The organism is Agarivorans sp. QJM3NY_33 (assembly GCF_050870865.2).
GTDB lineage: Bacteria > Pseudomonadota > Gammaproteobacteria > Enterobacterales > Celerinatantimonadaceae > Agarivorans.
On record NZ_CP194039.2, the window covers coordinates 1183493 to 1414178 of the forward strand.

222 protein-coding genes, 1 tRNA gene and 3 pseudogenes (2 of these 226 cut by a window edge) are annotated in these 230686 nt (G+C 44.4%); 111 read left to right on the forward strand and 115 right to left on the reverse strand.

The features are described 5' to 3' along the window. From yjjX to ACRRSY_RS05290, 3 genes are all read right to left on the reverse strand, one after another. Positions 1 to 127 carry the 5' end (the start) of an inosine/xanthosine triphosphatase gene (gene yjjX, locus ACRRSY_RS05280; protein ID WP_432454205.1) on the reverse strand. It extends 419 nt beyond the left edge of the window, so only the first 127 of its 546 coding nucleotides appear in the window; its start codon is at positions 125 to 127; its stop codon lies beyond the left edge, outside the window. Between the two features lie 551 nt (positions 128 to 678). After that, positions 679 to 1191, reverse strand: coding sequence for a methylated-DNA--[protein]-cysteine S-methyltransferase (locus ACRRSY_RS05285; protein ID WP_432464486.1), 513 nt, complete (start codon positions 1189 to 1191; stop codon positions 679 to 681). A gap of 36 nt (positions 1192 to 1227) precedes the next feature. Next, complete coding sequence (locus ACRRSY_RS05290; protein ID WP_432464487.1) at positions 1228 to 2010, reverse strand: isocitrate lyase/PEP mutase family protein; 783 nt, start codon at positions 2008 to 2010, stop codon at positions 1228 to 1230. 149 nt (positions 2011 to 2159) lie between these two features. Here ACRRSY_RS05290 and ACRRSY_RS05295 point away from each other — a divergent pair, with 149 nt between their 5' ends. Continuing rightward, entirely contained in the window at positions 2160 to 3059 is a 900-nt protein-coding gene (locus ACRRSY_RS05295; protein ID WP_432454202.1) for a LysR substrate-binding domain-containing protein, read from the forward strand. 204 nt (positions 3060 to 3263) lie between these two features. On the opposite strand, the gene ACRRSY_RS05300 is transcribed toward ACRRSY_RS05295, so the two are convergent. Next, the gene (locus ACRRSY_RS05300; RefSeq protein ID WP_432458826.1) at positions 3264 to 3737 is read right to left on the reverse strand and encodes a DUF1203 domain-containing protein; all 474 of its coding nucleotides are present in this window, start codon (positions 3735 to 3737) and stop codon (positions 3264 to 3266) included. Between the two features lie 158 nt (positions 3738 to 3895). Between ACRRSY_RS05300 and ACRRSY_RS05305 the strand changes: the two genes are divergently transcribed. Continuing rightward, positions 3896 to 4738, forward strand: a complete 843-nt coding sequence (locus ACRRSY_RS05305; RefSeq protein ID WP_432454200.1) for a methylated-DNA--[protein]-cysteine S-methyltransferase — start codon at positions 3896 to 3898, stop codon at positions 4736 to 4738. 116 nt (positions 4739 to 4854) lie between these two features. On the opposite strand, the gene ACRRSY_RS05310 is transcribed toward ACRRSY_RS05305, so the two are convergent. Then, positions 4855 to 5334 (reverse strand): GNAT family N-acetyltransferase, encoded by a 480-nt coding sequence (locus tag ACRRSY_RS05310; RefSeq protein WP_432454199.1) that lies wholly within the window; start codon positions 5332 to 5334, stop codon positions 4855 to 4857. Between the two features lie 332 nt (positions 5335 to 5666). Here ACRRSY_RS05310 and ACRRSY_RS05315 point away from each other — a divergent pair, with 332 nt between their 5' ends. Beyond that, complete coding sequence (locus tag ACRRSY_RS05315) at positions 5667 to 6656, forward strand: transposase (protein ID WP_432464488.1); 990 nt, start codon at positions 5667 to 5669, stop codon at positions 6654 to 6656. 401 nt (positions 6657 to 7057) lie between these two features. Here ACRRSY_RS05315 and ACRRSY_RS05320 read toward each other — a convergent pair whose 3' ends face one another. The 3 genes from ACRRSY_RS05320 to ACRRSY_RS05330 all read right to left on the reverse strand — a co-directional run bounded on the left by ACRRSY_RS05320 (position 7058) and on the right by ACRRSY_RS05330 (position 12140). Then, entirely contained in the window at positions 7058 to 8245 is a 1188-nt protein-coding gene (locus ACRRSY_RS05320; protein ID WP_432464489.1) for a methyl-accepting chemotaxis protein, read from the reverse strand. A 296-nt stretch (positions 8246 to 8541) separates the two neighbouring features. After that, positions 8542 to 10374 (reverse strand): right-handed parallel beta-helix repeat-containing protein, encoded by a 1833-nt coding sequence (locus ACRRSY_RS05325; RefSeq protein ID WP_432464490.1) that lies wholly within the window; start codon positions 10372 to 10374, stop codon positions 8542 to 8544. 347 nt (positions 10375 to 10721) lie between these two features. Then, positions 10722 to 12140: a PLP-dependent aminotransferase family protein gene (locus ACRRSY_RS05330; protein ID WP_432464491.1), complete on the reverse strand. Its 1419-nt coding sequence runs from the start codon at positions 12138 to 12140 to the stop codon at positions 10722 to 10724. 213 nt (positions 12141 to 12353) lie between these two features. Here ACRRSY_RS05330 and ACRRSY_RS05335 point away from each other — a divergent pair, with 213 nt between their 5' ends. After that, positions 12354 to 12614: a DUF1127 domain-containing protein gene (locus ACRRSY_RS05335; protein WP_432464492.1), complete on the forward strand. Its 261-nt coding sequence runs from the start codon at positions 12354 to 12356 to the stop codon at positions 12612 to 12614. 34 nt (positions 12615 to 12648) lie between these two features. Here the strand turns inward: ACRRSY_RS05335 and ACRRSY_RS05340 are convergent, their stop codons facing one another. The 3 genes from ACRRSY_RS05340 to ACRRSY_RS05350 all read right to left on the reverse strand — a co-directional run bounded on the left by ACRRSY_RS05340 (position 12649) and on the right by ACRRSY_RS05350 (position 15272). Continuing rightward, entirely contained in the window at positions 12649 to 13257 is a 609-nt protein-coding gene (locus ACRRSY_RS05340; RefSeq protein ID WP_432464493.1) for a glutathione S-transferase family protein, read from the reverse strand. A 60-nt stretch (positions 13258 to 13317) separates the two neighbouring features. Then, the gene (locus ACRRSY_RS05345; protein ID WP_432464494.1) at positions 13318 to 14475 is read right to left on the reverse strand and encodes an iron-containing alcohol dehydrogenase; all 1158 of its coding nucleotides are present in this window, start codon (positions 14473 to 14475) and stop codon (positions 13318 to 13320) included. 107 nt (positions 14476 to 14582) lie between these two features. Then, positions 14583 to 15272: a type 1 glutamine amidotransferase domain-containing protein gene (locus ACRRSY_RS05350; RefSeq protein WP_432464495.1), complete on the reverse strand. Its 690-nt coding sequence runs from the start codon at positions 15270 to 15272 to the stop codon at positions 14583 to 14585. Positions 15273 to 15439: 167 nt separating this feature from the next. Between ACRRSY_RS05350 and ACRRSY_RS05355 the strand changes: the two genes are divergently transcribed. Beyond that, positions 15440 to 16339, forward strand: coding sequence for a LysR family transcriptional regulator (locus ACRRSY_RS05355; protein WP_432454190.1), 900 nt, complete (start codon positions 15440 to 15442; stop codon positions 16337 to 16339). Between the two features lie 66 nt (positions 16340 to 16405). Here the strand turns inward: ACRRSY_RS05355 and ACRRSY_RS05360 are convergent, their stop codons facing one another. From ACRRSY_RS05360 to ACRRSY_RS05370, 3 genes are all read right to left on the reverse strand, one after another. Further along, complete coding sequence (locus ACRRSY_RS05360; protein ID WP_432464496.1) at positions 16406 to 16720, reverse strand: 4Fe-4S binding protein; 315 nt, start codon at positions 16718 to 16720, stop codon at positions 16406 to 16408. Positions 16721 to 16780: 60 nt separating this feature from the next. Further along, a complete protein-coding gene (locus tag ACRRSY_RS05365) occupies positions 16781 to 17548 on the reverse strand; it encodes a DODA-type extradiol aromatic ring-opening family dioxygenase (protein ID WP_432464497.1) in 768 nt (255 codons plus the stop codon). 137 nt (positions 17549 to 17685) lie between these two features. Next, positions 17686 to 18078, reverse strand: coding sequence for a DoxX family protein (locus ACRRSY_RS05370; protein ID WP_432454187.1), 393 nt, complete (start codon positions 18076 to 18078; stop codon positions 17686 to 17688). Between the two features lie 139 nt (positions 18079 to 18217). Between ACRRSY_RS05370 and ACRRSY_RS05375 the strand changes: the two genes are divergently transcribed. Next, positions 18218 to 19111 carry a LysR family transcriptional regulator gene (locus tag ACRRSY_RS05375; RefSeq protein WP_432464498.1) on the forward strand — a complete coding sequence of 298 codons (894 nt, stop codon included), beginning with the start codon at positions 18218 to 18220 and terminating at the stop codon, positions 19109 to 19111. Positions 19112 to 19250: 139 nt separating this feature from the next. On the opposite strand, the gene ACRRSY_RS05380 is transcribed toward ACRRSY_RS05375, so the two are convergent. Both ACRRSY_RS05380 and ACRRSY_RS05385 read right to left on the reverse strand, forming a co-directional pair. Further along, positions 19251 to 19679 carry a GNAT family N-acetyltransferase gene (locus ACRRSY_RS05380; protein ID WP_432464499.1) on the reverse strand — a complete coding sequence of 143 codons (429 nt, stop codon included), beginning with the start codon at positions 19677 to 19679 and terminating at the stop codon, positions 19251 to 19253. Positions 19680 to 19734: 55 nt separating this feature from the next. Continuing rightward, a complete protein-coding gene (locus tag ACRRSY_RS05385) occupies positions 19735 to 20196 on the reverse strand; it encodes an acyltransferase (protein WP_432464500.1) in 462 nt (153 codons plus the stop codon). A gap of 252 nt (positions 20197 to 20448) precedes the next feature. Here ACRRSY_RS05385 and ACRRSY_RS05390 point away from each other — a divergent pair, with 252 nt between their 5' ends. After that, the gene (locus ACRRSY_RS05390; RefSeq protein WP_432464501.1) at positions 20449 to 21249 is read left to right on the forward strand and encodes a PhzF family phenazine biosynthesis protein; all 801 of its coding nucleotides are present in this window, start codon (positions 20449 to 20451) and stop codon (positions 21247 to 21249) included. Between the two features lie 25 nt (positions 21250 to 21274). Here ACRRSY_RS05390 and ACRRSY_RS05395 read toward each other — a convergent pair whose 3' ends face one another. Then, on the reverse strand, positions 21275 to 23197 hold the full coding sequence (locus ACRRSY_RS05395) for an alkaline phosphatase D family protein (protein ID WP_432464502.1): 1923 nt from the start codon (positions 23195 to 23197) through the stop codon (positions 21275 to 21277). 143 nt (positions 23198 to 23340) lie between these two features. After that, positions 23341 to 24375, reverse strand: coding sequence for a DUF2157 domain-containing protein (locus tag ACRRSY_RS05400; RefSeq protein ID WP_432464503.1), 1035 nt, complete (start codon positions 24373 to 24375; stop codon positions 23341 to 23343). 185 nt (positions 24376 to 24560) lie between these two features. Between ACRRSY_RS05400 and ACRRSY_RS05405 the strand changes: the two genes are divergently transcribed. Further along, entirely contained in the window at positions 24561 to 25319 is a 759-nt protein-coding gene (locus ACRRSY_RS05405) for a hypothetical protein (RefSeq protein ID WP_432464504.1), read from the forward strand. Here the strand turns inward: ACRRSY_RS05405 and ACRRSY_RS05410 are convergent. Further along, on the reverse strand, positions 25305 to 26240 hold the full coding sequence (locus ACRRSY_RS05410; RefSeq protein WP_432464505.1) for a pyridoxal-phosphate dependent enzyme: 936 nt from the start codon (positions 26238 to 26240) through the stop codon (positions 25305 to 25307). The two genes, ACRRSY_RS05405 and ACRRSY_RS05410, sit on opposite strands and share 15 nt — an antisense overlap. Positions 26241 to 27423: 1183 nt before the next feature. Here ACRRSY_RS05410 and ACRRSY_RS05415 point away from each other — a divergent pair. Together ACRRSY_RS05415 and ACRRSY_RS05420 are read left to right on the forward strand one after the other, a co-directional pair. Then, positions 27424 to 27894, forward strand: coding sequence for a methyltransferase family protein (locus ACRRSY_RS05415; RefSeq protein ID WP_432454178.1), 471 nt, complete (start codon positions 27424 to 27426; stop codon positions 27892 to 27894). A gap of 196 nt (positions 27895 to 28090) precedes the next feature. After that, the gene (locus ACRRSY_RS05420; protein WP_432464506.1) at positions 28091 to 30754 is read left to right on the forward strand and encodes a family 14 glycosylhydrolase; all 2664 of its coding nucleotides are present in this window, start codon (positions 28091 to 28093) and stop codon (positions 30752 to 30754) included. Positions 30755 to 30765: 11 nt separating this feature from the next. Here ACRRSY_RS05420 and ACRRSY_RS05425 read toward each other — a convergent pair whose 3' ends face one another. Both ACRRSY_RS05425 and ACRRSY_RS05430 read right to left on the reverse strand, forming a co-directional pair. Next, a complete protein-coding gene (locus ACRRSY_RS05425) occupies positions 30766 to 31266 on the reverse strand; it encodes a GNAT family N-acetyltransferase (protein ID WP_432464507.1) in 501 nt (166 codons plus the stop codon). Between the two features lie 662 nt (positions 31267 to 31928). Continuing rightward, on the reverse strand, positions 31929 to 32216 hold the full coding sequence (locus tag ACRRSY_RS05430) for a DUF6471 domain-containing protein (protein WP_432458847.1): 288 nt from the start codon (positions 32214 to 32216) through the stop codon (positions 31929 to 31931). A 114-nt stretch (positions 32217 to 32330) separates the two neighbouring features. On the opposite strand from ACRRSY_RS05430, the gene ACRRSY_RS05435 reads away from it, so the two are divergent. The 8 genes from ACRRSY_RS05435 to ACRRSY_RS05470 all read left to right on the forward strand — a co-directional run bounded on the left by ACRRSY_RS05435 (position 32331) and on the right by ACRRSY_RS05470 (position 38296). After that, positions 32331 to 32735: a DUF2170 family protein gene (locus ACRRSY_RS05435; protein ID WP_432454174.1), complete on the forward strand. Its 405-nt coding sequence runs from the start codon at positions 32331 to 32333 to the stop codon at positions 32733 to 32735. Then, positions 32732 to 33427: a PspA/IM30 family protein gene (locus tag ACRRSY_RS05440; protein WP_432464508.1), complete on the forward strand. Its 696-nt coding sequence runs from the start codon at positions 32732 to 32734 to the stop codon at positions 33425 to 33427. The genes ACRRSY_RS05435 and ACRRSY_RS05440 overlap by 4 nt, the downstream gene beginning before the upstream one ends. Then, complete coding sequence (locus ACRRSY_RS05445; protein ID WP_432458848.1) at positions 33428 to 34471, forward strand: ion channel; 1044 nt, start codon at positions 33428 to 33430, stop codon at positions 34469 to 34471. A gap of 5 nt (positions 34472 to 34476) precedes the next feature. Continuing rightward, entirely contained in the window at positions 34477 to 35124 is a 648-nt protein-coding gene (locus ACRRSY_RS05450) for a YjfK family protein (RefSeq protein WP_432454171.1), read from the forward strand. 11 nt (positions 35125 to 35135) lie between these two features. Next, the gene (locus ACRRSY_RS05455) at positions 35136 to 35549 is read left to right on the forward strand and encodes a DUF350 domain-containing protein (protein ID WP_432454170.1); all 414 of its coding nucleotides are present in this window, start codon (positions 35136 to 35138) and stop codon (positions 35547 to 35549) included. 8 nt (positions 35550 to 35557) lie between these two features. Continuing rightward, a complete protein-coding gene (locus ACRRSY_RS05460) occupies positions 35558 to 36157 on the forward strand; it encodes a DUF1190 domain-containing protein (protein ID WP_432458849.1) in 600 nt (199 codons plus the stop codon). A gap of 2 nt (positions 36158 to 36159) precedes the next feature. Next, complete coding sequence (locus ACRRSY_RS05465) at positions 36160 to 37326, forward strand: glutathionylspermidine synthase family protein (protein ID WP_432458850.1); 1167 nt, start codon at positions 36160 to 36162, stop codon at positions 37324 to 37326. Positions 37327 to 37531: 205 nt separating this feature from the next. After that, entirely contained in the window at positions 37532 to 38296 is a 765-nt protein-coding gene (locus ACRRSY_RS05470) for an exodeoxyribonuclease III (RefSeq protein WP_432458851.1), read from the forward strand. Positions 38297 to 38681: 385 nt separating this feature from the next. On the opposite strand, the gene ACRRSY_RS05475 is transcribed toward ACRRSY_RS05470, so the two are convergent. Genes ACRRSY_RS05475 through ACRRSY_RS05490 form a run of 4 tightly spaced genes read right to left on the reverse strand, consistent with a single transcriptional unit; the run spans position 38682 to position 42374 of the window. Continuing rightward, complete coding sequence (locus ACRRSY_RS05475) at positions 38682 to 40037, reverse strand: AmpG family muropeptide MFS transporter (RefSeq protein WP_432454166.1); 1356 nt, start codon at positions 40035 to 40037, stop codon at positions 38682 to 38684. Between the two features lie 30 nt (positions 40038 to 40067). Beyond that, positions 40068 to 40646: a peptidylprolyl isomerase gene (locus tag ACRRSY_RS05480; RefSeq protein WP_432454165.1), complete on the reverse strand. Its 579-nt coding sequence runs from the start codon at positions 40644 to 40646 to the stop codon at positions 40068 to 40070. After that, the gene (locus ACRRSY_RS05485) at positions 40643 to 41212 is read right to left on the reverse strand and encodes a YajG family lipoprotein (protein ID WP_432454164.1); all 570 of its coding nucleotides are present in this window, start codon (positions 41210 to 41212) and stop codon (positions 40643 to 40645) included. Before ACRRSY_RS05485 ends, ACRRSY_RS05480 begins: the two co-directional genes overlap by 4 nt. 22 nt (positions 41213 to 41234) lie before the next feature. Then, on the reverse strand, positions 41235 to 42374 hold the full coding sequence (locus tag ACRRSY_RS05490) for a methyltransferase (protein WP_432464509.1): 1140 nt from the start codon (positions 42372 to 42374) through the stop codon (positions 41235 to 41237). Positions 42375 to 42456: 82 nt separating this feature from the next. On the opposite strand from ACRRSY_RS05490, the gene ACRRSY_RS05495 reads away from it, so the two are divergent. The 11 genes from ACRRSY_RS05495 (at position 42457) to nqrM (ending at position 51883) form a co-directional block, all read left to right on the forward strand. Beyond that, positions 42457 to 43047, forward strand: a complete 591-nt coding sequence (locus ACRRSY_RS05495; RefSeq protein ID WP_432464510.1) for an alpha-ketoglutarate-dependent dioxygenase AlkB family protein — start codon at positions 42457 to 42459, stop codon at positions 43045 to 43047. 3 nt (positions 43048 to 43050) lie between these two features. Then, complete coding sequence (locus tag ACRRSY_RS05500) at positions 43051 to 43353, forward strand: BolA family protein (RefSeq protein ID WP_432454161.1); 303 nt, start codon at positions 43051 to 43053, stop codon at positions 43351 to 43353. Between the two features lie 55 nt (positions 43354 to 43408). Beyond that, entirely contained in the window at positions 43409 to 44479 is a 1071-nt protein-coding gene (locus ACRRSY_RS05505) for a TRAP transporter substrate-binding protein (protein ID WP_432454160.1), read from the forward strand. Positions 44480 to 44775: 296 nt separating this feature from the next. After that, the gene (locus ACRRSY_RS05510) at positions 44776 to 46116 is read left to right on the forward strand and encodes a Na(+)-translocating NADH-quinone reductase subunit A (RefSeq protein WP_432454159.1); all 1341 of its coding nucleotides are present in this window, start codon (positions 44776 to 44778) and stop codon (positions 46114 to 46116) included. Positions 46117 to 46118: 2 nt separating this feature from the next. Continuing rightward, on the forward strand, positions 46119 to 47330 hold the full coding sequence (locus ACRRSY_RS05515) for an NADH:ubiquinone reductase (Na(+)-transporting) subunit B (protein WP_432454158.1): 1212 nt from the start codon (positions 46119 to 46121) through the stop codon (positions 47328 to 47330). Then, positions 47320 to 48105: a Na(+)-translocating NADH-quinone reductase subunit C gene (locus ACRRSY_RS05520; RefSeq protein WP_432454157.1), complete on the forward strand. Its 786-nt coding sequence runs from the start codon at positions 47320 to 47322 to the stop codon at positions 48103 to 48105. Before ACRRSY_RS05515 ends, ACRRSY_RS05520 begins: the two co-directional genes overlap by 11 nt. Beyond that, on the forward strand, positions 48098 to 48730 hold the full coding sequence (locus ACRRSY_RS05525; RefSeq protein ID WP_432454156.1) for an NADH:ubiquinone reductase (Na(+)-transporting) subunit D: 633 nt from the start codon (positions 48098 to 48100) through the stop codon (positions 48728 to 48730). Before ACRRSY_RS05520 ends, ACRRSY_RS05525 begins: the two co-directional genes overlap by 8 nt. Before the next feature lie 4 nt (positions 48731 to 48734). After that, positions 48735 to 49343: an NADH:ubiquinone reductase (Na(+)-transporting) subunit E gene (gene nqrE, locus ACRRSY_RS05530; RefSeq protein WP_432454155.1), complete on the forward strand. Its 609-nt coding sequence runs from the start codon at positions 48735 to 48737 to the stop codon at positions 49341 to 49343. 31 nt (positions 49344 to 49374) lie between these two features. Then, a complete protein-coding gene (gene nqrF, locus ACRRSY_RS05535) occupies positions 49375 to 50598 on the forward strand; it encodes an NADH:ubiquinone reductase (Na(+)-transporting) subunit F (protein WP_432454154.1) in 1224 nt (407 codons plus the stop codon). Positions 50599 to 50607: 9 nt separating this feature from the next. Then, positions 50608 to 51627, forward strand: a complete 1020-nt coding sequence (locus tag ACRRSY_RS05540) for an FAD:protein FMN transferase (RefSeq protein ID WP_432454153.1) — start codon at positions 50608 to 50610, stop codon at positions 51625 to 51627. 19 nt (positions 51628 to 51646) lie between these two features. Next, positions 51647 to 51883, forward strand: a complete 237-nt coding sequence (gene nqrM / locus ACRRSY_RS05545) for a (Na+)-NQR maturation NqrM (RefSeq protein WP_432454152.1) — start codon at positions 51647 to 51649, stop codon at positions 51881 to 51883. A 67-nt stretch (positions 51884 to 51950) separates the two neighbouring features. Here the strand turns inward: nqrM and ggt are convergent, their stop codons facing one another. From ggt to ACRRSY_RS05565, 4 genes are all read right to left on the reverse strand, one after another. Continuing rightward, positions 51951 to 53687 carry a gamma-glutamyltransferase gene (ggt, locus tag ACRRSY_RS05550; RefSeq protein WP_432464511.1) on the reverse strand — a complete coding sequence of 579 codons (1737 nt, stop codon included), beginning with the start codon at positions 53685 to 53687 and terminating at the stop codon, positions 51951 to 51953. Positions 53688 to 54310: 623 nt separating this feature from the next. Then, positions 54311 to 55105 carry a DODA-type extradiol aromatic ring-opening family dioxygenase gene (locus tag ACRRSY_RS05555; protein WP_432464512.1) on the reverse strand — a complete coding sequence of 265 codons (795 nt, stop codon included), beginning with the start codon at positions 55103 to 55105 and terminating at the stop codon, positions 54311 to 54313. Then, entirely contained in the window at positions 55102 to 56052 is a 951-nt protein-coding gene (locus ACRRSY_RS05560) for a glutathione S-transferase family protein (RefSeq protein ID WP_432464513.1), read from the reverse strand. The genes ACRRSY_RS05555 and ACRRSY_RS05560 overlap by 4 nt, the downstream gene beginning before the upstream one ends. Before the next feature lie 32 nt (positions 56053 to 56084). Next, entirely contained in the window at positions 56085 to 56537 is a 453-nt protein-coding gene (locus ACRRSY_RS05565; RefSeq protein ID WP_432454148.1) for a DoxX family protein, read from the reverse strand. 112 nt (positions 56538 to 56649) lie between these two features. On the opposite strand from ACRRSY_RS05565, the gene ACRRSY_RS05570 reads away from it, so the two are divergent. Beyond that, the gene (locus tag ACRRSY_RS05570; RefSeq protein WP_432454147.1) at positions 56650 to 57552 is read left to right on the forward strand and encodes a LysR substrate-binding domain-containing protein; all 903 of its coding nucleotides are present in this window, start codon (positions 56650 to 56652) and stop codon (positions 57550 to 57552) included. A gap of 192 nt (positions 57553 to 57744) precedes the next feature. Further along, positions 57745 to 58746 (forward strand): 3-dehydro-L-gulonate 2-dehydrogenase, encoded by a 1002-nt coding sequence (gene yiaK / locus ACRRSY_RS05575; RefSeq protein WP_432464514.1) that lies wholly within the window; start codon positions 57745 to 57747, stop codon positions 58744 to 58746. A gap of 185 nt (positions 58747 to 58931) precedes the next feature. Here the strand turns inward: yiaK and ACRRSY_RS05580 are convergent, their stop codons facing one another. Continuing rightward, entirely contained in the window at positions 58932 to 59807 is an 876-nt protein-coding gene (locus ACRRSY_RS05580) for a LysR substrate-binding domain-containing protein (protein ID WP_432456200.1), read from the reverse strand. Between the two features lie 194 nt (positions 59808 to 60001). Between ACRRSY_RS05580 and ACRRSY_RS05585 the strand changes: the two genes are divergently transcribed. Both ACRRSY_RS05585 and fghA read left to right on the forward strand, forming a co-directional pair. Further along, positions 60002 to 61132: an S-(hydroxymethyl)glutathione dehydrogenase/class III alcohol dehydrogenase gene (locus ACRRSY_RS05585; RefSeq protein WP_432454145.1), complete on the forward strand. Its 1131-nt coding sequence runs from the start codon at positions 60002 to 60004 to the stop codon at positions 61130 to 61132. Between the two features lie 94 nt (positions 61133 to 61226). Next, a complete protein-coding gene (gene fghA / locus ACRRSY_RS05590) occupies positions 61227 to 62066 on the forward strand; it encodes an S-formylglutathione hydrolase (RefSeq protein WP_432464515.1) in 840 nt (279 codons plus the stop codon). Between the two features lie 143 nt (positions 62067 to 62209). Here the strand turns inward: fghA and ACRRSY_RS05595 are convergent, their stop codons facing one another. Next, a complete protein-coding gene (locus tag ACRRSY_RS05595) occupies positions 62210 to 63664 on the reverse strand; it encodes an MFS transporter (protein WP_432454143.1) in 1455 nt (484 codons plus the stop codon). 109 nt (positions 63665 to 63773) lie between these two features. Here ACRRSY_RS05595 and ACRRSY_RS05600 point away from each other — a divergent pair, with 109 nt between their 5' ends. Next, positions 63774 to 64610 (forward strand): helix-turn-helix domain-containing protein, encoded by an 837-nt coding sequence (locus ACRRSY_RS05600; protein WP_432454142.1) that lies wholly within the window; start codon positions 63774 to 63776, stop codon positions 64608 to 64610. Positions 64611 to 64636: 26 nt separating this feature from the next. On the opposite strand, the gene ACRRSY_RS05605 is transcribed toward ACRRSY_RS05600, so the two are convergent. Then, positions 64637 to 65815, reverse strand: coding sequence for an MFS transporter (locus ACRRSY_RS05605; RefSeq protein ID WP_432454141.1), 1179 nt, complete (start codon positions 65813 to 65815; stop codon positions 64637 to 64639). Positions 65816 to 65914: 99 nt separating this feature from the next. On the opposite strand from ACRRSY_RS05605, the gene ACRRSY_RS05610 reads away from it, so the two are divergent. Further along, positions 65915 to 66832, forward strand: a complete 918-nt coding sequence (locus ACRRSY_RS05610; protein WP_432454140.1) for a LysR family transcriptional regulator — start codon at positions 65915 to 65917, stop codon at positions 66830 to 66832. A 709-nt stretch (positions 66833 to 67541) separates the two neighbouring features. Then, positions 67542 to 68561, forward strand: a complete 1020-nt coding sequence (locus ACRRSY_RS05615; RefSeq protein ID WP_432464516.1) for a lipase family protein — start codon at positions 67542 to 67544, stop codon at positions 68559 to 68561. A gap of 26 nt (positions 68562 to 68587) precedes the next feature. On the opposite strand, the gene ACRRSY_RS05620 is transcribed toward ACRRSY_RS05615, so the two are convergent. Beyond that, positions 68588 to 70078, reverse strand: coding sequence for a UxaA family hydrolase (locus ACRRSY_RS05620; RefSeq protein ID WP_432454138.1), 1491 nt, complete (start codon positions 70076 to 70078; stop codon positions 68588 to 68590). A 308-nt stretch (positions 70079 to 70386) separates the two neighbouring features. On the opposite strand from ACRRSY_RS05620, the gene ACRRSY_RS05625 reads away from it, so the two are divergent. From ACRRSY_RS05625 to ACRRSY_RS05645, 5 genes are all read left to right on the forward strand, one after another. Then, the gene (locus ACRRSY_RS05625) at positions 70387 to 71823 is read left to right on the forward strand and encodes a tagaturonate reductase (protein WP_432454137.1); all 1437 of its coding nucleotides are present in this window, start codon (positions 70387 to 70389) and stop codon (positions 71821 to 71823) included. A 44-nt stretch (positions 71824 to 71867) separates the two neighbouring features. Next, complete coding sequence (locus ACRRSY_RS05630) at positions 71868 to 72860, forward strand: C4-dicarboxylate TRAP transporter substrate-binding protein (RefSeq protein ID WP_432454136.1); 993 nt, start codon at positions 71868 to 71870, stop codon at positions 72858 to 72860. A gap of 96 nt (positions 72861 to 72956) precedes the next feature. Continuing rightward, the gene (locus tag ACRRSY_RS05635) at positions 72957 to 73442 is read left to right on the forward strand and encodes a TRAP transporter small permease (protein ID WP_432454135.1); all 486 of its coding nucleotides are present in this window, start codon (positions 72957 to 72959) and stop codon (positions 73440 to 73442) included. Between the two features lie 2 nt (positions 73443 to 73444). After that, complete coding sequence (locus tag ACRRSY_RS05640; RefSeq protein WP_432454134.1) at positions 73445 to 74731, forward strand: TRAP transporter large permease; 1287 nt, start codon at positions 73445 to 73447, stop codon at positions 74729 to 74731. A gap of 328 nt (positions 74732 to 75059) precedes the next feature. Then, the gene (locus ACRRSY_RS05645; protein WP_432454133.1) at positions 75060 to 75692 is read left to right on the forward strand and encodes a bifunctional 4-hydroxy-2-oxoglutarate aldolase/2-dehydro-3-deoxy-phosphogluconate aldolase; all 633 of its coding nucleotides are present in this window, start codon (positions 75060 to 75062) and stop codon (positions 75690 to 75692) included. 84 nt (positions 75693 to 75776) lie between these two features. On the opposite strand, the gene ACRRSY_RS05650 is transcribed toward ACRRSY_RS05645, so the two are convergent. Further along, positions 75777 to 76682 (reverse strand): GntR family transcriptional regulator, encoded by a 906-nt coding sequence (locus ACRRSY_RS05650; RefSeq protein ID WP_432458863.1) that lies wholly within the window; start codon positions 76680 to 76682, stop codon positions 75777 to 75779. Between the two features lie 133 nt (positions 76683 to 76815). Between ACRRSY_RS05650 and ACRRSY_RS05655 the strand changes: the two genes are divergently transcribed. Next, the gene (locus ACRRSY_RS05655; RefSeq protein ID WP_432454131.1) at positions 76816 to 77835 is read left to right on the forward strand and encodes a zinc-binding alcohol dehydrogenase family protein; all 1020 of its coding nucleotides are present in this window, start codon (positions 76816 to 76818) and stop codon (positions 77833 to 77835) included. 134 nt (positions 77836 to 77969) lie between these two features. Here ACRRSY_RS05655 and ACRRSY_RS05660 read toward each other — a convergent pair whose 3' ends face one another. Then, positions 77970 to 79160: a class I SAM-dependent methyltransferase gene (locus tag ACRRSY_RS05660; protein ID WP_432454130.1), complete on the reverse strand. Its 1191-nt coding sequence runs from the start codon at positions 79158 to 79160 to the stop codon at positions 77970 to 77972. 133 nt (positions 79161 to 79293) lie between these two features. Next, positions 79294 to 79926: a glutathione S-transferase family protein gene (locus ACRRSY_RS05665; RefSeq protein ID WP_432454129.1), complete on the reverse strand. Its 633-nt coding sequence runs from the start codon at positions 79924 to 79926 to the stop codon at positions 79294 to 79296. A gap of 264 nt (positions 79927 to 80190) precedes the next feature. Between ACRRSY_RS05665 and ACRRSY_RS05670 the strand changes: the two genes are divergently transcribed. Next, positions 80191 to 81129, forward strand: coding sequence for a cation diffusion facilitator family transporter (locus ACRRSY_RS05670; RefSeq protein ID WP_432454128.1), 939 nt, complete (start codon positions 80191 to 80193; stop codon positions 81127 to 81129). A 116-nt stretch (positions 81130 to 81245) separates the two neighbouring features. Here the strand turns inward: ACRRSY_RS05670 and ACRRSY_RS05675 are convergent, their stop codons facing one another. Together ACRRSY_RS05675 and ACRRSY_RS05680 are read right to left on the reverse strand one after the other, a co-directional pair. Further along, on the reverse strand, positions 81246 to 82679 hold the full coding sequence (locus ACRRSY_RS05675) for a peptidoglycan DD-metalloendopeptidase family protein (protein WP_432454127.1): 1434 nt from the start codon (positions 82677 to 82679) through the stop codon (positions 81246 to 81248). A gap of 81 nt (positions 82680 to 82760) precedes the next feature. Then, the gene (locus ACRRSY_RS05680; protein ID WP_432454126.1) at positions 82761 to 83210 is read right to left on the reverse strand and encodes a Fur family transcriptional regulator; all 450 of its coding nucleotides are present in this window, start codon (positions 83208 to 83210) and stop codon (positions 82761 to 82763) included. A gap of 360 nt (positions 83211 to 83570) precedes the next feature. On the opposite strand from ACRRSY_RS05680, the gene ACRRSY_RS05685 reads away from it, so the two are divergent. From ACRRSY_RS05685 to ACRRSY_RS05700, 4 genes are all read left to right on the forward strand, one after another. Then, positions 83571 to 85451, forward strand: coding sequence for a sensor domain-containing diguanylate cyclase (locus ACRRSY_RS05685; protein WP_432464517.1), 1881 nt, complete (start codon positions 83571 to 83573; stop codon positions 85449 to 85451). A gap of 188 nt (positions 85452 to 85639) precedes the next feature. Beyond that, entirely contained in the window at positions 85640 to 86155 is a 516-nt protein-coding gene (locus ACRRSY_RS05690) for a GrpB family protein (protein WP_432464708.1), read from the forward strand. 93 nt (positions 86156 to 86248) lie between these two features. Beyond that, positions 86249 to 86857, forward strand: coding sequence for a MarC family protein (locus ACRRSY_RS05695; protein WP_432454123.1), 609 nt, complete (start codon positions 86249 to 86251; stop codon positions 86855 to 86857). A 256-nt stretch (positions 86858 to 87113) separates the two neighbouring features. Then, positions 87114 to 87189 (forward strand) — tRNA-Phe (locus ACRRSY_RS05700). Between the two features lie 62 nt (positions 87190 to 87251). On the opposite strand, the gene ACRRSY_RS05705 is transcribed toward ACRRSY_RS05700, so the two are convergent. Beyond that, positions 87252 to 87815, reverse strand: coding sequence for a helix-turn-helix domain-containing protein (locus ACRRSY_RS05705; protein ID WP_432454122.1), 564 nt, complete (start codon positions 87813 to 87815; stop codon positions 87252 to 87254). A 152-nt stretch (positions 87816 to 87967) separates the two neighbouring features. Here ACRRSY_RS05705 and ACRRSY_RS05710 point away from each other — a divergent pair, with 152 nt between their 5' ends. The 4 genes from ACRRSY_RS05710 to bfr (ACRRSY_RS05725) all read left to right on the forward strand — a co-directional run bounded on the left by ACRRSY_RS05710 (position 87968) and on the right by bfr (ACRRSY_RS05725) (position 91155). Further along, on the forward strand, positions 87968 to 89155 hold the full coding sequence (locus tag ACRRSY_RS05710) for a benzoate/H(+) symporter BenE family transporter (RefSeq protein ID WP_432464518.1): 1188 nt from the start codon (positions 87968 to 87970) through the stop codon (positions 89153 to 89155). A gap of 133 nt (positions 89156 to 89288) precedes the next feature. Further along, positions 89289 to 89981 (forward strand): monofunctional biosynthetic peptidoglycan transglycosylase, encoded by a 693-nt coding sequence (gene mtgA, locus ACRRSY_RS05715; protein ID WP_432464519.1) that lies wholly within the window; start codon positions 89289 to 89291, stop codon positions 89979 to 89981. Between the two features lie 227 nt (positions 89982 to 90208). Beyond that, positions 90209 to 90688: a bacterioferritin gene (gene bfr, locus ACRRSY_RS05720; RefSeq protein WP_432454119.1), complete on the forward strand. Its 480-nt coding sequence runs from the start codon at positions 90209 to 90211 to the stop codon at positions 90686 to 90688. Then, positions 90688 to 91155 (forward strand): bacterioferritin, encoded by a 468-nt coding sequence (gene bfr / locus ACRRSY_RS05725; RefSeq protein ID WP_432454118.1) that lies wholly within the window; start codon positions 90688 to 90690, stop codon positions 91153 to 91155. Before bfr (ACRRSY_RS05720) ends, bfr (ACRRSY_RS05725) begins: the two co-directional genes overlap by 1 nt. A 92-nt stretch (positions 91156 to 91247) precedes the next feature. Here bfr (ACRRSY_RS05725) and ACRRSY_RS05730 read toward each other — a convergent pair whose 3' ends face one another. Together ACRRSY_RS05730 and ACRRSY_RS05735 are read right to left on the reverse strand one after the other, a co-directional pair. After that, complete coding sequence (locus ACRRSY_RS05730; protein ID WP_432458868.1) at positions 91248 to 91913, reverse strand: HAD family hydrolase; 666 nt, start codon at positions 91911 to 91913, stop codon at positions 91248 to 91250. A 111-nt stretch (positions 91914 to 92024) separates the two neighbouring features. Next, positions 92025 to 93392, reverse strand: coding sequence for a pullulanase-associated domain-containing protein (locus ACRRSY_RS05735; protein ID WP_432464520.1), 1368 nt, complete (start codon positions 93390 to 93392; stop codon positions 92025 to 92027). Between the two features lie 220 nt (positions 93393 to 93612). Between ACRRSY_RS05735 and ACRRSY_RS05740 the strand changes: the two genes are divergently transcribed. From ACRRSY_RS05740 to ACRRSY_RS05750, 3 genes are read left to right on the forward strand one after another with little or no spacing between them, the layout of a single operon-like run. Further along, positions 93613 to 94656: an NADP(H)-dependent aldo-keto reductase gene (locus ACRRSY_RS05740; protein ID WP_432454115.1), complete on the forward strand. Its 1044-nt coding sequence runs from the start codon at positions 93613 to 93615 to the stop codon at positions 94654 to 94656. A 12-nt stretch (positions 94657 to 94668) separates the two neighbouring features. Beyond that, positions 94669 to 95082 (forward strand): uracil-DNA glycosylase family protein, encoded by a 414-nt coding sequence (locus ACRRSY_RS05745; RefSeq protein ID WP_432464521.1) that lies wholly within the window; start codon positions 94669 to 94671, stop codon positions 95080 to 95082. Between the two features lie 32 nt (positions 95083 to 95114). Continuing rightward, positions 95115 to 95297, forward strand: a complete 183-nt coding sequence (locus tag ACRRSY_RS05750) for a uracil-DNA glycosylase family protein (RefSeq protein ID WP_432464522.1) — start codon at positions 95115 to 95117, stop codon at positions 95295 to 95297. Here the strand turns inward: ACRRSY_RS05750 and ACRRSY_RS05755 are convergent. Beyond that, positions 95290 to 95598 (reverse strand): 4a-hydroxytetrahydrobiopterin dehydratase, encoded by a 309-nt coding sequence (locus tag ACRRSY_RS05755; RefSeq protein WP_432454113.1) that lies wholly within the window; start codon positions 95596 to 95598, stop codon positions 95290 to 95292. The genes ACRRSY_RS05750 and ACRRSY_RS05755 overlap by 8 nt on opposite strands. 1018 nt (positions 95599 to 96616) lie before the next feature. Here ACRRSY_RS05755 and ACRRSY_RS05760 point away from each other — a divergent pair. Beyond that, the gene (locus ACRRSY_RS05760) at positions 96617 to 98815 is read left to right on the forward strand and encodes a malate synthase G (protein ID WP_432464523.1); all 2199 of its coding nucleotides are present in this window, start codon (positions 96617 to 96619) and stop codon (positions 98813 to 98815) included. A 245-nt stretch (positions 98816 to 99060) separates the two neighbouring features. Here ACRRSY_RS05760 and ACRRSY_RS05765 read toward each other — a convergent pair whose 3' ends face one another. Continuing rightward, complete coding sequence (locus ACRRSY_RS05765) at positions 99061 to 99531, reverse strand: WbuC family cupin fold metalloprotein (RefSeq protein ID WP_432454111.1); 471 nt, start codon at positions 99529 to 99531, stop codon at positions 99061 to 99063. Between the two features lie 147 nt (positions 99532 to 99678). Here ACRRSY_RS05765 and ACRRSY_RS05770 point away from each other — a divergent pair, with 147 nt between their 5' ends. Both ACRRSY_RS05770 and ACRRSY_RS05775 read left to right on the forward strand, forming a co-directional pair. After that, complete coding sequence (locus ACRRSY_RS05770) at positions 99679 to 100095, forward strand: GFA family protein (protein WP_439033347.1); 417 nt, start codon at positions 99679 to 99681, stop codon at positions 100093 to 100095. Positions 100096 to 100254: 159 nt separating this feature from the next. Next, positions 100255 to 100464, forward strand: a complete 210-nt coding sequence (locus ACRRSY_RS05775) for a hypothetical protein (protein ID WP_432454109.1) — start codon at positions 100255 to 100257, stop codon at positions 100462 to 100464. 10 nt (positions 100465 to 100474) lie between these two features. Here the strand turns inward: ACRRSY_RS05775 and ACRRSY_RS05780 are convergent, their stop codons facing one another. The 4 genes from ACRRSY_RS05780 to rsmC all read right to left on the reverse strand — a co-directional run bounded on the left by ACRRSY_RS05780 (position 100475) and on the right by rsmC (position 104787). Further along, positions 100475 to 100753 (reverse strand): late competence development ComFB family protein, encoded by a 279-nt coding sequence (locus ACRRSY_RS05780; RefSeq protein ID WP_432454108.1) that lies wholly within the window; start codon positions 100751 to 100753, stop codon positions 100475 to 100477. Between the two features lie 78 nt (positions 100754 to 100831). After that, the gene (glgA, locus tag ACRRSY_RS05785; RefSeq protein WP_432454107.1) at positions 100832 to 102310 is read right to left on the reverse strand and encodes a glycogen synthase GlgA; all 1479 of its coding nucleotides are present in this window, start codon (positions 102308 to 102310) and stop codon (positions 100832 to 100834) included. A gap of 93 nt (positions 102311 to 102403) precedes the next feature. Further along, complete coding sequence (gene glgC / locus ACRRSY_RS05790) at positions 102404 to 103624, reverse strand: glucose-1-phosphate adenylyltransferase (RefSeq protein ID WP_432454106.1); 1221 nt, start codon at positions 103622 to 103624, stop codon at positions 102404 to 102406. Positions 103625 to 103755: 131 nt separating this feature from the next. After that, complete coding sequence (rsmC, locus tag ACRRSY_RS05795; RefSeq protein WP_432464524.1) at positions 103756 to 104787, reverse strand: 16S rRNA (guanine(1207)-N(2))-methyltransferase RsmC; 1032 nt, start codon at positions 104785 to 104787, stop codon at positions 103756 to 103758. Positions 104788 to 105104: 317 nt separating this feature from the next. Between rsmC and dapA the strand changes: the two genes are divergently transcribed. Together dapA and ACRRSY_RS05805 are read left to right on the forward strand one after the other, a co-directional pair. Next, positions 105105 to 105977 carry a 4-hydroxy-tetrahydrodipicolinate synthase gene (gene dapA / locus ACRRSY_RS05800; RefSeq protein WP_432454104.1) on the forward strand — a complete coding sequence of 291 codons (873 nt, stop codon included), beginning with the start codon at positions 105105 to 105107 and terminating at the stop codon, positions 105975 to 105977. 110 nt (positions 105978 to 106087) lie between these two features. Further along, the gene (locus tag ACRRSY_RS05805; RefSeq protein ID WP_432464525.1) at positions 106088 to 106861 is read left to right on the forward strand and encodes a diguanylate cyclase domain-containing protein; all 774 of its coding nucleotides are present in this window, start codon (positions 106088 to 106090) and stop codon (positions 106859 to 106861) included. A gap of 42 nt (positions 106862 to 106903) precedes the next feature. Here the strand turns inward: ACRRSY_RS05805 and ACRRSY_RS05810 are convergent, their stop codons facing one another. From ACRRSY_RS05810 to thiB, 5 genes are all read right to left on the reverse strand, one after another. Then, the gene (locus tag ACRRSY_RS05810) at positions 106904 to 107764 is read right to left on the reverse strand and encodes an SMP-30/gluconolactonase/LRE family protein (protein WP_432454102.1); all 861 of its coding nucleotides are present in this window, start codon (positions 107762 to 107764) and stop codon (positions 106904 to 106906) included. Positions 107765 to 108028: 264 nt separating this feature from the next. Next, on the reverse strand, positions 108029 to 108367 hold the full coding sequence (locus ACRRSY_RS05815; RefSeq protein WP_432464526.1) for a hypothetical protein: 339 nt from the start codon (positions 108365 to 108367) through the stop codon (positions 108029 to 108031). Between the two features lie 80 nt (positions 108368 to 108447). Then, positions 108448 to 109149 (reverse strand): thiamine ABC transporter ATP-binding protein, encoded by a 702-nt coding sequence (gene thiQ, locus ACRRSY_RS05820; protein ID WP_432454100.1) that lies wholly within the window; start codon positions 109147 to 109149, stop codon positions 108448 to 108450. After that, the gene (locus tag ACRRSY_RS05825; protein ID WP_432464527.1) at positions 109136 to 110704 is read right to left on the reverse strand and encodes an ABC transporter permease subunit; all 1569 of its coding nucleotides are present in this window, start codon (positions 110702 to 110704) and stop codon (positions 109136 to 109138) included. The genes thiQ and ACRRSY_RS05825 overlap by 14 nt, the downstream gene beginning before the upstream one ends. A 10-nt stretch (positions 110705 to 110714) precedes the next feature. After that, a complete protein-coding gene (gene thiB, locus ACRRSY_RS05830; protein ID WP_432464528.1) occupies positions 110715 to 111698 on the reverse strand; it encodes a thiamine ABC transporter substrate binding subunit in 984 nt (327 codons plus the stop codon). A gap of 50 nt (positions 111699 to 111748) precedes the next feature. On the opposite strand from thiB, the gene ACRRSY_RS05835 reads away from it, so the two are divergent. Next, entirely contained in the window at positions 111749 to 112561 is an 813-nt protein-coding gene (locus ACRRSY_RS05835; protein WP_432464529.1) for a phosphotransferase, read from the forward strand. Between the two features lie 139 nt (positions 112562 to 112700). Here ACRRSY_RS05835 and ACRRSY_RS05840 read toward each other — a convergent pair whose 3' ends face one another. After that, entirely contained in the window at positions 112701 to 113543 is an 843-nt protein-coding gene (locus tag ACRRSY_RS05840) for a 23S rRNA (adenine(2030)-N(6))-methyltransferase RlmJ (protein WP_432464530.1), read from the reverse strand. A 97-nt stretch (positions 113544 to 113640) separates the two neighbouring features. Continuing rightward, on the reverse strand, positions 113641 to 115026 hold the full coding sequence (locus ACRRSY_RS05845) for a PLP-dependent aminotransferase family protein (protein WP_432464531.1): 1386 nt from the start codon (positions 115024 to 115026) through the stop codon (positions 113641 to 113643). 116 nt (positions 115027 to 115142) lie between these two features. Between ACRRSY_RS05845 and ACRRSY_RS05850 the strand changes: the two genes are divergently transcribed. Next, positions 115143 to 115736 (forward strand): LysE family translocator, encoded by a 594-nt coding sequence (locus ACRRSY_RS05850; protein ID WP_432464532.1) that lies wholly within the window; start codon positions 115143 to 115145, stop codon positions 115734 to 115736. Between the two features lie 182 nt (positions 115737 to 115918). Here ACRRSY_RS05850 and ACRRSY_RS05855 read toward each other — a convergent pair whose 3' ends face one another. Both ACRRSY_RS05855 and ACRRSY_RS05860 read right to left on the reverse strand, forming a co-directional pair. Beyond that, complete coding sequence (locus tag ACRRSY_RS05855) at positions 115919 to 116572, reverse strand: PEP-CTERM sorting domain-containing protein (RefSeq protein WP_432464533.1); 654 nt, start codon at positions 116570 to 116572, stop codon at positions 115919 to 115921. 213 nt (positions 116573 to 116785) lie between these two features. After that, positions 116786 to 118003 carry a uracil-xanthine permease family protein gene (locus ACRRSY_RS05860; RefSeq protein WP_432464534.1) on the reverse strand — a complete coding sequence of 406 codons (1218 nt, stop codon included), beginning with the start codon at positions 118001 to 118003 and terminating at the stop codon, positions 116786 to 116788. Between the two features lie 241 nt (positions 118004 to 118244). On the opposite strand from ACRRSY_RS05860, the gene ACRRSY_RS05865 reads away from it, so the two are divergent. Both ACRRSY_RS05865 and ACRRSY_RS05870 read left to right on the forward strand, forming a co-directional pair. Next, a complete protein-coding gene (locus tag ACRRSY_RS05865; protein ID WP_439033348.1) occupies positions 118245 to 118424 on the forward strand; it encodes a DUF2956 family protein in 180 nt (59 codons plus the stop codon). Positions 118425 to 118433: 9 nt separating this feature from the next. Beyond that, positions 118434 to 118976, forward strand: a complete 543-nt coding sequence (locus ACRRSY_RS05870; RefSeq protein ID WP_432464535.1) for a GNAT family N-acetyltransferase — start codon at positions 118434 to 118436, stop codon at positions 118974 to 118976. Here ACRRSY_RS05870 and ACRRSY_RS05875 read toward each other — a convergent pair. From ACRRSY_RS05875 to ACRRSY_RS05885, 3 genes are read right to left on the reverse strand one after another with little or no spacing between them, the layout of a single operon-like run. After that, positions 118973 to 119470: a hypothetical protein gene (locus tag ACRRSY_RS05875; protein WP_432464536.1), complete on the reverse strand. Its 498-nt coding sequence runs from the start codon at positions 119468 to 119470 to the stop codon at positions 118973 to 118975. The two genes, ACRRSY_RS05870 and ACRRSY_RS05875, sit on opposite strands and share 4 nt — an antisense overlap. A 39-nt stretch (positions 119471 to 119509) precedes the next feature. Further along, a complete protein-coding gene (locus ACRRSY_RS05880; RefSeq protein ID WP_432464537.1) occupies positions 119510 to 120220 on the reverse strand; it encodes a glycerophosphodiester phosphodiesterase family protein in 711 nt (236 codons plus the stop codon). A gap of 8 nt (positions 120221 to 120228) precedes the next feature. Further along, complete coding sequence (locus ACRRSY_RS05885; RefSeq protein ID WP_432454087.1) at positions 120229 to 121059, reverse strand: ion transporter; 831 nt, start codon at positions 121057 to 121059, stop codon at positions 120229 to 120231. A gap of 246 nt (positions 121060 to 121305) precedes the next feature. On the opposite strand from ACRRSY_RS05885, the gene ACRRSY_RS05890 reads away from it, so the two are divergent. Next, positions 121306 to 121896 carry an FMN-dependent NADH-azoreductase gene (locus tag ACRRSY_RS05890; protein ID WP_432464538.1) on the forward strand — a complete coding sequence of 197 codons (591 nt, stop codon included), beginning with the start codon at positions 121306 to 121308 and terminating at the stop codon, positions 121894 to 121896. Positions 121897 to 121906: 10 nt separating this feature from the next. On the opposite strand, the gene ACRRSY_RS05895 is transcribed toward ACRRSY_RS05890, so the two are convergent. Beyond that, positions 121907 to 122785: a LysR family transcriptional regulator gene (locus tag ACRRSY_RS05895; protein ID WP_432464539.1), complete on the reverse strand. Its 879-nt coding sequence runs from the start codon at positions 122783 to 122785 to the stop codon at positions 121907 to 121909. 104 nt (positions 122786 to 122889) lie between these two features. On the opposite strand from ACRRSY_RS05895, the gene ACRRSY_RS05900 reads away from it, so the two are divergent. After that, entirely contained in the window at positions 122890 to 124122 is a 1233-nt protein-coding gene (locus tag ACRRSY_RS05900; protein WP_432464540.1) for an MFS transporter, read from the forward strand. A gap of 47 nt (positions 124123 to 124169) precedes the next feature. Here ACRRSY_RS05900 and ACRRSY_RS05905 read toward each other — a convergent pair whose 3' ends face one another. Genes ACRRSY_RS05905 through ACRRSY_RS05985 form a run of 17 tightly spaced genes read right to left on the reverse strand, consistent with a single transcriptional unit; the run spans position 124170 to position 139089 of the window. Further along, positions 124170 to 125396, reverse strand: a complete 1227-nt coding sequence (locus tag ACRRSY_RS05905) for a beta-ketoacyl-ACP synthase (RefSeq protein WP_432464541.1) — start codon at positions 125394 to 125396, stop codon at positions 124170 to 124172. Further along, positions 125396 to 126121 carry a 3-oxoacyl-ACP reductase FabG gene (fabG, locus tag ACRRSY_RS05910; protein WP_432464542.1) on the reverse strand — a complete coding sequence of 242 codons (726 nt, stop codon included), beginning with the start codon at positions 126119 to 126121 and terminating at the stop codon, positions 125396 to 125398. Before fabG ends, ACRRSY_RS05905 begins: the two co-directional genes overlap by 1 nt. A gap of 11 nt (positions 126122 to 126132) precedes the next feature. Continuing rightward, on the reverse strand, positions 126133 to 126603 hold the full coding sequence (locus ACRRSY_RS05915; protein ID WP_432464543.1) for an ApeP family dehydratase: 471 nt from the start codon (positions 126601 to 126603) through the stop codon (positions 126133 to 126135). Position 126604: 1 nt separating this feature from the next. Next, on the reverse strand, positions 126605 to 127789 hold the full coding sequence (locus ACRRSY_RS05920; protein ID WP_432464544.1) for a beta-ketoacyl-ACP synthase: 1185 nt from the start codon (positions 127787 to 127789) through the stop codon (positions 126605 to 126607). Further along, a complete protein-coding gene (locus ACRRSY_RS05925) occupies positions 127786 to 128364 on the reverse strand; it encodes a DUF3261 domain-containing protein (RefSeq protein WP_432464545.1) in 579 nt (192 codons plus the stop codon). The genes ACRRSY_RS05920 and ACRRSY_RS05925 overlap by 4 nt, the downstream gene beginning before the upstream one ends. Beyond that, on the reverse strand, positions 128361 to 130646 hold the full coding sequence (locus ACRRSY_RS05930) for an MMPL family transporter (protein WP_432464546.1): 2286 nt from the start codon (positions 130644 to 130646) through the stop codon (positions 128361 to 128363). Before ACRRSY_RS05930 ends, ACRRSY_RS05925 begins: the two co-directional genes overlap by 4 nt. Then, positions 130639 to 131250 (reverse strand): outer membrane lipoprotein carrier protein LolA, encoded by a 612-nt coding sequence (locus ACRRSY_RS05935; protein ID WP_432464547.1) that lies wholly within the window; start codon positions 131248 to 131250, stop codon positions 130639 to 130641. The genes ACRRSY_RS05930 and ACRRSY_RS05935 overlap by 8 nt, the downstream gene beginning before the upstream one ends. Further along, complete coding sequence (locus ACRRSY_RS05940; protein WP_432464548.1) at positions 131238 to 131651, reverse strand: acyl-CoA thioesterase; 414 nt, start codon at positions 131649 to 131651, stop codon at positions 131238 to 131240. Before ACRRSY_RS05940 ends, ACRRSY_RS05935 begins: the two co-directional genes overlap by 13 nt. Then, the gene (locus tag ACRRSY_RS05945; protein ID WP_432464549.1) at positions 131642 to 133198 is read right to left on the reverse strand and encodes an HAL/PAL/TAL family ammonia-lyase; all 1557 of its coding nucleotides are present in this window, start codon (positions 133196 to 133198) and stop codon (positions 131642 to 131644) included. The genes ACRRSY_RS05940 and ACRRSY_RS05945 overlap by 10 nt, the downstream gene beginning before the upstream one ends. Continuing rightward, positions 133188 to 134858 (reverse strand): glycosyltransferase family 2 protein, encoded by a 1671-nt coding sequence (locus ACRRSY_RS05950; RefSeq protein WP_432464550.1) that lies wholly within the window; start codon positions 134856 to 134858, stop codon positions 133188 to 133190. Before ACRRSY_RS05950 ends, ACRRSY_RS05945 begins: the two co-directional genes overlap by 11 nt. Next, positions 134855 to 135196: an ApeI family dehydratase gene (locus tag ACRRSY_RS05955; protein ID WP_432464551.1), complete on the reverse strand. Its 342-nt coding sequence runs from the start codon at positions 135194 to 135196 to the stop codon at positions 134855 to 134857. The genes ACRRSY_RS05950 and ACRRSY_RS05955 overlap by 4 nt, the downstream gene beginning before the upstream one ends. Beyond that, entirely contained in the window at positions 135196 to 136542 is a 1347-nt protein-coding gene (locus ACRRSY_RS05960; protein WP_432464552.1) for an AMP-binding protein, read from the reverse strand. Before ACRRSY_RS05960 ends, ACRRSY_RS05955 begins: the two co-directional genes overlap by 1 nt. Then, complete coding sequence (locus ACRRSY_RS05965) at positions 136539 to 137087, reverse strand: hypothetical protein (RefSeq protein WP_432464553.1); 549 nt, start codon at positions 137085 to 137087, stop codon at positions 136539 to 136541. Before ACRRSY_RS05965 ends, ACRRSY_RS05960 begins: the two co-directional genes overlap by 4 nt. After that, positions 137084 to 137338, reverse strand: a complete 255-nt coding sequence (locus tag ACRRSY_RS05970; RefSeq protein ID WP_432464554.1) for an acyl carrier protein — start codon at positions 137336 to 137338, stop codon at positions 137084 to 137086. The genes ACRRSY_RS05965 and ACRRSY_RS05970 overlap by 4 nt, the downstream gene beginning before the upstream one ends. Before the next feature lie 2 nt (positions 137339 to 137340). Next, positions 137341 to 137613 (reverse strand): phosphopantetheine-binding protein, encoded by a 273-nt coding sequence (locus ACRRSY_RS05975; protein ID WP_432464555.1) that lies wholly within the window; start codon positions 137611 to 137613, stop codon positions 137341 to 137343. Next, entirely contained in the window at positions 137588 to 138412 is an 825-nt protein-coding gene (locus ACRRSY_RS05980; protein WP_432464556.1) for a lysophospholipid acyltransferase family protein, read from the reverse strand. The genes ACRRSY_RS05975 and ACRRSY_RS05980 overlap by 26 nt, the downstream gene beginning before the upstream one ends. Then, the gene (locus ACRRSY_RS05985; protein ID WP_432464557.1) at positions 138391 to 139089 is read right to left on the reverse strand and encodes a beta-ketoacyl synthase chain length factor; all 699 of its coding nucleotides are present in this window, start codon (positions 139087 to 139089) and stop codon (positions 138391 to 138393) included. The genes ACRRSY_RS05980 and ACRRSY_RS05985 overlap by 22 nt, the downstream gene beginning before the upstream one ends. Positions 139090 to 139609: 520 nt before the next feature. Between ACRRSY_RS05985 and ACRRSY_RS05990 the strand changes: the two genes are divergently transcribed. The 3 genes from ACRRSY_RS05990 to ACRRSY_RS06000 are packed head-to-tail and all read left to right on the forward strand — an operon-like array spanning position 139610 to position 141749. Continuing rightward, entirely contained in the window at positions 139610 to 140677 is a 1068-nt protein-coding gene (locus ACRRSY_RS05990) for a methyltransferase (protein WP_432464558.1), read from the forward strand. Then, positions 140664 to 141203, forward strand: coding sequence for a 4'-phosphopantetheinyl transferase family protein (locus tag ACRRSY_RS05995; protein ID WP_432464559.1), 540 nt, complete (start codon positions 140664 to 140666; stop codon positions 141201 to 141203). The genes ACRRSY_RS05990 and ACRRSY_RS05995 overlap by 14 nt, the downstream gene beginning before the upstream one ends. A 15-nt stretch (positions 141204 to 141218) precedes the next feature. Continuing rightward, the gene (locus tag ACRRSY_RS06000) at positions 141219 to 141749 is read left to right on the forward strand and encodes an acyloxyacyl hydrolase (RefSeq protein ID WP_432464560.1); all 531 of its coding nucleotides are present in this window, start codon (positions 141219 to 141221) and stop codon (positions 141747 to 141749) included. A 189-nt stretch (positions 141750 to 141938) separates the two neighbouring features. Here the strand turns inward: ACRRSY_RS06000 and ACRRSY_RS06005 are convergent, their stop codons facing one another. Continuing rightward, positions 141939 to 142382 carry an excinuclease ATPase subunit gene (locus ACRRSY_RS06005; protein ID WP_432464561.1) on the reverse strand — a complete coding sequence of 148 codons (444 nt, stop codon included), beginning with the start codon at positions 142380 to 142382 and terminating at the stop codon, positions 141939 to 141941. Positions 142383 to 142646: 264 nt separating this feature from the next. Here ACRRSY_RS06005 and ACRRSY_RS06010 point away from each other — a divergent pair, with 264 nt between their 5' ends. Next, on the forward strand, positions 142647 to 143414 hold the full coding sequence (locus ACRRSY_RS06010; RefSeq protein WP_432464562.1) for a substrate-binding periplasmic protein: 768 nt from the start codon (positions 142647 to 142649) through the stop codon (positions 143412 to 143414). Positions 143415 to 143624: 210 nt separating this feature from the next. Here ACRRSY_RS06010 and yjfF read toward each other — a convergent pair whose 3' ends face one another. From yjfF to ACRRSY_RS06030, 4 genes are all read right to left on the reverse strand, one after another. Further along, positions 143625 to 144626 (reverse strand): galactofuranose ABC transporter, permease protein YjfF, encoded by a 1002-nt coding sequence (gene yjfF, locus ACRRSY_RS06015; protein WP_432458880.1) that lies wholly within the window; start codon positions 144624 to 144626, stop codon positions 143625 to 143627. After that, a complete protein-coding gene (locus tag ACRRSY_RS06020; RefSeq protein WP_432454080.1) occupies positions 144626 to 145711 on the reverse strand; it encodes an ABC transporter permease in 1086 nt (361 codons plus the stop codon). Before ACRRSY_RS06020 ends, yjfF begins: the two co-directional genes overlap by 1 nt. Next, complete coding sequence (locus tag ACRRSY_RS06025) at positions 145708 to 147222, reverse strand: sugar ABC transporter ATP-binding protein (protein WP_432464563.1); 1515 nt, start codon at positions 147220 to 147222, stop codon at positions 145708 to 145710. The genes ACRRSY_RS06020 and ACRRSY_RS06025 overlap by 4 nt, the downstream gene beginning before the upstream one ends. A gap of 71 nt (positions 147223 to 147293) precedes the next feature. Next, positions 147294 to 148271 (reverse strand): ABC transporter substrate-binding protein, encoded by a 978-nt coding sequence (locus tag ACRRSY_RS06030; RefSeq protein WP_432454078.1) that lies wholly within the window; start codon positions 148269 to 148271, stop codon positions 147294 to 147296. Positions 148272 to 149035: 764 nt separating this feature from the next. On the opposite strand from ACRRSY_RS06030, the gene ACRRSY_RS06035 reads away from it, so the two are divergent. Further along, entirely contained in the window at positions 149036 to 151057 is a 2022-nt protein-coding gene (locus ACRRSY_RS06035) for a hypothetical protein (protein ID WP_432464564.1), read from the forward strand. Between the two features lie 59 nt (positions 151058 to 151116). Here ACRRSY_RS06035 and ACRRSY_RS06040 read toward each other — a convergent pair whose 3' ends face one another. Beyond that, positions 151117 to 151890: a class I SAM-dependent methyltransferase gene (locus tag ACRRSY_RS06040; RefSeq protein WP_432454076.1), complete on the reverse strand. Its 774-nt coding sequence runs from the start codon at positions 151888 to 151890 to the stop codon at positions 151117 to 151119. 289 nt (positions 151891 to 152179) lie between these two features. On the opposite strand from ACRRSY_RS06040, the gene ACRRSY_RS06045 reads away from it, so the two are divergent. Next, positions 152180 to 153481, forward strand: a complete 1302-nt coding sequence (locus tag ACRRSY_RS06045) for a DUF1835 domain-containing protein (RefSeq protein ID WP_432464565.1) — start codon at positions 152180 to 152182, stop codon at positions 153479 to 153481. A 191-nt stretch (positions 153482 to 153672) separates the two neighbouring features. On the opposite strand, the gene ACRRSY_RS06050 is transcribed toward ACRRSY_RS06045, so the two are convergent. The 6 genes from ACRRSY_RS06050 to ACRRSY_RS06075 all read right to left on the reverse strand — a co-directional run bounded on the left by ACRRSY_RS06050 (position 153673) and on the right by ACRRSY_RS06075 (position 159759). Continuing rightward, positions 153673 to 155286 (reverse strand): EAL domain-containing protein, encoded by a 1614-nt coding sequence (locus tag ACRRSY_RS06050; RefSeq protein WP_432464566.1) that lies wholly within the window; start codon positions 155284 to 155286, stop codon positions 153673 to 153675. An 86-nt stretch (positions 155287 to 155372) separates the two neighbouring features. After that, positions 155373 to 155981, reverse strand: coding sequence for a cache domain-containing protein (locus ACRRSY_RS06055; protein WP_432464567.1), 609 nt, complete (start codon positions 155979 to 155981; stop codon positions 155373 to 155375). A 152-nt stretch (positions 155982 to 156133) separates the two neighbouring features. Next, the gene (arsJ, locus tag ACRRSY_RS06060; RefSeq protein WP_432464568.1) at positions 156134 to 157357 is read right to left on the reverse strand and encodes an organoarsenical effux MFS transporter ArsJ; all 1224 of its coding nucleotides are present in this window, start codon (positions 157355 to 157357) and stop codon (positions 156134 to 156136) included. Continuing rightward, positions 157354 to 158361, reverse strand: a complete 1008-nt coding sequence (locus tag ACRRSY_RS06065) for an ArsJ-associated glyceraldehyde-3-phosphate dehydrogenase (protein WP_432454071.1) — start codon at positions 158359 to 158361, stop codon at positions 157354 to 157356. The genes arsJ and ACRRSY_RS06065 overlap by 4 nt, the downstream gene beginning before the upstream one ends. Positions 158362 to 158380: 19 nt before the next feature. Next, a complete protein-coding gene (locus ACRRSY_RS06070; RefSeq protein WP_432464569.1) occupies positions 158381 to 158881 on the reverse strand; it encodes a phosphatase domain-containing putative toxin in 501 nt (166 codons plus the stop codon). An 8-nt stretch (positions 158882 to 158889) separates the two neighbouring features. Then, on the reverse strand, positions 158890 to 159759 hold the full coding sequence (locus tag ACRRSY_RS06075; RefSeq protein WP_432464570.1) for a metalloregulator ArsR/SmtB family transcription factor: 870 nt from the start codon (positions 159757 to 159759) through the stop codon (positions 158890 to 158892). A 535-nt stretch (positions 159760 to 160294) separates the two neighbouring features. Here ACRRSY_RS06075 and ACRRSY_RS06080 point away from each other — a divergent pair. The 5 genes and pseudogenes from ACRRSY_RS06080 to ACRRSY_RS06100 form a co-directional block, all read left to right on the forward strand. Continuing rightward, positions 160295 to 160603: pseudogene (locus ACRRSY_RS06080) on the forward strand (ISAs1 family transposase); the annotation flags it as partial. Between the two features lie 352 nt (positions 160604 to 160955). Next, complete coding sequence (locus tag ACRRSY_RS06085) at positions 160956 to 161393, forward strand: hypothetical protein (RefSeq protein ID WP_432454068.1); 438 nt, start codon at positions 160956 to 160958, stop codon at positions 161391 to 161393. 107 nt (positions 161394 to 161500) lie between these two features. Further along, on the forward strand, positions 161501 to 163081 hold the full coding sequence (locus tag ACRRSY_RS06090; RefSeq protein WP_432464571.1) for a hypothetical protein: 1581 nt from the start codon (positions 161501 to 161503) through the stop codon (positions 163079 to 163081). Positions 163082 to 163205: 124 nt separating this feature from the next. Continuing rightward, on the forward strand, positions 163206 to 163772 hold the full coding sequence (locus ACRRSY_RS06095) for a suppressor of fused domain protein (RefSeq protein WP_432464572.1): 567 nt from the start codon (positions 163206 to 163208) through the stop codon (positions 163770 to 163772). A 62-nt stretch (positions 163773 to 163834) separates the two neighbouring features. Further along, entirely contained in the window at positions 163835 to 164827 is a 993-nt protein-coding gene (locus ACRRSY_RS06100; protein WP_432464573.1) for a transposase, read from the forward strand. A 268-nt stretch (positions 164828 to 165095) separates the two neighbouring features. Here the strand turns inward: ACRRSY_RS06100 and ACRRSY_RS06105 are convergent, their stop codons facing one another. Further along, positions 165096 to 165395, reverse strand: a complete 300-nt coding sequence (locus tag ACRRSY_RS06105; RefSeq protein ID WP_432464574.1) for a hypothetical protein — start codon at positions 165393 to 165395, stop codon at positions 165096 to 165098. Positions 165396 to 165416: 21 nt separating this feature from the next. Then, positions 165417 to 165723 (reverse strand): annotated as a pseudogene (locus ACRRSY_RS06110) (IS4 family transposase); the annotation flags it as partial. A gap of 142 nt (positions 165724 to 165865) precedes the next feature. Here ACRRSY_RS06110 and ACRRSY_RS06115 point away from each other — a divergent pair. From ACRRSY_RS06115 to ACRRSY_RS06125, 3 genes and pseudogenes are all read left to right on the forward strand, one after another. Beyond that, positions 165866 to 166465, forward strand: a complete 600-nt coding sequence (locus ACRRSY_RS06115; protein ID WP_432464575.1) for a DUF3885 domain-containing protein — start codon at positions 165866 to 165868, stop codon at positions 166463 to 166465. A 441-nt stretch (positions 166466 to 166906) separates the two neighbouring features. Beyond that, positions 166907 to 167240, forward strand: a pseudogene (locus tag ACRRSY_RS06120) (transposase); the annotation flags it as partial. A 209-nt stretch (positions 167241 to 167449) separates the two neighbouring features. Further along, positions 167450 to 168220 (forward strand): ribonuclease H1 domain-containing protein, encoded by a 771-nt coding sequence (locus ACRRSY_RS06125; protein ID WP_432454064.1) that lies wholly within the window; start codon positions 167450 to 167452, stop codon positions 168218 to 168220. Positions 168221 to 168304: 84 nt separating this feature from the next. Here the strand turns inward: ACRRSY_RS06125 and ACRRSY_RS06130 are convergent, their stop codons facing one another. After that, entirely contained in the window at positions 168305 to 169711 is a 1407-nt protein-coding gene (locus ACRRSY_RS06130) for a PepSY-associated TM helix domain-containing protein (protein WP_432464576.1), read from the reverse strand. Between the two features lie 1310 nt (positions 169712 to 171021). Between ACRRSY_RS06130 and ACRRSY_RS06135 the strand changes: the two genes are divergently transcribed. Further along, on the forward strand, positions 171022 to 172260 hold the full coding sequence (locus ACRRSY_RS06135) for an EAL domain-containing protein (protein ID WP_432464577.1): 1239 nt from the start codon (positions 171022 to 171024) through the stop codon (positions 172258 to 172260). An 84-nt stretch (positions 172261 to 172344) separates the two neighbouring features. Here the strand turns inward: ACRRSY_RS06135 and glgC (ACRRSY_RS06140) are convergent, their stop codons facing one another. The 4 genes from glgC (ACRRSY_RS06140) to ACRRSY_RS06155 form a co-directional block, all read right to left on the reverse strand. Beyond that, complete coding sequence (glgC, locus tag ACRRSY_RS06140; protein WP_432464578.1) at positions 172345 to 173598, reverse strand: glucose-1-phosphate adenylyltransferase; 1254 nt, start codon at positions 173596 to 173598, stop codon at positions 172345 to 172347. Positions 173599 to 173917: 319 nt separating this feature from the next. Beyond that, entirely contained in the window at positions 173918 to 174547 is a 630-nt protein-coding gene (locus ACRRSY_RS06145; protein ID WP_432464579.1) for a hypothetical protein, read from the reverse strand. Positions 174548 to 174849: 302 nt separating this feature from the next. Next, positions 174850 to 175398, reverse strand: a complete 549-nt coding sequence (locus ACRRSY_RS06150; RefSeq protein WP_432454059.1) for an acyl-CoA thioesterase — start codon at positions 175396 to 175398, stop codon at positions 174850 to 174852. A gap of 295 nt (positions 175399 to 175693) precedes the next feature. Then, positions 175694 to 176221, reverse strand: a complete 528-nt coding sequence (locus ACRRSY_RS06155) for an NUDIX hydrolase (protein ID WP_432454058.1) — start codon at positions 176219 to 176221, stop codon at positions 175694 to 175696. 302 nt (positions 176222 to 176523) lie between these two features. Here ACRRSY_RS06155 and ACRRSY_RS06160 point away from each other — a divergent pair, with 302 nt between their 5' ends. Both ACRRSY_RS06160 and ACRRSY_RS06165 read left to right on the forward strand, forming a co-directional pair. Continuing rightward, the gene (locus ACRRSY_RS06160; RefSeq protein WP_432454057.1) at positions 176524 to 177639 is read left to right on the forward strand and encodes a phosphoserine transaminase; all 1116 of its coding nucleotides are present in this window, start codon (positions 176524 to 176526) and stop codon (positions 177637 to 177639) included. An 82-nt stretch (positions 177640 to 177721) separates the two neighbouring features. Next, a complete protein-coding gene (locus ACRRSY_RS06165) occupies positions 177722 to 178900 on the forward strand; it encodes a 3-phosphoglycerate dehydrogenase family protein (RefSeq protein WP_432464580.1) in 1179 nt (392 codons plus the stop codon). On the opposite strand, the gene ACRRSY_RS06170 is transcribed toward ACRRSY_RS06165, so the two are convergent. Continuing rightward, entirely contained in the window at positions 178897 to 179562 is a 666-nt protein-coding gene (locus tag ACRRSY_RS06170) for a trimeric intracellular cation channel family protein (RefSeq protein WP_432454055.1), read from the reverse strand. The two genes, ACRRSY_RS06165 and ACRRSY_RS06170, sit on opposite strands and share 4 nt — an antisense overlap. 365 nt (positions 179563 to 179927) lie before the next feature. Then, positions 179928 to 180632 carry an autoinducer binding domain-containing protein gene (locus ACRRSY_RS06175; RefSeq protein ID WP_432454054.1) on the reverse strand — a complete coding sequence of 235 codons (705 nt, stop codon included), beginning with the start codon at positions 180630 to 180632 and terminating at the stop codon, positions 179928 to 179930. 151 nt (positions 180633 to 180783) lie between these two features. Between ACRRSY_RS06175 and ACRRSY_RS06180 the strand changes: the two genes are divergently transcribed. Then, positions 180784 to 181230 (forward strand): DUF4902 domain-containing protein, encoded by a 447-nt coding sequence (locus tag ACRRSY_RS06180; protein ID WP_432454053.1) that lies wholly within the window; start codon positions 180784 to 180786, stop codon positions 181228 to 181230. Here ACRRSY_RS06180 and ACRRSY_RS06185 read toward each other — a convergent pair. Beyond that, complete coding sequence (locus tag ACRRSY_RS06185) at positions 181227 to 181778, reverse strand: acyl-homoserine-lactone synthase (protein ID WP_432454052.1); 552 nt, start codon at positions 181776 to 181778, stop codon at positions 181227 to 181229. The two genes, ACRRSY_RS06180 and ACRRSY_RS06185, sit on opposite strands and share 4 nt — an antisense overlap. Positions 181779 to 181962: 184 nt before the next feature. Continuing rightward, positions 181963 to 182451, reverse strand: coding sequence for a DUF6942 family protein (locus ACRRSY_RS06190; RefSeq protein ID WP_432464581.1), 489 nt, complete (start codon positions 182449 to 182451; stop codon positions 181963 to 181965). Between the two features lie 117 nt (positions 182452 to 182568). Here ACRRSY_RS06190 and ACRRSY_RS06195 point away from each other — a divergent pair, with 117 nt between their 5' ends. After that, positions 182569 to 184302, forward strand: coding sequence for a GNAT family N-acyltransferase (locus ACRRSY_RS06195; protein WP_432464582.1), 1734 nt, complete (start codon positions 182569 to 182571; stop codon positions 184300 to 184302). Between the two features lie 130 nt (positions 184303 to 184432). Here the strand turns inward: ACRRSY_RS06195 and ACRRSY_RS06200 are convergent, their stop codons facing one another. After that, complete coding sequence (locus tag ACRRSY_RS06200; RefSeq protein ID WP_432458908.1) at positions 184433 to 185596, reverse strand: PLP-dependent aminotransferase family protein; 1164 nt, start codon at positions 185594 to 185596, stop codon at positions 184433 to 184435. 151 nt (positions 185597 to 185747) lie between these two features. On the opposite strand from ACRRSY_RS06200, the gene ACRRSY_RS06205 reads away from it, so the two are divergent. From ACRRSY_RS06205 to ACRRSY_RS06215, 3 genes are all read left to right on the forward strand, one after another. Next, positions 185748 to 186641 carry an AraC family transcriptional regulator gene (locus tag ACRRSY_RS06205; RefSeq protein ID WP_432458909.1) on the forward strand — a complete coding sequence of 298 codons (894 nt, stop codon included), beginning with the start codon at positions 185748 to 185750 and terminating at the stop codon, positions 186639 to 186641. Between the two features lie 393 nt (positions 186642 to 187034). Beyond that, positions 187035 to 188954 (forward strand): methyl-accepting chemotaxis protein, encoded by a 1920-nt coding sequence (locus ACRRSY_RS06210; RefSeq protein WP_432454047.1) that lies wholly within the window; start codon positions 187035 to 187037, stop codon positions 188952 to 188954. Positions 188955 to 189061: 107 nt separating this feature from the next. After that, positions 189062 to 189898 (forward strand): CvfB family protein, encoded by an 837-nt coding sequence (locus ACRRSY_RS06215; RefSeq protein WP_432454046.1) that lies wholly within the window; start codon positions 189062 to 189064, stop codon positions 189896 to 189898. A 109-nt stretch (positions 189899 to 190007) separates the two neighbouring features. Here ACRRSY_RS06215 and ACRRSY_RS06220 read toward each other — a convergent pair whose 3' ends face one another. Then, entirely contained in the window at positions 190008 to 190400 is a 393-nt protein-coding gene (locus ACRRSY_RS06220; protein WP_432464583.1) for a winged helix-turn-helix transcriptional regulator, read from the reverse strand. Positions 190401 to 190479: 79 nt separating this feature from the next. On the opposite strand from ACRRSY_RS06220, the gene ACRRSY_RS06225 reads away from it, so the two are divergent. From ACRRSY_RS06225 to ACRRSY_RS06235, 3 genes are all read left to right on the forward strand, one after another. Then, positions 190480 to 191232, forward strand: coding sequence for an SDR family oxidoreductase (locus ACRRSY_RS06225; RefSeq protein ID WP_432464584.1), 753 nt, complete (start codon positions 190480 to 190482; stop codon positions 191230 to 191232). Positions 191233 to 191682: 450 nt separating this feature from the next. Then, a complete protein-coding gene (locus tag ACRRSY_RS06230; RefSeq protein WP_432454043.1) occupies positions 191683 to 192084 on the forward strand; it encodes a GFA family protein in 402 nt (133 codons plus the stop codon). Between the two features lie 104 nt (positions 192085 to 192188). Then, positions 192189 to 192497 carry a DUF1272 domain-containing protein gene (locus tag ACRRSY_RS06235; RefSeq protein WP_432454042.1) on the forward strand — a complete coding sequence of 103 codons (309 nt, stop codon included), beginning with the start codon at positions 192189 to 192191 and terminating at the stop codon, positions 192495 to 192497. Between the two features lie 186 nt (positions 192498 to 192683). On the opposite strand, the gene ACRRSY_RS06240 is transcribed toward ACRRSY_RS06235, so the two are convergent. Both ACRRSY_RS06240 and ACRRSY_RS06245 read right to left on the reverse strand, forming a co-directional pair. Then, the gene (locus ACRRSY_RS06240) at positions 192684 to 193553 is read right to left on the reverse strand and encodes an SMP-30/gluconolactonase/LRE family protein (protein ID WP_432464585.1); all 870 of its coding nucleotides are present in this window, start codon (positions 193551 to 193553) and stop codon (positions 192684 to 192686) included. A gap of 420 nt (positions 193554 to 193973) precedes the next feature. Then, positions 193974 to 194894 (reverse strand): LysR family transcriptional regulator, encoded by a 921-nt coding sequence (locus ACRRSY_RS06245; RefSeq protein WP_432458917.1) that lies wholly within the window; start codon positions 194892 to 194894, stop codon positions 193974 to 193976. A 105-nt stretch (positions 194895 to 194999) separates the two neighbouring features. On the opposite strand from ACRRSY_RS06245, the gene ACRRSY_RS06250 reads away from it, so the two are divergent. Then, positions 195000 to 195932: a DMT family transporter gene (locus tag ACRRSY_RS06250; RefSeq protein ID WP_432454039.1), complete on the forward strand. Its 933-nt coding sequence runs from the start codon at positions 195000 to 195002 to the stop codon at positions 195930 to 195932. A gap of 147 nt (positions 195933 to 196079) precedes the next feature. Here ACRRSY_RS06250 and ACRRSY_RS06255 read toward each other — a convergent pair whose 3' ends face one another. Beyond that, complete coding sequence (locus ACRRSY_RS06255; protein WP_432464586.1) at positions 196080 to 197018, reverse strand: LysR family transcriptional regulator; 939 nt, start codon at positions 197016 to 197018, stop codon at positions 196080 to 196082. A 52-nt stretch (positions 197019 to 197070) separates the two neighbouring features. On the opposite strand from ACRRSY_RS06255, the gene ACRRSY_RS06260 reads away from it, so the two are divergent. The 3 genes from ACRRSY_RS06260 to ACRRSY_RS06270 all read left to right on the forward strand — a co-directional run bounded on the left by ACRRSY_RS06260 (position 197071) and on the right by ACRRSY_RS06270 (position 199389). Then, positions 197071 to 198054 (forward strand): aldo/keto reductase, encoded by a 984-nt coding sequence (locus ACRRSY_RS06260; RefSeq protein WP_432464587.1) that lies wholly within the window; start codon positions 197071 to 197073, stop codon positions 198052 to 198054. 198 nt (positions 198055 to 198252) lie between these two features. Then, positions 198253 to 199131 carry a WYL domain-containing protein gene (locus tag ACRRSY_RS06265; RefSeq protein WP_432458921.1) on the forward strand — a complete coding sequence of 293 codons (879 nt, stop codon included), beginning with the start codon at positions 198253 to 198255 and terminating at the stop codon, positions 199129 to 199131. A gap of 39 nt (positions 199132 to 199170) precedes the next feature. Beyond that, complete coding sequence (locus ACRRSY_RS06270) at positions 199171 to 199389, forward strand: DUF6500 family protein (RefSeq protein WP_432464588.1); 219 nt, start codon at positions 199171 to 199173, stop codon at positions 199387 to 199389. Between the two features lie 57 nt (positions 199390 to 199446). Here the strand turns inward: ACRRSY_RS06270 and ACRRSY_RS06275 are convergent, their stop codons facing one another. Both ACRRSY_RS06275 and ACRRSY_RS06280 read right to left on the reverse strand, forming a co-directional pair. Beyond that, the gene (locus ACRRSY_RS06275) at positions 199447 to 199824 is read right to left on the reverse strand and encodes a hypothetical protein (RefSeq protein ID WP_432464589.1); all 378 of its coding nucleotides are present in this window, start codon (positions 199822 to 199824) and stop codon (positions 199447 to 199449) included. A 476-nt stretch (positions 199825 to 200300) separates the two neighbouring features. Further along, positions 200301 to 201182, reverse strand: a complete 882-nt coding sequence (locus ACRRSY_RS06280; protein ID WP_432464590.1) for an NAD(P)-dependent oxidoreductase — start codon at positions 201180 to 201182, stop codon at positions 200301 to 200303. A gap of 437 nt (positions 201183 to 201619) precedes the next feature. On the opposite strand from ACRRSY_RS06280, the gene ACRRSY_RS06285 reads away from it, so the two are divergent. The 10 genes from ACRRSY_RS06285 (at position 201620) to ACRRSY_RS06330 (ending at position 212311) form a co-directional block, all read left to right on the forward strand. After that, complete coding sequence (locus ACRRSY_RS06285) at positions 201620 to 202423, forward strand: substrate-binding periplasmic protein (protein ID WP_432464591.1); 804 nt, start codon at positions 201620 to 201622, stop codon at positions 202421 to 202423. 213 nt (positions 202424 to 202636) lie between these two features. Further along, positions 202637 to 204001, forward strand: coding sequence for a PLP-dependent aminotransferase family protein (locus ACRRSY_RS06290; protein ID WP_432464592.1), 1365 nt, complete (start codon positions 202637 to 202639; stop codon positions 203999 to 204001). Between the two features lie 742 nt (positions 204002 to 204743). After that, entirely contained in the window at positions 204744 to 205655 is a 912-nt protein-coding gene (locus tag ACRRSY_RS06295; protein ID WP_432464593.1) for a sirohydrochlorin cobaltochelatase, read from the forward strand. Positions 205656 to 205724: 69 nt separating this feature from the next. Beyond that, the gene (locus tag ACRRSY_RS06300) at positions 205725 to 206606 is read left to right on the forward strand and encodes an ABC transporter ATP-binding protein (RefSeq protein WP_432454029.1); all 882 of its coding nucleotides are present in this window, start codon (positions 205725 to 205727) and stop codon (positions 206604 to 206606) included. Further along, a complete protein-coding gene (locus tag ACRRSY_RS06305; protein ID WP_432464594.1) occupies positions 206599 to 207339 on the forward strand; it encodes an ABC transporter permease in 741 nt (246 codons plus the stop codon). The genes ACRRSY_RS06300 and ACRRSY_RS06305 overlap by 8 nt, the downstream gene beginning before the upstream one ends. Then, positions 207336 to 208286 carry a FecCD family ABC transporter permease gene (locus ACRRSY_RS06310; RefSeq protein WP_432464595.1) on the forward strand — a complete coding sequence of 317 codons (951 nt, stop codon included), beginning with the start codon at positions 207336 to 207338 and terminating at the stop codon, positions 208284 to 208286. Before ACRRSY_RS06305 ends, ACRRSY_RS06310 begins: the two co-directional genes overlap by 4 nt. Then, complete coding sequence (locus ACRRSY_RS06315; protein ID WP_432454026.1) at positions 208279 to 209016, forward strand: ABC transporter ATP-binding protein; 738 nt, start codon at positions 208279 to 208281, stop codon at positions 209014 to 209016. The genes ACRRSY_RS06310 and ACRRSY_RS06315 overlap by 8 nt, the downstream gene beginning before the upstream one ends. Continuing rightward, a complete protein-coding gene (locus tag ACRRSY_RS06320) occupies positions 208967 to 209746 on the forward strand; it encodes an ABC transporter substrate-binding protein (protein ID WP_432454025.1) in 780 nt (259 codons plus the stop codon). The genes ACRRSY_RS06315 and ACRRSY_RS06320 overlap by 50 nt, the downstream gene beginning before the upstream one ends. Before the next feature lie 1037 nt (positions 209747 to 210783). Next, the gene (locus tag ACRRSY_RS06325; protein WP_432458928.1) at positions 210784 to 211869 is read left to right on the forward strand and encodes a glycerol dehydrogenase; all 1086 of its coding nucleotides are present in this window, start codon (positions 210784 to 210786) and stop codon (positions 211867 to 211869) included. Positions 211870 to 212200: 331 nt separating this feature from the next. Beyond that, on the forward strand, positions 212201 to 212311 hold the full coding sequence (locus ACRRSY_RS06330; RefSeq protein WP_432464597.1) for a DUF2834 domain-containing protein: 111 nt from the start codon (positions 212201 to 212203) through the stop codon (positions 212309 to 212311). A 171-nt stretch (positions 212312 to 212482) separates the two neighbouring features. On the opposite strand, the gene ACRRSY_RS06335 is transcribed toward ACRRSY_RS06330, so the two are convergent. The 7 genes from ACRRSY_RS06335 to ACRRSY_RS06365 all read right to left on the reverse strand — a co-directional run bounded on the left by ACRRSY_RS06335 (position 212483) and on the right by ACRRSY_RS06365 (position 221574). Continuing rightward, positions 212483 to 215614, reverse strand: coding sequence for an efflux RND transporter permease subunit (locus ACRRSY_RS06335; protein WP_432464598.1), 3132 nt, complete (start codon positions 215612 to 215614; stop codon positions 212483 to 212485). Next, the gene (locus ACRRSY_RS06340) at positions 215611 to 216933 is read right to left on the reverse strand and encodes an efflux RND transporter periplasmic adaptor subunit (RefSeq protein WP_432464599.1); all 1323 of its coding nucleotides are present in this window, start codon (positions 216931 to 216933) and stop codon (positions 215611 to 215613) included. Before ACRRSY_RS06340 ends, ACRRSY_RS06335 begins: the two co-directional genes overlap by 4 nt. A gap of 109 nt (positions 216934 to 217042) precedes the next feature. Further along, on the reverse strand, positions 217043 to 217411 hold the full coding sequence (locus ACRRSY_RS06345; RefSeq protein ID WP_432464600.1) for a hypothetical protein: 369 nt from the start codon (positions 217409 to 217411) through the stop codon (positions 217043 to 217045). Between the two features lie 468 nt (positions 217412 to 217879). After that, the gene (locus ACRRSY_RS06350) at positions 217880 to 218224 is read right to left on the reverse strand and encodes a hypothetical protein (protein WP_432458933.1); all 345 of its coding nucleotides are present in this window, start codon (positions 218222 to 218224) and stop codon (positions 217880 to 217882) included. A gap of 519 nt (positions 218225 to 218743) precedes the next feature. Next, a complete protein-coding gene (locus ACRRSY_RS06355; protein ID WP_432464601.1) occupies positions 218744 to 219088 on the reverse strand; it encodes an antibiotic biosynthesis monooxygenase family protein in 345 nt (114 codons plus the stop codon). 253 nt (positions 219089 to 219341) lie between these two features. Continuing rightward, positions 219342 to 220331: a transposase gene (locus tag ACRRSY_RS06360; protein WP_432464602.1), complete on the reverse strand. Its 990-nt coding sequence runs from the start codon at positions 220329 to 220331 to the stop codon at positions 219342 to 219344. A gap of 385 nt (positions 220332 to 220716) precedes the next feature. Then, positions 220717 to 221574, reverse strand: a complete 858-nt coding sequence (locus ACRRSY_RS06365) for an SDR family oxidoreductase (RefSeq protein ID WP_432464603.1) — start codon at positions 221572 to 221574, stop codon at positions 220717 to 220719. 83 nt (positions 221575 to 221657) lie between these two features. Between ACRRSY_RS06365 and ACRRSY_RS06370 the strand changes: the two genes are divergently transcribed. Further along, a complete protein-coding gene (locus ACRRSY_RS06370; RefSeq protein WP_432454018.1) occupies positions 221658 to 222071 on the forward strand; it encodes a winged helix-turn-helix transcriptional regulator in 414 nt (137 codons plus the stop codon). A gap of 231 nt (positions 222072 to 222302) precedes the next feature. Beyond that, on the forward strand, positions 222303 to 222791 hold the full coding sequence (locus ACRRSY_RS06375) for an AAA family ATPase (RefSeq protein ID WP_432464604.1): 489 nt from the start codon (positions 222303 to 222305) through the stop codon (positions 222789 to 222791). A 222-nt stretch (positions 222792 to 223013) separates the two neighbouring features. Here the strand turns inward: ACRRSY_RS06375 and ACRRSY_RS06380 are convergent, their stop codons facing one another. Then, positions 223014 to 223556 carry a TetR/AcrR family transcriptional regulator gene (locus ACRRSY_RS06380; RefSeq protein WP_432464605.1) on the reverse strand — a complete coding sequence of 181 codons (543 nt, stop codon included), beginning with the start codon at positions 223554 to 223556 and terminating at the stop codon, positions 223014 to 223016. Positions 223557 to 223758: 202 nt separating this feature from the next. Here ACRRSY_RS06380 and ACRRSY_RS06385 point away from each other — a divergent pair, with 202 nt between their 5' ends. The 5 genes from ACRRSY_RS06385 to ACRRSY_RS06405 all read left to right on the forward strand — a co-directional run. Next, positions 223759 to 224358 (forward strand): hypothetical protein, encoded by a 600-nt coding sequence (locus ACRRSY_RS06385; protein WP_432454015.1) that lies wholly within the window; start codon positions 223759 to 223761, stop codon positions 224356 to 224358. Between the two features lie 195 nt (positions 224359 to 224553). After that, the gene (locus tag ACRRSY_RS06390; RefSeq protein WP_432454014.1) at positions 224554 to 224910 is read left to right on the forward strand and encodes a GFA family protein; all 357 of its coding nucleotides are present in this window, start codon (positions 224554 to 224556) and stop codon (positions 224908 to 224910) included. 206 nt (positions 224911 to 225116) lie between these two features. After that, the gene (locus tag ACRRSY_RS06395; RefSeq protein ID WP_432464606.1) at positions 225117 to 225647 is read left to right on the forward strand and encodes a hypothetical protein; all 531 of its coding nucleotides are present in this window, start codon (positions 225117 to 225119) and stop codon (positions 225645 to 225647) included. A gap of 620 nt (positions 225648 to 226267) precedes the next feature. Next, complete coding sequence (locus ACRRSY_RS06400) at positions 226268 to 228712, forward strand: beta-glucosidase (RefSeq protein ID WP_432464608.1); 2445 nt, start codon at positions 226268 to 226270, stop codon at positions 228710 to 228712. A 451-nt stretch (positions 228713 to 229163) separates the two neighbouring features. Continuing rightward, positions 229164 to 230686: the start of an alpha-amylase family glycosyl hydrolase gene (locus tag ACRRSY_RS06405; protein ID WP_432464609.1), read on the forward strand. It continues 1825 nt past the right edge of the window; the window shows 1523 of its 3348 coding nt (coding positions 1-1523); the start codon lies at positions 229164 to 229166; the stop codon falls past the right edge of the window.

Genomic DNA, 230686 nt, shown 5'->3' on the forward strand with positions numbered 1-230686 from the left:
AAGGGGCATGCATGCCCTGGCAATCAATCTGCTGCTCCGGGTAATAAAGCGCTAAGGCCTCTTTAACGGCAGCAATTTTTACCGGATTAAGTGAGCCTACAATCACTTTAAGTGTTTTATTCGCCATCTATGATTCCTTGGTAGGGTTTATAGGGTGATGCTAACACAGCTTGCTTCGGCTGCGGAATGACTGTTTGGTGATGAGATAGCGGCTTGATACGATGAAAACCGTATTGGTGAGATCACTGCTTGGGGGGATCGATCAACAAGTTTTAAGGCTGGTATAAAACGGAAGTAGAAAATACGGCAAGAAATTTAAGTGACTAAAGCTCTTGCGGGTTAAGCGGCTTCATGATCTTTTCCTGCTTCGTTCGGTGGTGAGCAGTTTAGAATAACAGGGCTTATATCTATAAACAGGAAATGGAAATGCTCACCGGGCGAAGGGTAACGAGGCATTCGCGGTCGCAGAGCAGGGGGGCGCAAACATCCGGGTCAGATAGATAAAATGTATCTGCCCGCTTTATTTGAACGTTCTCTGTAGGAAGGTCACCGTTTAATAAAACGTTGATGATTAAACGCTGGCGACTAGCGAATGGCAAGGACACTACGGTGGCGGGGATTAAGCAAACTGGATGCTTTTTATGTAAACAGAGGCTTTGTTATTCGTAGCGTTTTAAGCTAAATGAAGAGATTTTGCTCTAACGATAAAAGACGTTTTTTTAATGACAATCCGCCAGCATAACCTACCAGCATACCTTGAGAACCAATAATACGGTGACAAGGAATGATAATCGCCAAACTATTTGCGCCATTTGCATTACCGACAGCTCTCACTGCCGCTTCATTTCCAATTGAACGAGCTAAATCTTGATAAGTGGCGGTGTGACCGTATTTCACCTTTTCTAATGCGCCCCATACCGACTTTTGAAAATCTGTACCTATCAGCAATAGGGGAATATCAAAAACGCGACGTTCACCAAGAAAGTATTGTTCAAGCTGAGTCTTGGTTGATTCCAAAATATCGTCGTTTTGTTCTGTAAATGATGCATTCAGACCAAGCTGAATGCGTTTATCAACAGACGCTCTCATTTTGCGATATCGAAAGTCGCACAAACAAAGCTGACCTTGATACGAACCGAGAAGAAACTCCGCATAAGGATGTTTGAAATACTGAATATTGATCTGTTGCACCGTGTCTGCCCCTTAAACAAAATGCTATAGCTAAAGTCACATCGACAGCGACTTGTCTTGAGAAAATAAAGACTGCCAGTTTCCTGTTTCTGTTATCTCAAGTAATTGGTGTTGTAGTCTTTTATGCATAGCTTGATGGGCAAAGTTACCCATGCTTATACGTTTCACTCCTAAACTTGCTAATACCTCGAAGTCAGGTAATTCAGGTATTGTCATTACATTGATCGGGAGTGACGCAGCTTTGACGATTGTTTTGATATCATCAATTTGGCTCAGGCAAGGAAAGAATAGTCCATGAATTCCAGTCCTTTGATAAGATGCTATCCGTTTTACTGCTTCTGCAACGGCATTATCTATACCTAGTAAAAAGACATCACATCGTACATTAATAAATACATCTATCTCACGTTGCTGTAATTGATAACAAATAGCAGCGAGTAGCTTGGTAAATTCACTGGTATCAACCAAGGTTCTGTCTGCGCCGACTCGACTGTCTTCAATATTGATACCGACAACACCAAGCTCAAGCAATTGCTGAATATTGTCGACAATGATTTTAGGATCTCGACTAAATCCCGCTTCAATATCCACTGTTAACGGAAGACAACTCGCTGCTTTAATACGCGAGACAATGTATCGTAATTCTTTAAAAGGAATTTCTTCACCATCTTCGTAGCCCAGCAGGCCAGCGATAGCGGCACTGGACGTTCCCAAAGCTTGATATCCTGCATTTTGTGCACATTTTGCGCTGATTGCATCCCACACATTTGCGATTAAAAGTGGCTGCGCTTGTTGGTGCAGAAGTTTAAATTCTTGCATCTTACATATCCTTTATTGGTGGTCGCTATCGTGATGCTGTTGTAGGTGATTATTCAGAAAAATGAGAATGTGTACCAACAATATGAATCGACTTGTAATATAAGTCATGCTTATAATACCTGCTGCCGTTAACCCTGGGTTTATCTGTTTTGTTTAAAAATATCAATCTGTTAGTCACATTTGAATGTGCAGCCAGACATAAAAGCTATAGTTTAGCTTCGACTGAGCTGTGTATTTCTCAAGCGGCTGTTAGCCAACAAATGCGACAACTGGAGCAGGCGCTAGGCGGGCGCATGTTTATCCGTAAACGCAGACAGATGGTGTTAAGTCAACAAGGACAGTTATTATTCGAACATACTCAAAAAGCACTCGGGATTATCAATCAAGGTTTAAGCCAAGTTCGCCAAGAAGTTATCGCTGGTGAACTTACGATTAGCTCAACCCAAGCCTTTACCTCGCTGTGGCTTATGCCACGATTGCAGTGTTTTTCTGAGCAGTATCCAGATATACAAATTCGCGTTGTGTCTTCTCCTCATTTTGAAGACTTGAAACAAGCACATATTGACTTGGCTATACGTTTTGGCAGTAAAGTCGCTGAATATACGCCAGATAGTCTTGCGTGTGATTATTTGGGTCAAACAGATGTATATCCAATATGTTCTGCACAATTAGCGAAAAAACTGCCGTTAAACTCTCCTATCGATCTGCTTTCTACTTGGCTTGTCACTTTGGAAAGCCCAGGCGCTTATGATTGGAAAAGCTGGTTTAATCACATCGGTATTACGGAGTATGAGCAGCATAAGCAATGGACCAAGGTAACAAGCACCGATATGGCGTTAAACGCGGTTGTAAATGGTCATGGTGTTACGCTAGCAGTGCCTTATTTATGCCAGCGTCAGCTTGATTCTGGCGAGCTAGTGATTCCTTTTAAACTTGCTCATCCTTACCCAGTGAAGCGCTATATGGTCTATGACCCGCACTCTTCCAAATTAGCTCGTTTAAAAGTATTTATGGCGTGGTTAGCAACCGAGATGCCAACCAGCAATTAAACGAGTTGGGGGCTTAATAGCCTCCCAGGTACCCTCAATTTATGAGGCTTTGGCTTTTTTATTGTCATACATCTATAAGCCATCAAACTTCAAAAATTACCAAGCTCCCATCATAAAGCTTTTTTAAGATGGGGTTTAAATCTAGGTTCCATATATAGATGGTATCGATGACTTATTTTTGTCGTCAGGTTGCTCTTGGGCCTGTCAATCTCGTTCAATTCTAAGGGCGTAGCATCCATATGCCGCAAATCTTAGCAGCACAAACTCGACAACAGGATTGGATAAAAAATTATCCAGCACGAGCTGAGCGTTACTTGGGCTAACCAGTTCGGCATCTACAATTTCTTCGCCACGATTGTAGGCTCTTAGTACAAAGTTTTGCCCCAAGTAGTCGGTATCTTTGCCGCTTGGCAATGGGAGTTGAGTCAGATCTGGTTGTTCATCGCTTGCTTGAGCACGAATAAAAATTGGCCCATATTCTTTGTAGGGACCGGGAGCGCCGAACGGACAATAACTAGCAAGAATAATTTTTTCCCCAGCACGGGCCCTGCGTAAAATATCGCGACATGGCTCACCGCCTTCAGCAATTTTAAATACGACCGCTTGGTTTTGATCGTCGAGCCCTGCATTTCGTGCTTTCAATAAAAAGTCGGGACGTATTGGTGTAATAAGCGCCATAAATTATTCCTTGTAATCAATGTATTGATGAACAGCTTACGAGGAAAAATTAAGTTATACGCTCCGATTCTTGCGCACTTGAAAGCGCAAGAATCGGATGGCTGCGAAATAGACCATGGGATATGATGAGGGCAAACAGCTCCCTTGGATATAGAATCATGGCCGATACAGATGCACGTATAGTGCAGGTTGCTCAGAGAATCGAAACCGATGCCGACGAAGCGCTTAATCTTGAAGAATTGGCTAGGCAAGCAGCGATTAGTCCTTGCTACTTACAACGTAAGTTCAAGGCCATGTTTGGCGTGTCGCCCAAGATTTTTCAGAATGCCATCCGCATCAATCGATTAAAGCAATCACTTAAAAAAGGGGGCGGTATCAGCGATGCGATATTTGAAGCGGGTTTTGGTTCAACCAGCCGAGTCTATGAGCAAGTCAACCGAAAGCTAGGTATGACACCTTCTGCTTATCGTGACGGGGGCAAAAACCTCACCATCTCATTTGCCTTAAGGACCACCGTCTTCGGTCAGTTAATGATGGCCGCCACCGAGCGAGGCGTATGCTTTGTGCACTTAGCCGACGACGCAACGCATCTTCTACAAACACTGCACCGTGAGTTTCCCAATGCGCAGCTGGTAGCAAGCCCTGAAGATATGTCTCATGAGTTGGACTTGTGGATTGAAGCCCTGGAGAGTCACCTTGCCGGCAAAGGACCAAAGCCCGACTTACCGCTACACCTGCGCGGTACCGCATTTCAAATAAGCGTCTGGAAATTTTTAATGAGTGTCGAAGACGGACAACAGGTATCGTATAAACAAGTCGCGGAAGGTATCAATGCACCAAAATCGTTTCGTGCGGTGGCTAACGCCTGTGGTGCTAACAATATTGCAATATTGATCCCCTGTCACCGAGTACTACGCGGAGATGGTCAGCTCGGAGGCTATCGTTGGGGGGGACAGCGCAAAGCAAAACTACTCTCTATGGAAGCTGATCGTAAAAGATGATTTTATTTAAGTGATTGCTTTTAAATATAAAATTGTTGATTATTCTAGCCGCTCAGACAGTGACCCCTTTTATTTCTGATCCGCATTTAGGGGGCTAGCTCCCTTTGGCAACCCAATTATGGCTTGATGATTTTACGCATGTTGTGACTAACCATTTGATAACCGATGCTATTGTATAAATATTGGGCACCAGTGTTTTGATTAAAAACATGCAGCCCTATGCTCGTGACTCCCTGCTCTGCGACGACTTTTTCAATTAAATGAAGTGCAGATTTTGCGTAACCTTTTCTACGATAATTTTCATATATACCAACGTCATATATAAAAGCAGATTTGCTACTCGCTTGATCTTCAACTTTAACCCAAATATAGCCAGCATGATCACCACTTGTGTTTTCTATCACATCAAATAAGTAATTATTTTTGCTCTTTAATCCCTCGGGTAAAAGATTAAAACACTCGTTTTTAGACCTCTCTAATGCTCCTGATTTATCCCAACGGCCAGATTGAACATTTTCATTTGCATAAGCAGGGATCATTATATTTTGATACTTCGAGAATGACTCATCATTCATCGGTTTTAATGAAATTTTCATACGATTGTAAACTCTTGATTGGGGCACACTAGGCCAAGTTATGGGGCTACGTTGAGCGTTAGCGGAAAATTCGCCTGAATGAGTAAGGATAAATGCGCTGAAAGCCCACTATAGGGGCTGACTATCCAGTAACTATCTGATGATTAAACGCTAAGGTCTAGTGAAAGGCAAGGGCATGAGCGTGAGGAAATTTCTGAAAGAAGCCAGACACCTTTTTACTTAAAGAGAGGGTGAGCTGAACAAAAAATAAAAAAAATAACAAGACAGCCATCCCAACTAGCCAAATGATAATAATCTAAAATATCAATAGTTGGTTTTAGGGAGTTATTGCCATGCCTCGGTCCAGACAGTCGCAAGTGAGCTTATCGGATACACCTTATTATCACTGTGTTTCCCGCTGTGTTCGGCGGGCTTTTTTATGCGGCGAAGACAAGCAAACGGGCAAGAGCTATGAGCACCGCCGCCAGTGGGTGGAAGATTATTTGCTGCAACTTGCCGCGGTTTTTGCCATTGATGTCTGTGCTTATGCTGTTATGAGTAATCACACTCATGTGGTATTGCACATCGATAAGGCCAAAGCCGAAGCCTGGTCAATGGATGAAGTCTTAGAGCGCTGGCATATTTTGCACCAAGGCACCTTACTGACTCAAATGTATCTCAATTCTGAGTTACGTCCAAAGTTAAGTGAGGTGCAACTACAGGCCATTCACGCCACCGCCGAAGTGTATCGGACTCGACTCTTTGATTTAAGCTGGTTTATGCGCCATTTAAATGAACATATTGCTCGAGCCGCCAATAAAGAAGACCAATGCACTGGGCGCTTTTGGGAAGGCCGTTTTAAATCACAAGCCTTACTCGATGAAGCAGCACTTGCCGCCTGTATGGCCTATGTGGATTTAAACCCGGTTCGCTCAAATATGGCAAGTACGCCTGAAACCTCGGACCACACCAGTATCAAACAGCGCATTCAGCAAGCCAAACAAGGTCAGCAACCCAAGCCGCTAATGCCTTTTGTCGGTAACCCCAGAGAAACCATGCCCGAAGGTTTACCCTTTGAGCTCCAAGACTACCTGCAACTGGTGGAGCTCACCGGCCGCGTTATCAGAGAAGATAAACGTGGGTATATCGATGATGCACAAGCGCCCATTTTACAGCGCTTACAAATCGATGAAGAAAGCTGGTTAGCCTTGAGCACGGGCTTAGAGCATCACTTCGCCAGCGTGGTGGGCGCCGGTCACTCGCTAGAACGTTACAAACACCAGCATAAGCAACAGCGAATTAAAGGTATGGCAGCTGCTAAACGCTGGCTTGATGTTGGGTAAGTAATTTATGGTCTGATTTTTTGTCGACAGAGTAGGTATTTAGCATATCTCGAATCACTACGTTTTTCGCCCTCATGAATCGCTTCGCATTGACTAAAGCTTTGATTAACGCCCCAGTATGTAAGGTTTTTAAGAACAAGTTGGCTCTTCAAAGTTGATTTGAGTTGATGACATCGACTTATGCTCATTGGATAGTTAGAATGGCTGTCTAATTAGTTTTTGGATAGTTAGAATGGCTGTCTAATTAGTTTAATAGTTTAAAACTCGATATACCAGCCAAGGGGAAGTCGCATCAAGTTAACCAGTTTTGGTCGGATACAACTAAACGATTTTAGCCTCACTAAAATATTGACGTTGATACTCAAGCTGCCTTAATTCTGTGAATTACAAAGCAACTACCCTCATGTGGTTTTTTGAACATTAAGACTGAAACGAGCCAAACGCGTTCTTAATTGTAGAGACTCATCTCGTTGGCTTGTGCTCTGGTTCGCTAATTTTAGTACTGCGTTGCCAATCTCGGCTAATGAGTTGTTGATCATCACAACGTTTGTATTGATTTCTTCGGTGACGGTTGTCTGTTGCTCTGCTGCGGTGGCAATCTGCGTGACCATGTCACTAGCCTCAACCACATCAGAAAAAATAGATTTTATTTCAGTCGCTTGATTATTAATGGCGTTAACGGCTTGCTCTACATTACTGGCAATGATTTGCATCGCATTTAGCGAGTGTTTAGCCTTCGAGTTTAGAGTTTGGATGGTACTTTGAATTTGATGCGTCGATTGTTGGGTGCGGCTAGCTAGGTTTCGTACTTCATCTGCGACCACAGAAAAACCTCTTCCATGGGCTCCTGCTCTTGCCGCTTCGATGGCCGCATTGAGGGCTAACAAGTTAGTCTGTTCGGAAATATCTTCAATCATCTTAGTCATCTCATTAATCTGAATCACACCGCTGTTAAGTTCATCAACATGTTGACTGGATGAATGAATATGCGCCGCGTCCTCTTTGGTTCCTTCGGCCATTTTTTGCATAATAAGGCTACCGTTTTGAGCGCTGGCACTTACGTTTTGAGTTTTATTGGCGGCCACTTCGGCATTTGATGCGATTTGCACAATGGTCGCCGACATTTGAGTCATCGCTGAGCCGAGTAGCTCCATTTGTTCTTGTTGTGATTGAATTTGCGCACTACAACTATTTCCTAGTGTGTGAAATGTTTCTCCATCGTGATGCGCTTGATCTAGTAAAGCCATTGAGTCACACAAAATTTGTCGAATCGTTTCTCTGAGCAAGGCTACGCTTTGGGTGATTTTAGCGAATTCTCCCTTTTCGAAAGGTTCACTCTTTACAGAAAAGTTGCCGAGATTCATTTCTTCTAGCTGTTGACGGACTTGTCTGATCTGGGCGACCAAGCTTAGATAAAATCGAATAAAGGCCAAAATAATGGCAATCGAACAAAGACCAAGAGTGACGATTAAATAGTTATTTTGAATGTTTGTAGAATAATGCACGAAGTTTGTAATGAAGAGGGCTGACAAGGATACGAACATCAGAAGTAACAGGCGCAGCTTGATGGAAAAAATTGTATTCCGCATAAAAATTTAACCAGTAATGGATCGCAATCTATGATCTCATATTCCAAATACGGTTTGCCAAAGCATCTAAGGGAAGTGATTTTTCACCTATGAAACATCGACCTGAAGGCGCGTAAATGTTGACTAACTATCGATCCAAACAGGTCATATCGAACGATAATAAATCTCGAGCATTTTTGTTTACTGGGATGAGTTTGTTTATAGGGGCTGTTGGTCGTAAGGGAGGGATTGAATAGGGGCTACCCGAGTGGCTCTGTTCGGCAGATGCGGCCTATTCGCCACATCCACCGAGATGTTTATTGCTTCTCAAAAGCACCTAAATCTGGTGCAAGGCCTAAGCTGGGTAAACCTACGTCAACGCCAGCATCGATTAAGTCGCTGTCTGATTTCAGTTTGAATAAATCGTTATCGGCTAAGCTGCCATCGATATTTCTTTCCATGGTAGCTAAAGAAAGATCCAGGCTGAGAAAATCTGCCGCGCTGAGCGATACACCGCCATTCCATGAATTCGCCAGCTGGTCGGCATTGCTAATATTCTCACTGCTAGATAAGGATATATTGTTGCGGAAGATGTGCGTCTCGCCATCGTTGAGGGAATTACCAAAGCCAAAATTAATGCCGTTATCATAGGCGGTGTTATTGAGCAGTGTGATTCCGCCAGCATTGTTGTTTTGGTCAAAACCTTTCAGCGGATTCCCAAAAGCGACGGAGTTGCTGATCCGATTATTGGCCGCCTTAAAATTTCCGCCTAATTTAAATCCATTACCGTTGCCGGAGAAGCCGCCATAGCCCCATACGTCAACGCCATTACGAAAAGCCCAGCTATTTTCGATAATCACCACTTCATCACTGTCGTAGGTATCAAAGCCATCGTCGGAATTTTCCCAAGCGCGACAACCAATAAACTTATTGCCCGGCCCTTGGGTTTGCTTGGGGCCAAAGCCATCAGCCATGCTACCATCCTTTTTAGGATCGTAATTACGATAAGCATCGGAGTTAATCACCGTGGTATAGGCCCCCCCTTTATTAATTTCTAAACCAGTATTGCGATTGTGGTGGAAAGCGCAGTTTTCAAAAGTATTATGTTTACCCTTTACATAAACCCCTTGATAGCCAGCACGAGTCACTTCAATGCCTTTGAAATACCAATAATCACCATTTAAGGCAAAGCCATAGGAGTTTTGTACCCATTGCTGTTCGGGAAAAGAGAAATCGATAATCGCACGGCCACAATTGGCTGCCACCACACTGATTGGTGCGCCAGCCTGTCCCGATTTGGCGAGAGTGATGGTATTGGCAACGCCGCTGGTATAAGGAATGTTGTAGCTGCCAGCTTGCAACAGGATCATTTCGCCTGCACCGACTAAGTTCAGTGCACTGGTAAAATCTAAGGCTGAGTTGAAGCTGTCGCCATTGGCCCAGCTGGTTCCTGTGGGGGATACGTAGTAAATATGATTGGCGATAACGCCGCTGGTTTCCCCTGCACAGCTGGCTGCCCCGCTAGCCGTCGCTTGTGCGGTATTCGAGTTATATTGGCTGCCCGCTAAACCATATTTGATCCAATAGTAATAGGTGGTTCCCGCGCTGGTATCTTGATCGACATAAGTCTGTGCGCTATTGCTAAGACTAGCGATCCGCACTCGGCCGCTGGGATCGGCATCTGTATCGCGATACAGTTGGATACTCGATACCTCTCCAGCCTTCGACCAATTTAAATCAATGGTTGCGTTGTTGGCACTGGCATTTAAGCACAGGTATTCGCCACAGACTGTATTGTAAGTGGTGGCACTGGCTACGGCTGAATTATACTGCTGACCGTTGGCGGTGAATTTGAGCCAGTAATAATAAGGGCTGGCGAGTTGTATGGTGTTATCGCTATAGCTGGTGGTTGTAGTATTTAGGGTGGCTATGCGCGTTCGGCCACTGGGGTCGGCGTCGGTATCGCGATAAAGCTGAAGATTGCTTACGGTTCCTTCAATGGTCCAATTAAGAGCGATTGCTCCGGCACTGGGGCTGGCCGCTAAACAAACACTGGCACCGCCGCCACTGCCACAATTTGCCGCGAGTACTGCAATACTTGAAGAGCCGCAGCCAAATAATAATAAGCTGATGAATACGGTACGTAACATGTTTAAATCCCTCTATTTATACTTAGTCCGTTGATAAGGATTACAGTTGGTCTCTGTTGTTTGATCGTTAGCTGCTATCTATGGCGTATATACGAGTTATCGCTTCGGCTAATAACAATCAAATAACAGGATGCTTAAATTAATCGAGAGCTTACGGATTACAGCTATTTCGCAGGCTCTTGTTATTTGTAATATCTTAGCATTAGAGAATTGGCTCGGGCATGGAATGCTACTGATTATTTGAATCATGTGGACTCGAGCAACTTTTTGCCTCTTCGTGCTGGTGACCGCAATTGATAAAGTTGCGCCAATTTTGATTGGTGAGGGAGCGCAGATCCTGCGCAAGTTTAGGCTTGCTGCAACATCAATTGAACTTGTTTACCAATAGTTTCGATGGCTCGCTCTATTCGCTCGTTGGGAAGGTTGGCATAATTGAGGCGTAAACAGTGCTGATACTTATTGGCTGCCGAAAACAAGTTTCCCGGAGCGATACCAATGCGTAATGGTTTTAAGCGTTCATTCAGTTGTTCGGCATTGATTTGTTCTGGTAGTTCGACCCACAAGAAAAACCCGCCTTGCGGACGACTGATTTTGGTTCCTTTGGGGAAGTAGCGCTTGAGCCACTGTAGCATCAGGTCTCGATTGCTTTGGTACTGTTGTTTGGCCAGGCGGAGGTGTTTTTCGTAATACCCTTGTTCAATAAAATCGGCCACTGCCAATAACGGTAGGCTATTGGCGCCTAAGGAACTTACAAATTTTAAGTGGGTGAGCATTTTACCGAAACGTCCGGGGGCAACCCAGCCCACTCGTAAACCGGGGGCGATGGTTTTTGAGAACGAAGAACAAAACAGCACTCGCTCGTTACTATCGTAAGATTTAAGGCTGCGTGGCCGAGGGTGTTGATACACCGTATCCCCGAGGATGTCATCTTCAATAATGGCGAAGTCATACTTTTCTGCCAAGCGAAGGAGTTTGAGTTTATTTTTTTCGGGCATCTGATAACCCAGCGGGTTATTTGAGCTAGGGATCAGCTGTAGTACCTTAATTGGCCATTGCTCTAGCGCAAGCTCGAGAGCGGGCAGACTAATTCCCGTTTCGGGGTGGGTCGGAATTTCTAAAACTTTGAGCTGATTTGACTGAATGGCCTGCATCGAGCCGTAGAAGTTAGGAGAGTCTATCGCAACAATGTCACCGGGTTGGGTGAGAGCTTTTAGGCTTAAGGACAAGGCTTCTTGGCAGCCAGCGGTAATTTGAATGTTATCGGGGTGGATATGGCAGCCTGAGTTTTGCATTAAGCGTGCGATCTGTACCCGAAGTTTATACAGGCCATTTCCTTTGTCACAGCTAAATATTTGTTTGCTGTTGTTTTTAATTTGCTCGGTCATCAAGCGCTTTAAGGGCTTAAGGGTTGTCGCAGTGGTATCCGGTGAGCCTCGACCAAGCGCCAGAAAGTGGTCGTTACTTTCGGTCATGGTGAGATCTAATACCTGCTGCCAGTTATCAATTAGCACAGGGCGCTGTTCGGGTTGGCTCAGCGAAGGCAAGGGTTGTTCTTGTTGGCGCGGACTCACGTAGTAACCGGACTTATATTTGCTATGCACAAAACCAGCGTCTTCTAACAGGCGGTAAGCTTCTTGAACGGTTGAAATACTCACGCCGCGTCGTTGACTCATTTCGCGGATTGACGGCAGCTTTTGCCCAATCGGGTAATAGTCTTGCGTGATCTGTATTTGTAGTTCGTGGGCAAATTGTTGATATAAGGTCATCCTATCTCCTCCTCTGCAGGGCTCAGTAATAACATGTCTAAGTACAGATTAGCAAAAATAAGTAGAAGAACATGACAGATAGATGGATGAAAAGCATTACAGATGGCCATTTTGTGGTTCTGTCATGTAAAGATAAAAATTATCTGAATCTGTCATGCTTGGTGACTGAATTTTATACTGAAAGGGTCATCATCAAAGTACAGGAGAGATGCAATGAGACCCTTATTTCAAGCTCGTTTATTGGCTCACCGTTTACAGCAAACACTAGCTGCTTATCAAATGCTCGCACGTAGCCGTCGGGCCTTGGCAAAGCTGAGTGATGATCAGTTGGCTGACATTGGGGTAAGCCGAGCGCAGGCCCAACGGGAGGCTGACCGTTTTTTTTGGCAGCGGACAAAGTCTCGCCCAAAAGTAAATTTACAGCGTTCTGCGCCAGTGGCTACAAGCCATAAATCGGCCTCATTGGGCCTCTAAGGCTCTCAAGCTTGTCGGGCCGCGCTCCAGTCAATTATCCTTGTTTTGCTGCTTTTAAATAAGCGGGGCGTAGCTGAACTTTGGCAAGGTAAGCTTGGGTATGGCTTCGCTCTTGCAGTAAGCCTTGGCTGTCGGCAATTTCTAATACAATTGTCATCATAATGTCGGCAGCACTGAACTGCTGGCCTGCAAAGTAGGGCTGCTGGCTTAAATGTTGTTCAATATAAGTAAAATCAACGGCGAGTTCTTTGCCAATGTAAGAGTCTAAAGGCTGACTTGCATCGCGTTGTTCTAAACCTAACAGCAGGTGAGTGATCACCGGTAAGGCGAGCGAGCCTTCTGCAAAATGCAGCCATTCCACGTAACTGTAATAGTCTGGGCTGTCTTTCGTGGGGCGAAGCGCTTGTTGCTCGCTTTTGTCTAACAGATATTCCATCACGGCTCCCGATTCACATAGAGTTCGCTGCTCATCAACAATAATCGGCGCTTTTCCCAGAGGGTGGATTTTTTTCAAACTTGGTGGTGCTAAATTACTCACCGGATCGCGTTGATGAACGACGACTTGATAAGGCATGGTGAGTTCTTCGAGTAACCACAAAACGCGCTTGGAACGAGACTTTTGTAGATGGTGCACAGTAATCATGAGTTTTCCTTGGAGATGTTGAATGGCGCTTCAAGATGTAATGAAGCGCCGCTGTTTGGCTTATAGCGCCGCTTGGTAGATTTGACGGCTAAGATCTAGATTGATTTGTTGGTCTTCGCCGAGTGCTAGCATTTGGTGCTGTTCAAGCTTGGCTAATAATAATTCGACATCTTGGTCGCCCAAGTCTATTTCCGATAAACGGGTTGGCACCTGCATCGCTTTAAAAAATGCTTCGGTGGCAGCAATTGCTTGCTCGATCCGTTGCGGTTCATCGCCTTCGGTGATGCCCCAGATCCGCTCTGCATATTGTAATAACTTGGCGGCTTTGGTCTCTCTACGGATTTTCATTACTGCGGGTAGAGTGATCGATAAACTGCGGGCGTGATCCACACCAAACGCGGCCGTGAGTTCGTGGCCAAGCATATGACTAGCCCAATCCTGTGGTACCCCAGCACCAATTAATCCGTTTAAAGCCATGCTGGCGGCCCACATAATATTGGCGCGAACCTCAATGTTATCTTTGGTTTCGGCGGCTAGGGCTTTTGGCCCTTCTTCGATGAGGGTGAGTAAGATCCCTTCGGCGAAGCGGTCTTGAATTTTACCATTCACAGGATAGGTGAGGTATTGCTCCATCACATGAACAAAGGCATCTACTACGCCGTTACTAACTTGGCGCGGCGATAAACTTAAGGTGACACTGGGATCGAGGATAGCAAATTGCGGCCGTACAGCTGCCGCCATGAATGGCAATTTGTTCCCATCACGGGTCACGACCGCACCAGCATTGGTTTCAGATCCGGTGGCTGGCAAAGTGAGCACTGCACCTAAAGGGAGGGCGCTGTCTACCGGATGGCGTTTAGCAATGATGTCCCAAGGATCATCACCTTGATAAAGCGCCGCTGCGGCGATGAATTTACTGCCATCGATGACCGATCCACCGCCAACGGCGAGAATGTAGTCAAGCTGTTCTGTTTTGATTAATTCAACGGCTTTGATCAAGGTCTTGTACTGCGGATTTGGCTCGATCCCAGAAAACTCAACCCAGTGATGGCCTGCCAAGGCTTCGGTGACTTGCTGATAGACGCCATTATTTTTAATCGAGCCGCCGCCATAGGTGAGTAATACCCGCGCATCGGCAGGTAGCTGTTGTTGTATATTGGCGATTTGACCTTCACCAAAATGAATTTGGGTGGTGTTTTGAAAAGAAAAATTTAACATCTTAATTCCTTCATAGTTTGTTTTTTCGGCTCAAGGCTGTTGAGTGATGCCGCTTTGTCAATGGAACAAAGCAGCATTCTTCAGCACAGTATCAACAGGTCTTAAACTTAAGCGAGTTGTTGTAAGAGTTTCTCGGCGGTCATCTCAGATGAGGCTGGGTTTTGACCGGTAATCATTAAGCCATCTTGTACAGCGTAGGGATTCCAGTCGGCGATACTTTGGTAGTCTGCACCGCGGGTTTTGAGTTCATCTTCTAGTAAAAACGGAACTACCTCGCTTAACTGCACTGCATCTTCTTCACTATTGCTAAAGCCAGTAACGCTTTTACCTTTGACTAATAACTCACCATCGCTTTGCTTCACGTTGAGCAGTGCAGCAGTGGCGTGACAAACGGCAGCCACAGGCTTGTGTTGTTGGATAAAGCTTTCCAATAAGCCAATTGATTGGGGGTTATCGCTTAAGTCCCAAAGTGGGCCATGACCGCCAGGATAGAAGACTGCATCGTAGTCACTGGCATTCACATCAGCAAGTTTTAGTGTATTGGCAAGATGTTTCTGAGCTGTTTCATCTTGGTCGAAGCGACGAGTGGCGTCGGTTTGAAAATCGGCTAGTTCACTGTTTGGATCGATTGGTGGTTGGCCGCCCTTAGGAGATGCAAGGCTAATCGTTGCGCCAGAATCTAAGAATACGTAATAAGGGGCTGCAAACTCTTCTACCCAAAAACCAGTTTTGTGGCCGGTGTTGCCTAGTTCATCGTGTGAGGTTAGAACCATTAAGATTTTTTTTGCGTTGCTCATATCGCGATACCTTATTGAATTTATTTGTTTAGGGCGTGGGCATCACGCCAATGACCAGCAGTGTAGTCCTCTACAAACAATGCGACAATGCAGATTAAATAGACATTATTGGTTTAATTATTGATACAATTGTGGCCGAATAGCTAATTAACTAGGGGACTGGTCCCATGAGTATGTCTTTTGAGCAGTTAAAAAGTATGGTGGTATTTGCTCAAGTGGTTGAACAAGGCAGTTTTAGTGCTGCGGCCAAACACATCGGGATTACCCGTGCAGTGGTGAGCTATCATGTTAAAAAACTTGAGTCTAATTTAGGTGTGAGTTTGCTTAATCGCTCCACTCGCAGTTTGCATCTGACTGAGGCGGGAGAACAGTATTATCAGCGCTGCCATAATATTGCCGAGCAAGCTAAGGCTGCCAACATGCAAATGGAAAATATCAAACAGGAACCGGAAGGTTCGTTGAAAATTTCTTGTCCGGTGAATGTTGGTTTACGGATTATTGTGCCTGCGCTTAATTTGTTTCGAAGCTTGTACCCCAAAATCAATATCGATTTAGTGTTGAGTGATGAAGTGGTAAATGTCATTCAAGAGGGGTTTGATTTAGCGATCCGTGGCGCTGTATTGGAAGATTCAGGCTTGCAAGCCAGCAAACTGATTACGCTGAATACTTGTTTATGTGCCTCGCCACAGTATTTAAATCAGTATGGTCGTCCTCGTTTGCCTGCGGACTTAGATGCTCATCAATGGGTGATTTATACCACGGGTTCGAATACTTTAAACCTGCGTAAAGGGCACCGCTCTTTTAGTATTCGCACCAAAGGCGGGATTAGCACCAATAACGCAGCAGCTCGTACAGCCTTCATTGAAGGGGGCCATGGCCTAGGCCGAGTACCGTTATATGATGCTCAACCTCGGATAAAACTGGGTCTGTTAGAAGTGCTTATGGAAGATTATCAGCTGGATGACATTGATGTGTACGGGGTTTATCCCAAGGGGGCCACAAGGTCTAAAAAGTTGCGTTTACTCATCGATTATTTAAAGCCTTATTTGGCCAAACAGGCTCGTTAGTCAAGTCAGTGGCATCAAGCAAGGCCATCGTGAGTCATGGTTTGTTGTATGGGCAGCGGGGCTTCGTTATCTCGCCCCTTCGCGCCTGTTAAGCGTAATTGCCTTTTCTGGGCATGCCGCAACACATAAGCCACAACCTTCACAGGCCTCAATGTTGGGCATTAAAGCTTGCTGCCAGCCATGTGCCAAGCCTTTAAGTTTTCCTAGTAAGGAAAGCTTGCTGCGTTCCGTTGCGGGTAATACATCGATGAAGAATACATTTTTTGGGCAAACGACTGCGCATTCACCTTTTCCCTCGCACTTGTTGCGATTAATCACCGGCACAATAACACCAGGCTCTTGTTTGCAAACTCTAGTCTGAGAATGTTGTTGATGACTCATAATCTGTACCTTTGTTTGTGGTGTTGTAAACGAAAACTATGTGGCATGAAAGATCTGCTGTTAACGCCATAAAAAGCCAGAAATACGTTTGCCGAATAAGAGTCCGGAATAGATTTTTTCGGCGGACTCGGTGCGTTTCATCGCAGCACCAAAGCAGATATGCATCGGTAATAAGTGATCTTCTCTACGATGGCAATCTCGCGCCGATGGCGCAAGCTCCCAATTTAGTAATCTATTTATGGTTTCTTCGATTGGTGTTGCTACGAGTGTCTCGGTGAGCCAATCATCAAACGCCGCGCTATGTTCTAAGCTTCCGTTACGCTCGTGGAACGACATCCCCGATCCAATGATCAATATGCCTTGCTCCCGTAAGGAGGCGATTGCTTGCCCTAAAGCGATATGTTTAGCAGGGTCTAAGGAATGTAATAAAGATAACTGTACAACTGGAATGTTGGCCTCAGGATACATCAGCATTAAGGGCACGAAAGTACCGTGATCATAACCTCGATGTTGATCCAAATTGCAGTGGATATCGTGAGCCCGTAATAAATCGGCTACGTTTTGAGCGAGGCTTGGCTCTCCCGGCGCAGGATATTGGTATTTATAACATGCTGCTGGAAAGCCACCGTAGTCATAGATCATTTGTGGCTGAAGAGCAGATGAAATGGCCGCAATATGACTCTCCCAATGAGCGCTAATCATTAAAATTGCTTTGGGTGCCGGCAGTTGTTTATGCACGCTTTTTAAAAAAGCAGTGAGATCTTGATGGCCGGGTTCATCTAAAAGTGGCATGGGGCCACCACCGTGCGGTAAATATAAAATCGGCATCAATTCCTTGTGCCCAATATGCTGATGAGTCGCGAGCATGAAAATACCTATATAGACCAGTTGTTATTTAACTTACTGTGATAGCTTGATATAGAAAGACCACCCAAATTGGTGGTCTTTTATTGAACGTTTCGATCTTATGAGGAAAGCTCAGCACTTGGTGTTGTTTTTTTAGCAAACAGCAGACTGTCTTTTTTACGAGCAAAGAAAATGATGATCGAAAAGACCAATAGCAAGGCAGCAGCGGGCAGTCCTTGAGGATCGTACTGAAAGTGGTAGTAGATCGCTCCAAGCATGATCAGAGCTAGGCCTACGGCCGCGAGTGAACTGAGTTTTTTGATGAAAATGCCAATCGCACCAGCAATTTCACATAAGCCAATGAAGTAGCCAAAAAAAACTGGGAGGCCGAGAGTGGCAAATGATTTATGCAGCATTTCAACGCCCATTAATTTACCAATGCCGCCAGCAAGAAAAGCCAAAGCCGTGAGAGCAAGGATGACCCAAAGGCCATACTGTTTAAATTTATTCATAGGTCACCTATTGAAGTTGTTGAGTTAATTTTCGTCAGTATAGGCTTAAGCTAATTAATTAAAATTGATTGTATTTCATCAAGAGTATAACTTTAGGTTATGGTTTTGGGCGGCGGCTACAATAAAGGAAGATGACAGCATGACATTAGAGCAATTAAGAATGCTACAAGCCGTGATACAAGAGGGCTCATTACAGGCCGCCAGTCATCGACTGTTTAAAACGCAACCGGCGATAAGTAAAGGTTTACAGCAGTTGGAAAGCGCTTTAGGCATTAGTCTACTTGATCGCTCTGGATATAAATTGAAGTTGACTCAGCAAGGAGAGCAGATCTATCAAAAGGCATTGATGTTGCTTGAGCAGAGTGAACAACTCAATGAAATGGCGAAACATTATAAAACAGGTTATGAACCTAAGGTGGTGATTGCGGTGGATGCCATGTTTGATTTGGCAACCCTGGTGCCCATCTTTGAACAAATTCAAAATGAGTTTCCGCAAACCCAAATTATATTGAAGCAAGAATTTGTTACGGGTGGAATTGACTCGGTGGTTCAGCGAAATGCTCAGCTTGCGATTTCTGCTTCAGAAGCTGATTTTCTCAATAGTTTTAAATTGGTAACTCAGCATATTCATACCCAAAGTATCGTTAATGTTGCTGCGCCAAAGATGCTTTCTAGGTATCCGCATCTAACCGAGTCTTCTCAATTAAAAGACGAATATCAAATTATTGTTCAGGACTCCGGCAGTTTGACCAAGGATGTTGAGTTAGATGTACAGCAAGGCCAGCGAAAATGGTATGTGAATGATTTTCATAGTAAGCGCACCTTGTGCTTAAGCGGTATTGGTTGGGGGCGTTTACCATATTTAATGGTAAAAGAAGATATTCAAATGAAAAGATTAACTCCGATTGAACTGATTGATACCCCCGTGGAAATTGAAGTTAAAAGTTACGTGATGAAGCTTAAAAGCCAAGTATTGGGCCCCGTCGCAAATCGCTTATGGGACCTAATTAGTCGCTTGGAACATCGATCATGAGCGTTAAGCTTTAAGGTATTTGAATTCTGATTGATGACATGTTCTAGCTCTTTCTAGGGCTGAGCTGGAGAAAAGTATTATTGGTTTACTTAGGTATTAGCCCATGGGGGAAAGCTATGATTAGTTGTTCATTGTCGTGTTATTGATAAACCTTAGGTTGCCATATTTGCATTAAGCTTTCTGGGTTTTCAATAGCTGTAAATCCGTATTCAGCATACAACTCGTGTGCATCTCTGGTCGCTAATAACATACGCCTTAAGCCTTGTAATTCAGGATGAGAAATAATCTTTTCAAGCAGCCATTTACTCAAGCCTTGTCCGCGGTGCGATTCAACGATGAATACGTCGGCTAAGTAGGCAAAAGTGGCCCTATCCGTAATTAGGCGTGCAAAGCCAACTTGTTGTCCAACTGTTTCGAATACCCCAAAACAGAGTGAATTCAAAATCGCTTTTTTGAGGGTTTCTCTAGGGATCCCATTTGCCCAATAGCTTTGAGATATAAAGTGATAAATAAACTCAAAATCTAAGTCATTTGGATCGGTACTGATCTGAAATCCTTGCACTGACATTTTCTCCTGAAGCATCAAGTACTATCGATGTAAGTTGTTTATTGGCTTGCGCGGATTAGCAGCGCCGTAATAATCGAGCGGAATTACCAGCATAAATACCCGGTTTGGTAATATCTTTGGTGACGACGCTACCGGCACCAATCACCGTTTGGTCACAAATAGTTACAGCTAAAATGGTTGCATTCGAGCCAATCGTGACTTGGTCCCCAATTTGGGTTCTGCCCCAAGAATCAGGGTCTGCGTTTGGCTTACCATCTTTAAATAAATCGTTGGCAAACATGACGCCGTGTCCGATAAAACAATCTGCGCCAAGGGTGACAAATTCGCAAATAAAGCTATGAGACTGAATTTTAGTTCGAGGGCCAATCGAGGTGTTGTTTTGTATTTCGACAAAAGGGCCGATAAATACATCATTCGCGAGTGAACAACCATACACATTGGAAGGCTCAATAATGGTAACGTTCTCGCCGCATTCGACATCTACAATTTGTGCTTTTAAGAGCCGAGGATTTGCCATCTTGCCTCCAAAATATAAGACCGAACAATCGGCGAGCAATTGTCTCGAGCTGCTACTTTGCCTGATTTTGCTGTTTACCTTTGTAAGCTAGAGTTTATGAGGCTTGGCTAAATGAATCAATGCTAATGCGACTTAGTACCCATAGAGGCTGAATTGATGACATATTGGGGCACTCATTTTTAGCTTGCTATTCTTTACTAAATGGGTTGTATTTATCGACTTTGGTGTTGGTTTTAGGTGCAGGGCGGTTGAATGGAATTACAGATATATCAAGTGGATTCTTTTACACAAGAACTATTTAAAGGGAATCCTGCTGGGGTATGTATCACTGATAAACCCTTGGATGAATCATTAATGTTTTCGATTGCTACGGAGATGGCTATATCGGAAACAGCTTTTCTATCGCTCAATGATATGAATTTGCGTTGGTTCACGCCCAAAGTTGAAGTGAAACTGTGTGGTCATGGTACCCTTGCTGTGGCGCATATTCTGCAGCAGAGCGGTGTCGCGGAGATAGGCCAACAGCTCGCCTTTTCCACTTTATCTGGAACTTTGTTGGCCAACATTCAGCCTCAACATATTGCCATGGACTTCCCAGAGCCTGTGCTCGAAATGTCCCCGACCGTTGACACTCAGTTTCTTGAGTACTTAGGGATTAGGGGGGAGCAAATCTTGGGGATGGCAAGCTTTGATGACAAGCTGTTAATCGAAATTGAGAGCGAGCAACAGCTTTTAGCGCTACAGCCCAATTTTGAGGCCTTAAAACAGTTGGTGGGACGTGGCGTATTGGTTACTTGCCATGCTTCTCGCGATGATTTGGATTGTATTTCTCGTTACTTTGCGCCTTGGGTTGGAGTGAATGAGGATCCGGTGACAGGCTCTGCACATTGTGCCTTAGCGGCCTATTGGGGCGATAAATTGTCTCGTACTTATCTCAAGGCTTACCAAGCTTCAGAGCGGGGCGGTTTTGTTCAACTTGAACGGCTTGGCAAGCGCCGGGTTAGTTTGATTGGTAATGCCGTGACCAGCTTAACCGCAACTCTCAAATTGTAATGATTGAATGAGATACAAGCCGTTATTACTCCCAGTGAGCGGCTTGTTCTTCTAACTCAAAGGCGATGGAACGGCCTTTGTCCACTAGCTGTGTCACTGTGCTTGGCGAGCCATCGGCATTCAAGCTCACTAAACCAATACCCGAAGCATTTAGTAAACGCTCACCTCGTGCGGCTTGTTCTGGTCGATGAGGGATAATCTTCATTCGCCGACGTTTAGTGAACCAGTTAAGTGGTGAACCAGGCGAATAGAGCCAGCGATTGGCTCTGTCTAGCCAATCGAGTAAACGGCTGGGGAATTGATTTTTAATACCGCTACTGGTGATCTGCCAAATATCTGGGCCAGCGTTTTGTCCTCGTAGTTCAATGCGATAGGCAAAGGAGTAATGTACATCTCCTGATAGGATCACAAAATGACGGGGAGTGTTGGGGTGTCGAAATAAGTTTAATAGCGCGTTTGCCGAACCGGGGTGCGCCATCCAGTTTTCGGCATCAACTAACAACGGTTTGCCCAACCAAGTAAATAGTCGTTGAATCGCTTCAATTAGTTTCACCCCAAAAATGGGGGCAGGTGATACCATGATGACCGCATCGAGGCCGAGTAACTGCTGCTGTAGATCGGTTAATGCTTGCCAATCCATGAGTCCCGAAGGGGCGCTTAGCTTGCGCTCGGAACGCCAGCGGTGGGTGCGAGTATCAAGCACAATTAAGGGCGGCTGAGTCTTCCACTGGTAATGCCAGTCAGCAAAGCTGAGCAGCTGATCAATTAAGCTTAAATGGGCTTCGCTGCCGGGTTGCTGTAAGGCTGCTTGTAAGTCGTTAAGCATATTTGCAGAAAACTGTTGAGGATTGTTTCCCCAAGCCTGACAAAGTAAATAGCCACACAAGGCATTGCCGATAATTCGTTTGGAAAAAGCATGTGAATAGGCACTTTGCTCCCATGCGGCGGATAGGTTCCAATCGTCGGTTATATCGTGATCGTCAAACATCATGGCACTAGGTAAGTGAGCCAATATACGCTGTACCTGAGTGAGGCCAGCAGCGAAGCGAGTGATCACTTCTCGTTGTTGCTGATAGTGCGCGAGTTGCTCGGGTTTGAGTGCTTCCGGGGGCGTTAAATCAATATTTTTCCATACACTGGGCGACCACACTAACAGATACATGGCTAATACTTCAGCCAGTGAAATCAAGTGATTTTGCGCGCTGTCAGAGGTGAATATGGGCTTTTTCACGCCGCCAAATAGAGCTTTAGCGACTCCACCTTGTTGTTGCTCTACAGGAAGTAGCTGTTGTCGAGCCATATAATGGGCTTGTTGCTGATGTAATTGTTGGCTGTTTTGAATTTGCGCGGCAGTAAAGCTTTCCTCGGCGATGGCCAGTTGTTCGATTAGTTGGTGGATCGCGACCAACATGGGGGTGGCCACGTCGTCTGCGTAAATTTGATCTCCGCTCATCATGAGCAAGCTAGGCCATTGCGCGTGAGGATGTTCAGCTAGGTAACGGTCGGCCATGACTAAGCCGTCGGCGCTCGCAAAATGAGGCTTGCGGCATGAACCATGGAACAAACGATTGATTTGCTGCGGAACCTTAAACCCTGGGAGTTTACGTGGTGGATATACGAGATCCGGTGCCCAATCTTGCCAACTTAAAGCTTGTGTTTGTTGCGCTAAATACAGCTTTAAATCGTAGCCAATCCAGGTCTCCAGTGGCAGGGTACGAGGCAGTTTAATGTCGAGTAAGTGGTAGTAGAGCTTTTCACCAGCAACGATACTACATAGGCTGTCGGCCAGCTGCGTTTGCGTGAGCTCAATCGCCGATTGCTGCTCAGGATAGAGCTTGAGGCTGATCGATACCGCTTGTGAAGTGGCGAACCAAATGGTCACCTGCTTGCGTTCAATACGGCGGAGTATAGGACCTGCTAAAACCAATGCTAATTCATTATCATTCATGAGAAAAGTATACTAACGATGCTGTAAATGGCCACTATTCCCCCAAAAACATCGTATTTTGGTCATGAAATCAAACAGTAATCGCTACTACTCTCGCTAGCTTTGTTGTTGAAGATGGATTTTAAAGTCAAAGCTTGCTCATATTAGTGTTGTTTGTTCTCGAGTAATTGCTGTAGCGCTAGTGGTAAGTAACTGCGTAAGCGTTGGCTTAGATTATGTTGTTTTTTTTGCCAAAGGATCCCCAAATAAACAAGTGCTAAACCAAGCAAACTTAAGGATATGGGGAATAACCAGCTATCTTTGAAAACGCTATAAGACAAGTGGTACAAGTAATAACAGCAGCCGAGTGAGCCAAAAATCACAAATACGCGACGCACCAAGATCACTCCACATAGCATTAAGCCGAGATTGATGAGGCAGTAAACCAATTTGGCTAACTCACTATCCGATTGTTGCATGCTTAAACCACCCCAAAAGCTTAATACGCCGAATAGATAGAGCCAAAAAGCATAGTCGGCAGAATGTCGGCTGCGAATGTCGACCCAGAAGGCAATCAAACACATCATTAAACCAAAGTACATCGACACCAAGGCTCTAAATTGGTAGTCAGGACGTTCACCAGTCAGCATCACGGCAACATCCATGCTTAGGTACCAGAGGGTCACCGAAATCGGAAATAGCATGAAGGGAAAGCGATATATCCAGCTGAGTAGCAGGCCCACCGCTAAAGTAGCCAACTCCATATACAGCCATTGCCATTGCACATAACGATGGTAATCTTGATAGTGACTTTTTGAAGGCCACCACCCCATGGCTTGTTGTAAACCATAGACTGCTAGTGGGGTGAGGCAAATCACCAAGCTGGCCGTTAGCCCAGCGGGGATGAGATGACCCTGCTTTTTAAAATGTTGGCAAAGAAATATAGCCAGCACCGCATAGCTCAAACTGATGCCCACCAAGCCCCATCCGCCAAAACTTTCCCAGCCTAGATTCATAAACACGGTCATCGCGCCAATCGCGATTAGTCCACCAAAGTAATACAGCAAATGTGTGAGATTAAAGCGCGGACGACTATTTTCTTGTTGCTGTAAAAATTGAAATAGGGCTTCGGCTTGTTGAAGGCTAATAATGTTGGCTTTTGCTGCTTGGCGTAAGTTCTGCAGGGTAATATGAGGCATTGAGTCGATCCGTGATGGCGATTGGTCTGCTTGTAGTTTGCCAAGATTTCGCTTAGAAATCTCATGTTTGAGCTAACTTTGCGAAAGCTAATTGTGGATGCTTGTTTACCCTTGAGCGTGGTTCAATTTAAGGGCGCGAGCTTTGAACTACACTTGAATGACGTGAGGGAAAAATAGGACTCAGCATGAAGCGAGTACTCACATACTGGATAGGCTTTTGCTGTGGTTTATTTAGTGGCGATAGTTCAACTGACGATTTGCTGGTTGGTAAAGTCTGTCCGGTAAGCTATCAGCAGCAAGCTTTGGGGATATTGGTGTTTTCTCAAGCTTGGTATCATAGTGGCCGACAGCAGGCTTCTTATGTCGCCCGTGATAATGCCACTGGCGTGGGGGTCGAGATCCATCTTTTCACCAACCGTTCAGGAGAACTCGAGCTAGAAAATCAGGCGAATTGTTCTCGTTATCGGATGTTGCAAGTGCGAACCACGAATCGGCGTTTACTCGCCGATGAACTTGGCTCTCAGGTCGATGCTCCTGCTCAGTTGTTAGAGCCTTTCTATGATACCGAGCCTCTTGAGTACGGTTATGGGGTGCATGCCACGCCACAAGATCACTTCGATAAACCTTGGCAAGGCCGACCTAAACGGGCCTCAACGCTTGCGATTTACGATACCCCTTTTGTCTCCGATGCGCTGGGTAAACTTGGTCAGAATATTGAGGTCGATTTTGAAACCTGCGTGGTATGCCAACGAGACGTAGGTTATGACAGTATATTGTCCTGTGGGCGCTGGGGTTATCAGCGCGAGTTTTTAGATGAGCGTAGCGGTTGGGCGGAACCGGAGTATAAGGAGGCGACCTGCCTCAACTTTCCCAGTATTGGTTTTAGGCAAACGGTAGATTTAGCTGAGCCTTTCGAGTATCAACATTGGCTAAATTGGCGTTAAGTCGGGATATTTTCGCTGGTATCTTGGCAGCATGCTTTGATTACCCAGTAAACCTCCTTGGTGGATGTACAGGGTTGGCGTTGTTTCTTCTTGTTTATCGAGAAAATCAATTAAGCACTGCCAGCCGATGGGATCGTAGAGCAAATCAAATTCAACTTGGCTTTGCTGTATCAAGGTTAGCCATAACTGGTAGAGTTGACGATACAACTTACCAAAATGGTAATTCTTTCGGCGTGGTAAAATCTGCGGATGACAGTTGCTGTCCGGGTTGAGTAGGCTAAATTGCTGGCTTAGGTAAGCCTCGTTCCCAACACAGGCACAGCTCAATACTTTGACTTTACTTTGGCGTTGGTGAAAATACTCACTCAAATATAAGGCGGTGGTGCCAGTGCCCGCTGGTAGCATAATGTTTAAATGGCTAATGTCTCGCTGAATCTGCCATTGCTCTATTTCTTGGCCGAGCAGTTGTACACCTTCTCGCGCATAGTGGCAACGGCCTCCTTCGGGGATCAATAGTTGATGATTTAATAAGGTTGGCTTTATTTGTCGTTGCATAAATGCGTCTAAATTACGTTGTTGTTGTCCGGTAATTTCGCTGACATCGATAATATTCGCACCGAGCGCCAGTGCCGCTTGATAATTACCACAGGGGTTTTGGCGAAGCTGTGAAGGAATATGATCGACGTAAAAATCGCATTGTAAGTCTTTGAGCTGGGCTAAGGCTGCTAATGAATATAAAGAATTTGCCTGCGCCGAACCGCTGCCCACGAGGTAAGTGATACCAGGTAGATCGTTAACTAAAAAATGGTAGAACTTGCGAGCTTTATTACCTGAAAACTGTGGATGAAGTAAATCATCACGTTTGAGATAAAAGTTATGGTCATTGAAGCGAAGTGACTGAATGGGTGAGGGACTAAACAACAGTTGGCCTTAATGAGCGCTATAAAACGATGGCTTAGTGTAACGTTTCACTGTTGGCAGCGAAATGGATTCTTGTAGCTCTCCTATAGAACTGTGGCAGATACTTTACGCGACTAGTTATTTTCAAGTTTATGTGAAATTATTGTGACCTATTGAGGTGAGTAAGAAGGATCTCAATGATGTGGTCGTGATCCGTTATTGATCAAGCTAGCTGCCCCGTATTTACGGCAAATTAATTTTTTTGTGGACGATGACAGAGTTCTAACAAATAAATGTAGAAGCCTTTGTTGAATTTTTTGGCCCTCGAGATAGTTACAGCTGGATTGGGGATAAAAAGCGATATATTCCACTGTATTTACAGCTTTTTACCAAACAGATTTTCCCACAAAAACAGTGCACAAAGCTGTGGATAAAATTCTACACGCTATAGAGAACGTGGCTTGTAGCCAATTGACTTTTTGCGTCAAGATTGTCACTTAAAATTAGTAAAAAATTCTTTTTTGATGCTTCTTTGTCAATCATCGTTGACATTTTTACGTTAGTCAAAATAAATACCAAAATTGAATATTTATTGACGGTTATTCTCCGTGGTAAATCTTTACCTTAGGAACAAATTACTTTTTAATTTGCTGTTAAGTTGTTGATGTTAAGGTTCTTTTTTACCGCGCCTTGTGTTTTGCATTATATTTTTTATCGGCTGTTCATCGAGAGTGAAGTGCTTAGCTCCCATGTTTGATTGTTGTCACAAGATTCACTTTCGATGCCTAATTCTTATTGAAGTTTGGAGTTTCATCAATTGGTTTGATAGCAGACTATTTTCGACTTAATTGGAATTTTAGTTACCTAGTTTAGATAAATGTTAATAGCTTGAGCTTATGTGTATAAGTTTATCCAAATATGTTGATGTGACATCTAGAGCGGCCGTTTAGCAGTCGCGACTCATGATCGATATTCCTAAGGCGCAGCTGTTAGCAGACACTTACTTTGTTGCTTTTTTGTTGTAGCAGTAAGGATCATATAAGTAATACAAGATCCGAAAAGCAACTTGAATGCACCCGATAGCTTTGCGGCTAAGCATAACCACTATGATTTACTGTCGGGTATCCTAGAGTTTTAATGAGGATAAATACGATACGCTTTTTTTTCTGTAAAATTACAAAATGGATACATGTCTAAAGGGTCGATGATGAAACGTTTTCAGCTACTCATACCGCCACCAGTCTTGTTGGCTATCGCTGCTTCGCTTGCTTATGGTTTGGCGTATTTAAATACCTATTGGCTTGTTGCTCGCTTACCATACTGGCTAAATAGTTTACTGTGGCCTGTGGTGCTTTTAGCTTGCGTGGTGGGGGCAGTGAGTTTGCTTCCTTTTATGAAAAAACGGACGACGATTAATCCGCACCATCCGGAACGCAGCCGGCAGTTAATTATAGATGGATTATATCGATACAGTCGCAATCCGATGTACCTTAGCTTGTTGCTGTTATTAACTGCCTGGTGTTTTCATTTGCAGGCTTTGCTGAGTTTGCTGAGTATTTTGGTATTCGTATACTTGATTAATGAATTGCAGATCAAACCGGAGGAGGCTGTTCTCGACTCACATTTTGGTGAGCAATATCAACAATATTGCCGTAAGGTTCGCCGTTGGTTGTAGCTTTAAGGCCTTAATAAAACCGTTTGTTGTCGCTTATGCCGGGTGAATCACTTGGCAATTTGCAAGATTGGTTTACACTGATGAATATTGAAAATGTGATCTGGATCTCTTTTTTTTCAGCTGAAAAGCTTTGCAGACTTGCTGTTCAGCCGCTGACTAGGGATAACTAGCAAAGTTTTTTTAGAGTAAGCTAACAATGGCTAATCCAATTACAGCGCGCAAAGCTTGGGTAAAGGGATCTTTACCTTTGGCTGAGTATGCGGCTTCTTGTTCCGAGGTTCAGCTTCAGAACCTTTCTCCACAACTTTGCTCTTTGCGCCAAAATGGAATTGACGCTTTGGTTGTTCCTGTTCACTGGCGTTACATCGCCCCCTTTAGTGAACAACAGTTGTATCAGGCTGACTCTTGGCAAGCCTTACAGCGCCTGTCGAAACATTTGTTATCCCATGGCTTTAAACTGCAGTATCAATTGTTTTTCTCTTCGGATATCCAGCAAGATACCGAGCAGCGTCTCCCCGATTGGTTTTGGGGTTCGATGTTGGACCTGTTGCCCACGGAACTGAGTGCTGATGCAATTAAATATGTGAACCAATATGGTCGTGATAATACCCAAAGTCCCAGTTTATGGGCTGGCGAAGGTTTGCTCGAAATGTTTGCTAAGTGGATGCAATGTTTTGCTAAACATATGAGTGAATTTGCCCCCCATTGTCAGGCGATTTTGCTGGGGCTAGGACCGAATGGGGAGGCCTGTTTACCGTGGAGTGAGCGTGATGGCCAACCTGTATATCAAAGTTTTAGCCCAACGGCTTTGGCGGCACTAGCTGCAGATATGCAACAACAATATGGCGAGCAACAATCGTGGCTGAGTTTGTGGGAGTTAAATGAAGCACAAGATTGGCCGTCGCAACTCAGTGATAAATTAATTCGAAGTTACCAAAGTAAAACTAACAATACTTGTTTTAGAGAATTTAATCTTTGGTACGCTTCGCGTTGGCAAGCCTATGTGGCGAAGATGCTGGGGCAAGCGGAGCTTGTCTTCAATCAAACTTGGGCGACTTGTCAGTTGAGTTTAACGCTCCCCATGCTTGAGTTAAGCGCGAGCGATCATCCTTGGCTGAGTTGCTTAAGTGGTTTAAATCCCTCGCCTTGGCAAGAGCGACAGCAGTTAGTAGATTATCAAACGGAACAGCTAGGCCGTTGGCAGAAACAGGCCAAAGGGCGGCTATTATTGATGGTGAGTGGCGCAGAGTCGAGTCATGCCACACGAGTCAATCAAGCTTTGCTTGTGGCAATTCGTAGCCTAGCTATTCCAGCGTTGGTGCAAAATAGTCAACCGCAAGCGTTGGCCAGCCATCCGGGGTGGGACCAGCTGTACCATTCAGTATTGCATGGCAACAGCTTTGTGGGTTGGTTATTCAATGATATGTCTCAGCTTAACCAACAGGCAATTGTGAAAGGACGTTTGTCACAGCTTAACAAGTTTAAGTATCAAGAGACCGAAACTAAGCAGCTTGGTAAAAAGCAATTTCGAGTGATGGGCCCCTTGCACCTAAAAGTTGCCAATCAAAAGCAGATGCTTGAAGAAGAAAACTGGCAACAGTTTGAGGCGCAACTCCGTCAACTGCGCAGTATTGGCGTGACTGCTATTTCCACCGATATTTGGTGGGGCTTAGTTGAAGGTGATAAACCGGGTAAATTTGATTGGAGTTACTACGATCGGGTGGTTGCGCTGTTAAAACGTTTAGGTTTGCAGTGGGTGCCTATTTTGTCTTTCCACCAAGCGGGTGGGAATGTTAATGATGATTTTATGCAAGCAATCCCGCTGTGGTTATGGGGGCGTTTGTTAGAGAGTCATGATCAACTTAATTCGGTGCAAGACTTACAGTATGTGTCTGAAACCGGTGATGCCTCGATGGAATATGTATCGCTTTGGGCTGATGAATTTGTAATGCCCTATTATCAGCGATTTATGGAAGCGTTTAAGCAGAATTACATCAACAAAGCGGGTTTGATGGATGAAATCAACATCAGCTTAGGCCCCGCTGGGGAGTTACGCTATCCCAGCTATAACGCCCATGACTGGGGGAATTACCCAAATCGTGGAACCTTGCAATGTTATAGTCGCTTAGCAAAACAAGATTGGCTGGGTTACTTGAAGCAAAAATTTCATAGTATTTCGGCTTTAAACGCCAGTTTTGGTTTTACTCTGGAGCGTTTTGATGAGGCGACTATTCCCGATGCAGATTGGCTGTTTAGCCATAAGCGTTATATTCATAATGCTTGGGCGCGGGAGTTTTTAACTTGGTATCATCGTGCTTTAGTTGCTCATGGACGTCGTATTTTTGAGACTGCCTTGGCGGTATTTGCCGACGATTCTTTTGGCCAGGTGCCTGTGGGGATTAAGATCCCAGGGATCCACTGGGTGGTGAGTGATCCCAAGTTACCTCGTGCCGCCGAAATTACAGCAGGCCTGATTGCAGTGCACCCCACCTTAAGTCGTCACAACCAGCAAGAATATTTAGGTTTGCTGAAGGCCTTGCTACCGGAAGGTAAGCAGAATCGAGCCGCGATCCATTTCACGTGTTTGGAAATGATCAACAAGGATTACGAAGGCTATTCTCGCGCTGCCGATCTGGTGGATTGGATGGCTGATGCGGCGACTGAGTGTCAGGTTTCCTTGATGGGGGAAAATGCTTTGGCTGGTGAACTGTACGGTGAACAAGGCTGGAAACAAATGGCGCGCGCACTGACTCGCTCGCCTGGATACGATGGCTTAACCTTATTACGGATGCAGAATTTCTTCGATGATGAGCCGACGCCACTGAATCAGCTAAAAAAGTTGATTAACCGGATTTCTTAGTTTCTGTTCGATTAAGCGCAGTTGCGGTAGTGCCACTGCGCTTTTTTGGGAACGGCAGCCTGTGCTAAAAGCTGAGATGATTTGGCCAAGCTGAGGTAGTGCTGATGTCGCGTATAAAGACCAAAGGGTGCAGTCGTTTGGTAGCCATGTTTTTGATAAAATTGTATCGCTTGATGATTAACTTTGCGGGTTGCCAAATTAATTTGTTGATACCCAAACTCTACAGCGAGCTGTTCTAGCGCTTGTAACACGAGTGTCCCTGCACCCGCTTGATGAGAGAACAGGCGTTTAATTTCACATACGCCCGGTTGTAAATATCTAAATCCACCGCAAGCAATGGCTTGCTCCTGGTTTTTTACCAGTAAGAAGACGCCTGTGTGGTGATTAAATTCAGTTTCATCGAACTGTTCAACAGCTTGGTTACCGCTTAATTTAAGCAGCGAATCGGCAAGCGCGCTAATCAAGGTTTGACTCTCGGAACTGAAGGGATCTGCGCGGCAAATACTCAACATGGGGATAACTCACAGTGCACTCATGTCGCTAGTATTACCAACAATGATTGCAATTAGGTTAAAGCGAGATGTTGATTGTTTTAACCATCGATTTAGTTATACCAATCTAACTCATTATCGGTTCATTCTTACTAGGCTCCATCACCGTTAACGGCGTGATGTATCGAGTTATTAGAGCCACTAGTGACTGCTCTTCATGGCTCGTTATCGGCAAATTTATGCTGCGCAATACATTGATCGTATAACGAATCAGATTGCTATTCATCCCTCAATAACGCTTATTTATATCTAATAAACTATTGCGACGAACTTAAAAATCTAGTTGGCGTTGTTCTATAAAGTGGATTTATGATCTGAGTTGAATGTTGGGTGCTACTGGCTGGCGGCCTTCATGTTTGGGCTCAGTCAGAACTCACGATGACTCCTTTTGCAACTCGCCCCACTTTGCTGACTGTGGTTAAGGTGGATAATACAGGTTCAACCTAGATTGGGCTGTGCCAATGTTAAGCCCTTCGTGACAGCGAGTGCGCTTGCTATGCTTACCTTGTTCTATTCGTTTTTGTGTTTGCTTGTTTGGTGGTGTAGTTCATTAATTACTGGTAACGTCTGGTTTGCCAAGCGATATAATCCGCTCATGTTGCGAGGCCAGAGCGCGCCTTTGATCACTCGTCTAAACTTCTATCTTTGTGACTAATAATATCGCGGAGTGCGTGGTCGGGCATTTCGAGAATTTCCACTAAGACGATAAATAAATCGGTTGGTAGGGTGCCCGCATATACCTTACTACGCAGGTTTCCTTCCTTCATTTCTATATCGCGCTTAGCCAGCTCATCGGATAAATATTTATATTGAACGCCTTTTAACTGCATCGCTGCACGAATATAACGCTTAATACTATCTTTATAAGGCTGCAAGGCTTGTCGATTTCTAATACTCTGTTCTGGGTTCATCGTGTTTGGTAACTCATTCTATTTTTATTTATCTGCAACGAATGTTAGTAAACGTTGACACAAGAGTCAAACTTGCTATATTTGTTAGCTATAACTAACACATAAGGAAAAATTATGTCGTGGGATTCAGCATCACTTGAATTACTCGCTAAAGCACATCCAGATTGGAGTGTTGATAGCGAAGGTGGTTGTTTGTGCATTAGTAATGATGAAGGTATCGATGCCTTTGCTTACATTGGTGAGCAACAAATGCTAATTGAAGTTGTTTTGTTTAGCTGCGATTCGGTGACCGATAGTGTGAAATTGAATGATTTGATTTTACGCACGCATCACCTGTTACCCTTGTCGGCCGTTGGCATTAAACGCATCGGTGATAAAGATTACTACACCGCATTTGGTGCCTTATCAACCCAAAGCGTTGATGCTGTCGTCATTGAAGAAATAGAAACCCTCTATTCGAATGTGAGTGAGTTTATCGAATTGTATAGTGAGTTTACCCAGCAGGAGATATCAGTATGAGCTTAAAACGTATTTGGAATGCCATTCGCGGTGCGACCAATGAAAGCTTAGAGGCTGTCGCAGATAGCCAATCAATGCGGATTTTGGACCAAGAGTTACGCGATGCTAAATCGGAGCTTGAAGCCTGCGATCGCAACCTTACCACCATTATGGCGAAACGTAAGTTAGCCCAAACCAAGGTTGAAAGTTTAAGCGCAGATATCGATACTTATACCAACCATGCGGTTGCGGCGAGTGAAAAAGGTGATGAAACCTTGGCGCTTGAGTGTGCCGAGCGGGTGTCTAATTTGGAAGTGCAATTAGCCACTGAACAAGAGATCTATAATAGTTACCTGAATACCGAAAAGTCGCTCAAGAGCAATATCTCTAAAGCCAAGGCCAGCGTGAAACGTTTGGGGATCCAAATTGATCAGGTGAAGGCGACAGAGTCTTTACAAAAAGCTCAAGTTGCGGGATCTTCACATCATGTGGGTGCGAATTCTAAAGTGAAAACTGCACTTGACAGTTTAGAGCGGATAAAAGAGAAACAAGCGCTGCGCAGTGCCGAGCTTTCTGCCGCTGAGGAGCTGGCCGCCGAAGATAGTGGTAGTAACTTAGACGAGCGACTCAAACAAGCGGGCATTGAACCTGGCGGTCAATCCACCGGTAGTGATAAACTCAAGCAGATATTGGCCCAAAAAAAGGCAAAATAAGTGCTGCTATATAAAGTGCGCCGATTATTTTCGGCGCTTTTTTTTCGTGCTAACGGCACCGCAATAGCCATCTCAGTGCTATTGTATGTTTTCATTTCTTATTACAGCTTAATGCTGGTAGGCGAACGCGCCTTAGTTCATAGTGAAACCTTTCTATATTGGATAGTGGTGACCGCATCGACTGTTGGCTACGGCGATTTTGGGCCCAGTACGCCACTGGGACGTTTAATTGTCAGCTTGTGGGTTATTCCAATTGGGATCAGTATCTTTGCGGTGGTGATTACCAAAGTCGGTTTTGTGATCAATGATATTTACACTAGAGGGGCACGAGGGAAACGCATGTTGAAACTCTCCAATCATACCGTGATTATTGGCTGGAATGGCGCCAGAACATTGCGCCTAGTCGAGCTACTCACTGCTGCTACCAATGATTCTACAGAGACCGTGTTGCTCTGTGTCGACAGCGATATAGAGAACCCTTTGCCCGGTAAGATTGAGTTTGTGCAGGTTGACTCTTTTTCTCATGCTGAGACCATGGCTCGTACTAATCTTGCCCAGGCGAGCAGAATTATTATTGATACTGAGCAAGACGATGTGACGCTGACCTGCGCGCTCTATTGTGCCAAGCTCAATCCGCAGTGTCACAAGACGGCCTACTTACAAGACCCTACTATTGCTGAACTATTGCTCAGCCATTGCCCTCGGGTTGAAGTGATCCCATCGGTTACTGTGGAAATGTTAGCCCGCTCGGCGATGGATCCCGGTTCGGCTCAGGTTCATCAACAGTTACTTGATACTACCCACGGAATGACCCAATATGCTGTGCACTATATGGACTCATCTTCGCTGCCATTTTCCGATGTTTTCCAGCATTTTAAAGAAAACTTACAGGCCACCATTATTGGTTTAAAAGTGGCTGGTAGTCAGCACTTACAACTGAACCCGAGTTTGGATACCACGCTTAACCAAGGAGATGCCTTGTATTATATTGCGGCGCGGCGCTTAAACTCTGATGAGTGTTTTAATTCACCGAAGATAGGATAGTTGCTATGTTTAAGTCTTTGTTTAGTCGACATAAGCCTGAACCTGACAAATATGCAGGGACCCCCGCCATTATGGGGCTTAAGTTGGGTGGCAGTTTTGAACTGGACGCGCTGGCACTGAAGTTAGTGATGGCCGATATGGTGGTGAGTCAGGTCGCTCCCACTCAAATTATTCAATCGGCAGGCATTGTCGACTTAGATGATACGACCATCTATCGTTTTTACACCGATGATGAAGGTTTCTTGCAAGTGGTCGCCAATGGTGAAGGTGAAGAAAATGTGGTGGATGTGAAAATGTTCCATTACTACGATACCCTCGATGTGGCTAATCAAAGCGAATGGGATCGTTTGCTGAAGCAGGAAATTGGCGCAAACACTTATCAGTTGGAAGGACATACATATCATCGGGTATGGACCTCGACCACCGATTATCATAATCCGGTACATATGGAAGAGAAGACCTATCAGGATAATATGGACTTTTCCAGCACCGACCAGTTTACCATGCTATTTGAGCGTGAATTGCCTAGCGGTGAAATGGAATCGCTGTTTCTATCGGCCGAAGAGGTGCTTAACAATAACGCTTTGGAACGCTGCCTGGTGATTAGCACCGGCATGACGATTTCACCAACCCAAATTACTATTCACGGATAAAGGACCAGAACATGGAATCATCGGAACTATTACTCGCCGTTGCAAATTTTGCGATTTACTTTATCGCATCTATTGTTTTCTTGATGTTATTTAAGGTGATTTATGTGCGTGTAACGCCGCATGACGAGTGGGCGCTGATTAAGGAGGGAAAAAATACCAGTGCTGCCATCGCCTTTGGTGGGGCTGTTTTAGGTTTTGCTTTAGCTTTAGCGGGCGCTGCCAGTAACTCTATTTCTTTTGTTGATTATGCGCTGTGGGGACTCATTGCCTTAGTGGCACAAATTGCCGCTTTTGTGATTGTGCGTTTTGTATTTATCCCTGGCATTGTGTCGCGAATAGAAGCCAACGAAGTCAGTGCTGGGATCATGTTAGCCGCGACCAGTGTGTCGGTAGGATTATTAAATGCAGCCTGCATGACCTACTAGGAGGCGCTATGAAACGTTCTAAGTTTATTAACTTATCGGCAATGCGCAAACTCCCTGTTAGCGCTCCTTCATTTTTAGTGAAACCTCTAGTCGTGGCGGTGTCGGCAGCCATGTTGAGTGCCTGTTCCGAGCCTCAAGAAGATGCGATTGTGATTGAGTCCATCGATGATTGTGTCACTAAAACGACCTTTAACGAGCAACAATGTGCAGCGGTCTATCGTAATGCGGAGTTAGAAGCCGAGCGAACTGCACCTAAGTATAGTAGCCGCCAAGACTGTGAAGAAAGCTTTGGTTATGACGGTTGTCGAGCTAGCAGTAGCGGTTTCTTCATGCCGTTGATGTACGGCTATTTATTTGGCCGGATGATGGATCCCAGCCGCCCATCCTCGGTGTATAAATATAATCAGCCGGGGTCATCCTATCGCGATTCGATTATCACTGCCGATGGTTCGGTGATTGGTAAAGCTGGCCAGAGAAACTATAAAGTAGGACAGTCGGCTTATAAGAGTAAACCGACTGTAACCAAAACCGTCTCTCGTGGCGGCTTCGGGGCGAAGGCCTCGGCGAAGTCTTCTTGGGGGGGCTCTAAATCGAGCTGGGGTGGTTAAGGGTGCTACGCGTTCCCACCGGTGAACGACCGCATTGGCAGCAACAAGCCAAAGAATATGGCTTTAACTACCACACCATGTATGGTGACAAGTATTGGGATGAGTCGGCCTATTACCAATTCACCCTTGAGCAAGTTGAGCGTGGTATCGAAGCGCCCACCGAAGCTATCCATCAAATGTGCCTTGAAGTCGTCGCGAAGGTGGTTCACGATGAACAGTTAATGCGGCGTTTTTGTATACCTGAAAAGCACTGGGATTTCGTTCGACAATCCTGGTTAAAAGGCGATCCCTGTTTATATTCGCGACTAGATTTTTGCTACGACGGTAAAGGCGACGCGAAGTTATACGAGAACAATGCGGACACGCCAACCTCGGTATACGAGACTGGCTTTTGGCAATGGTTGTGGCTTAAAGACAAGGTTGATCATGGGCAATTGAACCCAAATAGTGATCAGTTTAATAGCCTTCAGGAAAAGTTGGTTAACCGCTTTAGTGATTTACAATACTTAACGCCCGATCGGGTATTGCATTTTTCCTGTTGTAAAGACACTGATGAAGATCGAGGCACGGTGCAATATTTAGAAGACTGCGCCATTGCCGCAGGCCTTGATACCAAGTTTGTATTTGTCGAAGATATTGGCATGGATAGGGAGCAGCGCTTTACTAATCTTGATGATGAGGTAATCAGCTGGATGTTTAAGCTCTATCCTTGGGAATTTATGTTAGATGAGCAATTTGGTGAGCATCTCGGGCAACAAAATATTCGTTGGTTGGAACCGCCTTGGAAAAGCATTCTGTCGAATAAAGCCCTGTTGCCGATGTTGTGGAAGATGTTCCCCGACCACCCCAATCTACTCCCGGCTTTTTTTGAAGATGAAGTGAAACAGGCGAATTTCAGTAAGGGCATGGTGAAAAAACCAATTTTTTCCCGTGAAGGCTCAAATATATCCATCTTGCATGGCGACGCTGAAATAGAGCATACGCCAGGTCCCTATGGGGAAGAGGGTTATATTTATCAGGCGCTGCACCAGTTACCTAAATTTGCTGAGAATTACACTTTAATTGGTAGTTGGCTGGTAGATGATCAGGCTGCAGGCATGTCGATCCGAGAAGATAGCAGCTTAGTTACCCAAGACATGAGTCGTTATCTGCCGCATATTATTTTATAAATTGAGGCGCGCATTGCAAGCACGCCTGCTTGGTGAGTTGATTAGCCAAGCCAAACCTCTGCACGGCTTTTATATGTACCTAAGCCGTGTTTATTTTAAGGTTTTTTAGCCTGAGTTAAGCCTGCTACAATAAAGCTCTTATTTGATTCAGTGTCGCCTGTAGGCGTTGTTGAAAACCACTTTTAATTATCTAAAGGAAGGGCGAATGCGCTTAGTTTCGTGGAATGTGAATGGGATCAGGGCGGTGATGAAAAAGGACTTTATGTCCTTTTTCGAGGCGATGCAAACCGATGTCTTGTGTTTACAAGAAACCAAGGCCCAAGACGATCAAGTATTGGCCGCTCTGGAAGCCTTGCAAGGCTATCATATTTACAGTAACTCGGCGGTGAAAAAAGGCTACTCTGGTACTGCGATTCTGAGTAAAGAAAAACCGCTTGCTGTTGAATACGACATGGGGATTGAAGAACACGACCAAGAAGGTCGGGTGATTGCAGCCGAATACCAAGAGTTCATTCTGGTTACTGTATATACACCCAATTCGGGCAGCGAATTAAAGCGTTTAGATTATCGCCAACAGTGGGATGCGGACTTTTTAAGCTACTTGAAGAGCCTCGAAGCGCGTAAGCCCGTGTTAGTTTGCGGTGACTTAAATGTGGCCCACAAAGACATCGATTTGGCTCGGCCCAAGCCAAATTACAATAAAAGTGCTGGTTATATGCAGGCCGAGATCGATGGCATTGATAATTTAACTGCCGCTGGTTTTGTCGATACCTTCCGCCTGAAGAAGCAAGATGAAGTTAAATACAGTTGGTGGAGCTATCGAGCTGGTGCTCGTGGCCGTAACATTGGCTGGAGAATTGACTACTTTTTAGTCTCTGAGGCTTTTGCTGATAAGGTGAGTGATGCCGATATTCTTAATGAGGTGATGGGCTCCGATCATTGTCCTGTGCAGGTTGATTTAGCCCTATAATTTCCCGAGCTAGAACCGATGGTGAGTGAGTCTTTGCTTCCATCGGTCGGCTTGCGTTTTGGTGCAACATTCCGCTTTGTCTTAAATTTACATTCGCCACTAAAGATCAACACTTTCTCATCTTGGAGCTAGCCCGTCTACCGCTTTTGGGTTGGATACCATCGACGCAATTTGGGGCGCATCTTATTATAGGATCTAGTCGGTAGTCCTTATGGGGATGCTCATACCAAGCTAACTCATTATCTGTTGATTCTTACTGGCCTAAATCCGCACGAACTGTGTTATGTATCTTGTAATTAGAGCCACTAGTTACTGTTCTTCATACTTGGTTCTTGGCAGATTTATTCGGCGTAATAAGCTGATCATATTATTTATCAGATTGGTATTAGTGTTTGCTGTCGTGATTATCTTGCAATATCCGTCCAAAATAACCGCGTAGGCTAATCAGCATGATGAGGCTCGGCACGACCATTATAGCTGTGAGAACAAAGAACAGTGGCCAAGAGTTGAGCATATCGGCCAGCGAGCCACTGAAGGAGGCGAGGGTGGTTCGGCCTAGGTTACCTAAAGAGGCGAGCAGCGCATATTGAGTGGCTGAAAAAGCTTGGCCAGTTAATGTGGTTAAAAACGAGACAAAGGCGACGGTGGCAAAGGCACTGGTAAAGTTGTCGACGATGATGGTGGCCAAAAACAACTGCTCGTCTGGACCCGTAGAGGCTATCCAGGCAAACATTAAGTTGCTGCTTGCCATCGCAACGCCGCCTAACATGAGTCCTTTTATCACGCCAAAACGCACGTTGAAGGCACTACCGACTAAAGTAAATAATACCGTTGCCCCCCAACCAATGAGTTTAGAGTAATGACCAATTTGCTCATTACTAAAGCCAATTTCTCGATAGAAGGGGATCGACATGCGGCCTAAAAACGCTTCGCCAATTTTAAATAGAAAAACAAACATCAGTAGGGTGATCGCAACTCGCACGCCGTTGCGACGAAAGAAGTCGATAAACGGTTCGGCCACGGTCACCGTGAGCCACGCGACAATCGGTGAATGGGTACCAAGATACTGGGCGTGCCGTTGTTCCGCTTGTTGTTGCAGAGCATCCCGATCGGTGATGGGTTCTTTAACCAACAGGGTAAATAACATGAGCAACGCTACAATGCCACACATCCCTAAATAGACACCATTCCAACCAATAGCATCGGCGTTAATAAACGCTAAGTATCCGGGAAGTGAATATCCTGTCCACCAACCGATGACCGCCATGGCCGAGGCTTGGGGCAAGCGATGCGAATCGGCCTTGCTAAAACTATCGATGCGAAAGGCATCGATAGCGATGTCTTGGGTAGCAGAAGCCGTGGCGATACACAGGGCTAGCATCGATGTGACCATTAAACTATTGGCTGGGTTAAACTTTGCAATAGCAAAGGTGCATATCAAGACGATAGCTTGACAGCAAAAAATCCAACTTCGGCGTTGGCCAAGCCAGCGATGAAATAGTGGCAATTTAACTCGGTCGACTAAGGGCGCCCATAGAAAGTTAATGGCATAAACAATGAACACCGAGCCAAAGTAGCCGATGGCAGAACGGGTGAGTCCTGCATCAGTCAGCCAGCCAGACATGTTTGAGCCAATCAGGACCCAAGGAAAACCGCTGGCACAACCGAGCATAAATACCCATAGCAGTCGTTTATCTAAATAAGAACGAAAGGTCTGTGACCAAGTTGGCGATGAGTTCATTTACTGCTCAGTTGTGTTGTAACAGAATTATTAAGGTTGAGATGGGTCTATTAATACCACGTCTTCGATGATCACTTTCTGGACTGGTACGTTACGCATCCCTGGGACGGGACCAGTTTTTGTGGGTTGATTGACTATCTTATCGATGACATCCATGCCAGAAATGACTTCGGCAAATACCGCATAACCGAATTTTTTAGGGCTGCCATCGAGGTAGGGGTTATCAACAACATTGACAAAAAACTGGCGGGTTGCGCTATTTGGATCATTGGTTCGTGCCATCGCTACGGTGCCACGCTTGTTGTTTAAGCCATTTTTAGATTCATTTTCGATGGGTTTGTAGCTATCGACTTCTTCATAATTAATAGAGTAGCCGCCTGCTTGTACCATAAAGCCGGGAATGGTGCGGTGAAACAAAGTGCCTTTATAGCTACCGTCTTCGACATAACGTAAAAAGTTGGCCACGGTTTTTGGGGCTTGTTGTGGTTTGAGCTGTAATTGGAATTCACCGAGATTAGTCACAAACTTTACTGTTTGCGCCCAGCTGGCGACGCTGAAAAGTGCCAGACTTATGGTAAACAGGGTATTGCGGAAAAAACGCCAATTCATGGTTGATACTCCATTACTTCTATTAGTTGTGGGTCACTTGCGATTTCAGCTAATAACTCAGAAAGTTGTTGATTCATTGCCTCGGCTTGTTTATTTACATCCACTTTAAAGGCTCCTTCATTGGTATGAATTGAGCGAAATTCCTTATCTAAAGTTTTAGTCGGGGTGTCTACGGTCACTTTGATGCGTATGGTCGTGCTGGCACTGTATTTTACGCTCCCTTGCTCAACGCGAGAGGCGAGTTCGTTAATATCTACCCGGATTGTGTTGGGTGAGGCGGGGACAAAACCCAGGCCTTGTTGCTGCCAAGCTGCGCTAAGCTGCTGTTCAATGGACGAACGTAAATTGCTGCCACTGGCAATTAGTTCGGCTTGCTCTTGATCACCGTGATGAATGCTGATTAAAAATCGATTTGGGCGTAAATCTTGGGAATGAATCGCCGCAATAATGGAATGCTGGGTGACATCGCTCAGTTGTACCTGTGGATTTAACTGCACTTGTTGTGGTCGACTACTACAAGCACTTAAGCCGAATAGTAATATCACCAATGTAAATAGATTCTTCAAGTGGTTCACCTTTTCTGGTTAATTAACGTTTCGTGCAACCGAGGATAACAAATTTGTTATTGCTCGCCAGCAACTTATAGCCACCAAAGTAAGATTTTAATAGTGCTTGGTAGCTCAAATGGCGATTTGCGACGACGGCGAGCATGCCATTACTACGTAAACAGCGTTTGGCGTCGCGAAACATTTGCCGAGCAATATGAGTAGAAATGGTGTTTTGTTGATGGAAGGGCGGATTACATAATACCAGATCCGCAGAGTTGTCGGCTTGATGTTCTAAAGCGTTATCATGAATAAACTCACATCGATTAAGCGCCTCAGGATGATTCAGTTGTACGTTATTTTTTGCTGAGGCCAAAGCCATCAGTGATTCGTCGGCAAAGGTGACCGAGGCCTCGGGGTAGAGCTCTAGGGCTCTTAAGCCGAGTAGACCATTTCCACAGCCTAAATCGACAACGCTGGCAAACTCACCTCGCGGCAAATGTTTTAGCATGAAGCGGGTACCAATGTCGAATTTGGCGAAACAAAATACGTTGGCGTGATCATTCAGTTGCCACTGGTATTCCTCTATCGTCCAAGCTTTGGGATAGCGAGAGGCCGAGCACTTACCTTGATAGTGGCTGAATAGGAGGCGGGCCTTCTTTTTCGCTAACGAGGTGTTCACTTCACCGAGATGTTTTTCAAACAGATTAAACACCGATTTGGGCAATCCTTTGAGCATCACGCCACAAACCAGTAAGCTTGCGTTATTCATGGCATTTTGTAGTGCAATGAGCTGGTGTTCCAGATAGTTTAAGCTCTTGGGTAAACGCATTAGGACTAAGTCAGCTTGAGGCATGACATCGATGCTACTAATTATATTTATGCTTTCCCCATTAAGCTGATTAGCTTGAATATTTTGCGCTAAAGCTTGCTGGGCGATAAAGGAGTCACTCAACCAAGTGATTTGGCAATGGCGTAAATTAGGGTGAGCCAAGATTGCGCAGGCTAGGCCGCCAAATTCATCGTTGAGCAGCAAAATATGTTGAAGGTTTGTACTAAGCTCAAAGGCATACTCTAACAATAATTCGTCAGCCGCGTTCCAAGCGCGTAGCTCATCAGCAGACTGTTTTGGGTAACGAGCTAAGTTTAACTCTACGGGAGCGATGATCAGTTGTTGATGCATATTGGAATGGTAGCGTGCTGGCCTTGAATCGTGCCAGCAGTGTATCTAAGTTAATGGGTAAACGAAAGGCGCAGAAAAGGTCGTGAATCAGTTGTCAGATGAGATTATTTTTTATAAGCATTGGTTAAGTCCGGCAAATGTGGATAGATTGTTCCAATCTTTGCTTGCAGAATTGCCCTGGCAACAGCATCAAATTCGTTTATTTGGGAAGACTTGTTTGGAGCCCCGATTGTCGGTTTGGTTAGGTGATGCGGAGGCGGCGTATCGCTATTCTGGAGAATGGCGACAACCTTTGACTTGGCCTGAATTTTTAATACCAATAAAGGCTGCATTGCAGCAGCATACAGGGCAGCGTTTTAACAGTGCTTTGGTGAATTTATACCGTGACGGTCACGACTATATGGGCTGGCATAGTGATAATGAAGCCCAATTAGGTCTACGACCGATTATCGCTTCATTAAGCTTAGGCGCGTCCCGGCGTTTTGTTTTCCGTGACAAATCCACCAGATCTAAGCTGCAGTATCTGCTTGGATCTGGTGATTTATTATTGATGAATGGTTTGTCTCAACAGCAGTGGCAACATAGTTTGCCAAAAGCGCTTAAAGTAAAACAGCCGAGGATCAATTTAACCTTTCGTTATACAATGCCAACAATAGAATCTATGAAGGAATAGAAGATGCGGGTTGAAACACAAGTTAGCGAGAAATTAAAGCAGCATTTTTCACCTGAGTACTTAGCGGTGGTTAACGAGAGTCATATGCACAATGTGCCCGCAGGCTCTGAAAGTCATTTCAAAGTCACGATTGTTAGTGAACTATTTCAAGAAAAAACTCGTATTCAGTGTCACCGAGAGGTTAATAAAGTTCTTGCTGAGGAACTAAAGCAAGATATTCATGCTTTAGCAATCCACGTATTTACCCCCGAACGATGGGATAAACAACAGCAAGTGCCAGTATCACCAAACTGTCGTGGTGGTTAATCGTTCTGCACGAAGCGTTGCTTAAACACATGAGCATTAAAATAAGGATTGTTTTATGCGGGTGTATATTAAATGCCTATTTCTAGGTTTTTTGTTGAGTGCTTGTAATGGTGACCAGAGTGATAGTCAATCAGCGCAGCGAACTCAATATAAATGGACTTTGGTAACTTCATGGCCTAAAAATTTACCGGGACTTGGGGTGACCTCGGAACGTTTTGCTGAAGAAGTCTATGCAATGAGTGGTGGGCGAATGCAAATAAGTGTCTATGGTGCTGGGGAGCTTTATCCAGCCTTAGATGTATTTGATGTTGTTGCTCAAGGTAAGGTCGAGATGGGCCACAGTGCGGCCTATTATTGGCAAGACCGATTGCCAGCTGCTGTTTTTTTTAGCGCGCTGCCTTTTGGGATGGCAGCTAAAGATCTGAATGCTTGGTTGTACCTTGGCGGCGGGTTGGCGCTATGGCGAGAACTCTATGCGCCATATAATTTGCTGCCTTATCCCGGAGGAAACACCGATGCGCAGATGGGAGGCTGGTTTAATAAAAAAATAAACACGATGGATGATTTCAAGCAGTTGAAAATGCGTCTTCCCGGATTAGGGGCCAAGGTGCTGGAAATGGCTGGAGGTTTGCCCTTGGCTTTACCTGCGGATCAACTTTATCAAGCGCTGCGTGACGGCGATATTGATGCGGTGGAGTGGGTCGGCCCATATAATGACTTGGCGTTTGGCTTTCATAAAGTTGCCAAGTATTACTACTATCCGGGGTGGCATGAGCCAAGCACTACCCTTGAATTTATTATCAATAAGGAAGCCTTTGCTACACTACCCGATGATCTAAAAAGAATTATTGAGAATGCGACCAAGGTCGTAAATCAAGAAACTTTGAGTGAGTATGTGGTCTACAATGTGGAGGCATTAACCATATTGGCTAATGAGCATGGTGTGGATATTGTTCCGTTCCCACCACAAGTATTGGCGCAATTAAAAGACTATAGTTTGACGGTTATAGAACAACTTGCGAACAAAGACCCGTCTTTTGCAAAGGTGCTTAACAGTTACCGACGGTTTCAATTTGGCGTAAGTAAAAATAATCAATTAAAACTGGCTCCGACCAGTTTAGAATAAACGTAAGTTAAGCAAATTTAAGGTGCTTATCGCAAATTATTAAAAAGATTCTTGTTAAGTTATTAGCTAACCCATTGTTTAAGGTTGATAACAAGCTCGTAACACTTAAGTCGAATAGGTTATATTTTTGGGCTTTTTCTTTGGAGAATTGGGGTTGATTGGTGCTAGAATACAGTCGTTTTCTGTGGCTTGTTAGTTAATTGTCGAAGACTTGTTAGCTAATTACTTAAATTTAAGTGCAAAATTCACACAGGCGTTATTGCTCGTCTTCCGACCCAACACATGTGTAAGAGAGTATGATTACAATAAATAAAGGACTTGATCTGCCTATTAAAGGCGATCCCAAACAGCAAATAGTAGACGCGTCTATTGTTACCAGAGTGGCTGTACTCGGCGAAGATTATGTTGGCATGCGTCCAACAATGAAAGTACGAGTGGGTGATGTGGTAAGCCAAGGTCAGACGTTGTTCGAAGATAAGAAGAACCCCGGCGTTGTATTTACGGCTCCTTGCGCTGGAACCATTCAAGATATTAACCGCGGCGCGCAGCGGGTATTACAATCTGTCGTGATTGAGAAACAGGCAGGTGACAGTATTGATTTTGGTGCTTTAAGCGATGCCGAAATTGATAGCGTAGCGCGATCTGAACTTGTGGATAAACTCGTAAATTCTGGCCAATGGGTCGGTTTTAGAACGCGTCCATTTAGTAAAGTGCCAGCGATAGATTCAACACCTTCCGCAATTTTTGTGACCGCGATTGATACCAATCCTTTAGCCGCGGATCCGACGGTTGTGATTGCGCAGAACGAAAGTGCTTATCTTACCGGATTACGGGTGTTATCTCGTTTAACTGATGGAGAGATATTCGTTTGTAAGGCTAATGTTAGTTTGCCGAAGTCGGATGCTGCTCGGGTCGAAGAGCATGTATTTGCAGGCCCGCATCCAGCAGGTTTAGCGGGGACTCACATTCACATGCTAAAACCAGCAAGCGCACAACGTACCGTTTGGTCGGTCTCTTATCAAGACGTGATTGCGATAGGGCATTTGCTGCAAAGTGGTAAAATTTATAATCAGCGAGTGATTGCCTTAGCGGGTCCGGTGGTCAAAGAACCACGCTTGTTGCGCACCGAACTCGGTGCCGAGATTAGTCAATTGATTGATGGCGAACTAGTCGATGGTGAGCACCGAGTGATTTCTGGCAGTGTATTGCTGGGCAATCATGCGGTTGGTCCGCATTGTTTCCTAGGCCGTTACCATCAACAGGTTGTGGCTTTAGAAGAAGGTTATGAGAAAGAGTTTATGGGCTGGGCTGTACCCGGCACCAATAAGTTCTCCTTAGCGCGTATATTCGTCTCTGGTCTGAATAAAAGTAAGTTGTTCTCGTTCACCACGACTACTGGCGGTAGCGCCCGTGCCATGGTGCCGATTGGTCAATATGAGCGGGTGATGCCCTTAGATATTTTGCCAACATTGTTACTTCGAGACCTATTGTCAAATGATAGTGATAGTGCGCAACAACTTGGTTGCTTAGAGCTTGATGAAGAAGATTTAGCGCTATGTACCTTTGTATGTCCCGGCAAATACGAATACGGTAGCGTGTTACGTGATTGTTTGACCAAGATTGAGAAGGAAGGTTAAGCATGAGTCTTAAGCATTTTATTGAAAAAATCGAACCTCAGTTTCTACCTGGCGGTAAACATGAAAAGTGGTTCGCGCTTTATGAAGCCACCGCCACCTTTTTATATTCACCGGGTTTAGTGACCAACAAAAATACCCACGTTCGTGATGCAATTGATTTAAAACGGATCATGATTTTTGTGTGGGCGGCACTAATGCCCGCTATGTTTTTTGGTATGTATAATGCCGGAATGCAAGCGAATGAAGCCATTATTGCGGGTTACTCGGCTCCTGACGATTGGCATATTGCGTTACTTGGTTTGCTCGGCGTGCCGATGGGCGCAGATGCCGGTTGGATAGCATCGATGCTCTATGGCGCGGTATTCTTCCTACCGATTTACTTAACCGCATTTGTGGTGGGTGGATTCTGGGAAGTTTTATTTGCCTCGGTACGCGGCCATGAGGTTAACGAAGGTTTTTTTGTGACCTCTATTTTGTTTGCTTTAACTTTGCCAGTGACGATGCCTTTATGGCAGGTGGCACTGGGGGTTACTTTTGGCGTAGTTGTTGCGAAAGAAGTGTTTGGAGGCACCGGAAAGAACTTCCTTAATCCTGCTTTAGCGGGGCGTGCGTTCTTGTTCTTCGCATATCCAACCGCGATATCTGGAGATGCAGTTTGGACCGCTGTGGATGGTTATTCTGGCGCGACACCACTCAGTGTGGTTGCCGCTCAAGGTATCGACGGTTTAGCAGCGCAAGGCATTTCTTGGAGCGATGCATTTTTTGGCTTTATTCAAGGTTCTAGTGGTGAAACTTCAACTTTCTTACTGGCTTTGGGCGGATTGTTCCTCATTTTCACTCGTATCGCTTCGTGGCGAATTGTAGCGGGTGTATTGGCGGGAATGGTCGCAACCAGCTTGTTGTTGAATGTTATTGGTTCAGATAGCAATATGATGTTCCAATTACCCCCGCATTGGCATTTGGTACTTGGTGGTTTTGCCTTAGGTATGTTCTTTATGGCCACAGACCCAGTATCGGCATCGTTTACTAATAAAGGTAAGTGGTGGTATGGCGGGCTTATCGGCTTGATGGTGGTGCTTATTCGAGTCGTGAACCCAGCTTTCCCCGAAGGTATGATGTTAGCTATTTTGTTCGCCAATTTATTTGCTCCAATCTTCGACTACTTTGTAGTTCAAGCCAATATCAAACGGAGGCTTGCTCGCGATGGCCAGTAATGATTCCTTAGCCAAAACCATTAAGGTTGTTATTGGCGTTAGTTTAGTGTGTTCTATTGTGGTCTCGCTGGCAGCTGTAGGTTTGCGTGGCATGCAGCAGCAAAACGCATTGGAAGATAAGCAGAAGAATATTTTAGCGGTATCTGGGGTGGCCCTCGATGGTCGTAAGGTGGCAGACGTTTATGCTGAAGTCATTGAACCGCGCGTGATTGATTTAGATACCGGAAGCTTCGTCGCTAAAGATAAGGTCAATCCAAATACCTTTGAACAACGCAAGGCTGCTAAAGATCCGAGTACCAGTATTCGGATGCCGGGCGATGAAGACATTGCAGGTATTATACGTCGTTCTAATTTTGCCAGTGTTTACTTAGTAAAAACGTCTTCTGGAACCATTGACCGAGTGATTTTACCCTTGCATGGTCGTGGCTTGTGGTCAACGATGTATGCCTTCTTGGCGGTACAGCCAGACGGTAATACGGTCGATGCGCTGGTTTATTATGACCAGGGTGAGACACCGGGACTTGGTGGTGAGGTGGCTAATCCACGTTGGCAAGCCAAATTTGTTGGCAAGAAGCTATATGATGCTGGCGGTCAAGCAGCGATTACCGTGATTAAAGGGACTGCTCCTGCAGACTCACCCTCTGAGGTCGATGGTTTATCAGGTGCGACCCTTACGAGTAAGGGGGTCGATAACACCTTTAAATTTTGGTTAAGTGACAAAGGCTTCGGTAAGTTCCTGACCAAATTGCAACAAGGAGAGCTAATCAATGGCTGATGCTAAGGAAACCAAAAAAGTTTTATTTGGCCCAGTTATCGCCAATAACCCCATCGCATTGCAAGTGTTGGGTGTTTGTTCAGCGTTAGCAGTGACCAGCAAATTAGAAACGGCATTTGTAATGACCATTGCGGTTATGCTGGTAACAGCCTTTTCTAACCTGTTTATTTCGATGATTCGGAATCATATTCCAAGCAGTGTGCGGATTATCGTGCAAATGGCAATTATTGCCTCCTTGGTGATTGTGGTTGACCAAGTATTGAAAGCTGTGGTTTATGATATCTCCAAACAACTTTCGGTATTTGTTGGCTTGATTATTACCAACTGTATTGTGATGGGGCGTGCCGAAGCATTTGCCATGAAAGAGCCACCATTGAAGTCTTTTCTCGATGGTATTGGGAATGGCCTGGGTTACGGTGCGGTATTGATGTCGGTCGGTGTGATTCGAGAACTATTCGGTTCTGGTTCGTTATTTGGGATTGAAATCTTACCATTGATTAATAACGGCGGTTGGTATCAACCTAACGGCTTGTTATTACTGCCCGCATCAGCATTCTTTGTGATTGGTTTATTAATCTGGGGATTGCGTAGCATTTATCCAGAACAAGTAGAGCCGAAGGAGTAGGCGCGTGGAACATTATATTAGTTTGTTAGTGCGCTCTATTTTTATTGAAAATATGGCGCTGGCTTTCTTGTTAGGGATGTGTACTTTCCTAGCCGTTTCAAAGAAAGTTAAAACAGCCTTTGGTTTAGGGGTCGCGGTCACCGTGGTTCTGGGTATTTCGGTACCGGTAAACCAAATTATCTATTTCAATTTGTTAGCACCTGGCGCGCTGGATTGGGCTGGTTTACCCGATGCCGATCTAAGCTTCCTTGGCTTCATTACCTTTATTGGGGTAATTGCTGCGTTAGTACAAATTCTTGAGATGGTATTGGATAAATACTTTCCTGCACTGTATCAAGCCTTGGGTATTTTCCTACCACTGATTACTGTGAACTGTGCCATCTTTGGTGGTGTTTCATTCATGGTGCAACGTGAGTACAGCTTAGCTGAGTCCGCTGTGTATGGTATCGGTAGTGGTATTGGCTGGATGTTAGCGATTGTTGCTTTAGCGGGTATTCGTGAAAAAATGAAGTATTCAGATGTGCCTGATGGCTTACGTGGTTTAGGGATTACCTTTATTACCGCGGGTTTGATGGCGATGGCGTTTATGTCGTTCTCGGGCGTTCAGCTTTAAGACGGCCAATAACTACAAGGAAAATTAGTCGATGGAAATTATTCTCGGCGTAACTATGTTTACCTTGCTTGTCTTGGCTTTAGTGACAATCATTTTGTTTGCTAAGTCGAAGCTGGTAAGTTCTGGTGACATACAAATTCTTATTAATGATGATCCAGCCAAGGCAATTACTACTCAGGCGGGTAATAAATTGTTGGGTGTACTGGGTAATTCAGGCATTTTTGTATCATCGGCTTGTGGCGGTGGTGGCTCATGTGGCCAGTGTCATGTGCATATTCATGAAGGTGGTGGTGATATTTTACCCACCGAGCTTGATCATATTAGTAAGCGAGATGCGGCAGATGGCATGCGTTTGGCTTGTCAGGTGAACGTCAAGCAAGACATGAAGATCTCTTTACCCGAAGAAATTTTTGGGGTAAAAAAATGGGCTTGCGAAGTTATCTCTAATGACAACAAAGCTACTTTCATTAAAGAGTTGAAGTTGCAGATCCCTGATGGTGAGTCAGTTCCGTTTCGTGCGGGTGGTTATATTCAAATTGAAGCGCCGGCCCACCATGTAAAATATTCAGATTTTGATATTGAAGAGCAGTATCGTGGCGATTGGGAACACTTTGGCTTCTTTAATTTAGAATCAAAAGTAGATGACGAGACCATTCGAGCTTACTCAATGGCCAACTACCCAGAGGAAGAAGGTATTATTATGTTGAACGTGCGGATTGCAACGCCGCCGCCAAACAACATGAGCCTACCCTGTGGTAAAATGTCATCGTTTATCTTTAACTTAAAAGCGGGTGATAAAGTCACAATTTCTGGGCCATTTGGTGAGTTCTTTGCCAAAGATACCGAAGCAGAAATGGTGTTTATTGGTGGTGGTGCAGGTATGGCGCCAATGCGTTCGCATATCTTCGATCAGCTTAAGCGTCTTAGCTCTAAGCGTAAGATTAGCTTCTGGTACGGGGCTCGTTCTCGTCGAGAGATTTTCTATGAAGAAGATTTTGATATGCTGGCTCGCGAGAATGAAAACTTCGAGTGGCATGTCGCCTTGTCTGATCCGCAACCGGGAGATGACTGGGAAGGTAAAACTGGCTTTATTCATAATGTCTTGTTTGAAAACTATCTACGAGACCACGATGCGCCTGAAGACTGCGAATACTATATGTGTGGTCCTCCGGTGATGAATGCTGCGGTGATTAATATGCTTAAAGAGCTCGGTGTTGAAGATGAAAACATTCTACTTGATGACTTTGGTGGTTAATTGGTGAGAATGATTAAGTTTTGGCTAGCCCTTATTGGGCTAGCTTTTTTCGTTAGTGGCTGTAGTGAGCAAAACAATTTGTATACCTTACAAATTGAGGGGCGCACTATGGGAACTTACTATCAAATTAAAGTGGTTGAACCTCGAGATCAGTTACCGAAAGGCGCAGCGTTACAGCAAAAAATTGATAAGTTGCTACGTCAAGTTAATCTAGAAATGTCAACCTATTTACCGAACTCTGAATTGTCTTTGTTTAATCAATTTCAAAGTGGAGAACCGAAACACATTTCGGCAAATTTAGCTAAAGTGATGGCAGCGTCATTACAGATCTCTGAAGAGTCAGCTGGCGCTTTCGATGTCACGGTGGGTCCTTTGGTTAATTTATGGGGCTTTGGTCCAGAAGGTCGTCCCAACAAACGTCCCGATGAGCAAGCGCTGAAACAAGCCAGAGAGCGTATTGGTTATCATCACCTTACTTTAAATGGCCAATTACTGAGTAAAGATTTAGCGAGTTTATACGTCGACCTTTCCGCTATTGCTAAAGGCCATGGTGTTGACCGTGTTGCTGAATTGATCGAGAGTGAAGGCTTTCATAATTTCATGGTGGATATTGGTGGTGAGCTACGCTTAAAGGGTCATAATGACAAGGCTCTGAGCTGGCGGATCGCGGTAGAAAAACCAGTGGTAGAGCAACGCGCAGTACAAAAAATTATAGCGCCCGGAGATAACGGTGTTGCAACCTCGGGTGATTATCGTAATTACTTTGAGCAAGATGGTATTCGTTACTCGCATACCATTAATCCTAAAACGGGTCAGCCGATTGCCAATCATATTGTATCGGTCACAGTGATCGCTGCTACCAGTATGATGGCAGACGGCTACGCGACGGCGCTTACGGTTATGGGGGTGGATCAAGCCTTAGCTTTTGCCGAAAAGCATCAATTGGCGATTTATATTATCGATAAGCAAGGGGATGAGTTTGTTGAACACCTTAGTTCAGCTTTTATTCCCTTTATCATCCAACAATAAACGAAGGAGTACTGTCGAAATGGCTTATTTTCTTGTGACATTTGTGTTTTTTGTTGTGGTGATTACCGCGATGGCTGTGGGCTATATTTTTCAGAAGAAAACCATTAGCGGGAGTTGCGGTGGTATCGCATCGCTTGGAATTGAAAAGGTTTGTGATTGTCCTGAGCCTTGCGATAAACGAAAAGCCAAGATGGCTTTAGTCGAACAGAAACAAAAAGCGCGCCAAGCGATGTTAGATGAACATCGGATTATTTAAAGCGCGTGCTAGGCATGATGCGATATTTAAAACAGCGCTTTACAGCGCTGTTTTTGTTTATGTATTTTTAGTCCCCTTTTGCGATACCTTCACGGCGAGGATCGGCTGCGCCAACCAACCTATCTGGGTAAATCCTGATCCCTTGTAGACCCGAGGTCATGGCTTTTATTTTGGTTTGGTAACCTAACGCTTCTAATGCCGCTTGTTTATCCACCGCAGCGCTATTGGCTTCCAATTCATATACGCCGAAACGGTTGTTGATGTGCGGTTGCTCAATGGCTTGCTGTAAGCTCATGCCCCAGTTTAAATGACTCACTAAGGTTTGAGCCACGTAACCAATAATACTGCTGCCGCCGGGCGAGCCGATAGCCACGATCGGCTGGTTGTTTTGCAGTACGATAGTTGGAGACATCGATGAACGTGGGCGTTTATTGGCTTCAACTCGATTGGCCACTGCTTGGCCATCTTTTTCGGCAATAAAAGAAAAGTCAGTGAGTTGGTTGTTTAATAGGAAGCCATTAACGAACAGCCGTGAGCCAAAGGCATTTTCGATGCTAGTGGTCATCGATAATACATTACCTTCACTATCGACGATACTGATATGGCTGGTGGAGGGAAGTTCGATACTGAAGTTTGATGCTTGGGCGGATAAAGCTGCCACATCTCCAGCAGACACGCTGCTAAGGGCCTTATCACCTTTTAATAATTGGGCGCGTTTCGCCAAGTATTGGGGGGCGAGTAGGGCGGTGCTTGGTACGCTTACAAAGTCACTATCAGCAAGGTATTTCGCTCTGTCGGCAAAGGCGAGTCTTGAAGCATCGCCGAGGATCCGCCAGCTTTGAATATTATCGGGGCCCCATTTATCAAGTGGGTAGTGCGCGGAAATGCCAAGGATTTGACCGACGGTGCTTGCGCCAGAACTTGGTGGCCCCATGCCACAGACCGAATATTGTAGGTAAGGGCTGCATAAAGCGGGGCGTTGTTTGACTTGATAAGCAGCTAAGTCGCTTTCACTGAGCAGCCCCGGATTAGCTGCTGCCTGTTGTACCGCTGCGACCATTGCTTTTGCGGTTACGCCTTGATAGAAGCCTTTCGCCCCTTGTTTGGCGATTAAATTTAAGGTCGAGGCATAGGCTGGATTTTTGAGTAGGTGGCCGACCGCTAAGGGTTTACCTTGGGCATCATAAAAGTAGTTTCGAGCACCAGGATAGCGGTCGAGTCGGTGAGTATCACCGGCAATCAGTGTGGCTAAGCGAGGACTAACTCTAAATCCCTGTTGTGCTAAGCCGATGGCGGGTGAAAATAATTGAGGCCACTCGGTTTTTCCATAGCGTTGATGCAGGGTTTCAAATAGGGCTACCACCCCCGGCACCCCAACGGATCGCCCCCCCACAACGGCATCATAAAATTTTAATGGCTTGCCATTGTCATCTAAAAATAAGGAAGGCGAAGCCTTGGCTGGAGCCTTCTCACGAGCATCAAAACTGGTGATTTGTTGCTTTGTAGCATCGTAATACAGTACAAATGCTCCGCCACCAATACCAGAAGATTGGGGTTCGACTAAACCCAGAACGGTTTGTACTGCAATCATCGCATCTACGGCACTTCCACCCGCTTTTAGTATCTCATAGCCAGCCTCAGCGGCTAGCGGATTGGCGGCTGAGACCATAAATTTATGGGCGATAAACGCGGTTTTTTGGCTCGAACCGCTGGCAAGTTCGGGGGCGTAAGCATCGCTGCTTTGGCTCTGAGCCATACAATGAGTCGATATCAATAAAGCGAAGCTCAATAAACGACGAATCATCTGATTATCCTTTTTCAGTGAATATTTAAGTAAGGGTGTTGACCTATTCATGCTGTTGCCGTTGTTTAGTGATTCTTAAACAAAGCAGATCAAATGTTATGTCATCATCGGCATGAATCAGCGGTTAATGAGGGATCAATACTGCTCTAGAGTTCAATTAAATTTATGATTATTTATTCCTTATTGAGAAGGCTAAGCGAAGGGCTCGTTCTCAGGATTGTTTAAATTGAGTAAGAGTAAAGCTTCAACATTAAAACGCTTCTAGCCAGTTTAACAGTATCGAGTAAGCTTGCCATTGTCTAATCAAGCATTATTGATGAAGGTGTTAACTAGAATTTACATGTTTTAGTGCTCGGTGACAGATTGAGCGCTGTTTGTGAGGGGCGATTGGCTTGAATATTGGTGATGCTGATCAGTTATCAAACAAAGTTAAAAAGTTGCTATCGCTACAGGGAGGAAGCGATAGCAGAAGGCAAATCAGTTTAAGTAGGATGTTATTCCAACTCGATTAAGTTTAGCTCTATGTTTGCGGGTGAAAGTTATGAGCTGCAAATCAAGATCTTCGCTGCGCGAATACAAGAGCACTTATTTATTGTGATTGGTATTATTTTAAAGTTAGATGCTTAGCTAAAGGCGTAAGCATCCAAGGCCAAAATTTCAAGTTCGACGTCTTGATGGATCTGGTGAACTTTATCGCCTTCGTTCCAAGCCCCCAAAATCGAGAGCAGCGGGACAAAGTGTTCAACGCTTGGATGATTAAAGCGACTAAAAGGTGCCTGATTTTGATAATCCAACAAAGCTGGGATATCTTTCGCTAACAGTTTCTCTTTTACCCATTGAGTAAACGCTGTCACTTTTTCAACCCGCTGTGGATCAGGAACACTAGCAAACACTTCTCGCAGGTTGTGGCTAATCCCTCCAGAGCCAAGCAGTAAAATATTTTGCTCAGATAAGTAGCTTAAGGCTTGACCTAGCTGGTAGTTATGCTGACTACTTAAGCGACTGTTGATAGAGATTTGTAGCACTGGAATATCCGCTTGCGGGTAGATTAAACGCAGCGGGATCCATACGCCATGATCCCAGCCCTGCTGTTCGTCCAGTATTGGCTGATAACCCTGACTTTGTAAGTGCTCTGCGACTTGTTTTGCCAAGTCTGGCGCACCCGGCGCCGGATATTGCAGTTGATAAAGTTGCTCGGGAAAACCATAGAAATCGTGAATGGTTTTTGGTTTTGTTGCACTGTTAATGATGATATCTGCAGTAGCATCAAAGTGAGCAGAAAAAACCACAATAGCATCCGGTTTGTGTAATTGCCGACCCAAGTTTTTGAGAAAAGCGCTAGTCGCGCTATTCTCAATGCCCATCATCGGTGAGCCATGGGAAATAAACAGAGCTGGCTGTTTGCTGACCTGATTCATGCAATATTCTCCGGACCCTTAGGCACGATACCTGCTGGGTTGAGTGCTTTTAGTGAATAATAGCCTTGTTTAATATGTTCAATATTAACTGTATTTCCAATGCCCTCAAGCGCCAAAATTCGCTGCACATATTTGGATAAATAGGGCATTTGGGCAATCAGATTTCGATTACATTTGAATAAACCATAATAGGCAGCATCAAAACGGATCAAGGTTACAAAGCTTCTGATGTCGGTTTCAGTGAGTTGTTCACCGAATAAAAATGAACGACCATCTGCTAATTTGGCTTCTAGTTTATCTAAAGTGTTAAACACGCCTTGGTAAGCTTCTTCGTAAGCAAACTGCGAGCTGGCGAAGCCCGCTTTATACACGCCATTATTGAGCAGGTGATAAATCTCTTCGTTCAGTGTATCAATCTGCTCGGCCAGCTCTGCAGGATATAAATCCAATTTTGAGCCGGTGAGGTGATCAAAGGCACTGTTTAACATGCGAATGATGTCTGCGGATTCATTGTTTACAATCACATTATTGTGTTTATCCCACAGTACCGGAACCGTCGCTCTGCCGGTGAATTTAGGATCGGCGTGAGTGTACAGCTGGTGAGCAAATTGATAGCCATTTAAATGGTCGGCAGTCGCATCGGCATAACCATCAAATTGCCAGCCTTGATCGGTCATCACCGGATTGACGATGCTAATCGAAATATAGTCTTGAAGTTGTTTGAGTTCCCGAAGCATCAAGGTTCTAGAAGCCCAAGGACAGATATACGCAACATATAGATGGTAACGACCTTTCTCTGCTTTAAAGCCGGCATCACCTGTGGGGCCAGCGGCGCCATCTTTGGTGATCCAATGCCTAAAGCTAGAGGTTTGGCGTACAAAGCGCCCTTGCTCATCTTTTGCCTGTACTGGTTGCCAGTTTTCTGTCCAAACGCCTTCGACTAACATAATCAAGTCCTCAATATGGGTTAAGTTTAGGGTTATTTATTAGCACTAAGCAGCGCATGGATTTTATTGTCTAAAGCAAAGCGCCCAGCGCCTTGAACAGCTAAAAACAAAGTGACCGCTAACAGGGTTAATGCATACTCATAACCATTTGCGGCTAAAAACAGGCCATTACCAATATGTACTGTCATCGCCATCAGCATAGTAAATGCAAGTACCAGGGCAGCAGGGCGGGTTAGTAAGCCAAGTAGTAAGGCAATACCGCCAAAAAACTCGGCGCTGCCAGCCATTAAAGCCATGAGGTAGCCGGGTGCAAACCCTACGCTTTCCATCCATTGGCCGGTGCCTTCAAGGCCATAACCACCAAACCAGCTAAACAGTTTTTGCGAGCCGTGGGCAACCAGTATCAAACCTAAAGGTAGACGCAGAATTAGAGGAGCAAAGCTGGCTTTGCTAGCAACAAGTTTGTTTAAGAGTTGAGTATTCATGGTATGTCCTTCACTGGGAATTTAATTAACTAAGTTGTGCTAACTATAATGCTTGGTATTTCATTGATAAATGCTATATTTGTTGAGTGATTATCAATGTATGGTTGTTAATATGGATAAGCTACAAACCATGAGAGCCTTTGTGAGTGTGGTAAAGCAGGGCTCATTTGCGAAAGCGGCTGAACACTTAAGTTTGTCTCCTCAGTTGGTGAGTAAATATGTCTCCCATTTGGAAGACAATCTACAGTCGCGATTACTGAACCGAACTACGCGTAAATTGAGTTTGACCGAGGCCGGACGTTTTTATTTTGAACGTTGCACTCAGTTATTAATTGACCTTGAGGAGATGGACAATGCGCTTGCCCATGAGCAAGGACAGCCTTCAGGAAAACTTCGAATTACCGCACCTATGTCCTTTGGCATGCATCACTTACCGAAGTTAGTCGTTGATTATCAGCAGCGCTACCCGCAGGTGGATATCGACTTGCAACTCAGCGATAAAAAAATCGATATTGTTGAAGATGGCTACGATATCGCATTACGGATTGGTAAATTGCAGAGTTCTTCATTGATCGCTAAAAAAATCACCGATATTCGAATCGTGGTATGTGCCGCCCCCAAGTACCTGCAGCAATATGGTATCCCCAAAAATTCCCAACAATTAATGGATCATCGTTATCTGAGTTATAGCTATGCCGATAGCGCAAGTTTATTTGCTAAGTTTGAACAGGTACTGGGTTACAACAAGTTAAACTCGACCTTGATCTCCAATAATGGCGATTTATTGGTAAATGCGGCGATCCATGGCGGAGGAATTGCTATTCAGCCCTCATTTATCGCTGGTAAAGCTATCAGCCAGGGGGAGTTGCAGGAAATATTACCCGACTATGCCCCCGATCCACTGGGACTTTATGTGGTTTATGCCCATCGTAAGTTTTTAAGTAGTAAGGTTCGCAGTTTTGTTGATTTCATCAGCGAGTATTATGGAGAGTGTCCTTATTGGGATGACTATTAAAGGCAGGCCGTGGTTTAAGGCTTGGCGAGGAGCGATAGTGCTGGCTGAACAACATTGTGCTCGAATTACTAAGGGATTTTTTAGTAAAATCAACACCTAGTCAAATTTATGTCTTGTTCTTCCCAGTTTTTTCGAGACAAGTTTGGGATGATTGAGCGTTCTAACATGGTATTCGCGAAGAGGAAATAAGCGGTGGCCCTAGTAACAATTGAACAACTACACAGTGAATATTTACGCGTTTTATTAGCGCGAGATATGAATCCCGACCGGGCTGAGCAATTGGCGACCGGCTTTGTGGATATGGCCAATGAGGGGGTCTACTCGCATGGCATTAATCGCTTCCCGGTGTTTATCTCGCAAGTGGATAAAGGTCAAATCAAGCTTAATGCAGAGCCGGAATGTGTTGCCAGCATGGGCGCACTGGAGCAGTGGGATTGTCATCTCGGTCCTGGTGTATTGAATGGTCATATTTGTGCTGATCGTGCCATGGTACTAGCCAAGCAGTTTGGGATTGGCATGGTGGGTATGCGCAATTCAAATCATTGGATGCGTGGTGGCGCTTACCCTTTGAAGATGGCTCGTCAGGGCTTTGCTGCGATTGCCGCGACCAACACCGTGGCGATTATGCCGCCTTGGGGAGGGAAAGACTGTCGCATCGGAAATAATCCATTGATCATGGCGATTGCAGGCGATCCGCCGGTTTTACTCGATTGTGCGATGAGCCAGTTTTCTTATGGTCAAATTCAAAATCATCATCTCGCCGATAAGCCTTTGCCGGTGGATGGCGGCTTCGATGACGAGGGCAATTTGACCAAAGATCCGCAAGTATTGATGAACAATAAACGGGTGTTGCCGATGGGGTTCTGGAAGGGCTCGTCGATGTCTATCGTATTAGATATGATGATCACCGCGATTAGTGGCGGCTTATCGGTACCAGCCTTAACGGAAGATCAAACTGAAGAGTATGGGGTATCGCAATTCTTGATCGCCATCGATCTGAGTAAAACCATGGAAAGTCATCGTTTTGCTCAAGAGATGCAGCGGATCCGCGATTATGTAATGAGTGCTGAGCCTGCCGAGGTCGGGCGGCTTAAGATCGGTGGTTCAGAGATTCAAGCCTATATTGATAAACACCAACAGCAGGGTGGCATCGAAATTCACTCGCAAATTTGGCAGAAAATTAAGGCCCTGTAAGGCCTTGCAGATTTGTGGTGTGACATCGAGATTTGTGGCGATACAGGTTTTGCTACGCCGTAAGATGGCCAGAGTCACGGCTAAGCTTGTTGAACCAAGGCTTAGCCATCATGATTCGCCATGGTAGCGACCAGCAATGAGTCAACAGCTCCCCCGACGATGCATACTGGTCTCGCAAAGCCAGATTAAATCTCAGCCAAGCGTTGTTGTAGGTGAGATAACATTAAACTCACTTTATTGGATAGGTGTCGGTTTTGTGGGTATAAGGCCCAAATGCCTTCGGGGCCTTTTTGATAAGGTATTAATAGCTCAATCAGAGCTCCACTTTGTAAATGCTTTTTAACGTAACTGTCGGGCAATTGCACAATGCCCAAACCTTTTAGTGCGGCATCCAGCAAGGCATAACCATTGTTACACTGCAGCCGTCCGCTTATTTTAAGCGCCATCGCTTTCCCCCGTTCGACAAACCGCCAGTACTCGATAGTTCCTTGTAAACAGTTATGCTGAGCCAACTCACTCACCACATGCGGTGAGCCATGTTGCGCCAAGTAGGCTGGGGAAGCACAAACATGCAAGCTGCGCTGGGCGAGGCGCTTCGCCATCATACTCGAGTCGGGCAGTTCGCCCAGTCTAATCGCCAAATCTATGGCTTGATCGACTAAGTCAATTTTTTGGTTACTGAGTTGGAGTGATACCTCCAACTCCGGGTATTGCAGGCAAAAATCATTCACCGCTGGTGCAATATGTTGTTCACCAAAGGTCACCGGTGCGGTCATACGTAACTTACCTCGAGGCGTATTCTGTAAGTTGTTTAAGCTGCGCTCGGCGTCAAGCAAACCCTCGATCAATGGCCTACACTGTTGATAAAACAACAGGCCACTGTCGGTAGCCGATACTCGCCGAGTGGTGCGATAAAACAACTTAGTGGCTAAACGTATTTCCAGCTGAGAAATTTGACGACTCACCTGAGCGGTAGAAATACCTAAACGTTGTGCGGCAGCAGTGAAACTTTCGGTTTCAACGACCGAAACAAACTCGTTAATACCGTCCCACTGGAACATAGCGGCCAACCTCGTTGCAGATACTGATTGCTTAAACATTATCAGCCATCATCAAGCAATGATTTAGCCGATATTGTTACTACACAGTAAAAGTGAATTAATGAATTGCTAGATTATCACCAATTAAGAAACAAATATAATATTGTGATGAATACGCCTTTTAGGCGACAACGAATACATAGTGAGGAAGCGCGATGACTGCCAAAACCATTCAATCAAAAGCTGCCGTAGCATGGGCTGCTGGCCAACCATTAAAAATGGAAATTGTTGATGTAGCCCCCCCTAAAGCGGGTGAAGTGCGGGTAAAAATTATTGCCTCAGGTGTATGCCACACGGATGCATTTACCTTATCGGGCGATGATCCGGAAGGGATATTTCCGGCGATTCTGGGCCATGAAGGCGGCGGCATTGTCGAATCGATTGGTGAAGGGGTAAGCAGCGTTAAGGTGGGCGATCACGTGATCCCGCTTTATACACCAGAGTGTGGCGAATGTAAGTTTTGTAAATCGGGTAAAACCAACCTTTGTCAAAAGATCCGCGAAACTCAAGGCAAGGGGCTAATGCCCGACGGAACCACTCGCTTCTCTATCAACGGTCAGCCGATTTTTCATTACATGGGGTGCTCGACGTTTAGTGAATATACGGTATTACCGGAAATCTCACTCGCCAAAATCAACCAAGAGGCACCTCTCGAAGAAGTCTGTTTGTTAGGTTGCGGCGTGACCACTGGGATGGGTGCGGTTGCCAACACCGCCAACGTTCAAGCGGGCGATACGGTGGCAGTATTTGGTTTGGGTGGCATTGGTTTATCCGCCATTATTGGCGCTCAGATGGCCAAAGCTGGCCGCATTATTGCTATCGACATTAACGAATCGAAATTTGAATTAGCCCAAAAGCTTGGTGCGACCGATTGTGTTAATCCAAAAAATTTCGACAAGCCAATTCAAGAAGTGATTGTCGAGATGACCGATGGTGGTGTCGACTTCTCGTTTGAATGTGTGGGTAACGTTCACCTGATGCGTAGCGCTTTAGAATGTTGCCATAAAGGTTGGGGCGAGTCGGTGATTATTGGTGTTGCCGGTGCCGGCCAAGAAATATCAACTCGACCATTCCAGTTGGTCACTGGGCGTGTATGGAGAGGCTCGGCATTTGGTGGCGTAAAAGGTCGCTCCGAGTTACCTGAGTATGTAGAACGTTATATGGCTGGAGAGTTTAAGCTAGATGATTTTATTACCCACACTATGGCCTTAGATAAAGTTAACGAAGCTTTTGACTTGATGCACCAAGGGAAGAGTATTCGTAGTGTTATTCATTTCGATAAATAATGAATAAACCACATGCAAAACAGTGTGCTAATGCATTAAACCAAGCGTATTGGCACTGTTATTTTATTCACTTTGACCAATAAGGATAAGCTAAATGCACGACATTGAACTTATCAGTGCCAATAAAAGCTTTGGGGGCTGGCACAAACGCTACAGCCACCGCGCGAGCAGTTTAAATGGGCTCGCGCAGTTTGCGATTTTTTTGCCGCCACAGGCTAGCGCTAAGCAGCCAGTACCGGTCTTGTACTGGCTGTCAGGGCTAACTTGTAACGACGAAAACTTTATGCAGAAAGCTGGTGCACAGCGTATGGCTGCCGAGTTAGGCATTGCCATTGTTGCGCCCGATACCAGCCCTCGTGGTGACGAGGTGGCCGATGATGAAGCTTACGACCTAGGCCAGGGCGCGGGGTTTTACCTAAATGCCAGCCAAGCCCCATGGAAGCAGCATTACCAGATGTACGACTACATTGTGAGTGAACTGCCTGCATTAATTGAGTCCTGTTTTCCGGTCAGTAGCAAGCGGGCAATTGCTGGACACTCGATGGGGGGACATGGCGCCTTAACCATTGCTTTGCGCAATCCGCAACGTTTTAGTTCGGTATCGGCATTTAGCCCTATTTGTAATCCTAGTGCGGTGCCGTGGGGTAAAAAAGCCTTTACCGCTTACTTAGGCAGTAATCCGCAACACTGGGCAGAATACGACGCTAGCCTGCTCATGAGTGAAGCGAAGCAGTTTGTTCCTGCGTTGGTTGATCAGGGAGAGGCAGACCAATTTTTAGCAGAGCAACTAAAACCAGAAGCATTAACGGCAGCGGCGAAGCAAAGCGCTTATCCCTTACGCCTCAATATGCATACTGGTTACGACCATAGCTATTTTTTTATCGCCAGCTTTATTGAGTCTCACCTGCTGTTTCACGCCAAACACTTCGCTTGAAGTTCGTGAAATACCATGGCAATCATAGCTTTATTGCCAAGTCATAAAAACCAGGCTGCGCCTGGTTTTTTACCAACAATCAAGACACCGCGGCTAACGAGCGGAAGGTTCGAATGGCTGTTTTGGTCTATTCGGTCTCATCATTAGGTATCCGATGGCATGAAACCAGTACCGACATCGGCCGTAATTTTAGTTGAACCATTTGACTGCACAGAGCTTAGTTTTGGACTTTGAAAAAATATGAGCGTGCCAATGATGAATAGCCATGTACAAAGCAATCCGGTTGTTGTTGCCATCGCGACCAGATAACCATGCGATAACATGACTGCGTAAATTGCGCCAAAAAAAGCGGTTCCGAGAGCAAAGCATGCTTGCTGTACGGTGATTAATGCACTACTTGCTTCACTAGCATGCTGTTTTCCAACATGAGAAAGGGCAATTCGAAAAGCGGAGGTAAGCATCAAGGCGTTCCCTATTCCGACTAAACCAGTTGCGCTAACAAGATGCCACACCTGTAGCGTACTCCCAAATAACCAGAACAAACCAAGCGTAAGTAAGAAACCGAGAAAAGATAAAACCACGCCAAGGACAAAGCTCCAATAGTGACCGATGCGCTGTGTTATCGGTCGACTGAGTAATGAGCCGACAAAGAACATGATTCCCAAGGCAATAAAGCTATTACCTGATTGAAGTGGCGTAAAATGAAGCTCTGTTTGCAAGCACAGCGCGGTTACAAACAGATACCCAGGATAGGTAAAGGTAACAGTTGCTTCCGCCATGAAACCGCTCATCACCATTGGCGTTTTAAATAATGAAGGAGGGAAGAGTGGTTGTTGACCGCGGATTTCTTTGCGTTTTTCTATGCCCCATAAGCCACAGCCGATAGGGAATAGACCAAGCAATAAGCACCATAGCGTTGGCCATCGTTCGCCCAACGTCACTGGTAGTAATAAACAGAGTAACAACAGTGCGAATAAGGTGATGCCAGCCAAATCCATTTCCGGTTTATGCGCTGCACGGGTTTCAGGAATAATGAAATAACCTACAGCTAAAATCAGCAGGCACACTGGAATATTAACAAAAAATGCAACCCGCCAGCTTAAGCCAAATAAATCAGCGGAAACAAGCCATCCTCCAAGCACTTGCCCAATCGCGACCGAAAGCCCAGCGACTGCCGTATAGAGCCCAACCGCACGACTATGACGCTCACCCGCTAAGGTTGCATGGATCGTAGCAAGAATTTGCGGCATCAATAAGGCGGCAAATACGCCCTGTAAAAGACGACCAGCCAACATCGTAATAATATTTGTCGCAAGCCCACATACTGCAGAAGCAACACAAAACCCAACGATACCAAGCATAAATAGACGCTTTCGACCATAACGCTCGCCTAGGCGTCCGCCCGTCGCAATCAGCGTTGCAAAACTAAGCGCATACACCGCAACAATTAACATTAGTCCTGTTTCATCCGTGACTAGGGTTTGCCCCATCACATCAAGTGAGACGTTCACAATAGAAAAATCGATCTGTGGTAAAAGTTGCCCCATGACCAATAGCAAAAGAGCAAATATTGAAAGCGATTGATGCTTAAGGTTCATAAAAGGTCCCTGAAACGTATCTCAAATCATAATGTCGCGCTATTATGAGTGGAATTTAGAGTCGTACAAGAAACTACTTAGACACGTATAACTGATATCAGGATAGAAGATGCTCGGTAATAACTTGCAAGTTATCGGCGATTTTTTACGTCGTAAACGAGAGAATTTAGCGCCAGAGATGATAGGGCTCCCCAAACCAGCTCGCACTCGAACGCCCGGGTTGAGACGCGAAGACGTGGCCGCTATCGCAGGGATAAGTACCGTGTGGTATAGCAAAATCGAACGAGGAAAGGCTGCAGGTATTTCTCCTGAAGTACTCGCAGCGCTCTGTCAGACACTGCGTTTAAGCTTATCAGAAGAACAATACCTCAAGACGCTTGCCTTATCTGGGCAAACCGAGGTCAAAGATCCGTGTATGTATATCACTCGAGAAACGCAGCGGCTTTTAACACAGTTGAATCCGCTTCCGGCCTTGCTGGTGAATGACTATTTCGACATTATTGAATGTAATCAATCATTTAATCGATTGTGTGGGTTTGATGTGAATGCTCTTCCGGAAGAAGAGCGAAATTATATCTATCTCACCATGACTCACAGCAAATGGCAGCAGTTTTTACAGATCGACGATAAGCATATTCTGGCAGAGCAACTGACCCGGATGGCAGGCTTTTTACGCAGTGCAAGCGCCTCACGTTCCAATGATCTGATCTTAAAAAAACGGGTCTGTCATTTTCAGAATACCTCAGCTATTTTTACTGAAGCATGGGCGCGCAATACCGTGCTACAGCCGGAACAGTTTCAGTTTGATTTTGTACATGCCGAACTAGGTTTGCTCTCGCTTAAAAAACAAATATGGTGGAGCTTTAGTGGCGATACGACTAGCGGTCGATTAAATATTTATCACCCTCAAAATGACGAAGATTACCAACGTTTAGCCAATATCTGATGGCATTCTGTGGTGATAAATAAGGGCTAGTAAGCGTCTGCTAAGCTAGATTTTTTTTGATGAAGACGCCCACGTCTGAAGTACAAAACCATAATCAAGCCAAGCACTGCGGTGCCAGAACCAGCTAAAGGAACCGAAGACAATCCTAGCTCCGCACTAATCACTGCCCCACCGAGCACTGCGCCAAGCGCATTACCAAGATTAAAGGCACCAATATTCATTGCAGATGCCAGATTGGGCGCTTCTTTGGCCTCCTGCACAACCAATGACTGCAATGGTGGAACCATAGCAAAGCTGGCAATGCCCCAGAGGAAGATCAAGGGTGCCGCGAGTATCTGAGATGATGTGCTTACTGAAAAAATCGCGAGTAAGACAATCACTGAAACCAAAGAGACGATCAGCGTTAAATCCAGCGAGCGATCCGCGTAGCGACCACCGAGAATATTTCCGATGGCGAGACCTAAGCCATACAACATCAACATCGCAGTGACAAAAGCCGTTGAGGCATGCGTTTCATCTTGCAAAATTGGCACAATATAAGTAAATACGGTGAACATTGAACTGGCGCTGACGACAGTTAATAGTAACGCCGCCAGTACGGGGCCTTTGGTTAATACCCGAAGTTCATCACGCATGTTCACTTTACGCTCATTAGCAAGTGGTGGTAATGAAATCCTCAAGGCGAACATGGTCACTAAGCCAATTGCAGCAATGGCGAAAAAAGCGGGACGCCAACCAATGGTTTCACCGATAAATGATGCCAAAGGAACGCCACCAATGGTTGCAAGGGTGAGTCCTGAAAACATCGCCGCCACGGCACCCGCACGCTTTTCTATTGGAACTATGCTGGTTGCGACGACAGCACCAACCCCAAAGAAAGCACCATGATTGAATGACGTGACGATTCGTCCAATCATTAATGTGGTATAGCTATCGGCCATCGCGGACACCAAATTACCTAAGGTAAAAATACCCATCGACAGCAGCAGTAAACGTCGGCGTGACATATTGGCAAACGCCAACGTCATGACTGGGGCCCCAATTAAAACCCCAAAGGCATATGCACTAATTAGCAACCCGGCTGTAGGAATCGAAACCGCTAAATCGTGGGCAATAACCGGTAACATCCCCATCGGGGAAAACTCGGTCACACCAATACCAAAAGCACCAATGGCAAGTGCGAACAAAGGAGCATTGAATTTCATATAAAATCTCGTTAATTTATGATGTAAAGGAATATAGCTAAATCGCTAGCCTATGAATATCCTGTTGAATGGTCACACAGCTTTGCATTGGAATCACAAATGAAACAGGGCAAAACAGATAGAACCGCAGAAATGGAAACCTTTCTGTCGGTAGCGTGTACTGGCAGCTTAAGTGGTGCAGCGAGAGAATTAGGGCTCAGCCCATCAGCAGTTAGCCGTATCATGACTCGAATTGAAAAACGACTCGGTATTCGTCTGATTGTGCGCAGTACACGCAGCCTTCATCTTACCAGTGAAGGTGAATCTTACGCACTTGCAGCCCGCAGGATCTTAAAAGATTTAGACGATACAGAATCAGCGCTCGCTAACCGTGGACGCCCCAGTGGGATCATCAAAGTCAGCACTGCGACGGCACATAGTCGGCTAAGCATCGTGCCTTTGTTTAAGGAATTTCTGCAACGCTATCCCAATATTGTGGTCGAGATGGATGTCAGCGATCAAATCAGTAATGTGAGTGCAGGCGATACCGATATTGCTATCCGTTTTGGTCCATTACCAGACAGTGGACTGCATGCCCGTCGCTTGGGAGAGACCGGCCGAACCGTGGTCGCTTCACCCGAGTATCTTGCTGATGCAGGTATTCCACAAACACCAGCGGACTTAAAATATCATAATTGTTTGGATTTTAGTTTTCGACGCTTAGAACCCGGCTGGCCGTTTCGAGAAAATGGTCAGGATTTTATGCTACCGGTAAGCGGTAATATCATCGCAAATAACGGTGAAACTCTCGTTGAACTCGCGCTACAAGGAATTGGAATTACTCGGGTAGGTAATTTTCATATTGAACAGCTTTTGGCCGATGGACAGTTAGTGCCTTTATTAGAAGATTTTAATCCCCAAGACCGAGAATCCATTCATGCTGTTTTCATCGGTGGTCAAAATATCCCTGCGAGGGTTCGTGTATTTGTCGACTACTTGGTTGAGAAAATGATGCAAAGCAGTGCTTCGCAATCATGAAAAGAACATCGTTGTCCAGCCATCATCCGTTAGTTTTTAGCTTGGTATATGCCAATGGCTAGTGATTCCCTTGCTGTAACAAGGCGCTGTTACTTTTCATAAGCAGTTCTCTTTACAAGGAATATGATGAATCAGTGTTTTCAATCTCGATACATTATTGGGCTACATTTCGAAGGAAGTACCGATCGATTAATACTAAATAATCGGGATTTATATCATGAAAAACACAAAAGAGTTTTAAGGGGCAATTCGGGCATGTAAAGCAGGAAGCATTTTGAAAAAAGCAGTGCTATTCAGATTGTCCATTTTGTTGGTATTTGCTTCTGGTTATGGGGGTTATCTGTCTAACTGGATTAGACACAAGAGATAGTCAGGTCAGCCACATTTATAGTCATTTAAACTGCTCTGTCTGGAGTGTTTTTTTTACGTCTAAGCAACGAATCAGTCATATCTGAATTGCTCTCCATTCAGAAATGAACCTCGTGAAATGGACAGTATTCGCTACGATGAGTCCTCTTTAATCCTTGATATGTGATGGTTTCGGTGTGCTTTGTCGTGATTTTAAAAGGGATATTGCTTATTTATTGCTGCGGCTTTCGCGGTGTTGATATTAAACTCGAATGAGTTGATGGGCTTACTTTAAAGTTGGCCGTTGAAAGCGCTATAATTTGGCTTTGATTCATCATGAGTTGCGACATTGATAAAACCGTTGCCCGACCCAAAAACCTACCCGATTGTACCGCCAGATATGGATTACTGTTACTTTGATGAGGCAGAGACATCTCCATTTGAGGCACATAATCAAAGCTTTTCTTTAGTGAATGCAAGTTGGTTAGCCGACTGTGCCTTATTAGTTTACGCCCATCCCGGGTTTGCGCGTTTGGCGTTTAAGTTGGCAGGCTTTGAACATTTTCATTTTTTTAAAGGAACTGGCACCGAATGCATGGCCGCTTGGAATGAGTGTTGTTTGCTGATTAGTTTTCGCGGCACCGAGCTTAAATCGCTCTCTATGCTGTATGAGATGAGTACTAATCTTCAGGCTATTCCAAGCTCATTTTCGCAAGGTGGCAAAGTGCATACTGGGTTTTCTAAAGCCTTAGATGAAATATGGGGGGGCTCCGAAGGATTACATAGGTTTATTCAACAGCGTATTGCTGAAAATCCAGATCGTGCTATTTGGATGACGGGTCATAGCTTGGGGGGCGCTCTGGCTAGCTTGTGTTTTGCTAAAGTGAAACAAGCCACTGGCTTATATATTTTTGGTGCGCCGCGGGTTGGCAATCAAGCTTTTACGGATTTGCATAAAGGTAGGCCTGTATGGCGTGTGGAGCATGCGAAAGATCCCATCCCGATGCTGCCGCCCAATCTACCTGCGTTGCATTTTTGTTATCATGATTTAGGTGAGTTGATTTATATTCAAGCAGATCAACAGTTGCGTTTTCAACGACCAGAAAAAACCGCTGAAGAATACAAGCAACTGATTTGGGATACCATTAAAACTCAGGAAAGTCGGCGCAAAGCCTTAAGCATGAAGCTTCCTGACATAAATCAGCATGTGCGTGAATCGGTGCAGCAATGGTTAGACAACATTAAGCAATTGCAAGGGGATAAGGCGATCAGTATTCGCGATCACATGCCGATATTTTACTGCGTGAAATTATGGAATTTGCGAGCGGCTCAAACCGAAGGTGTAGTCGACCTAACCGAGAATGAACGGCTAGGTCAATGAGTTGGTGGGGTTTATCGGCGTTCGCGTTACAGAGTGACCCCCGATTTAAAAATAGCCAGTTCACGAATGCCGTTCACTTCATTTTTAGTTGGCGCTCCATTGGCAATATCACAGACTAAATCAATAAAACCTTCTAATAGCTGTTCCATTGTTTGGCCGTCAATTAAGGCCCCGGCGTTAAAATCGATCCAATGTGGTTTTTTATTGGCAAGCTCTGAATTTGTTGCAAGTTTTAAGGTGGGAACAAAGCCGCCGTAAGGTGTTCCTCGACCGGTAGAAAATAATACGATATGGCAGCCACTGGCGGCCAATGCCGAGGTTGCTACGGCATCATTACCTGGAGCACTCAGTAAATTAAGCCCCGGAATCGTGAGCCTGTCGGTGTATTTTAATACGCCCATGACCGCGCTAGAGCCAGCTTTTTGAGTGCAGCCCATCGATTTATCTTCAAGGGTTGAAATACCACCTTTTTTATTACCGGGAGATGGATTTTCGTAAATCGGCTGCTTGTGGTCGATAAAATATTGCTTGAAGCTATTAATCATTTCTACGGCAGCGCTGAAAGTGGGTTCGTCGATACAACGTTCAAATAATAGATGTTCTGCGCCAAACATTTCAGGTACTTCGGTTAAAACTGAAGTGCCACCAAGGCTGATGAGGTAATCAGAGAATCGGCCAAGTAAGGGATTAGCAGTAATACCGGATAGACCATCGGAGCCCCCGCATTCGAGACCTACTTTAAGTTTGCCGATACTCATTGGGGTGCGTCGATCCTGTTTCACCACCGCATAAATTTTCTCTAGTTGCGCAACCGCCGCAGTGATTTCATTGTTTTCTCGCTGCGCTTCCATGTACTTCACGCGTTCGTGGTCAACGTCTCCGACTAATTGTTTAAAGGCATCCACTTGATTATTTTCACAGCCTAGCCCCATCACTAAAACTCCGCCTGCATTTGGGTGTTTCACCATATTGGCTAATATTTGGCGGGTATTCTCGTGATCATCACCGAGCTGGGAGCAGCCATAATTATGGGGGAATAAATAAACACCATCGCAGTCTAAGTCTGGGTATTTGCTTCGGAATAGAGTGATCGCTTGTTGAGCGATGCCGTTTACGCAGCCAACCGTTGGGATCACCCATATTTCATTGCGAATAGCAACATCACCATTAGGGCGTTGATAACCGTTAAAGGAGCGTTCAGCCTGTTTTATATCCGCCGGCGGACAAGTGATGGGTTGATAGTGATATTGATGGGTATCGGCAAGATTGGTTTTAATGTTATGGGTATGTACCCATTCACCTTGGCGGATATCGACACTGGCATGACCGATCGCCGAACCATACTTAATAATGTTACAACCTGCGGCAATGTCGCTGAGTGCAACTTTACTGCCTCGATCCAGATCGCTGCTGAGTTCGATGGTTTTATTGCCAATGACTAATTGTTGCTGTTTGTTTAAAGGCTCTAAACAAACTAGAACATTATCTTGAGGATGGAGTTGAATATACTGTTTCATGGGCACCTTTATGCAAGTTACCCTGTCCGACGTAATCAGTTTATTCCCATCGCTGTATTTAAATCAATAAAAAACCGATAAAAATTCCTTAATGCTTAGTTTCTGGGAGATATAGGTAAATTGAATGCCTTATTTGCTCATTCGCTAGCTATTAAAATCATAAAGAACAGATAAAAAACAGATAACAATGATCGATGACACGTTTGCTTACTTTGTTTAATAAAAGCTTATTTTTAACAAATACACTTCAAACACATTCGATAACACCTGTCCGACAAACAGCTTCCCTATCGCATAGGAATAAAGTAATGGAACAACGATTAACCAGAGATAGCGCAGTTTTTCCGACCCGGCCTGAGAAAATAATTCAGTTTGGCGAAGGTAACTTCTTACGCGCATTTATAGATTGGCAATTTGATCTATTGAACGAACATACCGATTTTAATGCAGGTATTACCATTGTTCGGCCAATTGATGCCGGACACCCTAAGTTAGACCAGCAAGGCGGTTTGTACACGGCATTGATTCGAGGAATTAATGAAGTCGGCGAAAGTATCTCTCAGCCTAGAGTGATTAGCTCTGTCAATCGAGAACTGTTGGCATATGGTGAGTTTGACCAGGTGATGGCTATTGCACAGAACCCAGAGCTTGAATGGGTAGTCTCAAATACCACTGAAGCTGGGATTAGCTTCAATGAAAATGACCAACTGACTGATTACCCACCGACATCTTTTCCCGCGAAGGTGACAAAATTTTTGCATCATCGCTTCGTTCATTTTAACGGCAGCGAAGATAAAGGTTTGATTTTTTTACCCTGTGAACTAATTGATTATAATGGGGAAAAGCTACAAGAGTTCGTGATAAAATACGCCCAGCAATGGCAGTTATCAGAAGCGTTTATTGCTTGGGTTAATACGGCCAATACTTTTTGTTCTACGCTGGTAGATAGGATTGTGACTGGCTTTCCAAAAGATGAAATTAATCAACTCGACATTGAACTTGGTTATCATGATGATTTTCTAGTCGCTGCGGAACATTTTTATTTATTTGTGATTCAAGGGCCAAGTTGGCTGAATGAAAAACTTCGTTTAGAGCAGTGCCCACTGAATATAAAGATTGTTTCAGATATTAAGCCTTATAAAGAAAGAAAAGTCGGTATCTTAAATGGTGCACATACGGCGATGGTACCAGTTGCTTATCTTGCTGGTTTAGATACGGTGAGCGAGTCGGTAAATGATCCTCAAATTGCCGAGTTCCTAGAGTGCTTACTTGATGACGAAATTATTCCTGTTCTTAACATGGATAAACAAGAGCTTGATGAGTTTAAAGTAAGTGTTATTAGCCGATTCAAAAACCCATTTATCAAACACTACTTAACTTCGATTGCACTTAACTCTTTAACTAAATTTAAGACTCGCTTATTGCCTCAGCTTATTAGCTATGTTCAGCAAAATGGCTCTGCGCCTAAACATCTTTGTTTTAGTTTGGCTGCATTGTATTGCTTTTATTTAGGGAAAAGAAATGATGAAGATATTCCACTTTCCGATAATCAAGACTTATTAGATAAATTTAGTGTTTGGCGTAAAAAATCAGATAACCATGCTTCAAATATAGAAGGGTTTTTATCGATGGCAGAACACTGGGGTGTTGACCTCACTCGTTTAGCCAATGTGCAATCACTGGTTACCGAATCCTTTAGCAATATAAAAACATTGGGCGTTAAAGAAGCACTATCGCAACTTTAATACTTATTCACGTGAAGTAATAGATAACTACATAAGGGACGTATATGAACATCATAAAAAGAAACTTAAAAAAAGTCGCTGCCGTGATTGGCGTAAGCTTGGCGATGAGTGTTTGCGCGCATGCTACTACTAAAGTAATGATTGCTTATGGTAACCAACCGGGTGAACCGATTGATAAAGCGATGCACTATTGGGCTGAGCAAGTCGCCAAAAAATCAAATGGTGATATCGAGTTCAAATTATTTCCATCAAGTCAGTTGGGCGGTGAAACTGAGCTTTTAGAGCAAGCTAAATTTGGTGCAAATATTATTTCAATCAGCTCTTATGGTTATTTAATGGATACGGTGCCAGATCTGGGGATTATCAATGCGCCCTATCTTTCACAGTCCTTTGAGAAAAAATCAAAATTACTTCATAGTGAGTGGTTTGAGGGCTTAAGTAATCAACTGAGTGAAAAAGGGCTAAAAATTGTCGTTCCCGATGTGGTGTATGGGACTCGCCATTTGTTGTCTAGAAAAGCGGTTTTCTCTCCTGCTGACCTCAAAGGCGAAAAAGTTCGCGTTCAACACTCTAGATTATTTGTGGCAACCGTGAAAGCAATGGGTGGGGTACCCGCACCGATGTCTCTTTCTGATGTTTATCCTGGTCTATCTCAAGGTGTGATTGATGGTGTCGAAAACCCAGCGGTTGTTTTGTTGGGCGGTAAATTTTATGAAGTCGTGAAGAATCTTAATTTAACGGCGCACACCAAGCATATGTCACCATTTGTTGCCGGTACTGATTTCTGGAATAGCTTAAGCAAAACTCAACAGAAAATCATTCTGGATACCAGCCGAGATATGGTTCGTTACGACGCTGAGCTGATCAACAAGGCCGAAAAAGAAGCTATTGATCAGTTGAAAGCTGAGGGTGTTACTGTAAATGAAGTAGACATCAAGGCATTTGAAGCGTCTGCTCGTAAGGTGGTACAAAGCGAATTCCCTGAATGGTCTCCAAACCTTTATCAAGATGTACAAGCTAAGTTAGCTGAGATGTAATTGATTGAGGGGCCACTCTTGGCCCCTCAATATGTGAAACCGGAGAGTGTCATGCACACACAACTTTCTTTAAGTAATTCAAAGGCTTTTAGCAGTATGAAAATAGCTAAAATAATCGACAAAATTAGTCGTGTCGATACTGTAGTGGCCGCTGTTTTTCTTGCGATTATCGTTTTACTTATGGGTTATGGAGTGATTACCCGATATGTATTTAATGCGCCTAGTTCATGGGTGGAAGAAGTTTGCCTCAGCCTTTTTGTTTGGATGACGTTTATGGGAGCCAGTGCATTGATGAGAAGCGATGAATTGGTTCGAATCGACTTTCTAGTTCGAAAATGTCCTCAGCCAGTGGCTTATTTTATCGACAATATATTTAGGCCGATCCTGATGATCATTGCTATCGGCTTTATGATTTACTGGGGTTTTAAGTTATTACCTTTTTCACAAGTGCGTTTTACCCCAGCCTTGAAGATCCCGTACATTTATATTTATGCAGCTGTCCCCGTTAGTGCTTGTCTCATGCTTTATCACCAACTTTGTCAGCTCTATTCGTCTTTAATTTCTCACAATAGGGAAGACTAGTTATGTCTGTCATATTGCCTATTTCTGCATTGTTATTGCTATTTGCCATTGGTATTCCAGTCGCTTTTTGTATATTTATTGCAACCTTATCTTACTTTTTACTGAACGATCATTTACCGATGATGATGCTGGTACAGCGTTTAGCTGGCGGTCTTGAATCGGTGACGCTGTTGGCAATTCCATTTTTTGTGATGGCCGGTGTGTTTATGAATCATTCGGGCATTAGTAATCGCTTACTCAAATTTGCAGAAGTATTGACTGGCCATTTGAATGGCGGTCTTGCTCAGGTCAATGTGGTATTAAGCACTTTAATGGGGGGCTTGTCCGGCTCTAATATTGCTGATGCTGCGATGGGCTCGAAGTTACTGGTTCCACAAATGGTTGCCCGTGGCTATAGCGCCTCGTTTTCTTCTGCGGTAACTGCCGCGTCTTCATTAATCACCCCGATTATTCCACCGGGTATTGCTTTGATTATCTATGGTTATGTGAATAACGTTTCCATTGGTAAGTTATTTTTGGCAGGTTTAATGCCTGGCTTATTACTGTGTTTGATGATGATGGCATTGGTGTCGGCGATTTCCCATAAACGAAATTACGCGCCAATCAGAGAAAAACGAGCCTCAACTAAAGAGATCGCTGTATCAGCAAAAGATGCCTTCTTAGCTTTATTGCTTCCGGTCGTGATTATCGGGGGGATTCGTTTTGGTGTGTTTACGCCAACCGAAGCAGGGGCTGCGGCAGTGTTGTACGCATTGGTACTTGGTATGTTTATTTATAAGGAAATGAATACCAAGTTGTTGTGGGAGGCTACCAAAGAATCCGTTTTATCTGCGGCTAACGTATTACTGATTATATGCGTTGCGGTTGGTTTTTCTAAGTTCCTCACTTGGGAGCAAATTCCCCAAAGTTTAGCCGCTTGGTTAACGAGCTCGGTTGAAAGTCCTTTTACCTTCTTGTTGTTAGTGAATGTGTTCTTACTGATAGTGGGGATGTTTTTGGAAGGTAATGCAGTGATGATCGTACTGGCTCCCCTGTTGGCACCGGTGGCAAAAAGTTATGGCATCGACCCGGTTCATTTTGGCATCATTTTTATCTTCAATAGTGCAATTGGTACCATTACGCCGCCTTTAGGTACGGTGATGTTTACTACCTGTTCCATCACCAAGGTGGCTATCGAAGACTTTGTGAAAGAAGTCTTACCGTTCTGGCTGTTATTACTCGTTGCTTTGGTATTTATTACATATATCCCAATGATTTCTATCGCTTTACCTAATTTGGTGTTTGGTTAAGCATTGGCTGATGGGTCTGCAATAGTTGCTACGTTTAACTTGAACTGTAGCTGCTATTGCATTCGTTGAGGAGACCCGATCACGATATGTAAATAACGAAATAACGAAATAACGAAATAACGAAATAACGAAGTGATGAAGAAGCTTGCGGCTTGTGTTGGTGTGGTTGAACGCTGTCATTATTGGATATTTATAGTGTATAGATTCAGCCTAAAATCCACTCGTAAAGCAGCTGAAAAATAGTTTTGAAGTAAACTTCACCTATCTTAAGATCTTGTTTTATTTAAGATCTTTAGCAAAATTACCATCTTAATGAATAGGATTAACGATGAGTCCGATGATTCAACGGCTCAAGGCTTTAAAAATTATTCCTGTGATTGCGATTGAGAATGCACAGCAGGTCATTCCTTTTGCCAAGATGCTGATTGAACATGGCTTTGTTGCCACCGAAATTGATGGTTGTTGTGAGCTATCGATTGATGCAATTAAGTTATTAAGAGAGCGCCTACCCGAGATGTTGATCGGTGTCGGCGGCTTGTCGACGCTGCAGCAAGTGTTATCCATAAAACAAGCGGGAGCCCATTTCATTGTTAGCACCGCGCCTAATCCACAACTGGTAAAATTTTGTCAAACTGCAGCGCTCCCTCTGGTGATTTCGCTTAATCAGCCAAGTATGATTGAAGTCAGTCGTGAAAAGGGCTTAACCACGCTAGAATATTATCCAGCCGAAGGGATTGAAAATGGTATTTCGCAAGCGCTGCTATTTGCTCCAGATGTTAGTGTTACGCAGCAACAGACTGATGAGGCACCAGATATTCTGCAGATCCCAAGAGTGATATGTCACTTCGATGATTGTGAGGTCGAAAGATTAATCGAGGCTAGGGGGCTGGGTGACAAAATGCTACAGCTGATTAATCAGTCGAATTCAACAACTGAACACTCTCGCTATTTTCTATGGTAGTGAGCGCATCAATATAATTAGAAAATGGATATTGAATTGTTTATTTGACTACGTCATAAAATATAGCTTGGGATTTTAACTGCCTTATAGATTATCCATAATTAAACTATTCTCCATGGACTTTTTAGCTGAATCTAAATGATGACGTAACTCTCCGACTGCACCAATATCATCGCCACTGAGAATTTTAGTTAGTATTGCCATATGTTCTGAAATAGCGATCATATTTCTTTTCCGTAAATCACTATTGTCCCATTGATAGTGGTAGTGAAAAATGACGGAAATAATGTCACAGAACTGGTCCATAAAAGGATTGTTTGCAGCCGATAGGATTAAAGTATGAAACTTATGATCCAAATCGGAAAAGGCTTGATATTCATCAACCACAACATCTCGAAGCTCTCGATGTGAATGCAATAAATATTGTGCTTCTTGCCAGCGCGGATCACTGCGAGGCAGATTCATAAACCGACTTAAGGCATGACATTCCAACATCTCTCTCAGTTCAAATAAACTTGCTGCATAGCTTTTTTCAAATTTCACCATTCGCCAACGACCTCGCTCAATATTTTCAATTAAGCTAAATCGAGAAAAATGAATTAAAAATTCACGTACAATCGTGGTGGAACACTTCGACTGTTTCGAGAGTTCTAACTCGGTAAATTCTTGTCCTGGGAGAATGTATCTTTTTTGGATAGCATTACTAAAGAAATTTTCAAATTCAATCGATTGTAAATCTTTAGACGACAGAAAACGTAGAAAGCTATCTTCTTCCATCGGCGCTCGAGCAATTAAATACTCACCAGATTCAAACTCTAATACACCTTTGTCACAAAGATCTTGCAGCACATAACGTACCGTTGTGCGACTCACACTAAAAAGTTCTGAGAGTGAAGATTGTGAAGGCAAAGGCGATTCGATATGTCCCAAACTGATCGCGTCCAGTAATTGGTTTGCGGTGCCTTCCCTCAAATTCTTATTTCTAGCCATTTTTTACCTCCGAAGCCATTAAATACCATTTAAAAGCAGATTAAATGGCGCTGCGTCACAAACTTTGTTGCGATAAAAATAATAAAAAGCAAGACTAATAAAATAGAGGGAAATCATCAATTAGAGAAAGCTTATGAAGTCATTAATTTGTGAAAAGCCCTACGAATTACAATATGTTGAGCTAGACATCCCCTCAGTGAAGCCAGATGAGGTATTAATAAAAATATCTTCAGTAGGGATATGTGGCACCGATATACATGCCTATACTGGTAATCAACCTTTCTTTAGTTATCCCAGAGTATTAGGTCACGAATTGTGTGGCGATATTTGCCAACTCGGAAGTGAGGTGGGGACTGAGTTTGAAGTTGGCGACAAGGTCGCATTGATCCCTTATGTAGCCTGTTATCAATGTGCCTCTTGTCGCAGCGGAAAAACCAACTGTTGTGAAAATATTTCGGTTATTGGCGTTCACCGAGATGGTGGTTTTAGCGAATATCTTGCGGCGCCTAAAACCAATATTTTGAAAGTGAACGGGGTGGATAATAATACTGCGGCATTGATCGAACCTTTTGCCATTAGTGCCCATGCGGTGCGTCGTGCGCAGCTCGAGCCTGGTGAAGCGGTGTTAGTCGTTGGCGCAGGACCGATTGGTTTAGGCGCTGCGGCGATAGCTGCTGCCGATGGTGCGCATGTGATTGTGGCAGATACCCAATTGGAAAGACGGCAACATGTCGCAAAAGAGCTTAACTTAGCAACGCTTGACCCCTTAGACGAAGGCTTTCAGGCGGCATTGACAGAAGCTTTTGACGGTTCACTGGCGCAAACCATTATTGATGCGACAGGTAATCGACATGCGATGAATGGCGCGGTGAATAACATCCGTCACGGTGGTAAGATTGTCTTTGTTGGCTTGTTTAAAGGAAATCTTGAGATAAGTGATCCTGATTTCCATAAAAAAGAAACCAGCTTATTTGCCAGTCGTAATGCTACTCAAGAAGATTTTGCCAAGGTACAGGGACTCATGAAGGCAGGTAAACTTACCGCTAACATGATGCTTACCCACCGTTTCAATTTTGATCAACTTGGCGAAAACTATCAGCAAAATGTGGTCGACAACAGAGACTTGATTAAAGGCGTGATTGAGTTCAATTAATTTGAACAATGAGATCCACCAGAGGCGAGATTACTATCTTAGAATGAGTTAAAAAAGGGCGTCAACGGAGTTCTTCAGTGACGCTCTTTTTAGCTTTTTGTTAAATAAATGTCTTTAGTTGATACCTTCCGCTGTTATTTGACTCGGCATAAGAAGCCTTTGAGGTAATGGCCTTCGGGGTAGGGGCCACCCACAGGATGGTCTTCAGCCTGTTCCAGACTCTTTAAAAACTGCAGCTCACGTTTGGCATCAATGGCTGCATCGGCAACAATCTTTTGAAAGAGACTGCTTGGCATGAGTCCTGAGCAGGAATAAGTGAGTAACAGGCCGCCTGGGCGAAGCATTTGCATGGCCAGCATATTAATATCTTTATAACCTCTACTGGCGCGGTTTAAACTCGCCTTGCTGTCGACAAATTTTGGTGGATCAAGCACGATCATATCAAATTGTTCATTGCAATCTCGGTATACCCGTAACTGCTTGAAAACGTCGGCGTTGAGTTGGGTGATTTTGCTCGGGTCTAGATTGTTTAACTGGACATTTTGGGCGGCTATTTCAAGGGCTGCGTCGGAGACATCGACGTTGATGACCTTTTTGGCGCCGCCAGCTAGGGCGTAGGTGCCAAAGCCACCTGTGTAACAGAAGCAATTTAGCATTTTCTTATCTTTGGCCAGTTGACCCACTAACTTGCGATTATTGCGTTGGTCGAGGTAGTAACCGGTTTTATGGCCAGTTTCGATATTAATCAGTAGGCGTAAACCATTCTCTTCAATCTCCATCGGCTGAGCGGGAAGCTCGCCATGGAGTAAACCTTGTACCGGTTCTAAACCTTCTTTTTTACGCACATCGACATCTGAGCGCTCGTATATTGCATCGTTGGGAAAGCATTGCTTGAGTGCTTCAATTAAGTTAGCTCGTTGAAATTCGGCACCAGCGCTTAATAGCTGAATCACTAATACATTGGCGTAGCGGTCGATAGTAATGCCGGGAAGGCCATCATTTTCGCCAGCCACTAAACGATAAGCATTGGTGGCGCTAAATTGGCTCAGAATGTCTCGAGCCGCTGCGGCATCTTGCAAGCGCTTAACAAAGAAAGCTTTATCGATGAGCTGAGTTTGCTGGAAACTCCATACTCGGGCGCGGATCTGGGATTCAGGAGAATAAGCGGCAGTGGCTAAATATTTTCCCTCAGCGCTGTAAATTTCCACGGTTTCACCGGATAAAGGCTTACCTGAAACTTTATGAATACCGTTGGAAAAAATCCAAGGGTGGCGACGTAACAAAGCCTTGTCACGTTTTGCTTTAAGAGTAATGATACCGCTCATGATGTATATCCTAGTCTGTAATGCCGCGCATTATAGTCGTCATCTTAGGCATCACCAAGTAGAGTCTGGCTTTATTCGTTAAGCAAGCGGCGAGATGGTCAATTGTCGGTACTGCCGCAAGCAATTCTGCAGCTTAAAGGTGACTCATCGCTTTGCCATTGATTTCTTTTTCCAAACCTCGGTTTAAGGCGGGTCGTTGGCTGACTCGCTTGCGGTAGGCCATTAATTTAGTCGGTAAGGTTTGTTGGAAGCTCATTGCCCAGTTGAGCGTATGACAAAGTAGAATATCAGCCACACTAAATTGCTCCCCTAATAGATAGTCTTGTTCGGGAAGCCATTGCTCGGCAATGGCGGCGGCTTTTGCAAACTCCCAAGTTGCCACTTCTACCATTTCTGGAATACGTTGCGCTTCTGGCAGGGCAAAGCGATGTTTACCAATGCTCCATAGGCCTTGCTCTAATTCACTGATAATGAAACTTAGCCAGCGATGGTGGAGAGCGGCGGCGGCAGTCGCTGGTTGTGGCAACAGCTGCGGACCATATTTTTCAGCAAGATAGAGGCATATTGCTGCCGATTCACTGATGACAAGCTGATCGTCTTTTAGGGCGGGTACTTTGCCACAGGGATTAATTGCGAGATACTCTTCGCCATGATGCTCGCCCGCTTGAAAATCAATGTAGTGGTAGTGCCATTCGAGGTTTAATTCTTCGAGCAGCCAAGACACACGTAGTGAGCGAGAGCGTGGGGTTCCATATAAGGTGATCATCAAGCTATCCTTTTTACAAGTAATCTGTTGGTCGCTATAGCATAGGGGGTAGTGACAGCAAGCGCTATGCTTAAACGGTTTTATTGTTGCTTAAAACAAATACTTAGTCAGCACGATGTGATGAACGATCGACTTGAATCCTTAAAAGGTAAATACGAATTATTTTCAATAACTTAGCTGTGTTTTTATCGCCAGCTTCGACTCGTTTTTATCGATTGAACTGGGTACAATAACGCCTTACTCTTGGTCATTATCGGATAGGTTATGCAACAGCAAGTGCTGAACACGGTTCGCAAAGCAACATGGATAGGCTCAATTGCTAACGTATTTTTAGCGGTATTGAAAATTGGTGTGGGTAAGTTAACTGGTAGCCAAGCCTTGGTGGCTGATGGTGTGCACAGTTTTTCTGATTTGGTCACTGATGCTGCTATTTTACTCGGCTCGCGGTATTGGGCGGCACCAGCCGACAAAGAACACCCCTATGGCCATGGTCGTTTCGAAACGCTCACCAATATTTTTATTGGTGGCTTGTTGGTGGTTGTGGGCTTAGGGATCGCTTGGGATTCAATTAACTCCTTTAATGCTGAGGCGAATCCCAATCCTGGGGTGTTAGCTTTGTGGGCTGCTATCTTGTCAATCGTGGTGAAAGAAGCGTTGTATCGTTGGACTGTGATTCAGGCAAAGAAAGTTAATAGCCGGGCTTTACATGCCAATGCTTGGCATCATCGTAGTGATGCCCTGAGCTCGATGCCTGTTGCAGTCGCTGTGGTGGCGAACTATTTCTTCCCCTATCTCTCCTATTTGGATCAAATAGCGGCTTTGTTGGTGACGGCTATGATTTTAAAAGCTGCTTGGGAAATTGTCTGGCCAGCGATTCAAGAGATCAGTGAAAAACAAGCCGATGAAGATTTAGAACAACGGATTCAACATCACGCCAGCTTAAATGTAGATATTCAAGAAGTGCATGAAATTCGCAACCGTCGAGTGGGAAGCGCTATTCTAGTGGATTTTCACTTGTTGGTTGATCCGCTGATGAGCGTCGAAAAGGCGCATGATATTAGTGAAGAGTTTAAAGAACACTTGATGAAAGAGTTAGATGAGGTGGTTGATGTTATTGTTCATATCGAGCCTTACAACTGTGCGGAGCGGATCATCAATCCTTGTTGTGATGAATGCGCGAGTGACAACTTGGTTTCATCTTAGGCTTCGCCGCTGAGCCATCATGTCGAGTCAGCGTGTATTTTTCAAGCTGACTCGATGTTCTTCGCCGATAAAAAAACGGACTATCTCGTCCGTTTTTTTATCGGGTATATCGTGCATTACCCTGCTTGGATCAGTTGGTTCATTTGATTGACTAACTGTTTAAAGGCTGGACGCTCTTGTTTGTCGATGGATGAAGCCAATGGAATTTTTGCGGTCATTGGATTGACTGCTCGACCGTTTATATGGAATTCATAGTGTAGGTGAGGACCCGTTGTGCGTCCGGTATTTCCGGACTCGGCAATCACTTGACCTCGGGTCACCCGTTGGCCTTTTTTCACCTTAAATTTGTTGAGGTGCAAATAGCGTGAACGATACTTACCGCCGTGTTGGATGACGATGTATTTTCCCGCATAGGGGTGATTTTCGACTCGCATCACCACGCCATCCCCAGCGGCCAGCACAGGGGTGCCAATGGCCACCGAAAAGTCGGTCCCATTATGAGGCGAAATTCTGCCGGTTACTGGATGTTTGCGGCGTGGATTAAATGGCGAACTAACGCGTTGATTATGTTTGAGTGGCACCCGCATAAAAGCCCGAGCAAGGCTTTCGCCTGCTTGGTCGTAATAGTTACCATTGTTAAATAAATAAGCACTATATTGTTTTCCACGATTAAAGATCCGTACCGCACTAATTTCACTTTGGCCAGTGAGAGCATCATCGATAAACTGGCGATTTCTTACCACTTGAAACACATCCCCGGCTCTAAAGTCTCTTTCAAAGCGGATCTTATCTTGAAACATCTGTGCAACTTGCTCGATTTCGCTAGGCGTTAGTCCTACTTTGCGAGCTGATAAATAAAAGCTACCTTGAATCGTGCCTGTAATTGCCTGTTTTTGCCATTGACCATCAATACTAATCGTTTGGTACTCAAAGTTAGTCGCATCGACTCGGGTAAATATAATTTGTTGTGCTGGGTTAAAGGCTAAACGCAAGGACTGTAGCTGTTGGGTGTCATGGTCGATGGTAAAGGTGAGTTTATGCCCTGGGCTTAAGGTATCCAATGCCAGTACCGAAACATCAGCTTCAAGCACTTGGTACATAGTCGTTTGATCTATTTTGAAACGGTTAAAGATCTTGCCTAAGGTATCACCTTCTTTAATGGTATAGCTGTAACTCTGAATGCCGCCAACTTCGGCTGATTTAGTCTGTTGCTGGGGTGCTTTACCTTCCGAGAGTGAGCTCGTTTGGGTATCGGTTGTTGTATCTGTTGGCTTAAATTGTTCGGCGCTGGGTTCTGAACGGGCATCTTGTTTTAGTAAACTAATCGCATCACGCGAGTTGTGAGATAAGGTAAATACAGGACCCTGATGCTCACTGCTAAACTCATTTTCTGGCAACTCAATGAGTTGGCGAGATTGGCTGGTGAGTGGTTGAGTATTTGGCCAAATGCTGGCGATGGTTATCACCGCGCCACAAGCAAGGATAAGCTGCCAGTGTTTACTGGGCAGTCTGCTTGGTCGACGAAAAATGGGGGCTTTGTTGTTAAACATGAAATCTATTACCTGTTACATGCTGTTTTGATACAGCTGTTGTTATTATTCGAGTCAAGTGAGTGGATGTGAGCAAAGCAATCATAAGGTTGCCTTTTGTTGGCAGTGAAGACATAAACCATGAAATTCGTAGCTTTGTGGATGCAAGTGAAAGCCTTGCTGGTCGGCAAAGTGCTGGAGTTCACTTCTTAGAGAGCTCGATAAACTCGGTTGAGCTACTTGCTGGCAATTACTACAAATTAATAATGGTTTGGGACTAAATGGTGCGAGTTGTTGGCTCACCAGATAGCGGCTGCTTGACTCGATATGCTGGATAAAGTGATGTTGAAGCAAAAACTCGAGTGCTCGATAAACCGTGGGCGGTTTAGCTTTGGGTTGTAGCTGTTGTAGCTCAGCCAAAATATCGTAGGCACTGAGTGGATTTTTACTGCGATGTAATATCGCCAATACGACAGAACGGTTGGGGGTGAAGTTAAGCTTAAGCTGTTTACAGTAGTCACTGACATGTTGTAAATAATTTGCTGTAGACATCACTGAACCATTCAAGGGAAAGTATCAGTTGTACCCAAGTCGGGGCTAACTGTAAAAATTGAACGTTACATTATAACAATGAGGCTTTTTTGGCAAGCCATCAGGCGCTTTCAAAAGCAGTTGCCTGATTTTTATTCGATATGTTATTTATTTGGGTGCGGGTTGTTAGTCTATTGAGTGTTTTGGCTAAAATGAATTGAACTTAAGTTCATGAGCTTCTTTTCGGTAAGCTTGATGGGTTCAAGTTTACGGCTAAAAGCTAAATTGATAAATACCACAAATAAATCACCTATAAATGTTAGCTGAGTGTTTTTAAGGTATACAATTAGTATTTGGTAAGGGAATTTAAGGCGCTCGTCGATGCTCTTGAAAAAAAACAGCTTAAAATTTGGTCTCATGCGACTGATGAGCCGTAAAATTTATCTATTTTTTACGTTTTGCTTTTTATTTTTCGGTATTTTGGTTGCGTTATTTACGTCCTTAGTTAATTACCGTATGCAAGTGGTCAATATTGATAATGCACTTGCGCTTGGCTTTAAAAATGAGAAAGTTTCTAAAACTCATGTGTTAGAAGAGTTCTTAGCAGGGTTTGATGCGAGTTTGTCATCGATTGCTTCCAATCCTATCACCCAAAGATATATGGTTGAGCAAAGTGTGGTAAATATGACTGCACTTGAAGAATTTCTCCTGGGGATTATCGCTTCCAAACCAATATTCATGCAGCTCCGCTTGCTTGATCATAATGGGGTGGAAGTCGTTCGCCTCAATCAAGATGACCTTGGCAAGATCTCTTTCACTCCTCATTCTCAATTACAGAACAAATCACAGCGATACTATTTTCAAGAAGTCAGCAAGCTTAGCCAGAATCAACACTGGCATTCTAGAGTGGACTTAAACATGGAAAATGAGCAAGTTGAATTACCCTATCGTCCAACGATACGAGCAGCGACACCGCTCTATCAAGAAGGGGAATTTTTTGGAATGCTTATTATCAATGTTGATTTTTCAGAGGTATTGCAAACCTTGACAGATTCTAGTGAGTTTACAATTTTTGTTGTAGACAAAGAGGGGGACATTCTCTATCACCCAAATGCAGCGCTTGCTTGGAGTGCCTATATTCCAGGGCGAAAGTCATTTGATGAACTTTATTCAACATTTAATAACGGCATATATGAGATGAATATTGAAGCCATTATTAATAATAATGAAGGCTTAAAACTCGTTATGCTTCCTAAACAAGCCTTACTCGATGCGATGCATAGTAAAAATCAATATACGGCTTTAGTCATCGCAGGGATTGTGTTGCTAATTTCTTTTCCGCTGTCTTGGCTGGTGGCACTATTTCCTGCTCGTTTACAAAAACGCTTGTCTCAAACATTGGAAGCCTTGTTGCGTTCTGATCAGCTGTTGGATAAGCATGTGATTACCAGCCATACCGATGTGGAAGGCATCATTACAAAGGTGAGTGAACGGATGTGTTGTATCTCTGAGTACAGTAAGGAGGAATTGCTTGGAAGTACTCACAGTATGTTGAAGCATCCCGCGGTGAGTTCTGAAGTACATACAGAGTTATGGGGAGCGATAACCAAAGGTGAGGAGTGGCATGGTGAGCTTCGTGATTGTAAAAAAACTGGTGAAGAATATTGGCTGAATAGTAAGATTATGCCTGAGTACGATGAGGACCAGAAATTAATTGGTTATGCCCAAGTCGCCCAAGATATTACGTCTGAAAAAGTACTGGAGCGTTTATCGGTCACTGACCCACTGACTCAGCTTTTTAATCGACACAAATTGAATCAAGTGTTAGTTAAGGAGCTGGAGCGTTTTTATCGATACGACGAAGTATTTTCGGTGGTCATCATTGACCTCGACCATTTTAAGTCGATCAATGATACCTGGGGACATCAGGCAGGAGATGAAACTTTGGTGAAAGTGTCACAAAGGCTGAAAATGGTGACTAGAAAGGTTGATTATGTTGGTCGATGGGGGGGAGAAGAATTTTTAGTCATTAGCCCTTCGACCAAGCTTGATGGTGCTAAAATATTGGCTGAGAAGTTAAGAGTTGCTATTGAGGAACTTGATTTTTCTCATCAATACAAAGTGACTGCAAGCATGGGGGTTGCGGCATCACAAGAAAGCCAATCTGCAGAACAATTGGTGGCGAGTGCAGATAAGGCGCTTTATCAAGCAAAATCCTCTGGGCGAAATCGAGTGATAGTTGCTTCTATAGAAAATAGTTAGCGCTAAACCTGTCACCCGATAACTATTGTTGTCGCGATGCTTGATGGTTCAATTCAGTTCTCAGATTGTATCTGCAAAGTATTAGTGAATACACTTCTGTTGTCGCTCCTGTCCGCTCTTGTTTTGAATCAGGAGCTTGTGCATAGTGGTGCATTTGACCTCCCACTATGTTTGATGAGTTCACCGTGATGAATATTTTAAAATATGAAAAAATTAAAGCTGAATTTAAGCCTTGGACAGAAACTTACTTATTGATTGCCGAGTCACTGATTAGTTTGATACGCACTGAGCAGTTAGACGTAATACATATTGGTTCTACATCAGCGAAGGTCGGTGGAAAAGGAATCATCGATCTTTCCGTTCTTTATCCGGTTGGCAAATTAAGCATTGCTGTTGAACACCTGAAATTACTCGGTTTTCAAGACCAGGTCAGTGCTAAGCCATTTCCAGTTGAGCGTCCTCGGAAGGATGGGGCCGTAGTCTATAAAGGCCACAAATACTTTGTTCATGTACATGTAATTGAAGATGACTCAGAGGAGCATCACAAGCAGCTAAAATACAAACAATATATGCTTGCTAATCCATTAGCGCGATATGAGTATGAACAGTCAAAACAGGCGATTATTGCTACCGGAATCTCTGAACAAGAGGCTTATGGTAAATTAAAATCACCGTTTGTGAAGTCGGTTTTACAGCATTTATAAGTTTTTACCAATCGATGGACTGGCCCACGATTCAAATTCCCTGATTTAGCAACTGTTCACCACCCAAGAGCCATCTGCTTAGGAGAAAGGATTATGCAAGAGTTTATCGCGACGTTTATTTTCTTTTTTGCTGTAATCGACCCGATCGGGACCGTACCGGTTTTTATTTCGGTGACCAGCCCTTATGCAGAACAAGATAAACGAAAAATCGCTATAAGGGCCATTTTTATCTCTGCACTGATTTTGCTGTTTTTTGTGGTTGCGGGGGAAATCATTCTCACGGCGATTGAAATTCCTCTACCTGCGTTTCAAGTTGCTGGTGGGATTGTGCTTTTCTTATTCGCGCTTTCAATGATATTTGGAGAGAGTAAACCAGAAGAAGAACTTAAACTGGTTAATAAAATTACTGAAACTGCAGTTTTTCCTCTCGCGGTCCCTTCAATCGCAAGCCCTGGAGCAATGCTCGCTGCTGTATTGTTAACCGAAAACAGCCGCTATAATTTCTTTGAACAAGTTCAAACAGCGACCAGTATGTTGTGTGTATTACTGGTCGCTTTGTTATTGATGCTTGCGGCAAGCCCGATCCATCGTTTGATTGGAAATAGTGGCGCGAGCATTGTTAGTCGTGTAATGGGCCTGATATTAGCATCTGTTGCGGTCACCAATATTTTGTCTGGAATTAAGCTCTATTTCTCATTATAAATAACTCGAGGGTTAAGTGAGTCGGGGCCGTTAGCAAGCGACTATTGCGAGAGTAAAGCACTACGTGTAAATCTTTGGCAGTATGATTTGGTCATTAGATATCACCTTCCTTGGTAGAACTGACGCAAACCTGTTTCATCTCGCTGGGGAAAATTGCTGATTTTTTGCTAGCTTTGTTCGCTTTGTAGGCACTCAGCACCAATTTGAGAAAAAGCGGTTGACTTGTTTATGCTAAAAACGTTTAATAGCCGCCGTTGCCCGGATAGCTCAGTCGGTAGAGCAGAGGATTGAAAATCCTCGTGTCGGTGGTTCGATTCCGCCTCCGGGCACCACCTTTTAAAAAGCCTGCTTTTAGCAGGCTTTTTTCGTTTGAGAGCCTCGCTTTAAAGTAGTCTTAGCTCTGCGAGTAATGGATTAAATTGTGGAATACCGCTGGCTGTGGATTCAAATTGCGATAGCCGTGTTCTTTATCACCAGCAAAGCGCAGCGCTTGTCCCTCTGGTAGGGTTATCCATTGTCCCTCGACTAACACATCCATTTCCCCACGAATTACGATCAAATGCTCGCTGACGCCTGCTTCATGTGGCTCAGAAACTCGTTGATAACCGGGCAATAGTGTGAGTTCAAACATTTCAAAACCAAACCGTTGTTCAAAAGGAAATAAGGTCGCGACCAGCATATCGTCGGTTGCAGGTTGTTGGCGGAGTTGTTCTGCAATTCTTACGATAGTGCCCTGAGCTTCGTTTAAGTTGGGTTCTAAGAAGCTGGAGAGTGAGGTAGAAAATCCACTGGCGATTTTCCAGAGAGTCGCAACCGTAGGGCTAGACTCGCCCCGCTCAATCTGACCCAGCATCGCTTTACTGACGCCGGTTTTTTGAGCTGCCTGAGTTAAACTCCAATTTTTCTGTTGACGCTTGTGCTTGAGTACTTCCGCTAAATACTGATTGACGGCTTGCAAATTAGTCCCTTCATTAACGCAAATTTATTATTGTATGTTATAGCGCACAAATGTTAGGCTTGTCTATGTTGTGCGTTATAACGCACAAATGTTAGGTTCGTCTATGTTGTATGTTATAACGCACAAAACTCATGTTTAGGGAGTGATATGAGATGAATGAAGTATTTAAGGTATCACGGATTTCTGCGGGATTTATCGCGGTGTTAGTTGGATATACCAGTTCGGCGGTGATTATTTTTCAAGCTGCTGCTGCGGTGGGGGCGAGTGAGCAGCAAATTAGTTCTTGGTTATGGGCTCTTGGCTTGGGGATGGGCTTAAGTAGCATTGGTTTATCTTTCTATTATAAGCAACCGATCCTTACTGCTTGGTCTACTCCGGGAGCCGCCTTACTGGTGACTAGTCTGTCTGGTTTGTCGATGCAACAAGCCGTTGGTGCATTCTTGTTTAGCTCTTTGTTGATTAGCCTATGTGGTATCAGTGGCTTGATTGATAAACTCATCCGTTGGATCCCTCAGTCTTTAGCTGCGGCCATGTTAGCCGGTGTCTTACTACCTTTTTGTTTACGATTATTCAGCGCTTTGCAAAGCCAAAGCTTGTTGGTCGCAAGTATGCTTGTTTGTTATCTCATCGGTCGTCACTTGGTGGCTCGTTATGTGATGTTATTGACCTTAACTGCGGGTTGCCTGAGCGCTTATAGCCTAGGCTTACTTGAACTGGGTTCGGTGAGTTTTCAATTGGCAAGTCCACAATGGGTGACGCCCGAATTTTCAATGCAGGCACTTGTTGGTGTGGGGCTTCCTTTATTTATTGTCACTATGGCGTCGCAAAATATGCCGGGGATCGCAGCGCTGCATGGCAATGGTTATCGGCCTCCAGTTTCACCGTTGATTAGCTGGACGGGTTTCACTGGGTTATTGTTGGCACCTTTTGGCGGATTTGCCTTTAATCTAGCGGCGATTACGGCAGCTATTTGTATGGGAAAGGAAGCTGATGTTGATCCGAGTAAACGTTATTGGGCTTCTATATGGGCGGGTTGTTTTTATATTTTGATTGGTTTGATGGGCGCGACTGTGGTGAGTCTATTTTCGGCCTTTCCTCAAGCCTTAGTCGCTGCCATTGCTGGGCTCGCCTTATTAAGTACGGTGGCAAATAGTTTGCTTGCCGCGCTAGTGGATGTGCGTGGTCGAGAGGCCGCGATGATGACTTTTTTAGTCACTACTTCGGGGATTAATTTGTTGGGGATTGGCAGTGCGTTTTGGGGTTTAAGCCTTGGTTTATTGGTTCATTATTTAGCCGAGTACTGGTCTAAAAGACAGCAAAGACCTAAACACAGCCACTAAATAAGGTGAAGGCATATGAGGGCTTTGCATAGATCCACTGCAGGGAGTGATATCTTGTCTAATGAATGAGTCCTTCATTTTGCGAGTAAATTTATCTAAAGTGGTTGTTTTAAGCTGATCGCTAAGGAATGTGATGCTAGGTCGCATTGGTGCAAAGCTCTTGGGCTTATTGTTGGTTCTAACAATGATGGTGGAGCTGATGGTTCTCGGTTTACGCTGGATTGATCCGCCGATATGGGCATGGCGGATCCACCGTAGTATTTATCCCCCCGTGAGTTACCCACAGAAAGTTGCTCATCAGTGGTCACCGATCAATCGTATCTCTCCTTATATGAGCTTAGCGGTGGTCGCAGCGGAAGATCAGCGTTTCCCGTTGCATTGGGGTTTAGACTTTGCCGCGATCTGGCAAGCTTATCAAGATAATCATCGGGGGCAGAGTCTACGTGGGGCGAGCACAATTACCCAGCAAACGGCTAAGAATTTATATTTATGGCCGACTCAGAGTTATTGGCGCAAGGCTATAGAAGCGGGACTGAGTCTATTACTGGAGGCCAATTTAAGTAAGACCAGGATCCTGGAGATTTATTTGAATATTGTTGAATTCGGCCCAGGGATCTATGGTGTCGAAGCCGCGAGTCAACAGTACTTTAAACGCTCTGCAGCCGATTTAACCGTGGAACAGTCGGCTAGCTTAGCGGCGCTTTTACCCAGCCCTTATCGTTATCACCTATGGCCAAGAACCGCTTATATAAACCAGCGAGTGAAGTGGATTAGTCAACAAATGCGGCAACTTGGCAGCCATTATCTACAGTTATCTTCAAATTGATGTCATTCCAGACTTTGGGTGCGAGGCCTTTGCGTTTTACCTCCAGCGCATGAACCGTTTTGGCCGTTTCACGGCGAACAAATATTGAACTATACGAATGCAATTACAAACAGCAATCATTCTTATTAATCGGTTGTAAGTTAATGAAATGTAAAAAATAATGTGCGAATTCTTGGTTCAAGGTATATACTCAATGGCTAATGAATATCTAAGTATGGAAGGCCTTTATGAAGTCAGATCCTAAGATAATTGCCTTGTTAAACAAGGTGCTAGTTTCGGAGCTAACCTCGATTAATCAGTATTTTTTGCATGCTCGAATGTACCGGAACTGGGGCTTCGAGTTGCTCAATCAGCGCAATTATAAGAAGTCTATTAAAGACATGAAGCAGGCGGATAAGTTGATGGAACGAATTTTGTTTCTCGAAGGCTTACCGCATGCACATATGTTGGGTAGCTTACGCATTGGCGAAGCCGTTGAAGAAATGCTGCAATGCGATATAGATTTTCAGCTGGAGCAGTTGCCGATCCTTAAAGATGCGATTAGCCAATGTGAGTTGGCGAAAGACTACGTAAGCCGTGATTTATTGGAAGAGATTTTGAATTTCGAAGAAGATCATATTGATTGGATCGAAACGCAACAATATCAAATTGAAAAGATGGGCCTCGAGAATTATTTGGCGGCGCAAATTAGCGAAGGAGACGACTAATGAAGGGTGATAGTGACGTAATTGATGCTCTAAATCGTTTATTAATGAATGAGCTGACTGCGATGGACCAATATTTTATTCATTCTAGGATGTATGAAGATTGGGGAATTAATAAACTGTTCGAACGCATTGACCACGAATATGATGATGAAAAAGGACATGCTTCTTTATTGATTCAACGTATTTTGTTTCTAGAGGGGACGCCTGATTTAAGTCAACGCGAACCATTACGAGTAGGGAAAGATGTCCCAAGCATGCTAGAAAACGACCTTAAAGTGGAATATGAAGTCGATGCGATGCTCAAAGAAACCATGGCCTTATGTGAGCTTAAAAAAGACTATGTGACGCGTAATATGCTACAAGCCCTGATCGATGATACCGAAATGGATCATGCTTATTGGTTGGAACAACAATTGGGTCTTATTAAGAAAATTGGCCTTGAAAATTATATTCAGAGTCAACTTTAAAAGCCCGCATCAGAACAAAAACGAAAGCCTAGCTTTCGTTTTTAACTTAAACTCAGAATCTCGAAAGCACGACAAGTTATCCTTCATTCGTTTTATTGATGGCTGATTTGCCAGTTGATTTCCGGCCAGCCTTTACTTTTGGCTACGGCCTGAAGCTTAGGACAAGGATTGACTACATAAGGCTTATCTACGTACTCTAATAAGGCTTGATCGTTGATTGAGTCGGAGTAGAAGTGTAGCGTTCGATATTTTTCGGTTCGGGTTTGTAGCCACTGTTGTAAACGTGTTATTTTCCCTTCTCGGAAGCTGGCGACTCCTTTTATGCTTGGAGTATAACACTGGTTGACTTGTTCAAGATCGACACCGAGATGATATTTGATGTGTAGTTGTTGTGCTATTTCTTTCACGATAAAGCTTAATGTGGCAGAGATGAGTAATATCGTTTGTTGGCGATGGCTTAAGTCACTAATCAGTCGTTTGGCTTCGGGGTAAATAATTTGTGGAATGTACTGTTTCACGAATATTTTGACTAATGTTTCGACATCTTGGTGATGGAGTCTCTGGATAGGCTTTAGACTAAAGGCAATATACTGTTCAAGTTTTAATTCCCCTTTGGCATATAGCTGCATCATCGCGATATCTTTGCTTAAGAAGTCCTTGTCTGTGACGATTTCTGAATTGACTAAAAATTGATGCCATAACATGCCACTATCGCCTGCAATCAAAGTTTCATCTAGATCGAATATATGCAGTTCCATTCCACTCTCATGATGTAAGGGTTGAGAGCTAATCATAGAGCCTGTGCTTCGCTTGTTCCAAGTCTTTCTACTATTGGGTGAAGAAAAGGCCAGCAGGCTGGCCTAAATGTTTTAAGCGGTATCTTTTCTTAAGTTGTGAGGTAAGCCGTCGGGCAGAGGGGCCCAAGTTTGTTGTTTCGCTTCGGCGTGCAGCACTTTGCGTAGTTTTTCGTTGGCTGCTGCTGCGTAGATTTTTTCGGTTTTAATTTCGTCTTCTTTAAGCTTTAAGCGTTCTTCCATTTTTAATTGTTGCTCTTTGTAACGTTTGCTCATACTAAGGAAAATAAAGGTGATGGTAATGATTAAGGTGGCAACGATGGCTGCAAATAACCACCAAGTGCTTTCATTGGCCTGATTTGGTATTGGGCTATCTGAATTTTGAATTAATTCTACAATATGAGAGCTGAGCTTCGCGTTTTGTTGCTGTAATTCATCTCGTTCGCTTTGTAACTGAGGGAGTTGTTGCTGTAAATTTTGCAGCAGTTGAGCATCACTATTATTTTGATTGAGATCGTTTTGTAATCCTAGTAATTGCTTATTTAACTCGCTTAATTGTTGTTCCAATTGTTGATTACGTTTAATTAGTTGCTGCTCTGCTGGGTTGTTTTCGCGAGTTTTCGTTTGTCGAAGTAAGCCTTGATTTGAAGCGGTTAATGTTCTGTTTTCATTGCTTATTTTGTCATTGAGTTGCAGTAGTTTTTGATAATCTAGAAGTTTTTGATTGAGATTATTTTGCAAACGCTGATTGATATTTTGGCTGCTATTGAGAGCCGATTGTAGTTTGCTAATGGTTTTGTTTTTCTTATTAATATTGTCTTTTAATATCGTTAAAGAATGCTGAATATCGGATTTTTCTGAGGCATTTTCAGCGGTCGCTGTTGTGACGATGTTTTTGGCGACTGTGGTTTTGTTGGTCTTCACTTCCGCTGAATTAACCATCGCTTGGGGGACGGGAAGCATCAGCTGAGGGCTTGCGGCCACCGATTTTACTTTTCTACTGGGGCTAACAGTCGCGACATTATCATATTGCTCCGGTAGGGAACGATAAACTTTAGGATCGTTTTCGACCAACCATATATTGAATCCCTGTTTGTTTTTAATCCACTTCCATTCTGTAATCCCCATATGATGGGATTTACCATTGGTGACAGTATAGGAGAACTGTTTGGCATCGCTTTTAACTGGGATCGTAAATACGACACCAAAATTGTCGAATTTATCCGGCATGAGTGGCTGGTTTGGCGAGGTTCCTTGGCGTAGTCGAAAATCGGTTTTGGCTGGTACAATTTTGCCATTAACCATTTCTTTACCAGCCCAGATATGCAGGCCCCATCCGTCGTAATTATTGCTGATACTCTTATAATGTATGGTTACATCAGCTGCGCTGGCTGCGGCACTTATACTCCACAATAGTGCAATGAGTAGGGATCCTTTCTTCACAATTACTCCATGAACTTGTTTTAAGTCGTACCGTTTTATAATAACTAAAAAATTAATATGGAAGTATCCGATAGATCACCAATATGATCTTAATATTTATAGAAAAATAGATTTAGCTCAACAAATGATTCACAACTATTGATTAATCAGTCATATTTTACTCTTCGCTGGGATTGGCGTTAACATGGTATTTTGAGGTGACGGGTTTGAGGATATAAATATGAGATATCGGCGTTTGGGTAGTTCCCATTTAGAGGTGAGTGAAATTTGTTTAGGAACGATGACTTGGGGCGAACAAAATACTCAGGCCGAAGCCTTTGCTCAGTTGGACTATGCGCTTGGTAAGGGCGTTAATTTTATCGATACCGCCGAGATGTATCCAGTACCTCCTCGAGAAAATAGCCAGGGAGATACCGAAACCATCATCGGAAACTATCTGAAATTGCGTGATAATCGTGATGAGGTGGTGTTAGCCTCGAAAGTGGCTGCGCCCTCTAAGTCTGATCGCGGGGGGTATATTCGCCCGGATATGTCCTTGAACTGGAATAGTATCCATCAGGCGGTTGAGGATTCGTTAAGTCGTTTGCAAACTGATTATTTGGATCTGTACCAAGTACATTGGCCGGATAGAGCAAGTAACTTCTTTGGTCAGCTTAATTACCAACATCAAGAAGGAATGCCACAAACGCCGATTATTGAAACGCTTGAGGCATTGGCCGATTTAGTCAAATCAGGAAAAGTTCGTTATATCGGCATCTCTAATGAAACGCCTTGGGGGATGATGCGTTATTTGCAATTGGCCGAGAAACACAACTTACCAAAGATTATATCAATCCAAAATCCTTACAATTTATTAAATCGAAGCTATGAAGTGGGCTTGGCCGAGATCTCTCATCGGGAAAATGTCCCTTTATTGGCGTACTCGCCTTTGGCCTTTGGGGCCTTGTCAGGCAAGTATCTAAACAATCAATGGCCGGAAGGCGCTCGTTTAACCTTATATAAACGTTTTGCTCGTTATGGTTCCGAAGTTGCGCATAAGGCGATTCAAGCTTATGTTGATTTGGCGCAAGAGTTTGGACTTAGCCCTGTGCAGCTTGCGCTAGCCTTTGTGAATCAGCGGAGTTTTGTTGGCTCGAATATTATTGGGGCTACCTCACTGGAGCAACTTAAAGAGAACTTAATGAGTGTTGAACTGGTGATCTCCGAAGAACTTGAGGCGCGCTTGCAGTATTTAGGGGATGAATATCGGCTCCCTTGTCCTTAGGTGCTCAGATCAATGACTGCTGATCATCAGACTCAATCTCTAACAAAATTGTTAAGTGATATTCGTGCATGCCGTTTGTGCCAAGCTCAATTGGTACCTCGGCCAGTGATCCAAGCGAGTGTAGATGCGCGGTTGCTGATCATTGGTCAAGCACCGGGGAGCAAAGTCCATCAAACTGGGGTTCCTTGGGATGATGCGAGTGGCAAGCGATTGCGGCAGTGGCTGGGTATTAGTGAGCAAATATTTTATGATCCGCATTGCGTTGCAATTGTACCTTGTGCGTTTTGTTATCCCGGTAAAGGAACACAAGGCGACTTGCCACCGCCAGTGGTTTGTTATGAACAATGGCATACCGCCATTATGGCGAGCTTAACTAAAGTTGAAATGACCTTGTTGGTGGGCGCTATGCCCAGGCTCGCTATTTAGTCAGACCAACCCAATCAAATTTAACCGAGAATGTGGCGAACTATTCTGAGCATAGCATGAAGGGTTATTGGCCTTTACCTCATCCTTCTCCGCGTAATCGGCATTGGTTGCGCAACAACCCATGGTTTGAACAGCGTTTGCTCCCAGAGCTTCAACAAGCGGTTCGCAGGATATTTAGCGATGATGGAATATCATCCTCAAACAACCTCACTTGACTGAATAATACTGGGTGAATAGTTGTTCAATGAGTTTGGCTAACTTGAAATCACGATCACTGACCCCTTTACATTCGTGGGTTGTGAGGCGAATATTGACTCGGTTGTAGGTATTGCTCCAGTTGGGATGATGCTGTTGTTGTTCTGCGTAATTGGCCACTCGGCTCATAAACTCAAATGCTTCAATAAAATTTTTAAATTGATAGTCTTTGCTAATAAAACCTTCTTTATATTGCCAATTGGGCAGGTTTTTTAATCCCACTATGATTGCTGGTTTACTTAAGGGTTTGACGGTATTCATTTTGCTTCTCACAAACAGCAGAACCTAATTTAGCTTAGCTCAGCTGAGCCGAGGCGGTAAGTCAGCTTGACCAATCGTGGCAATAAACAGCTCGATAGTTGTAGGCTTCCCGTATATACCCAATGTTCGCTCCCTAAAAAGGGCCATCCGCAGTGAGTGAGCCATCGGTTTTGACAGGCAGCTGCATCATGCTAGTTTTGTGGTGTCTTGCCTGTTGTATCGAAAGTAAGCGTTGAGCGCCAATAATTATCGGTTGAGATGGTATTGGGTGATTTCTCGTGGAGTGTCTATTTGGATGCTTGCTCCAATCTCTTTCAATTAAGCAAATTGAGCACAAAATTACTGACATAATGATGGTTAGTAGCTTGGGCTTGGTGAACCATACTTCAATCCAGCTTTGGTAAACCAAGCCAAGTCGCAGAAAGCTGAAGCGTATTGGTAAATAATTAAGATGGTAGAGTATTGGGTATTCACGAGCAAATTCAGGTGCAGTTGTCATTGCCAAATGGCCATGCCACATTGACTCATAAAGTTTGCCACATTCGTGAGCTGGCAAAGCGCAGTCCGCTGCTACAATTCGTTTACTACAATGATGTGCCATAAGTATCCCTCACATGACTAAGAGATGCTTACCCAGCGGTGTGGCTGAGCAGATAAGGTTACGCTGGGCTTTGAGTTAAACCGGGTCGCGGTGATGGAATGTCGAGTCGTTACTTATTGCACTAAAGATGTTTTTACTTAATAAAATCATATTATTAGTATTTGTTGTTTAGTATTGTAAACAGCTCATAGCGAGTTGATTTAAACGAGTGTTTGAAAAAGATTGGTGAAACGCTGTATTATGGTGCATACGACATTTGGCTGATTGTTATGTTGTTTCTTTTTATGGGATGATACTTATTCGAATATGTAAATTTGCTATGAGATAGAAGCAAGGTTGAACAAGGTCACAATAACTAAACGCTAAGCATGAGCTAACGCGAAATAAATTATAACTATAAATTTAAGGGAGCATTTGATGGATACGCAAATCAACAAGGAATCGAACTACCTTCCGCTCGAACATTTCAAAGTATCGAATTTACTTTACCAATTTATCAATCAGCAAGTATTGCCCGGGACGGGAGTCGAACAAGCAGATTTTTGGCCTAAACTCGAACAATATTTACAGCAGTTCATTCCTCGTAATCGGCAGTTACTGAGCAAGCGTGAGCATTTACAATCCCAGATTGATCTGTGGCATCAGCAACATCCCGCGCCCATTGATGCCGAGTCTTATCAGCAGTTCCTTAAAGATATCGGTTATTTGGTTGAAGTCCCTCAAGCGGTGAGCTTGGATACCAACAAAGTGGACCCCGAGTTGGCGGTATTAGCTGGCCCGCAGTTAGTGGTTCCGGTGATGAATGCACGTTACGCCTTGAATGCGGCGAATGCTCGCTGGGGCAGTTTATACGACGCTTTATATGGGACCGATGTGATTTCACAAGAGGGAACATTAGCGCCGACTCAGCAATATAATCCAGAACGGGGGGCGGCGGTTATTGCCTATGGTCGCGCCTTGCTCGATAAGTTTTGCCCCTTAACGCACGGTAGTCATGCCAACGCTTGTAAATACAGCGTGTTAGCGGGTGGATTGTTGGTAAGATTAAGTGATGGTTCAAATACCACCTTAGCTGAAGCCGCTCAATTGGCTGGCTATCAAGGCGAGGCCGAAGCCCCTAGTGCGATCTTGCTTAAACACCACGGTTTGCATCTTGAAATTCAGTTTGATGGCGAGCATTTGATTGGTTCTAGCGATAATGCGTCAATCAAAGATATTGTATTAGAAGCGGCTTTAACCACTATTATGGACTGTGAAGACTCGATTGCTGCGGTTGACGCGGAAGATAAAGTTGCGGTGTACCGTAATTGGTTAGGTTTAATGCAAGGTAGCTTGAGTGAGCAACTGGTTAAAAACGGGGAAACGATTACTCGCTCATTGAATGCAAATCGTCATTACCTTAATCCGCAGGGACATGGTTTTAGCCTGAGTGGTCGCTCCCTGATGTTTGTGCGTAATGTTGGGCACTTAATGAATAGTGACCTGATACTCGATAGCGAAGGTAATCAAGTGCCTGAAGGTTTGCTAGATGCGGTATTTACCAGCTTAATTGCCAAGCACGACTTGCTCGGCAATAGCCCTTATCGAAATTCCAGAGAAGGGTCGATTTATATCGTCAAACCGAAGATGCATGGCCCTGAAGAAGTTGCCTTTAGCAATCAGTTATTTGCCGCTGTAGAAGAATTACTCGGCCTCGCAGAGAATACTATTAAACTTGGTATTATGGATGAAGAACGCCGTACCAGTGTGAATTTAAAGGCTTGTATTGCTGAAGCGAAGCAACGAGTTGTGTTTATTAATACTGGCTTCTTGGACCGAACTGGTGATGAGATCCACACCAGTATGTGCGCAGGTGTGATGGTGCCAAAAGGAGAGATTAAAGAAAGCCAGTGGATCAAGGATTACGAGCTGAGCAATGTTGAAACTGGTTTAAGTTGTGGCTTAAAAGGTAAGGCGCAAATCGGTAAGGGAATGTGGGCGATGCCAGAAATGATGGCCGATATGATGCAGGCAAAAGTCGCTCACCCTAAAAGTGGTGCGAGTACGGCATGGGTTCCTTCTCCAACCGCCGCAACTTTACATGCGATCCATTATCATCAAGTGGAAGTGTTTGGGATCCAACAGCAATTGCTCGAGCAATTGAGTGAGCATTGTGAGCCGCGTTTGGCTGGGTTATTAACGCCACCTTTGGCGGTGAATACCGATTGGACTGAACAGCAGCTAGTGGATGAACTGGATAATAATATTCAGGGTATTTTAGGTTATGTGGTGCGCTGGGTTGAGCAAGGTGTAGGTTGTTCTAAGGTCCCCGACATTAATGGCGTGGGTTTAATGGAAGACCGGGCCACCTTGCGTATATCCAGCCAGCATGTGGCGAACTGGTTGAAACATGGCGTTGTAAGTGAAAATTTGGTGATGCAACGCTTTGAAGCTATTGCTGCTTTAGTCGATCAGCAAAATAGTGATGATCCTGCGTATCTTCCCATGATCGGTCGCTTGACCAGCAGTTGTGCCTATTTGGCTGCGCTTGATTTAGTCTTTAAAGGCTGCGAGCAACCCAGTGGCTATACTGAGCCGTTATTACATGCTTGGCGAGTTAAGTTTAAAGCGAGCTAATGTTATGTGAAAACGCCCTCATTGAGGGCGTTTTTGGTTTTGCTGCTTGCATTGTTTTTCTAGGTACAATCAGAGAGTAAAAGTCTAAACCGATGACAATACGATAGTTACTTTTCTGGATTTATCTGATTTCCCGCGCTCTCATCACTGGCATTTATCATTCATCCTATGCCTGCATATCAACCATAATTCAGCACCAAGTGTTTAATTTTAATGCCGATAATTAGGCAATATAAAGCTGATATTTATTCGACTTGAGCGGTGCGCATCCAATCTCGATAGTGACTGGCTTTGGGATCACTCTCTGCGGGAGACCAAGGGGCGAAATCTTCATCGGGAGTTGGTTGATAGGCTCCTTCTTTGATTTCCAGTCCAATAGTCCCTGTTTGCATGCAAGCATAGCCGTGCCAGGTGAGTGGTGGTATTTCAATAGCGCGATTGGTTGCAGGAGATAAGCTATGGCGTTCGGTCAATTTGCCTTGTTCATTAAAGATGAGTAAATCGAGTTGGCCTTGTAAAACCAAGAATAGTTCCCACTTATGGGCTTCACTATGCCGATGAGGACGCATATAGGTATTGGGTTCAGTTGCGATAAACAAGCGTTGTACCATGGCATCATGAGACGGGTGCAGGTTATGATGACTGCGTTGGCGTGGTGCTGCTTTAGCTTGTTCGCTAAAGTTGGCAAAATCTTGCCCATTAACTATTTTTAACATCTAAAATTTACCCTTATGCCGTCGTATGCAAGGCTTGTGAAAAAGTGATAGTTTACTGACTAATGGTTACACATTCTATGAGTGAGTCCAACTGAGCAGATGCTTGCTATGTGTTTTGGTTAATATCAATGATAAATGAAGGAGTAAATGATGAGTCCATATCTCGGTCAATGTTTGTGTGGTGGTATCCGTTATCAAGTGGATCAAATTGAGCCCCAAATGGGGCATTGCCATTGTGGTATGTGTCGTAAGTTTCACGGCGCAGCTTACGCCACTTATGGTGAAGCAAAACAAGAACATTTTCATTGGCTCAGCGGCCAAGATCTATTGCGTCAATTTAAAGCGGATAATGGGACCACCCGGCAGTTTTGTGGGCGTTGCGGCTCGAGCCTTACGTTTGCTCCGGCTAACGATAACGGCAAATTAGTCGAGTTTAGTCTCGGTACGCTTGATAGTGATATTGATGAAGCGCCAGATGCACATATTTATACGGCTTATAAAGCGAACTGGAGTCAGATTAGTGATGACTTGCCACAATACCCAGAGGGAAGAGAAGATAACTGATCGTTTCTGGGGCTGATTAAAAGCAGAGCTAGATAAACTCAGTGATTCAACCAGTGTGATGGCTCAAGTCTCAGCAATAAAGTACGGCTATCAAAAAACCGTTTGCATCGAACTCTGCTTATCTCTAAGGTTGGGGGGTATCGCAAAGAGAAGTAAAGAATGTCTGGATTTAAAGAGCTTAACAAACGTAGTGCAAATTCCTATCAGCAGCAGCGTCAGCTGATCAAACAAGTGTTAGCTGGCAAGGCAAAAACTTGTGAGCAGTGTCGGCAGCCTTTATATCTAGTTTTACCGAGCCAATCGCAGACCCAAGCCTCTGGTATTTATTGTGCTAAGGACTGCACTCATATTGAACTGGAGATCTGTTGAGTTTCTACCGTTAGTCGCGAGAACCTTGGCGGCGGTCTTGCTTCAAGTATATTAAGCCTTCTTCAATCGCTAACTTGGTTTTCTCTATTAACTGAGCCCGTTCCTCATCGCTTATCGCGCTAAGCACATCCACATTATGGCGGATATAGCGAGGGGGAAGACGGTTTAATACCAAGCAACATAAATCCTGCAAACGCTCTGGATCACAACGATTCTCGACATCTAAAGCGATCAATTGTTCGCCTAAGAGAAACTCAGTGAAATTATGAACTTCCTCTGATATACGCATAAAAATTCCCTTAAATTAAGTCCTTATGTTCAGGTTAGATAATAATAGCCAGGGTCGCCACTCCCTGACGATATATTATTATTGATGTTGAACTGGCTCCACATTTAGGGCTTCATTATACAAGGCTTCATATTGCCAAACTGATTGCTGCCAATGGAACAGCGATTCCATTGCTCGGTGACGCATGGCTTTGAATGCTTCATAATCTTCTAAATAAAGCAGTAAAGCTCGGCGCAAGGTATTGAGCAAATCAGCGGGTTCGGGATCATAAAAGATATGCCCTGTGGCTTTTAAGGGATCTTCATCAAAGTCGGTCACGGTATCTTTTAAACCACCAACCCCACGAACGATGGGGAGGGTGCCATAGGCTAAGCTATACATTTGGTTGAGACCGCATGGCTCAAACAGAGATGGCATGAGGAAAAAATCCGCACCAGCTTCAACTAAGTGGGCGAGCTCGTTGCTAAAAGCATGAATAAAGCGCAATTTATTTGGCCATTGCTGCTCTAAAGTCTGTAGCTTGGCAACGATCCCACTATCCCCAGTTCCGACAATAATCACCTGCACGTTGTGGCGTAAAAATTGTTCTAAGGCTGGAAGTAGTAAATAAAAGCCTTTTTGCTCGGTTAAGCGACATACCATGCCAAAGATCGGCGCATTGGTTTGTGGCAAGTCGGCATTTAGTTGCAGGGCTTGCCGACATACGGCTTTACCACTGAGATCACTTTGAGAGTAGTTGCTTGGAATTAGTTGATCGGTTTTTGGATCCCAATCTGAATAATCGCAGCCATTGAGAATACCAACCAAATCGGCACGACGTTGTTCAAAGTAGTCACATAATCCATGAGATCCTAAACGGGTCAGTAATTCCTGTGCGTAATTTGCGCTAACGGCATTGATTTTGTCGGCAAAGCGGATCCCCGCTTTGAGTAAATTAATACAATTATAACCATCTAAAATTTGATCTACTAAGCCATCGGCTAAGCCTTCTAATAGATGGAACTGGTGTTTTTCAAAGATACCTTGAAAAGCAGCATTGTGAATGGTTAACACCGATTTACTATTGCAGAAAAAAGGGTGATGGGCGTATTTTTGCTTCAGAAGGTAGGGGACTAAAGCGGTATGCCAATCGTTGCAATGAAAAATATCGGGTTTAAAGTCTAGGGCTTTGGCGACTTGAAAAACGGCTCGAGAGAAAAAAGAAAAACGCTCGCCGTTATCGTCGTAAGCAAATTCACCTTCACTATAAAGTTGATCTCGATCGAAGTAGGCTGGTTGTTTAATGAGATAAACAGGCACATCTTCTAACATTAAACGATATACCGAATATTCTATATCGTCTATATGATTGGCGGTATGCAGTCGCAAGTCGAGCAGTTTTTCAGCCTCATCATGTCGTTTCAAAGTTTTATAAAAAGGCATGATGATTCTTACGTCTTGTCCATGCTCTTTGAGGGCAAGTGGTAAGGCTTTAGCTACATCGGCAAGACCACCAGTTTTGGCTAGGCTTTCTACTTCAGAGGCTAAGAATAGTATCCTGACAGGATGGGCTGTCACAGGTCGCTCCTTTACTAGTGAGGCACCAAATGGTTCCTCATAAGTGACGATTCTAGAGTAAATGCTTGGTTGTTTTCAAGGCAAATCGATGGATTAAAATCCAACCTTGGCACTTTTCGGAACAACAACAATACCTTCTGGTGATACAGTGAAACGTTTGCGGTCTTCCTCTAAGTTTTCTCCGATGACTGTTCCGGGGGCAATTTCTGCATTTTTGTCGATAATTGCGCGACGAATATGACAACCTTCACCAATCCGACAGTTGGCAATTAACACCGATTCACTGATCACTGAGCCGGGGCGAACATGGCTTCTAAAGCCGAGTACGCTACGATTGACTTCGGAGCCTAAGACAAAACTTCCTGCTGACACTAGGGATTGGCTAATACTTACTTTTTTATCACCGACATCTTTAAAGGTGGCAGGCGGAAGCGGCGGGTAATAAGTGTGTAACGGGAACTGGGGATTATATAACGAGAAGGGGGGCTCTTCTTCAAGCAAATCCATATGGGCAGCCCAGTATGCGTCGAGAGTTCCTACATCACGCCAATAGCCGCTGGTGGTTTCGCCAGGGATATCATTTTGAGTAAAGTCATAAGCAAAAACTTTACCCAGAGGATACAGTTTTGGAATAATGTCGTTGCCGAAATCATGGCTAGAATTGGGATCGACTGCGTCTTCATAGAGGGCTTCAAGCAGTACTTTTCTTTCAAACACATAGTTTCCCATCGATGCCAGTACATGATCGGGGTCACCGGGGATGGTCTTAGGATTCTGTTTGGGTTTTTCTTCGAAGCCGATCATCCGACCTTCTTCGTCAACTTCAATAATACCGAACTGATCTGCTTGTGCTTTCGGAACTTTAATTGCCGCGACGCTTAAAGCCGCTTCTTTGCGACGATGTTCATCGACCATTTGTCGAACGTCCATCTTATAGATATGGTCACTGCCAAAAATACAGACGTGTTCCGGTTCGTTGATTTCGATAAATCGGGCATTTTGGTAAATCGCATCTGCGGTACCGTCATACCAACGTTTACCAACTCTCATTTGTGCAGGTACGGCATCGATGAAGCGATCGGTAATTCCAGATAAGTGCCAAGCTTGGCGTAAGTGAATGTTGAGTGATTGTGATTTGAACTGGGTGAGAACGTAGATTTTTAGAAAGTCAGAGTTTACAAAATTGTTTAAAGCGAAGTCTATGAGTCGGTAACTTCCTCCAAAAGGTACCGCTGGTTTGGTTCGACTTTCGGTAAGTGGGTAGAGGCGAGTGCCTTCGCCGCCAGCGAGGATCATCGTAAGTATTCCAGCCATTAGACCTTGTCCCTTATTTATATGTATTTTGAAATCGTTTTCATTGTGCCTAGGTTTAGTTTGCAGATATTTACTTTAAAGTAAATAGCAGACTCTGCGTTTTAATTAATCCGTGAGCAATTAATATTTTTTTAGTGACAACATCGTAAAATTTTGAATTTTTTGTTGTCAAATACGCTTTCATAGGAGGTGAAATGCTGCTTAATTAAGGTTTCGTATTTTAGAAAACTATTGGCCACAATCCATAGCTCACCCTGTGTATTTAAGTGTTGCTTGGCTTGTGCTAGAAACCTTTCGGTGGTTTCATACTGGGTATCGATGCCTGCATGAAAAGGCGGATTACTCACTATAAAATCAAAGTATTGTTTCACTTCCATTAAACCATCAGAAGCAATTACCGTTCCATTTAAGTTATTTATCATTAAGGTCGCTTGGCTACTGGCGATAGCGTATGCACTTACATCGAGCAGGCTGATATCGATTTCATACAATAGTGCTTGGCTTGCACCAATAATGCCCGCGCCACAACCGAAATCGAGCACCTTACCGTGAAGTGGCGGCAAATGCTCGAGCAAAAGTTGACTGCCATCATCGAGTTTACCGTGATTAAATACGCCAGGTAGTGAACTGACTTTCAATCGCGTTTCACCTAATTGAACTTCAAATGTGCTATCCCAATGCTCGGGCAGAAAACCAGGGGCGACTTGCTGCAGTTGTCCGTAATACAGGCCACAACGTCGGGCACTATCTATCTTATTCAGCTTCACTCCAAATTCAGCCAACATTTTTTCACAGCTTTTTACGCCAGTTCGGTTTTCTCCTATCACAAAAATATCGGCACCTACTTTTAGCTGTGGCAGTAAGCAAGCAAATAAGTAAGCCGCTTCCTGTTTCGACTTGGGCATGTAAAACAATAGTGCGTCACTATGGGTCGCTAACTTTGGAGTCGCCGAAAACTGACTGTTTATTTTGGGATCTGCGATCGATTGAAAATAGCTAAATTGGCCATAATGGCTGCAACATAGTTGCAATGAGGCAACTTGTTCTAACAGCTCTTTGGGGTAGTTATCGTAGAGTTGGCCTGCAACCACTAAATGTTGTTGTACAAATAAATCTTGATGACGGGCGAGTACTTGACTAGTTGGGTGCAGTGAGCTGTTCATAGTTTGGCTTTGGTTACTCAGTTTTGTGGCCGCAATAATAGAAACTTTTGCCGAAAAAGGCTATCTCATCACGGCTTCTGCGGATTTATTTTTCAGGTTACTTGACTTTTTATACAAGCTAAGCAAACTAGCTAGCAGCTATTCGTTTTATTAAGGATACTTCCTGTTGCCATATGTTATAGAGTTTAAAAAGTATAAACGGCCCGCAATTAAACGCGGGTGGTTAATGGCTGGGTGTGAGTAAAACGTAACAACTTTTTTGAACCCGGCCACTGTGACCGGGTTTTTTTATTTTTGATGTAAGTGATGGAGCGGGCATGTTTAGAGGATCGATTGTAGCGTTGGTGACGCCCTTTATTGAAGGCAAAGTAGATTATGCGGCGATTCGCGAGTTAGTTGAATGGCATATTAATCAAGGTACCCATGGTATTGTTCCGGTCGGAACCACCGGCGAGAGCCCAACCTTAAGCCACGATGAGCACATCGCTGTGGTGAAAACAGTGGTTGAGCAGGCGAAAGGGCGGGTTCCAGTGATTGCTGGTGCGGGGTCGAATAACCCACTTGAGGCGATTGAATACACCAAAGCTGCACAGCTAGCCGGCGCTGATGCCACCTTGCACGTGGCGGGTTACTATAATCGGCCGAACCAAGACGGTTTGTATCAGCATTTTAAAATGCTCCACGATGCTACCGATATTCCGATTGTTTTATACAATATTCCACCACGAGCGGTGGTTGACCTGAGCCCTGTTACCATGGCTAAGCTGGCACAGTTGCCGCGGATTGTTGGCGTGAAAGATGCCACTGGCGATTTGTCTCGCCCTTTGTTTGAGCGTCAGTTAATCGCCGATGATTTCTGTTGGTTAAGTGGTGAAGATGCGACCGCTGTTTCTTATAATGTGAGTGGTGGACAAGGCTGCATTTCGGTGACGGCTAACGTGGCTCCTAAACTGTGTGCGCAAATGCAACAAGCCACTTTAGACGGGGATTATGCGAAAGCCAGTCAAATTCAAGATAAATTGCTGCCCTTGCATCAAGCAATGTTTATTGAACCGAGCCCGGCGGGTGCGAAATATGCAATTTCATTGCTAAACAAGTGTCAAGAAGAATGTCGTTTACCGGTGACGGCTTTATCCGAGAGTACTAAAAATCGTATTCGCCAAGCGATGCAAGCACTCGAATTAATTTAGTCGCCTTCGCTTTCCCTAAGCCGAGCATACTCGGCTTTTTTTGGGCTGTATAAGTCTAAATATCCCTTTTGCTATACTTCTAGCTACTAGCCGCTTATTAAGGATGGGTTGTGGTGGAAATTGATTTAGTAGGTTTTTTTCATCAGGTGGTTGAAGATGATAGCGGTTATTGGTTATTCCAAGCGGCGGAGGGTTTAGTCAGTGTAAAATACCCTTGGCAAGGTCAAGATTTGGAAAGCTTACCAGTAGAGCAATGGTTAAAACGGGTTGACTCTCGTTGCCGGAGTGCTTTTCAACAAGCCTTGTACGCTAGCTTATCGGCGAATACCGCCTTTACTTGCCATTACTGCCACACTGAAGACGAGTGGCTGCGTATTCATGGCGTGCCAATGGCGATCCAAGGGAAGCAAGTCTTACTGGCGAGTGTACTCCCGCTAACGATCCCTTTAATTAATGATGAAGCGAAGTTACGTGATCCGCAAAGTGGCTTACTGTCGGCGTCTTTATTCCGCGAACTGTTGATTCAGGCGATGCGTTTAAGTCATCGTAATCAAGAGCCTTTCGCCATTCTCACCCTGCATTATTTAAGTGATGATGCCGCTTTGGTATGTGCCATCGTTGCAAAGGTATTACAGCAGCAATTACGCCGTTCAGACAGTATTGCTCAGTTTAGTGATGGCGAGTTAATCGCCTTGCTTTACGGTGCCAGTCAAACCGCTGCTGCCGCCATCGCTGAAAAACTCAGCTCGCAGTTACAGCAACAGCTACAAGGCGTGTCGTTGGATAGCTTCCAGCTGGGTTGGGCATACTATCCTGAACATGGTGATAACGCAGATACTTTGTTAGCGCATCGTTTAGATATTAAGCAGCAGCTCAGCTTCTAATTAATATCTGTTTAGCTCAGGTTTTGAGCGGGTACTTGTTGCCTAAATCGGTAGCTTAACTTGGCATAAAGTTGCTGCTCTGCCTGTGTATTTTGAGTCAAAATAGTAGACATGGCCCGATGATTGTCGTTGCTTATCTTGAATGGAGGTCACTGCAATCGTGCTAAGTTGAGGTCCAATAAAGCAGCATTTGCTAACTAACTTACTGGGAAGTTGATAACTATCAACAATTCGTCGTTGTTCCAGATCGAATCTGAGTAGTTTACCGGAATCAATACCAGCCAACCAATAGCCAGCTTGGGAATCAAACATTGCCCCATCGGGCCTAAAATCCAAATCAGTGGTATTTAAGAATTTGCGATGATCAAGGATCTGGCCAGTTTGTTGGTCATATGCACATTGCCATATTTGCTGTTCTGTCGGGAACGAATCCGAATACATGAGGGTTTTCCCATCGGGAGCGAAGGCCATTCCGTTAACGGTATATAGCGACGACACCTGTTGGCTGACTGAGCCATCTAAGTCCATTCTATAAATCGATGCTCGGCCATCAAGTGACTGACTGCCAAACCACCATCGACCCAAGTTGTCGCAGCAAGATTCATTAAAGCGATTATTGGTTTGGTTCGCTTCAAGCTCCTGTAGCTTGACGTAGTTATGGTTGTTGGGGCTTAAATAACCGAGCTGATTTTCTAGTGCGAGCAAAATTGCGCCAGATTGATGTAAGGTGAGACAACCAACCTCTTCAAACAATAATACTTCGGAATACTGCTGGATGGTGAAGTCATAGAAGCATACTTTTTTGGCTTTGATATCTGCCCAGATTAACCGGTTGCGGCTTGCGTCCCAAAGCGGACTTTCTCCGAGTTGATTCGCTGGGCAATCTAAAACGTGAACCGACATGGGGCGTTATTTCCTTGAATAGATCTGTTGTTGGCAATTGAATAGGGGTAATTTGCTTTAAAAACAAATCATTATCAAGTGAAAGTCGGGATGATTGTTTTAAGAACTGAATTTGAACTTTTACTTTATGATCTACGGTACTCGGCCTGCGTTATGTCTGCATATGGCCGTAGTTTGCGAGCAGATTGCCCAGTTTTAGTTGGCGCTTTCGATATCATTTTTATTGGTAAGAGAGCTGTGTATGTTTGCAGGAGCCTTGACTCTTCAGGCTCTTGCTAGCAGTTGTGGACCACGAGTGCCTTTTTCTTCCATGTGTTGATAATACAGGCGAATATGGGTTGCCGATTGGTCGACACTGGCGCCCATGGCCTCGCGGATCTGTTTACGATTGGCTTGTTTTGCATCATCGCTATCACGCAGCTGGGTTGCGGTTAAACCGGGCTTTACATCGTTATTGCCAAATACAGCAGAGCCGGGGTTAGTCATTTGTCGCCGCGCCGTATATTCGGTTAAGGTTTGCCGAGGCGCCGTATTTTCTATTCGTTCTCGAGCTTTATAGACGGATTCGAATGAGGCGGCTTGTAAATTGTAATTAACTTGCATAGAGAGCGACCTTGTCGATGAATAAGATGCTGTATTGATCCGCTAATTTATCGGCCAATTGTCATTCATCTTTAGGATAATTAGCTGCAGGCTAAGTAATGGGCAATGTGCGCATTAGCTGGATGCGCTGCTAAGTGTTCGGTTGCGGCGAATTGACGAGTCTGCCCTTGTTCTATAAATGCCACTCGTTTAGCGACGCGCTGCGCATCTTGCCATTGGTGAGTGACCATGAGCACTGCAAATTGCCATTGCTTGGCTAAATCTTTCACTAAGTCTAAGCATTCTAGGCGTAGCACAGGGTCGAGGGCACTAAAGGGCTCATCGAGTAATAGAATCGGTTGCTGGCGCAATAAGCAACGCGCTAAGGCTGCACGTTGTTGCTGTCCACCAGAGACTTGGTCGGGGCGTTTGTCGAGCAGACTCGTAATGCCTAAGCTGGAGGCGACTTCATGTAGCTGTTGCTGTTGTAGTTGGGTGAGCTTGAGTGCGGGGCTAATGCCCAAGGCGATGTTTTGTTCTAAGCTCAGATGATGAAACAAATTATGTTGCTGGAACAACGAGGTGACAGGGCGCTGCGCGATTGCTAGGCTTAACAAGTCTTGCTCTTGCCAAGTGAGTTGGCCTGCACTCGGCTTGACAAAGCCAGCGATCAGCTCCAATAACGTACTTTTACCACTGCCACTGGCACCTAGTAGCGCAACTACTTCACCCGCTTCGACGGTTAATTGATAAGTGAAGGGTTGCTGTTGCCGAAGGCAAGTGAGTTGTTCAATTTTTAACATGCTTGCGCCCTAAACTGATATCGAGTAATAAAAATATAGCGCCGCAAAGGAGTAATAGGATCAAAGCGGTGGCACTGGCTAAGGCATACTGATAGCTGCCTAGTTGTTGGTAGAGTAACAGCGGCAAGCTGACCACATCAACATTCCCAATCAATGCGATTACCCCCATATCTCCCAGCGACAATACCATGCATAAACCTAAAGCCATGCTTAGTGGTTTACGTAGCAGGGGCCACGCGAGGTAGCGCACCTGACTGGTGAAGGGCAGTGCTAAGCTTAGACTCAACTTACGATATTGATTTAGCATATCGTTGAGTGCTGGTTTCATGCTACGAATAAAAAATGGCAAGCTCATTAAGGCGTTAATCAGGGCGACTAAGTATTGGGTGTAATGGTCGATGTTAGCGCGGCTGATAAGTAGGAAAAATAGCCCTGTGGTAATCACCATCGCTGGTGTTAACAACATAATTGATGCCAGTAGTTCCTGCAATTTACTGGTATGTTGCCGGCGTTGTTGCTGTTGGTTATTTGCATATTGGACGAGTAAAGCGGTGCCTAATAGTAGCACCCATAGGCAGCTTTGCAGAGCAATATTGAGCGACCAGTAGGTGCTATTGAGCCACAATTGCCAAGGGAGTTGCTGCCAGTTCAACTGTTGCAGTGGGCTAAAAATGCCGATAATGACTGATAGAATAAATAAATAGTAGAACGCAATCAGTAGGCGATAGCTGCTGCGTTGTCGGGCGCTTGTAGGCATTGGCTCCAGATAGGACTGTTGCAAGCGGAGCGCGTCATTTTGTTCTCGCCCGAGCAAGAGCCAGCCAAGACTGGCAGCAATCAGTAATTGTAACAACGCGCATTGCAGTGCAAAGAGCGGGTCGAAATCGTAGCGTAAGGCTTGATAAATTGCCACCTCAAGCGTGGTACTTTTAGGGCCGCCTCCCAACGCTAATACGACGGTAAAGCTGCCAAAACAAAGTAGAAAAACCAAGCCAAACAAGCCATTGAGGCGGGAGCGCAGCAATGGCCATTCGATATTGCACCAGCGTTGCCAGTCACTAAAATCTAGCTGTTTCGCTTGGCGCCAATAGCTGGCGGGGACATCGTTTAGTTGCAGGTAGCAATAGCGGGCGACTAAGGGCATATTGAGAAAACAATGAGCCAATAAAATACCGGGTAAACCGTATATATTCCACGAAAATGGGCTCAAATGTTGCAAAAACCCATTATGCCCAAAACTTCCGACACATCCTAGTACCACTAAAATCACTGGACTGACAAAACACAAATTGGCTAAACGTAATTGCCATGGGATGGTTTTGCTGGGTAGATAAAACCAGGCACGGGCGACTAATACCCCGCCAATACAGGATAGTAATGCCGAGAGTAAGGCTTGCCATAGGCTAAAGCGTAGCACTCGCCAAAGGTAGGGGTCGTGAAAGGCTGACCAACTTAGCTCTGTTGCTTGCTCGGCTAAGCCGTAGAACGCGGCGACCACGATCAAACAGATCACCGTGGTCGCGCTGTAGCCGAGAAGGGCGGGAAGTTTAGACACCGAAGTTCGTTTATTGACTTACGGCATTACGCCATTCTTTAGTCCATTGTTGACGCTGTTGACTCACAGTTTGTGGGTCGAGCGTTAGGGTTTTCGGGCTGATTAATGTACCGAAGGCTTCGGGTAATTCAAGGTCGCTTGTCACCGGTAACATCCAGTTGCTGGTGGCAATAGTTTGTTGCGCGGCTTTGCTTAACAAGAAGCTTAAAAACTGCTGGGCTAGCTGTGGTTGTTTGCTGGTGGCGCTAATCGCAGCCACTTCAATTTGGCGCATATGCCCTTCACTAAACTGTGCCGCTTGGTAACGATTTTCTTGTTCGACGATCATATGGTAGGCCGGTGAGGTGGTGTAGCTCAGTACTAGATCAGCTTCGCCTTTTAAAAACATGCCATAGGCTTCACTCCAGCCTTTGGTCACGGTGACGGTTTTCGCTTGTAGTTTTTGCCAGGTTGAACTGGCCTTGTCGCCATATAGGGCTTTAACCCATAACATTAAACCTTGACCGGGAGTACTGGTGCGTGGGTCTTGATACAAAATCGTACCATCGAAGTTGTTGATCAGTTGGTCCATCGATGTCGGTGGCTGTTTGAGTTTTTCATTATCGTAGATGAAAGCAAAATAGCCGTAATCGAAGGGGATAAAATCTTTATCTTGCCAATCGATGGCAAGTTTAGGTAAGTCGAGTTGGTGGGCTTGCACCGCATTTAGTGCCTTTGTTTCAGGAATAAGATTGGTATCTAAACCTAAAATTACGTCGGCCTGGTTGCGTCCGCCTTCTAATTTAAGACGATTCAAGATGGCAACCCCATCATCTAAGCCCACCCAGTTAATGCTACAGTCGCATTGCTTTTCAAAGGCTTTGGTGAGCGCCGGTCCTGGCCCCCATTCAGAGACAAAGCTCTGGTAGGTATAGACTGTTAGCGGTGTTTTAGCTTGGCTATTAAAGCCGACAAGGCTGATTGCACAGCAGGCTAGCCATAGCAGTTTTTTCATCTTACACTCCTTGATTATTGATTGCGCTTGGACCATTGTTGGATGTTGATTTGTTAGATAATGCGCTGCCCCCGTCAATTTACGGGTACCTGCAGCGACACCTCGCCCCTTTGTTAAAAATTGAGCGTTTGGCCGGCGGTCATCAGCACTCGTGGTTACTGGAAACGGAAACCGAACGGCTTGTCTTACGCTTAAATCAACAACAGCCTTGCTACGGCTTGGATTATCAACGCGAAAGGGAAGTATTACAACAGCTTGAGGGGCTTCCGTGGGTAATCAGTTTACATTCTTTAAGTTATCGTCATCAATTTTTGCTGTATTACTATCAAGTTGGTGAGGTGGTTAGTGCGCAGCAGTGGCAGCAACCGACCTTATGGCAACAAGTGCTCGCGATCCTTGAGCAATTACCAGCGCGAGGTCGGGGCCTGCCTTTTTTCGATATGCCGAAGTATTTACAGGCTTACGTTAGTGATGTGAAGGCCAAACCGGCACAAGGCTGGCGGGCTAAAGCTCTAGCATGGCTCGAGCGACAACAATGGCCTAGTGGCGTAGCCTTTAATCATCACGATCTGCATCTAGATAATCTGTTGCTGACTCCAGAGCAGCGTTTGTTGGTGCTGGATTGGGAATATGCGGCTTGCTCGATGGCAGGCTGGGATGCCGCCAGTGTTGCTCAGCGTTGTCCGGTCGATCTCCAGCAACGACAACAGTTACAACAGCTCTCTGGTTTAAGCGGCGCTCAGTTTGATTTGTTAGTGAATGCAGTGGCGCTGTTAGACTTGGCTTGGTATTGGCAATATAAGCCAGAGTTGCCGTTACTTGCCGAGCGCAGTCAAGCATGGCTGATGACAGTGAGCGCTTAGCTGAGGATTGGTGTTAAATATTTGCTTGAAGTTAGCGCCAAGCTAAGCAGTTCATGTTCACAGCTCACCGACGAATAAGCTTTTACTCGCGCTGTATCCAAGAGCAGCCAAGTGCTGGCTGTTCTTGGAGACTTGTCGTTTACTCTTCGGCTAAGATTTCGGCGCGCCAGTTGCCTTCGCCGTTTTCGCCTAAGGTGTCGGCCAGGTAGGGCAGTACTTGTTGCATCTCTTTCATTAAAGTCCAGGGTGGATTAATCACGATCATGCCACTGGCGGTCATGCCAAACTCGTCGCTGTCGTGTTGAATGCCTAATTCAAATAACTGGATATTCCGGATCCCGCTGTTGATCAGCGCTTTTTCCAGTTTGTCGATGCGAAAGCGCTCGACCACCGGATACCATAGTGCATAGCTACCCGAGGCAAAGCGTTTGTGCGATTCAACCAGGGTTTTGACTACCGTTTGATATTCATCTTTGACTTCATAAGAAGGGTCGATCAGTACTAGGCCGCGACGTTCCTTCGGTGGCATCAACGCGATACAAGCTTGGTGGCCATTCTCTTGACGGATCTTACAGCGCCGATCACGTTGAAACAGGCTGTGCAGTGGTGCCTGTTCGCTGGGGTGTAGTTCGTGCAGAAACAAACGATCATCGCGGCGGAGCATCATTTTGGCTATCCACGGCGAGCCCGGATAATACTGACGGGTTTTCTCGGGATGTAATTGATTCACCAGTTTCAGATAGCTTTTTAACAGCTCCGGCAAGTCGTCGGCATCCCATAACTTACCGATGCCATTTTCGAATTCACTTCTTTTGTTGGCTTCTGGACTGTTTAAACTATAGGCGCCGGCACCCGCATGAGTGTCGATGTAGCACAGTGGTTTATCTTTCTGGGTGAGATAGGCAATGATCCGTTGTTGTACTAAGTGTTTCAGTACATCGGCAAAATTACCCGCGTGATAGGAGTGGCGATAGCTTAACAAAGTGTAGTCTCGGCTTTACATACAAAGGGCATCGGCGAAAGCCGATGATAATGCGCTAGTCTAGGTACAGACCCGAGCAGATGCAAGGTTAACTAGGCTAAATGATCTGTTGTGGTGGGGCTGGGGCGGTTTTGAGCAAGTCCACTAAAACTGCCAGCGCCTGAGCTAGGTGCGGATTCGACTCCGCCTGGCCTATTGACAGACGCACCGCATTGGGGACCGACCGGTTATCCACCACAAAATGTTCGGCGGAGGCCACTTCTATGCCTGCCTGGCGGGCTGCCTGAACAAAGGTGTTACAGTGCCAGCCTGGCGGTAAACGCAGCCAGCAATGCAGGCCCCCAGAGTGGTAGGTATAGTCCATGCCAGTTAAATGATGATGGAGTAGTTGTGCGCGCTGATTAATCATTCTTGCTTGCTGTTGCAGAGCCCGATCGGCGTGACCCGCCTGGATCCATTGAATTGCAATATCCACCAATAAGGGGCTGATATTCCAGCAACTACCGCGGATCGCGCTATTGAATGCACTGAGCAATGCCACGGGGGCGTGTAAGTAGGCAAAACGCAAGCCTTTAAAAGCACCTTTGGAAAAGCTATTCAGATAGATAACCTGCTCGGGAGCCAGTTCAACCATGGCGCGCGGACGCTGTTCCGGGAGCAAGCCACAAACGTCATCTTCGATGATCATGAGTTGATGTTGCTGGCAAATCTCGATAATTTCTAGGCGGCGCTGCTCAGACATGATGGCGGCGCTGGGGTTTTGCAGGGTCGGCGTCAGGTATAGTGCTCTGGGATGATACTTCTCGATGTGCTGTAGCAAACTGTCTGGACAGATCCCTTGTTCATCCAGTTCCAGGCCTTTCAAATCGATTTTGAGTTGCTTGGCCAGCGTGATTAAACCCGGATAACATAGTGACTCGCAGAGTAGTCGTTCGCCCACTAAATCCATGGCAATCAGACATAGTTGCAAGCCATGCTGTGCCCCATAGCTAAAGAACAATTGTTCCGCTTGAAAGTGAAAACCTTGCTGCTCGGTCCAGTGACACAGCGCTTCTCGTTGGCTAAGCAGATTTTGACTGCCATCGCTATCTAACAGTTGGTCCAGCTGTTCACCTGCGTGGCTGTAGTTTTCCATCAGCTGGCAAAGCGATTTAGCCCGGGCCTGCTTAAAGGCAGTATTTTGCCACATGCCAATATGCTGATGACTGCTCTGCAGGCTGCCCCACTGCCGACGAAAATCGTTTGGCTGTTTGACATAGCTGCCGCTGCCCATTTTTGATTGGATTAAGCCCTGTTGCTCGGCCTGAGCGTAAGCGCGACTAATGGTTCCTACCGTGACTTGAAGCCACTCCGCCAGATGCCGCTGCGGGGGGAGTTTTTCACCTTGCGCCAAGCTGCCTTCGGCAATTAATTGTCTCACTTGTTCTACGATTTGAGTCGCTTTATTATCTTCGCTCGCGAGCTTTTTCCAAATTGTCATCATAACAATAAACCTTTTGACTGATTTCCAACCCTAGGTTAGCGTGAAAATACAATGATGTGGGTATATTTTTTACAAAAAACACAAATTGTATCGATTCAATTTTTTGGGGCTAGTTTATGGATATTGCAATTTTTACTTCAATGTTGTTATTTGCGTTGGTCATGGCTGGGACGCCGGGGCCCAATAATATGTTATTAACGTTTTCCGGGGCTAATTTTGGTTTTAAACGCACGCTACCGCAAATGGCCGGGATCCCGGTTGGTCTTGCCACGATGTTGATATTAATGGCGCTGGGTTTGAGTTGGGTGTTTCAACATTATCCGCCCTTGCAGTGGGGGCTTAAAATTGTGGGGAGTGTCTATCTGTTGTATTTGGCCTATCGGATCTTGGGGCAAACGAAGTTAGCGCAGCAGCAGATGAGTAAACCACTGAGTTTTTTTGAGTCGCTGGGGTTTCAGTACCTCAATCCAAAGGCGTGGATGATGAGTTCTTCAGCAGTTGCCAGTTTTGCCCTGCCCGGGGAGCAATACTGGCCATCAATTGCTGCCTTGATCCTATCATTTTTCATGATTAACCCGATTACAGCCACGGTTTGGATAAGTTTTGGGAAACTGATCGCACGTTGGCTGAACGCGCCGCTTGCCAGGCAACGCTTTAATCTGACTATGTCATGTTTAACTGCCGCTTGTGTGGTGCTGCTATGGGTTTAAACATAAAAAATGGATTGTGTTTGCCATTTAATTACAGTGCTCTTTTGCTATCGTAAACATTAATGTTTATTGGGATTAATCCGAATCAAGGCAGGGCGAACGGTTGAATGTTGTTCACCTAAATTGGGATGATTTCACTCAATAAATGAGCATGTTTTAGGATAACTATTACAAGAGGCCAACTATATATTTATTGCCATTTTGCAGGCCCTTTTTCTTCTGAACACCATTCCTGTTAAACCCAAAGTGAAAAGAGCTAATGTCGCAGGTTCCGGTACTTGATTATTTGATACTGAAACAACATCTCCGAATGCTAAGCTATCCATTCCATCTGTATCAGTTGAAGGCGTAAAGGTTACGCTATGAATAATGGGGATATCGAGATTGATATTGACAGTCTCCGAAGCGCCTGTACCAAGACCCGATAATAAGCTGTTGCCCTGTATATCAAAAGCTTCATATCCCCAGCTAGCCGTCTGCTCTTGGATATAATCAATGACATCAAACTGAATGTTGTCTGTTGCACCTGGATTATTGAGGTCCCCGTTTTTAAAAAATTGAATACTAAAGGCACCCGTGGCGCTACTGGTTGCGCCGGCATATATATAAGTTAACCCACTAGTGGCTAAATTTTGCCCCCCATATTGTGGTGAGGGATCTTGCCATGCATACATTTGATCGCTGGCAAAATAAACTTCGTCATTTAAGTATCGGTCCGCTTCCCACGCGACGCCTCTGCCTATGATGTCATCAAAATTTATTTGGCCTGCCATCGCATTACAAGATAACAATAAACTGTAAGTTGTAGCAGTAATGACTAATGATTTAATGTTCATAATTAATATAATCCATATGTGATTTAATTTTTATTGATTATATTGTTTTCTATGGTTTTTTCAGGGGTTAAGAATCAAATAGTGAGGGTGTTGAAGCTCATTTTAGACATTTATCTGCTCTCTGTTTGCGATTTCTGATTTGAGTTTGGAGTCGATCGAAAGGTTTTTTAAAAACGAGCTCATTTTAATAAGCTCGTTTTTCAGTTTATTTTTTTATTTGTCGCTTGTTTTTGGCTCTTGTGGCAGTATCAGATTCAGAATAATCGCCACAATGCCGCACAAACCAACCCCTTTTAGGGTGAACTCGCCGAGGCCTACTGCCATCCCGCCAATCCCAAACACCAGAGTCACCGATACAATCACTAGGTTGCGAGGAATGCTGAGGTCAACTTGTTTGCTGATCAGGGTGTTTAAACCAATGGCTGCGATTGCACCAAATAACAAACACATAATGCCGCCCATCACCGGAACGGGGATCGACAGTAATAGTGCACCGGTTTTGCCAATAAAGGCTAAGGCGATTGCAAATACTGCGGCCCAGGTCATGATCACCGGATTGTAGGTTTTGAGTAGGCTCACAGCGCCGGTGACCTCGCCGTAGCTCACCACTGGCGGCGCACCAAAGCTGGCGGCAGTAATTGTCGCAAGACCATCACCGAGCAATGAACGGTGAATGCCCGGGTTTTCGACGAAGTTCTTCCCAGTCACGTTGGATATTGCCAGAATATCGCCGAAGTGTTCAATGGTCACAATCAGGCCAATTGGCGCAATAAACACGATGGCTTGCCAATTAAACTCGGGAGTCACAAATTCAGGTAGGGCAAACCACGCAGCGCTGGCAACCGCGCTAAAGTCGACCAGGCCAAAAAACAAGCTCAGAACATAACCCACCACCACACCACAGATAATTGGCATTAATTTGAGTATGCCTTTGGCAAAAATGGAGACAGCGATGGTGGTAAATAGAGCGGCTAAAGAAATGAGTAGGGCAATATCTTGATCAACTAATACTGCACTGCCATCACCGGTTTTCCCTAAGGCCATATTTACAGCAACTGGAGCTAGGCCTAAGCCAATCACCATAATCACCGGACCAACCACCACCGGGGGTAAGAAGCGTTCGATGATTTTTACGCCGCGTACTTTGACTACGGCGCTAATGATAATAAACATCACACCAGCGGCCATTAAACCGCTTAGGGTGGCTGGCAGGCCAAACTGTTGGATGCCTAAAATAATGGGGCCAATGAAAGCGAATGAGCTCCCTAAAAAAATCGGTATTTGTCGGCGGGTACAGAGTTGGAAAATTAAGGTACCAATACCAGCACCTAATAAGGCGAGGTTTGGACTAATACCGGTTAGAAGTGGAACTAAGGTGGTAGCACCAAATGCAACAAGTAGCATTTGAGCCCCCAACAGTGGGGTGTTCATTCGTTTTTCTCCCTGAGTTAAAAGTGCCTCAGTGTACGCTGATGTCACGACTAAAAAAATGATCGCGATGATACTGGCTAAAAAAATATATAGGATGATGGGAAAGTTTGGACTTGCTGAGAAGTTTGGTTCAAAGTAATTGAAACAAAGGGAGGCATTGTGGCAAAACCAAGTAAAGTAAAAGTATCTACTGAAACTATCGCAACCGCAGATAGCATCGCAAAAGCAACATAAGACTAAAATGCGTGAAGCCGACAAACTGCGTAAAAAGCAACTAGCCAATGTTGCGCCGCAGCAAGAGGAATCACCTAGTCTCGACAATGGCAAACCAAGAGCTGAGGGGCGATGGTTACCTTGGTTATTGCTTGCGGCGTCATGGTTAGGCTTTGCTGGGTATGTATTGAGTGGCGTTGGCCAATAGGAGGATAGAATGCTAGGTAAGCGATTACTGATCCGACCCTATTTGCCAGAAGATGTGCTGGCTCATGCCGAGGCTGTTCGTGAAACCGCTGAGTCAGGTCAGCGCTGGCTTAACTGGATGGATGAAGATTATCCTGATTCTGAGAGTCGTTCATGGCTGGCCTTAAGCCAAGCAGCGCTGGCTAAAAACATTGCTTTTGACATGGGGATCTTTGAGAACAAAGGAGGCCGTTTTGTGGGGGCTATTGCCATTAATCGGCTGGAATGGAATTACCGATCGGGCAATCTAGGTTATTGGATCCGCGCTAGCGCTAGTGGCTCAGGCTTCGCCACCGAAGCGGTTCAATTAATGGCTGATTATGCTTTTCATGCCTTACAACTCAACCGCTTGGAGTTGGTGATTGCTGAGCAGAACTGGGCCAGCCGTCGGGTCGCAGAAAAGGCCAATGCGCAATTTGAATGCCTAGCTCGCTCACGAGTGATTGACTACGGAAAACCAGTACATGCCGCAATTTATTCGTTGATCCCTGATGATTTGTTGACTTCTATTTAGTTGTCGATACTTTTGAGACGAATATGACCACGCTGATTAATGAAACTGAGCATCGATTTGCCCAGTAACCAAGGTAAGTCTTGATTGACCGCTTGATAGCCTAGTTGGCTCGCCACATGATTGGTGAATTGACTCCAACCTACATTGGCTAGTCGCCAAGCGATATTATTTTGCTGTGAAGCATCAATGAATAAACGCACGATGGCTCGAAATCGTGGCGATTCGAGACTATTTAGCCAACTGAGCCTTAGGTTTTCACGACTACTGAGGTCTAAATGCTGAATAAAATTACGGGTGAGGCGACTGTTGATTGCTGCGGTCACCGATTGCAGATTGGGAAAGCAGTCATTGAGTTCTACTTCGGTTATATGGCAATGATTGGCGATATGACTCATCTCTAGTTGTTGCCAGTCGCCTTTCAGCAGGAACTCTAATACTTGATCGAGGATCACTTGTTTCAGTTGTTGTTGGGCTGATAAACTGACCTGATTCATGTTCCGCTTCCTGCAGCAACTCGATTCTCACTCAATGATTCATATAAATCGCTCAGGAAAGTCACTAATAAGCATATCTAGCCAAGGCAGTAATGCGGTGATTTCGGTGGGCTCATTTACAGTGTAAGTAGACAAACGATAACCTGCCAGTTTGATTTGTTTTGCTAGTTCTGGTGTGAGCCGACGATAGTCACAATGGCAGGCCACGGCATTCATGTCTTGCAACTGTAACTGCCAGTTTTCCGGAATATCTTCGTATAATTGAGCAAGATCGACTTCTGGGGCGTGGTGATGAATGAACAACATCAATTGATGGTCGAAGCTAGATATTAATAGATCACTTAAGGGAAAGTTACAATGCTCAATTTCGGAGAGCACCACCTCAACCAACTGTTGGCGGGGCTGTTGGTGATATTTCAGTTCCAGATTGAGTTTTAAACCGAGTCGTTTGGCGTGTAATAGGTATTGTCTCAGGCTGGGAATATGCTCTCCAGCGAAGCGTGGGTCAAACCATGAACCTGCATCTAAGTGCTGTAATTGGGCTAAGCTGTAGTCGGCGACCTTTCCCCGGCCGTTGCTACAACGCTCCAGATGTTCGTCGTGAAAGACCACCGGTTGATGGTCTTTAGTCAAAAAGCAGTCAAATTCCACCCATGCTAAGCCAAGTTCGGCGGCTCGATCTAAACCTGCTAAGGTGTTTTCTGGGGTGCTGCCTTTCGCACCACGGTGTCCTGCGATGATTAACATCATTTATCCCCTTATTCGTTGCTTAGGCTTGCGCCACAATATTTACAGTAATCGGCATCTTGGTCATGGCCACTACGTTCACAATGTAGGCAGCTGACTGATTGATGCTCTTTACGCATTTCGTTGACTAATTCAGCGCCAATGATGCCAGTCGGCACCGTGATAATCGAAAAACCAGTAATCATCACTAATGCAGCTAGGGCTTGACCTAAGGGCGTTACTGGCGAAATATCGCCATAGCCGACGGTGGTAATGGTGACGATAGCCCAATAAATTCCCTTGGGGATACTGGTAAAACCATTTTCTGGGCCTTCTATGGCATACATTAATGCGCCGTAGATAGTGGTCATGAGGCAAATACAAAATAAGAAGACCAATATTTTACGCCGTGCTAATAATAGCGATCGTAGTAATACATTGGCTTCGCTGACATAACGAACCAGTTTGAGCACTCGTAAAATACGTAAGATCCTGAGCAGGCGAAACAGTAGCATCACTTGAGCAGGTGGATAGAGTAAGGCAAGGTAAGTGGGCAAGATCGCCAGCAAATCGACTACTCCATAGAAGCTTTTGGCATATTCTTTAGGGGCTGGGGAGCAATATAAGCGAGCCAGATATTCAATGGTGAAAAATACTGTAAACACCACTTCAATACTAATAAACCACTGATCATACATGTTTTCTATTCGGCTGACTGAGCCTAAGATAACCACACTGACGCTGGCAAATATTGCGGTGACTAACAGTAAGTCGAACAATTTTCCCGCAGGACTCTCATAACCAAAAATGATGTCGTAAAGCTTGGTTTTAAAACTGCTACGATGGGGGCTCTTTAGTGCCACAAGTCGATCCTTTGCCTATTTCATTGCTCTTAGTATATCGACAAATGCGCGGAATAGAAGCTGCCGCAGTCTCTGCTCAGGTGATGCGAAATGAGTGGAAGAATCAGGGTTGAGATGGATACCGATTTCTCATTAATGGAATGTTTGATTGTTCTATAAAATAGGATTTTAACTGCTATTTTTTGTTGTTTATATTCTAATATTTTGATGATAAAGTCCAGATATCAACACTTGGAGACTTAATCTATGACAAAAGTTCTTACCCTTAAATCTAGTATTCTTGGTGAACACTCTAGTTCATCGGCCCTGATTGACCAACTGAACGCTCGCTACCTTGAACAGGGGGCTGAGTTGGTGAGCCGTGATTTAGTCAGTGAAGCATTACCGGTACTTACTGGTGAAATTGCACTGGCCTTACGGGGGGCGACAGACTTAAACGCTGCTCAACAACAAGCGCTTGAGTTATCAGATAGTTTAATCGCAGAGTTGAAAAGCACCGATGTATTGGTAGTTGCGGCACCCATGTATAATTTCTCTATTCCGACTCAATTAAAAAATTGGTTAGATTTGGTTGCGCGTGCTGGCGTAACCTTTCGTTATACCGAAAATGGTCCAGAGGGCTTAGTAGAGGACACTAAAGCCATTATCGTGACGACTCGTGGCGGTATGCATAAAGATGGTGCAACCGATTTACAGATCCCTTACTTAAAATTAGTATTGGGCTTTATTGGCATTAGTGACGTTGAAGTGGTCTATGCGGAAGGCCTTGCCATGGGTGAAGAGCAAGTACAACAGCAAATGCAAGCGGCCCAGCAGCAACTTGCCTCTTTGGTATAAGCCCGCCCTGTTAGTTCGCCTTACAATGAGCTAACACAAAGTCTTTAAAACGTTGGTTGGCGCGCGATAGGTAAGCATCGCGTCGCCAAGCTAGCCCCAATTCCAGATAAAACGGCGGATCAAAACTTAAAAAGTGTAGAGCATCTCCCGGTTGCACCACCATGCTCAGCAGCGTGGTAATCCCAAAGTCTCGCGCCACAATTGACTTAATTAGCGGGATCAAATTCGTTTGAAAAGACACTTGAGGCAGCATCTGTTGTTCACGACTGATTTGTTCAATTACCCGATGATGAAAATACCCTTCGCGAAATAACACTAATTCATGGCTTAAAAACTCTCGATGGCTGATCCGGTTCTGTTGGCTCAGTGGGTTATCTTGACTGCAACAGGCCAGTAGCTCTCCACGATAAATTGGCTCACAAACCAATTCGGCAGGTATATCTTGAGTGACTACAATCCCTAAATCTAACTCTTCGCTGAGTAGTTTTTGTCTGACTAATTCGGTGCCCGCATCCACCACCGACAAATTAAGCTGCGGGTATTGGCTTTTAAAGGCCATCAGTAGTGGTGGGAAGAAGTATGAGCCCATCATGCTAGGGATGCCAATGGTGACGGTGCCACTTTCTAAGCCGCGCAGCGATTGCATGGCTTGTTCGGTGTCTTCGGCTTGTTTTAGCAATTGGATGGCATGTTGATAGAGCACTTTGCCCTCGGTGCTTAAGCTAACTTTTCGCTCATTTCGTTGTAATAGTTGCAGTGATAGCTGTTGCTCCAGTTTTTTGATGGTTGCACTAATCGCTGGTTGCGCGATGCCAAGCTGCTTTGCGGCGGCAGTAAAGCTCCCTAATTGCACCACTGCGACAAATTGTTTGAGTTGTCGAAGGTCCATGATTCTCATCTATAAATAAAATTTATAACTACGATAATACTAATATATTTTATTTATTCAATATGGAGGCTTAGTATGAGATATCCCACTTCGAGAAAGCAGTCATGAAGTATTCACAAAATAGCAAAGGTTTTTGGCGAGTCACCGCTGCCGTGTCGGCAGCTTCCTTAGTTACTTTTTTTAATCTGTATTTAGTGCAACCTTTGTTGCCAATCTTTGCTCGTGACTACCAAATATCTCCCCTAACAGCCAACAGTGTCTTGTCGGCAGCCATGTTGGGGATGGCGCTAGGTTTATTATTATTGGCGTCTTTATCCGATGCGATTGGGCGACGCAAAATTCTATTAAGTTCGATCATTCTGGTGCCCTGCATTAGTTTGTTGATCGGTTTAGTACCTGCGCCATCGTTTCATTACATCGTTGTATTGCGGTTCTTTCAGGGGCTATTTTTAGCAGGAGTTCCCGCAGTCGCGATTGCTTACCTAGCCGAGCAGTTGGATGCTAATGCCTTGATTAAATCGGTGGGGATCTTTATTGCTGCCAATTCATTGGGCGGGATCGGTGGGCGCCTACTGGGGGGCTGGGGAGCGGATTTACTTGGTTCTTGGTCGATGGCCTTTGTCTTGGTTGCACTGCTCAGTTTAAGCATGGGGATAGTAGTGTGCTTTTTACTACCGATGGAAGCCCCCACTGCCGCAAGTCCTTGGCGCTTGCGACAAAGTTTAGTCAATTATAAGCAACATTTGGGGAATTCTCAGTTAGTGGCTGCTTACTTAGTCGGGGGCGTTGGTTTTGGAGTATTTATTAATCAGTTCTCTTATCTAACTTTCATTTTGGCTGACGCACCTTATTCCTTGCCGAGTAGTTTAAGTTCGTTATTGTTTTTAAGTTATCTCGGAGGCACCTTCACCGCTTCTTCCGCTGGACGGATTGCCGATAAAATTGGTGGTAAACGTTGTATCATGGCAGGGCTTAGTTTAATGGCTTTAGCCAGCCTGTTGAGTTTATTTGGACAATTGTGGCTATTGCTTTTGGCAATGGTTGTTTCTTCCATGGGCTTCTTCTTTTGCCATGCGCAAGCCAGTGCTTGGGTTAATCTGCATGCGACGCAAGCCAAGGCCAGTGCTTCGGCCTTATATACTATTAGTTATTATTTGGGGGCTGCTTGTGGTGGGGTGTTGCTACAGCCCTTCTTTAGTGTTTGGGGATGGTCTGGGATCGTATTCGCCAGCGTGAGTGCGTTAACGGGAGTGCTGTGGGTGGCTGGTCGGTTTCTTAAAGGTGGCGAGCTAAGCGCACAACAATTGCTGTTAGATCCCAGTGGTACCCGTCGTTAAGTTAAAAATAGTGCGATGCAACAAGCCATTTGCTGCATCGCGAATCATTATAATTTTTTGAAAATCATCGAAGTATTAATGCCGCCAAAGGCGAAGTTATTCGACATCACAAATTCGCAATCCAATACTCGCCCTTCGCCTCGAATATAATCCAGTTCTCCACAGCGACTATCGATGTTATCGAGGTTGAGAGTGGGGGCATACCAATTGCGTTGTAACATGCATAAGCTTAACCATGCTTCGATGGCTCCACAGGCACCTAGGGTGTGGCCGAAGTAGCTCTTTAAACTGGATAGCGGTGTTTGTGAGCCAAATAGACGATGAGTGGCAGTAGTTTCAGCGATGTCGCCTAGCTCGGTTGCGGTCCCATGGCCATTCACGTAGCTAATATCTGCCGGAGATAAACCTGCATCTTTGAGCGCCATTTCCATGCAAATCTGCATGGTTTCAGCGCGTGGTTGGGTGACATGCGCAGCGTCACAGTTGCTCGCAAAACCAACTAGTTCAGCAATGGCTGTGGCCCCCCGAGCCTTGGCAAATTCGGCATTTTCTAAAATCAGCGTACCAGCCCCTTCACCTATCACTAGGCCATCGCGGTCTTGATCGTAGGGGCGAGGGCTGAGCTCGGGCGTGCTATTTTTTAAACTGGTGGCAAATAAGGTATCAAATACCGCCGCTTCGGTGGGACATAGCTCTTCGGCTCCACCAGCGACCATCGCGGTTTGCATGCCGTACTTTATGGCTTCGTAAGCGTAACCAATCCCTTGACTGCCAGAGGTACAAGCGGTGGAGGTTGGTATCACCCGACCGCGTAAACCGAAAAACAATCCGGTGTTGACCGCGGTGGTATGTGGCATCATCGCTACATAGGTATTGGCGTTAATATTACGGGTACTATGCTCGAGCAACATGGTAGCAAAGGCGGACACTGGTCCGGTGCTTCCGGTTGATGAGCCAAACGCGATGCCGGTGCGGCCATCGGTGAGCGCTGGTTCGTCAATTAGCCCGGATTGGATCAACGCTAGTTCGCTGCTGCGAGTCGACAATTTTGCTACTCGCCCCATGGAGCGAATTTTTTTGCGGGTGTAGTGTTTGGGTAATTCAAACTCTAGGATCGGGGCCGCTAAGCGGGTATTCAAGCCATCATACTTATCCCATTCGTCGATGCGTATAACCGCATTTTTTTTGGCTCGTAAGCCTTGCCACACCTGTTCTTGCTCAGTCCCTAAAGCTGTGATGCCAGCCATGCCAGTTACGACTACTCGGTTGGTCATTAATATAGGCCTCCGTTTACACCTATGACTTGGCGGTTAATGTATGATGCCGCCGGTGAAATCAAAAATGCCACTAGCGCTGCCACCTCTTCAGGGCGGCCCATTCGTTGTAGTGGTATATTGGGCACAACATGTTGTTTTACATGCTCTTCTACCATGCCCGTTTCGATCAGTCCCGGCGCAACACAGTTTACCGTTATAGACCGACGTTTATTACTTAGCTCGGTGGCTAAGGCTTTGGTGGCACCTATAATACCTGCTTTTGCCGCAGAATAGTTGACCTGACCACGGTTCCCTATTTGGCCAGATAAAGACGAGATGGTGATAATTCGACCTTTTCGTTGGCTAACCATGGGCATAATGGTGGGGTGGATCACGTTATAAAAACTATCTAAATTGGTATGGACTACACCATCCCATTCTTCACCACTCATGGCCGGAAAGGCTACGTCTGCGGCGATACCTGCGTTGGATACCACGCCCCAGTAGGCTCCAAATTGTTCAATATCGGCTTCAATTACGGCTCGGGTTTGCGCTCTATCACACACATCAAAGCTCAGTAAACGACACTGACCGCCGTTTTCAGTGATCACTTCAGCGGTGTGTTCTGCACCTTGCTGGTCTCGACCATAATGGACCGCAACCTGATAACCGTCTTCGGCTAATTTGATAGCGATTGCTTTACCTAAGCCTTTACTGGCACCCGTCACTAATACATGTTGCATGGTTAATTATTTCACTCCGTTGATGGTGCGCCAAGCATACCGTCTACCGTTGCTTGGTCTGGTGCATAGGTATTGACTTGGCAGCTTGCGAGTAACTCACCGTTACGTTCAATAGTACAAGCGTAAACACCCATGGCTTGTTCTTGCATTAGCTCTTTTGCGGAGACCTTGAGTTGGTCACCAAGCTGGAAATCACCGCCATGCTGTTGATAGCGACGGCCGCCGAGGAGAAAACCAATTTGGCTTTGCCTGCCTTGCTCTCTGGCTAACATGCCGCCGCGGGCGGCAATGGTTTGTGCCATGTATTCGATACCTACATAAGCAGGGACGGATTGACTTCTGACATCAAAAAATTGGCTGTTGGCTGAGATTTCCACCTCACAAGTAATTTCATCGTCAGTATAATGGAGTACGTGATTGAGTAAAATCATCGGTGGATCATGGGGGAGCAGTTGTTCTATTGGTGGAAAAATAGTACTCATGTTACGCCTCTCTACCAAAAATAAGACTGACGTTATTGCCGCCAAAAGCAAACGAATTAGACAAAACCCAAGGGCTGTTGCAGGTTTGTACTTGGCGGACCAGCTTGATGGGGGGAATATTTGGATCGATATTAAAATCTTCTGGCCACTGTTGTGGCAAGGCGGCATGTGGTTGCTTGAGTAGCCAATAACAGATGGCCGCTTCAATCGCACCTGCTGCACCTAAACAATGTCCGGTCAAGGCCTTGGTGGAGCTGACTGGAGTTTGCGCTGTGAATAATTCAGCGATTGCCTTGGCTTCCATGGCATCGTTTAATTGGGTCGCGGTGCCGTGAGCGTTAATATAACCAATGTCTTGAGGCTGCAGTTGTGCCTGCTGTAAGGCCATTTGCATGGCTTGCTTGGCGCCGCTTCCACAAGGCTGAGGGGCTGACATATGGTGGGCTTCTGCGGATTCACCCGTGCCGGCCAAATAGATGTGACTCGGTTGACGGCTAAGTACTAATAGAGCACCTGCTTCCCCAATATTGATCCCACTGCGAGCTTGGTCAAATGGGCGACTTGCGCTTGCTGACAATTGTTCCAAGGAGTCGAAACCGTTGCTGGTGAGTTGGCACAAACTATCGACGCCGCCGCTGATAACCGCATCACAAACACCTGCATCGATTAGCTTTTGGGCGCTAATGATGGCTCTAGCTGCCGAAGAACAAGCGGTTGAAATGCCGTAGTTTACACCCTCTAAGCCCAATAGGTTGCTTACGACTTCGGCCAGTGTGCCGACTTCTTGATTGGCATAGTTAAAGTGTTTAGGCAGCTCACCATGTTGTTGTTGATAATCAAAAGCATGCTCTACAGCAGCGATACCGCTGGTGCTAGTGCCAAGCACCACACCAATGCGGTCGCTGCCATATTGCAGTTTAAGTTTTTCTACCGTCGCTTGGATCTGTTGGCAGCAAGCGTAGGCGATGCGGTTATTTCGGTTAGTTAGACTGAGAAGCTGCTCAGGCAGTTCTGGTAGTGGTACGATAATGTGCGCACTGCAGGCATAGCGCCCAGAATACAAAGGCTCAGAGTCGACACTAAGACCGGGTGAACAGCCAGTCTGTAGGTTATTCCAAATTTGTGAAGAACCACTACCTAAGGCGCAGATCGCACCTACATCTTGAATATAGAGTCGTTCATTCATGACTGATCCCACGCAATGGTATTTAATTGATATTGAAAATTTCGTTGGTGATTATATACCTTTAACCAGCCTCCGGTCGCTTTGGCTTGGTGGTAGTCAATCGTCATCACTGGTTTTCCATCGGCTTGAATAATTTCTCTGCGCTGAGCCGAATCGTGAAGCGTCCAAGACTTTGCCTGTAGCATCGGGGCTAAGCTCTCGGCTGGCCATAACGCCAAAAATATATCGTTTAGCACTTCACTTGGAGGGGGCAGTGTTATATTGGGAAGTTGGATGGCCTCACTCGCTAAATCCTTACCATTCCATTCCAAGCTAAAAACACGGGTTCCCCAATTGGAGAAACCAATCACCACGAGTTGTGTTTGATTGACCTCTAGTGCCAGTGGAAGTAATACTTGTTGTTCGCCATATTGGGCTTGAATGACTTGCTCTGCGTTTAAGTTAAAGCCTAATTCCGCTGGGCTTGGCCATTGATATTGATTAGTGGGTGTCGGTTTGTTATTGGAATGACTACAAGCGCTTAATAGTAAGCTGCATAGGGCCAGTGCCAAGCCTCGTATCATTCGCTGATTCACAGGATATTCCTTTTAAAAAATCCGGGCTGGGCCATCGGTGAAAATAGCCAAGCGGCTAAGATACCCACCGCGATGGTAATACCAAAACTGGCGATAGCATGATTGGAAGAGCTTGCCATTAAGCCAAATGAAAGGAAGGTTGTGGTACCTGCCAACACCACCGCTAAAGAGGTGTGGGCTTGATCGCCATGAAAGCGATAAAACAAACTATAATCCACACCGATCCCCAAGACGAGGATAATACCTAATATATTAAATAGATTTATCGGTAGGCCTAAATAGCCAGGAACCGCTAAGGCAATGCCTGAGGCGAGCAAAGGCGCAATCAGAATGCGTAGCGCTTGGTTGAGCGTAAAACGCCACCAAAACAGCAAGAGAGCCCCTAGATAGGCAATCACCAACAAGTACGTGGCATGCTGACGGTATTGCGTAAGCAATTGACTGATTTCACTGGCTCGGTCGATATAAATCAAATCTGTATTAGTTCTTGCCAGCGAACGAAGACTTTCCGCATCGGGATGGTTAAGAAAGATGATCGAATAAAAGCGTTGATTGGCCAATTGGCCGAATACATAGGGTGTATTGCTTAGCTGTTGCTTGTCCATTAGACGGGTTAGTTTTAATGATGAAAATGTCGGCAGATGAGGTGTCTCAGCAAGTCCTAAGCTATTACGCATGTTTGCGCCTTGTTGGCGGATAAGTTGTTTACTCAAGTAGTAATTTTGCTGTTGTTGCTTGACGGAGGGGATCAGCTGAGACAGCGCAATATAATGCTTCAGTTGCTGGTTTTGTACCAAGTTATCCAGTTGAACACGCGCTTGCTGTTCTTGTTGCAATAGCAGTTCGGGACTGTCGGCGAGAACGACTAACCATTGTTGAGTGGCTTCCACCCCTGTGAGCTCAGACATTTGTTGTTCATGCTGTTTTAGGTCGATCGGCGGTGATTGAAGTTGTCGTACATCGTCGTCGAATTGAGCTAAATAGCCACCGCCACAACAAAAAAGCAATGCGACAAGTAACAAGGAAAATTGTAATTTTCGTGGTAACCAACAGAGATTACATTGTTGCAAGCGCTGCGCTAGCTTGAGCGGTTGATAGCGCGCTGGTTTGGTGGTGAGTTTAGGGTAGAGTAATAACACCGTTAAAAATGCACCGAGCAAACCCATGCTACAAAATAAAGCGAGTTGCTGTAAGCCAGGGAATTCTGCCACCATTAAACCAACGTAAGCCAGTAATGAACTAATTAGACCTAGTACCAGTGCCGGCTGCAGCAAGTTGATCGCTTGTTTGGCTTGCCATTGCCCTTGGTAACAGGCGCGATAACTCATATAGTGAAAGGCATAATCGATTGATACCCCAATCAGACTCGCCCCAACCACCAGCGTAAAGCTATGAATACTACCAAATATTAACAAGGTCAGGCTAAATGCAGTTAATAAACCGCAGCCGATACTAAGGCCGCAAAGCAACAGTGGGGAAACACTGCGAAATACTAACAGTATTAAAATAATAATTGCTAGTAATGAGCCGCCCCCAATCAAGCTAATTTCTGAACGCGCCGTCAACACCCCATGAGACGCATAAAAACCGTTACCTTGATACCAGATCTTTACATCTAATTGTTGCTCAAGTGCCGTCGCTTGGTGGCGTAAATGGTCGATTAATCGCGCGCTTTCCAAGGTATAGGGACTTGCTTTAAGCTCTGCTTGAAGTAGCACTTGTACCTTGTTATTTTGCTGACTGACTAATAATTCATGGTCTAGCTTAAAGGGAGAGCGAGGGAGTGCTTCAACAATATACTGGCGAAATAGTAGCCACGGGTCACTGAGTAATTCTTGAGAAGAGACGCCAGCAAATGGGTTGTAAATATCGCGAAGGGCTCGCTCGGTTAATGGCTTCGATTGTTGCTGCTGGAGCCATTGGTGAGCTTGCTTATCTAACAGTTGATAACGATAAGGGTAGAGCGTGCTGGCTAAAGATTGCCCTTGAGCGGCACTGTTTAAATAATCGATGGGCAAACTATCGGTGGTTTGTCGCCAACTGATGAGCGCTTGTTGGGCGACCGCTAAACTTTTGGCTTCAATGATAAAATATAAACGCCGTTCTAAACGAGCGCTTACATCATTGATGATTTGTTGGGTGGCGGGGCGCTGTTGATCGACCGGTAACATCGACATGATGTCACTATTCAGCCGGATCCCTTGCGTCACTTGCCCTGTCAAAAATAACGCCAAGCTAAATAGACAAGCTAGCCAAATTGCCGCGAATCTTCCTCTAGTCACTCACGAGCACCTGTTTAAGGAACGTAGGTAGAGGCAATGCAGGTGTGGCCATCCGCAGCACGATATCAGTTTGATCACCGCGTTGTTCTACTAAGCGAATATGTTCCACAACACCTTGCTTGCCGCGCAGACTAATTTGGCTGAAAATCTGCTTAAGGGGGGCTTGTTGTGGACTTAGATTCAGCTGCCAGTTTGCGGTTGTGGTGGCGGTTTGCTCGATGTCGAATTGCTCACTTAAACCAGTAAAGTCGCCGGAAAAAATATCGACTAAAAGTTGACTAAAATACTGGCTCATCTGAGCAGAACCTGTATCTCGTTGACTCAGTTGACCATTTTGTCCTTGATAGATGGCACTTTCGGTGAGCAGACTCTGTTGAGCAAAGGGTTGCTGTTGATCCCATAACAGAGCCCGATTTTTTACGATGTAGAATTGCCCACTGGATTTGAGCGGGCGACTCAATGCAGGGATGTTTCGAGTTTGCTCAAAGTGACCTGTCACTAAGCTCTGTTTGGCCAAGGCATGTTGAATATTCTCGAGGGTTTCGCCATACGCTAGTGAACTGATACAACATAGGGCAAGTAAGTAGCCGATTAGTCTGTGCATTGGGCGACCTTATCCAGCAAAATTTGAGGAGAGGCATAACGCATTTCTCCATCGCTAAGGCCTACCGCGCAATGGGTGGTATAGGCCTTGATGCAGGTGACTTGGTCTGACTCGCGAAGGATCCGGTATTCAATTTTTAAGCGGTTTTCCCATTCTACTAAGTTGGCGGTAATCAGCAAGGCTTCGCCATGCCGCGCTGAAGCCACATACTTCATTCTGGTGTCGACCACTGGATATGCGTAACCAGCGTCGTACATCGCCTGATAACCAAAATCGAGTTTATCTAATAAGGCTCTGCGCGCCTCTTCTAAATATCGGAAATAATTCCCATGCCAGACGACTTGCATTGGGTCGCAATCTTGAAAGGGAACGGTAATTTTGGCACTGGCTGTTATTGACATGGATAGAGCTCCCATTGTTGCGAACGGATGGCCGCCAAGCCTTGCCTTAATTCATGCTCTAGGGGGCGGTCTTCTTCCAATCGGGGGAATAGGGTTCGCACTTGGTCATAGCTGCTGCGTAATGCTGGGCTTAAACTGTCTAGACTCAGCTGTTGCTGTTGGATGCGCAAATCGATGCCTTGTACAGCGGCATATAAGCTGGCGATAGCTACCTGTTCACTCAGTTCTATTACTCTGCGGCAATCGCGCGATGCAATGGTGCCCATGCTCACCTTATCTTGGTTATGGCTTTCGGTAGAACGGGAAAATACCGAGGCTGGCATGGTATTTTTTAGTGCTTCGGCGGTCCAAGCGGAGACTCCGATCTGCACTGCTTTAAAGCCGTGATTGATGGCGGATCTTTCATCGCGGGCTCCACTTAGATTATAGGGTAAGCCGTTGTTAAACTTGTAATCACATAATTGGGCAAGCTGACGATCGAGCAGGTCGGCCACATTTGCGACGGCGGTTTTTAAAGTATCCATCGCCATTGCGATATGTCCACCATAGAAATGCCCGCCGTGCAGTACCCTTTGTTTTTCGCCATCAATGATGGGATTGTCATTGGCTGAATTGAGTTCGATTTCGATTAAACTTCGACACCAAGTTAAACTGTCTTCGAGCACTCCAATGACATGCGGTGCGCAACGCAGCGAATAACGATCTTGTAAGCGATCTGAATTTCGGGGAGGATGATTGCTGTTTAAATCATCACGCAACCTTGCGGCGCAGCGCATTTGTCCGGGGTGGGGTTTAACTGCGTGTAAATCTTCATCGAAGTGAAAAAAATTGCCTTGCATCGCAACGGTGACCATGGCTGTGACTCGGGTAGCCAATTTGGACAATTGTTCGGCTTGTTGCCAATTCAAACAGGCGATGGCAGTCATGACCGCAGTACCGTTCATCAAGGCTAGGCCTTCTTTTGGTCGCAGCGTGAGAGGGCTTAGCCCTGACTTTTTTAATGCTGTTGCGGCACTGGTTTTTTGCCCTTTGTAGAGAACCTCTCGCTCACCAATTAAGGCTGCTGCCAAGTAAGAGAGAGGCGTTAAGTCACCGGAGGCTCCCACCGAGCCTTCTTCTGGGATCAATGGCAAAATGTCATGTTGCAGCAATGCGACAAGTTGATGGAGTAATTCTGGACTGACTCCTGACATACCGCAGCTTAAGGAGCTTAAGCGTGTGGCGATAATAGCGCGGGTTTCTTGCGGACTAAAATAATTGCCCAAGCCACAGCCATGAAAACGAGTCAACTGGTGGGGAAGTTGTTCGACTAAATTGGCAGGTATCGCCACCGTACAACTATCCCCATAACCGGTAGTGACGCCATAAATGACCCCGTCTTCTTTTAGTAACTGGTCTAAAAAGGCGCTGCCTTTATTAATTTTAGCCTTAAATTCATCGCTGTTGCTAAGTGCAAGCTTCGTGCTTTGTTTGGCTATATCACAAATCGCTTCGATAGAAAGCGCTTGCTCGCCAAAAATGACCCGGGTTGGGGCGTTATCCGTCATTGTCTAAAGTCCAAAAATCAAAAAAATTAAACCATTGTAAGGGATGCATTAAAGCAAAGTGCTCTAAGCGCTTCGCATATTGGTCGACATAGCTTTGCAAGGCCTGCTGGCGATCTTTTCGTGGCAGGTTTGGTTGTTCGCTAAAAAGCTCGAAGTGAATATCGTAACCAGTGTCGTTAGGAAAGCCAAACATCAAGTAACAAGGATGTTTTAATATTGCAGCGAGCACAAAAGGACCTTGAGGAAAAGGTGCCGAGTGGCCTAAGAAGTCGCTCCAAATGACTCGTTTTTGGCGAGTGACTGAGGTTCGGTCGCCAACGATAACGACCCATTCGCCCTGCTGCAATTTCTGTTCGAGTAGCATTGCAGTATCAGGTCCCATTTCAGAGACTTGGATTAGATTTAAATGGCTATTGGGGTTTACTTCACCGAGAATTCGATTGAATTTTTCCGCATGTTGGGTAAATACCAAGGCATTAATTTTTAGATCGGTGTATTGGCTACTTAAGGCCCTGCATAACTCCAAATTTCCCAAGTGACTGCCCAATATCACACAGCCCTGTTGCTGTGCCATGGTAGAGATTAGCAGTTGTTCACCTTTTAAAGTAATGTGTTCTCGGCGAATATCACCCTGCCAACTGGCCATTTTGTCTAGGATGGTTAAACCGAAACTATAAAAGTGGCGATAGCTGGATAAGCTGGCTCGCTCTAAACCTAAGTTTGCTTGTTGTTGCTGAATGCGGGCTAAATAGCCGCGTGATGCCCGTCTGGCAGAGGCCGAACTACAGTAGTAATAAGCCATGACTGGATGAAGTAGCCATTCGAAGGGACGACGACCAAACCAGCGGTAAACATTGAGCATGGTTTTAATGCCAAACCGAGTACCTGTTTCGCTGGTTTTCGACCAATGTTGTTGATTTGTGTTAGCTCGAATGTTACGCCAAATTAACTTGGGCGCTCGAGGCAACATGCTCGCAATCAGTCGGGTATGTAGCCAAGATATTTTTAGGTTGTCGTCTAGGGCTTTGAAATGACTGAGACCATCTTCTGGATAAATTACTTTGATGGGAAGCTGTACGATTGATAGTCCTTGCCAATAAAGACGAACCAAAATTTCGATATCAAAATCCATACGTTTACCCAGCGAATGCTGTTGCATTAGCTGCCAGCAGGCTTGCAATGGATAGACTCGAAAACCACACATGGCGTCTTTGATTTCAAAGGACAAGGTTTCTAACCAAACACTACAGTGGGTTGCATAACGCCCATAGAGTCGAGCCTTGGGGACATTATTGTCATAGATGGGACAACCTGATATCACGGCTGTGGGTTGTTGCTTGGCTAGATGAATGAGTGGCTGTATTTGATTCAAGTCATGCTGGCCATCGGCATCCACTTGAATTACGTGGCTATAACCTTGATTATACAAAGCCTGCATACCAGCCATGACCGCACCACCCTTGCCTTGGTTTTGGTTCAGACGCAAGCAATTGACTTGTTCAATTTGGCTAACTTTTGCTAAGTGCTGCTGAGTTTCTGAGTCGCTACCATCATCAACTACCAGCACTTCAAGTGCGAGTTCGCGCAGGGTTGCGACCACCGATTGCACCGTCGCGCCGTGGTTATAGCAAGGGATCAAGGCGGCGATTTTAAAACTCATCGCAATTTTATCCGCGCCGAAGCGTAGTTTTGTTGTGTATCATAATAACTAAACCTTAGCTTTTTTCTTTGTTGGTCCCAGTCTAAATCAAGGTTTACTCGTGTATTGGGCAGCAAAGGATGTTGAAATTTAATCACCTCTGCGCCAGCAAAATGAAACTTGCAGCCAAAAGATTGCTCGGCGTAATGCAGGGCCCACTTCAGCTGGACGACACCAGGCAAGACCGGTTGGCCAGTAAAGTGGCCACGCAGATATTCTAAGTCAGTCGGGATCCTTAATCGCAAATTGGCTTTGCTTCCCTTAATTTGTTGAGTTTCAACAATGGCTAGCGTGTTCATTACTGCGTAAATAACTCCTGAATCGCTGAAAAGTCTTGTTTGCCCTGTAAGTTCACCGGGATTTGAGACACGATACGCAGCTGTCTGGGTAACGCGACGGTTTCTATTTTTCCGAGCAGCTGATGGCGTAATTGTCGCCAAAATTGGTGGTGACCAAGTTGCTGATAATCGGCCTCTGCACTGCTACTTAATTCAACAACGAGGCCGATGCGTTGCTGTTGGTCTAGCACAATCGCAACACTTTTATGAATGCTTGGTAAGCTATTCACACAACGTTCAATTTGGTCTAGAGATATTCTTTTTTCTGAGAGTTTGACGATGCGATCACATCTTCCAATTAATTGAAACTGCTTGATGTTAACAAATTCTGCTTGGTCTTGAGTTTGATAGCCTTCGGCGGGTAAGTAGGCTGAGTGAACCATTAAGCATTGTTCGTTCAAGCTTGCCTGTACGCAGTTAAATAGCTGCCACGGACTATTGGCTTGAGTTTGTTGCCGCCAGGCGATGCCACCTGTTTCGGTACTGCCGTAAACTTCAATTGGTAAACAACCAAAGACTTGATTCGCTTGCTGGGCATGGGCCGCACTTAAGGGGCCTCCTGAACTAAATAGTAAGCAGGGTGAATTGTTGGCTGCTTGCTTGAGTCGGGCCAGTAAGGCTGGACTTGACACCAAAATCGTTTGTTCTAGCGAGTCTAAGTTGTTGAGATTGAGGATCAGTTCGTTATGAAAGCGGCGTTGGCTCAGCATTGGCCATATGAGTCGAAATAATAAACCGTAAATGTGGTAGTGGGCGACACTGCCAATCACGCTCGTCGCTAGTTTAGCCTGAGGAAAGTGTAATTCAAGTTGCTGAGCTTCTATCTCAAGTTGAGCGAGACTCTTATCGATAGGTTTCGGGTGACCGGTACTTCCCGAGGTGTATAAGCAAAGCGCTGCCTCGGAGGCTAAAATAGATTTAAATGGCCATGTTTTTAAGGGCTTTACCTCGGACTCTGATTGTTGACTGAGATAGTGAACCTCTGTTTGGTCAGCTAATTCGCTTCGATCGCTAATGATTGACCATTTTTGTTTATGTTCGGCGACCGCCTTTGATTGAATATTGCTGGGAATGATGACTTTTTTGCCAAGCTGTTGGCAACTGAGTAAGCCAACCAAGAGCCACCAAGCTTGGTCGCACACCAGGCAATATTGTTCTTGAGCTTTATGGCTTTGTAACTGGTGGATGAGTCGAGAGCAATCGTGACGCAGTTGAGCAATATCTAAGCGCGGCATGGTTGCTGAACTCGCCACTAATAATTCTGGAGGAGCATCAACCAGTTGTTGATGAAGCAAAGAGTAACTCAAACCTTAAGCACCCATTTTCGATAGCAAAATTCAGCGGTTAATAAACTGCCGATAGCGAGGTAACTGATGAGACCGTTATATAGTGTCCAAAGCTCGGTACTAAGGTAACAGCTGAGCAATGCGATGCTTCCGTTGATGACAAAAAATACACACCAGATCAAGGTCACTTTTCGCGTATAGCGCTCGCCCGCAGCATCGAGATTTGGGTGCTTTAGCTTCGCCAATTGGGTAATCACGGGCTGATTGATCAATACGCTATAAGTAAACACACACAGTAGGCAAAGATTCACCATGACTGGGTAAAATAGCAAGAAAGTGCTGGATTGGGTGATACTGCTCGCTGCAATTAAGGCCAAGCCTAGAATGGCTGTCGCGACGAGTAATGGCGCCATGGCTTTATTACTTGAGGCGACAATCAGACGAAGTAGCATAGCGGCGGCGAGCACCAGCAGCAGCAATTTCATCTGTTGCTGCTGCAGACCGATAAACACCAATAAAGGGTAGATCAGCAAAACCAGTCCAGAACAAAACTTAACTAAATTCATTCAGGATCTTTAGCGAGTAGTTGTACGACTGCTTCGACAACATCATCAACGGTTCGAACTGCTTTAAAAACTTCCGGCTGGATTTTTCGTTTGGTTTGATTTTGGAGATGAACAATTAAATCGACAGCATCAATGCTATCGAGGTCTAAATCGTCATTGAGTAAAGCGCTGCCAACAATATCCTCAGGATCCAATTCAAATAGTTCAACCATTGCCGATTGGATGAGGGTAAAAATTTCATTTCGTTGCATGATCAAGCCGCTGCAGATTGTTGAGTAGAGATATAAGCACTGAGCGAACTTACATTGGCAAAATGTTGACGGACGTTTGGATCGTCACCATCAATAATAACATTGAAGCGCTTTTTAATCGCCAAACCTAATTCTAAAGCGTCAATGGAGTCCAAATTCAGTCCATCTTCATCACCAAATAGCATTTCATCGTTGGCAATATCATGAATGCTTATATCTTCTAAGTTCAATGCATCGATGATTAATTGCTTAATCTCTAGTTGCAAGTTTTGCACAGCTATAGTCCTCTAGGGTTATATTTTGTTGATTACGGTTTGGATCTAAAACAGCATTAAAAAATCGAGTGAGTCTTCGCGCCGCGGTGGATGGAGAGGGCGCCTCAGAGACAAAATTGTCTATACGAACAGGAGCATCAACCTCCAGACTGAAGACGGGGATGCTATCAGGTACTTTATACCAAGGGAGTCCTTTATATAACGTTGCTGGAATGCAGTTGATTCTGGCCGTTTGAATTGGCGCCTGACAGCGTACTGCCAGTTGGGCTGCGCCGCGTTGGCAATCTAGAGCTTGACCCGGCTTGGTTCGGGTGCCTTCAGGAAAAACTAGTAATTTTCTGCCTTTGGCTAGTTTGTGTTGGCAAATATCGAGCAGTTGTTCTGAGCTATTGGGGATGTAACCCGCCATGGAGACCACATGTCTTACAAAAGAGTTGTCCCACAATTCAGCTTTAACAATGCAATCACACTGCGGTAGTTGACCAATGATCAAAATCACATCAATCAGTGAAGGATGATTCGCCACAATGATACAACCCTGTTGGTTATTTAATTGCTTAATACTTTTGTGCTCAACTTTAATTGCGCCCAGCGCGCACATTAAATGAGTAAACCAGCGAAACATAAAACTAACACTGCGTTGACAGAAAGCTTCTAATGGCTCTTGCTCTCTAATGAACAAGCGTGCCAGCGGAAACCAAAGATAAGACATCAGTAAGCCACCAATACCAAACATCGAGAAACAGATCCCAAAAGTGCAGACTCGCCAGTATTTTTTTAAGCGTTGTGTTTTGTCCACAGCCAAACGGTTCCTTGTTGTATGGTTGAAAATGATTGTTTTGAGAGCAGTCCCTCTGTTAGTTGCGAGATTAAACTATCCTCAGACTTTGTTGAACCCTGCTGTTGCTCGATAGTCATCAGCCACTCATCACCATGGGAAAGTTGCAGGATTAGTAAGCTTTGCTGGTGATTTTCAATATAAGGGTGGTAGAACTCCGGGATCGATTCATCGGCGAAGATGATGATGATGGATTGTTTTGGATGACGATTTAGTCGGGCAAGTCCTTCAAGCAAGGCCGCATGCACGGTGTTCTTTCTGGCTGAGATAGTTGTAAATGGCACCTTAAAATTGTTTGATATGGTGAGTAATCCCGGTGCAGTACTATGTACTGATTGAGCAAATGCGGTGGGAGATAGTTGTTGATGCTGTGCTAGTTCTTGTAACAACTTGTGTGTTCTTGTGAGTTCACCATGCTGGCTGGCGAATATAATATAGTCACATGGGTAGGCTTCTAATATGCCAGAGGCTGCTGCAATGGTGATGCGTGTCAGCTGACTAGCTCTTCGTTTTATAGATGCGGGAATAGCTTTATTAGGAAGTACCTCTCCTAACAAATCGGAATGTTGTTGAGCGACGCATACCATGCCTTGGCTCGAAGCGGGGAGCCATGCTCGAAGATTAAAACGAAAACCCATTTTCTAACTCACTACAACTTATCGCTATCGATCTTTAACCCTAATACAAAACTAAGCCTAACTATGCTTAGTGAATTCAGGTTTCAAATCGAAATTATCACAAAACAGGTTTGTAATATCTTATTATGTCCATTGGTTAACATATTTTAAATGCTAAGCGTGACGAATGAAATCATTAAGCATCAAATTGTCTTGAGTTGGCTCATATTTTTGTTATTTAAACAACCAGGACAGGAATAAACTTGTTATTAAACGGGCTTTTACCTTAATGTTGGCGTTAGTGCGTGATACTTATGGTTTTATACTTGAGAATTTGGGGAGGTTTTGTCCCTCTGAGGCTGAATTTCAAGTTTAAATACTTGAGTACTCGATTATTTATCAATGACATATTAACAGGCAGTTGATTACTAAATTGTTTATTTATAAACATAAAGTGTTGAGCGTTTAGCCGCTTAAAGTGACAGTTTGTAAGTCTTCTTTCGTTAAAATTTCTTTAAAATACTTTAAGACGATAAAATCAATGGAATATTACCAACAAGATGAGTCCTCCGCTTTAGACGCCAAGCAACAGGCGCAACGACTCGCATTTGCTCCCATCGCTTTTCAAGCCGCTCGTAGCCTTCGAGACTTGGGGATTTTAACATTACTTGCTGAGTATGGTGAACAAGGTGCTAGCGCCGAAATGCTCGCACAACATTCGAAAACCAACGCTTACGGTATTGCAGTATTACTCGATATGGGCTTGTCTGTTGGCCTAGTGATTTGGCGAGAACAACGTTACGTTCTCACTAAATTAGGCCACTTCGTGGATTACGATCCGATGACAATTGCCAATATGAACTTTGTTGCTGATGTTTGTTACTTGGGAATGGCTGATTTAACGGAAGCGATTCAAACACAGCAACCATCGGGTTTAAAAAGCATTGGTGATTGGCCAACCATATACCAAGGTCTATCGATTTTACCGGAAAAGGTGAAACAGAGTTGGTTTGTATTTGATCACTATTATTCTGACCGCAGTTTTCCTATATTGCTAGAGCAAGTATTTAGTTCTCCAGTGCAAACTCTCTGTGATATTGGAGCGAATACTGGGAAATGGACGATTAAATGTTGTCAGCATAACCCTGATGTTGAAGTGACTATGGTCGATTTACCTGTGCAGTTGGCAGTGGCATTAGAAAATGTCTCTAAGCAAGGGGTGAATGAGCGAGTGCAAGCTGTTGCTTGTGATTTGTTAGTGTCTGAAAATAGCTTACCAAAAGGGAAAGATGTTTACTGGATGAGCCAATTTTTGGATTGTTTTTCGCTCGACGAAATTGTCTGTATTTTAACTCGAGTTCGCCAGGCAATGCGCGCCGATTCAAAGGTGTACATTTTAGAACTATTTCCGGATTGCCAGCCCTATGAGTCAGCGAGTTATGCGTTAAATGCCACCAGTTTGTATTTTACTGCGATTGCCAATGGTAATAGTCGATTCTATATGAGCCATCAGTTTTTACCCTTGATTGAGCAAGCAGGCTTGCGTGTCGTAAACCACCAAAATAATATTGGCCTAGGCCATTCGTTGATCTGTTGTGAACGAGCATAAAACAGATACATTTGCTTACCAAGTGCTGCACCTTGAACATCAGCTCAAGGGAGAGGCAAGACGTCAGAAGGGGCGACTTGCCATGGCTCAGTTACTCAACGATTGGCAAGGGGAGAATTTCTCTTATCAGCAAGTCATTCGTTTAAGCAATGGCCGTCCATATATCAATCCCAACTACTCGCTTAGTATTAGTCACAGTGGTGAGTGGTTGGTCGTGATGGCATCGTTTCAGGCATGTGGGGTGGATATTGAGCGAGTCAATGCCAAACGAAACATTCAATCAATTTGGTCGCACATTCGTCACCCAGATGAGCCTATTTCGCCACCTGATGTTGCTAGTTTTTATCAGTGGTGGACGAGGAAAGAAGCGCTGTGGAAGTCTTTTGATTGCACCTGGCCAGCACGAATGAGTCAGTTGCAAGTGGTTGGTGAAAATGGTTCGATATCTGGCGTATCTATGGAGGATGTCGTCGCGCCAAAGGCTTATAAAATGAGCATCTGCAACCGCCTTAAGTCATGTCCTTGAGACAAGGAAGAGTTTATGAATCGATGGAAATCCGCTGCATTACTCGTTTTGATGGTGAGCAGCCATGGATATGCAACAGAGTTGTTGGGTTATGTTGGGGGAGGGGCGCAACCGAGTTCGGAGCAAGTTAACCGCTTAGCTGGGGTGGATGCGATTTGGTATGACTGGCAACGGAGCCCTGTACAGCGCTTGAGTTTTGGCAGTAGTGTTAGTTATTTAAGTACAGATGCGAGATCAGGCAATAAGGACTTAATCGCTTTGAGTGTCTTCCCAGAGTTAAAATTATTCACGCGCATACTTGAACAAGACATTTTTCTTCAAGTGCGAGCTTTGGGACCAACTTGGCTTAGTGAACACCATTTGGGTGATAGAGAACAGGCGATGCACTTTGCTTTTTTAGCTCAAATTGGTGGTGGTTGGTATTTGTCTAAGAACCGAGATAGTTACTTAACAGTATTTTATCGTCACTACAGTAATGCAAATTTAAAACAACCCAATGATGGTTTAGATGTTGTCTTCAACGTGGGCTTCGGTTACCAGTTCTAAATGGTGCTATTGATAGTATTGAGAGGGATTTCACTGTTCACCGATATTGGCAGATGAACGCTTGCTTGGCCTCGTGTGGAGGATAGATGCGATGAGATGGAGTTTACCGTGATATTCGAGCTGTTTCTCCATAAGCCATAAATATGGTTCATGGTGTTAGCGAAGCAGCTCGCTATGTAGGGCTGATGGTTACAGTTTTACGACTTCGCCGACCAAGGCTACACCAGCCATGATTGCGCCAGCACCACATTGAAATTCGCTATCTGAGGAAAATGTATTCTTTTTGTAGTAAGAATGTATATTAATGACGGCATTCCCTCCTTCTTTGGCGGCGCGTTGTTGTAGTGACTTAATTGCGCTTAAAAACGCCCAATTACAGGCTTTAAGATCTGATTTACCGAAGGCATTGGTCTTTTTATTACTGGTATATTCCCCAAATGTCTTCTGAACTGCATCGTGTGTTTGTTCATTGAAATATAATGCAATGGAATCGTCGAGCACATTCTTTTGTTTGCCTGTTTCCATCGCATCGGCAATCTTAAATGTTAATAACTCATTTCTAGCCATTGCGGAAAAACTTAAGCTGGATAGGGCTACTAGACTAAAAATAACAAGCTTTTTTACTGATAACATCAATAATCCTTTATAAAAAATTCATTAAAACCAGATCGCCATACTATTTTTTTTGTTGTCACAGTCAACTTATATTTGAAATGCTTAGTCAGCTGGTTTTTTGCATTCAACGAAGTATATCTATGTTTGAAGTTGAAAGCGTACCCATTAAGAATGGCCTGCCTATGATCTTTTTCCTTTAACTTTTGATGTTTTTAATATCCTTACTTGATGTTATTCTTTACGCTTGATTTAAGCTTCACTGTGACCACGAGGATCCGGTTTGTGACGATAAGGAAAGCTAGTCGCTTAGTGGTTCTTTTCATAGGTTTTTTTTATTCCCAGTTTATCTATTCGACCCACTTGAATTTAGCAACTTTAGATGATTTTAAACCCTTCGTTTGGTGCAATGGTGCTGGGGCGCAAGGGATTGACGTGGAAATTATTAGGGAGTTAGCGCGACGAACAGGCTTCACTTTCAAGATTCGCTGCTACCCTTGGGCGAGGGCCTTAGAGAATGTCCAGTATGGAGTTTCTGATGGTGCATTTTCAGCATTTAAAACTGAAACGCGAGAGCGTTATGCATTTTTTAGCAATACTCCGCTTCATGTGAGTACATTTAAAGTTTTTGTAAGAAAAGACCATCAATTTGTTTTTAATCAGCTTGAAGATTTATATCAGCGCAATATTGGCTTAGTTCGCAATTTTACAATCAGTAGCACATTTGATCAGGCTGTGCAGCGCGGACAGATTCATGTAGAAGCGGTGGTCAATACCGAGCAGAATATAAAAAAACTGATTAAAGGACGGATCGACGCTTTTGTTGAAAATGAGTATGTGGCTCTTTATACCATCAAACAGATGGGCTTGAGTGAACAGATTGTTGCCTTAGCCAAACCGGTTATTCAACCTCGAGAAGCCTATTTGATAGTCTCTAAAGCTGCCAAGTATGACCGCAAATCTGAGGTTATGGTGACGTTGAATCAGACGCTGTCTGAGATGATGAATGATGGCAGCATTAGCCAGATTACGGCTCATTTTATCTCGAAATAAATCGTTTTGTTTACCTTTCCAGCTTCTTCTCGAGCTTAAGCTTGGCTATTATCACCGCAAAATTTTTTGGTGTACATTGGCTTAGCATCTTTGCCTTACAAACTAAGCTTAAACATCCCCTTGTTCATATTAAGTTTGCGATTTAGCATCTCTAATTGGCGCTGAGCAATCCAGTTTTACAATGAAATACTGGATTGCTGGGCGAGTCACTTATTGTTCGGAGGGCGAGGCTGCTCGGTTTTGCCAATAGCCTGAGTAGCGATCCACGACAATCACAATTAGTTTTTGCAATACAATAAAGAAAAACAATAAGGCTCCAATGGCTATCTTGGTCCACCAACTGTTTAAGCTGCCATCGAAAGCGATGAGGGTTTGAATGACTCCTTGGATCATTCCGCCAAAGAAGGTGCCAAGCACAAAGCCGACCCCACCACTAAGCAAGGTGCCGCCAATCACCACGGCGGCGATCGCATCTAACTCCACGCCAACTGCTGCTAGGGGATAACCAGAACCAGTATAAATGGCAAATACAATTCCCGCTAAGGCGCTAAAAAAACCACTCAAGGCGTAGATCTTAATGGTGGTTTTTTTGATGGGTACCCCAAGTAATTGCGCCGAGACGATATCGCCACCATAGGCGTATACATTCATACCGAAACGTGTTTTGCGAGACACCACAATACCAACCGCTAAGGAGAGTAGCATCACCAAAGCAATGAAGGTGAGGCCGCCGCGTCCTGGTATTTCAAGATAGAAGTCGGAGAGGGCAGTGATAAATGGATGACTAATTGCCACCGAATCAAGATTGATCAGGAAGGCTAAACCACGTAAGAAAAACATGCCCGCCAGGGTAACGATAAAGGCTTGAATTTTAAAGGTGTAAATAATGTAGCCAACAATGCAGCCATAAAGGCTACCAATAATTAGCGCCAAGCCGATAGCGAAGAGAGGGTGAAGTCCTAAGGTGGTCACCAGGTGCGCAAAAAATACACCAATGAAGGCGATCATCGAACCTACCGAAAGATCGATACCACCAGCAAGGATCACAAAGGTCATGCCGATGGCGGTGGTAATCACGAAGGCGTTATCGGTTAATAGATTGGTGAACACCAAAGTATCTCTAAATCCGGCATATTCCACCATGCCATAAGCGTACAGAGTCACGAATACGACAATGGTGGCGAGTAACGGGAGGGTTCGCTCATTTAACATTACGCTGACTCCTTATTCTTTTTAAATAACTGCTTGAACTTATCCTGAGTGGTGGACGATTGGATGAGCAGAACCAGTAGGATAATAGTCGCCTTCACGATGAGATTGTATTGTGCTGGAATACCACTGGTTAAGATGGCGGTGGTTAGCGTTTGAATAATGAGTACCCCAATCAGGGTGAGGCCTAAATAGATCCGTCCGCCAGCTAAGGAAGCACCGGCAATGACCACCGCTAAAATGGCATCAAGCTCTAACCATAAGCCAGCATTGTTAGCATCGGCACCGCGAATGTCAGCCGCGAGTATTACCCCTGCGAGGGCAGAGCAAAGGCCTGAAAACACATAGGCGAGCGTGATAATTTTTTTCGACTCGATCCCAACTAAGCGTGAGCTGGTCGGGTTGGCTCCGACCGCTTCCAGGAATAATCCTAAGGCGGTTTTGCGGATCACTATTGCCACTAATAAGGCAACGCCGAGCAAGATCCAAACTCGCGTAGGAAGTAGCCAAATGAACTCGTTGCCGAGCAAGTTGAAGAAGTCGGAATGGAAGGTGACAATTTGGCCACCGGTAATCATCTGTGCAATACCACGTCCAGCCACCATGAGAATAAGGGTGGCAACGATCGGTTGCATTCCGACATAAGCAACGAGCAGTCCATTCCATAAACCAAAGGCTAACCCACTGGCAAGCGCGATCAGCAATATGTAGATGGGGGATAAGTCGCTTGTGCTCAGTAAGACCGCCATCACTGCACCAGCAATCGCGGTGATGGCACCTACCGAGAGGTCGATGCCACCAGTTCCGATTACCACAGCCATGCCGAGGGCGACTAAAGCCGTTGGCATACCGCGATGAATAATGTCGATTAGGCTCCCATAGAGGTGGCCATCAACCATTTTGAGTTGTAAGAAACCAGGTGAAAGAATCGCCGTTGCCACGAGGATTAACACCAAGGCGATGATTGGGCTCATTGTTTTAAGATTGAGCCGTTTTTGCTTAGGCATGGTTTGTTCTACTTTGTCATTGGCGCTGAGTTGTAGTTTGACCGGATGTTCGATTATTTTGGCGGAGTTGCTGGATTTCATTGTGCGATTGCCTCAATAATTGCGCTGCGATTGATCTCTTCGCCGCTAAGTTCTGCGACCATTTCCCTATCTCGCATTACTAATACGCGATCGGCAAATACCACTAATTCTTCTAGCTCGGAGGAAACGACCAACATGCTCATGCCTTTTTCACAGAGCTTGCGGATCAGCAAAATGATGTCATGGTGAGCACCTACGTCGATCCCGCGAGTGGGCTCATCCAGGATCAAAAGATTAGGCTCGGTGATTAACCAACGTGCTAGGATCACTTTTTGTTGATTTCCGCCGCTGAGTTCAGCCACTGGCCGCTCGACATCGTGAGTCGCAATATGTAGGCCCTTGACCATTTCATCGACCAGTTGATTTTGCTTCGCTTTAGTGATTTGTTTTAACCAGCCTTGGCGGGACTGCAGAGCGATAATGATGTTTTCGCGCACGCTGAGTTCGGCGATTAAACCCGAATGCTTGCGATCTTCTGGGCATAGTCCAAAGCGTTGCTGCATTGCCTGTTTGGGAGTATTGATGGTGACGGCTTGATTATTAAGCGTAATTTTCCCACTATCCGCATGGTTTACGCCGTAGACTAATTCCACCAGTTCAGTGCGTCCCGAACCGAGTAAACCGGCGAGAGTCACCACCTCTCCTCGGCCAACTTTTAAGTCCACAGGGGACAAGACATTGTGTTTGGCTAAGCCTTCAATTTCTAAATATTTAGGAAATATTTTAGGACAGTTATCATGATGCTCATGATTCCGATTTAAATCACCGAGTTCATGACCAACCATATGTTGTATGAGGGCTTCACGGGGCAAGTTTTTGGTCTCAAAACTGCCGACATGTTTGCCATTGCGTAATACGCTAATCCTATCGCAGACTTGATAAACTTGATCTAAGAAATGGGTGACAAAGATAATGCCGATGCCCTTTTGTTTTAGTTGGGTCATTAAGGCAAATAGTCGAGTTATTTCTTCTTTATCCAGGCTTGCGGTAGGCTCATCGAGGATCAGCAATTTGGCTTCAAAAGATAAGGCTCTGGCGATGGCAATCATTTGTTGAATTGCGACTGAAAAACTACCGAGTAAACGATTGGGGTCGATGCTTAAACCCACCACTTTGAGCATCTCTTGAGCGCGTCTTTTGGCTTTGTGGGTGTCAATTAGGCCCCATTTTCGAGGTTGAGATTGTAGGGTTAAATTCTCCATCACAGTCATGCTGGGAACTAAATTTACTTCTTGAAAAACGGTGCTGATCCCGGTGCGTTGAGAATCTCCCACGCTTTTGTTATTAATTTTTTTACCATTTAAATATAATTCACCAGAGTCTCGCTGGTAAACACCGGTAAGTACCTTAATAAAAGTGGATTTTCCAGCACCATTCTCACCGAGTAAGGCATGAATATGCCCTGCTTCTACCTGAAGACTCACCTTATCTAAGGCTTTAATCCCACCAAAGGAAATTGTAATGTCTTTCGTCGATAGTAGCGGCGGGGGGACTGCAACAGCTTGATTCATCGCTAAGCTCCTAACTAACATGGCTTGGTAAGCACCGTCCATTGGTGCTTACCAAAGCGACTTGGTGAGTATTACTTACGTTTTTGGTATTCGGTGGCAGCTGTATCAGGTAAGTAAAGTGGACCGTTGGCCTTAATCCATTTAGGAACCTCTTTGCCAGCAGCTGCTTGTCGAATGGCTTCAAACGCTGGGCCACCTAAATGTGGATTAAGTTCGATAGTGGCGTTTGCTTCACCCTCTGACATTGCTTTAAAGATATCTGGAACAGCATCAATGGAAACGACTAACAAATCTTTGCTGGGTTTAAGACCTGCTTCCTTAATCGCTAGAATTGCGCCTAAGGCCATATCATCGTTATGTGAGTAGACGGCACAGATATCTTTGCCACCGTTTTCGGCTTTCAAGAAACTCTCCATCACTTCTTTACCGCCTGCGCGGGTAAAGTTACCGGATTGTGAACGAATAATTTTCATATTTGGAAAGCTTTTAATGACCGTTTCAAAACCAGTTTTTCTATCGATGGCCGCAGAAGAACCAACGGTGCCTTGCAATTCTACGATGTCACAGTTACCTGAAGTTTTCGCCGCTAACCAAGCTGCCGCTAAAGAACCTTCTTCGGTAAAATCGGAGGCTATTTTGGTTAGATATAGCGATGGATCGGCATTCACGCCACGGTCAATTAATACCACCGGAATTTTGGCGCGCTTGGCTTCTTTTAATACCTGATCCCAGCCGGTTTCAACCACTGGTGCGAGTAAAATTCCATCGACCCCTTGAGCAATATAAGAGCGAACGGCCTTAATTTGGTTCTCTTGTTTTTGTTGGGCATCGGAAAATTTTAAATCGATGCCTTGGCGTTTGGCCTCGGCTTTAATGGATTCAGTTTCCGAAGTTCGCCAACCACTTTCCGACCCGATTTGTGAAAAACCATAGGTTTCAGCAATTGTCACGCCTGAGGCTAGCGGCAGGGCAATAGCCAAAATTGCAGGTAGAAGCCGTTTTAACGGATGATTGCCTGTATTACTCGAAGTTACTTTGTTTATTAACATTTTCATTCCCTTTTTCATCAATACCAGCTTTGAATCATCATCTTAACTACTTGTTTTTAATGACGATGAAAAGGGTATAGCACTATTGCAAATTAACACAGTGCATCTAGCTGAAACGTCCATGTTATTGACCAGAACATACTAAGTGAACACTCAAAAATATGAGCTTGTTCAAATATTACGTAATGACAAAATTATTGTTAAATGGATGTTTTGTATTTGTTAATGCCTAGAGGTGTTGTCGATTGTCGCTTGTAATTTTTTTCGCTGTACTGGTAATCAAAGTTAGCTATTTATCAATATAAAGGTTTCTGGTTTCAAATTAAGTTACTGATTTTTATGTTAATTAATGGTGTGTTTCAAATATGACAATGATTGTGCGCTGTCGGTTTTGCGACAATTTCTAAAAGATCAAATCTATGTAATTGGCTTATCAGTGGCTGGTATAAAGATTGCTTAGTCATCAGTGCTCAGTATTAGTGATTTGATGTGACACACTCAAAAAATTGAGATAAATACACTGGCTTGCCAATATTTGATAGGGGTAAATACTTGTATTTTATAGCAAGGCTATATTTTGTTTCGCTTTAGGGGCTGTTGGTCTTTGGTTGTCGTGTTTGTTGCTATTGTGACTATTTGTCGCTCATTTCGGTGAAGTGATGCTGTGAAATGTAGCAATTTTGATGAGTCATCTGGGTACGGGACATCAATGAGCTATATAAGCGCTGCCTGCGTAAATGGATTTTTTAAGGAGTTTTCAAGGAATGGAATCATTAGTTGAAGCGCATCAAACTCGGCTGATGTCGGTAATGCCTCAAGTAAAACAATATGAAGCAAAGCTGGATGCGTTAAACGCTTGGTGGGATAAAATCACATTAGTGGGCAAAATAAATAGTTACAACCTTGCCGCCACGATTTTAGATGATATGCAAAATACCAAGGAAAAGTTTGGAGAATTGCATGGCAAGTTAATTGACAATTTACTTTTGGAGCATCTACAAAAGCTGGTTGTAGATAATACTTCCAAGTCACAGGTTGCCATCGACATTTTAATTCGTAATCTGTTTGAACGCACTGCCGATGTTGGCTTTTTGGCGACAGACCAAGATATTCGAATTTTTCTTGAACAGCGTGAAAAGACTCAAAGTCATCAGGCTTTTATGCAGCAGCGCTTGCAAGAATATGTCGAAAAATACTCTGTATATGATGAGATTATCCTACTGGATACCAATGGCCTGGTATGCGCGCATTTAGATCCCGCTAATCCAATTACGCATTGTCACGATCCTTTGATAGCGGCGACCTTAGGTAGTGATGACGATTATCTCGAAACATTTGGTTATAGTGACTTACAACCCAAGCGACGCCAATCATTAATTTATTCGTGTAAGATTACGCGAACTAATGATCCTCATTCCGAGCTATTGGGGGTGTTGTGTTTATGCTTTCGTTTTGATGATGAGGTCGATGGTATTGTTGGTGGTTTATTGGCTGACAGCGATAGTGAAATACAGCTAGTGGATAAGGAAGGTTGTGTGATCGCGAGCAGTGATCCTCAGTTCGTCGCTGTTGGTAGTTCATTTCAGTACCAAAATCGGCCACGTATGCTTCATTATCAGGGGAAACACTATCTTGTTAATTCGACTCAGACTCACGGTTATCAGGGGTTCTTTGGTTTGGGGTGGTGGGCTCAGGTGCTCACACCGATTGAGCAAGCCTTTAAAATAGAGCGTGAGGCCGACATCGAACTGGACAATCAAGACGTGATTAATTCAACTCGCTTGTTTTCTCGTGTACTAAAGGAAATTTATACAGCTTCCAATGATGTGAACGAAGATCTCAGTCTGGTCGTTCTCAATGGAAAAATAACAGCAGCACGCCAGAATGCGGTTGAGTTTGTACCAGTATTGGAAGAGATTAAACAAATCGGCGAGAATACGGCGAGTATCTTTTCTGCATCTATCCGCAATCTTCAAGCTACGGTTGTGTCATCAAAAATGAACGATCTTCAGTTTATGGCGACATTGGCGGTCGATATTATGGACCGTAACTTATACGAACGAGCAAATGATTGCCGTTGGTGGGCGCTGACTTCAGATTTTCGGCGGATCTTAGCGAAACCAGTCATCAGTGATGAAGATCTGACTTATATGGAGCAAGTTTTAAGTTATATTAATGAGCTCTACACGGTCTACACTAATCTTTATTTATTTGATAAAAATCAGATTATTATCGCGGTTTCTAATCCTCAGCAACGACATTTTATTGGCCAGTCAGTGAGCGACCAAAGTGGGGCGAAGCAAGCCTTATCGCTACAAAACTCTCAGCAATATAGTGTCTCTCCTTTTATGGCAAGCGATTTGTATGCGCAGCAATATACCTATATTTATAATGCTGCGGTGAGTCGTTTGGATGCGGATTGGGAAGTGATAGGAGGGATTGGTATCGTATTTGATAGCCAACCCCAATTTGAAGCGATGTTAAACGATGCGCTACCTAAAAATGAAGTGGGTAGCGTGAGTGTGGGAAGTTTTGCTTTGTTTGTTGAGCGTCATAGTCAAATGATCATCTCTGCAAGCGCTCAAGCTCCGCAACGGCAAGGGGAGTATCTGGCATTGGATGACGGCTTGTTTGAACTGATTCCGGGAGGTAAGCATGCAACAATCATCGATTATATGGCAAAGCCCTACATTGTTGGGATGGCCGCTTCAAAAGGCTACCGAGAGTATAAAACGACCGAAGATTATCAAAATGATGTATTGAGTTTTATCTTTGTTCCGCTGTAGTGTTTTAAGGTATCGAAACAGAGTTAAGCAGTGAGTTTCGATGAAACCCACTTGGTAAGTTATGCGCTTTTTCGAGCCACGATGCTATAGACCAGCGGCGATTCGTAATGCTCGTGTTCATAATAAAATTGACCGGGTTCGCGCTCTACCAGATCTTCGAAGCAGTTATAGGGGCTGTAGTCATATTCTTTCAATTGTTCAATGATTAAGCCGGCTTTGATTAAGGCATTCAAAACATCGGAGATTGGGTGACCCCAAGTTAGCATGGGGCTGACTTCACCATCGTCATTCTCGGTATAGCTGCCTTCTTCATCAAGATCCGCTTGTTCGCGGTGAAAATATCCATAGCCACTGATCAGGTCATGCACTGGATGAAACTCTGCCAGACACAGCTTGCCACCCGTTTTTAAACTTGCTGCAACCACCTGTGCCCACCGCTCAATATCGGGTAGCCAGCACAGCGCGCCATAAGAGACAAATACCCAGTCATGAATAGGACGGGTCACTTCGCCGTAATGGTAAACATCATCACAGATAAATTCGACCGTTTGCTGAGTTTGCTCGGCAAGCGCTTTCGCCTGTTGAATGGCTTCGCTCGATAAGTCCACCGCGGTGACTTCGGCACCTAAACGCGCCCAGGATAGGCTATCTAAACCAAAATGGCACTGCAGATGTAATAGTTTTTTGGCGCTGACGTCACCGATTAAATCACGTTCAATTGATTTTAGTGAGCTGTTTCCGGCTAAGAAACCAGCCACATCATAAAACTCGGAATCAACATGTAAAGCGGTACGTTTATCCCAAGCGGCTTTATTTAAGGCTAAGTAATCCATGATTATTCGTTCAATAGAAATCGTGTTGCCTAGTTTACGTGAGTTTGTACTGAAATAAATCAAGATTATGTCAGGGCCGATTTGTATTCTGGTGGTAAAAATAGCCATTTACTGTGATATGAAGATATTGCTAACATGTTCACCGAGGCTTGCTCTAAGCCGCCAGCTCGCGGAAAGGTGTGAATCACCAAGGGATTGACAAGGTCGCCACCAATAGTCGTGGCCAACAATCAGTTTATTTACCTTCTTTTCTGGTTGCGAGTACAGAACAATAGAGAATGGTGAATTTATGTCCAGTCGAAATGCATTTGTATTAAATTTAAGTTACCTCAAAGCTCAAGCCAAACGCCGTCTGAAGCTAATTAAATCGGGCAATGCCGAGCAATATCAGATTTTTCGCCGTTATCATCCGCAAGCTCATCACCTAGAAGGTATTAAATTAGCTGATATTCAGTTGGTGATCGCGCGTGAGCTTGGCCTTGCTTCTTGGGCGGCCTTGAAAGTACATATCGAGCAGCAAAACCAGCACCTTCAAGCCATAAGTTCTGACGCCGCCCCTCTGGATGCTGAGCTAAATACCCTACATATTCGCTGCGGCCATGATTTACAGCACTTATTACCAAGGGCTGGATTTAAAGGGGACTTTTTGGCCTGGATAGACCCTTATTGTCTTGGGCCGTTAAGTCTTGATGAAGCGACCCTATTAAGAGTAAGGGCCGAATTTGTGGTTCAACATTACCTATCGGAACTGACGCCGCAGGACGCCGATATTGATGCCGTGATCGCTGGTGAACGAGCCAAGCGTGCACAACTTAATGATCCACAATACCAGCAAATTGTGCTGTGGCTGGAGCATGATAATTACGACCAGTTGATGATGATTTATCTGTTAGCCATTATGACTCCAGCTTTATTGAGTAAAACCAAGATCATCGAAGTGAACCAGTTTCCCGGAACCAGCCGTTATGTGGGTTTAGGACAACTCCCAGCGCAAGCCTTAAGGAGCGTTTGGCAAAGTCGCCAAAGCGCGACCACAAAGATGCAGGGGTGGGCCAGCAGGGTTTGGCATGCCTTGTGTCAAGATAATCCTGAGGCCATTGTGGCGATTCTCAACAGCGATATCGATCATTCTTTTAAGCAAATCAAGCCTGTATTAATGCGTTACTTGCAAGAGCTACCGCATACGACAAATGGTCTTTCACTTACCCAGCGTATAGCGCTGCAATTGTTAGCAGAAGCGGGGGAACAAGGGCTAATTTTTCGCGCCTTGTTTCACGCCTACCAGCAACGAGAGTCTTTGCCCTTTTTAGGTGACCTCATGTTCTGGGCGCTGATTAAACCCTTAAGCCAAGGGGAAGCCCCTTTAATTGATATTCATCGGCTTGCTGGGGAAGCATTTAGTTCGGCGAGCTTAACGATAAACACCGAAGGCTTCAGTTGCCTGCAAGCTCGAACAAAGTGGCTGGGCGCGGATGATCAGCTTGGCGGGATGAACATTTCATCGCAAAACGCTTGGCAATGGGATCACCAACATTTAGCTAGTTTGAATTATCGCCATTGGCATCAAGATTTGCTTGGATCGGTAGAATGATTAAACCGGCTTGCTATGTTAAGACGCTAACATTTGTAGCGTATTAAGCTGAAACTACATAAGGTTCTGTCCGAGGAGCAACGCTTGGTCGGGTCCCGCTTTTGCTGGTGGTTGCGGTGTCACCAGCAAAAAATCGATGAGGGAGGCGGTTTACTCTGCGATTGTAGAGTGGTTTGTGCTTGCTCATCATATTAATTTTTTAAGAATTTTTTCAGTTCATTGATCCTCATGGGTTTGGCGAATAACCATCCTTGACCAATTGCATCTGGTACTCGGTCATAGATATAGGCCAATTGTTGTTCGGTTTCGATACCCTCAAAAACCACCTGTACTTGTAGATGATCTAACATACTAAAGATCCCTTCCATGGAAATACTGTTAACGGTTTCGGTATGGATGGCCTGAGTGAAAATTTTGTCGACTTTAAGTTCGGTGGGCTCTAACGTCGATAGCCAAGAAAGGTTTGATAAGCCAGTACCAAAATCATCAATTGAGACGAGATAGCCTTGTTGTTTGAGTTCTTTAGAAAAACGCGACATTTTGTCATTGTTATTGGTGGTGGTTTCGGTAATTTCTAAGACAATTTGTTTGCGTTGAAAATTATATTTTGCGGTTTGATGGTTGAGAAAGGTAATAAAGGAATCGTTGCTGAGTAATTCTGCGGAAACATTAAGGCTTACGGTTAATGAAGGGAACTTTTCTAAAGTAGTGCTCATTTCTCGAAATACATAGCTAACCATTTTCTTGGTTAAGGTCTCGATGAGTCCAGAACTTTCGGCTACTCGGATAAATATTTCCGGTGATACCATGCCTAATTTGGGGTCATTCCAGCGGGCTAAGGATTCTACGCCAATCACGGTTTTGGTTTCTAAGTCTATCTGTGGTTGATAGACCGGATAAATATGATCCCTGCAGATCTGTTTTTTGAGTCGACGCACAAAGGCGCGAGGCCCAACCCGAAAAGATTCGATCATGATGGCGACGGAAATACTCAGCAGAATAATGATTACAGAAATAATTAAAAACTGGCCGATGGGAAATTTGTATAAACCGAGCCGCATATCTACTGATGTTACACAGAGATTGTACAGTTGGTTACAATGGGTATAAGTAATAAAATGACCAGGCAAAGGTAACCAATCTACCCATGAGTTTTTATGGGTAATGGTTGGCTCGATGGTTCGTGGTAATAGCTCACCGTAATAACTATAAATATATCGCTGTTCTGCTTCGGCATAAATAACCCCCCCCATTCCACGTATGTTGAAGTAGCCTTGCCTGGTTAATATTAAAAAAGGCGTGGAAATAAACGCCACTGTACTGTTTAAGCCAATGATGGGTTGGTCTTCTTGGGTTCTAAATAAGTCGGTTTGAGAATTCCAGTAATGCGTCCCATCGGCAGTGATGGCATCCGCTAAAGACAGATCATAAGGGTGGGAAAGAATACCTTGTTGTGCGGTGCAGATTATTTTACCTTGCTTGATCCTGCCTAAATCGCCAATGAAGAAGTAGGTCTGTTTAATTTCATTTAACTGGCTTAGGTCTGGTTCGCTACATGGCTCGCCCAAAGGCGTTTGAGCGAGGTTTAAGCCAGTTTGCAGATGAAAAGCGACTTGTTCTGCACGAGTGAAATTGATGAAGCTATAAGAGCGAAGCGTGTCTAAGCTAATTGACATGATAATGGCATGGATGATTAGACTGAGGATGAATACAATCAAGCTTGTAAGTAACACAATATTGATTGTCGAAGGTTTGGTTAATCCATATTGTGAGTGAGATGCACTAAATAAAATCGGGTTCAACATTCTTGCTGCCTAATGGTCGTATGCGCTTGGTGCAAATCAAAAGCGCTTGCTTTGTTTATGAATTTGCCCCGATATGTTTGGGATTGCTAAAACTTAGCACGAGATCTTCGTATAGAGTAAATAAATGTCATAATGATGACCACCATTGAAATGACAATTGAAATGAGAAACTTGCTAATGTATGTAAACAGAGTGTTATCCACATCATCTAAATAAATTCCCATTCCGATAACCCACTTCCATTCGGGGATTTCAGTGACACCATTAATTTTCCATGTTCTGGTATTGTTTGAGGGTTTGATATTTGTTTCAACCACATAAAGAATATCTTCATGGACTAAGTTTTCCATGTGTCGCACATAAGATTTTTGAATTTGGCCAATCACTCGCTCTCTGATATGGACTCTGGCGATGGCATTGTTATCATTGGCCCATAAATAAGAGGCTCCATATCGCATCCCTGAAAGAAACTTTATAATTTTTTGGTCGGTTTCAGCTTTGCTAAGTAGCCCTAGATGATACTGCTCTATGTAAATGGCAGATTGTTGCCGTGCAATATTCAGCAGCAATTCAATTTCTTGTTTTTTGGCTTCAATCAGACTTTCTTTGAAAGTGTAAAAGCCGGTAACACCAACTGAGATAAAGCCTAGTAACATTACGGTCATTAAAATTGCAAATGCTTTAATGTCTTTCATTCAGTGACTCTTTCTTGATTATTATTAAATAAAGATAGTTAATAATATGTAGTTGTGCAGATACTTTAGTCCTATTTTTACCGTGAAATTAATACGTTAAATGTCATTATTGACTATAGCTACGGTGCTCTTAAGAGGCGAAGATTTACAATTTAATCGCCAAGTTGATTGGGACTAGTTTGAGGCAACTTTAAGCTGATCACGCAGGTCAGCACTAGCATCGCCAGGGAAATCCATAAACAGGCAGAAAGCCCCGCGAGCTGATACACCGCACCCGATAACAGCGTCCCCAGCAGACGTCCCATGGCATTGGCCATGTAATAGAAGCCCACATCCATCGACACCCCATCCTCGCTGGCGTAACTGACGACCAAGAACGAATGCAAGGATGAGTTTACCGCAAACACCGCACCAAATAAGATGAGTCCGATAACGATGCTAAGTTGTGGCTGCCAAGCTAGTTGCAGTAGAGAAGCCAGCAGCGCGGTCACGATACAGAGTAAAGCGACCCAGGTGACTGCGGCTGCGCGCCCCGGCATGTTGCCGTCGCTATTACCGATGAGACGTGGCGCCAAGCCTTGAACCAGCCCGTAAGCGATCACCCAACTTGCCATAAAACTGCCAATTTCCAGTTGCGACCAGCCTAAATTCGCGCCCAAAAATACTGGCAGCGCGACTACAAACCACACGTCCCGAGCGGCGAATAGGAACAGTCGGGCAGCTGCTAGCGTATTTATTGCGGGACTCTTAGAAAACAGCTGGGAAAACTTTGCCTTATGTTTCGCTTTACCTAAATCTTTGGCTAATAGTCTGCTGCTTAGTGAGAGCACGAGTAACAACACCGCAGCCATTGCCAGCATCGAATATTGAAATCCAATCCAGTGGAGCAACGCGCCGCCGAGGAAAAATCCAAAGCCTTTTAAGGCGTTTTTAGAACCCGTCAGGATGGCGACCCATTTAAATAAACGCTGTTGTTGTTGGCTTTTCACCAGCGTTTTGATGCTGCTTTTGGCGCTCATTTTATTTAAATCTTTAGCAATGCCCGAGAGCGCTTGAGCCGCCATGACCAGTGGCACCGATAAATACTGGTTTGGTAAGGCAAGCGCCAGTAAGGCGATCACTTGCAAGCCAAGGCCAATATTCATGGTGTTATTGAGGCCAATACGCGCACCTAACCAGCCGCCAACGAGGTTAGTGACTACCCCAAAAAACTCATAAAACAAAAACAGCATGGCAATTGCAATGGCCGAATAACCAAGCTGATGAAAGTACAACACCACCAACATGCGTAGCGCACCATCGGTGATGGTGAAATTCCAGTAGTTAAAGGTTACTAACAGATACTGTTTAAGGGCCTGCGGCAGCGGGTTGCTCATTGGTCGGCTAAGCCCACTTTACGAATGAGTTCGCTGGTGCGGGTGGCATAACCCATTTCGTTGTCGTACCAGGCGTAAACTTTAAGCATTCGTTTACCAATCATCATGGTTGAGGGGGCATCAATAATGCTGGAGCGTTGGTCGCCTTTATAGTCGATGGAGACCAGCGGTTTTTCTTCATAGCCCAAAATGCCTTTCAGCTCGCCTTCGCTGGCCTGCTTAAATAACTGGTTTACTTCAGCAGCCGTACTATCACGCTCAAGGGTAAAGACCATGTCAGTCAACGAGGCATTGGCCAGGGGAACTCGCACCGCATGTCCATTGAGCTTGCCTTCCAGCTCCGGGAAAATTTCACAAATCGCTTTGGCGCTGCCAGTGGTGGTGGGGATTAACGACATACCGCAGGCGCGAGCACGACGAAGATCTTTGTGCGGGGCGTCTAAAATGGTTTGGGTATTGGTTAAATCGTGGATGGTGGTCATGCAGCCCGACTCGATGCCAATATGCTGCTGAATCACTTGGATCACCGGTGCTAAACAGTTGGTGGTACAGGAGGCCGCGGTAACAATTTGGTGTTGAGCCGGATCGAAGATGGCGTCGTTCACCCCCATCACAATATTGGCGATGCCCGCGGCTTTGACAGGTGCCGACACCACCACGCGCTTCACGCCCTGGGCTAAATACGGCGTCAGTAAATCTTTCGCCCGATGCACGCCAGTAGCATCTAGCACCACATCGCAGCCTGACCAATCAACCAGCTCAAGCGCCTCTTGCTGAAAACAAGGGATGGTATGGCCTTCAATGACGATGCCCTGCGCATTATGACGAACAGAGTTTGACCAACGTCCTTGCACTGAATCAAATTCGAGCAGGTGGGCTAAGGTTTCGGCATTGCCGGCCACATCGTTGATACAGACAAACTCTAACTCTGGCCAGTGGTAAGCGGCGCGTAGCGCAAGGCGGCCGATACGCCCAAAGCCATTAATTCCTACTCGTATGGTCATGCTGATTTCCTTTGTCTAATTATGCTGATTTAGCGAATTGTTGAATGTATTCCAGCTGAGCGGGCACACTGAAGGCATTTGGCCGAACCGCCTTAATTTTGGCGATGCAGTCTTCTAACTCAAAACCCAGCGCCAACATGATCCGTGCGGCGACTAAACCAGTGCGGCCGCTACCGCCCTTGCAATGCAGTGACAAACTCATGCCATTATTGATCAGCTGGAGGAAGCGGGGGAGCACGCTTTGAAAGTGCTCTTCCCAAGCTTGGTCGGGGACGGTGTCATCTTCGATGGGCAGGTGAAACCATTGCATGTCGTAGGTGACCGCGTGTTTTGGTAAATCACTGACTTGCATATCGGCGAGCTCTTGTTTAGTCATCATCGTCAGTAGCGCTGGGCTGTTTTTGTAACAAAGCTGCTGCAGCGAAGTTGACAGGTCGACGCCTTGGGTGCCGGGGCAGGGAGTGAGTAGCAATTGCGCGTGGTCGCTCAGGTCGACGGCATAAATAGGATGTGAAGACATAACTTACCTTATTGTGGATTGACTAATAATGGATGACTCATGGGCTGTGTCGTTTGCTTGATTTCGGCTGGCGCTTCGAGTTGCAAGGCTCTGAGCCGAAACAAGGGCAGATTAATGTAACTGGGGTTGGCGAGCCGGATGGTGGCCAACGTTTGTGTGACCCAGGCAGGCAAGCAGGGATGAAGATGATAAAAAATTTGTTGACCCTGGCGGGTGGTCGCCACCAGTTGGCAGTCGCGCAGCAGTGCCAGATGCCGCGAAACCTTGGGTTGACTCTCTGCCAAGGCGTGGCTTAACTGGTTCACACTGAGGCATTGTTCATCTTCAATCAGCATCAGTATTTGGAGTCGGGTATTGTCGCTCAACTGCTTAAAAACATCGATGGGGCTCAGTTGCAGTTGCTCAGTGATGGGTTGGTTAAAGCGAACAAACTCTGAAATTAACTGTTCCAGTTGAGTAAATACCTCGGCAAACTTGTCCATTCCGGCACTGGCGGCAGGATCGGCTAAATTCCAATGCATCATGGCTTTGCTGCTTGGCAAGTTAACACATTGTTGTTTTGCGCTATCACACAGGGTAATAATGAAATCAAACTGGGTTTCGGCTTGGCTATCACGGGCTTGTGTTGCTAAGCGTTGACTAACCAATTGGTCGATGGTTTTACTGTATAACTTGCTGGCCGATAAGTTCTGCTGTTTAAGTAGTTGTATGCTTCGCGGGTCGACCCCCTTGGGCTGGGTACCGGCGCTAAAGGCAATAAAATGCTCAGCGTAACGCTGGTTGACCAGCGCTTCGGCGAGTTGCGAACGAGCCGCATTGGCGGTACACAAAAATAACAGACTTAACATCAGTGCCACAATACATATGAATAAACGCATATACGATAAATCATATGTTTCTACTGTGCAAGAGAAAGCGCTGAAGATTTTTCAGTGTGTGTAGGTTTTGCTTACAGTGTAATTATTTACAATCGAGAGTAATCGTTTAAAAAATGAGCTTGCAAACCTATCATGCTTATTGTGGTATCTGGTGATACCTAAACGAGCGATTTGATGGTTTTTACCTTGATGTCTCTCAAAATATTCCAGCTACATCCTTAACTTGTTTATGCCCCGTTCTGTGTTAGCAACGGGGTAAAAGCTTTCGCCTACGGCGACGTCATTAAGCTTCAACGAGCAAAGCTTAGCGAAGCAAAAAGAAAGCTCGCCCTGCATCTTCTTAAACCCTGCGTTGCTTATTCTCAAGGGCCTTGAAGTAAACACTACGCTCAAACAGACTTCAACTTTGCTCCCTTGTTCATTTGCGCTACTCGGCGAAGATGATGGGATTTAAAAGCGTAATCTTGGCTATTGAGAGTGTAAAATATTTTTGTTTTTAGAATGAGTGTCTAGTTTATTAGTTTATTTCGCCATAAATGGGAAAGGCACTGTAGATACCTCGTATTACATAAGCTCAATGTCACCGAATCACAAATTGTTAGGCCACTATATTCGTCAGCATTGGCGAATTGAAAACAGCCAGCATTACGTATTAGATGTTGTTTTTAAAGAGGATAACTCTCGCATTACTTTAGACGGAGCGGTGGAAAACATAGCTCTATTTAGACGTTTTGTGATGAACATGCTCAAACAATGCGATTGTGGAGCGCCAAGTCACAAAGTGAAGTTGAAGAAAGCGGGATGGAGCGACGATTATCGGGCACGAGTCTTCTTTGGGTTATAAATCCATCAAAGTATGCTCCCGCCCTGAGGTAAGTGTCGCGAAAAGGTGTTATTGTTGGTTTTGTTTTTAAAATGGGTGTCTTGTTTATTCACTCGATAAACGCGAGATATGATGGGCTCATATGTCGACCTTTACACTGTGATTATACAGTTTAGTGGGTTCCCATCTTTCTGCAAATGCATGACCATCTTTCACGCATGGTCAATATGGCGATTGACTGGTATGCTGTTGATAAAATTGAATGTTAAAGGCTATGTGAGTTTCTGTGGTGCGTGATAGGTGGTAACTTCGCATGCGTGAAAGATGGAAATTTGCATATTAATATGCTGTTATATTTTTAAAAGGAGTTTCGGTGAAAAAATCTATTATATTAAGCGTACTATTAACAAGTGTCGTTGCATGTACAACATCTCAGAGTGGAAAATCATTTAATACGCATACAGCAGATTTCAGCAAAGCATCAGATGATGAATTATGTATCGTATATGGTTACAGGCTTAATCGGTCAGGAGAGGCAAAATCTGAGCTTATTAAGCGTAAAGTCTTTACAAATACTGAATGGAATAAAATCTCAAAGCATCAAGTTTCTGATGGAATGTCTGAGTGTGCAGTTAAGGCTGCTTATGCGATCAGTTATAAAAAGGTGCTGAACACTAACTTTAATAATGGCGATAAAGGTAAAAGTTTTATTTATAGCTGCACTGGAAATAATGTACCACATTGCCCATATACAAAAATCGATATGATTAACGGTAAAGTAACTTCAATCTCGAGTGTGCAAAAAATATAACAAGTTGCTTAAACGGCCAAAAACAGCTGGCTTTTGCTCGTTCCTCGCTAATTTTAGCCAGCTATTTTATTGCCGCTTAGCAAAGCGTTAGCAATCAGGAATTAGAATTGAACGAGTTAGCAATAGATATAAAAAATCCTCTTACTGAGCCCCTCAATAAAATGAAGAGGGAAATGGTTGTGCGTGAATTTTTTGCTGATGCTGACGCTTTGACTGATTACCCTTTATCACTTTATAAATATATTTCTCTACGACCAGAAAAGTTTTATTGTAAACGAACTCTTTCTGAGCAGTTGAAATTTCTGGATAGCAGTGGTGATAGTTCATCAATTTTTGAACTTATAAATGAGAATGTTTCTAGTCTAGAACAATCATTAAAGCTTTTAGATGATATTAATAAAAAGCCGTGGCATGATTTATGTATTTCATCTGACGAACATGACCTTTTTAGACACTGCGATAATAATGTAAACCCATCTTACTTAAACCTTGTCGAAGGTGTATTTGGTAATTTAATTCATTTAAATGCGATTGCCAGTCGCCAGAATAGGAATAAGTCGGCTGATGGCTTAGATATTTTTAATCGCTTTGAAGAAATAAAAAGAACGCCTTTGGATTTTCTTGCTGAAGATTATTGCAACACTACAAGAAATTCAATTGCTCATGGTAGTGTTAAATATCTACACCGCGATATTGAGTTTAGAGATAAGAAAAAGACAATAACAAATACACATTCAGAGTATTTAAAACGGTTCGATTCTGTATTAGATATTTGTAATGGTTTGGCATTAGCTTATAAAATATTTTTCTTTAAAAAATTAACAAATGTAAAAATTCCAAAGCAAGTTTTATTGGAAGAGCTTTATGCTCAGACTGAAGCCCCTTGGTGGCAGATTGAAGGCTGCCTTGAAAGTGAAGTTGAAGAAAATAATTCGCAATTAGTTATTTTCATTAAACCGGAAACAAGAGATTATGATAAGGTTCGATTGTCTGCGATATCGACTGCAGTTTTAGCAGAAAGATATGCGCCTGGCTATAAGCGGTACTTTTTATCTATGCGCTCTCCTGTTGCCTTTCATGGTTTTGCAGCTTTCGATGGAGAAATTATTAGAGATAGAAGGGAAAATAAGGCTTCTAAATGGGAAGAGTATAGTGGCATCATTGAAAACGATTTAATTTTTTGGGTTCCATTTATTAAATTCCCTAAATTAATGAATAAAATTCACACTTATTATCTTTCTATTAAACTCTTTTTAACAACACTGCGACTTTTAAAAACAATTAATAGTGGGGTTGAACTCCATAGTCGAAATACGAAGATACATCGGAATGGTTGGCGAGTTATCCTTAATGCTGATGTTGTAATCGAATCAAGCGATATAGTGTCAACCTCAGATGTTAAACATAAAGGTAATAATCTTATAAAAGTCGCATTAAAGGTAGCAAGAAAAAATCTCCCTCTATATTCGTTTTTAAGGTATTTACCACTTGGTTATGCGCGAGTTTCATTATTTAGCAATGATTACAGGTGTAATCATTTACAAAGTTTTGGGCTGCGAAAAGAACTAATTGGGACAGTTAAACTGCAAAAAATCATGCGAATAAAGTCTCCTGATTTATTTGGTTCTTCCATTGAGCATGATGGAAAACTTACATATGCTTGGAATAAATCTTGGCTGGAGCAATAAAATTGCTAACAAGCTAATCAACTGGACGCATTACGGTTGTCATCGTTTTTTCAAAAGAAAAACATGGCAAAAACAAAACCAACCTACACGCCAGTTATTAGGGCGTTATAACTAAAGGAAGTTTATGAGTCTGCTGGAAGATTCGTGGGAACAAAGAGAAGAAAAAGTATACCCAGAATTATTTGGCAGTACGGGTGAAGGTATTTACCCGTTAGATGCCTCTTTATTCAAAAATCAATTTGGTATCGACAGCATTGACCCGAGATGGTTACATTTTGGTGTTTTCAAATGTGCCCCGGCGAGTGACAGAAAAACTTGGGTTTATGTTACTTCTGGCATGTCTAATACATGGGAGTCAGATGACCCGCAAGAATATTCAGGTTTCGGTACTGAGTTTATCCTTGAAACAGATGAGGAAAGTGATTGGGCCATAAATGCGTTACGTAGTTTAGTAGCTTTCAATATTCTTGTGTCGGTTGGTCATTATGGAGATAAACCCCTAGTTGACTATGGCGACCGCATTCCAATGAAAATTGAGCCGAATATTTCAAGCTTAATGGTTGTAAAGCCAAATCAATTTCCCGAATCATTCGACTTAATATCTGGAAAAGTTGACATACTACAAATTACAGGTATTACTGCTCAAGAATTAGATTATGCAAAAAAGAAAAAATATATAAGACACCCATAATTGTGGCGAAATATTCGCCACCCATCTACGCTTAAGTAAAGTTTTCGCGTCGAGTTGTTGTTATGCCTCAGCCTAGAAAATCGCAAGTAAGCTTGGATGATACGCCTTATTACCACTGTGTTTCCCGCTGTGTACGTCGGGCTTATTTGTGTGGTGAGGATAAGCAAACAGGCAACAGTTATGACCATCGCCGCCAATGGGTAGAAGACTATTTGCTAAAGCTGGCGGAGGTGTTCGCCATTGATGTGTGCGCCTATGCGGTGATGAGCAATCACACGCATATCGTACTGCATGTGAATCAACAACAAGCTGAGGTTTGGTCAATACAAGAGGTGCTTGAGCGCTGGCATCGCTTGCACAAGGGCACTTTACTGACTCAAATGTATTTAAACTTAGAACGGCGTCGTCAACTAGATGCAAGCCAGCTGCAATGCATTCACGATACCGCAGAAGTATACCGCCAACGTCTCTATGACTTAAGTTGGTTTATGCGCCAGCTCAATGAACATATTGCTAGAGAAGCCAATAAAGAAGACCAGTGCACGGGCAGGTTCTGGGAGGGACGTTTTAAATCTCAAGCCTTGCTGGATGAAGCTGCGCTCATGGCCTGTATGGCTTATGTCGATTTAAACCCAGTCAGGGCGAACATGGAACAAACGCCCGAATCCTCTCAACACACCAGTGTTAAGTTAAGAGCTAAAGCAGTACAACAACACAAAGCCCAACCGAAAGCGCTGTTTCCCTTTGTGGGCAACCCAAGAAACAACATGCCGCAGGGCTTACCTTTTCAACTGCACCATTATTTGGAATTGGTTGATAGCACTGATCGTATGGTTCGAGAAGATAAACGAGGCCACCTCAAGTTAGAGGCCAGCCCGATTATGCAACGCTTAGGCATAGCCGCAGAGCAATGGCTGAGTCTAAGTTGCGAGTTTGAACAGCACTTTTCAGGAGCAGTGGGTAAAGAGCGCCGATTACGGAAATACCATCAATACCTCGGCCATAAGCGCACAACGGGTTTAGCTCGAAGTCGCTGCTTGCTAAACAGCGCTTAATTTCCTTCATTCGTTTTTATCTAATCATCAGCCATGCTGAGACTTTGGCTCGCCTAGCCCATGGTGAGGGCTAAGTTCATCCACACGCTTAAACTTATCTCGTTAAATTGCTTAGTTTTTTTTGAGCTTTAGCCTAGGGAAGTGTCGCGAAAAGGTGTTATTGCTGGTTTTGTTTTTAGAATGGGTGTCTAGTTTATTCAGAATGGGTGTCTAGTTTATTTCGCTTGTATCGCATTAAAGAGTTCGGGCGGTAGTTAGTGGCGAGTACCTAAGGCTCTTTGGCTGAGCGGTGATACAGCTTCTTGGCTGAATGGTTATTACCTGAGCGACGAGAGCGTTTATCTTTACGGTGTTTATCCTTGGATTTAAATACATATAAGTGACAAGGCATAGGCTTCTTTCGCGCTACTTGCACTGCGCCTATATAGCGCGCTTCATTGTTTGCTGAAGCATAAAGCGTTTTGGTGAGTACCCATTGTTCATTGAGCTGATAGCAGACTTCTCCCCGCAACCTACCCAACCAATACCAGCCATAAGAGGCCACTTCTCTAAATGCGATAACCCGCATCCGTCATGTCATCATGCGTCATTGCTCACGTACATCAGCCCAATCGACCAAGACCACAGGCATGGGATTAGCCCCGCAAATCTGCCGAGCATGCCATTGGTATATAGCTAAACGTTCACTATTTAAATGGTGGTTACCGAGCAAGCGGTCCATACGTTTAATGCAGTGTTTAGGTTCGGTTTGTGCTATTGAGCCCTAGCTCGGTGAGAGACAATTTATCGCCATCTAATAGCGATGTTGTTGCAACCATCAGAGAGTTAAGGCGTTTTTTGTGAATATTGGGGCACAGCTTAATAAGCATTTGATGTAGAATTTGAATTTCGCGCATCCTGACTGCCTCCGTGCAGGTTTGATAGGAAAGGTTTTTGGCGAAATTAATTAGATCAAACAACGGGGTGTGCGTCTACTATATTGAATTTCCGAGGAATTATGAGAGGATTCACTAGATGCGGGCGTTAGAGAGCACATGGATGATCGATCAAGCATTTGAAGTATTCGGTAAAAATTCTTTTCAGAATGCTATCTTTTATAGTAATGAACAATGTTTAAGGTTTGAGCTTTCAGAAGGAAAAGAAGAAGATTCTTACGTGAAGATGTTTACATCAGCACTTAATAAATCAACTGAAATTATTGAAACGATATTTGAAAAATCCGAAACAATATCTATCTGCTTAACTTTTCTAGGCGATTCATATCTATCTAATTTTAGTGTTTTCAAAGAACTTAAAGATCTTCAAATAGATATTCCCAAAGAGCATTTTAATCTTCGGGAATGGATCGAAGATGACGAATGGAATAGAAATTATTTATTCTTCAATATCAATAAGTCTGAATTGCACAAATTTCTATTTGGTAAGCTTGGTACAGAGTTAGGAATTAAACCATCACTTTGGTTTGGTTTATATATTTTCGATATCAATTTAGGTGTACTTGTTCATCCATATGATGACCGTGGAATGGATGTGGTGGGCACCAATAAATTTATGATTAAAAGGCTGTATAAAAAATATCATAGCTACTTACTAAATTATGATATAAATGCAATGAGAGAGTGGTTCGGTGCTCTCTAACACATATAGAGGCTCTCTTAATGCGATCTTATCGCTGCCTGAGGCTATTCGGTCCTTCGGAATGTCAAGGGCACTAGATATTTATCGGTTAACCCTAAAATGGCACTATTCAAGTCACAGGGGCTTTATGCACAGTTAGTATCAGGCTCATTTAAGGTGTAAACGACTTTGTTGATTGTACTCATTAATGCGCGCCAACAATAAGGTGTCTAATCAAGTCGGCGTAGCTTAAATCGCTTTTGGCATAGTGATGATGGTGATGAGTTATTGCTTCATTAGCCACATTACAAATTATTACAAATTATATAGACATCCATGATTGTCGTGAAATATTCGCCACGCTTCTACGCTTAAGTAAAGTCTTAGGCTAATCTCCCCCCCGAAAACTAACAGCAGTCAATCGTAGAATTTTCTCGTAACATAAACGCAGTGAAATTCTGCATGAAAAAATCAAAATTTAGTGACAGCCAAATTCAGGCCATTCTCAAGTAAGCGGAGGTAAGAACACCAGTTCCTGAACTTTGCCGTGAGCACGGTATGAGTTGCGTGAGGTTCTATAAATGGCGTTCTAAGTACGGTGGAATGGATGCATCGCTCATGGCCCCATGAAAGAGCTGGAAGATGAAAACCGTCATTTTAAAAATAGGTATGCCGAAGAACGTCTCAAAGCAGAAGTCATTCAGTAAGCGATGGCAAAAAAGTGGTGAAGCCGAGTGAGCGGCGTATGCTCGCTCAGCAATCGGTGGCGCATCCCCTGACATTATCGCTTTGTTGTGACAAGCCCAGCGGCGAGTTGTTAAACATGCCAGATTATCCCGGTAAACCCTCCAGACCAATAAGTGCACGCCAATACATGGCTCAGATGGATAAAAAACTAATTTTTGGACAGTAAAACAACGCTTGGCCTGGCATATTGGCTTTAAGGCTTCAGCATTGTGGCTTTGCTGGTAATATTAGCCAGCAGCTAATTTAAGAGACTTCAACATGGCAAAAAAGTATTACGTGGTATGGCAGGGTCGGGAAACTGGCATTTTTAGCGATTGGGCGACTTGTAAAAAGCAAATCGATAAGTTTGCCGGGGCACGTTATAAGTCGTTTGCTAGTCTGGCCGAGGCCGAGGCTGCCTTTGGTGGTCGCGCCAGCTCTGCTATCAAAGCCGCGGGCGCAGGGCCTGCGGCTAAGCGATATAGCGCTCAAACGGTAAAAACCTATACTGCGGCTGAAATTGATAAACTCGCCGCAGAGGTGAAGATTTTTACCGATGGTGGCTGTGAGCCGAATCCGGGGAAAGCGGGTTCTGGTTTAGCGCTCTATCGAGATAAACAGCTTGCCGAGTTATGGTATGGCTTATATAACCCGATGGGAACTAATAATACCGCAGAGCTGAATGCCTTCAATCAGGCCTTGATTATGGCGGCTCAAGAAGTCGCTTTGGGGCAGCGAGTGGCAATCTTTTGCGATTCCAAATACGCCATCCAATGTGTGACGCAATGGGCGGTAGCTTGGCAGAAAAAAGGCTGGAAGAAGGCCGGAGGGGAAATTAAAAATCTCGCGCTGATCCAGGAGATGTTTGAGCGCTATCAGACACTAAAAGATAAAATTCAGGTGTTACATGTGAATGGTCACGTTGGAGTTGAAGGCAACGAGTTGGCTGACCGCATGTCGATCCATGCCATTGCCGAAAAGCAGACAGGCTTTAAAGCTTACCCTCAAGCCCTGAATATTCAGGCTATCCTGGCGCTGCGCGCAGGCTAAGTTGGTGAAGCCGGAGCTTGTTCGGCTAGAGCACCGTAAATTGTGCTCTAGCCGGACGTTTGCCGATTCAGTATTTTAAGACTCTCAGCTTATAAAGCTTTTTAGTCGTGGGATCCGCGACAATATAACAAAATCTAAGAGTAAGATGCATAGTAAACACAGTCCTGCCATTGGAAACATCAATGATACGGCGAACATCACTAGCGCCGCGCTTTTCCAAAGTGGCATGTTGGTGGGTAAGGGAGGCGCAGCGAGTTTTAATACCCCTTTAGGGCGGCGTAGCCACCACATCACCACACCCGAAATCGCAATCAAAATAAATGCTGCGCAGAGAAACGTATCGATCAGGACATTTAACCAGCCCATCTCTCCTTGATGCAGAGCAATGCCTACAGCCATGAATTTAGCCATTAGGCTGTAATCAGACCATGCCGCTTCGGCTAATAATTGTCCCGAATATTGATCTAGGTGTGCAGTTCTGTCTTGAGTGGCATCACTTATATCACCGCTCATGGTGTTGGCTGAGACAGTATATACAGCGGTAGCTGAGTTGGGTAAGTTGATCCTAAACCGAGTGAACCCATGTTGTTGGGCAAAGTTGACGATGCTATTGAGATTGGTGTGCTGTTTGGCTGGTTGGCCAGTATCGTCTGAGCTAGGTAGTCGCGTTTGTTCAAGATTCCAAGGAACCTCTTTGGTTTGGCTATGATTCATACTGGCGTGGTTGAGTGTTGAAAGTGGCACCGCATCCCATTTTTGTGCGGGGAAGCTATTCCATGCTTGCACGTATTTAGCCCCCCATATACCGGTCCATGAGAGTCCTGAGATTAAGAATAATAATAAAAATACTGAGGTTACTAAGCCTACGTTAGCGTGTAAATCACGCCACATTATTCTTGTACTGTTGTTGAATCTAATTTTGAACAATCCTGACTTACTGATTTTATCGCGTGGCCACCATAGGTAAATTCCGGTAATCAATAGCACGATGCTAAGGCTGGCGGCCATTTCTATCAGTCGATCTCCAGTATCGCCGAGCAATAAGCTGCCGTGAATGCTATTGGCTAAGTTATACCAGCTTTGGTCTCGATTGATCTGCCCGAGAACTTTACCAGTATAGGGATCTACGGTTATGAATAAGGATTCTCCTGCTGCCTTGACAGCAAATCGACTAGCTTGAGTGGCGCTCGCTGGCGTGATGTATTGTTGTATTGTGGCTTGTGGGTAGCTTGCTTGAACTGCTGCAAGCTGTGCGGCCGGGGATACGGTCGTGGGGTATGGTTTTACCTGAATAATATCTGCAAACTGGGCTTGCTCGATGGCGTCGTCGTAGAGCATGACTAAGCCAGTAATCGATAGCATCAGTAGGAAGGGAACCACAAATAGTCCCGCATAAAAGTGCCAACGCCAGGCAATCATATAGTAGCGTTTGGTCTTGGTTGCTGTTTGTTTTTCGGTGTTCGTCCGTTCTGTAGAGGTGCTGCGCAACATTTCATTCATCCTTTATGTTTTAGGCACAAGCATAAGCCCCCGTAGTGATACCTAAGTCGCGCGACTCCGGTATGGTTAAGGGGTATGGCTTCATATTAAATAATGATCAGGCGTTACTAAATGCTGGTGGAGAGCGCGGTGTTTGGATGAGGTAACGATGGAAGCGAACCATAAAAATATAGTTATCATCGTTAGACATTATGAACAGTCGTTGAAAAACTGATGTTGCTAAAAGGACGTTGTGAAATGGAAAATAATGACAGAATAAGCACTGCTTTGAATGAACAGTATCTGCGGGTTGTTCGCTTCCTTCATCAATTTGTACCCATTTAAAACCGCTGAGGGTGCAAACCGACAGCCAAACACCAGCTGCGCGACTATGTGCATTGATGGCAGGCATTAATGAAAGCAGCAACCAGCAAAATAGCCATGCTGAAATCATTAGGTGTTTAAAAAATGTTCTGTTTATGTTAATTCTTCCGTGAGTTGTGTCGCACTCTATGTGGTAAATATAGAGCTTTGAATTTACTTTTTAACCGAAGGGGTGATTCTATTTAACATTTGAAAGCTTGCAAGTAATTATTATCATTTGATAGGGTGAGTGCTGGAGGTGATTGAGTCATGAGGCTTTGGATTTGATTTTAATTTTACAAAAGTAAAAAGATCCGATAGTGAATCTGATGAAAATGATTATGGTTTTCGCGCTTTGAGTCACCCAAGCTTGGGATGTTTCGCACCAATTGAGTGCGTGGCTTTTGATGTTTGGCTGCAAACGGGATTTTTGAAACAGACTGAGAGCGAAGTATAGAGCAGGGTTGGTTTATTCCTAGAGCCAGTAAAGCAGTCTTAAGGGTGTCTTGTAGCAGTTGGATAAAGTGTGAGCTAAAGGCCAAACCAAAATGCGAGGATGATTGTGGAAGGTGATCATGAGCCACAAGTGCGCCGAAGAAGGATTTCTTTGGCGTTTGCCCCCACTTTTCGACACCCATCTTATTGTAATGAGATAGTTTTCTTCTCAAAGGGAAATCAATGTTCGAAGATAGAATGCTTCCAGCAGCTCTCTTATTTGGTTGAGATGGTCGCTATACCCTCGCTCTATCATGACGATGAACAAAGCTTTATTGAAATGCTTAACAGCGCGTTTAAAGATTATTTGATGGTAAAAGTGAAACATTGAGCAACGGATCGAGGATTTATTTACAGAGTTATTAACTGCGAAATAAATTATATTGGCGTGTTTTGTGCTTGCTAAGTGACCTCTTTCAGGTTAATTATAAAATATTGGGTAAACGGATAGTATGGGATCGGGTTTGAGCGGTCGAAAGATAGTCAACATTAATTCTGCGACGCAGGTGACTAAGCAGCGGGTGTTAAATCCGCTGCATTACTTTCCGCATTTTCAACCGATAGTTTTTCTTCCTACGGGGCAAATTGCCGGTTATGAAGCCTTGGCTCGTACCCAAAATAAACTGGGAGAGGTGTTAAGCGCCGGAGGAATATTTTCTAATCAGGAATATACCTTGAACAATCGTCGTCAGGTGGATCGCAATGTGCGTAGACAGGCGTTAGAGCATTTTGCTCAGTCATCACAACAAGGCTTCATTACGCTTAATATTGTGCCTGATTGGGTCGATATGTTGAGCAAAAATATCTGCACTCCCACGATTTCTATGATCGATGAACTGAATATTGATCCCTCAAAAGTTGTCATTGAAATCACTGAAGCTAGCGGTAATATCGATAATCTACAACGAGTTGTCAAAGATTACCATCGTGCAGGTTTAAGGGTGGCGATTGATGATTTTGGGGTAGGAGCCTCGCAAGTTGATCGAATTATCGCGCTTGAACCCGACATTATTAAATTGGATATGCGTTTGTTTAAGGACGCAGCTAAAGGCGGCTTGCCTGCGGATGTGGTGTTATCGATTTCTGAGTTGGTGCAGCGTGCAGGGTGTGAGTTAATCTGTGAAGGTGTGGAATCAGAGCAAGAGTTTCATTTTGGAGTGGAGTGTGGGGCGCGTTACATGCAAGGGTGGCTATTTTTCAAGGCCAGTGATGATTTTTTATCCGCTCAATTGAGTCATACCAAGGTTCAGCAATTATTAGCCAGTTATCTGCAGCGTAAAAGTCTACGGACTCAGCAGACAGTGAAGCATAATGTGAATGTTAAATCACAGGTTTTGGCGTTAAAACATCATCTGCAAAATGTGCAATCGATACCTCGAATGAGTCAACAACTCGCTGAAGCGGGGATCCTTCGTTATTTTCTATGTAAGGTGGATGGCACGCAAGTCTCTCCGAATTACGATGTGACTGAACAGGACATCGTTGAAGATGATCGACTGGTTGGTGCAAATTGGAGCTTTCGTCCTTATTTCCATGCCTTAGTGGCTTTAGATTCGATTAAACCTCAGCAACTGATTTTATCTAAGATTTACCGCGATTCCAGCAGCCAAGAAATGTGTAAAACTTTTAGTACATATTTAGCGAAAGACTTGATATTGCTGGTCGATTGTAAGGTGCAAGATGATACTTTGTTTGTAGAGTAATCACCGCCTGTCGGAATTTTTTATTTGTAAGGTAGAGTGCTTGTTAAACGACCATTGACCTCAAAAGGTCAATGGCCTCTATTGTTAACGTAGCATGTCACTGGAAACAACGATTACGCCATCTGCAGAAACGGTAAATCGACGATGGTCTTCAGTTTTGTCATAGCCGATGATTGTATTATCGGGAATGATGCAGTCTTCGGTAATAATCGCGCGTCTTATCTTACAGTTCTTACCAATACTTGATCCGTTTAAGGCGATCACTTGGTCAAGTTCAGTATGTTCTTCCACTCTCACATCCAATGATAATAACGAACGGTGAACTTTGGCTCCCGATACGATTACCCCTGCAGAAAGTAATGAATCGGTTGCATAACCGCGACGTTGGGCTTCGTTAAAAATAAATTTGGCACCGGGCCGTTGTTTTTGATCGGTAATGATGGGCCACTCTCGATCATAAAGGTCTAGCTCTGGATCTGGGGCGACTAAGTCCATATTTGCAGCAAAGTACTCATCGATATCTCCCACATCTCGCCAATAAGCGATGCGTCCTGGATGACCTTTTGCTGCAAAAATATAACCATATACTTTCCGGTCTTTTAGGATATTTGGGATCACATTGTGGCCAAAGTCATGTGAGTAACCGGGTTTTATTAGTCCTTCACGTAGCTCATGATCTAGTACATCCATATTAAATATATAGATCCCCATTGAAACTAAGGCTTGTTCTGGATTATCTGGGTCAGACTTAGGATTTTCGGGCTTTTCTTCAAAATCAACGATTCGCCCCTCTTCATCCAAGCCCATGACGCCGAAAGAAGAGGCCTGAGAAATTGGTTTACGAATGCAAGCGACAGTAACATCGGCATCATTCTCTGCATGAAAGTTTATCATTCGAGAATAATCCATCTTGTAAATATGGTCGCCGCCGAGGATTAGCACTCGGTCGTAACGCTCATGATCAATAATATCTAGGTTTTGATACACGGCATCGGCAGTTCCTCGATACCAGTTTTCTCCAGTGCGCTGTTGTGCGGGAATAATTGACACTCGCTCATTGAGTGCCGGGTTTTGAATTTGCCAGCCCGATTGCAGGTGCATAATCAGGTCGTGGGCCATGTATTGGGTTAATACACCGATATTACGCACGCCAGAGTTTATACAATTCGATAGCGTGAAATCGATAATTCGATATTTTCCTCCGAATGATACCGCTGGTTTTGCGACTCTACTGGTTAATTGCTTTAGCCGAGTGCCTTTGCCTCCAGCCAAGACAAGGGCAACTGTACGCCTGACGAGGCGGTTACTGGAAGTATGAGAATAACGGTTTTCAGACATCTCCAATGTTTCCTTACAACGAGATTAGATAGCCCATGATAACCTTTTCAAAGTAAATGTAACGTCTATACATGACACATTTATTTATTTTGAGGTTTATATTAAATAAAAATAACAGCTTGCTCTGATAAAAAGTCTTTACTAGCGATTATTCTCTTTTTTATATCAGAACTTTAGTGTCTTTTCTATCATTAAGTGGTTTTATTTTATCGTTTTTAGAATGGGTTATTAAACATTTTGTCATTTGTAATACTAAATTATATATATTAATCATTTGATTGGTAATCTCTTTCTCCAAGTTCAAATAATCATTCAATTTTTATTTGAAAAGTTGAGGCTGTTGGTTTTTTAATTTCTTTAATCCGTGGTTAAATTGATTTCTAAGCTGTTCGTTGTGAAATCCAAGTAAACGAGGTGAAATGGGTAATATATCGTGAAAGCTTACTTCTGGGAGTTGTTGACCTGCGGGCATTCGGGTTTGGTTAAGGTAGACAAAGATACGTTTATCAATGATGATCACGTCCACTTGGCCGCGGTAGAGGCGTTCTAGTTGAGCATGTTGATTAGCCACTTCGGTGTACAGTTCACTTCTGCTAATCGCTTTAGTGTAGTCTTCGCCAAGAGAGTTTATCGCATTCTTAAAAGCCATCACTTTATACTGGCTGAGTTGAGCCACATGGTTTAGCGGCAATGCCCTCGCTTTAAGGGTGATAGCTGTATTTAGGTAAAATATTACGGGTTCAGAAAGGTAAAAATTTCTACTGGTAGTAGGGGCATTAACGATGGCATCGACCATAAGTTTTTCCATCAATCGTTCAGCTCGTAAATTTGAAGTAAAAACCACTTGCTTTACTTGATGCCCTGCAATTAGGAAAGCTTGCCTAATGATATCTAGTTGTATACCCGACTGAGGTTGTTCAATGATATAAGGCGGGATCGATCTGCTCATCGCAAGTGATATTTGTTTCGCCTGTACGAGATGATTACCGAAAACATAGATGCATAGCACTGTAAAAATCGTGTTGAGTTGCAGTTGGAATGTTTTCATAAGGCTACGAATGATTAGCTTTAAACTTGAGTATGGTGGACAGCGCTCCATTTTTAAAGAAATCTCTAAGACCAGTGGCTCTTTTGGGGGCTACTTAGCATGGCGAGTACCATGAGCAAACGGCTTAGTCAGTAAGCGTTATTTTGAAAGATTGAATACGCTTAGGCCTGTCATGGAATTTGGGTTTAGCGTATGTGTTCAAGCTATTGTTGCAGTACCACCGCTGATTCTTGCTTTTTGGTGGAGAGCAGCTGCTTCCAGTGTATCACCCTTAAGGGGAGCTCTGGTGATGGCTGTGTATCGCCGATTAGATGAAGTAAATCGGTCATCGTTATGACAGATTTTCCTCGAATAAATACCCCCCGAACCAAGATACTGGCATACAAGGTATCTTGACCAATGAAACGATGTTCAAAGTACCAATATTTTTCATCCCAACCGAGTAATTTACTATGCAACTCTAGTTTGCTGAGTGGTTTAATGGGTCTGATATAAGTGATCGACTGAGCATTCACTACGCCTAACCAACGTTGTTTAAGACTCGCGGCAGCCAATCCTGTTTTTAGCATCATGTCGATCCGCCCCAAGTCTCCGAAGGCGAGATAGCGGGAGTTGGTTAGGTGCATATTGGCATCACAGTCAAAGGGTAGCGCCCGTAGGGAGATAACAAAGTCTTCGCTGACTGACGCTGCTGATTTTGAGCTGAACCAGTGACGAAATAGCAGACTGAATAAACGAAAATATAAATTCATAGTAAATCTCACACTCAAACTGTTTACATCTGTTTAACATATCTGGTCGGATGAGTAAAGCGAAGGGCGTATGCGCTGGTGATTGGTGTGATTAGAATGAGTGCAGTGTAGATGTGATTTTGTTGAAAGGTTAGGGTACTTGAACTTAAATAGTGAGTGCTGTAAGCATCTGGTTTTATCCGATATATTTCACGCATTATACTTGACAGTTAGTGCTTAAGTTACAAGCCGAAAGACTCGCTACATTCATCCAAAGCAAGGTATTAAGAAGATGCCGTTTATGCTGAGCCGGTCATCAGACCGTTTGAACTTGAGTCTGCAATTGCAGCAGGGCTTGATGTACAGAGCTGAAGGCTATTTTATGAAAGGGAAGTGCTGCAATAGGATGCCACTGCCAAGTTGCGACATCATCTAAGGCTTTTAGATTGGGCTGCTGATTCAGCTTACAGCTGAAAAAACTGTCGCAAGTATGATAAAGCACCTGTTTATAATGGTAACGATTGGCGAAAGATCCAAAATATTGCAGCGATTGTAGTTCTACCGATAGTTGTAATTCTTCATATAATTCGCGTTGTAAACCTTGCTCTAAACTTTCCCCATATTCAACGAAGCCGCCCGGTAGATCCCAATCGCCTTTTTGCGGTTTAACCGCTCTGGAAACCAGCAGTACTTGTTGTTGGTAGAGTAATATAGCCCCCGCGGTTGAGGCCATATTGTGAAAATATACAAATTGGCAGCTGTTGCAAGACCACTGTTTAACATCGATTTGCTGTAGCTTCGCTTGACCACATTGAGGGCAGTATTGGGGAATAAATCGATTCACATTTTATCGCTATTTAACGGTTTATGGATGAATGGTAACGATATATACAGGGTTTGCAAAGGAGATTGGGGTAGTCGCTAGTAGTAAATAGCAAGTAACTAGTTAAACATAGCGCACTCAGCGTTTATTTGCCGTTTATACGCTTGATTGTAATGGTTTGCTGTTTTAAGTCCATTGATTATCTTGAAGTTTTACCTCGCAAACAAAATTGGCTCTAAATCATTTTATGCGTCTTGGGTCTGACATATACTGCCTCAGTTTATTTCTATTTCCTTCAATGCTCTTGTTTACAAGGACCAATAATGAAACCCCAGTTGAAACCAAATTGCCCCAATTTTTCTTCAGGCCCTTGTGCCAAAAGGCCTGGCTATCAATTAGCTGAGTTGAATATTGAGACACTTGGACGCTCCCATCGAAGTAAAATAGGCAAAGCGACTCTTTCCCAAGCAATTGAACTCACTCAACAGTTACTGTTGTTACCCGAAGGATATCGGGTGGGGATTGTTCCAGGGTCTGATACGGGCGCCATGGAGATGGCTATGTGGTCTTTGCTAGGCCCCAGAGCGGTGGATATTTTCAGTTGGGAGTCATTTGGTAAAGGTTGGTTTACCGATGTGATTAAGCAACTTAAGTTAGAGCAGGTCCAGCATTACAGCTGTGATTACGGTTTGCTACCAGATCTACATCAAGCAAACTCGGAACATGATTGTATTTTCACTTGGAACGGCACCACTTCTGGTGTCGCTGTACCGAATGGAGATTGGATTGATAGTCAACGCGAAGGGCTCACCATTTGTGATGCTACTTCGGCGGTATTTGCGATGCCCCTCCCTTGGGAAAAACTAGATGTGGTTACATTTAGTTGGCAAAAAGTACTCGGTGGAGAAGGGGCTCATGGGGTGATTATTCTTAGTCCACGGGCTGTTGAACGTTTAGAAAGTTATCAACCTAGCTGGCCTATGCCCAAAATTTTTCGTTTAACTCAAGGAGGAAAACTCATTGAAGGTATCTTCAAAGGCGAAACGATTAACACGCCGTCGATGTTATGTGTGGCAGACTATGTCGATGCACTCCAGTGGGTTGAATCGATGGGCGGAGTTGCCGAAAGTATTAATAAATCGCAGCAAAACCTCCAAGTCTTAAAGCAATTTGTCGCTGAAAATGATTGGATCCATTTTCTCGCTCAACAAGAGAACACACTCTCTAATACCAGTGTCTGTTTGACTCTCGATGCTAGCCCTGACCAAGTAAAAGAGATCATGAGTTTGCTTGAGCAAGAGCAGGTTGCTTTCGATATCGGAGCCTATAGAGACGCTCCTGCGGGACTGCGTATTTGGTGTGGCGCCACTGTAGAACAACAAGATTTGCAAGCGTTGATGCCATGGTTAAAGTGGGCTTATGCTCAGGTGTGCCTTTAAGTTTTAAGGAAACTATTTAGTTATTCTTTCGTGCTGCAGTTTGTCACGGAAACATCATTTAGGTTGTTTAGGGAGAAACTGTATGCCGAGTATTCGTACTATCAATCATATTCATCCGCAAGGGCTGGCTTGTTTTTCAAGTGACTATCAAGTCGCAGCAGAGTTAGCGACAGCGGATGCCATTATGTTACGCAGCGCCAATTTGCATGACTTTGATATTCCCAAAGCGGTCAAAGCTATCGCACGTTGTGGTGCCGGCGTGAATAACATTCCGATTGAACGTTGTACCAAGCAAGGGGTTGTTGTATTTAATACACCAGGGGCTAATGCCAATGCGGTTAAAGAATTAGTATTAGGCGGGATGTTAATCAGTGCTCGTAACGTGGTCTCTGGTTGGCAGTTTATTGACTCTTTATTACCCACCATGGATGCGAAGGCGCTTGCGCTGAGTGTCGAGCAAGAAAAGAAGCGTTTTGTGGGCTCTGAATTAGCAGGGAAAACTTTAGGCGTCATCGGGCTCGGAGCGATTGGTGCGGCCGTTGCTCACGCCGCTTTAGCTTTGGGGATGAAAGTGGTGGGTTTTGATCCCGCCTTAAGTATTCAAGCAGCATGGCGCCTATCTTCAGAGATTGAATGTGCCGAAGAACTGAAGCAGTTATTAAATGCTAGTGATTATGTCACCCTTCATGTGCCTGCCAATCAACATACGCAAGGCCTGATTAATGGAGATAATACCGGTGAATTCAAACGAGGTGCCATATTACTTAATTTTGCTCGTGGTAGCATCGTTGAGGAAGATGCACTCTTAACGGCCTTGGACCAGCAGCACTTATCTCTGTATGTAACTGATTTTCCCAGTGTGAATTTAATGAAGCACTCCAAAATTTTAATGCTGCCACATTTGGGCGCGAGCACTCAAGAGGCGGAACAAAATTGCGCGGTTATGGCGGCTCGTCAACTCATCGACTTTTTGGAGAATGGCAATATTCACAACTCGGTGAATTTTCCCAGTATTAAATTAAGTCGCAGTGAAGGCTACCGAATTGCTTTTGCCAATGACAACGTGCCCAAAATATTAAGCCAGGTATTAGCGTTATTATCGGATATGAATATTAATGTGGTCGATATGCTGAATAAAAGCCGTAACGATATCGCTTATACGCTGATGGATATTGATATTCCTGCAACTCAGCAGATGTTAGATGCGATCGCGGCTATCGAGCACGTATTTCATGTGAACGCTATTGGCGAGCATGCCTAAGGCTTGTTTTGTTGTTTTCTGATTTCCCGGTTTTGTAACTTAGATAGTTTGAAGCTGGGAAAGCGAAGCTCAAAGTGGAGCGCTAATACACGAAGTAAGAACGCAGCGCTGCTTGATAACAAAATATTATGGACTTCGTTGACGCCTAATAGGCCTAATAGTACATAGCTGGTACTGCCAAGTAGACAAACAGTTACGTAGATTTCTGGTTCAAAAATCACGAGTTTTGTCTGTAACATTAAGTCGCGAATCGCTGAGCCAAGCGTAGAGCTAATCACCCCCATGAGTATGGCGACCAGAGGCGTAGCTTCATAACTCAGTGCTTTGCTGGTGCCGAGTACCGCAAACAAGGCGATACCCGCAGCATCTAGCCACAATAAAAACCGGTCAATTCTAATCACCCAATGGGCGAAGAAATAAGTCATGACCGATGCGGTTATACATACGCTTAGATAACTAGGATCAGCAATCCAAAATATTTTTTCGGTTTGTAGTAAGAGATCGCGAATCGTTCCACCGCCAATGCCCGTGACGATACCCACAAAAACAAAGGCAAGTATATCCAATTCGCGTTTGGCGGCCGCTAAAGCGCCAGTTAAGGCAAACACAAACACTGCGATTAAGCCGAATTGATATAAGGCTGAATTAAAATCTAAGATCATGATTCACAAATACAATAAAAGAAAGTGTAACGATTATAGTTGCTGATGAACTTTAGCGGCAGTTAGAATTTTGTGAATATTTTGGCTGTTGATTAAGGTTTATTTCGATGAAGCTGGATTTGCTGAAAAATTCTAATTTATAGCATCATGAGCGGATATGGAATGAATGAAGTAAGTGCAAACTTGAAGGTTTACTGAAGTGAAGGTATGTCGGCTTTTATTTTTGGCTAGGAAGTCGGATCGTGATTAAATTTGTTCACTCGGCACTCTTCGCATCGAGGTTCAACTCTTGTTATCTCAACTCATCATGGTTCATGAAACAGAGTTGCCTACAATTTATTTTGACTGCTAATGTTTTTACTGGATTAAATCAGCCCCATGACCGCAGCCTTAACCGTTGCCGCAGTTTTGTTGACGACTTCGAGTTTACGCATTGCTTGGCTTATATGAAAATTCACGGTACGAGCAGTGATGCTTAAAATCGTTGCAATTTCTTCTGATGTCTTGCCATCTGCTGTCCACTTCAGCATTTCTAGTTCTCGCTGACTAAGTACCGGGATCTGAAGCTTTTCGGCAGTGATTCTAGCGGATAAACCGTGATGGGTAACCTGAGTTAACCAGAGCAGTTGGTAGCGATAGCGAACTAACTCTGCGGGTGATAGCATTTCTGTTGATCTTGCCAGTGTTAACATTCCGACTGTGCCGTTGGCTTGTCTTGATGATTGAGCCCAGCCATATTCTAAACCTACGGCTCGAGCGTCTTCCATTAAATCTGGTGTTTGAGCAAATAACTGGTCACTCCAAACGATAGGGAGTTGCGAGGTCATGCCGTGATGTACTGTGGGATCAATCTCCAGATAGTTATTTTCTTTATAGGTTTGCTGCCATATTGTCGGGTAATTATTGAGCATTTCGGTGCGAGGCGCTGATAATGGATAGGGGATCCGTAGACCATAGGCGCAAAAATCAAAGCCTAATGCATTGGTGATTTTTGATAGTTCAGCAAAAAAATCGCTACTTGAGCCTTGCAGCTCTAGTAAACAGAATTGTTCTTCTAACCAAGCTTCCATGAATCCTTTATCTTCCTGTAACTATGCAAATATGACGCATAAATATAAACCTGTTTAAAATTGAGTATAGCGCAACTGTTAATGTTGACAATTGAAGCGAAATTTTGCGCGTGTTTTTATGAGCTAAGCTTCATATAACTAAAAATAAATAATGAAAATACGGGAAAGTAGACAAATTGTTGTCAAAGCTATTGATTATTTAGTCACGCCTTGCCCTGATGGTTTAGTTCGTTTGACTGTAGAGCAGCTATCAGCATTGACATTTGAGCATATAATATCGGGTTTAGATAGTGTTAGCGCGGTAGATTTTGAAAGTGAACGAGCCTCATTTTCGGGGTACACCGAATGGTTATTTGAAAATAGGTGCGCGATCACCCTCGGTTGGGATTGGCATTGGTTATGGCGTGACGGCCAAATGACGTGTTGTGTGAAAGCCTTACCGCGAAGTAATATTCAGTTATTAGAACAAGGGCTTGATGTGAGCCCTCGTCGAAATGATGAGCTATTGATAACCGTAATCAATCTTTTACCATGGCAAAAGATTACCGCGGAGGCGATCAGTAAGCGTTACCGTGAGTCTCCAATGAAGTTGCGTTAGTTAATATCGATGTAACAGGCAAATAGAGCGTAACCGTTGAGAATTTTTGGAGGGCCGGCTCGGTGATGACGAAATCCAGCATGACGGAGCATCCGTTCGATGCCTAAAGGTGACACTGAAATAAGCCGTTTGGCACCATGCTGTTTGGCACACTCGATGGCTGCTGTGAGTAAGCCGAGTGCTTGACTAGACATCAGTTGAGTTGGCGCTTCGTTATCATTGTCAAAATCTACAGCGGCAAAGCGAGATAGTTCCCAAATGTCATCTTGTTTTGGACAAGGCAGGCCATTGAGTAGTTCGGGAAAGACTTCTTCTAATAAGTAAGGTTGAGTTGTCGGAAGCAGGCGTGCGCAGCCACTGATGTTATTTTTCTCATTTTTAGCGATAACATAGACAGTATCGTCGCGGTCAAATTGGTCTTGCTCGATGCCTTTTGGGGTATTCAGTTCCCAGCCAAGCATTTCAACGAAGACTTGATGCCGATAATGATTTAAGTGATTCATGGTGGTTGCTGGTAATTGTTCGGCAAGGCCGTTAACGTAGTTCATGAGCATCTCCTTATGATGATGCTATGAGTACAATTCAGCTTGTTGATAATTTAAACTGTCAAATATGACAGCTAGCTAATTTGTCAAGGATCAGCTATGCTGTTGTTTTTGTTAGTTTTATCAGTAAGGGGTTTGTTTTTTTAGCTAGATATGAAGTTTGTAAACTTGTATATGTTTCAGTAACCTAGAAATCTTCCCTCTTAGCTTCTTCTTGCCAGCGTCGGTATTCGGCGACTAAAATATTGGGGAACTGGCGGTAATCGGGGTAGGGACAGAGTAAAATATTCGCGGCGATAAATTGTAATTTTTTATGACTTATAACATCTTTGGGCTGCACGATATGGTCAAATCGTTGCCAATTGTTTTTACCTGCAATGATGTGTTGTTTTGCTTTGCTGACTATTTTGTCGCCAAAGTTGATTTGTTGCTCTGCCAGTAAGCCCTGTTGTAGGTATTCCCTCCAGTTATCATCTGGTGCTGTTAGCTTGGCATAGATCGTTAATATTTTTCGCCAATTGTTATTGTTGTTGAGCAGTAGTTGCTGAGTCAATATAGCGGAATCAAGTTGCTCAAAATTTTCCGGTAAGTTTGGTAAACTGCTGTGCAGATATAAAACCGTATGGGCTTGTTCGCAGCCGATAAAAAGCTTGTTTTTCGCCGCTAGTTTTGGCATTTCCTCTCCCCCTGTGATTCCTCTTGTTGCTTATTGCTTGTCATATAATTGCCATTTTTCTGTTGCTTGTTTGTCATGTTTGGCTTCTAGCCTAGCGACGAATACAGGGAGAGAATCATGATTTCTGCGCAACAAGTACTCAATCAACATTTTCCTAGCTTAGTTCAGCACCCGCGTCGCCATCGCTTAGCGAAGTGGTTCTTTTCAAAAATACTGTTTGAAGATGAATTTCAAGCGTTTGCCGATAAACATCCCCATTTAAAGGGAGTTGCATTTATTGAGCAAGTGTTTACTGAATTAAATATAAGTTACCGAGTTAACCAGAATGAGCATGAGCGGATCCCTAGTGAAGGTCGGATCATCATTATTGCCAATCATCCTATTGGTTCCATCGATGGTTTGGCGCTATTACATCTGGTAAGCCAAGTGCGCCATGATGTTAAAATTGTGGCTAACGAAATTCTTTCTGCGATTGAGCCTTTGGCTGATTTGTTGTTACCCGTAGATAATATGCGAGGCAATAGCCAACGTAAGCAATTAAATGCGATTAGAACATTACTCGATGATGAAGGCGCTGTGATCATTTTTCCTGCGGGGGAAGTATCGCGACTCAAGGGCATTAAGGTGCTCGATGGTAAGTGGACTAAAGGTTTTGTGAGTATTGCGAAGAAAACCAATACACCTTTGCTCCCCATCTGTGTAAAAGCTAAAAATAGCGGGTTGTTCTATATTAGCTCCTTAATCTATCGTCCCTTGTCGACGCTGTTATTGGTGAAAGAGCTTTTTTTCCATCGAAATAAGGTTTTTTCGATGGTGGTTGGTGAGCAGATCCCAGTTAAAAGTTTTGGTTTGAGTGGGTTAGAGCGTTCGACTCAGGCTCAGTTATTAAAAAAGCACCTCTATCGAATTGGCAATAATAAAAAAGGTCTATTTCAAACAGAAGCAGCAATAGCCCACCCTGAACAACGCCTTCCTCTCAAACAAGCGATTAAGCAACTCGAAAAAATCGGAGAGACTCCCGATGGAAAGGGGATTTATATTTGTTATGGGAATACACAACCAGTGATTTTGTCGGAGTTAGGTCGTTTACGTGAATTGGCTTTCAGGGCTGTGGGTGAGGGAACGGGACGGCGTAACGATACCGACAAATATGATGCCCACTATATGCACTTGATCCTCTGGGATACCGAAGAGTTAGAAATTGCCGGTGCTTATCGTTTTGCCGATAGTCAACGTCAAATAAAGCAACTGGGGGTAGAGGCTCTGTATAGCCATTCACTCTTTGAATATGATCTTAACAGCTGTGGTTTTCTTGAATCAGGTATAGAGCTTGGGCGAAGCTTTGTTCAGCCAAAGTACTGGGGAAAGCGAAGTTTAGATTACTTATGGTTAGGGATTGGTGCGTTCTTGGCCCGTCATCCACAGTATCGTTATTTGTTTGGCCCGGTCAGCATAAGTGCGGCCATGCCGGAAGCGGGTCGAGACTTACTCATTTATTTCTACCAAACTTATTTTCCGGCAACACAGGTATTTGCCCGTTCGCGTCAGCCTTACCAGCGGGCGAAACAGATCAAGAATAATATTCATATTTCGTTTTCTGGCGAGGATTATAAGGCCGACTTTGCCCAGTTAAAAAGTGCGCTTGCCAGTATGGGAACCGCTGTACCCACTCTGTTTAAGCAATATACGGAATTATGTCATCGAGGCGGTGTACAATTTATCGACTTTAATGTTGACCCTGATTTTAACCAATGTATTGATGGTTTGGTCTTGGTTGATTTAACCCAGCTAAAAGATAAGAAGCGCGCCCGCTATATCGAGAGTCACCTTATGGTTGAAGCGGCTGTTTAAACAACTGTGTTCGATTTATTCTGAGGGCTTTATTCAGGTTGTAGTTGGTGTCCATATCAAGCCATTCGAAGCGCAATAGGTCTTTACTTCTTTGGGTTATATTTAAGAAGTAAAGACTATTGAGTTTATCTTACTCCGCGGTGATATCGCTTTGTTGCATGACTCTTGCTAAGCGGATGACTGCTTGCTCTAACTGCGGAGCGTCGAGGGCAGTATAGTTCAAGCGGATTGCTTGGTCGTGAATTTCGCTATTGGCTGGCCAAAACTCATCACCCGGAACCACCGCGACTTTTTCTTTTAGAGCTGCGGCGGCTATCTGATGGGCTTGGTGTCGTTTTAGGTGGCACCAGACAAACATTCCGCCTTCAGGTATCGTAAATTCAACATAGTCACTGAGATGCGTGTTGAGGGCGTTTACCAGCGCGTCTCTTCGGCTGCGATAATGCTGGGTTAATTGTTCCAGATGCTGCTTAAAATCAGGGTGGCAAATGGTCGATAACAACATTTTTTGCATTGGTAGCGCAGAGTGTAAATCACTGGCTTGTTTTACTTTCTTCAGTGGCGCGAGCAATTCTTTGGAGGTCATTACATAACCTACCCGCATACTTGGGGTGGCGATTTTAGAAAATGAGCCTAGGTAAAAAGCATCCCCATCACAGAGCTCGGTGACGGTCGGTAAGCTTGCGCCTTCAAAACGTAACTCTCGGTATGGGGCGTCTTCAATAAAGGCAACCTTGTACTTGGCGAGCAGTTCGGCCACTGCTTGGCGCTTGGCTAGGCTCCAGCAGCAGCTGCTTGGGTTTTGAAAATCGGGAACGGCATAGAATAACTTGATTTTCTGGCTTGCTAATAGCTGTTCCAGCTCTGCCAAGTTGGGGCCATCTGATTCACTCTTTACCGTTAGCGTTTGTGCTTCGGCAAGGTCGAATATTTGTAATGCGCCTAAATAACTGGGCGCTTCGCAAAGGACTTGGTCGCCAGGGTTTAAGTAACAGCGCGCAATTAAGTCCAGAGCCTGTTGTGAACCGCTGGTGACCATTACGTCATCGGCCAGCGCGACATGTTCAAGTAACCAATTGCGTAGTTCGCTTAGTCCTTCGGTGGCACCGTATTGATAAATGCTTGGTTGTTCGGCAAGCTCGGCGGCTGCTTGCGCCAAGATAGCTTGCGGAAAACGGCTGGCGTCTGGCAAACCGCCAGCCAGCGAAAGCATACCAGGTTGCTGGATTACTTTTAGGATATTACGGATGTAAGACTCTTTGGTCTGCTTTACCCGATTGCTTTGTTCTATCATGAGCTGCTCTATTATGGTTGTTAGGTTGCGTTTACAGGGGCACATCATTACAGATCTCAGCCCAATAAGGCATTAGTATTTATGTGCAAACTCTTGTCCATTTGTGCTATTTTTGGATAAATGTGTTGAGCGAATACTTTTAGGAAGTGCTATGTCATTGAATACCGATGTAAATAGACAAAGCCGGATCAATGACGTGCTTTATTATATTCATCAAACCATTGCCGAGCCGCTGAATGCCAAAGCCTTAGCTGCTATCGCCGCTTATTCGCCGTTTCATTTTCATCGTTGTTTTAAACAACTTACCGGGGAAAGTGTGAACGATTATATTCGGCGTACGCGTTTAGAGCGTTGTGCCAACTTACTGATTTTTTCACCTCATTTGACGGTGCAAGATGCAGCTCTAAGTTGCGGTTTTCAATCTCCAGCCTCTTTTTCTCAGGCTTTTAAGAAACATTTTGGGCAATCTCCTCGGCAATGGCGCGAAGGAGGCTACAGTGTTTATAGTCAAGCAAACTATCAGCAAAGTTGGAGTGAAGAATTACAGCAACGGATGCGACAGGCACAAACGCTTAGTTTACCAGTGGTAAGTGTTCGGCGTTTAGAGGCGCAAACTGTGGCTTATGTGCGCCATCAAGGCTACGATCGCAGCATTCGCCAAGCCTACGAAAAGCTTCAGGTTTGGGCCGATAGTCAGAAGATTGATTGGAGTCAGGACAAGCTTTTGGGCTTATACCATTCTAATCCCGATATCGTGCCTGCCCCCTTATGCCACTATGTTGCTTGTCTTGCTGTGGACACTCCGTTTATTCGCCGTGGCCCTGTAAGTTGTTTAACGATTCCTGGCGGCATGCATGCAACTCTGGAAGTGGCTGGACAATATGGAGAGTTACTGCCAATGCTGCATCAGTTTTATATGCAATGGTTACCGAATAGCGGTTATCGTATGGGTAATATTCCGGCCTTTGTACGTTATAAACAATGTCAGTTTATTGATCCTGAAGAACGCTTTGAGTTACAGCTTTGTGTGCCTATCACCCTCTAAATGAGCAATATGATTGAGCCGATGTTAGCGTTTGGTTGGATCTTTGTGTGATCTCTTCGCCTCGTTTTTGCTGTCATTAATTTGTCATAATTCCTTCATAATATCGCCACTTAATTTGGAGCCTAATAGCTGCCAATAACATGAACATCGGTCGACGATTTGTGATTGTTTTGGATGGCTTAGTCGTGCTTGCTGACGGCGTTCATTATCAGCATTGCTTAGAGGGTTTCGCCAAACGTTTTGCTGCTTGGTTGCTCGTTACTTGTTGAACACCGCTGACCTGCACAGAGCTCAAGAAACCTTAAAATTGAGCGAAAGTTAAATTCGAAAGGTCAATGACCCCTCGAATGCCAGAGCGGCTTTAGCGCTTCGTTAGTTGTATTAGGAGTTTTTATGCGAGTTTCAAAGTTTTCAAGCTTATCTGCTTTTTCCTTACTGGCAGTGAGCTCGATACTGATTGTTGCCCTCTATTTTTCTTTAGCGAAGTTGAATGTATCAAACCAACAGTTGCAGCACTATCAGTCGCTCAAGTCACAATTTAATCAGCACTTAGTGGCAAAGGTGAATCGCTATTTAAGCACTGGTAATGCCATCGAATTGAGTGATGCAGAGAGTTTACTAGAAGATTTAGTGGCTCGTACTGAAGGGTTGAAACTTAGTCATTTATCTCAGCAGTTGAATGAACTGCTTGAGTCTTTGCATACTCGCTACTTGGCTCTGGGTAAATTAAGCGGCAATGAGCAGGGTTTATTGATTAATGCTGAGCGAGAGATGCGAGGCTGGGCCGATAGTTTTATTGATTACGGTTTAGCGGCAAAATATGACGATTCAGCCAAGGCCTATATCACTGGTGGCAGTGAATTGCTGAATATGGTGGCGTCTTTGTCGATGCAGCGCAATCGCTACTTCGCGAGTGCTTCGGCTCAAAGTAAGCAGGCTTACGATGATGCGCTTCAACAGCTCGGACAACAATTTGAATTAGTCAATAAACTACCTTTACTGGGCGTGATGAGTGAGGTTGAAGTGGATGAGTTTTCGCTCGGAGATCCTGATGAGGCAGTCGATTTAGTCAAAGAGATAAAGGCTGAACTTAACAGCCTAATTCAACGTTATCCGAAAGAGCTCAACTCTTCTGCTGAGCTAATTCAGCAGCGAAACATCATGCGTGAGGCACTGCTTGCTGATATAAACCAGTTGACTCAACAGATTGACCAAGCTGAGCTGCAAGTGCTCGAACAGCGAGATGCGGTGATGCAGCGAGTGGCAGCGACTCTTTATAGTGTGGCGGGCTTGATTTTATTGATTGCGGTAGTGATGCAATGGGTTATGAAGCGCACGGTGCTAACACCTTTGCGCGAGTTACGAAATGGCTTTGCTATGTTGGTACAAAATGGCCTGATCGAACGCTTAAGAGTGAGACGTGATAACACTGAAATAGGTGAAATCGCGACTTTCTTTAACCAGTTGCTGGCCAAACAAGAGCAGTTAGAGAAACTTAAAAATCAACAGTTGTCGGTGGTTTCCAATTCACTTGACGCTGTTTCTGAACAGGTGCGCCAAGTCTATTTAACTTCTGAGCAAACTGATCATCAGGTCTCTGAGTCGCAACTGTTGATGGTGCAACTAGGGAAATTGACCGAGCAGTTAAATCAAATTTCCAGTGATGTGGAGCATAATGCAAACGCGACCGAACATGCGATGAATGAATCCCAGCAAGATGTGGCTCAAGTTATTGATGCCAATCAGCGAACCAGTACTGCGGTTGTTCAGGGTCGCGCTTCTTTAGCCAGTTTGGTGGGAGCGGTCAGTGATGTAAGTGCCATTTTGGATGTGATCCGCAATATTGCAGACCAAACTAACTTGTTGGCTCTAAACGCGGCAATCGAAGCGGCGCGGGCCGGAGAGCACGGCCGTGGTTTCTCGGTTGTGGCCGAAGAGGTGAGAAGTTTATCGATGCGGACCCAAACGTCGCTGGAAGAAATCACCGCCATTTTACAGCATCTTAAGCGCTCGTCATCTGAGCTAGAGGTGAATATTGGCGGGATTGAACAGGCCAGTGAACATCAACAACAAATATCCTCTAAGTTGATGGAAACTACTTATCAAGTAAGGGAGCAGGCACAAACTTCGGTAAAAGTGGCGCATCAAGCAGGCCAATTCATTCGTGAGCAGAGTCAACACATGGGAAGTTTCAGCAGTAAAATGAACACTGTGAAAGCTCAAGTGGAATCGGCCTATCAGCTCGCTACCAAAATTGAATCGGATGTTAGTTTGCAGGTTTTAACCATTGTGAACACTCTTAAACCCGCTTAGCGAAGCCTTTGTATTAAAGTGAGGGCATTAGTTAGAATTCGTTTTTAGCATGTTATACTGACATCTTGGCTCAGCAGGAGTCGGTTGAACGTAACAAGAGAGTGAGCATGTTGGAAATTGGACGCCTTAATCAATTAGCCGTGATTGAAATGGCTGACTTAGGTGCCTACCTAGATGGTGGCGAGTTTGGCGATGTATTATTACCATCCAAAGAAGTGCAGCCCGAGCTGGCGCTTGGAGATAGCTTATCGGTATTTGTTTATCGTGATAGTGAGCGTAACCTCATCGCCACTTTACAGCATCCGCAGGTGCAAGTGGGCCAGTGCGCTAACTTGCGAGTGAAAGATATTAATGATGTCGGTATTTTTCTCGATTGGGGTCTAGATAAAGATCTGTTCTTGCCTTTTGCAGAGCAGCAGCAACCGATGGAAGTCGACCGTCATTATGTGGTCTATGTTTACCTCGATAATGAACAACGTATCGCTGCGAGTAATAAATTAGATCGTTATATTGATAAGTCAGACCATCACTACAAAGATGGTGATAAAGTGGATTTGTTAGTCGCTGGGCGTACGGAGTTAGGCTACAAAGTGGTGGTTAACCATCAGCATTGGGGCGTATTGTATTATGACCAAGTGTTTAAGCGGATCCGTGCTGGTTATGCCTGCCGTGGTTATATTCAAAAAGTACGTGATGACCGAAAACTCGACTTGAGCTTAGAGCCCATCGGTATTCAAAAAGCGATTGATATTGGCGATACTATTTTAGCTAAGTTAAGAGAAGAGCAGGGCTATTTGGCGCTCAGCGATAAAAGTTCACCACAAGCGATTTCAGCCATTTTTGGGGTGAGTAAAGGTACCTTCAAAAAAGCTATTGGCCGTTTATATAAAGACGGTTTAATTACCATTAGCAAAACCGGCATCGTGTTAAATAAAGACGACTAAACTCAAGAGTAAATGGGTTGAGGCCAGCTTAGGTTTTCGACTACAACAAGGTTTTCTCTCTGATGCTCATTATCCTATGAGCATCCACTCAATTCTTCGGTATTTGAGCTTAAGTATTATCAGATTGAATTTGCATATTTGTTAATAGCTCCTTCCGATGTTCGTTCATCCAGAGTGCCAGTAAATCGAGGGTCGGTTTTAAGGTTTTACCCAGCTCGGTAATTTGATATTCGACACGAGGTGGCATTTCTGGATATACATGCCTTGATACGATCCCTAAAACTTCAAATGCTCTGAGTTGTTTGGTCAGCTCTTTCTGAGTAATCGTACCGATCGCTCTTTGTAAAGCCCCGAAGCGAATCACGTCATCGGTGATGATTAATCGGTATAGAATTGGGATGGCCCATTTTCCGGACACGATATTGACAAAATCTACCATGGGGCAGCGTGAGTTTTTTTGAAGTTTTTGGTCTCTCATATTAATTATCTCTTTGGTATCCATTTGGTACCTACTATCTAAATGATACAAGTCGGATAATAATATGTGCCTCCCCTTTAGGCAACTTGTGAAGGTAAAGCTCATGACAAAACGACTCCATAATAAATATGCACTCATTACTGGTGGTACTGCCGGGATTGGTTTAGAAACGGCCAAACAGTTTCAGCTGGAAGGTGCCACTATCGCAGTGACTGGTCGCAATGAAACAGGTTTAGTTGATGCTCAAGCGCTGTTGGGAAATCAGGCCTTAGTTCTAAAAAGTGATGCTTGTAATGTTGAGCAGCAAGCAGAATTAGCACAGCGTTTAATGGATGAATTTCCCAAGCTGGATATTGTCTATATCAATGCTGGCGATGTGACCCATAAGCCCCTGGAAGACTGGGATGAAACTAGTTTTGATCAAGTGATGAATACGAACTTAAAAGGCCCATTTTTTCTGATTCAATCTCTGTTACCACTATTATCCGACTCTGCATCAATTATTCTCTGTGGTAGTGTTTCCGCTCAAATAGGTTTAGCGCAAAGCAGTGTTTACGCAGCCAGCAAAGCGGGGCTGATCTCTTTGGCGAGAACCTTATCCGGCGAACTCAAAGAGCGAGGGATCCGAGTCAATAGTATTAGCCCTGGTCCAACGCAAACGGATGCTTTTAATAAATTTGGCTTGTCGAAAGAAAAACGCGAGACTCTGATTGAAGAGGTAAAAGCATTGGTCCCCTTAAAAAGAATGGGCTCACCGTGGGAATTAGCACAAGCTGCAGTATTTATGGCCTCGGATGAGTCAGCTTATATGCTCGGATCTGAATTGTTGATCGACGGAGGCGTCGGCAATTTATAAGCAGATTTTCGCTTATCGAGGCTTGATAAGTTTATCACGATTTATTTGGCTCAAAGTGTCAACGAGGGTTGGTTGATACTTTGATGGTTTGCTTTAGAAGCCAACAAAGAGCGGCGCCTGAAACCTTCACTGAGGTTTGAATATTATGGTGACTGGTGATTTTAACAGGGGCTATATTGGCAGGCGATATGCCTGTGCGCCCCATACATAGTTCAGGTATAAATATGCGCGGCATACATTAGACATAGAATTTTCGTAGTCGATGCTTATTCTGTTTTTAAATCAATTGGATACTCCTCTCGATCGTAAATAGCCCATAGATTTTTTAAGACTTAGCTTATCGATTTAGCTTGCTTTGAACCATGCTTATCCGGTTCTCGACAGTGGAAAATTCTGTTGTTAGGATGGCTGTCTGATTACTTTTGTTGATTTGTAAAGAGAGAAACTAATATGAGTTTGAAAGGCAGTTGTCTATGCGGTGGGATCCGCTACGAGATTAATGGAGAACTAAATCCAGCCATGTTTTGTCACTGTAGTAAATGTCGAAAGTCTAATGGTTCTGCCTTCGCATTAAATGCTCCGGTTAAGTCGCTTGATTTTAATTTGCTGGCAGGAGAGCACCTTTTACGGAGCTATGCTTCGTCAGACGATGCGAAGCGTTTTTTCTGTGACACTTGTGGTTCGCCAATATATAGTCAGCGTATGTCTATACCGGAAATTTTGCGGCTTCGAGTGGGTACTTTGGATGATGACATCGCTGTCGAAAAGGCGAGTCATATTTTTGTGGCCAGTAAAGCATCATGGGATGATATTCACGATGACTTACCTCAATTTGCAGAGCGTCCTGAATAAAGTATCTATCAATTGTGGGCTCGATGACGTTTTTTTATGTGGCTTTGCTTCTATTTTTAGCGGCGCATACAGAAGCTTCATGTTTATCAACTTGGCGTTAGTATATGCTGCAAATTAGACCTAATTGTGAGTGCTGTGATAAAGATTTAGCGCCAGATTCTACAGAGGCAATGATTTGCACATACGAATGCACTTTCTGTGTCGCATGTGTAAGTGAGATATTAGAAAATGTATGTCCAAATTGTGGTGGTGGCTTTGTCTCTCGTCCTATTCGCCCTAAAATGGCGAGGCGCACTGGCGTAAGTATTGGCCACCAGCCTGCTTCAGTTGAAAGAGTGCATAGCAAATATAGTATCGAAGAACTGAAACAATTTTCGGCAAGCGCTAAACATCTAAAACCGGAAGATCGATGATGCATCAATTTACATCATGATTATAGGTTTGCATTGCTTTATCGCGGGGTGCAGTTATTCGCGTTATATGACTCATAGCGGCTTTGGTGACGGGTTATTCTGAGCTGAATCGCCATATAAGCCGTTAATTTTCTGGGGGATGACTATTTGCCTGTGAGTCATCTCATGCCCACCATACTTGAGCTTTTAGCCTTTAAACTTCGGTTCAAGCAAGCCTGTCACTGCTAAGTTTATCGCAAATATGCTACCAGACAATGGATACTGAGCCTTCTCTGCTGGATCATCTGTATCAGCGCTGGTAATAAATAAGGTATTTAGCGAATCACCACCAAACGCCACCATCGTTGGCTTTTTGGCTGGCACCGTAATCGTTGCAACTATTTTTCCCGCAGGACTGATACGTACAATTCGACCTCCATCGTAAAGCGCGCTCCAGTAATAACCTTCGCTATCAACGGCTGCGCCATCGGGACGTCCAAAACCATAAGGAAAGCGGATAAATTCACGTTGCTTACTCACTGTCCCTGTATCGACATTATAATCACAGGCAAATACCACATGACGTGGCGTGTCCGAGTAATAAAGGGTTTTACCATCGGGACTAAATGCTAGGCCGTTCGAGGTCCAATTTTCCCCTACGATCTGACGCACTGAATGATCGATGTCTAGCGTATAGAAATGGCCACTATAGGCATCTTTGTTTGGATTCAACGTACCAGCAATAAAACGCCCAGCAGGATCACAGCGGCCGTCATTAAAGCGTTGTTGTGGTTTGTCTTGCTCCGGATCGACAATGGGCGTGATACCACCTTGCAAAGAATCGATGGTGACCAAGCCTGATCTTAGGCCAGCAACAAAGCCGCCTTTCTCCCGAATAGCGAAACAAGCAATTTCTTCATCTAATTGCAAAAAATCATCTTGTCCTGTTTTGGGATCAAATGCGTGTAATCGGCCAGCCTCAATATCAACCCAATATAGAAGCTGGTGCTCTGGATCCCAGCGTGGGCATTCTGCCAGTTGAGCACAATTGGCCAGCAGCGTGACGACTTCACTCATGATTTGACTGCCGAAATGAATTCATAAAACTTTCCTAGGTGTTAGATACCAATCTAACTCATTGTCTGTTGATTGTTGCGGGCCTAAATCACCGCTAACTGCATGATGTATCAGTCATTAGAGCCATGAGTTACTGCTCTTCATGGCTGGTTATCGACAGATTTATGCTGGGTAATCAGGTGCTCATATAATGAATCTGATTGGCATTCGCAGATGGGAAAATGCCCATAGGCGCTGCTCTTTGGTGTCTCGTCGTTAGACTCAATAGTTTGTATCTCAACGTTTGTAGGTTCTCCTATTAGACCTTTTTACGATCTGAGCGATAAGCCAAAATGACCAGATTGGTTGTGCCTGCTCCTTAGCTTATGGGATAAGCATAAAACAGAGCTACATTCAGCGCTTGGAATGGAGCAAAGGGAGTCATGAGTTAGAATGGTCATAGCGTTCAGTCAGAAAGTCAATGAAGGCTTTAAGTTGATTCGGAATATATTTTGATTGCGGATACTGCGCAACAACATTTCCTTGGTAATCTCCTTTGATATGCCATTCGGGTAATACTTGAATAAGTTGCCCAGAGTCGAGGTATTTAGATACGGTAAAGTCTGGGAAAATCGAAATCCCCAAACCTTGCAATACAGCTTCTCTTCTTATTTCACTATGATTAACCGCCAGAGGTCCCTTAATTTTAATAGTATGTTTTTTATTGTGATGACTTAATGTCCATGAATTATCAGCAGCCGTTTCGCCATAACCGATGCATTGATGCTCCATGAGATCATTTGGATGCGTTGGTAAGCCATGTTGTTGGATATAATTGAGATTAGCGCAAGCAATACGTTTCACTCGGCCCATTTTTTTTGCAATTAAACCTTCAACAGGATTATCGGTAATATGAATCACGAGATCCACTTCTCCCCCAATTGGGTCAATATAATGATCAGCGATTTTCCATTTTAACGAGACATTGGGATAGATCCGAATAAAAGCTAAAACTATTGGCATCAGAACTTGACGAGCTAAAGCTTTCGGCGCGGCAACCGTCAGGTCTCCTGACACTGTATTTTGATTGACTTGCGCAGCATCAACGGCTTGTTTAGCAAATTTAAGCATATCAAGACAAAGTTGAAATACATCTTCACCAATACTCGTTAGACGTAAGCTTCGAGTGGTTCTTTCAATTAGTTTTTGTTCCAGCATCTTTTCAAGTTTACTGATTGAACGGCTAACAGACGAGGGCATCACGCCTAGTTTGACTGCCGCTTTAGAAAAGCTCCCTTGTTCAATCACTGTTACAAAGGTGACCATTTCGGGCATCAAACTCATGATTCTATTTGTGTCCACAGAGCAATTATCCTTTGCATATTAGCTGTATTGTTCCGTTTAAGTTACTCATTGATACTGTTGGTGTCAAACGACTTACCGTTAATCTGAATTTAAGGAGCGACTATGAATGACAGCATACAACTCGAAGTAAAAGTGACTAAAAAGAATCACCGGAAACTTTATGTTCCCGTCTTAGAAATTGCGCTTCTGTCGGTAGCTATTTTTTGGGGAACCAGTTATGGCTTAACGAAGCAGGCGCTCATTTATAGCTCAGTGATGGTGTTTATTATGCTCCGTTTTTCGGTTGCTTTTTTATCATTGTTGCCGATGGCACTTCGAGATATCTACATGGGGCGTAGTAAAGATTGGAAAGTTGCTTTTCCAACGGGATCTATTTTGGCTGCAATTTTCTTTTTTGAAGTGACAGGAGTATTTCAAACCTCTGCGAGTAAAGCTGCATTTTTGATCAGTTTGTCGGTCATATTCACTTCGTTTGTTGAAGTCTTCATTAACAAAAATGCTATCAGCAGGGGCATGTTTTTCCTTGCGGTCTCAAGCGTTGTCGGGGTTTTCTTGTTAACCGATTCTAGTGGCTTGGAATTAACATTAAATCGAGGTGACTATTTTATTTTATCGGCGGCATTACTTCGAGCGATGATGGTGACAACGACTAAGCGAATCACTCAAGATAAGGTCATTACCAACGTAACGCTTACCTGCATTCAATCTTTAGTTGTCGCGGCCAGTGCTGGTGGTGTTATTTTATATAATTCGGGTTTGAATATGACATTTCCAACGAATGTCGAGTTTTGGTTGATCATGGGATATTTGGTTGTGTGCTGTACCTTGTTTGCTTTTTTTGTGCAGAATCATGCGGTGAGAAAGTTATCCCCGACCAAGGTTTCACTATTAATGGGCAGTGAACCGATGTTTGGTGCTATTTTTGCGGTGATTTGGCTAAATGAATCCTTATCCGCGTTACAAGTTTTAGGCGGCTGCATTATTTTTGCGAGTGTGATGGTCGCTTCAATTCCTAAAAAAATTGAGCCAAATTGAGTCAAATTGAGTCATAGAGAAAGTACGGACTCAATTATAAAATGGTGTCCAGATTCACTCGACCACTTTCACGGTCCCCGATATTTAGGTGGTATAAAGAGCACCGACTGGGGCTTTAAGTCCATCAATCTAATTGGTATTTGCGGGTTATTCCAGTTGATGTTGATTGGACTTTACTAAATCGCTTAAGAAGTCTGCCATGGCTCTGATCCTTGGCGAATGGCAGAGATCGGCTTGGATCACCAAATAAATAGCTTGATCTATGGCGACATCTGTATCGATACGTACTAAACCTTGTTTGACCGCAAGAAGGTTAGGTAGCACCGCAAAACCAAGACCGGAGCAACAAGCTGAGACCTGTGAAGCGACAGAACTTGTGGTTAGTATTGGCTCACAACCTTTGAGTATTTGTTGCACCCATTGCGCTGCAGGTAGGTGACTTTCTGAGTCATTCCAGCTAATGAATGCATCGTTTTCGTTTACGGAATGGCTTGGCGTTAATTGCTGCTGTTCTAGAAATCCGAGGCTGGCGTATAGCCCGTAACCGAGTTGGCCGATGCGTTTAAAACTAACGTGACCGCTGCTTGGCCTTACCATTCGTAATGCAAGATCGGCATCGTTGCGGTGTAGGTTACTGGTATGGATCCCGGTGAGGATTTCTAATTTGAGTTGTGGGTATTGTTGATAAAACGCAGGCAACGCAGGCAGGATCAAATGGCTCGCTAAATTCTCCGCTGTGGCAAGGCGAATTTTACCCGATAAGCTTTGATTACATTCTGCATCCGAGATAAATGCTTGGCTTGCTGCCTCCATTTGTTCTGCTTTATTTAATAGCGCCTTTCCTTCTTCGCTGAGCAGGTAACCAGTTTGTTGGCGTATAAATAGAGGAAGTCCCAGAGCCTTCTCCAACCTTTCTATTCGTCGGGACAAGGTGGCGATACCGATGCCCATGGTTTGCGCTGACGCTGTCAAAGTGCCATTTCTGGCGAGCGCCAGAAAGCAGCGTGCATCATCCCAAACCAGTTGTGTAACGATGCTTTTTTCAATTTTGGAAGATTGATTGCTAGTTTTGTCTAAATATTTCATTTTTGGAATATGACATGATGTTTGCTTTGGATCAATAAGCTGAGAAATGAATATGAAACAAAGACAACTAGGGCAATCCTTGATGGTGTCATCTATGGGCTTAGGGTGTATGGGCATGAGCGAGTTTTATGGCCCTAAGAATGACGAGCAGTCGATGAAGGTATTAGCCCGCGCGGTAGAGCTTGGTATTAATTTTTTTGACAGTGCAGATATGTATGGTTCTCATCATAACGAACAGCTGCTTGGTCGTTTTCTTGCGCAAAGTTCTGCCGATATAAAAATTGCCACTAAGTTTGGCATTGTGCGTGAACCAGGAGAATATGGTCGTCGTATCAATAATCATCCCAGTTATGCACGACAAGCATGCGAAGCATCATTACGTCGCTTAGGTGTCGAGCAAATTGACTTGTATTATGTGCATCGAATTGATGTTGAGCAACCCATTGAAGAAACCATGGCGGGTTTAGTTGACTTGGTGAAAGCCGGTAAAATTGCTCATATCGGTTTGTGCGAAGTAAACGCCAGTACCTTGCGAAGAGCGCATGCTGTGTATCCCATTACAGCGGTGCAAACCGAGTATTCTTTGTGGTCAAGGGAGGTTGAACAGCAAGTCTTACCGACTTGCCGAGAATTAGGCATTGGCTTTGTGCCTTATTCACCGCTGGGGCGTGGATTTCTCTCGGGTTTGTTTCGGCAACACCAAGCTTTTGAGCAAGGCGACTTTCGGGCTATATTGCCACGCTTTTCCGCGCAGGCGATGGCCGAGAATCAACCCATTGCGTCTTTTATCGCAGATATGGCGCAGCAAAAACAATGCAGCCCGGCGCAACTTTGTTTGGCTTGGTTATTGTCTAAGGGAGATGACATTGTGCCGATTCCTGGAACGCGTCGTTTATCCTTTTTAGAAGAGAATTGCGTGAGTCACGAGATCGTGTTATCCGCTCAAGAACAAAGCGCCTTAGAGCAGCAGATTGAAAAAATGCCTTTGTCAGGCGATCGTTATCCGGCAGAGGGGATGGTGGGTTTGAATGCCTAAATGTCAGCCCCATTGACTGCTCTCTGATGTGCCTTTTCGCATTTATTCGGTGATTCACTTCAATGGGGCCCCTAGCAAAGCGACAGATGTCGACTTAGTGGCTTTGCTGCTTTATGTTTAAATGCACCTAATCATAATGATTGCCTATGGCGTATGCTGTTGATAGTATTTCCATTGTTGAAGATGGAGATTTTTGAGATGGAATTGAAGCAACTAAATCATGGACAACGAACTCGCTTGGCCTTTATTGATTTTAGTTTGGAATACTTTGGAGAAGTGAGTCGTAGCGATCTGATTAGTCGATTTCAGACTGGATTAGCGGCAGCGACCCGTGATTTAGCTGCCTATAAACAGCTCGCACCGACAAATGCGGTGCTGGACCATAAAGCCCGACGTTACCTGCGTAGAAACCAATTTGAACCGTTGTTTTCGCATAATCCAGAAGCGATATTAACGGGGTTGTCGCAGGGATTTGGCGATGGTTTATCTTTTCCTTTAGAACCAAGCGATAGCTGCTTTGATGCGGTTCGTCTGATTCATCCTAAAGCAGAATTTATTGCTGCTATCATGCGCGCTATTCATCATCGAGTGGCATTAAGTTGTGCTTATGTTTCGGTTTCTTCTGGGGAGACTCGCCGCGAAATTGTGCCGCATAGTTTAGTGAATAACGGTCATCGTTGGCATGTTCGCGCCTTTGATCGGCAGAGCCAGAGTTTTAGAGATTTTGTGTGTACTCGTTTTACTCAGCTTGCCTTACTCGATGCTTCCATCTCCACTGTGGAAGGTCGACAATATGATAAGCAATGGAATCAAATGCTTGAGTTAAATTTGGTGCCGCATCCCCGTATTAAAAACTCATTAGCGATTGAGCTTGATTATGCGATGCAAGATGGCTGTTTAAGCTTAGTTGTGCGTGCGGCATTGGCCGGATATCTATTAAGACAATGGAATGTTGATTGCTCGGCTGAGCATGTTTTGAATGGCGCTGAATATCAATTAGCTTTGCAGGACAGCTCGGTATTAGCAGGCGTGTCGGGTTTGGCGATTGCGCCAGGCTGGCAGGGCGATTTTAGTTGATGAGCGCTATGTTATTTAACGAACGATGGGTAGTTCAAGATGCGTCAAACTTTACGCGATAAAATTATTACGGTATGTGAGCAAAAGATCCAGCAGAAGGGCGAGAGTGTTGGTTTGTCTTTTTACGCATTTTTTGCCAATAAAAATGATGATCCACAATTGCTGATGGAAGCTGCAAGCTGGTGGATCCTTGAACATAAACTCGATCATTTTGAGAAGGCATTCAAGATTAGAGCATTGGTCGAGCAGGGTAACTAACTGAGTTGATGGGCGATGTTCACGCCGGACTGAATCGACGTGATGGTTTAAGTCGTACTAGTTTGCGTAGCAGCTGTCCCAGTCTCCATAGTTTGCATCACCCGCTAAAATATCTAGTTCAACGGGACCAGCAAGTTCGGTAATCACTTCGGTGGCGGTGGTTAATACTTCTTCGAGCGGAGTTTGTTCAGTCAAAAAGGTGATTGCCACATGATATTGTTGATTAAAGTAGGCAATAAATAATTCCCAAGTTTGCTGCTGTTGGGCTTGCACTAGCGCTGCTTCAATTTTGTCAAATTTTTCAATATCGGTGACGAAACGAATTTCGGCACAGGTTTGAGCAAAAGGGCCTATCGCCATCTTTTTAAGGTGGCGTAGTTTGTGATGATTTCTAATTTCTGGTTTAGCTAATTCGGGAACGGCAATAATAGTCATTGACTTACCTATATCTGATAAATGTGGCGTGATTTCGCCAGGAAAATGTATGTCGCTACTGCGATTGGCCGCGAGCTTAGTCTAGCTTTGGAAGCGGTGCAAGTGAAAGCTTGATGCTCTGTTGTAATCATTGAGCGGAATCCGCTTATGAATCGCTGTACCGTTATCCTTACAGTTGTTTAAATTTCATTCACTGGCTTGGTCATTAATTGAGCTATTATACAGTGGTTAGCAGTATTTAAGCCAGTTTTAGGGGCTTGAATAAGTTTGAGCCAACGCTGCTAGTTCCGAGTCACTACGTGCCATACATGGATGAAGGCAAGAGTTGTCTCTTTGTTATCAGTCCTCTAGTGCCGCTGTATTGTACTCAATGTGTTTTACTTCTAATGTTTTTTAACTTTTGAACTAATACTCACGTTCTCGCGTGTGACTGACCTAAGGCCTGTGGCCTTAGGTTTTTTTTGTATTTTTATCGGTTATTTATCAAACTGTTTAATCAGTACCGAGGTATCGCTACGTGAGTAACCGCGCTGTTGCAGTTTCGCATACTCCGCATCAACTTGTTTAGCAAGGGGTAAATCAATTCCTAGATTTTCAGCTTCATCGAAACAAATGGCTAAGTCTTTGCGCATCCAATCGATCGCGAAACCAAAATCAAACTTGTCGTCAGCCATACTGTTTGCCCGATTTGCTAACTGCCAACTGCCGGCGGCACCGTGCTGAAGAACATTGACCACCGTATTGATGTCCAAGTCGGCCGCTTTTGCTAATTGTAGTGCTTCCGATAGGCCTTGCAAGACCCCAGCAATACACAGCTGATTGACCATTTTACAGCGTTGCCCATAGCCTGCACCTCCGACAAGATTAACCGCTTTGGCGTAGCTGTTAAGTACCGCTTGTACTTTATCTAAGGCGGTTTGTTCTCCGCCTACCATCACAGTTAAGGCACCGTTGATTGCTCCGGCCTCACCACCAGACACTGGGGCGTCTAAAAATTGCAGTTGCCGCTGTTGGGCTTGGGCGTAGAGTTCTCTTGCTAGGCCTGCCGAGGCGGTGGTATGGTCAACCAAGATGCTATTGGCCTTCGCTTTGGCGAAAATGCCATTTTCGCCGCAATAAACTTGTCTCACGTCTTCATCGTTACCAACACAAGTGAGTATAATATCGGCTTGAGCTGCGGCATCCCCCGGTGTGGCAGCTTGAGTCCCCTGATACTCACTCAACCAAGCCTTCGCCTTGGCGTCGCTGCGGTTATAAATGACTACCTTAAATCCTTGTTTACTTAAGTGGCCTGCCATGGGGTAACCCATTGTGCCTAAACCGATAAATGCAACGCTGCTGGTTTGAGATGTATCCATTGGTAATCTCCCTCTGTAGTTAGATGGCTTAAGATTTATTGCAATGATAGTTGCATTGAACTAGTTCAATTTCAAATGATGAGCATGTTTTTATCTTATTACTTGAAAATTGACTTATTTAGCTGAGTCAATCATGAGACCTCCATGACTGTGGAACAGGATTTTGTTAGGAAGGATAGTATTTCATCGCAGAGAGCCTTAGGTGATTGAGGATGAACTGCGTGGGTTGCGTATGTGGTCAGCATTTTTTACAAGCGTGAGCGGTGATGAATAACGCCGACAGATTTAACAGTTCGGCTATTTACTCATTTATAATTGAAGGGGCTGGCTACTATTATAGAGCGTCTGGATCAATATCGGCTCTATTTTGTAAGAGTAAGATGTAGCGAGGGTGATTTCTGTTTCGTTCTTCAAATTGTATTGGAGATATCTACATCATGAAAAAAAGAGCCGTAACCCCACTTTTTTTAATGGTGTGTTGCTTTTTGGCGGAGCCTATAGAGGCATTTGCTGAAGATAGTTCAATTAAACTGTCGGCCTGTGGCCATCATGATTATCCGCCTTGGAACTGGACCAGTGGCTCGGAAATTAAAGGCGCGTGTGCAGAAGTCACTAAAACTTTGTTTGCAAATCTGGGGGTGGATGTTGATTTGACCTATGTGGGCCCGTGGAAGCGTTGCCAAAGTTATATTGAAACGGGGCGGGTTGATATCAATATATGCTCGTTTATTAATGAAACCAGAAAAAGCTATTCAACGTTTATTGCCACCCCAATGGGGTTTAATGAGCAAGCTGTATTTGTGAACAAAAGTGCCTCTTTTGCCTTCCAAAATTGGCAAGATTTAGCAGGTAAGAAAGCAGGAATGGTACTTGGTGTAAGTATTGGGCAGCGTTTTGATCGATATCTAAAAGACAATACCAATATTGAGCGAGTGACAACTTATCGGCAGAATTTTCATAAATTGTTTCATCAACGGGTTGATTTTATTCCGGTAGGGCGATTTTCTGGTTTAGCGATGTTGCAAGCCTTTGGGATTAAGGATGACATCGTTGACTTACCCACTTCCATCCTCACTGGCAATTTGTATATCTCTATGTCTAAAAAGTCCCCCTATTTGTATCTATTGCCTGAAATTGAAAAACAGATGCAAAGCGATGACTATCCGGTATGGGTCAAATCGTTGCTGATTAAGTACGCGGGAGTATATGCAAAAGAGGCTCAGCTGAAACCGATAGAGTGAGGTTTAGCATTTTTGTCATGGTTTACCTTAAATCCAATGTAATTAATAAGGACGTCTGATGGCTTACTTTGAGCAGAAGCACAGTTGTTCGGTTGAATTGAGCACTTCATTTTTCTTTGTTGTTATTGCTTGTTGAATTGCCGGGATGATTGTTGTTGTGGGCAAAGTTGTTATAGTTGCGGCTATTCCTATAACGCCTATCAAGATGAAACGATGCAGCATTTATTAATTGGCTTTAATCCTCAGGCTCGACCGCTTTACTTAGAAATTGCGCGATGTATTGAGAACGCCATTCTTAAGAAACAGCTTACCTTTCAGGACAAATTACCAGCTCATCGTCAGTTAGCGGCTTACATTGGGAGTAGCGCGGTCACCGTTCGTCAAGCTTATCAAGCATTGGAAGCCAAAGGCTTGCTGAGCGCGGGGGTGGGCAGGGGCACTTTCGTAATATTTAACGGTAATATGAGTGATGGTATCAAAGGGCGCACCGATGGAGAGGTGAATCTGTCCTTGGTTGCCCCTTTAGTTAGTCCTTTGCTCGGGCCATTGCAACGACATCTAAAGCAATTTAGTGATGCAGATCTGGAACGTTATTGCGGTTATGAAGATGGTGCAGGTAATCCGCAACATCTCGCCACTTTTAGTCAATGGTTGCAGCGCCAAGGTGTTGTTTGTGAGTCTGAGCAAGTGATCCCTTGTCATGGCGCCCAGCATGGTTTGCTGCTTGCGATTCTTGCTTGTACTCAGGTGGGGGATCGGGTGGCGGTTGAGTCTCTCTGTTATCCGGGGATCTTAGCGATATTGCGCCAAACTGGTCGTGTACCTGTGGCTGTGTCATTAGATGAACAGGGGCTTTGCCCACAATCTTTACGTGAACAGCATTCTCAGCAATCGATTCGAGCCTTGGTATTGGTTGCGTCTTGTCAAAACCCCACGGGTAGTGTGATGCCAAATAATCGCCGTGAGGTGCTTGCTGAGTTAGTGAAAGAGTGTGACATACAAGTAATCGATGACGATATCTATGGTTTTCTCAGCGAGGATGAAATCAAACCATTTTATTCATTTGCACCGAGTCAAACTATTTACTTGAGTAGCTTATCGAAAAGTGTTTCGCCTAGCTTGCGATTGGGCCTATTGGTTGTGCCTAAAGCTCAGCGAGACGATTATATTCATTTGTTGCGAACAACCCTATGGCTCCCTTCTCCAATATTACAAGAATTGGCCTGTCGAATGATTCGCAGTGGTGACGTCGATCGAATTAGTCAGTGGCAAAAGCAGCAGGCAGGGCAGCGTCAGCAATTAGCGAAACAAATCTTTGCGCAATTTGATTTTGTTGATCAGCAATTGCCAAAGCATCATGCATTCCATATTTGGTTATTACTGCCTCAAGGTTGGAGCAGCCAAGTGTTTACCGAGTTGATGGCTAAACAGCATATTCGAGTGAGCGCCGACTATCACTTTGCGGTGGTCACTAATCAGCAGCCAGCGGTGCGAATTAGTCTCATGGGGTGTCGCAGTATGACACAACTAAAACAGTCCTTACTGCAAATTCGCGACGGTTTACTACGCCGCTGTTAGCGTTTATTGAGCGCTCGCGAGATACATTTTTTAAGTAAATTTTGGGTAAGGTTTGCGTTTCACTAAACTGCGTTAGCCGATGATCTACACTGGCGTAGATGGCAACATTTCAGATGTATTTTATTGTTTTAGTCAGTGACTCACGGCTGTAAGAATAATCACCCGAATTCAATCAATCCTAGGCGCTTAGGGCAAATTCAAATGCTGTTAGCTGCTTGAATTAAGCTCAATTTATCGCCAGAGATTTGCGTACTCTGGATCGCCAAAGATAGAAAAATATTGTCGACTTGTAACAATATTTTACTGAGTCATTCAAATTAAAAAGCAATCCACAACTTGTTTACAGTGAGCTAGTTACAATGTTTTTTGTAGATGAATTACCTTGTTTGCAAGGAAAAATCAATAACAGGAAATGATCATCAGGCCTAGCCTGATCTTGCTCAAATGACGATTGATTTATTTTTGAGAAGATGAGGGGGCGTTGATGAGGTGTAATCAGCTACCGATGTTTGTGGTCGCCTTCGAGGCTATCAAGACTGCAATCATCTTGGATGCTGCGTTTCATTAATCAATCGCTTATAGACTCGCTTACAAGCAGCAAAAATTTGAGTTTATAGGCACCAATCTATTTATCGGTGAATATATGCAAATTTCGACAGTATTAACTCGGTCTATCCAGTATTTATGCCTGAGCCTCATTGGTTTCGCATTTACAACAAACTCATCCATGGCATCTGATTTAATGAATAAAAATGAACCGCATACATCCGCGATTGTATTAGCCGCTTTTGGTACCACATATGATTCTGCCGTCGAATCGCTGTTGGCGATTAAACGAAGCGTCGAAAAAGCCTACCCGAATACACCGGTACGTTACGCTTTTACCTCGAATATAATTCGCAAAAAATGGCATAAAAGACAAAGTGATCAGCAATATCAGCAAGACCACCCAGAAATTCCCGCGTCTTTTTATCAAGTGAAAAATGTATTGGGAACGTTGGCCGATTTACAGAATGAAGGCTACAACCAGATTGTTGTGCAAACCACTTTATTGTCTCATGGCGAAGAGTTTATCGACTTAAAAGCTTATGTGGATGCACTCAACTCTATTGAAACCATCAAGCCGGAATGGAAGCCCTTTAAGCAGATCGCCTTGGGTCGCCCCTTAATGGGAACTTGGGGGAAACAGTACTCTTATTCTGAGGATATAGAAAAATTGGCGACATCTTTAGTCGACGATGTTGAGCAAGCGAAAGCTCACCACAGCGCCTTGGTTTATATGGGACACGGTAATGATCATCTCTCGACCGGTTTGTATTACGAGTTAGAAGAGCAGTTGAATCAGCTTTATCCTGATCTACAGATCTATGTTGGTTTGGTTGAAGGCCATCCTAATTTTGCTGCCTTATTGCAAAAGCTAAAAAATGACCGGATTCAAACCGTCATGATTAAACCACTGATGGTCGTTGCGGGTGACCATGCAAATAATGATATGGCTGGCGATGAAGATGATTCTTGGAAAGTAATGCTGAGCCAAAATGGGATTGCGGTTACTCCTATCCTCGAAGGTCTAGGCAGCAACGACAAGATCCAACAACTGTATTTGCAACACCTTCGCGATGCGGCAAAAGACGCCAACATTACTTTGAAATAATCAGTTAACGGAGCTGGGCGAAAAACTCGCTAAGTTCCGTATGTTCTCTTCATTAGGTAGACCATTCATTTGCACAAAGCGCTGAACCAAAGCTCAAAGGTCATTATTGAAGCAAGGCAGTTAAGCCGTTGTTTTGATCGCACTATAGCTGTCGACAAGGTTGATTTTTCTCTGAACCGGGGGGAGATTTGTGCCTTCCTTGGTCCCAATGGCGCGGGTAAAACCACCATTATAAAAATGTTAACTGGGCTACTTGAGGCAAGTTCTGGGGAAATTTTATATGAAGGTGAACATTTCCATCCCCGCCGTTTAAATTTGAAGAAGTTGATCGGAGTGGTTCCGCAACACAATAACTTGGACCGAGAATTGAGCCTGGTCCAGAATCTGCGGGTGCATGGTATGTTATACCATTTACGAGGTAAGGCGCTGGAGCAGCAAATTGAGCAAAGTTTGCAATTTACTGATTTGTACGAGCATCGAAATAAACCTGCAGAAAAACTCTCTGGTGGTATGAAACGCAAGTTGGTGATCGCTCGCGCCTTAATGCATCAGCCAAAGATCTTATTTTTAGATGAGCCAACGGTGGGACTCGACCCACATAGTCGCCGGCAAATGTGGCAATTTCTGAGTCGGATTAACCAGCAGCAACAGTGCACCATATTTTTAACCACTCACTACATTGAAGAAGCCGAGCGTTTGGCGCAGCGGGTGATTTTTATTGAGCAAGGCAAACTGATTGCCGAGGGAACGCCCGAACAATTAAAAACCAAGGTTGGCCAGTTTGTACTCGACATTCAAGGTGAAAACTTAGAGCAAGAGTTTTTTGAACAGCGCCAAGATGCACTGAGTCGTTTAGCGAATATTACCGATGCACCAGTCAGCATTCGAGAAACCACGCTCGAAGATGTGTTTCTAACGCTCACCGGCAAGAGGCTAATCAAACATGCTTGATGGGATTTATGGCATTTACTATCGAGAGTGCACCATTTTACGTAAAAAATTAGTGCGTACGGTGTTGGCTGGAGCGGTTCCTCCTTTTTTATATTTGATGGCCTTTGGCTTCGGGGTTGGTAAAGAAACTCAGGTGGGGGGAATCGATTATCTCACCTTCTTATTGCCTGGTTTGCTGGCAATGTCGAGTATGAATCAAAGCTACAATATTGCCTCAGAAATTAATATTAGCCGTTTCTACTTAAAGATTTTCGAAGAGTTTTTGTTGGCACCCAATCAGCGTTGGCAAATTGTTGCGGGTGAAGTGTTATACGGTATGACCAAAGGCTTGATCCCTGTGGTGATTATTGCTGTTTATAGTGTGTTATGTGGCGTAAAACTGCACTTTTCAATACTGTTTTTTGCCTCATTATTCTTGCACTTAGCGGCGTTTTCCTTGATTGGTTTTATTGTGGCATTAAAGATGAAAAATCATCGTGACCAAGCCACCATGAACGCCTTTATTATTACTCCCATGATGTTTCTCTCGGGGACTTTTTTCCCGGTTGATCAAATGCCAAGCATTATACAGGTGGTGGCGGCATTTTCACCGCTGACATACAGCGCTGAGCTGCTCCGTTCGGCTTTGCTAAATCAAGGGACTTTTAGTTTTCAGTCTCTTGGGATTTTGTTGCTGCTTAATTCATTATTGCTGTGGATTGCTCACTACATTGTTCAGCGAGTTGAAACATGAAGCCGCTGTTGGTCAGCTTATTTATCGTTTCGGCGTTGCTCTCCACCATGGTCGGCCCGCACTGGATTAATCCTTTGGCGATGACCAGTGTTGAGCAAAGTATTCTGCTGGAGTTACGCTTTCCGCGGGTATTATTTGCAGCTGTCATCGGTGCCATGTTGGGCCTTAGTGGCAGTATCTACCAACTGACCTTAAAGAACCCGCTGGCCGATAGCTTTACCACGGGGGCGGCTTCATCGTCGGCGCTTGGTGCTGTACTGGCGATAGCGATCGGCGTACCGGTGTACTTGGTCTCGGTATTTGCCTTTGTCACTGGGCTTAGTGGTTTAATCTTGGTCTATCGGATGTCTTTAACTCAGGGGCGGATCAATCCTATCACCATGATTTTAGCTGGCGTGGTGATGAATATTGTGGCATCGGCCATGATTAGTTTCTCGAAATACTATTTTGAAGACTCTTTGAACTCAATTGTGTACTGGTTAATGGGCGGCATATTTCTAGTCAGTTGGGACAAGCTCGCGTTGTGCGTCCTGATCTTGACTGGCGTTTACTTCTATTTGCAGCGACAAGCCTTAAAACTCAACATCTTAGCTTTGGATGAACAATCGGCACAAAGCTTGGGGCTAAACGTGCACCGCTTACGCTCGGTCGCTTTTGTGTTATCAACTATTTTGGTGTCAGTGGCGGTGAGCTTTTCTGGCATTATCGGTTTTGTTGGGCTGATTGTTCCGCATGTTGCACGTAGCTTGTTTGGCAGTGACATGAAACTGAATATTTTTTATTCCAGTCTGTTGGGTAGTTTTTTGTTAATGCTATCGGACACCCTTTCCCGGGTGATTATCCCTGGTGGTGCAGAGCTGCCTGTGGGGATTATCACGGCCATTTTAGGTGGCCTATTTTTCTTTTACTTGTTACGTACTCGCAGAGGGCGCTTCTGGAATGGCTAAAATTAGCATTAACGCGCTCTGTTATCAGCGTGGTGACTTCCAACTTGAGCTGGATTCTCTCACCATTTCCGAGGGTGAGAAAGTGGCCTTAATGGGGGAGAACGGTTGTGGTAAAAGTACCCTGATCAATCTGCTAACTGGTCTGATTGAACCGCCGCCAAATAGTGTATTTTATGATGGGTTTGATCTTCGAGATACGCCCCATTTAGCACGGGCTAAACAGTTTGCCTTGCTGTCGCAGTTTTCTGATATTTCTTTTCCGTTTAGTGTCTTTGAGGTGGTGCAGCTGGGCCGATTTGCCTGCTCCAACGGCCAGTCTTTTTCGCAGCAAGACAGAGACAAAACCCAAGCGCTGCTGTCGCTATTGGATATTCAACGCTATCAAAGTAAAAGTTATACCGAGCTGTCTGGTGGCGAGCAGCGTCGGGTGATGTTGGCTCGGGTGCTTAATCAAGATGCACCAATTGTCTATTTGGATGAACCCAACGCCAGCCTAGATATTCGCCATACCTTGCAGATCTTTGAGCATCTATATAGTTTGCCGCAAACTATCATTAGTTCGGTTCACGATATCAACTTAGCGCATCGTTATTTCGATCGTTTTCTTTTCTTAAAGCAGGGCAAGCTGTTGTACGATGTAGTGCAACAACAGTTAAGCCCTGCACTGCTTTCTGAGGTGTATGATGTGTCGGTTACTCGCAGCGATACTAGCTTTTGTTTTAATCCCTAACGCTTTTGCTTATCAGCGAATTGTTCTGCTTGCGCCCGCCGCTGGCGACATCCTGATCCAGCTCGGTGCGGCAGATAAGGTAGTTGGGGTGACTCGCAATAACTTTGATTTTCCCAATGCCACTAAAATAGGCTCGCATATCAAACCTAATGTTGAGTTGATTAAGAGACTTAAGCCTGATTTATTAATTATTAGTTCCAATCGTTTTTTCTCTCAGCAAATGGCCGCTTTAATTGACGCACAAACGCTGCTGTATAATCCCTTAACCTTGGATGACATTCTGGTGCAAGTACAGCAGTTAGGCGAGTTAAGCGATCACCAGTCGCAGGCCAAAGCATTAATCGATAAACTCACCCTGTTACGCGCCGAAATTAAGCCTTTAAAGCTTAAACCAAAGGTGGTTTATGAAGTGACCGAGCATCCCTTCATGATTGCGGGGAAGGGCAATATTGTGAATAGTATTATTGAAGCGGCTGGGGGAGAGTTATTTGCGCCCTCGCAACGAAAGATTGCTAAGTTTAATTTCGAGAGCGTGCTGTTTGCCGCCCCCGATTATTATATTTATCAAACGGGACCGATGAATAAAAATCCCACCCCGCCTGCACAAAGAGCCAATTACCAAGCGCTACACAGTCATTACATGAAGGTGGATCAGCTGAGTTTCTCGCGTGCCAATACGGCCTCTTTTTATCACGCTCTAGCTTTAAACCAAGCCTTTGCTCAACAATAAGATTCTTCATTTTCGGTGCTCTCAGCGAAGTAGCAGGCAACGTTTCGCCTGTTGGTGTCGGCAACCATACATATACAAGCTAGGTCGTTACCATCGATTTGACATGAAACGCTGTGTTTAATATTTTTATTTCAAACCTTACTGATACTCTATTGATTTATATAGAATTACTTTGAATGTGAAACAATCTATGTGTGATACATGCTAACTGCATGTGCCTAAAAGATGGGTGTTTGCATTACATTAAGCTGTTAGCTTTAGAGTGTATGTTGCGAAGATTTTTTACTGATGTTCATCTTTTTTGCTATATGTTTCGGAGAAAATAAATTGAATTGGGTATTTGCTCAAGAAAGTAATGTTGCAACTAAGTAAGTGATGGATGATAGTTGGAATGGGAGACGTTATTGATACCGAGCTTTCTTTAAATATTATCGCGGATTTACCCCTGACTGGAGTGCATATCGAGAATCAGTGAAGCATAAATCGGTACGGCCCAAAGGGGAATAAACCTCACAAGTCAAATTACTAAAACAAAATAAATAAAATAAATAAGACATCCATCGTAATTAGAGAATAACTAATCACGTTATAAAGCGATTCTCTTCAACTAGTGAAATAGAAGCTTGAAATGGCTGTCCTTATCGAACAAGGCTTGAGTCGCAACTATAAGATAATTAATATTTTTTGTGTTTTTAGACACAAATGTTCAAGACAGTCAGCTTAAAACTACTTATTCATTTTGCTCAAAAATCAGCTTAAAAGTATTTAAATTTGATTATCATTTTAGTGAGCGTTTGCAAGCTAATGAGTCCCCATACGATCAAACATGATGCCTTGCTCGATCAATCATTGTTCTTCCACAATAGGCTGGCCGCAGGGTATCACTATCTTGTCTACCCATCATAATAATTTGTCTTCTCTGACAAAATGAACCGTAGCGCACAATTTGTCCATGCTTGGCTCTTTACAATAAGTTAAGCAAAGCAACGATGGCGTTTTATAGCCACTTTTATCGATAACAATTAGTGAGGCTTAACATGGACAAGATCATTATTTCCCCAAGTAAATATATTCAAGGTTCCAAGGTTATGGCGAGCATCGGCGACTATCTTAAACCCTTAGCTCATAAGGTGATGGTAATTGCCGATGGTTTTGTCACCGAACTGGTGGGCGCGACGGTAGCGAACAGTTGTCAACAATCGCAAGTTGAGTTGAGCATGCTTGAATTTACTGGCGAATGTAGTCGACCCGAAATTGAGCGCTTAACTGCGATTGCTGAGCAACAAGGAAGCCAAGCGATTGTTGGAATTGGCGGCGGAAAAACCTTAGATACTGCCAAAGCTGTGGCCTTTTACAGCAAGCTACCGGTGGTGATTGTGCCAACGATTGCTTCGACCGATGCACCAACGAGCGCCTTGTCGGTTATTTATACGCCTGAAGGGGAGTTTAGCGAGTATCTGGTTTATCCACGTACCCCAGATATGGTGATCATGGACACCGCTATTATTGCCGCTGCGCCAACCCGTTTATTGGTGTCGGGGATGGGTGATGCTTTATCGACTCACTTTGAAGCGAGAGCAAACAGCATTTCTAACAAGGCGACAATGGCGGGTGGCGCACCAACTCGAGCCGCACAAGCGCTGGCTAAATTGTGTTATGACACCCTGCTTGCTGATGGCTTAAAGGCTAAAATAGCCTGCGATCAAAATTTATCGAATACTGCTTTGGAAAATATTATTGAGGCGAATACCTATCTTTCTGGGATCGGTTTTGAAAGTTCTGGTTTAGCCGCCGCGCATGCCATCCATAATGGTTTAACCAAGCTTGAAGAATGCCATCATCTCTATCATGGTGAGAAGGTGACGTTTGGGACCTTGACTCAGTTGGTACTAGAGAATGCGCCGCTGGCTGAAATCGACGAAGTCATTGAGTTCTGCCGCTCGGTGGGTCTGCCGACTAACTTTCAAGCCATGGGGGTGACTAAGATTAACCGTGATAAATTACTCGAGGTTGCAGAAGCGTCTTGTGCTGAAGGGGAAACCATTCACAACATGCCTTTTGAAGTCACGCCAGAGTTAGTATTAGCGGCAATGTTAACCGCCGACCAACTTGGTTCTCGCTAGTGCCGTTCTACGCGGTAGTTTGATGGACTCACTGAGTACCTTGAGACTCGAGTTTGGATTGAGGCCGCTGTATGCGGCCTTTTTAGTTTCTATTTTAAGCTAAAGCATGGGACATTTTTGCTTGAAGGTATGCTTTGATTCAGGAGATTCATCGCGATTTAATCTATGCGATGTTTGACATTCGCGTAATAAATTCTAGTTTGATTCGTTTTGCAGCCGAAACCTGATTTTGAATGAAAATTGGCTCGATGTGGTTATCGCAGCTGTAACTTTATTAGGTTTTATTGTGGTTGTTGGGCAAAGGCGTCAGGTGAAAGCTTGAAGCTTCGCCATGGTGGATACTTTAATCATCGGTGTTTCCTTTGGATTACCCTTATACCTTTATCTAAAGGAAAAACAGTTTTTGAGTGCTGATTTTTGGCTTGATTCTGTCGCTGAATAAAGGCAGATGAGGTGCTAAGAATTCTTTATTGAGCTTTTGTTCATGAGCCGTTGCGCAGCACACTATCATTGGGTTTCGCGCAGATCACCCATCTTGACTGTGAGCGACGGACTTGTGCGCCGACACTTTGCCTAAGATGGGCTGCAGCAATGGCTTGTTGTCAGTTTTCTTTTACTCCGTTGTCATCGGTGGTTGGATATTTGCTGGTGATGGCACTTGATTAAACTTGCTCCAGTTCAAATCATCCAGTATTAACAGCACGCAAGGCACGATGATCGAAGCCAACAGGGTGGCCGAGATCAAACCAAAGGCGATACTGGCAATCAGCGGGATCAGAAATTGTGCCTGAGTGCTGGTTTCCGTTAATAAGGGCAATAAGCCGGCAAAGGTGGTTAAAGAGGTGATAAAAATCGCCCGAAAACGGTCGTGGACTGCGGCCTGACAAGCCTCCATCAAACTTCCCCCTTGAGCGATATTTTGTTTCACAAAGTTCACCAGCAGAATATTATCGTTCACCACGATCCCGGCAAGGGTGGCAAAGCCAACCAGGCTGGGAATGGTTAAGTCGAGCCCCATACCAAGGTGACCCCAGACGACTCCTATCCAAGCCATGGGGATGGCCAGCAATACCGCCAGAGGTTGGCTGTAGCTTTGAAACAGGAAGGTGAGGATCAAGTAGATACCTATCACTCCCAAGATAAAAAAGCTTAATAACGAGCGACCGGTGTCGGCACTTTCCTTATCTTGCCCTTGCGAGACAAAACTAAGTTCGGGAAACTTCTGCTGCACATTGGGGACAAACTCTCGATAAAACTGCTGCATGATTTCTCTGGCATTGGCCACATTGGTATTAATGTTACCCTGCACCGTGACGGTGTTATTGCCATTGATCCGGTTGATTCGTGAGTAAGCCTGTTGCTCGCTAAATTCAGCTACGCTGGAGAGTGGCACCAAACGCCCATTACTGGCGGTCACGGCTAAGTCTTTTAGCCCTTGCAAGCTAGCCTGGCTGGTGAAATCAGAGAGGCGCACCGTAATGTCCAAGGTTTCGGCCTGTTGAAACACCGTGAGCTCGGTACTGCCTTTGACCGCACCGCTGAGAGTTTGGGCAACTTGCGCGGCGTTCACGCCCATCACTCCAGCTTGATCTTTTAGGCTCACCAGGATCTCAGTTCTGCCTTTGTGCAGATCGCTGGACAAGTTAAACACGCCATCGAAACCTTTCAGCCATTTAATCAGTGAGCGGCTCACCTGATCCAGGTCATCTAAGGAAGCGCCTTGCACTCGAATATCGATACCATTGCCGGCAATCCCTCTTTCCTTATCGGTGAACTTGAGCGACACCACATCGGCGACTGGCCCCACTTTCTCTTTCCAGCTTTGGATCAAGCTCTTAATACTCTGTTGGCGAAATTGTGCGGGCAGCAGATCGGCACTCACCGTCGCCATATGTGGCCCCGATTCATTGGCGTCTAGATTACTGTTGTAAGTGATGGTCGTGCTATTAATCAGCGCTTCGGACCGAGGAAAAGCCTCGGCGTAATCTTGATTCAGTTGCACTAAAGCCGCCGATACTTTTTCAACGACCGTTTCAGTTTGGCTAAGTAAACTGCCTTGTGGAAGCAGAATACGAGCTTGCAAGGTATCACTCTCCAGGGCGGGCATGGCCTTAAACTTCAACCAACCCGCAGAGAAGGTTGCACTGGACACAAGCACTGCCATGAACAATAAACCTAAGGTGAAATAAGGTGCGCGCATCGCTTTCATCGACAGCGGGACAAACAGGCCATCTCTTAATTTTTCAAAGCCGGCAATAAAACGCGCGCGCACTGGATTCGGTTTCGCCTGCAAGTCACTGTGGGCAAGGTGCGAGGGGAGGATCAGCAGCGCTTCGACTAAGCTCACTAACAGGGTGATGAGCAAAATAATCGGTATATAGCGCAGTACGTCGCCCATTTTCCCGCTTAAAAACATCAACGGACCAATCACCATCAGAGTCGTAGCAAAGGAGGCCAGCACGCCGGGGAACACTTGTTTGCTGCCAACAATGGCCGCTTCAATCGGCGGCATCCCTGCTTGGCGCTTCGCGGCAATGTTCTCGGCAATAATTAAAGAATCATCCATCAATAAACCAATGGCGACGATCAGGCCGACCATGGTCATCATGTTAATGGTATAACCGAGCACGTGCATCACAAAAATTGAACCCAGAAAGGACACCGGTAAGCCCATCGCGACCCAAAAACTAAAGCGAATATTAAAGAAGGCCCATAACATCAGGAAGGCCAATAGCAAACCTTGAATGCCATTGCTGCTAAGAATGCGTAAGCGTTCTTTGATGTTGACACTAAGGTCTTGAGTGATATCGAAACTGACCCCCTGCGGTGCCATGGCTTGCTCTTTCGCCACTAAGCTCTCTAATGCCGCTTTGACCTTGAGCGAGTCTTGAGCGTTGCTTTTTGAGATCTGTAAGATCGCCGCGCGCTGGCCTTCGAATAATATTTTATCTTCATCGAGCGCAAATTTTTGCTCCACCTCTGCAATATCGCCGAGTCGCAGTTGGGTGCCCAATTCACTACTTTTAATGATGATGTTTCTTATCTCCTCGACACTGTTACTCTGTTGTATCAGGCGCACGCTGGTCTCAGCCAAGTCGCTGCGAAACACTCCGGCTGGCGCATTCAGGTTTTGTTGCTCAACCATCGCCGAGAGATCGGTAATACTCAGGCCATATTGTTTGAGCGTCCAGTCAGACACTCGAATTTCTATTTCTTGTGCGGAAAATCCGCCGACACTGACCTGAGCAATCATCGGATTGGCTTTTAAACGCTGCTTCACTGCTTGCGCAAACAGGTAAAGATCACGCGCCGACATATCGCCACGAATCGCCACACTGGCAACTGTGGCAACCCGGTCCAATTTACTGACGCTGATTTGTTCAACCCGGGCTGGAAAATCGTGAATGGCATTCACCTGCTGCTGAACGTCGGCGGTGATGATGTCGATGTCTTCGCCAGAATTAATTTCGGCATTGGCGATGGCTAAGTTTTCTCTGGCATCACAGCTGAGCTCTTTAATCCCATTGAGTTTGTCGATGGCATCTTCCAGTGGTAGGCAAATTTCTTCGAGTACCTCGTAGGGAGAAGCGCCGGGATAATTAACCCGAATTTCAACATCTTTAGTCGGGGTGAGAGGAAAGGTATCTTTCTGTAATTTGGGAAGCGCCAAGGCACCGAGTAACAGTAGCGCTAGCATCAATACATTGGCACCGGTGGCATGGCGAGCAAATAAGGCAATCATCATTGACCCTCCATACTTTGCGGCTTCGACGCTTTAAACCCGGTGGTTTTATCCAGCCATGCTTGAATTTTAGGATCGGCCTGCGGTTTTAGTTGCATGCCTGTAACTGCCGGTGAAAGCTGACTTAAGACCACCTTATCATTGGCCTGCAGACCCGATTGAATCACCGCAATTTGCTGTTGAATAAAGGCGACCTTAACTGGCCGAATCACCAGTTTGCCTTCTTGACCGACCAGATAGACCTGATCATTGTGAACGGCATTGGCTGGGATCAGCAGCTGCTCGTTTAATAGCGGTGCTTTGAGCGTGACTTGCACGAAGGTATCGCGGATCAACGGCGGTTTTTCACCGGGTTTGGCTTGCTGATAAGGATTATCGATGTGAACCACAATGCTTTGACTCTGGGTTTGCGCATCAATTTTCCCTCCGGAGCGACTGACCTGTGCCTGCCAATGGACCAGCTGTTCGCCCACCTTGAGTGAGACCCGCGCGCTTAAATTGTTATGCGCAGTATCTTCCATGGGCGCAAGGGCAGTGGCCTGATGTAGCGGGCGCATTTTGCCTAAAGGAAACTGAGCCTTAACCTCAACCGCACTGATCCCGTCGGCACGAAGTAAAGTTTGCCCCTTGCTAACGTATTCTGCCTTATCGACCAAGGTCTCGGTAATGCGCAGAGCAAAGGGGGCAACAATGCTGGTATTGATGAGGTCTCGCTCGGCCTGAGCCAACTGTATTTGTAAAACCTGCTGCTCCGCCTGATTGATCACCAGACTGTTTTTTAGGGTTTGCAGTTGCTGTTGGCTACTGAGCAGTTGGTGGCTTGCGTTGTCTTTTTCAGTTTTTGAAATGTGCCCGGTGCTGCTTAATTTTAGAATCCGCTGATACTCGGATTTTTGCAGCTCATATTCTTGCACGGCAATGTTCAGCGATTCGCTAATCGTGCGGTCTTTAAGCTGGGCCACTGCAATCTCGGCATTCAACTTCGCGACTTCCAGCTGATAAGTGGATGGATCGAGCTTGAGAATCACCGCCCCCTGCTGGATCACTCCGCCATCGTCAAAATCTTGATGGACCCAAAGAACTGTCCCTTCTAATTCTGCTTGCGCCTGCCACTGTTGCTCGGGTTCGGTGTAACCATAAGCTTGTACCATTGGCTGAATTTTACGTGGCAGCACTTTAAGGACTCGCACCACCTTTTTGGGGGTCGCTTGAGAGGCCGCTGGCGGCTCGGCTTTCATACTTGAAGCAAAGGCAAGGAACAGGCCACCAAGTATCAGGGGGGGAATAATCACGAGTCTCTGCTTCCAGCTGAAGTGGGACATGTCGCTCTCCTTGGACAATCACATGTAATACGTGTTTTTTTGTGTTTTAAAAGTTGTATTTAAAGCTCTAAATAAAGAAGCCACTGGGTAAGCAGTGGCTTAGCTTCGATTAGAAGGCTCGTCCTTTTCCTTGGCCACCTTCTCCTTGACCACCTTGTCGCATTCCTCGTTGGTGATTTAATTCATTCTGGTCGAGGAATTGATCGCCATTACTATCTAGGCTTTCAAAGGTCGGCGAGTTGGCTATGTTTTTTAAATTGCGACCGGCTTCGGTTTGTTGTGCGATACGCTGGGCCTTAAAGGCATGAAACTCGTCTGCACTAATCCGTTGGTCCTGATTGGTATCCATTGTTGTGTAGGCTGGCATTTGTTGGCGCTGACTACTGTTGTTATTGCCTTTACCTGTGGCATAAGCTCCGAGGCTAAGAACAAGACCTAAGGCGGCAATTGCTGAAATAGTTAATTTGCTGTTCATCATGTATCCCCTCTTGTTTAGTTATTTAAAGGATAGCGATTTGAATGTATGGCAACGTCAGTCAATGTAAATACTTGTAAAATATCAATTAAATAAGGGTGTAAATAGTATGTGTTCGTATTCTTGTTGGGTGTGAAGCGATGCTAAGTGCTGAGAAGGGAGGGGATCGTTTGGTGCCTAATTTAATGTTTGCTGTAACTCAATTAGCCTTTCTTCAAATCGACTCACATTGGTGATTGACACTCGGCTGCCAAAAAGAACTTGAGCTAACAAATGAGAAACCTGACAAATATGTCATTGCCTTTTTTATCGTTTTCTTAGAACGATGGCGCTAAATCAGGAGATGCCTGGTAAGGCCTGGAATACAAAGGCGTTAATCGACCATTGTATTTTAAACATTTTCAGGATAAGCCCGGTGCGGAGCTGTATACAGGTGGAGGGGCTGGAGGTTAGATACCTGCGGCTACTTGATCATGTTTTTGCGTTTTGTACTGTACTTATTTTTACCCAAAATGCTTCTTGGCAATGATTAATAAAATTTTTACGCTTTGGGTTAATGTCATAATCTTCAGGCTCAAATAAAACTTCATAATTGATAAAGGATTCTTCACAAGCCACTTCTGTATTCGAAGATTCAACGTCCTTCTCAATACTCTGTTTTATCGTTACACCATTTCTAAACTTAACTATTTGCTCTGAATATTGAGTAACTACCCCATCATCTTCAACTAACTCATTTACAATATTTCGCTCAACAATCAATTGATTTTCGAGTGAGTTGGTGATTATCGATACATATGTAAATAAGTTGTTCATAATATAAATGCCATAAAATTGAGGCCCACATAACGCCGCACTCTAGCGAGCTCCCTCGTAATCCTTAGGATATTCATAAACTAATTAGACAGCCATACTAACTATCCAATGAGCATCAGTCGATGTCATCAACTCAAATCAACTTTGAAGAGCCAACTTGTTCTTAAAAATCTTACATACCAAGATATTCAAGACAGCCATTTTATTCAAGAAAGATATTCTAAGTAAGCGATATTCAAGACCAATTAGAATGGCTGTCTAGTTATTTTGTAGTTATTTTTTGTTCGTACTCTGAAGCCAAAGTGGTTTGCAGATAGTCATCGCTAAACTAATTAAACTAATTAGACAGCCATACTAACTATCCAATGAGCATCAGTCGATGTCATCAACTCAAATCAACTTTGAAGAGCCAACTTGTTCTTAAAAATCTTACATACCAAGATATTCAAGACAGCCATTTTATTCAAGAAAGATATTCTAAGTAAGCGATATTCAAGACCAATTAGAATGGCTGTCTAGTTATTTTGTAGTTATTTTTTGTTCGTACTCTGAAGCCAAAGTGGTTTGCAGATAGTCATCGCTGACTTCTAACTTATAAACTGTTCTCGATTGGACCAAGCAATTACGCATTTCTTCGCGAGCATTTTCGTACAGCAAACCCGTTAATTTGTGATCTTTTTCCCATTGCTCTCGACTAGGCCACTGTGCATAACCCACTAAAACATTAGGCTTATCAGATAGGTGAAGTCTTGAGCCAAAACTACCACAATGCTGATAAATTACCTTTGTCACTTCAAGCCATGCTTCTCGAAATGACGCTTCCGTGCCTTCTTTTATTTCAAACTCATAGACTGCTATAAACATTTTCCATCCTCCCCGAGTGTTAAAACGAGTTATTCTCAGTTATTCTAGACAGCCACTTTTGGGCTTCAATTGAACAGCCAACATCATGCAATGAACATTACTTATCATCCGCATAAAAAGCAGCCTGATACTGAAAATTGCAATTTTAATACACGTTTTTACAACGAAAATCTGCAACAAGCAAGACGGCAAGCGCTGCGATTCTAGATAACCTGAATCACTCGCGAGTCAATGAAATTGAACCTGTAAGTTCTTAATCTAGATCCAGCCAGCGCTTGGCAGCTGCCATGCCTTTGATGCGAAGTTGATTGTGCTCACGCTTATAGCGTTCTAGTGAATGCCCAGCCCCAACCACGCTGGCAAAGTGATGCTCTAAACCCGTGCTCAAGGCTAACCAGCTTTCTTCATCGATTTGTAAGCGCTGTAAAATGGGCGCTTGTGCATCATCGATATAACCGCGTTTATCTTCTCTGATAACGCGGCCGGTGAGCTCTACCAGTTGCAGGTAGTCTTGTAGCTCAAAGGGTAAACCTTTGGGCATGGTTTCTCTGGGATTACCGACAAAAGGCATTAGCGGCTTGGGTTGCTGACCTTGTTTGGCTTGCTGAATGCGCTGTTTGATACTGGTGTGGTCTGAGGTTTCAGGCGTGCTCGCTATATTTGAGCGAACCGGGTTTAAATCCACATAGGCCATACAAGCTGCTAGGGCTGCTTCATCTAAAAGCGCTTGAGATTTAAAACGTCCCTCCCAAAACCGCCCAGTGCATTGGTCTTCTTTATTGGCAGCTCGAGCAATATATTCATTTAAATGGCGCATAAACCAGCTTAAATCAAAAAGGCGAGTCCGATACACTTCTACTGTGGCGTGAATGGCCTGTAGTTGCACCTCACTTAACTTTGGACGTAACTCAGAATTGAGGTACATTTGAGTCAGTAAGGTGCCCTGATGCAGAATATGCCAGCGTTCTAAGACTTCATCCATGGACCAGGCTTCGGCTTTAGCCTTATCAATGTGCAATACCACATGGGTATGATTACTCATAACTGCATAGGCACAGACATCAATGGCAAACACCGCAGTAAGTTGCAGCAAATAATCTTCCACCCACTGGCGGCGGTGCTCATAGCTCTTGCCCGTTTGCTTATCTTCGCCACATAAAAAAGCCCGCCGAACACAGCGGGAAACACAGTGATAATAAGGTGTATCCGATAAGCTCACTTGCGACTGTCTTGATCGAGGCATGGCAATAACTCCCAAAAATCAACTATTGATATTTTAGACTGTTACTGAGTTCTGGCTAGTTGAGATGGCTGTCTAAATATTTATTAGACTGTTACTGAGTTCTGGCTAGTTGAGATGGCTGTCTAAATATTTGTCGCTGTCTAAATATTTGAAAAAAACACTATTGATAGTTTAGACTATTACCGAGTTCTGGCTAGTTGAGATGGCTGTCTAAATATTTGTCGATTACCGAGATCTGGCTAGTTAGAATGGCTGTCTAAATATTTGGTTAGGATGGCTGTCTAAATATTTGCAGAATTTCGACTCATCGTTGAGGGCAAACTTGAGCGAGAACGCCGAAGTTTACCCCATTTTCAATGTTATCGTGGACGCAGACAATTTGTCATCAGATGCCTTCAAGCGTGGCTTTGATGGTATCTTCAAGGGCAATAGTTGGACGACCAATGAGGCGTGACAGGTCGCGGCTTTCACTATAGAGTCCACCTTTGGCTGCACCAACCTCTGAATTAGCCAAAAGAGTAGCAAATCCTTCTGGTAAGCCCGCGCCAAGTAATAACTGAGCAAACTCTGCTTCTGGCATATCTTTATAAGCAATGACTTGGCCAGCTGCTTTGCTAACTGCTGCCGCGTATTCACTAAGTGTAAATGCTTTATCGCCGGCTAATTCGTAAACCTTACCTGCTTGTTTGTCGCTGGTGAGCACTACCGCTGCGGCTTCTGCATAATCGAGGCGGGGAGCGGTTGAATATTTACCGTCAGCTGAACTACCACATATCACACCGTGGGTTAGGGCCATAGGAATATTCATTGTGTAGTTTTCGGTATACCAGCCGTTGCGCAATAGGGCGTGAGGGATCCCTGATTCTGCTAATAGTTTTTCCGTTGCAATATGATCTGCTGCCAGTGCTAAGGGGGAGCTATCCGCGTTTAATAGGCTGGTATAGGCAATAAAAGGGATGCCCGCAAGTTTGGCGGCGGTAATGACATTGTGATGCTGAGATTGTCGATTCTGCATATCACTTGAAGAAATCAATAATAACTTAGTGATACCTTTAAATGCTGTGTTCAGTGTTTCTGGTTGATCGTAGTCAGCAAGGCGGAGCTGGATCCCTTTTTCAGCTAAGTCTTTTGCGTTGTCAAGGTTGCGCACGGCAGCAACAATTTGACTGGCATCGGTTCTTTTTAATAGAGCGTCAATTACTAAACGTCCAAGTTGACCAGTGGCACCTGTAATTAAAATCATATTTTCTCCTATTAATTTTCTCGCGTTGAGGCGTAGAATAAACGACTCGCTAACATATAGTAAGTACGCACCAAAAGGTAAGTATGAAAAGAGTGGATGAAGAATATGGCCAGCAGCCAAAAGTAGGGTTTTCAGAACGTTTCACCCGTGGTGATGTTTTTTCTGCTCAATGCCCCTCACGCGAAGTCTTAAAACATATCACCAATCGGTGGGGCGGCTTGGTGCTGATAGCCCTTAAACTGAACCAAGGACCAGCTTATCGATTTAGTGAGTTGCGCCGTCTTATCCAGGGGGTGAGTGAAAAAATGTTGGCACAAACCTTAAAAATGCTGGAACAAGATGGTTTTGTACAGCGTACTGATTTTCAGGTTGTACCACCTCATGTGGAGTATAGTTTAACGCCCTTGGGTGCCGAAGTTGCGGTGCATGTGGTGGGTTTGGCGGATTGGCTCGAAGAGCATATTCAAGACATTTTGTCGCATCGCAAGCTAAGCTGATTCCGGCGTGCCACCATTAAAAATGGGTCCTTGTTTAATCCGTTCCGTGGTGAAGGAGCGCCTCATTTGTTTGTTGCAGTTTATGATTCGCTTTCCATAGCCAAAAGGAGAGTGCTTTACAAGTATAGGGGGGAAGATTTAGTCTCTCTTGCGAGACTAAAGAGTTATTCTTCGTCCTTTAAATTGCAAGCCATGATTCTCGGTCTCGAAACGAATTTAGGAGAAAACTTAATGAAGCAAGTGGGGCGGGTTTACCTGTTATGCGGAAAAGTTGCGAGTGGCAAGACCACCTATGCCAGAAAACAGGTTCAGCAAGGGAGGGCTATTTTGTTGTCGTTAGACGAGTTACATCTTAGTATTTTTGGCCCAGAGCCAACTCGAGAGCAAATTGACGATAGCTATGATAGTTGTTGTGCTTACCAACAGCACTTAGCCTTAAAGTTATTAAATTTGGGGATCGATGTTTACATCGATTGGGTTTTTTGGAGCCGAGCCGCACGCGTACAAGCGAAGCGTTTTTTTGAAGCGCAAGGTATTGTGGTTAGCATGATTTACTTTTCGCTGACCGATGAAGAGCGCCTGGCGCGAAACCGCCTACGCAATGCGGGCTCTGATCCCCATTCTTTTAAAATAGAAGAAAAGGATGTGAGTTTGTTCGATAGTTACTTTGAAACACCGAGTCCTGAGGAATATGACCTTGTGATTGGGGCTGAGCATTAAATCTTGGTTTTTATTGTATCGCTTGATATGAATCGGGTACGCACGACATTATGATTTGTTTCGGCTGCTACTTCGCCCTATGACTAGTATTTAGTCTAGGCAAACCATCCGTTTAGAGCACTATCGGTGAGATTGCCGAAGTGACTCTATTAATGGCTGTCGTTTGAACTTGTGGTCGTTTGAACTTGTGACAGAACAGACTTTTTAAATCTACTGGATCAGCTAAGGCGTATTGAGCGCACTTAACAGCCAAATTTTAGCTTCATCCCAAGTGGTTGTTTGCCCATCCATTAAACGGCCCAACATCACTCCCATCAAAATGTGGTAGGTTTTTTTTGCTGATTGCTCTCCGACATATTGAGCAATGAGTTCAAGGTACTTTTTTTCGGCGAGTTGCATATGCTGATCAGCACGAACTTGCTGGCTATTCATGCCTCGAATGTAGTCGAGTACTAACCCTATTTCATTAGCAAACCGTTGTTCAATTTGTTGCATCAGTGATAGCAGCGCATCAACTCGTTCAGTTAAAGGCGCGGTTAAGCAGAGCTGCGATAATTGCATGCCTTGCTGAGTGATGGCCTCGAGACTTGCAGAAAATAAACTCTCTTTACTAGGAAAGTAATGGTACAGCGCGCTTTTCGACAAGCCTAATTCTAGAGCCAGTTGGCGCATGCCAAGTTGTGAGTAACCGTGCTTTAAGAACAGCTGTGCAGCTTGCGTGGCAAGCTTTTGTTGGTACTGCTGGCGATCGACAATTTTGGGCATAACCTGTCCTTTTATAGTCCGTTTGGACTATAAGTCTTTGGCAAATCAGTCGCAAGCTGATATTTTATAGTCCAGTTGGTCTAAAATGCCAAGTGCTTAAGTACAATCCCAGATCATGAACTGCTGTATATCATGCTATTGCTGCTTATTTCGATTTTAGACCTCTGAATATTGGCTCACAGATAAGCTCGAAAGGAATTATATGATGTTTATTAATTGGCGTTATCCCCAACCTCGCCGCGGTCTTGCTGGCGCGATCGATAAATTTATTGGCCCTGGAGCTACTCGGGCTGAGTGGGGCTTGCAAACCATCATTCCAGCTGTTGCTGCAATTGCCGCTTTACTGAACGCTTGGCAACTTGGTGCTGAGTGGACTTGGTGGCAAAACATAGTGGCGGCCTTGATTGCATTTGATGTGATGGGTGGAATTATTACCAATGCTACTTCTAGTGCAAAGCGCTGGTATCACCGAGTGGGGCAGGGACGCAAACAACACCTGAATTTTATTGCGCTGCATTTTCTCCAATTGAGTTTGATTTCGTGGTGTTTCTTAGATTTTGATTTTGTCTGGATTGGTATTGCTGGGCTCTATATGATGGGCGCGGCTTGGCTGATTTTAACGACCGTTTTATATTTGCAAAGGCCTATGGCGATGGCCTTGTATTCTGGAGCCTTGTTGATTTCGCTCTATGTATTACCCGCAGCCTTAGGTCTCGAATGGTTTTTACCGATGTTTTATCTTAAGTTGTTGGTGAGCCATTTACCGCAAGAAGAGCCTTACCGGCCAAGCGATGAAGTGTGATTGTGGTTAACGATAGATTTATTGTGTCTTGGCTAAATGCTTTATTTGGGTAAGCGCTTTGATGTATTGATCGTTGTGGTTGATAGTTATCGTAAACTTTCGACATCACTCGATACAGAGGTTGAATTCGGTGCTGTGCAATGGTAATGCTATTTATTCATTTAGGGTAGATGGCTTAAATATCAAGGGATAGTGATGAAACCAGCGAAGGAATACATTGGCAGTTGCCACTGTGGTTCAGTTAAGTTCAAAATAAACAGTGACTTTAGTGAACTAACGACCTGTGATTGTTCTATTTGTCGACGTAAAAACGCTTTAATGGTGAAGGTTCATGAAACTGAGTTTACTCTACTTACCGGTGAGTCATCGTTGAGCGAGTATCAATTCCATAGCCATACCGCGAAACATTTTTTCTGTAAAATCTGCGGTATTTACCCGTTTCATCGAAAGCGGGTGACGCCTGATTATCTTGGGATCAATGTGTTTTGCTTGGATGATTTTGAGCCCAAAGATATACCTGTAAGAGCAACCGTTGGCGCAGGCATGAAATGAAGCGTATACCAAGCCTAAATGACTAAACTGTGAGAGTTTACTGCACTAATTTATTATTGGTGCCTTATCACGCTTGATTCTGCTACTTGCGTCATAACAAAGGGTGATGAGTGACGATCTCTTTGCTCACTATTTCACTGAAATACTCATAGAAAATATAGTATTTTTTGTTATTAAGATTAACTTTCTTCTTAAAGGATATGCGTATGGGCATTGCAGTTGTCATTGCCTTGTTGGCTATCATTATCTTGATGTTTTTTTATTGGCGAACCGAAAGCCGCCAAACACAAAAGCCCTTCAATAAAAGTGAGATTGAAGCGTGTGTTGCGCAATGGAAAGGCTGGATTGAAGTCTGCAATTCAGAGTTTAAACCGATTTTTCAAGGCAAGGCTCTTGGTCAGGCCGATGGATGGGAGGGACTTTTGTTGGTAGGCGTTTTGATCGAAGATAATATTCCTGCGCCGCTTGCCCAAGCCCTTAAGCGCAGGAATCCCGCATGCACCTCGGAAGGGCAGTTCTTGGTTCGCTGTTTGTCAGCTCACGATAAAGATTTCATCATGTCTGGGATTGAACCGCCAGAGAGAATTACTATGCTTGAATCACTTCTTGTTGCGCCAGATAAAATTGAAAGTCGGATGGTCCTGAATTCTGAATACCTTGACGCTATAGACATTCCCGAAGGGATCCTGCAATTCGATACTATTTGGCAAAACTCAAGCAAGCAGGCCGCCGGATAATAGGTGGCTTCGACCATCATTGACGCCTCTATAGTGTCAATGATGGTGATAACTAATTCCCCTCCCTTAAACAACCAATCTAAGCTGCTACACGGCTCCCTTTTAAAATAAGTTGTGTTTAAAGGTTTCGCTGTTGAGGTGTCTTCGGTCACTCCTTATCCGCTTATTTATTAACGAAAATTTATATTACCCAGTTATTGGAGTGGTTCATGGCGAACCTCTGCCAATTTTTAAAAGAAAGGCTTGAGTGTCTTTGCTCGCTTCACTTTACGGCACACTGCTGGTTGCGCCTAGTAAGCTTTTATCTGGAACATATCAAGTGTCAAAATTAAACGGGTCAATCATTCCTTGCTATATGTGACAATTTGTAACCAATTGTAATTTTCCCTAGCACCTCTTAAAACAAAGTTTTAGCCCCTCAAAGGTAAATTTTGCTCCTCTGGGTAAAGCTTATGGTGGTCTTTACTCTATAGAATCAAATGGTTGTAGATTAGCTGTGTGTTGAAAAAATATGCGCGATATCGTCATTGAGAGAAATTCTTTGGATGCGCTTCCATATTCATGTCACCAGCAATTTTACCGTATAAAAACTAATAAAATTAGATCAAGGAGTGAAGGATATGTTAGAGCTAAAACCCAAAGTAGGTCTTGTTGCATTGGCCGTGACCATTACTTTGAGTGGCATGATTGCTGGGTGTAACGATGATGACGAAGTCACAGTAGACAGAACCAGTGACACTTATTATAAAACACTCGCAGAATCTATGCTTAAAGATTTGAGCATCAGTGAGAAGCTCGATATTGTTGCGGGTCCTGGGATGGATTTAAGCACTTATGCTGGGATCGATCCAATTAACCTACCTGAAGAGAAACAAGTAGACGGTGTCGCGGGCTATATTAACGGGGTAAGCAGTGATAGTTTAAGTATCCCGGCGGTTAAATTAGCCGATGGCCCCGCTGGTTTACGTATATCCCCAACCAGAGAAGGGCTTGGTGGTACTTACTATGCAACGGCTTGGCCTATCGGGACCTTACTTGCTTCCACCTGGAATACCGAGCTAGTTGAGCAAGTAGGCCAGGCTCAAGGGAATGAAGTTTTAGAATATGGCGTGGATATACTGTTAGGTCCAGGCATGAATATTCAACGTAATCCTTTATCGGGTCGAAATTTTGAGTATTACTCTGAAGATCCGGTTTTGTCGGGGATGATCGCTTCGGCTATGGTGAACGGTCTTCAGTCTAATGGCATCGGCGCAACTCTTAAACACTTCTTCGCAAATAATGCCGAGACCAATCGCTTCTTTCTTGATTCAGTTGCCGATCCCAGAACACTTCGAGAAATTTACTTAAGAGGTTTTAAAATCGCGCTTGAGCAATCGAAGCCGTGGGCAATCATGAGTCCTTACAATTTGATTAATGGCACTTATGTCAATCAACGCGCAGATATACTGACCGATATTCTACGCAACGAATGGGATTACAGCGGCTTGGTCATGTCAGATTGGTTTGCTGGCAATGTTGCAGGATTTTCAACTGACTTTTCCGGTATGGTTGGACGGGATGAAGACTCCGCTGGCAAACAAATCGCGGCTGGCAATAATTTAATTGAGCCTGGTAATTTGAAAGGTGATTTAGAAGCTGCGCTTGAAAAGGGTGTGTTAACAGAGGAACAAGTCGATACCAGTGTGGTGGCGATTTTAACCCAAGTACAAAAAACACCGTCTTATAAACAGTATGACTATTCAAACAATCCAGACTTAAATAGTCACGCGGCGCTTGCGCGAGAAGCGGCTGCAGAAGGGATGATTCTTTTGCAAAATAATGCTTCAGCCTTACCGTTGAGTAAAGGTAAAAGCTTAGCCTCATTTGGGACGGTGCAAATTAATACCTTAAAAGGCGGCACCGGTAGCGGTGATGTGAATGCGGCTTATACCGTTGATATTGCCAGTGGTTTGGCACAGTACTACACCTTAAATGCTGACTTGAAAACTTTTTATACGGATTACTTCAACGAAAACAGTTACAGCAAACAAGCCTTGCTTGGCAGCTATCTTTTTGCCGATGAACCTTCGGTTTCTGATAACGCAAACTTACCAACGCTGATCGCAGAAGCGGCTGAATCAAACGATGCAGCAATTATTACCTTGGGGCGTCAGGCGGGTGAAGGTGAAGACCGCACCAATACTCAAGGAGACTATCTGTTAACGGATGAAGAATTGGAAATCATTGACGCAGTATCCAGTGCCTTCCACGCCAAGGGTAAAACGGTCACCGTGGTACTGAATGTTAACGGCTTAGTCGATACTTCGCAGTGGGGAAGTAAAGTTGATGCCATTCTTCTCGCCTATATGGGGGGGCAAGAAACCGGGGTCGCGGTTGCTGATATTATCTCGGGTGAGGTCAATCCGAGTGGTAAATTGGCGCAAACCATACCCGCTTCTTATGCTGATGTACCATCGGCAACAACTTTCCCCGGTGTCGATGTTGATGCCGATGGGCTGGCGGATAAGTCGTATTATAACGAGGGTATTTATGTTGGTTATCGATACTACACCTCGTTTGATAAGAGTGTCGCCTACCCATTTGGTTATGGCTTGTCGTACACCGACTTTAGTTATAGCGATACTGGCATCAGTGTAAACTCTTTTGCTTCCGATGGTGCGTCAGGCCAAGTCACCGTGACCGCAACGATTAGCAATGTAGGCAATGTGGCAGGAAAAGAAGCGGCTCAGGTGTATGTTTCAGCACCCGAAGTTAAGTTGAAAAAACCAACTATTGAGCTAAAAGCATTTGCTAAAACTAAACTTTTAAATGCGGGTGAATCACAAACTTTAAGCTTTAACATCTCGGCGAAGACTTTGGCTAGTTTTGATCCTGATAACAATCAATGGATTGTTGAACCCGGCACCTACCGTGTTTATGTTTCTCCATCATCAGATGTCTCAAATGTAGCACCGCTTACCTTCTCGGTTAATCATGAGATTGTGATTAGTGAGACCACTCCGGGGGCGCTTGCCTTAGCTGAAGGGGTTGTGGCCAGCGATTTTATAACTATAAACGAGTAGCCTCTCATTAAATGCTTTAACTTGGCTGAATCGTGATTCTGCGTACTCAAAGTGAGTAGCATGTCAGAGGAACTAAGTAGCATTTTTTAAGAGTTTGCCCTAGGTCGTACTGGCCTAGGGCCTTTTTATTTATATCGAGCTTAGCGATTTCTATTGCCCAGACTGTTGTTTGTTTAGCAGGCTGGTGCGATAAGTTTCATCACTCCCGCTAGTTGATCATAGCAAAATCATCCTCAATGAATTTACCATTCAGGATATAAACGCTGCCATTTGTATAACAATAAAATGAAATCCTTTTCAATCACAAATTGGAGATGTTTATTTGACTGAAGCCTCAGTTTGTTTGTTTTCATGCGCACTTTTTCTGAAGAGTCGATTATGGTCAGTCTGGAAATGACCGAAAGAGTCATTAGAGCTTGGCTAACAGATACATTCGAATTAAGGAAATATCATGAACAAGGTAGTTTTACTGGGGCTGTTAACCGCTTCTCTTTCTGCTCAGGCAGAATGGGAATTCCGGGGAACCCCTAATGGTTGGCAAAACACGCCACTGGAGCAGCTTGCAAGCAATCACTATCAAACTTGCCAAAGTTTTGGTAACAGTGATCCTCGCTTTAAAATTGATCGTTGGGGAGACTGGCAAGAGGCTTATCCGAGCAGTGATTATCGGGTATCCGAAGGCAGTTATTTAATTGACTTTTACAGCGATAGTCAGGAAATTCAACTGTCTCAGGTGAGCGACTGTGGCGGCAATCAGGCACCTATCGCGCAAATTTCACCTGCTCATACGCAGTCGGTTGTCGCGGGTAGCAGTTTGACCTTTTCGGCAATTAACTCAAGTGATGCCGATGGTCAGATTATCAGCTATTTATGGAGCACTGGTGAAACCAGTGAGTCGATCACCCTTAGTCCTGAGCAAAGTCAAACCCTTACCCTGCAAGTAAGCGATGATCAGGGCGCTAGCAGCGCGCTTGCCAGCGTTGAGGTGACAGTGACCGGCACCGGCACCGGCACCGGCACCGGCACTGAACCCGCCGAGTGGTGTTTTCGTGGTACCCCTAATGGCTGGGGTCAAACGCCAATGGTTTATAACTCAGCCGACGGTGTATATGAAATCAGCCAGAGTTTTGCTGGTGAAGAGAGTCCCGCTCGCTTTAAGGTGGCGGCATGTTCTGAAGATGGTCGCTGGGGCGAAAATTACCCGACCGAAGATTTTACCGTACTCGACAATACTCGCTATAAAATTAGCTTTAATGGCTCAACTCACAACATCATCGCCTCAGAAGTTGTGGAGCTTACTCTGCCTGAGTTATTAGTGAGCCCTGGCAGCCGTGATTTTAGTACCGATAGCATTGAGGTCACTTTAAGCTACCAAGGTGAACAGATTACCGAGAGTCGTTATTTAATCAATATTCCCGGTCAAAGTTCCATGCCGTTTACCAAGGGAGAAGTGATAACTCTGGGGTCTGATCTCGACATTGACCAAACGCTGGAATTACAGGTATGGGTTGCAAATGCCCAAGGCTCAGCGACGCAAACCTTCACCTACAAAAAAGTCGCCGCGCCAGAGACCGGGTTTACGGTATGGTTGGAAGCACCAAGTGACTGGACACCGACGCTGCACCACTGGGATGCTTTGCCCGAAGCCTCGGAAGGTGATTCCGTTTGGCCTGGTGATGCGATGGTTGCGCTTGGCGACAATTGGTATCAGTATGACTTTGCCAACAGCGATTCCAGTAAGCTGATTTTCAGCAATCAGGGCAGTGAACAAACCGACGATCTGCTTCGTGACCGCGATGGTTGTTATTCCATCAGTCGTCAAAGCTGGACCGATAGCTGTGAACTTCCCTTGGATGTGAAGGTGAGTATTGATCCACAAACCAGCACTTTTTGGACCGATAGCATCACGGTTACCTTGAATGCGAGTGGTCAAGATGTATTGGGTGGTTCATACAGCATCGATGGCAGCGATCC

Bases quoted from the DNA above. Each gene is read 5' to 3' on its own strand.
- ACRRSY_RS05290 (WP_432464487.1), bottom strand. From the start codon at position 2,010: ATGCAAGAATTTAAACTTCTGCACCAACAAGCGCAGCCACTTTTAATC.
- ACRRSY_RS05300 (WP_432458826.1), bottom strand. From the start codon at position 3,737: ATGGCGCTTATTACACCAATACGTCCCGACTTTTTATTGAAAGCACGA.
- ACRRSY_RS05305 (WP_432454200.1), top strand. From the start codon at position 3,896: ATGGCCGATACAGATGCACGTATAGTGCAGGTTGCTCAGAGAATCGAA.
- ACRRSY_RS05310 (WP_432454199.1), bottom strand. From the start codon at position 5,334: ATGAAAATTTCATTAAAACCGATGAATGATGAGTCATTCTCGAAGTAT.
- ACRRSY_RS05315 (WP_432464488.1), top strand. From the start codon at position 5,667: ATGCCTCGGTCCAGACAGTCGCAAGTGAGCTTATCGGATACACCTTAT.
- ACRRSY_RS05320 (WP_432464489.1), bottom strand. From the start codon at position 8,245: ATGCGGAATACAATTTTTTCCATCAAGCTGCGCCTGTTACTTCTGATG.
- ACRRSY_RS05325 (WP_432464490.1), bottom strand. From the start codon at position 10,374: ATGTTACGTACCGTATTCATCAGCTTATTATTATTTGGCTGCGGCTCT.
- ACRRSY_RS05330 (WP_432464491.1), bottom strand. From the start codon at position 12,140: ATGACCTTATATCAACAATTTGCCCACGAACTACAAATACAGATCACG.
- ACRRSY_RS05335 (WP_432464492.1), top strand. From the start codon at position 12,354: ATGAGACCCTTATTTCAAGCTCGTTTATTGGCTCACCGTTTACAGCAA.
- ACRRSY_RS05340 (WP_432464493.1), bottom strand. From the start codon at position 13,257: ATGATTACTGTGCACCATCTACAAAAGTCTCGTTCCAAGCGCGTTTTG.
- ACRRSY_RS05345 (WP_432464494.1), bottom strand. From the start codon at position 14,475: ATGTTAAATTTTTCTTTTCAAAACACCACCCAAATTCATTTTGGTGAA.
- ACRRSY_RS05350 (WP_432464495.1), bottom strand. From the start codon at position 15,272: ATGAGCAACGCAAAAAAAATCTTAATGGTTCTAACCTCACACGATGAA.
- ACRRSY_RS05355 (WP_432454190.1), top strand. From the start codon at position 15,440: ATGAGTATGTCTTTTGAGCAGTTAAAAAGTATGGTGGTATTTGCTCAA.
- ACRRSY_RS05360 (WP_432464496.1), bottom strand. From the start codon at position 16,720: ATGAGTCATCAACAACATTCTCAGACTAGAGTTTGCAAACAAGAGCCT.
- ACRRSY_RS05365 (WP_432464497.1), bottom strand. From the start codon at position 17,548: ATGCCGATTTTATATTTACCGCACGGTGGTGGCCCCATGCCACTTTTA.
- ACRRSY_RS05370 (WP_432454187.1), bottom strand. From the start codon at position 18,078: ATGAATAAATTTAAACAGTATGGCCTTTGGGTCATCCTTGCTCTCACG.
- ACRRSY_RS05375 (WP_432464498.1), top strand. From the start codon at position 18,218: ATGACATTAGAGCAATTAAGAATGCTACAAGCCGTGATACAAGAGGGC.
- ACRRSY_RS05380 (WP_432464499.1), bottom strand. From the start codon at position 19,679: ATGTCAGTGCAAGGATTTCAGATCAGTACCGATCCAAATGACTTAGAT.
- ACRRSY_RS05385 (WP_432464500.1), bottom strand. From the start codon at position 20,196: ATGGCAAATCCTCGGCTCTTAAAAGCACAAATTGTAGATGTCGAATGC.
- ACRRSY_RS05390 (WP_432464501.1), top strand. From the start codon at position 20,449: ATGGAATTACAGATATATCAAGTGGATTCTTTTACACAAGAACTATTT.
- ACRRSY_RS05395 (WP_432464502.1), bottom strand. From the start codon at position 23,197: ATGAATGATAATGAATTAGCATTGGTTTTAGCAGGTCCTATACTCCGC.
- ACRRSY_RS05400 (WP_432464503.1), bottom strand. From the start codon at position 24,375: ATGCCTCATATTACCCTGCAGAACTTACGCCAAGCAGCAAAAGCCAAC.
- ACRRSY_RS05405 (WP_432464504.1), top strand. From the start codon at position 24,561: ATGAAGCGAGTACTCACATACTGGATAGGCTTTTGCTGTGGTTTATTT.
- ACRRSY_RS05415 (WP_432454178.1), top strand. From the start codon at position 27,424: ATGATGAAACGTTTTCAGCTACTCATACCGCCACCAGTCTTGTTGGCT.
- ACRRSY_RS05420 (WP_432464506.1), top strand. From the start codon at position 28,091: ATGGCTAATCCAATTACAGCGCGCAAAGCTTGGGTAAAGGGATCTTTA.
- ACRRSY_RS05425 (WP_432464507.1), bottom strand. From the start codon at position 31,266: ATGTTGAGTATTTGCCGCGCAGATCCCTTCAGTTCCGAGAGTCAAACC.
- ACRRSY_RS05430 (WP_432458847.1), bottom strand. From the start codon at position 32,216: ATGAACCCAGAACAGAGTATTAGAAATCGACAAGCCTTGCAGCCTTAT.
- ACRRSY_RS05435 (WP_432454174.1), top strand. From the start codon at position 32,331: ATGTCGTGGGATTCAGCATCACTTGAATTACTCGCTAAAGCACATCCA.
- ACRRSY_RS05440 (WP_432464508.1), top strand. From the start codon at position 32,732: ATGAGCTTAAAACGTATTTGGAATGCCATTCGCGGTGCGACCAATGAA.
- ACRRSY_RS05450 (WP_432454171.1), top strand. From the start codon at position 34,477: ATGTTTAAGTCTTTGTTTAGTCGACATAAGCCTGAACCTGACAAATAT.
- ACRRSY_RS05455 (WP_432454170.1), top strand. From the start codon at position 35,136: ATGGAATCATCGGAACTATTACTCGCCGTTGCAAATTTTGCGATTTAC.
- ACRRSY_RS05460 (WP_432458849.1), top strand. From the start codon at position 35,558: ATGAAACGTTCTAAGTTTATTAACTTATCGGCAATGCGCAAACTCCCT.
- ACRRSY_RS05470 (WP_432458851.1), top strand. From the start codon at position 37,532: ATGCGCTTAGTTTCGTGGAATGTGAATGGGATCAGGGCGGTGATGAAA.
- ACRRSY_RS05475 (WP_432454166.1), bottom strand. From the start codon at position 40,037: ATGAACTCATCGCCAACTTGGTCACAGACCTTTCGTTCTTATTTAGAT.
- ACRRSY_RS05480 (WP_432454165.1), bottom strand. From the start codon at position 40,646: ATGAATTGGCGTTTTTTCCGCAATACCCTGTTTACCATAAGTCTGGCA.
- ACRRSY_RS05490 (WP_432464509.1), bottom strand. From the start codon at position 42,374: ATGCATCAACAACTGATCATCGCTCCCGTAGAGTTAAACTTAGCTCGT.
- ACRRSY_RS05500 (WP_432454161.1), top strand. From the start codon at position 43,051: ATGCGGGTTGAAACACAAGTTAGCGAGAAATTAAAGCAGCATTTTTCA.
- ACRRSY_RS05505 (WP_432454160.1), top strand. From the start codon at position 43,409: ATGCGGGTGTATATTAAATGCCTATTTCTAGGTTTTTTGTTGAGTGCT.
- ACRRSY_RS05510 (WP_432454159.1), top strand. From the start codon at position 44,776: ATGATTACAATAAATAAAGGACTTGATCTGCCTATTAAAGGCGATCCC.
- ACRRSY_RS05515 (WP_432454158.1), top strand. From the start codon at position 46,119: ATGAGTCTTAAGCATTTTATTGAAAAAATCGAACCTCAGTTTCTACCT.
- ACRRSY_RS05520 (WP_432454157.1), top strand. From the start codon at position 47,320: ATGGCCAGTAATGATTCCTTAGCCAAAACCATTAAGGTTGTTATTGGC.
- ACRRSY_RS05525 (WP_432454156.1), top strand. From the start codon at position 48,098: ATGGCTGATGCTAAGGAAACCAAAAAAGTTTTATTTGGCCCAGTTATC.
- nqrF (WP_432454154.1), top strand. From the start codon at position 49,375: ATGGAAATTATTCTCGGCGTAACTATGTTTACCTTGCTTGTCTTGGCT.
- ACRRSY_RS05540 (WP_432454153.1), top strand. From the start codon at position 50,608: ATGATTAAGTTTTGGCTAGCCCTTATTGGGCTAGCTTTTTTCGTTAGT.
- nqrM (WP_432454152.1), top strand. From the start codon at position 51,647: ATGGCTTATTTTCTTGTGACATTTGTGTTTTTTGTTGTGGTGATTACC.
- ggt (WP_432464511.1), bottom strand. From the start codon at position 53,687: ATGATTCGTCGTTTATTGAGCTTCGCTTTATTGATATCGACTCATTGT.
- ACRRSY_RS05555 (WP_432464512.1), bottom strand. From the start codon at position 55,105: ATGAATCAGGTCAGCAAACAGCCAGCTCTGTTTATTTCCCATGGCTCA.
- ACRRSY_RS05560 (WP_432464513.1), bottom strand. From the start codon at position 56,052: ATGTTAGTCGAAGGCGTTTGGACAGAAAACTGGCAACCAGTACAGGCA.
- ACRRSY_RS05565 (WP_432454148.1), bottom strand. From the start codon at position 56,537: ATGAATACTCAACTCTTAAACAAACTTGTTGCTAGCAAAGCCAGCTTT.
- ACRRSY_RS05570 (WP_432454147.1), top strand. From the start codon at position 56,650: ATGGATAAGCTACAAACCATGAGAGCCTTTGTGAGTGTGGTAAAGCAG.
- ACRRSY_RS05580 (WP_432456200.1), bottom strand. From the start codon at position 59,807: ATGTTCCAGTGGGACGGTATTAACGAGTTTGTTTCGGTCGTTGAAACC.
- ACRRSY_RS05585 (WP_432454145.1), top strand. From the start codon at position 60,002: ATGACTGCCAAAACCATTCAATCAAAAGCTGCCGTAGCATGGGCTGCT.
- fghA (WP_432464515.1), top strand. From the start codon at position 61,227: ATGCACGACATTGAACTTATCAGTGCCAATAAAAGCTTTGGGGGCTGG.
- ACRRSY_RS05595 (WP_432454143.1), bottom strand. From the start codon at position 63,664: ATGAACCTTAAGCATCAATCGCTTTCAATATTTGCTCTTTTGCTATTG.
- ACRRSY_RS05600 (WP_432454142.1), top strand. From the start codon at position 63,774: ATGCTCGGTAATAACTTGCAAGTTATCGGCGATTTTTTACGTCGTAAA.
- ACRRSY_RS05605 (WP_432454141.1), bottom strand. From the start codon at position 65,815: ATGAAATTCAATGCTCCTTTGTTCGCACTTGCCATTGGTGCTTTTGGT.
- ACRRSY_RS05610 (WP_432454140.1), top strand. From the start codon at position 65,915: ATGAAACAGGGCAAAACAGATAGAACCGCAGAAATGGAAACCTTTCTG.
- ACRRSY_RS05620 (WP_432454138.1), bottom strand. From the start codon at position 70,078: ATGAAACAGTATATTCAACTCCATCCTCAAGATAATGTTCTAGTTTGT.
- ACRRSY_RS05625 (WP_432454137.1), top strand. From the start codon at position 70,387: ATGGAACAACGATTAACCAGAGATAGCGCAGTTTTTCCGACCCGGCCT.
- ACRRSY_RS05630 (WP_432454136.1), top strand. From the start codon at position 71,868: ATGAACATCATAAAAAGAAACTTAAAAAAAGTCGCTGCCGTGATTGGC.
- ACRRSY_RS05635 (WP_432454135.1), top strand. From the start codon at position 72,957: ATGAAAATAGCTAAAATAATCGACAAAATTAGTCGTGTCGATACTGTA.
- ACRRSY_RS05640 (WP_432454134.1), top strand. From the start codon at position 73,445: ATGTCTGTCATATTGCCTATTTCTGCATTGTTATTGCTATTTGCCATT.
- ACRRSY_RS05645 (WP_432454133.1), top strand. From the start codon at position 75,060: ATGAGTCCGATGATTCAACGGCTCAAGGCTTTAAAAATTATTCCTGTG.
- ACRRSY_RS05650 (WP_432458863.1), bottom strand. From the start codon at position 76,682: ATGGCTAGAAATAAGAATTTGAGGGAAGGCACCGCAAACCAATTACTG.
- ACRRSY_RS05655 (WP_432454131.1), top strand. From the start codon at position 76,816: ATGAAGTCATTAATTTGTGAAAAGCCCTACGAATTACAATATGTTGAG.
- ACRRSY_RS05660 (WP_432454130.1), bottom strand. From the start codon at position 79,160: ATGAGCGGTATCATTACTCTTAAAGCAAAACGTGACAAGGCTTTGTTA.
- ACRRSY_RS05665 (WP_432454129.1), bottom strand. From the start codon at position 79,926: ATGATCACCTTATATGGAACCCCACGCTCTCGCTCACTACGTGTGTCT.
- ACRRSY_RS05670 (WP_432454128.1), top strand. From the start codon at position 80,191: ATGCAACAGCAAGTGCTGAACACGGTTCGCAAAGCAACATGGATAGGC.
- ACRRSY_RS05675 (WP_432454127.1), bottom strand. From the start codon at position 82,679: ATGTTTAACAACAAAGCCCCCATTTTTCGTCGACCAAGCAGACTGCCC.
- ACRRSY_RS05680 (WP_432454126.1), bottom strand. From the start codon at position 83,210: ATGTCTACAGCAAATTATTTACAACATGTCAGTGACTACTGTAAACAG.
- ACRRSY_RS05685 (WP_432464517.1), top strand. From the start codon at position 83,571: ATGCTCTTGAAAAAAAACAGCTTAAAATTTGGTCTCATGCGACTGATG.
- ACRRSY_RS05690 (WP_432464708.1), top strand. From the start codon at position 85,640: ATGAATATTTTAAAATATGAAAAAATTAAAGCTGAATTTAAGCCTTGG.
- ACRRSY_RS05695 (WP_432454123.1), top strand. From the start codon at position 86,249: ATGCAAGAGTTTATCGCGACGTTTATTTTCTTTTTTGCTGTAATCGAC.
- ACRRSY_RS05710 (WP_432464518.1), top strand. From the start codon at position 87,968: ATGAATGAAGTATTTAAGGTATCACGGATTTCTGCGGGATTTATCGCG.
- mtgA (WP_432464519.1), top strand. From the start codon at position 89,289: ATGCTAGGTCGCATTGGTGCAAAGCTCTTGGGCTTATTGTTGGTTCTA.
- bfr (WP_432454119.1), top strand. From the start codon at position 90,209: ATGAAGTCAGATCCTAAGATAATTGCCTTGTTAAACAAGGTGCTAGTT.
- bfr (WP_432454118.1), top strand. From the start codon at position 90,688: ATGAAGGGTGATAGTGACGTAATTGATGCTCTAAATCGTTTATTAATG.
- ACRRSY_RS05730 (WP_432458868.1), bottom strand. From the start codon at position 91,913: ATGGAACTGCATATATTCGATCTAGATGAAACTTTGATTGCAGGCGAT.
- ACRRSY_RS05740 (WP_432454115.1), top strand. From the start codon at position 93,613: ATGAGATATCGGCGTTTGGGTAGTTCCCATTTAGAGGTGAGTGAAATT.
- ACRRSY_RS05745 (WP_432464521.1), top strand. From the start codon at position 94,669: ATGACTGCTGATCATCAGACTCAATCTCTAACAAAATTGTTAAGTGAT.
- ACRRSY_RS05755 (WP_432454113.1), bottom strand. From the start codon at position 95,598: ATGAATACCGTCAAACCCTTAAGTAAACCAGCAATCATAGTGGGATTA.
- ACRRSY_RS05760 (WP_432464523.1), top strand. From the start codon at position 96,617: ATGGATACGCAAATCAACAAGGAATCGAACTACCTTCCGCTCGAACAT.
- ACRRSY_RS05765 (WP_432454111.1), bottom strand. From the start codon at position 99,531: ATGTTAAAAATAGTTAATGGGCAAGATTTTGCCAACTTTAGCGAACAA.
- ACRRSY_RS05770 (WP_439033347.1), top strand. From the start codon at position 99,679: ATGATGAGTCCATATCTCGGTCAATGTTTGTGTGGTGGTATCCGTTAT.
- ACRRSY_RS05775 (WP_432454109.1), top strand. From the start codon at position 100,255: ATGTCTGGATTTAAAGAGCTTAACAAACGTAGTGCAAATTCCTATCAG.
- ACRRSY_RS05780 (WP_432454108.1), bottom strand. From the start codon at position 100,753: ATGCGTATATCAGAGGAAGTTCATAATTTCACTGAGTTTCTCTTAGGC.
- glgC (WP_432454106.1), bottom strand. From the start codon at position 103,624: ATGGCTGGAATACTTACGATGATCCTCGCTGGCGGCGAAGGCACTCGC.
- rsmC (WP_432464524.1), bottom strand. From the start codon at position 104,787: ATGAACAGCTCACTGCACCCAACTAGTCAAGTACTCGCCCGTCATCAA.
- dapA (WP_432454104.1), top strand. From the start codon at position 105,105: ATGTTTAGAGGATCGATTGTAGCGTTGGTGACGCCCTTTATTGAAGGC.
- ACRRSY_RS05810 (WP_432454102.1), bottom strand. From the start codon at position 107,764: ATGTCGGTTCACGTTTTAGATTGCCCAGCGAATCAACTCGGAGAAAGT.
- ACRRSY_RS05815 (WP_432464526.1), bottom strand. From the start codon at position 108,367: ATGCAAGTTAATTACAATTTACAAGCCGCCTCATTCGAATCCGTCTAT.
- thiQ (WP_432454100.1), bottom strand. From the start codon at position 109,149: ATGTTAAAAATTGAACAACTCACTTGCCTTCGGCAACAGCAACCCTTC.
- thiB (WP_432464528.1), bottom strand. From the start codon at position 111,698: ATGAAAAAACTGCTATGGCTAGCCTGCTGTGCAATCAGCCTTGTCGGC.
- ACRRSY_RS05845 (WP_432464531.1), bottom strand. From the start codon at position 115,026: ATGATGACAATTTGGAAAAAGCTCGCGAGCGAAGATAATAAAGCGACT.
- ACRRSY_RS05850 (WP_432464532.1), top strand. From the start codon at position 115,143: ATGGATATTGCAATTTTTACTTCAATGTTGTTATTTGCGTTGGTCATG.
- ACRRSY_RS05855 (WP_432464533.1), bottom strand. From the start codon at position 116,572: ATGAACATTAAATCATTAGTCATTACTGCTACAACTTACAGTTTATTG.
- ACRRSY_RS05860 (WP_432464534.1), bottom strand. From the start codon at position 118,003: ATGAACACCCCACTGTTGGGGGCTCAAATGCTACTTGTTGCATTTGGT.
- ACRRSY_RS05865 (WP_439033348.1), top strand. From the start codon at position 118,245: ATGCGTGAAGCCGACAAACTGCGTAAAAAGCAACTAGCCAATGTTGCG.
- ACRRSY_RS05870 (WP_432464535.1), top strand. From the start codon at position 118,434: ATGCTAGGTAAGCGATTACTGATCCGACCCTATTTGCCAGAAGATGTG.
- ACRRSY_RS05875 (WP_432464536.1), bottom strand. From the start codon at position 119,470: ATGAATCAGGTCAGTTTATCAGCCCAACAACAACTGAAACAAGTGATC.
- ACRRSY_RS05880 (WP_432464537.1), bottom strand. From the start codon at position 120,220: ATGATGTTAATCATCGCAGGACACCGTGGTGCGAAAGGCAGCACCCCA.
- ACRRSY_RS05890 (WP_432464538.1), top strand. From the start codon at position 121,306: ATGACAAAAGTTCTTACCCTTAAATCTAGTATTCTTGGTGAACACTCT.
- ACRRSY_RS05895 (WP_432464539.1), bottom strand. From the start codon at position 122,785: ATGGACCTTCGACAACTCAAACAATTTGTCGCAGTGGTGCAATTAGGG.
- ACRRSY_RS05900 (WP_432464540.1), top strand. From the start codon at position 122,890: ATGAAGTATTCACAAAATAGCAAAGGTTTTTGGCGAGTCACCGCTGCC.
- ACRRSY_RS05905 (WP_432464541.1), bottom strand. From the start codon at position 125,396: ATGACCAACCGAGTAGTCGTAACTGGCATGGCTGGCATCACAGCTTTA.
- fabG (WP_432464542.1), bottom strand. From the start codon at position 126,121: ATGCAACATGTATTAGTGACGGGTGCCAGTAAAGGCTTAGGTAAAGCA.
- ACRRSY_RS05915 (WP_432464543.1), bottom strand. From the start codon at position 126,603: ATGAGTACTATTTTTCCACCAATAGAACAACTGCTCCCCCATGATCCA.
- ACRRSY_RS05920 (WP_432464544.1), bottom strand. From the start codon at position 127,789: ATGAATGAACGACTCTATATTCAAGATGTAGGTGCGATCTGCGCCTTA.
- ACRRSY_RS05935 (WP_432464547.1), bottom strand. From the start codon at position 131,250: ATGCACAGACTAATCGGCTACTTACTTGCCCTATGTTGTATCAGTTCA.
- ACRRSY_RS05940 (WP_432464548.1), bottom strand. From the start codon at position 131,651: ATGTCAATAACAGCCAGTGCCAAAATTACCGTTCCCTTTCAAGATTGC.
- ACRRSY_RS05945 (WP_432464549.1), bottom strand. From the start codon at position 133,198: ATGACGGATAACGCCCCAACCCGGGTCATTTTTGGCGAGCAAGCGCTT.
- ACRRSY_RS05950 (WP_432464550.1), bottom strand. From the start codon at position 134,858: ATGAGTTTTAAAATCGCCGCCTTGATCCCTTGCTATAACCACGGCGCG.
- ACRRSY_RS05955 (WP_432464551.1), bottom strand. From the start codon at position 135,196: ATGAACACGCTAGCCATTGTTGAAACTCAACAAATTAAGGGAAGCAAA.
- ACRRSY_RS05965 (WP_432464553.1), bottom strand. From the start codon at position 137,087: ATGAATTTAGTTAAGTTTTGTTCTGGACTGGTTTTGCTGATCTACCCT.
- ACRRSY_RS05970 (WP_432464554.1), bottom strand. From the start codon at position 137,338: ATGCAACGAAATGAAATTTTTACCCTCATCCAATCGGCAATGGTTGAA.
- ACRRSY_RS05985 (WP_432464557.1), bottom strand. From the start codon at position 139,089: ATGGGTTTTCGTTTTAATCTTCGAGCATGGCTCCCCGCTTCGAGCCAA.
- ACRRSY_RS05990 (WP_432464558.1), top strand. From the start codon at position 139,610: ATGGAATATTACCAACAAGATGAGTCCTCCGCTTTAGACGCCAAGCAA.
- ACRRSY_RS06000 (WP_432464560.1), top strand. From the start codon at position 141,219: ATGAATCGATGGAAATCCGCTGCATTACTCGTTTTGATGGTGAGCAGC.
- ACRRSY_RS06005 (WP_432464561.1), bottom strand. From the start codon at position 142,382: ATGTTATCAGTAAAAAAGCTTGTTATTTTTAGTCTAGTAGCCCTATCC.
- yjfF (WP_432458880.1), bottom strand. From the start codon at position 144,626: ATGTTAAATGAGCGAACCCTCCCGTTACTCGCCACCATTGTCGTATTC.
- ACRRSY_RS06020 (WP_432454080.1), bottom strand. From the start codon at position 145,711: ATGAAATCCAGCAACTCCGCCAAAATAATCGAACATCCGGTCAAACTA.
- ACRRSY_RS06025 (WP_432464563.1), bottom strand. From the start codon at position 147,222: ATGAATCAAGCTGTTGCAGTCCCCCCGCCGCTACTATCGACGAAAGAC.
- ACRRSY_RS06030 (WP_432454078.1), bottom strand. From the start codon at position 148,271: ATGTTAATAAACAAAGTAACTTCGAGTAATACAGGCAATCATCCGTTA.
- ACRRSY_RS06035 (WP_432464564.1), top strand. From the start codon at position 149,036: ATGGAATCATTAGTTGAAGCGCATCAAACTCGGCTGATGTCGGTAATG.
- ACRRSY_RS06040 (WP_432454076.1), bottom strand. From the start codon at position 151,890: ATGGATTACTTAGCCTTAAATAAAGCCGCTTGGGATAAACGTACCGCT.
- ACRRSY_RS06045 (WP_432464565.1), top strand. From the start codon at position 152,180: ATGTCCAGTCGAAATGCATTTGTATTAAATTTAAGTTACCTCAAAGCT.
- ACRRSY_RS06050 (WP_432464566.1), bottom strand. From the start codon at position 155,286: ATGTTGAACCCGATTTTATTTAGTGCATCTCACTCACAATATGGATTA.
- ACRRSY_RS06055 (WP_432464567.1), bottom strand. From the start codon at position 155,981: ATGAAAGACATTAAAGCATTTGCAATTTTAATGACCGTAATGTTACTA.
- arsJ (WP_432464568.1), bottom strand. From the start codon at position 157,357: ATGAGCAACCCGCTGCCGCAGGCCCTTAAACAGTATCTGTTAGTAACC.
- ACRRSY_RS06065 (WP_432454071.1), bottom strand. From the start codon at position 158,361: ATGACCATACGAGTAGGAATTAATGGCTTTGGGCGTATCGGCCGCCTT.
- ACRRSY_RS06070 (WP_432464569.1), bottom strand. From the start codon at position 158,881: ATGTCTTCACATCCTATTTATGCCGTCGACCTGAGCGACCACGCGCAA.
- ACRRSY_RS06075 (WP_432464570.1), bottom strand. From the start codon at position 159,759: ATGCGTTTATTCATATGTATTGTGGCACTGATGTTAAGTCTGTTATTT.
- ACRRSY_RS06095 (WP_432464572.1), top strand. From the start codon at position 163,206: ATGAGTCTGCTGGAAGATTCGTGGGAACAAAGAGAAGAAAAAGTATAC.
- ACRRSY_RS06100 (WP_432464573.1), top strand. From the start codon at position 163,835: ATGCCTCAGCCTAGAAAATCGCAAGTAAGCTTGGATGATACGCCTTAT.
- ACRRSY_RS06105 (WP_432464574.1), bottom strand. From the start codon at position 165,395: ATGCGGGTTATCGCATTTAGAGAAGTGGCCTCTTATGGCTGGTATTGG.
- ACRRSY_RS06115 (WP_432464575.1), top strand. From the start codon at position 165,866: ATGATCGATCAAGCATTTGAAGTATTCGGTAAAAATTCTTTTCAGAAT.
- ACRRSY_RS06125 (WP_432454064.1), top strand. From the start codon at position 167,450: ATGGCAAAAAAGTATTACGTGGTATGGCAGGGTCGGGAAACTGGCATT.
- ACRRSY_RS06130 (WP_432464576.1), bottom strand. From the start codon at position 169,711: ATGTTGCGCAGCACCTCTACAGAACGGACGAACACCGAAAAACAAACA.
- glgC (WP_432464578.1), bottom strand. From the start codon at position 173,598: ATGTCTGAAAACCGTTATTCTCATACTTCCAGTAACCGCCTCGTCAGG.
- ACRRSY_RS06145 (WP_432464579.1), bottom strand. From the start codon at position 174,547: ATGAGCAGATCGATCCCGCCTTATATCATTGAACAACCTCAGTCGGGT.
- ACRRSY_RS06150 (WP_432454059.1), bottom strand. From the start codon at position 175,398: ATGAATTTATATTTTCGTTTATTCAGTCTGCTATTTCGTCACTGGTTC.
- ACRRSY_RS06160 (WP_432454057.1), top strand. From the start codon at position 176,524: ATGAAACCCCAGTTGAAACCAAATTGCCCCAATTTTTCTTCAGGCCCT.
- ACRRSY_RS06165 (WP_432464580.1), top strand. From the start codon at position 177,722: ATGCCGAGTATTCGTACTATCAATCATATTCATCCGCAAGGGCTGGCT.
- ACRRSY_RS06170 (WP_432454055.1), bottom strand. From the start codon at position 179,562: ATGATCTTAGATTTTAATTCAGCCTTATATCAATTCGGCTTAATCGCA.
- ACRRSY_RS06175 (WP_432454054.1), bottom strand. From the start codon at position 180,632: ATGGAAGCTTGGTTAGAAGAACAATTCTGTTTACTAGAGCTGCAAGGC.
- ACRRSY_RS06180 (WP_432454053.1), top strand. From the start codon at position 180,784: ATGAAAATACGGGAAAGTAGACAAATTGTTGTCAAAGCTATTGATTAT.
- ACRRSY_RS06185 (WP_432454052.1), bottom strand. From the start codon at position 181,778: ATGAACTACGTTAACGGCCTTGCCGAACAATTACCAGCAACCACCATG.
- ACRRSY_RS06190 (WP_432464581.1), bottom strand. From the start codon at position 182,451: ATGCCAAAACTAGCGGCGAAAAACAAGCTTTTTATCGGCTGCGAACAA.
- ACRRSY_RS06195 (WP_432464582.1), top strand. From the start codon at position 182,569: ATGATTTCTGCGCAACAAGTACTCAATCAACATTTTCCTAGCTTAGTT.
- ACRRSY_RS06200 (WP_432458908.1), bottom strand. From the start codon at position 185,596: ATGATAGAACAAAGCAATCGGGTAAAGCAGACCAAAGAGTCTTACATC.
- ACRRSY_RS06205 (WP_432458909.1), top strand. From the start codon at position 185,748: ATGTCATTGAATACCGATGTAAATAGACAAAGCCGGATCAATGACGTG.
- ACRRSY_RS06210 (WP_432454047.1), top strand. From the start codon at position 187,035: ATGCGAGTTTCAAAGTTTTCAAGCTTATCTGCTTTTTCCTTACTGGCA.
- ACRRSY_RS06215 (WP_432454046.1), top strand. From the start codon at position 189,062: ATGTTGGAAATTGGACGCCTTAATCAATTAGCCGTGATTGAAATGGCT.
- ACRRSY_RS06220 (WP_432464583.1), bottom strand. From the start codon at position 190,400: ATGGATACCAAAGAGATAATTAATATGAGAGACCAAAAACTTCAAAAA.
- ACRRSY_RS06225 (WP_432464584.1), top strand. From the start codon at position 190,480: ATGACAAAACGACTCCATAATAAATATGCACTCATTACTGGTGGTACT.
- ACRRSY_RS06230 (WP_432454043.1), top strand. From the start codon at position 191,683: ATGAGTTTGAAAGGCAGTTGTCTATGCGGTGGGATCCGCTACGAGATT.
- ACRRSY_RS06235 (WP_432454042.1), top strand. From the start codon at position 192,189: ATGCTGCAAATTAGACCTAATTGTGAGTGCTGTGATAAAGATTTAGCG.
- ACRRSY_RS06240 (WP_432464585.1), bottom strand. From the start codon at position 193,553: ATGAGTGAAGTCGTCACGCTGCTGGCCAATTGTGCTCAACTGGCAGAA.
- ACRRSY_RS06250 (WP_432454039.1), top strand. From the start codon at position 195,000: ATGAATGACAGCATACAACTCGAAGTAAAAGTGACTAAAAAGAATCAC.
- ACRRSY_RS06255 (WP_432464586.1), bottom strand. From the start codon at position 197,018: ATGAAATATTTAGACAAAACTAGCAATCAATCTTCCAAAATTGAAAAA.
- ACRRSY_RS06260 (WP_432464587.1), top strand. From the start codon at position 197,071: ATGAAACAAAGACAACTAGGGCAATCCTTGATGGTGTCATCTATGGGC.
- ACRRSY_RS06265 (WP_432458921.1), top strand. From the start codon at position 198,253: ATGGAATTGAAGCAACTAAATCATGGACAACGAACTCGCTTGGCCTTT.
- ACRRSY_RS06270 (WP_432464588.1), top strand. From the start codon at position 199,171: ATGCGTCAAACTTTACGCGATAAAATTATTACGGTATGTGAGCAAAAG.
- ACRRSY_RS06275 (WP_432464589.1), bottom strand. From the start codon at position 199,824: ATGACTATTATTGCCGTTCCCGAATTAGCTAAACCAGAAATTAGAAAT.
- ACRRSY_RS06280 (WP_432464590.1), bottom strand. From the start codon at position 201,182: ATGGATACATCTCAAACCAGCAGCGTTGCATTTATCGGTTTAGGCACA.
- ACRRSY_RS06285 (WP_432464591.1), top strand. From the start codon at position 201,620: ATGAAAAAAAGAGCCGTAACCCCACTTTTTTTAATGGTGTGTTGCTTT.
- ACRRSY_RS06290 (WP_432464592.1), top strand. From the start codon at position 202,637: ATGCAGCATTTATTAATTGGCTTTAATCCTCAGGCTCGACCGCTTTAC.
- ACRRSY_RS06295 (WP_432464593.1), top strand. From the start codon at position 204,744: ATGAATAAAAATGAACCGCATACATCCGCGATTGTATTAGCCGCTTTT.
- ACRRSY_RS06305 (WP_432464594.1), top strand. From the start codon at position 206,599: ATGCTTGATGGGATTTATGGCATTTACTATCGAGAGTGCACCATTTTA.
- ACRRSY_RS06310 (WP_432464595.1), top strand. From the start codon at position 207,336: ATGAAGCCGCTGTTGGTCAGCTTATTTATCGTTTCGGCGTTGCTCTCC.
- ACRRSY_RS06315 (WP_432454026.1), top strand. From the start codon at position 208,279: ATGGCTAAAATTAGCATTAACGCGCTCTGTTATCAGCGTGGTGACTTC.
- ACRRSY_RS06320 (WP_432454025.1), top strand. From the start codon at position 208,967: ATGATGTGTCGGTTACTCGCAGCGATACTAGCTTTTGTTTTAATCCCT.
- ACRRSY_RS06325 (WP_432458928.1), top strand. From the start codon at position 210,784: ATGGACAAGATCATTATTTCCCCAAGTAAATATATTCAAGGTTCCAAG.
- ACRRSY_RS06330 (WP_432464597.1), top strand. From the start codon at position 212,201: ATGGTGGATACTTTAATCATCGGTGTTTCCTTTGGATTACCCTTATAC.
- ACRRSY_RS06335 (WP_432464598.1), bottom strand. From the start codon at position 215,614: ATGATGATTGCCTTATTTGCTCGCCATGCCACCGGTGCCAATGTATTG.
- ACRRSY_RS06340 (WP_432464599.1), bottom strand. From the start codon at position 216,933: ATGTCCCACTTCAGCTGGAAGCAGAGACTCGTGATTATTCCCCCCCTG.
- ACRRSY_RS06345 (WP_432464600.1), bottom strand. From the start codon at position 217,411: ATGATGAACAGCAAATTAACTATTTCAGCAATTGCCGCCTTAGGTCTT.
- ACRRSY_RS06350 (WP_432458933.1), bottom strand. From the start codon at position 218,224: ATGAACAACTTATTTACATATGTATCGATAATCACCAACTCACTCGAA.
- ACRRSY_RS06355 (WP_432464601.1), bottom strand. From the start codon at position 219,088: ATGTTTATAGCAGTCTATGAGTTTGAAATAAAAGAAGGCACGGAAGCG.
- ACRRSY_RS06360 (WP_432464602.1), bottom strand. From the start codon at position 220,331: ATGCCTCGATCAAGACAGTCGCAAGTGAGCTTATCGGATACACCTTAT.
- ACRRSY_RS06365 (WP_432464603.1), bottom strand. From the start codon at position 221,574: ATGATTTTAATTACAGGTGCCACTGGTCAACTTGGACGTTTAGTAATT.
- ACRRSY_RS06370 (WP_432454018.1), top strand. From the start codon at position 221,658: ATGAAAAGAGTGGATGAAGAATATGGCCAGCAGCCAAAAGTAGGGTTT.
- ACRRSY_RS06375 (WP_432464604.1), top strand. From the start codon at position 222,303: ATGAAGCAAGTGGGGCGGGTTTACCTGTTATGCGGAAAAGTTGCGAGT.
- ACRRSY_RS06380 (WP_432464605.1), bottom strand. From the start codon at position 223,556: ATGCCCAAAATTGTCGATCGCCAGCAGTACCAACAAAAGCTTGCCACG.
- ACRRSY_RS06385 (WP_432454015.1), top strand. From the start codon at position 223,759: ATGATGTTTATTAATTGGCGTTATCCCCAACCTCGCCGCGGTCTTGCT.
- ACRRSY_RS06390 (WP_432454014.1), top strand. From the start codon at position 224,554: ATGAAACCAGCGAAGGAATACATTGGCAGTTGCCACTGTGGTTCAGTT.
- ACRRSY_RS06395 (WP_432464606.1), top strand. From the start codon at position 225,117: ATGGGCATTGCAGTTGTCATTGCCTTGTTGGCTATCATTATCTTGATG.
- ACRRSY_RS06400 (WP_432464608.1), top strand. From the start codon at position 226,268: ATGTTAGAGCTAAAACCCAAAGTAGGTCTTGTTGCATTGGCCGTGACC.